The organism is Paenibacillus sp. FSL R5-0923 (genome assembly GCF_038009145.1).
GTDB lineage: Bacteria > Bacillota > Bacilli > Paenibacillales > Paenibacillaceae > Paenibacillus_AQ.
On the sequence record NZ_JBBPAT010000001.1, the window covers coordinates 1,960,834 to 2,191,519 of the forward strand.

188 protein-coding genes, 2 tRNA genes, 3 pseudogenes and 3 other annotated features (2 of these 196 running past the window's edge) are annotated in these 230,686 nt (G+C 44.4%); of the genes and pseudogenes, 157 read left to right on the plus strand and 36 right to left on the minus strand.

Going from position 1 to position 230,686, the window contains the following annotated elements:
• The 8 genes and pseudogenes from MKX35_RS08760 to MKX35_RS08795 all read left to right on the plus strand — a co-directional run.
• A protein-coding gene (locus MKX35_RS08760) for a helix-turn-helix transcriptional regulator (RefSeq protein ID WP_076300419.1) crosses the window boundary here: on the plus strand, positions 1 to 7 show its 3' portion. It extends 1,019 nt beyond the left edge of the window; 7 of the gene's 1,026 nt are visible here — the last part of the coding sequence; its start codon lies beyond the left edge, outside the window; it ends in the stop codon at positions 5 to 7.
• Positions 8 to 178: 171 nt separating this feature from the next.
• A complete protein-coding gene (locus MKX35_RS08765) occupies positions 179 to 1,960 on the plus strand; it encodes an ABC transporter ATP-binding protein (RefSeq protein ID WP_076300483.1) in 1,782 nt (593 codons plus the stop codon).
• Positions 1,957 to 3,696 (plus strand): ABC transporter ATP-binding protein, encoded by a 1,740-nt coding sequence (locus tag MKX35_RS08770; protein WP_076300420.1) that lies wholly within the window; start codon positions 1,957 to 1,959, stop codon positions 3,694 to 3,696. The genes MKX35_RS08765 and MKX35_RS08770 overlap by 4 nt, the downstream gene beginning before the upstream one ends.
• A 34-nt stretch (positions 3,697 to 3,730) precedes the next feature.
• Positions 3,731 to 4,147: a hypothetical protein gene (locus MKX35_RS08775; protein ID WP_076300421.1), complete on the plus strand. Its 417-nt coding sequence runs from the start codon at positions 3,731 to 3,733 to the stop codon at positions 4,145 to 4,147.
• A 322-nt stretch (positions 4,148 to 4,469) separates the two neighbouring features.
• Positions 4,470 to 4,943: a hypothetical protein gene (locus MKX35_RS08780; protein WP_076300422.1), complete on the plus strand. Its 474-nt coding sequence runs from the start codon at positions 4,470 to 4,472 to the stop codon at positions 4,941 to 4,943.
• 219 nt (positions 4,944 to 5,162) lie between these two features.
• Positions 5,163 to 6,062 (plus strand): hypothetical protein, encoded by a 900-nt coding sequence (locus MKX35_RS08785; protein ID WP_076300423.1) that lies wholly within the window; start codon positions 5,163 to 5,165, stop codon positions 6,060 to 6,062.
• Between the two features lie 73 nt (positions 6,063 to 6,135).
• Positions 6,136 to 6,551, plus strand: a pseudogene (locus MKX35_RS08790) (phage tail protein); the annotation flags it as partial.
• An 893-nt stretch (positions 6,552 to 7,444) separates the two neighbouring features.
• Positions 7,445 to 9,397 carry an AraC family transcriptional regulator gene (locus tag MKX35_RS08795; protein WP_076300424.1) on the plus strand — a complete coding sequence of 651 codons (1,953 nt, stop codon included), beginning with the start codon at positions 7,445 to 7,447 and terminating at the stop codon, positions 9,395 to 9,397.
• A 124-nt stretch (positions 9,398 to 9,521) separates the two neighbouring features.
• Here MKX35_RS08795 and MKX35_RS08800 read toward each other — a convergent pair whose 3' ends face one another.
• The 3 genes from MKX35_RS08800 to MKX35_RS08810 all read right to left on the minus strand — a co-directional run bounded on the left by MKX35_RS08800 (position 9,522) and on the right by MKX35_RS08810 (position 12,538).
• A complete protein-coding gene (locus MKX35_RS08800) occupies positions 9,522 to 10,691 on the minus strand; it encodes a DUF4179 domain-containing protein (RefSeq protein WP_076286000.1) in 1,170 nt (389 codons plus the stop codon).
• Positions 10,678 to 11,211: an RNA polymerase sigma factor gene (locus tag MKX35_RS08805; RefSeq protein ID WP_076286001.1), complete on the minus strand. Its 534-nt coding sequence runs from the start codon at positions 11,209 to 11,211 to the stop codon at positions 10,678 to 10,680. The genes MKX35_RS08800 and MKX35_RS08805 overlap by 14 nt, the downstream gene beginning before the upstream one ends.
• Positions 11,212 to 11,494: 283 nt before the next feature.
• Complete coding sequence (locus tag MKX35_RS08810; RefSeq protein ID WP_076300425.1) at positions 11,495 to 12,538, minus strand: helix-turn-helix domain-containing protein; 1,044 nt, start codon at positions 12,536 to 12,538, stop codon at positions 11,495 to 11,497.
• Positions 12,539 to 12,903: 365 nt separating this feature from the next.
• Between MKX35_RS08810 and MKX35_RS08815 the strand changes: the two genes are divergently transcribed.
• The 6 genes from MKX35_RS08815 (at position 12,904) to MKX35_RS08840 (ending at position 17,088) form a co-directional block, all read left to right on the plus strand.
• Positions 12,904 to 13,194, plus strand: a complete 291-nt coding sequence (locus MKX35_RS08815) for an ArsR/SmtB family transcription factor (protein WP_042194449.1) — start codon at positions 12,904 to 12,906, stop codon at positions 13,192 to 13,194.
• Between the two features lie 16 nt (positions 13,195 to 13,210).
• The gene (locus MKX35_RS08820; RefSeq protein WP_076300426.1) at positions 13,211 to 14,209 is read left to right on the plus strand and encodes an NADP-dependent oxidoreductase; all 999 of its coding nucleotides are present in this window, start codon (positions 13,211 to 13,213) and stop codon (positions 14,207 to 14,209) included.
• Between the two features lie 155 nt (positions 14,210 to 14,364).
• Complete coding sequence (locus MKX35_RS08825; RefSeq protein WP_076300427.1) at positions 14,365 to 15,009, plus strand: hypothetical protein; 645 nt, start codon at positions 14,365 to 14,367, stop codon at positions 15,007 to 15,009.
• Between the two features lie 150 nt (positions 15,010 to 15,159).
• Complete coding sequence (locus tag MKX35_RS08830; RefSeq protein ID WP_076300428.1) at positions 15,160 to 15,717, plus strand: RNA polymerase sigma factor; 558 nt, start codon at positions 15,160 to 15,162, stop codon at positions 15,715 to 15,717.
• Positions 15,714 to 16,661, plus strand: coding sequence for a hypothetical protein (locus MKX35_RS08835; protein ID WP_076300429.1), 948 nt, complete (start codon positions 15,714 to 15,716; stop codon positions 16,659 to 16,661). The genes MKX35_RS08830 and MKX35_RS08835 overlap by 4 nt, the downstream gene beginning before the upstream one ends.
• A gap of 103 nt (positions 16,662 to 16,764) precedes the next feature.
• Positions 16,765 to 17,088, plus strand: a complete 324-nt coding sequence (locus MKX35_RS08840) for a hypothetical protein (RefSeq protein WP_076300430.1) — start codon at positions 16,765 to 16,767, stop codon at positions 17,086 to 17,088.
• 89 nt (positions 17,089 to 17,177) lie between these two features.
• Here the strand turns inward: MKX35_RS08840 and MKX35_RS08845 are convergent, their stop codons facing one another.
• A complete protein-coding gene (locus MKX35_RS08845) occupies positions 17,178 to 17,900 on the minus strand; it encodes a YheC/YheD family protein (protein WP_076300431.1) in 723 nt (240 codons plus the stop codon).
• A 237-nt stretch (positions 17,901 to 18,137) separates the two neighbouring features.
• Here MKX35_RS08845 and MKX35_RS08850 point away from each other — a divergent pair, with 237 nt between their 5' ends.
• The gene (locus tag MKX35_RS08850) at positions 18,138 to 18,530 is read left to right on the plus strand and encodes a hypothetical protein (RefSeq protein WP_042130783.1); all 393 of its coding nucleotides are present in this window, start codon (positions 18,138 to 18,140) and stop codon (positions 18,528 to 18,530) included.
• A 50-nt stretch (positions 18,531 to 18,580) separates the two neighbouring features.
• Here the strand turns inward: MKX35_RS08850 and MKX35_RS08855 are convergent, their stop codons facing one another.
• Positions 18,581 to 19,273 (minus strand): YetF domain-containing protein, encoded by a 693-nt coding sequence (locus MKX35_RS08855; protein WP_076300432.1) that lies wholly within the window; start codon positions 19,271 to 19,273, stop codon positions 18,581 to 18,583.
• 217 nt (positions 19,274 to 19,490) lie between these two features.
• Between MKX35_RS08855 and MKX35_RS08860 the strand changes: the two genes are divergently transcribed.
• From MKX35_RS08860 to MKX35_RS08885, 6 genes are all read left to right on the plus strand, one after another.
• On the plus strand, positions 19,491 to 20,426 hold the full coding sequence (locus MKX35_RS08860) for a LytTR family transcriptional regulator DNA-binding domain-containing protein (protein WP_076300433.1): 936 nt from the start codon (positions 19,491 to 19,493) through the stop codon (positions 20,424 to 20,426).
• A 138-nt stretch (positions 20,427 to 20,564) separates the two neighbouring features.
• Complete coding sequence (locus MKX35_RS08865) at positions 20,565 to 21,410, plus strand: ABC transporter ATP-binding protein (RefSeq protein ID WP_076300434.1); 846 nt, start codon at positions 20,565 to 20,567, stop codon at positions 21,408 to 21,410.
• Positions 21,407 to 22,117, plus strand: a complete 711-nt coding sequence (locus MKX35_RS08870) for an ABC transporter permease (RefSeq protein WP_076300435.1) — start codon at positions 21,407 to 21,409, stop codon at positions 22,115 to 22,117. Before MKX35_RS08865 ends, MKX35_RS08870 begins: the two co-directional genes overlap by 4 nt.
• Before the next feature lie 203 nt (positions 22,118 to 22,320).
• A complete protein-coding gene (locus MKX35_RS08875) occupies positions 22,321 to 22,701 on the plus strand; it encodes a FlxA-like family protein (RefSeq protein WP_076286012.1) in 381 nt (126 codons plus the stop codon).
• A gap of 188 nt (positions 22,702 to 22,889) precedes the next feature.
• Complete coding sequence (locus MKX35_RS08880; RefSeq protein WP_076286013.1) at positions 22,890 to 23,762, plus strand: AraC family transcriptional regulator; 873 nt, start codon at positions 22,890 to 22,892, stop codon at positions 23,760 to 23,762.
• A 156-nt stretch (positions 23,763 to 23,918) separates the two neighbouring features.
• Positions 23,919 to 25,313: a hypothetical protein gene (locus MKX35_RS08885; protein WP_076300436.1), complete on the plus strand. Its 1,395-nt coding sequence runs from the start codon at positions 23,919 to 23,921 to the stop codon at positions 25,311 to 25,313.
• A 179-nt stretch (positions 25,314 to 25,492) separates the two neighbouring features.
• Here the strand turns inward: MKX35_RS08885 and MKX35_RS08890 are convergent, their stop codons facing one another.
• The 6 genes from MKX35_RS08890 to MKX35_RS08915 form a co-directional block, all read right to left on the minus strand.
• Complete coding sequence (locus MKX35_RS08890; RefSeq protein ID WP_076300437.1) at positions 25,493 to 28,111, minus strand: family 16 glycosylhydrolase; 2,619 nt, start codon at positions 28,109 to 28,111, stop codon at positions 25,493 to 25,495.
• 135 nt (positions 28,112 to 28,246) lie between these two features.
• Complete coding sequence (locus MKX35_RS08895) at positions 28,247 to 29,818, minus strand: response regulator (RefSeq protein ID WP_076300438.1); 1,572 nt, start codon at positions 29,816 to 29,818, stop codon at positions 28,247 to 28,249.
• Between the two features lie 3 nt (positions 29,819 to 29,821).
• Complete coding sequence (locus MKX35_RS08900) at positions 29,822 to 31,660, minus strand: sensor histidine kinase (protein WP_076300439.1); 1,839 nt, start codon at positions 31,658 to 31,660, stop codon at positions 29,822 to 29,824.
• A gap of 147 nt (positions 31,661 to 31,807) precedes the next feature.
• Entirely contained in the window at positions 31,808 to 33,445 is a 1,638-nt protein-coding gene (locus tag MKX35_RS08905) for an extracellular solute-binding protein (RefSeq protein ID WP_341044059.1), read from the minus strand.
• A 91-nt stretch (positions 33,446 to 33,536) separates the two neighbouring features.
• On the minus strand, positions 33,537 to 34,421 hold the full coding sequence (locus MKX35_RS08910) for a carbohydrate ABC transporter permease (RefSeq protein WP_076300441.1): 885 nt from the start codon (positions 34,419 to 34,421) through the stop codon (positions 33,537 to 33,539).
• 18 nt (positions 34,422 to 34,439) lie between these two features.
• Positions 34,440 to 35,360, minus strand: coding sequence for an ABC transporter permease (locus MKX35_RS08915; RefSeq protein WP_076300442.1), 921 nt, complete (start codon positions 35,358 to 35,360; stop codon positions 34,440 to 34,442).
• A gap of 148 nt (positions 35,361 to 35,508) precedes the next feature.
• On the opposite strand from MKX35_RS08915, the gene MKX35_RS08920 reads away from it, so the two are divergent.
• From MKX35_RS08920 to MKX35_RS08935, 4 genes and pseudogenes are all read left to right on the plus strand, one after another.
• On the plus strand, positions 35,509 to 36,252 hold the full coding sequence (locus MKX35_RS08920; protein WP_076300443.1) for a glycoside hydrolase family 16 protein: 744 nt from the start codon (positions 35,509 to 35,511) through the stop codon (positions 36,250 to 36,252).
• A 159-nt stretch (positions 36,253 to 36,411) separates the two neighbouring features.
• Positions 36,412 to 37,779, plus strand: a pseudogene (locus tag MKX35_RS08925) (SMI1/KNR4 family protein); the annotation flags it as partial.
• Between the two features lie 36 nt (positions 37,780 to 37,815).
• Positions 37,816 to 38,124, plus strand: a complete 309-nt coding sequence (locus tag MKX35_RS08930; RefSeq protein ID WP_256716379.1) for an immunity 51 family protein — start codon at positions 37,816 to 37,818, stop codon at positions 38,122 to 38,124.
• A gap of 305 nt (positions 38,125 to 38,429) precedes the next feature.
• Positions 38,430 to 38,894 carry a hypothetical protein gene (locus MKX35_RS08935; RefSeq protein WP_042191399.1) on the plus strand — a complete coding sequence of 155 codons (465 nt, stop codon included), beginning with the start codon at positions 38,430 to 38,432 and terminating at the stop codon, positions 38,892 to 38,894.
• Positions 38,895 to 39,082: 188 nt separating this feature from the next.
• Here the strand turns inward: MKX35_RS08935 and pdxR are convergent, their stop codons facing one another.
• Positions 39,083 to 40,513 carry a MocR-like pyridoxine biosynthesis transcription factor PdxR gene (pdxR, locus tag MKX35_RS08940; protein WP_076300445.1) on the minus strand — a complete coding sequence of 477 codons (1,431 nt, stop codon included), beginning with the start codon at positions 40,511 to 40,513 and terminating at the stop codon, positions 39,083 to 39,085.
• Between the two features lie 172 nt (positions 40,514 to 40,685).
• On the opposite strand from pdxR, the gene MKX35_RS08945 reads away from it, so the two are divergent.
• Together MKX35_RS08945 and MKX35_RS08950 are read left to right on the plus strand one after the other, a co-directional pair.
• Positions 40,686 to 41,234, plus strand: coding sequence for a pyridoxamine 5'-phosphate oxidase family protein (locus MKX35_RS08945; protein ID WP_076300446.1), 549 nt, complete (start codon positions 40,686 to 40,688; stop codon positions 41,232 to 41,234).
• Positions 41,235 to 41,428: 194 nt separating this feature from the next.
• Entirely contained in the window at positions 41,429 to 41,692 is a 264-nt protein-coding gene (locus MKX35_RS08950; protein ID WP_179086733.1) for a hypothetical protein, read from the plus strand.
• A 697-nt stretch (positions 41,693 to 42,389) separates the two neighbouring features.
• On the opposite strand, the gene MKX35_RS08955 is transcribed toward MKX35_RS08950, so the two are convergent.
• Complete coding sequence (locus MKX35_RS08955) at positions 42,390 to 44,318, minus strand: alpha/beta hydrolase family protein (protein ID WP_076300448.1); 1,929 nt, start codon at positions 44,316 to 44,318, stop codon at positions 42,390 to 42,392.
• 158 nt (positions 44,319 to 44,476) lie between these two features.
• Here MKX35_RS08955 and MKX35_RS08960 point away from each other — a divergent pair, with 158 nt between their 5' ends.
• The 8 genes from MKX35_RS08960 to MKX35_RS08995 all read left to right on the plus strand — a co-directional run bounded on the left by MKX35_RS08960 (position 44,477) and on the right by MKX35_RS08995 (position 54,968).
• Entirely contained in the window at positions 44,477 to 44,986 is a 510-nt protein-coding gene (locus MKX35_RS08960) for a MarR family winged helix-turn-helix transcriptional regulator (RefSeq protein ID WP_076300449.1), read from the plus strand.
• A gap of 337 nt (positions 44,987 to 45,323) precedes the next feature.
• Positions 45,324 to 46,253 (plus strand): phosphotransferase, encoded by a 930-nt coding sequence (locus tag MKX35_RS08965; RefSeq protein WP_076300484.1) that lies wholly within the window; start codon positions 45,324 to 45,326, stop codon positions 46,251 to 46,253.
• Between the two features lie 294 nt (positions 46,254 to 46,547).
• The gene (locus tag MKX35_RS08970) at positions 46,548 to 48,212 is read left to right on the plus strand and encodes an extracellular solute-binding protein (RefSeq protein WP_042191393.1); all 1,665 of its coding nucleotides are present in this window, start codon (positions 46,548 to 46,550) and stop codon (positions 48,210 to 48,212) included.
• Positions 48,213 to 48,301: 89 nt separating this feature from the next.
• Positions 48,302 to 49,207, plus strand: a complete 906-nt coding sequence (locus MKX35_RS08975; RefSeq protein ID WP_042191391.1) for an ABC transporter permease — start codon at positions 48,302 to 48,304, stop codon at positions 49,205 to 49,207.
• Between the two features lie 34 nt (positions 49,208 to 49,241).
• Entirely contained in the window at positions 49,242 to 50,126 is an 885-nt protein-coding gene (locus MKX35_RS08980) for a carbohydrate ABC transporter permease (RefSeq protein ID WP_042191389.1), read from the plus strand.
• Positions 50,127 to 50,171: 45 nt separating this feature from the next.
• Positions 50,172 to 51,905 carry a sensor histidine kinase gene (locus MKX35_RS08985; protein ID WP_076286024.1) on the plus strand — a complete coding sequence of 578 codons (1,734 nt, stop codon included), beginning with the start codon at positions 50,172 to 50,174 and terminating at the stop codon, positions 51,903 to 51,905.
• Between the two features lie 13 nt (positions 51,906 to 51,918).
• The gene (locus MKX35_RS08990) at positions 51,919 to 53,601 is read left to right on the plus strand and encodes a response regulator (RefSeq protein ID WP_076300450.1); all 1,683 of its coding nucleotides are present in this window, start codon (positions 51,919 to 51,921) and stop codon (positions 53,599 to 53,601) included.
• Between the two features lie 92 nt (positions 53,602 to 53,693).
• Positions 53,694 to 54,968, plus strand: coding sequence for a Gfo/Idh/MocA family protein (locus MKX35_RS08995; RefSeq protein ID WP_076286026.1), 1,275 nt, complete (start codon positions 53,694 to 53,696; stop codon positions 54,966 to 54,968).
• Between the two features lie 227 nt (positions 54,969 to 55,195).
• On the opposite strand, the gene MKX35_RS09000 is transcribed toward MKX35_RS08995, so the two are convergent.
• Positions 55,196 to 55,381, minus strand: a complete 186-nt coding sequence (locus MKX35_RS09000; RefSeq protein ID WP_042130754.1) for a hypothetical protein — start codon at positions 55,379 to 55,381, stop codon at positions 55,196 to 55,198.
• 523 nt (positions 55,382 to 55,904) lie between these two features.
• Here MKX35_RS09000 and MKX35_RS09005 point away from each other — a divergent pair.
• The 14 genes and pseudogenes from MKX35_RS09005 to MKX35_RS09070 all read left to right on the plus strand — a co-directional run.
• On the plus strand, positions 55,905 to 56,816 hold the full coding sequence (locus MKX35_RS09005) for a dihydrodipicolinate synthase family protein (protein ID WP_042191380.1): 912 nt from the start codon (positions 55,905 to 55,907) through the stop codon (positions 56,814 to 56,816).
• A gap of 4 nt (positions 56,817 to 56,820) precedes the next feature.
• A complete protein-coding gene (locus MKX35_RS09010; protein ID WP_076300451.1) occupies positions 56,821 to 57,225 on the plus strand; it encodes a GDSL-type esterase/lipase family protein in 405 nt (134 codons plus the stop codon).
• Positions 57,206 to 57,955 (plus strand): carbohydrate ABC transporter permease, encoded by a 750-nt coding sequence (locus MKX35_RS09015; protein ID WP_179086731.1) that lies wholly within the window; start codon positions 57,206 to 57,208, stop codon positions 57,953 to 57,955. Before MKX35_RS09010 ends, MKX35_RS09015 begins: the two co-directional genes overlap by 20 nt.
• Before the next feature lie 24 nt (positions 57,956 to 57,979).
• Positions 57,980 to 58,669 (plus strand): N-acetylmannosamine-6-phosphate 2-epimerase, encoded by a 690-nt coding sequence (locus MKX35_RS09020; protein WP_042191372.1) that lies wholly within the window; start codon positions 57,980 to 57,982, stop codon positions 58,667 to 58,669.
• 23 nt (positions 58,670 to 58,692) lie between these two features.
• Positions 58,693 to 59,565, plus strand: a complete 873-nt coding sequence (locus MKX35_RS09025) for an ROK family protein (protein ID WP_076286030.1) — start codon at positions 58,693 to 58,695, stop codon at positions 59,563 to 59,565.
• Between the two features lie 23 nt (positions 59,566 to 59,588).
• Positions 59,589 to 60,443: a MurR/RpiR family transcriptional regulator gene (locus tag MKX35_RS09030; protein WP_076300453.1), complete on the plus strand. Its 855-nt coding sequence runs from the start codon at positions 59,589 to 59,591 to the stop codon at positions 60,441 to 60,443.
• 215 nt (positions 60,444 to 60,658) lie between these two features.
• On the plus strand, positions 60,659 to 61,132 hold the full coding sequence (locus tag MKX35_RS09035) for a YhcH/YjgK/YiaL family protein (protein WP_076300454.1): 474 nt from the start codon (positions 60,659 to 60,661) through the stop codon (positions 61,130 to 61,132).
• 13 nt (positions 61,133 to 61,145) lie between these two features.
• Positions 61,146 to 61,322, plus strand: a complete 177-nt coding sequence (locus MKX35_RS09040; protein ID WP_179086734.1) for a hypothetical protein — start codon at positions 61,146 to 61,148, stop codon at positions 61,320 to 61,322.
• A 347-nt stretch (positions 61,323 to 61,669) separates the two neighbouring features.
• The gene (locus MKX35_RS09045; protein ID WP_076300455.1) at positions 61,670 to 62,782 is read left to right on the plus strand and encodes an amidohydrolase/deacetylase family metallohydrolase; all 1,113 of its coding nucleotides are present in this window, start codon (positions 61,670 to 61,672) and stop codon (positions 62,780 to 62,782) included.
• Positions 62,748 to 63,851, plus strand: a complete 1,104-nt coding sequence (locus tag MKX35_RS09050; protein ID WP_076286034.1) for a DgaE family pyridoxal phosphate-dependent ammonia lyase — start codon at positions 62,748 to 62,750, stop codon at positions 63,849 to 63,851. The genes MKX35_RS09045 and MKX35_RS09050 overlap by 35 nt, the downstream gene beginning before the upstream one ends.
• Position 63,852: 1 nt before the next feature.
• Positions 63,853 to 64,605 carry a 2-dehydro-3-deoxy-phosphogluconate aldolase gene (gene dagF / locus MKX35_RS09055; RefSeq protein ID WP_076286035.1) on the plus strand — a complete coding sequence of 251 codons (753 nt, stop codon included), beginning with the start codon at positions 63,853 to 63,855 and terminating at the stop codon, positions 64,603 to 64,605.
• Positions 64,598 to 65,614 carry a sugar kinase gene (locus MKX35_RS09060; RefSeq protein WP_042191359.1) on the plus strand — a complete coding sequence of 339 codons (1,017 nt, stop codon included), beginning with the start codon at positions 64,598 to 64,600 and terminating at the stop codon, positions 65,612 to 65,614. Before dagF ends, MKX35_RS09060 begins: the two co-directional genes overlap by 8 nt.
• An 8-nt stretch (positions 65,615 to 65,622) precedes the next feature.
• On the plus strand, positions 65,623 to 66,336 hold the full coding sequence (locus tag MKX35_RS09065) for a GntR family transcriptional regulator (protein ID WP_076286037.1): 714 nt from the start codon (positions 65,623 to 65,625) through the stop codon (positions 66,334 to 66,336).
• Between the two features lie 2 nt (positions 66,337 to 66,338).
• A pseudogene (locus tag MKX35_RS09070) lies at positions 66,339 to 66,483 on the plus strand (LuxR C-terminal-related transcriptional regulator); the annotation flags it as partial.
• Positions 66,484 to 66,589: 106 nt separating this feature from the next.
• Here MKX35_RS09070 and MKX35_RS09075 read toward each other — a convergent pair.
• From MKX35_RS09075 to MKX35_RS09085, 3 genes are all read right to left on the minus strand, one after another.
• A complete protein-coding gene (locus MKX35_RS09075) occupies positions 66,590 to 66,799 on the minus strand; it encodes a hypothetical protein (protein WP_081383030.1) in 210 nt (69 codons plus the stop codon).
• 293 nt (positions 66,800 to 67,092) lie between these two features.
• Complete coding sequence (locus MKX35_RS09080) at positions 67,093 to 67,419, minus strand: branched-chain amino acid transporter permease (protein WP_042191355.1); 327 nt, start codon at positions 67,417 to 67,419, stop codon at positions 67,093 to 67,095.
• On the minus strand, positions 67,416 to 68,126 hold the full coding sequence (locus tag MKX35_RS09085) for an AzlC family ABC transporter permease (RefSeq protein WP_076286038.1): 711 nt from the start codon (positions 68,124 to 68,126) through the stop codon (positions 67,416 to 67,418). Before MKX35_RS09085 ends, MKX35_RS09080 begins: the two co-directional genes overlap by 4 nt.
• A gap of 102 nt (positions 68,127 to 68,228) precedes the next feature.
• Between MKX35_RS09085 and MKX35_RS09090 the strand changes: the two genes are divergently transcribed.
• The 5 genes from MKX35_RS09090 (at position 68,229) to MKX35_RS09110 (ending at position 73,675) form a co-directional block, all read left to right on the plus strand.
• Positions 68,229 to 69,626, plus strand: a complete 1,398-nt coding sequence (locus MKX35_RS09090) for an aminotransferase-like domain-containing protein (RefSeq protein WP_076300456.1) — start codon at positions 68,229 to 68,231, stop codon at positions 69,624 to 69,626.
• 244 nt (positions 69,627 to 69,870) lie between these two features.
• On the plus strand, positions 69,871 to 70,863 hold the full coding sequence (locus MKX35_RS09095; protein ID WP_143759552.1) for an ABC transporter substrate-binding protein: 993 nt from the start codon (positions 69,871 to 69,873) through the stop codon (positions 70,861 to 70,863).
• Positions 70,844 to 71,620 (plus strand): ABC transporter ATP-binding protein, encoded by a 777-nt coding sequence (locus MKX35_RS09100; protein ID WP_076300457.1) that lies wholly within the window; start codon positions 70,844 to 70,846, stop codon positions 71,618 to 71,620. The genes MKX35_RS09095 and MKX35_RS09100 overlap by 20 nt, the downstream gene beginning before the upstream one ends.
• A 50-nt stretch (positions 71,621 to 71,670) precedes the next feature.
• On the plus strand, positions 71,671 to 72,366 hold the full coding sequence (locus tag MKX35_RS09105) for an ABC transporter permease (protein ID WP_231573342.1): 696 nt from the start codon (positions 71,671 to 71,673) through the stop codon (positions 72,364 to 72,366).
• A 178-nt stretch (positions 72,367 to 72,544) separates the two neighbouring features.
• The gene (locus tag MKX35_RS09110; RefSeq protein WP_076300458.1) at positions 72,545 to 73,675 is read left to right on the plus strand and encodes a low temperature requirement protein A; all 1,131 of its coding nucleotides are present in this window, start codon (positions 72,545 to 72,547) and stop codon (positions 73,673 to 73,675) included.
• Between the two features lie 100 nt (positions 73,676 to 73,775).
• On the opposite strand, the gene MKX35_RS09115 is transcribed toward MKX35_RS09110, so the two are convergent.
• Positions 73,776 to 74,729, minus strand: coding sequence for a serine hydrolase domain-containing protein (locus MKX35_RS09115; protein WP_341044456.1), 954 nt, complete (start codon positions 74,727 to 74,729; stop codon positions 73,776 to 73,778).
• A 165-nt stretch (positions 74,730 to 74,894) separates the two neighbouring features.
• Between MKX35_RS09115 and MKX35_RS09120 the strand changes: the two genes are divergently transcribed.
• The gene (locus tag MKX35_RS09120) at positions 74,895 to 77,264 is read left to right on the plus strand and encodes a YcdB/YcdC domain-containing protein (RefSeq protein ID WP_076300460.1); all 2,370 of its coding nucleotides are present in this window, start codon (positions 74,895 to 74,897) and stop codon (positions 77,262 to 77,264) included.
• A gap of 160 nt (positions 77,265 to 77,424) precedes the next feature.
• Here the strand turns inward: MKX35_RS09120 and MKX35_RS09125 are convergent, their stop codons facing one another.
• The gene (locus tag MKX35_RS09125) at positions 77,425 to 78,246 is read right to left on the minus strand and encodes a TerC family protein (protein ID WP_076286043.1); all 822 of its coding nucleotides are present in this window, start codon (positions 78,244 to 78,246) and stop codon (positions 77,425 to 77,427) included.
• 635 nt (positions 78,247 to 78,881) lie between these two features.
• On the opposite strand from MKX35_RS09125, the gene MKX35_RS09130 reads away from it, so the two are divergent.
• Positions 78,882 to 82,823, plus strand: coding sequence for a beta strand repeat-containing protein (locus tag MKX35_RS09130; protein WP_341044072.1), 3,942 nt, complete (start codon positions 78,882 to 78,884; stop codon positions 82,821 to 82,823).
• Between the two features lie 73 nt (positions 82,824 to 82,896).
• Here the strand turns inward: MKX35_RS09130 and MKX35_RS09135 are convergent, their stop codons facing one another.
• The 3 genes from MKX35_RS09135 to MKX35_RS09145 all read right to left on the minus strand — a co-directional run bounded on the left by MKX35_RS09135 (position 82,897) and on the right by MKX35_RS09145 (position 86,315).
• Entirely contained in the window at positions 82,897 to 83,787 is an 891-nt protein-coding gene (locus tag MKX35_RS09135; RefSeq protein WP_076300462.1) for a carbohydrate ABC transporter permease, read from the minus strand.
• Between the two features lie 25 nt (positions 83,788 to 83,812).
• Positions 83,813 to 84,697 (minus strand): carbohydrate ABC transporter permease, encoded by an 885-nt coding sequence (locus tag MKX35_RS09140; protein WP_042130723.1) that lies wholly within the window; start codon positions 84,695 to 84,697, stop codon positions 83,813 to 83,815.
• A gap of 253 nt (positions 84,698 to 84,950) precedes the next feature.
• On the minus strand, positions 84,951 to 86,315 hold the full coding sequence (locus tag MKX35_RS09145; RefSeq protein WP_042191338.1) for an ABC transporter substrate-binding protein: 1,365 nt from the start codon (positions 86,313 to 86,315) through the stop codon (positions 84,951 to 84,953).
• A 338-nt stretch (positions 86,316 to 86,653) separates the two neighbouring features.
• On the opposite strand from MKX35_RS09145, the gene MKX35_RS09150 reads away from it, so the two are divergent.
• From MKX35_RS09150 to MKX35_RS09170, 5 genes are all read left to right on the plus strand, one after another.
• A complete protein-coding gene (locus MKX35_RS09150) occupies positions 86,654 to 88,468 on the plus strand; it encodes a sensor histidine kinase (RefSeq protein ID WP_076300463.1) in 1,815 nt (604 codons plus the stop codon).
• The gene (locus MKX35_RS09155) at positions 88,469 to 90,118 is read left to right on the plus strand and encodes a response regulator (protein ID WP_076300464.1); all 1,650 of its coding nucleotides are present in this window, start codon (positions 88,469 to 88,471) and stop codon (positions 90,116 to 90,118) included. It begins immediately after the preceding gene.
• 71 nt (positions 90,119 to 90,189) lie between these two features.
• Positions 90,190 to 91,881 carry a glycoside hydrolase family 13 protein gene (locus tag MKX35_RS09160; protein WP_076300465.1) on the plus strand — a complete coding sequence of 564 codons (1,692 nt, stop codon included), beginning with the start codon at positions 90,190 to 90,192 and terminating at the stop codon, positions 91,879 to 91,881.
• A gap of 154 nt (positions 91,882 to 92,035) precedes the next feature.
• On the plus strand, positions 92,036 to 92,770 hold the full coding sequence (locus MKX35_RS09165; RefSeq protein ID WP_076300466.1) for a class I SAM-dependent methyltransferase: 735 nt from the start codon (positions 92,036 to 92,038) through the stop codon (positions 92,768 to 92,770).
• Between the two features lie 39 nt (positions 92,771 to 92,809).
• Positions 92,810 to 93,892 carry an MBL fold metallo-hydrolase gene (locus MKX35_RS09170; RefSeq protein ID WP_076300486.1) on the plus strand — a complete coding sequence of 361 codons (1,083 nt, stop codon included), beginning with the start codon at positions 92,810 to 92,812 and terminating at the stop codon, positions 93,890 to 93,892.
• Between the two features lie 773 nt (positions 93,893 to 94,665).
• On the opposite strand, the gene MKX35_RS09175 is transcribed toward MKX35_RS09170, so the two are convergent.
• Positions 94,666 to 95,274: a phosphatidylglycerophosphatase A family protein gene (locus MKX35_RS09175; RefSeq protein ID WP_076286050.1), complete on the minus strand. Its 609-nt coding sequence runs from the start codon at positions 95,272 to 95,274 to the stop codon at positions 94,666 to 94,668.
• 272 nt (positions 95,275 to 95,546) lie between these two features.
• Here MKX35_RS09175 and MKX35_RS09180 point away from each other — a divergent pair, with 272 nt between their 5' ends.
• From MKX35_RS09180 to MKX35_RS09190, 3 genes are all read left to right on the plus strand, one after another.
• Positions 95,547 to 96,668 carry a GerMN domain-containing protein gene (locus MKX35_RS09180; RefSeq protein WP_179086736.1) on the plus strand — a complete coding sequence of 374 codons (1,122 nt, stop codon included), beginning with the start codon at positions 95,547 to 95,549 and terminating at the stop codon, positions 96,666 to 96,668.
• Between the two features lie 164 nt (positions 96,669 to 96,832).
• Entirely contained in the window at positions 96,833 to 97,591 is a 759-nt protein-coding gene (gene rph, locus MKX35_RS09185; protein WP_076286052.1) for a ribonuclease PH, read from the plus strand.
• A gap of 1 nt (position 97,592) precedes the next feature.
• On the plus strand, positions 97,593 to 98,234 hold the full coding sequence (locus MKX35_RS09190; RefSeq protein WP_076300468.1) for an XTP/dITP diphosphatase: 642 nt from the start codon (positions 97,593 to 97,595) through the stop codon (positions 98,232 to 98,234).
• A 119-nt stretch (positions 98,235 to 98,353) separates the two neighbouring features.
• Here MKX35_RS09190 and MKX35_RS09195 read toward each other — a convergent pair whose 3' ends face one another.
• Both MKX35_RS09195 and MKX35_RS09200 read right to left on the minus strand, forming a co-directional pair.
• Entirely contained in the window at positions 98,354 to 100,576 is a 2,223-nt protein-coding gene (locus MKX35_RS09195; protein ID WP_081383033.1) for a glycosyl hydrolase family 18 protein, read from the minus strand.
• Positions 100,577 to 100,654: 78 nt separating this feature from the next.
• Positions 100,655 to 102,613 (minus strand): glycosyl hydrolase family 18 protein, encoded by a 1,959-nt coding sequence (locus MKX35_RS09200; protein WP_076300469.1) that lies wholly within the window; start codon positions 102,611 to 102,613, stop codon positions 100,655 to 100,657.
• A gap of 600 nt (positions 102,614 to 103,213) precedes the next feature.
• On the opposite strand from MKX35_RS09200, the gene MKX35_RS09205 reads away from it, so the two are divergent.
• The 4 genes from MKX35_RS09205 to MKX35_RS09220 all read left to right on the plus strand — a co-directional run bounded on the left by MKX35_RS09205 (position 103,214) and on the right by MKX35_RS09220 (position 106,129).
• Complete coding sequence (locus MKX35_RS09205; RefSeq protein WP_076300470.1) at positions 103,214 to 103,642, plus strand: NfeD family protein; 429 nt, start codon at positions 103,214 to 103,216, stop codon at positions 103,640 to 103,642.
• The gene (locus MKX35_RS09210; protein WP_042191323.1) at positions 103,642 to 104,577 is read left to right on the plus strand and encodes an SPFH domain-containing protein; all 936 of its coding nucleotides are present in this window, start codon (positions 103,642 to 103,644) and stop codon (positions 104,575 to 104,577) included. The genes MKX35_RS09205 and MKX35_RS09210 overlap by 1 nt, the downstream gene beginning before the upstream one ends.
• A gap of 102 nt (positions 104,578 to 104,679) precedes the next feature.
• Positions 104,680 to 105,135, plus strand: a complete 456-nt coding sequence (locus tag MKX35_RS09215; protein WP_076300471.1) for a cupin domain-containing protein — start codon at positions 104,680 to 104,682, stop codon at positions 105,133 to 105,135.
• 157 nt (positions 105,136 to 105,292) lie between these two features.
• On the plus strand, positions 105,293 to 106,129 hold the full coding sequence (locus MKX35_RS09220; protein WP_076286057.1) for an aldo/keto reductase: 837 nt from the start codon (positions 105,293 to 105,295) through the stop codon (positions 106,127 to 106,129).
• Between the two features lie 63 nt (positions 106,130 to 106,192).
• On the opposite strand, the gene asnB is transcribed toward MKX35_RS09220, so the two are convergent.
• A complete protein-coding gene (gene asnB / locus MKX35_RS09225) occupies positions 106,193 to 108,037 on the minus strand; it encodes an asparagine synthase (glutamine-hydrolyzing) (RefSeq protein WP_076300472.1) in 1,845 nt (614 codons plus the stop codon).
• A 145-nt stretch (positions 108,038 to 108,182) separates the two neighbouring features.
• On the opposite strand from asnB, the gene MKX35_RS09230 reads away from it, so the two are divergent.
• Complete coding sequence (locus MKX35_RS09230) at positions 108,183 to 108,539, plus strand: hypothetical protein (RefSeq protein WP_076300473.1); 357 nt, start codon at positions 108,183 to 108,185, stop codon at positions 108,537 to 108,539.
• A gap of 171 nt (positions 108,540 to 108,710) precedes the next feature.
• A tRNA-Arg gene (locus MKX35_RS09235) sits at positions 108,711 to 108,784 on the plus strand.
• 670 nt (positions 108,785 to 109,454) lie between these two features.
• On the opposite strand, the gene MKX35_RS09240 is transcribed toward MKX35_RS09235, so the two are convergent.
• A complete protein-coding gene (locus MKX35_RS09240; RefSeq protein WP_076300474.1) occupies positions 109,455 to 110,363 on the minus strand; it encodes a serine hydrolase domain-containing protein in 909 nt (302 codons plus the stop codon).
• Positions 110,364 to 110,766: 403 nt separating this feature from the next.
• On the opposite strand from MKX35_RS09240, the gene MKX35_RS09245 reads away from it, so the two are divergent.
• From MKX35_RS09245 to MKX35_RS09260, 4 genes are read left to right on the plus strand one after another with little or no spacing between them, the layout of a single operon-like run.
• Positions 110,767 to 111,786: a LacI family DNA-binding transcriptional regulator gene (locus MKX35_RS09245; protein WP_076300475.1), complete on the plus strand. Its 1,020-nt coding sequence runs from the start codon at positions 110,767 to 110,769 to the stop codon at positions 111,784 to 111,786.
• 55 nt (positions 111,787 to 111,841) lie between these two features.
• Entirely contained in the window at positions 111,842 to 112,591 is a 750-nt protein-coding gene (locus MKX35_RS09250; RefSeq protein ID WP_042191309.1) for an alpha/beta hydrolase, read from the plus strand.
• Between the two features lie 44 nt (positions 112,592 to 112,635).
• On the plus strand, positions 112,636 to 114,804 hold the full coding sequence (locus MKX35_RS09255) for a glycoside hydrolase family 3 N-terminal domain-containing protein (RefSeq protein ID WP_076286061.1): 2,169 nt from the start codon (positions 112,636 to 112,638) through the stop codon (positions 114,802 to 114,804).
• A 47-nt stretch (positions 114,805 to 114,851) separates the two neighbouring features.
• Positions 114,852 to 118,196: a GH36-type glycosyl hydrolase domain-containing protein gene (locus tag MKX35_RS09260; RefSeq protein ID WP_076300476.1), complete on the plus strand. Its 3,345-nt coding sequence runs from the start codon at positions 114,852 to 114,854 to the stop codon at positions 118,194 to 118,196.
• A 54-nt stretch (positions 118,197 to 118,250) separates the two neighbouring features.
• Here the strand turns inward: MKX35_RS09260 and MKX35_RS09265 are convergent, their stop codons facing one another.
• Positions 118,251 to 120,116 (minus strand): arginine--tRNA ligase, encoded by a 1,866-nt coding sequence (locus MKX35_RS09265; RefSeq protein ID WP_076300477.1) that lies wholly within the window; start codon positions 120,114 to 120,116, stop codon positions 118,251 to 118,253.
• 40 nt (positions 120,117 to 120,156) lie between these two features.
• Positions 120,157 to 120,373, minus strand: a binding site (T-box leader).
• A gap of 282 nt (positions 120,374 to 120,655) precedes the next feature.
• Between MKX35_RS09265 and MKX35_RS09270 the strand changes: the two genes are divergently transcribed.
• The 4 genes from MKX35_RS09270 (at position 120,656) to MKX35_RS09285 (ending at position 126,014) form a co-directional block, all read left to right on the plus strand.
• Positions 120,656 to 121,015, plus strand: coding sequence for a hypothetical protein (locus tag MKX35_RS09270; RefSeq protein WP_076300478.1), 360 nt, complete (start codon positions 120,656 to 120,658; stop codon positions 121,013 to 121,015).
• 14 nt (positions 121,016 to 121,029) lie between these two features.
• The gene (locus MKX35_RS31845; protein WP_445671583.1) at positions 121,030 to 122,952 is read left to right on the plus strand and encodes an autotransporter outer membrane beta-barrel domain-containing protein; all 1,923 of its coding nucleotides are present in this window, start codon (positions 121,030 to 121,032) and stop codon (positions 122,950 to 122,952) included.
• Complete coding sequence (locus MKX35_RS09280) at positions 122,949 to 124,130, plus strand: collagen-like protein (protein WP_341044080.1); 1,182 nt, start codon at positions 122,949 to 122,951, stop codon at positions 124,128 to 124,130. Before MKX35_RS31845 ends, MKX35_RS09280 begins: the two co-directional genes overlap by 4 nt.
• Positions 124,131 to 124,511: 381 nt before the next feature.
• Positions 124,512 to 126,014, plus strand: coding sequence for an exosporium glycoprotein BclB-related protein (locus tag MKX35_RS09285; protein ID WP_341044082.1), 1,503 nt, complete (start codon positions 124,512 to 124,514; stop codon positions 126,012 to 126,014).
• Positions 126,015 to 126,112: 98 nt separating this feature from the next.
• Here MKX35_RS09285 and MKX35_RS09290 read toward each other — a convergent pair whose 3' ends face one another.
• The 5 genes from MKX35_RS09290 to MKX35_RS09310 form a co-directional block, all read right to left on the minus strand.
• Positions 126,113 to 129,457, minus strand: a complete 3,345-nt coding sequence (locus tag MKX35_RS09290; protein WP_076300694.1) for a DEAD/DEAH box helicase — start codon at positions 129,455 to 129,457, stop codon at positions 126,113 to 126,115.
• Between the two features lie 82 nt (positions 129,458 to 129,539).
• Positions 129,540 to 130,229 (minus strand): TetR/AcrR family transcriptional regulator, encoded by a 690-nt coding sequence (locus tag MKX35_RS09295; RefSeq protein ID WP_081383057.1) that lies wholly within the window; start codon positions 130,227 to 130,229, stop codon positions 129,540 to 129,542.
• 58 nt (positions 130,230 to 130,287) lie between these two features.
• A complete protein-coding gene (locus tag MKX35_RS09300) occupies positions 130,288 to 131,343 on the minus strand; it encodes an ABC transporter permease (protein ID WP_076300695.1) in 1,056 nt (351 codons plus the stop codon).
• Complete coding sequence (locus tag MKX35_RS09305; protein WP_076300696.1) at positions 131,340 to 132,071, minus strand: ABC transporter ATP-binding protein; 732 nt, start codon at positions 132,069 to 132,071, stop codon at positions 131,340 to 131,342. Before MKX35_RS09305 ends, MKX35_RS09300 begins: the two co-directional genes overlap by 4 nt.
• Positions 132,072 to 132,333: 262 nt before the next feature.
• Complete coding sequence (locus MKX35_RS09310; protein ID WP_076300697.1) at positions 132,334 to 133,218, minus strand: helix-turn-helix domain-containing protein; 885 nt, start codon at positions 133,216 to 133,218, stop codon at positions 132,334 to 132,336.
• Between the two features lie 125 nt (positions 133,219 to 133,343).
• Here MKX35_RS09310 and MKX35_RS09315 point away from each other — a divergent pair, with 125 nt between their 5' ends.
• The 3 genes from MKX35_RS09315 to MKX35_RS09325 all read left to right on the plus strand — a co-directional run bounded on the left by MKX35_RS09315 (position 133,344) and on the right by MKX35_RS09325 (position 140,070).
• Complete coding sequence (locus tag MKX35_RS09315; RefSeq protein WP_076300698.1) at positions 133,344 to 135,434, plus strand: alpha-glucuronidase family glycosyl hydrolase; 2,091 nt, start codon at positions 133,344 to 133,346, stop codon at positions 135,432 to 135,434.
• A 96-nt stretch (positions 135,435 to 135,530) separates the two neighbouring features.
• Positions 135,531 to 138,971, plus strand: coding sequence for a glycoside hydrolase family 2 (locus MKX35_RS09320; protein WP_076300699.1), 3,441 nt, complete (start codon positions 135,531 to 135,533; stop codon positions 138,969 to 138,971).
• A 43-nt stretch (positions 138,972 to 139,014) separates the two neighbouring features.
• Positions 139,015 to 140,070: an NAD(P)-dependent alcohol dehydrogenase gene (locus MKX35_RS09325; RefSeq protein ID WP_076300700.1), complete on the plus strand. Its 1,056-nt coding sequence runs from the start codon at positions 139,015 to 139,017 to the stop codon at positions 140,068 to 140,070.
• 332 nt (positions 140,071 to 140,402) lie between these two features.
• Here MKX35_RS09325 and MKX35_RS09330 read toward each other — a convergent pair whose 3' ends face one another.
• Entirely contained in the window at positions 140,403 to 141,056 is a 654-nt protein-coding gene (locus MKX35_RS09330) for a GntR family transcriptional regulator (protein ID WP_076300701.1), read from the minus strand.
• A 222-nt stretch (positions 141,057 to 141,278) separates the two neighbouring features.
• Here MKX35_RS09330 and uxuA point away from each other — a divergent pair, with 222 nt between their 5' ends.
• The 6 genes from uxuA (at position 141,279) to pstA (ending at position 148,477) form a co-directional block, all read left to right on the plus strand.
• Positions 141,279 to 142,355, plus strand: a complete 1,077-nt coding sequence (gene uxuA / locus MKX35_RS09335; RefSeq protein WP_076300702.1) for a mannonate dehydratase — start codon at positions 141,279 to 141,281, stop codon at positions 142,353 to 142,355.
• Entirely contained in the window at positions 142,356 to 143,978 is a 1,623-nt protein-coding gene (locus tag MKX35_RS09340; protein WP_076300703.1) for a mannitol dehydrogenase family protein, read from the plus strand.
• A 244-nt stretch (positions 143,979 to 144,222) separates the two neighbouring features.
• Complete coding sequence (locus tag MKX35_RS09345) at positions 144,223 to 145,659, plus strand: stalk domain-containing protein (protein WP_076300704.1); 1,437 nt, start codon at positions 144,223 to 144,225, stop codon at positions 145,657 to 145,659.
• Between the two features lie 55 nt (positions 145,660 to 145,714).
• Positions 145,715 to 146,575, plus strand: a complete 861-nt coding sequence (locus tag MKX35_RS09350; protein WP_042191274.1) for a phosphate ABC transporter substrate-binding protein — start codon at positions 145,715 to 145,717, stop codon at positions 146,573 to 146,575.
• An 82-nt stretch (positions 146,576 to 146,657) separates the two neighbouring features.
• Positions 146,658 to 147,605 (plus strand): phosphate ABC transporter permease subunit PstC, encoded by a 948-nt coding sequence (gene pstC / locus MKX35_RS09355; protein WP_042191272.1) that lies wholly within the window; start codon positions 146,658 to 146,660, stop codon positions 147,603 to 147,605.
• Positions 147,602 to 148,477 carry a phosphate ABC transporter permease PstA gene (gene pstA, locus MKX35_RS09360; protein ID WP_076286458.1) on the plus strand — a complete coding sequence of 292 codons (876 nt, stop codon included), beginning with the start codon at positions 147,602 to 147,604 and terminating at the stop codon, positions 148,475 to 148,477. Before pstC ends, pstA begins: the two co-directional genes overlap by 4 nt.
• Before the next feature lie 714 nt (positions 148,478 to 149,191).
• Here the strand turns inward: pstA and MKX35_RS09365 are convergent.
• Positions 149,192 to 149,265: transfer RNA gene (locus MKX35_RS09365), tRNA-Arg, on the minus strand.
• A 280-nt stretch (positions 149,266 to 149,545) separates the two neighbouring features.
• Between MKX35_RS09365 and MKX35_RS09370 the strand changes: the two genes are divergently transcribed.
• The 43 genes from MKX35_RS09370 (at position 149,546) to MKX35_RS09580 (ending at position 205,220) form a co-directional block, all read left to right on the plus strand.
• Positions 149,546 to 150,391: a hypothetical protein gene (locus MKX35_RS09370; protein WP_256716400.1), complete on the plus strand. Its 846-nt coding sequence runs from the start codon at positions 149,546 to 149,548 to the stop codon at positions 150,389 to 150,391.
• A 98-nt stretch (positions 150,392 to 150,489) separates the two neighbouring features.
• A complete protein-coding gene (tig, locus tag MKX35_RS09375) occupies positions 150,490 to 151,824 on the plus strand; it encodes a trigger factor (RefSeq protein ID WP_076286460.1) in 1,335 nt (444 codons plus the stop codon).
• Positions 151,825 to 152,108: 284 nt separating this feature from the next.
• Positions 152,109 to 152,699, plus strand: coding sequence for an ATP-dependent Clp endopeptidase proteolytic subunit ClpP (gene clpP, locus MKX35_RS09380; RefSeq protein ID WP_036685049.1), 591 nt, complete (start codon positions 152,109 to 152,111; stop codon positions 152,697 to 152,699).
• Positions 152,700 to 152,711: 12 nt separating this feature from the next.
• A complete protein-coding gene (gene clpX, locus MKX35_RS09385) occupies positions 152,712 to 153,968 on the plus strand; it encodes an ATP-dependent protease ATP-binding subunit ClpX (protein WP_042130648.1) in 1,257 nt (418 codons plus the stop codon).
• Positions 153,969 to 154,077: 109 nt separating this feature from the next.
• Positions 154,078 to 155,205 (plus strand): flavodoxin-dependent (E)-4-hydroxy-3-methylbut-2-enyl-diphosphate synthase, encoded by a 1,128-nt coding sequence (gene ispG / locus MKX35_RS09390; protein ID WP_036685055.1) that lies wholly within the window; start codon positions 154,078 to 154,080, stop codon positions 155,203 to 155,205.
• Positions 155,206 to 155,336: 131 nt separating this feature from the next.
• Positions 155,337 to 156,008 (plus strand): type IV toxin-antitoxin system AbiEi family antitoxin domain-containing protein, encoded by a 672-nt coding sequence (locus MKX35_RS09395; RefSeq protein WP_076300706.1) that lies wholly within the window; start codon positions 155,337 to 155,339, stop codon positions 156,006 to 156,008.
• Between the two features lie 793 nt (positions 156,009 to 156,801).
• On the plus strand, positions 156,802 to 158,511 hold the full coding sequence (gene lonB, locus MKX35_RS09400) for an ATP-dependent protease LonB (protein ID WP_042191261.1): 1,710 nt from the start codon (positions 156,802 to 156,804) through the stop codon (positions 158,509 to 158,511).
• Between the two features lie 293 nt (positions 158,512 to 158,804).
• Positions 158,805 to 161,168: an endopeptidase La gene (gene lon, locus MKX35_RS09405; RefSeq protein WP_042191259.1), complete on the plus strand. Its 2,364-nt coding sequence runs from the start codon at positions 158,805 to 158,807 to the stop codon at positions 161,166 to 161,168.
• A gap of 12 nt (positions 161,169 to 161,180) precedes the next feature.
• Positions 161,181 to 161,837, plus strand: a complete 657-nt coding sequence (yihA, locus tag MKX35_RS09410; protein WP_042191256.1) for a ribosome biogenesis GTP-binding protein YihA/YsxC — start codon at positions 161,181 to 161,183, stop codon at positions 161,835 to 161,837.
• 104 nt (positions 161,838 to 161,941) lie between these two features.
• The gene (locus MKX35_RS09415) at positions 161,942 to 162,724 is read left to right on the plus strand and encodes a tyrosine-protein phosphatase (RefSeq protein ID WP_076300707.1); all 783 of its coding nucleotides are present in this window, start codon (positions 161,942 to 161,944) and stop codon (positions 162,722 to 162,724) included.
• 137 nt (positions 162,725 to 162,861) lie between these two features.
• Entirely contained in the window at positions 162,862 to 164,883 is a 2,022-nt protein-coding gene (locus MKX35_RS09420; protein WP_076300708.1) for an S-layer homology domain-containing protein, read from the plus strand.
• Positions 164,884 to 165,008: 125 nt separating this feature from the next.
• Positions 165,009 to 165,788: a YveK family protein gene (locus tag MKX35_RS09425; protein WP_076300709.1), complete on the plus strand. Its 780-nt coding sequence runs from the start codon at positions 165,009 to 165,011 to the stop codon at positions 165,786 to 165,788.
• On the plus strand, positions 165,769 to 166,455 hold the full coding sequence (locus MKX35_RS09430) for a CpsD/CapB family tyrosine-protein kinase (RefSeq protein ID WP_042191248.1): 687 nt from the start codon (positions 165,769 to 165,771) through the stop codon (positions 166,453 to 166,455). Before MKX35_RS09425 ends, MKX35_RS09430 begins: the two co-directional genes overlap by 20 nt.
• 41 nt (positions 166,456 to 166,496) lie before the next feature.
• Complete coding sequence (locus MKX35_RS09435) at positions 166,497 to 168,329, plus strand: polysaccharide biosynthesis protein (protein ID WP_076300710.1); 1,833 nt, start codon at positions 166,497 to 166,499, stop codon at positions 168,327 to 168,329.
• Between the two features lie 25 nt (positions 168,330 to 168,354).
• Positions 168,355 to 169,035 (plus strand): hypothetical protein, encoded by a 681-nt coding sequence (locus tag MKX35_RS09440; RefSeq protein WP_076300711.1) that lies wholly within the window; start codon positions 168,355 to 168,357, stop codon positions 169,033 to 169,035.
• A 2-nt stretch (positions 169,036 to 169,037) separates the two neighbouring features.
• The gene (locus tag MKX35_RS09445; protein WP_076300712.1) at positions 169,038 to 170,039 is read left to right on the plus strand and encodes a stalk domain-containing protein; all 1,002 of its coding nucleotides are present in this window, start codon (positions 169,038 to 169,040) and stop codon (positions 170,037 to 170,039) included.
• Positions 170,040 to 170,128: 89 nt separating this feature from the next.
• Positions 170,129 to 170,755, plus strand: a complete 627-nt coding sequence (locus MKX35_RS09450; RefSeq protein WP_076300713.1) for a sugar transferase — start codon at positions 170,129 to 170,131, stop codon at positions 170,753 to 170,755.
• A 1-nt stretch (position 170,756) separates the two neighbouring features.
• A complete protein-coding gene (locus MKX35_RS09455) occupies positions 170,757 to 171,644 on the plus strand; it encodes an NAD-dependent epimerase/dehydratase family protein (RefSeq protein ID WP_076300714.1) in 888 nt (295 codons plus the stop codon).
• 3 nt (positions 171,645 to 171,647) lie between these two features.
• Complete coding sequence (locus tag MKX35_RS09460) at positions 171,648 to 172,901, plus strand: glycosyltransferase family 4 protein (RefSeq protein WP_076300715.1); 1,254 nt, start codon at positions 171,648 to 171,650, stop codon at positions 172,899 to 172,901.
• Complete coding sequence (locus tag MKX35_RS09465; RefSeq protein WP_076300716.1) at positions 172,888 to 173,913, plus strand: nucleoside-diphosphate sugar epimerase/dehydratase; 1,026 nt, start codon at positions 172,888 to 172,890, stop codon at positions 173,911 to 173,913. Before MKX35_RS09460 ends, MKX35_RS09465 begins: the two co-directional genes overlap by 14 nt.
• Positions 173,914 to 174,768, plus strand: coding sequence for an SDR family oxidoreductase (locus MKX35_RS09470; RefSeq protein WP_076300717.1), 855 nt, complete (start codon positions 173,914 to 173,916; stop codon positions 174,766 to 174,768). It abuts the gene before it with no gap.
• Positions 174,769 to 174,783: 15 nt separating this feature from the next.
• The gene (wecB, locus tag MKX35_RS09475; protein ID WP_076300718.1) at positions 174,784 to 175,908 is read left to right on the plus strand and encodes a non-hydrolyzing UDP-N-acetylglucosamine 2-epimerase; all 1,125 of its coding nucleotides are present in this window, start codon (positions 174,784 to 174,786) and stop codon (positions 175,906 to 175,908) included.
• 10 nt (positions 175,909 to 175,918) lie between these two features.
• Positions 175,919 to 176,911 (plus strand): stealth family protein, encoded by a 993-nt coding sequence (locus MKX35_RS09480; RefSeq protein ID WP_076300719.1) that lies wholly within the window; start codon positions 175,919 to 175,921, stop codon positions 176,909 to 176,911.
• A 54-nt stretch (positions 176,912 to 176,965) separates the two neighbouring features.
• Positions 176,966 to 178,075 carry a glycosyltransferase family 1 protein gene (locus MKX35_RS09485; RefSeq protein ID WP_076300720.1) on the plus strand — a complete coding sequence of 370 codons (1,110 nt, stop codon included), beginning with the start codon at positions 176,966 to 176,968 and terminating at the stop codon, positions 178,073 to 178,075.
• 63 nt (positions 178,076 to 178,138) lie between these two features.
• The gene (locus tag MKX35_RS09490) at positions 178,139 to 179,611 is read left to right on the plus strand and encodes an O-antigen polysaccharide polymerase Wzy family protein (RefSeq protein ID WP_076300721.1); all 1,473 of its coding nucleotides are present in this window, start codon (positions 178,139 to 178,141) and stop codon (positions 179,609 to 179,611) included.
• A gap of 32 nt (positions 179,612 to 179,643) precedes the next feature.
• Positions 179,644 to 180,921 carry a hypothetical protein gene (locus tag MKX35_RS09495; RefSeq protein ID WP_076300722.1) on the plus strand — a complete coding sequence of 426 codons (1,278 nt, stop codon included), beginning with the start codon at positions 179,644 to 179,646 and terminating at the stop codon, positions 180,919 to 180,921.
• A 13-nt stretch (positions 180,922 to 180,934) separates the two neighbouring features.
• A complete protein-coding gene (locus MKX35_RS09500) occupies positions 180,935 to 182,470 on the plus strand; it encodes a hypothetical protein (protein WP_076300723.1) in 1,536 nt (511 codons plus the stop codon).
• 201 nt (positions 182,471 to 182,671) lie between these two features.
• Positions 182,672 to 183,316, plus strand: coding sequence for a YdcF family protein (locus tag MKX35_RS09505; protein ID WP_076300724.1), 645 nt, complete (start codon positions 182,672 to 182,674; stop codon positions 183,314 to 183,316).
• 548 nt (positions 183,317 to 183,864) lie between these two features.
• On the plus strand, positions 183,865 to 185,262 hold the full coding sequence (gene hemA / locus MKX35_RS09510) for a glutamyl-tRNA reductase (RefSeq protein ID WP_076300726.1): 1,398 nt from the start codon (positions 183,865 to 183,867) through the stop codon (positions 185,260 to 185,262).
• A gap of 5 nt (positions 185,263 to 185,267) precedes the next feature.
• Entirely contained in the window at positions 185,268 to 186,095 is an 828-nt protein-coding gene (gene ccsA / locus MKX35_RS09515; RefSeq protein WP_076300727.1) for a cytochrome c biogenesis protein CcsA, read from the plus strand.
• A 5-nt stretch (positions 186,096 to 186,100) separates the two neighbouring features.
• On the plus strand, positions 186,101 to 186,748 hold the full coding sequence (locus MKX35_RS09520; protein WP_076300728.1) for a precorrin-2 dehydrogenase/sirohydrochlorin ferrochelatase family protein: 648 nt from the start codon (positions 186,101 to 186,103) through the stop codon (positions 186,746 to 186,748).
• A gap of 389 nt (positions 186,749 to 187,137) precedes the next feature.
• Positions 187,138 to 188,091 (plus strand): hydroxymethylbilane synthase, encoded by a 954-nt coding sequence (gene hemC / locus MKX35_RS09525; protein ID WP_076300729.1) that lies wholly within the window; start codon positions 187,138 to 187,140, stop codon positions 188,089 to 188,091.
• Between the two features lie 5 nt (positions 188,092 to 188,096).
• A complete protein-coding gene (gene cobA, locus MKX35_RS09530) occupies positions 188,097 to 189,644 on the plus strand; it encodes a uroporphyrinogen-III C-methyltransferase (RefSeq protein WP_076300730.1) in 1,548 nt (515 codons plus the stop codon).
• 222 nt (positions 189,645 to 189,866) lie between these two features.
• Positions 189,867 to 190,865, plus strand: a complete 999-nt coding sequence (gene hemB, locus MKX35_RS09535; RefSeq protein WP_042191201.1) for a porphobilinogen synthase — start codon at positions 189,867 to 189,869, stop codon at positions 190,863 to 190,865.
• A 42-nt stretch (positions 190,866 to 190,907) separates the two neighbouring features.
• The gene (gene hemL, locus MKX35_RS09540) at positions 190,908 to 192,209 is read left to right on the plus strand and encodes a glutamate-1-semialdehyde 2,1-aminomutase (protein WP_076300731.1); all 1,302 of its coding nucleotides are present in this window, start codon (positions 190,908 to 190,910) and stop codon (positions 192,207 to 192,209) included.
• A complete protein-coding gene (locus MKX35_RS09545; RefSeq protein ID WP_256716401.1) occupies positions 192,206 to 193,141 on the plus strand; it encodes an RluA family pseudouridine synthase in 936 nt (311 codons plus the stop codon). Before hemL ends, MKX35_RS09545 begins: the two co-directional genes overlap by 4 nt.
• A gap of 362 nt (positions 193,142 to 193,503) precedes the next feature.
• The gene (locus MKX35_RS09550) at positions 193,504 to 194,874 is read left to right on the plus strand and encodes a LysM peptidoglycan-binding domain-containing protein (protein ID WP_076300732.1); all 1,371 of its coding nucleotides are present in this window, start codon (positions 193,504 to 193,506) and stop codon (positions 194,872 to 194,874) included.
• A 341-nt stretch (positions 194,875 to 195,215) separates the two neighbouring features.
• Positions 195,216 to 195,498, plus strand: a binding site (T-box leader).
• A 155-nt stretch (positions 195,499 to 195,653) separates the two neighbouring features.
• Positions 195,654 to 198,290 carry a valine--tRNA ligase gene (locus MKX35_RS09555; RefSeq protein WP_076286506.1) on the plus strand — a complete coding sequence of 879 codons (2,637 nt, stop codon included), beginning with the start codon at positions 195,654 to 195,656 and terminating at the stop codon, positions 198,288 to 198,290.
• 5 nt (positions 198,291 to 198,295) lie between these two features.
• Positions 198,296 to 199,672, plus strand: a complete 1,377-nt coding sequence (locus MKX35_RS09560; protein ID WP_076300733.1) for a bifunctional folylpolyglutamate synthase/dihydrofolate synthase — start codon at positions 198,296 to 198,298, stop codon at positions 199,670 to 199,672.
• Positions 199,673 to 199,678: 6 nt separating this feature from the next.
• Positions 199,679 to 201,058: a UDP-N-acetylmuramate--L-alanine ligase gene (murC, locus tag MKX35_RS09565; RefSeq protein WP_076300734.1), complete on the plus strand. Its 1,380-nt coding sequence runs from the start codon at positions 199,679 to 199,681 to the stop codon at positions 201,056 to 201,058.
• A gap of 281 nt (positions 201,059 to 201,339) precedes the next feature.
• On the plus strand, positions 201,340 to 202,506 hold the full coding sequence (locus tag MKX35_RS09570) for a GGDEF domain-containing protein (RefSeq protein ID WP_076300735.1): 1,167 nt from the start codon (positions 201,340 to 201,342) through the stop codon (positions 202,504 to 202,506).
• Between the two features lie 36 nt (positions 202,507 to 202,542).
• Positions 202,543 to 203,700 carry a GGDEF domain-containing protein gene (locus tag MKX35_RS09575; RefSeq protein WP_076300736.1) on the plus strand — a complete coding sequence of 386 codons (1,158 nt, stop codon included), beginning with the start codon at positions 202,543 to 202,545 and terminating at the stop codon, positions 203,698 to 203,700.
• 335 nt (positions 203,701 to 204,035) lie between these two features.
• A complete protein-coding gene (locus tag MKX35_RS09580; RefSeq protein ID WP_076300737.1) occupies positions 204,036 to 205,220 on the plus strand; it encodes a glycosyltransferase in 1,185 nt (394 codons plus the stop codon).
• Between the two features lie 94 nt (positions 205,221 to 205,314).
• Here the strand turns inward: MKX35_RS09580 and MKX35_RS09585 are convergent, their stop codons facing one another.
• Positions 205,315 to 206,301, minus strand: a complete 987-nt coding sequence (locus MKX35_RS09585; protein WP_076286493.1) for a diaminopimelate dehydrogenase — start codon at positions 206,299 to 206,301, stop codon at positions 205,315 to 205,317.
• 216 nt (positions 206,302 to 206,517) lie between these two features.
• On the opposite strand from MKX35_RS09585, the gene MKX35_RS09590 reads away from it, so the two are divergent.
• From MKX35_RS09590 to MKX35_RS09720, 27 genes are all read left to right on the plus strand, one after another.
• Positions 206,518 to 207,753: an SPOR domain-containing protein gene (locus tag MKX35_RS09590; protein ID WP_076300738.1), complete on the plus strand. Its 1,236-nt coding sequence runs from the start codon at positions 206,518 to 206,520 to the stop codon at positions 207,751 to 207,753.
• A 240-nt stretch (positions 207,754 to 207,993) separates the two neighbouring features.
• Positions 207,994 to 208,239: a DUF4321 domain-containing protein gene (locus MKX35_RS09595; protein WP_042191180.1), complete on the plus strand. Its 246-nt coding sequence runs from the start codon at positions 207,994 to 207,996 to the stop codon at positions 208,237 to 208,239.
• A gap of 34 nt (positions 208,240 to 208,273) precedes the next feature.
• Positions 208,274 to 208,870, plus strand: coding sequence for a Maf family protein (locus tag MKX35_RS09600; protein WP_042191178.1), 597 nt, complete (start codon positions 208,274 to 208,276; stop codon positions 208,868 to 208,870).
• Positions 208,871 to 208,894: 24 nt separating this feature from the next.
• Complete coding sequence (gene radC / locus MKX35_RS09605; protein ID WP_042191176.1) at positions 208,895 to 209,584, plus strand: RadC family protein; 690 nt, start codon at positions 208,895 to 208,897, stop codon at positions 209,582 to 209,584.
• Positions 209,585 to 209,623: 39 nt separating this feature from the next.
• On the plus strand, positions 209,624 to 210,658 hold the full coding sequence (locus MKX35_RS09610) for a rod shape-determining protein (RefSeq protein ID WP_042191174.1): 1,035 nt from the start codon (positions 209,624 to 209,626) through the stop codon (positions 210,656 to 210,658).
• A 62-nt stretch (positions 210,659 to 210,720) separates the two neighbouring features.
• A complete protein-coding gene (gene mreC, locus MKX35_RS09615; protein ID WP_042191173.1) occupies positions 210,721 to 211,599 on the plus strand; it encodes a rod shape-determining protein MreC in 879 nt (292 codons plus the stop codon).
• Positions 211,599 to 212,129, plus strand: coding sequence for a rod shape-determining protein MreD (gene mreD / locus MKX35_RS09620; RefSeq protein ID WP_081383060.1), 531 nt, complete (start codon positions 211,599 to 211,601; stop codon positions 212,127 to 212,129). The genes mreC and mreD overlap by 1 nt, the downstream gene beginning before the upstream one ends.
• Before the next feature lie 80 nt (positions 212,130 to 212,209).
• Complete coding sequence (minC, locus tag MKX35_RS09625; protein WP_042191171.1) at positions 212,210 to 212,869, plus strand: septum site-determining protein MinC; 660 nt, start codon at positions 212,210 to 212,212, stop codon at positions 212,867 to 212,869.
• A 5-nt stretch (positions 212,870 to 212,874) separates the two neighbouring features.
• A complete protein-coding gene (gene minD, locus MKX35_RS09630) occupies positions 212,875 to 213,669 on the plus strand; it encodes a septum site-determining protein MinD (protein WP_042130573.1) in 795 nt (264 codons plus the stop codon).
• Between the two features lie 177 nt (positions 213,670 to 213,846).
• Positions 213,847 to 214,710, plus strand: coding sequence for a M23 family metallopeptidase (locus tag MKX35_RS09635; RefSeq protein ID WP_042191169.1), 864 nt, complete (start codon positions 213,847 to 213,849; stop codon positions 214,708 to 214,710).
• The gene (locus MKX35_RS09640; protein ID WP_076300739.1) at positions 214,703 to 215,545 is read left to right on the plus strand and encodes a M50 family metallopeptidase; all 843 of its coding nucleotides are present in this window, start codon (positions 214,703 to 214,705) and stop codon (positions 215,543 to 215,545) included. The genes MKX35_RS09635 and MKX35_RS09640 overlap by 8 nt, the downstream gene beginning before the upstream one ends.
• Positions 215,546 to 215,603: 58 nt before the next feature.
• On the plus strand, positions 215,604 to 216,845 hold the full coding sequence (locus MKX35_RS09645; protein ID WP_042194404.1) for an Rne/Rng family ribonuclease: 1,242 nt from the start codon (positions 215,604 to 215,606) through the stop codon (positions 216,843 to 216,845).
• A gap of 62 nt (positions 216,846 to 216,907) precedes the next feature.
• Positions 216,908 to 216,993 (plus strand) — a sequence feature (ribosomal protein L21 leader region).
• Between the two features lie 14 nt (positions 216,994 to 217,007).
• Positions 217,008 to 217,319 carry a 50S ribosomal protein L21 gene (gene rplU, locus MKX35_RS09650; RefSeq protein ID WP_042130566.1) on the plus strand — a complete coding sequence of 104 codons (312 nt, stop codon included), beginning with the start codon at positions 217,008 to 217,010 and terminating at the stop codon, positions 217,317 to 217,319.
• Between the two features lie 12 nt (positions 217,320 to 217,331).
• Positions 217,332 to 217,667, plus strand: coding sequence for a ribosomal-processing cysteine protease Prp (locus MKX35_RS09655; protein ID WP_042191166.1), 336 nt, complete (start codon positions 217,332 to 217,334; stop codon positions 217,665 to 217,667).
• A gap of 17 nt (positions 217,668 to 217,684) precedes the next feature.
• Positions 217,685 to 217,996, plus strand: a complete 312-nt coding sequence (gene rpmA, locus MKX35_RS09660; protein ID WP_042130564.1) for a 50S ribosomal protein L27 — start codon at positions 217,685 to 217,687, stop codon at positions 217,994 to 217,996.
• Between the two features lie 280 nt (positions 217,997 to 218,276).
• Complete coding sequence (locus MKX35_RS09665; protein ID WP_076300740.1) at positions 218,277 to 219,017, plus strand: Spo0B domain-containing protein; 741 nt, start codon at positions 218,277 to 218,279, stop codon at positions 219,015 to 219,017.
• A gap of 15 nt (positions 219,018 to 219,032) precedes the next feature.
• Positions 219,033 to 220,343: a GTPase ObgE gene (gene obgE / locus MKX35_RS09670; RefSeq protein ID WP_076300741.1), complete on the plus strand. Its 1,311-nt coding sequence runs from the start codon at positions 219,033 to 219,035 to the stop codon at positions 220,341 to 220,343.
• 212 nt (positions 220,344 to 220,555) lie between these two features.
• The gene (locus tag MKX35_RS09675; protein WP_076300742.1) at positions 220,556 to 221,875 is read left to right on the plus strand and encodes an SPFH domain-containing protein; all 1,320 of its coding nucleotides are present in this window, start codon (positions 220,556 to 220,558) and stop codon (positions 221,873 to 221,875) included.
• Positions 221,876 to 221,886: 11 nt separating this feature from the next.
• Positions 221,887 to 222,633 carry a hypothetical protein gene (locus MKX35_RS09680; RefSeq protein WP_076300743.1) on the plus strand — a complete coding sequence of 249 codons (747 nt, stop codon included), beginning with the start codon at positions 221,887 to 221,889 and terminating at the stop codon, positions 222,631 to 222,633.
• Between the two features lie 14 nt (positions 222,634 to 222,647).
• Positions 222,648 to 223,418: a hypothetical protein gene (locus tag MKX35_RS09685; RefSeq protein ID WP_076300744.1), complete on the plus strand. Its 771-nt coding sequence runs from the start codon at positions 222,648 to 222,650 to the stop codon at positions 223,416 to 223,418.
• Between the two features lie 54 nt (positions 223,419 to 223,472).
• Positions 223,473 to 224,834 (plus strand): hypothetical protein, encoded by a 1,362-nt coding sequence (locus tag MKX35_RS09690; RefSeq protein ID WP_076300745.1) that lies wholly within the window; start codon positions 223,473 to 223,475, stop codon positions 224,832 to 224,834.
• Positions 224,835 to 224,992: 158 nt separating this feature from the next.
• Positions 224,993 to 225,430: an ACT domain-containing protein gene (locus MKX35_RS09695; RefSeq protein WP_042130552.1), complete on the plus strand. Its 438-nt coding sequence runs from the start codon at positions 224,993 to 224,995 to the stop codon at positions 225,428 to 225,430.
• A gap of 36 nt (positions 225,431 to 225,466) precedes the next feature.
• Positions 225,467 to 226,753 carry a homoserine dehydrogenase gene (locus MKX35_RS09700; protein ID WP_042191151.1) on the plus strand — a complete coding sequence of 429 codons (1,287 nt, stop codon included), beginning with the start codon at positions 225,467 to 225,469 and terminating at the stop codon, positions 226,751 to 226,753.
• A gap of 59 nt (positions 226,754 to 226,812) precedes the next feature.
• Entirely contained in the window at positions 226,813 to 227,793 is a 981-nt protein-coding gene (gene thrB / locus MKX35_RS09705) for a homoserine kinase (RefSeq protein WP_076300746.1), read from the plus strand.
• A complete protein-coding gene (gene pheA, locus MKX35_RS09710; RefSeq protein ID WP_076300747.1) occupies positions 227,790 to 228,677 on the plus strand; it encodes a prephenate dehydratase in 888 nt (295 codons plus the stop codon). The genes thrB and pheA overlap by 4 nt, the downstream gene beginning before the upstream one ends.
• A gap of 4 nt (positions 228,678 to 228,681) precedes the next feature.
• Positions 228,682 to 229,563 (plus strand): branched-chain-amino-acid transaminase, encoded by an 882-nt coding sequence (ilvE, locus tag MKX35_RS09715; protein ID WP_042191145.1) that lies wholly within the window; start codon positions 228,682 to 228,684, stop codon positions 229,561 to 229,563.
• Positions 229,564 to 229,887: 324 nt separating this feature from the next.
• Positions 229,888 to 230,686, plus strand: partial view of a LysM peptidoglycan-binding domain-containing protein gene (locus MKX35_RS09720; protein ID WP_076300748.1) — the 5' end (the start) only. Its footprint extends 1,010 nt past the window's final position; the window shows 799 of its 1,809 coding nt (coding positions 1–799); it begins with the start codon at positions 229,888 to 229,890; the stop codon falls past the right edge of the window.

Genomic DNA, 230,686 nt, shown 5'->3' on the forward strand with positions numbered 1-230,686 from the left:
GATGTAAGCTCGCATCGAAAACAGATGCTCCTGATTTGGTTGATTATAATCCCGGAAACGGTAGCAACCATGAAGAGCGTTCCTATACACTAGTGCACAGAGAATCATTCTCAGTGCACTTTTTTTGTGCGTAATTATAAAGAGTGGGGGAACAGCTGTGAGTAAAACCAAAACTGGCATGTCGAGACTGTTGGAGATTGCCGGAGAGAAGCGAGGCCTGCTGATCCTGTCTGGTGTATTGTCATCTGTCAGCGCCGTGCTAATGCTGGTACCATTTTTGTCTGTTTATTTCATCTTGGCCGAGCTACTGCGGCATGCAGCATCTCCTGGACAGGTCGATGGTGATGCTATGATTCGCTGGGGATGGATTGCGCTCGGCGGATTGATCGGAGGTCTGCTAACCTCGTATTGCGGTATTATGTGTTCGCATATTGCGGCTTTTCGTATTCAGTATAATCTGCGTGTGCGAATGACCGAGCATCTGGGCAGACTGCCGCTCGGCTTTCTGAATGGAACTTCGACCGGCGCAGTGAAGAAGACGCTGGAACAGAATGTCGACAAGGTGGAAAATTTCGTAGCACATCAGCTCCCAGATTTGGTAAGCGCGCTGGCGTCTACGGTGCTGATGATTGTGGCGATGTTCTGGCTGAGTCCGCCGTTAGCTGTTGCCTGTCTTCTGCCGATCCTCATAGGAATGGTTGTGCAGTCAGCACTTATGATGAGCGGTAAGGGAAAAACCAGTGTGAAGCAGTATCATGATTCTTTGGAGCAGATCAATGCTTCGGCGGTGCAGTATGTACGGGGGATGCCAGCGGTGAAGGTGTTCGGGCAGACGGTGCATTCCTTCCGAAAGTTCTACAGTGATATGACCAGATACCGTGATTATTGTCTGGAGTTTACGGACCGTTATCAGTCAGGTTATGTTCTATTCAAAACATTGCTGGCCTCCTCGTTTACCTTTATTTTACCGGTGGGTGTTTTTATGCTAAGCGGTCAGCCGGATTCCATGTCCTTTGCGCTTGTGTTGCTGTTCTTTCTAATTATGGCACCAGGCGTATCATCTCCGCTCTATAAGCTACTTATGCTGGCTTCGAGCACCCGGGATATCGGCGAAGGCGTAGAGCGGATGGATCGTCTTTTGGCACAGCAGCCTGTACCAGAAATAGCAAATCCGCTATCACCGCAAGTTTTCGACGTTGAATTTATGGACGTAACCTTCTCCTACAGTGAAGAAGAGGGGGCTGCGGCTGCGCTTAGCGAGGTCTCTTTCCGGGCAGTACAAGGGAAGGTTACAGCGCTGGTTGGACCGTCAGGATCAGGTAAATCGACGGTGGCCAGCTTGGTGCCGCGGTTCTGGGACCCGCAAGAGGGTGCGATCCGTATCGGTGGAGTGGATATCCGTCATATGGCGATTCATGAACTGATGAATACAGTTGCCTTTGTATTTCAGGAGACCTTCCTGTTCTATGACACTTTGTATGAGAATATTGCCGTCGGCAAACCGGGAGCCACGCTGGATGAAGTCCAGGCTGCAGCAAGAGCTGCGCAATGCGACGAGTTCATCTCTCGGCTTCCGCAGGGGTACGATACGTTAATCGGTGAAGGTGGTGTCTATCTCTCCGGCGGTGAAGAGCAGCGTATTGCGGTAGCCCGGGCCATCCTCAAAAATGCGCCGGTACTTGTCCTCGACGAAGCGACTGCTTTTGCCGACCCGGAAAATGAACATCACATGCAGCTGGCACTAACGGAGCTTATGCGCGGGAAGACGGTTATTGTCATTGCCCACCGTCTGTCTTCTATTCGTGAAGCTGCACAGATTTTGGTACTGCGAGATGGGCAAATCGTGGAGCGCGGAGATCACGATAGTTTGATTGATCTCAATGGACTTTACACTCAAATGTGGCATGCCTACAGTGACGCCGGAGATTGGCATTTGGAAAAAGGGGGGGAACAGCTATGAAGGTATTGCACAATATTACTGCTGGCAAACCACAGCAGCTGCTGAAGCCTGTGTTGTTTTCCTTACTGGCTAACATAGTCAGTGTGCTTCCGTTTGCGCTTGTGATTGAGGCGGTACGGTTGATTTTTGCTCCTTATATTACGGTGGGTGCAGAGCTTCAGATAGAACGGCTTTGGTGGATTTGCGCGGGACTAGCTGCTGTCATGGTACTGATGTTCCTGAGCGAGATCCCCGCATACCGCACTGCATACCGCGGGGCTTACAATGTTGCGGCACAGGGACGGGCGGAATTAGCAGAACATCTGCGTAAGCTTCCGCTAGGCTACCTGACGCGCCGGGATCCTGGTGATTTGGCCAATATGATGATGGGCGATTTCACGCTGGTTGAGACAGGAATTTCACATCTGTTGCCACAGCTTGCAGGGGCTTTTGTACTGCCGATATTCGCACTTGCGGGTTTACTATTCCTCGACTGGCGGATGGCGCTTTCCATGTTCGTGGCACTGCCGATTGCCCTCCTAATTATGTACCTGTCAGGCAGACTGCGGCGCAGATTAGGGACGAATCATATGAAAGCGAAACTGAACGCCGCGAATCGGCTACAGGAGTATTTGAATGGTATTCGGGTGATGAAAGCCTACAACCTGACGGGAGAACGCTTTGTCCGTCTGGATAGCTCTTTTCGAACTTTGATGAAGGAAAGTGTGAAGCTTGAAGGGATATTCGGACCGGTCATTCTAACGGCTATGGCTCTTCTTCGTGCGGGTCTGACCTTAATGGTATACGTAGGTGTACATCTATTGTTAGGCGGAGAGCTCGGTATTTTGCAGCTGGCGGTATTCCTTATTGTCGGCACACGCATCTATGATCCACTGACGACGGCGCTCGCCAACTATGCTGAATTCCGGTACAACGAACAAGCGGGTGAACGCATCGTAGACCTGCTTCGCCAGCCGGTAATGACAGGGACTACAGCTCCACTTCCCGATAGCAGTACCATTCGCTTTGACAATGTTACCTTCAGCTATGGAGGTGAGCCTGTTCTCAAACAATTAAGCATAGAAATGCCGCAAGGTTCATTGACTGCAATCGTGGGTCCCTCCGGCAGCGGAAAGAGTACAGTGCTGCGTTTGATCTCGCGTTTCTATGATCCTGACGAGGGAAGTGTTCTGCTAGGCGGACGCAATATTAAAGATATTGATCCAGAACATTTGCTAGGGTCTGTGTCGGTTGTGTTTCAGGATGTGTACCTGTTCCAAGATACCATTGGAAACAATATTGCCTTTGGGCGGCCGGGCGCGTCGCAGCAGGATATTCAACAAGCAGCAGAAATGGCCCGTTGCCATGATTTCATTATGAAATTACCGCTAGGTTATGACACGCCGGTAGGCGAGGGTGGCAGTACGCTTTCCGGAGGGGAGAAGCAGCGGATCTCCATTGCTCGTGCGATTCTTAAGAACACTCCGATTGTATTGCTGGATGAGGCTACTGCATCGCTTGACCCGCAGAATGAAGCCGAAATCCAGAAGGGAATTGATGCGCTGATTACGGGCAGAACCGTTATTGTTATCGCGCATCGGCTCAAAACCATACGAGGTGCAGACAACATTATTGTGCTGGAAGATGGCCGACTGGTGGAGCAGGGACGACATGAAGCTCTACTATTACGAGGCGGATTGTACGACCGTCTCTGGAAGCTGCAGCAGCAATCCGTCGGATTCCGCATCACGTCATAGGAAACGTCATTCACGCTTTTAGGAGGGCAAACGTATGGCTATCACAAAGGATGAATCTAACTGGCCGATTATAAGCCTAAGTCTGGGAGAAAATTTTGATCAGGAAACGGTAGAGGAATATATCGCTTATTGGGAAGAATTGCTCTACCGTCAATCCCCCTTTGGTCTGATCATGCTGCATTCTTCAGAGAAGAACGTACGTCCGGAGCGTGCAGTCACACAGCTGTATATGAACTGGTGCAAGAGGAACAAACATGAAATTGCTCAATATTGCTCAGGCATCGCGGTTGTAATGCAGAACGCCAAATTGCTCGCTCTTTACAAGCCGGTTACGGCAGTGTCTACTAAAAGAACCTACGGCTGTCCCGGAGGCGCCTTCGCGAAAGAGGTTGAGGCTGTAAAATGGCTGGAGGAGCAACTGGCTCAAGCATCATCTGTTGCGAAAATTTAATATAGTCGGCTATATCTTCGAAGCGGCAAGTTTAAGCCCTCTTCACCCTTTAGGGTGGAGAGGGCTTTTTATCTAGGGATCCGGTAGTTTTGCTACTTATGGACGTTCTACTCTTGGCATAGAGAAAATTAATCCAACTCGTTGAATATAACTATCTGTGCAAAGAATGGAGGCTTTTTATGTGCTTTCATTGTTATAGAAAGATAAGAATCCGCCAACCCCTCACAACCAACATGTCAGAGTAAGCTTTTTTAAATATAAATGGCGTGTGTTGAATGAAGATAAATAATAATTATTTGAAAGAACAATTAAAACATGTATATTGGCTAATGGTGGACCTTGTGCTGGAAAGACTATTATAACCAAGAAGTTTGTAGAGGAACATTGCCAATGGTTATTTCAAGTTGTCGAAGAGATGATGGATTTCTTTATTATTGACTTGCTGAAGTTACCTGATGACAAACCAATCATAATAATAGATTTAGGAATAATGCCTGAATTTATATTACTGTTTATCCCGGAAGAGAGAATGATATGTTTTTATACGTCCGATGCGGAGATAGAGAGATTATATTACTTTAGAGAAGACTATAAGATGATTCTGGACTGCATTAACGCTTATACGTTATATCCAGAAGAAACAATTAAACACAGTAATAAATCTATGATTAAGTTCTCCAATGAAATAAAGAATGTTTGCACTAAGCTGGGGATCAAAACCATAGAAAGAACACCAAACATGAGCGTAGAAGAACAATTTAGGTTAGTTCGTGAACATTTTAAAATGTTGGGATAACTGAAAGGTATACCTACTCAAAGAAACCATTCCTTTGTCAGGAATGGTTTTTTCATAATATTTTGCGATCATCTAGTTGACCTAATGTTTAACATGATATCTTCCTTTAGGTACTACCAAAGGGGAATTTATACATAACTAGAAAAGTACACAGGTGTGCCCGTATAATAAATAGGAGCAAGTAATTGGCAGTAGACTGATGATGAGGGGAGATAAGACATGTTTTTCTTTAAGAAAAATAAAGGCATCACAAAAGAGGAACTGCAGGCCTTGGTTGAAGGCTTGGAGCAGTCTTATATGGATAAGGATGAAGAAGGTTTGAGCAAAAAATTTCATCCAGATAAGAGGGGAATGTCCTTTTTAAATCACTTTCAATTAATGATGACATTTCAAATCTATAATATAAAATCTGAAATTCTCGAATTTGAATTGCTGTCAATGGATGCCACTAACGCAGTCTTTACATACACTCGGAAGCATATTCATACCTGTGTCAACCCCGCCGATGAACGTGAGGAAAAAAGAAATCAAATTATCAGTTATTACGTTGAGGCTGTGAAGGAGAATGGTTCGATTTGGATTACGAGGTACAGCCCTTATAGCACGATTTTTGTAGATAAGAAGGGTGATTTCCTTAGTGGTGTGGATGCGGTCATTCCTCCTGGAGAAGAGATCAATTCAGGTATTGCGCGATTCATCCCGTATTTTCAGCTTGACAGCTATGTACCTGCAACATTCCATGTCTACAGTAACAGTCAATTTATCGGATATTATCCGCTAGGAGAATACCATCGGTACGAACCTTCGCATACGTTCACGATTAATTATTTTGATAAGATAGAGGCATCTTCTGTAGAGAAGCATACAGCGGATTATATCTCCCAAGAGACCTTGTTGACCGCTCAAGTACTGCATCAGACTGATAATAGCTCTGTAGTTGAGACGCAGTTGATGAGCAATAATGTATTAGAGCATGAACTTGTTACTAGCCTGCTTACCAAGAATGGCTTCTACATGATTAGATTTCTGTATGGCAAAGGGGAGCCGATGCCGCCAGAAGAGCGAGAAAAGTGGGAGCGTGAGATGGTCACTTTAATAGAAAAAGAGCACAGTAGTTAACTCAGAAACTTGCCGTTACAGACAGCACGCGAACCGTATCATAAGTAACGATAAGTTTTTTTGGTAATGAGAGACACCTGTAGTAGATGCGCTTGCTGGTTTGCGAGCTAATGAAGCCCGTTACTTTATGAATAAATACAAGCATGAATTTGCGGTCGTACAAGCCAGCGAAAGTCAGGAGACCCTTGATTATGTGACCCGAATTTTAAAAGATGAACGTGATATTGAGTTTGCGGCCAAACCTTTAGAAACGTCGCGTTTTCAAGTGGAAAATATTAAATTTGCTTATGTCTTTTATGAGGACGATCTTGCGGTCAACGTTATGTATACGGTTGATGCCCCTAAGAAGCGGGCTGTTTTGGTTTTAAGCTTTCTGAGGGGATGGAGATACCAAAGGAGCTAGAAGAGAAGTTTAAGTTTGCTAGGCAGAAGTCCAAGCTAGCTGGAACATTTCGGGGTTCGTTTTTTGTAATTATAAAAGAATATTAAAGTAAGAAAAATTGCAACTTAGATGAATCATCAAAGAAAGGGCCATCCTGTAAAAGGATGGCCCTAAATCTTGCCAGTATAGATGATTTGCGTAGGTTATCTATGGGAAAGACCTCCCAGTCAAGAGGCCGAATTTATCATTTGAGCAACGAAAACTTGAGTAGCGTGCGTACTTCACAATTATTTTGCATGAGTAGCTAGTATGGTGGAATGTAAGGTATAAATACCGTAGAAATGAGCTGAGGTAGCTAGTATGGTGAAATGTACGGTATAAATACCGTAGAAATGAGCTGAAGTGGCTGGAACGGTGGAATGTACGGTATAAATACCGTAGAAATGAGCTGAGGTGGCTAAGATGGTGAAATGTACGGTATAAATACCGTAGAAATGAGCTGAAGTGGCTAGAACGGTGGAATGTACGGTATAAATACCGTAGAAATGAGCTGAGGTGGCTAAGATGGTGAAATGTGCGGTATAAATACCGTAGAAATGAGCTGAGGCAGCTAGGATGGTGAAATGTAAGGTATAAATACCGTAGTCGCTATTGGCATAAAATACAACAAACTTCAGGTTTTGTACATTAGCGGACTATTATAGTTCGGTGTTAACTTTCTAAAAAACACTTCTCCTTAACTGTAACTATTAATGTTAGTGATTTAGGTAATAAAAGAGTTAGTAATTTATTTCTTGGAGGATAGCTGTGGCATGCTTAGCAATGGCTATATCGACTTGATTGGAGGTTCTCTGGGAGCGTCAGATTTGATCTATTAAAATTGGTTTGAATAGTCACCTATCATTTGACAATGATAATGGTTATCGTTTACGATTTTGGCTTGTATAGGGATTTGCAGCTGCAAAGGATTAGCATGCTATTGGAATTGGGAGGATTAACAGTGAATTGGGAAGAATACATCCAGATATGGGACACTTCATGGATTCAACTGGTGGATATTCGCCAACATGTGATACGTAGACAGAGTAAGCAGCAACATATACTCCCAGCTAGTTGTTTTATATTTGTCGTGCGAGGGCAAGGTGTGATCTGGTTGGATGGTAATCGGCATCCATTAGAACGATTCTTTGTCTTACATGCGGGAAAAGGAAGTAGCATTAAGTTCGAGGTTGGACATGAGGATGTAACCTACTATTACATTTTATATAGAGGTACTATTTCTACTAAAGCTAGTAAAACAATATTGAAATCCTATCATATAAATAACCCTTTTCATTTGCAATACGCATGTAAACCTATTTCTCCGGTTGTTTTATATCGTCATGCGGAATCGATGTATGAGGAATGGAATCGCAGACCGGCTATGGAACGATTCCAAGCGAAAATCCACTTCTATCAGTTCGTACATACACTTGTACAGCAGTTACAGCTTCAGGTAGTTGCACCCAAAGACACAGATTTAGTGGAACAGATCATTCAATACATTCACAAACATTATTATGAACCTATCTCACTTGAATCTATGGCAGAAGTTTGGAATTATAGCATTCAATATTTATCGAGGCAGTTCAAACGCCGGACAGGGAGAAGTCCCATCGAATATGTAATTCAGACGAGGATGGCTAAAGCGAAGGAATTACTGATTCAAACTGATGCCACCGTACAGGAAATCGCTGTAAACGTAGGTTATAGTGATGTCTTTTATTTTACCCGTCTGTTTAAGAAGCAGGTTGGGACGACGCCAGTTCAATACAAAAATAAGGTGAAGACAGGTTTGATCGTTTCAGATAGTCCATGGCAAGAGTTCTTATCCTCCATGGGCAAATATTCTTCTGCTTGTTATATTGATGATGATAATCATTATCAATTAAAACTTGAAGGGGATAAACAGATGTTAAAGGGGATCGAAACGAAAAAAGGATTAATGTTAATGCTTGTGCTTACACTGTTACTTGCAGCTTGCGGAAATGGGAACACTAGCCGTAATAGCAATGCGGGAGCAGAACCAACACAAAGTAAACCTTCCAATCAGGCCATTGAAAAAACGGGTTTGCGGAAAATAGCAACGGTCATGGGGGATGTTAATGTTCCAGCCAATCCCCAACGTGTTGTAGTTGATTGGGATTTGGGGCCAGTCTTGGCCGTTGGGGTAACACCGGTTGGAGCATCAAATACCCAACTGGAGTATTCTCAGTTTCTCAAACCTTTCTTAGATGAGACGGTACAAGATATAGGGGCAGAAGGAAGTATTTCTTTTGAGAAAGTATTAGAGCTAGCGCCAGACGTCATCATAACGTGGAATAAAGATGCTTATAGTAACTATTCTAAGATCGCACCGACCGTATTATTTGATACAAGTAAATACGCAACGATTCAAGAAGAGATTACAGCTATGGGAGAAATCCTTGATCGAGAAGAAGAGGCTAAACAGTTTGTGGCAGATTTCGAAAAACGTAAAATAGCTGCCCGCGAAAAAATTAATAATGTAATTGCAAAAGATGCAACTATTTCTATCGTAGATTATATCACGGTAGAGAAATTTTTAATGGTCATTGGTAATCAGGGTGAGAGAGGCGGCAGAGCTACTTACGATATTTTAGGTCTGAATCCCGCTCCAAAAGTTCAAAGTGAAATCATTGATAAGGAAATGAGCCGTGTTGAAGTTTCTTGGGAAACGGTAAATGATTATGTAGGTGACTACGTTATTGTCCTTACCGTAAAGGACAAAGAACCGCCTAAGTTGCCAGCAACCTGGAAGATGTTGGATGCGGTCAAAAACAATCGAATTATTGAGATTGATATGGAAAAATATTTTGCTGCAGATTCATACTCCTCCTTGTTACAAGCTGAAGATATTGCCGACAAATTATCGAAGCTGGCTTCATCAAAATAACCTTATTGGATTGAACCTACCTGAAGTCATTTTAAATAAAAAGACGAAGCCATTTATGGCTTCGTCTTTTGTAGGTTTGCATACTTTTTTAATGCTAGAGAATATTGTCCTTTTTACAAATGAACTATTGCACCGAAAGTACAGTCTCCAGCTCAGGGATATATTCCTTGACCATATTGTTGTCTTCCCACAGTCCTGTAGTCCCAGCTGGGGCTTGACCTTCTGATACGACTAAGTATGGTTTGATGGTTACGGTACTCGGTACAGTCTTGAAGGGTTCAAAACGAATATTATAAGATTCGCTTAAGGGTTGAGCACCAACGGGCTTCAGTTGAACGCCACGTTCATCCACAATGTCAAACTGAAGAGCGATGACGCCCTCGTTAGCACCCTTATATTTCGAAGGGATAGAAGCGAGCATTTCTTCTACGCTCTGGCCAGGTTTGGTTTTGTACTCAACGGAGACCTGGGTTGTAATTGGGGTGATTTCCACCTTACTGATCTGCAAGTTAATGTTATCATGATGCTTGGTTTCCTCTGAAGTTAGAGTGGTAAAAGGCGTTGATTTTGTAACGGGCAGAACGAATTCGAACGGGACATCGTAACCCTTTAACGTTACATTTACAGTCAAGTCAAACTGATCAGGGAACTGGACCGTCTGTGTTGTTGTACTCGGCTCATAATAAGTGTTCAAAACCTGAACCATTATGCTGGAAGCAGCCTCACCATCCATGTGTTCGTAACTCCAGAGCAGAGGTTGGCCTTTATAGAGAACCTCAAACGTATCCACCGCCCCTTTATTGGCATCTGAAGGCGGCGAATTGGGCTCCGAAGCCAGACGGTTTCCAGGAGTGGTTATATTCATAAGAATTCGGGTTCCGTCAAATAACAACGTTGGAATATTCATAGTCACATCGCCATGGGTCACGCTTTGGTTTACGTTTGTGATGAAATCCTCGGCTTGTTGAACACCGGGATCTAAGTTCTTTTCACCCCATAATGAATAGATTTGTCCCAGAACCGGAATTTGCTTGAGTGCATCAGCCATTGCGGGCGATACAAAGCCGGAAGACAGGACTGTAACTCCAAGGATTGCAGCGGCTGCAGTGGAAACCCACCATTTATTAAAAGTTTTGGATACATCTATCTTTCTCTGAACGGGGGAAATGGAATTATCGGTTTCCCTGATGATTTGGTAAGTCTCATTCAGCTTGGAGCGGGCAATATCCGATAACTGATCGGGAAGTAGGCTTTGGCAGTTCTTTAATTGTTCTTCTAACTTAGTATTTACCATGTCGCAACTCCATTTCTTGATTGAATTGAGATGAATGCTTTAGCTTTTTGCGGGCGCGATGCAGCCGGGTCTTCACGGCTACCGTAGAAATTTCGAGAATTTCGGAAATTTGACGGATCGACATGTCCTGTAAGTAATGAAGGTGAATGACAATCCGTAGATTCTCCTCAAGATGTTGAACGGCGTCCCATAATTCGATTTTCTCATAATCCTTGGAAATGGAAGGGACTTCGGGAAGCTCTCCATAAGGGAGGGCTCTTGCGTTGTTTTTGATCATTTTGTTGCATTCATTAATCAGGATCCGGAAGATCCACGTTTTGAAAAAAGCGGGCTCTCTGAGTGTATGGATGGACTTAAAGGCTTTAAGCATCGTCTCTTGCAGGGCATCTGCACAATCTTCGTCTTTGTTGACGATGGACCTTGCAGTTCTATATAAAGGTAACTCTATCTCCTGCATCAACTGCACGAATGCTTCTGGGTCCCCAGCTTTGGCTTTGACGACAATAGGATTAATATGCAAAGATTTTTACCTGCTTTCTTGACTAAAGTCTTAGGATGTTCGTAACGTTACTTAAATATTAGATCGGATAGGTAGCTAGAAGGTTACAACGAAAGAAAACCTAAGATATCCGAAGACTGCACCGCTTGGGCAAAATCAGGACACACGGGATTCTCTAAGCATTCTGGGTTCACAAAATAATGTAGTATCTGGTGGGGCAGTTTTGCTACTGAAAGCAAAAGCCCCCTCCGCCGTTTTGGCGGAAAGGGCCAGTCGTCCATGTTATTTGGTATTTTTAATAATGTTAGGTTTGTTTATTCAACAGTATCTTTAAATTTTCTATTTCTCTCTTATGAAAATCAACGGTCTTACCCTCTGTGACTCTCCAGTCCCTTTCTAGCAGCTCAATTATTTCGTGATGCTTTTCAATAGACTTATCATATTCCCCTTTTATTATATATATATGAGAAATGGCTTCAAATGCATCTGTATACTTTGGACTTGGCTGTAGTTCGTAACCTTTGGAATAGTATTCTATGGCTTCGTCGTACCTGCAAAGTTTAGCCATACAGTCTCCTCTGGAGGACCATGCAAGCCAATCCTCAGGATACAAATCAGTCATTTGCTCCCAGAGAGCCAGCGCCTGAGAAAGGTCGCCCTCTTCCTTGCATATCAGCCCTCCATATTTTTGATATAAATGACCAGGATGGATTTGGTTCAATTGTTCCAGAATTTCTTTTGCTTCAATACATCTGCCGTCTGCGATTAAGTAGTTCATAAGCCAAACATAAGCCTGCCAGTAATTCGGGTGATTCGGCACGAAATTCTTATAATACGCAATGAGTTTATGGTGATTTGAAAAGTTCCAATCAAAAATGATTCCATTCTCCGCATCTCGCAAGGCATTATGATTACTTTTGCTGTCCGGAGCTAATAGCAGCGCATCCTTGGCATAATGGGAAGCCAATTCACGGTGCTCATCTGAACGATGAATGTGTAACTGAGCTAGCAAGGTGAGGGATGGGGATTTTTTTTGCGCATCATTTAGTTTTCCTTTTAAAAATTGTTCAGCATAGTTAAAATCGTCTTCGGATATAAAATGTTCAGTACTAATCATATTTCCAATTCGTTCTAAATGGGTATCATCGGTTAATGCAAATAATTCATCAATTGTAACACCAAAAATCACGGATAAATCAGGAAGAATCTGAATATCAGGCATGGTTACATTGTTTTCCCACTTAGATACTGCTTGGGATGACAGATTCAGTTTTGCTGCTAGTTCTTCCTGAGTTAGTCCTTTTTGTAATCGTAGTGTTTTGATTTTTTTTCCTATCTCAATATTCATTTGGATAACCTCCAATTCGTATCATTTCGACTAGTCAATTGAATTATAACTTTTAGTATAAAATATCCTCAATGACCGCTTGGTTAAGCGGATTAACCTATCAGGTTACCTTGGTAGGACGTTGGTTCAATTTATAAGAAGGGCGATTTGAGATTTATCGACAATTCTCCTCTGCGGGTTGGAGGTGAAGAAATGTAAAAAATTTACTTGTGATCTCGATTTTCTTTCTCAAGGTTGCGGAGCATATCTTGTTATGACATACTCGTCAGCAAATGGTTCACTAAGTTAAACGATTGAACGAAACGAAAGCGGTGAGAATCATTAATAAACAGCAACAAGTCGAAGTCATCAAAGACGATTTCAAGATGTGCCAGAAGGTCTTTTTAGCTATTGGTAATGAGACAAGACAATCTATTATTACTGTACTTATGGAGACTACCTGTACGAACGGGTTACGCGTAGGTGAGATTACTGAAAAAACGCATCTATCACGACCTGCTGTTTCCCATCATCTAAGAATCTTAAGAGAAGCCGGAATTATAATGGTGAGGGAAGAAGGCTCTAAAAATTATTATTTTATGGACGTTAGAACAAAATTAGGAGTGTTAAAAAATCTTATAAACCATCTCGATGAATTTATGGAACAATATTATTAGAATTGGAGGTTTCTTAATGAAAGCGATGATCATTGAAAAATACGGAAAAAGTCCTCTTCTAATGGCAGACATTCCAACACCTTCAGTAGGTGATTATGATGTGTTGGCAGAAATCCATGCGGCGAGTATTAATCCTATCGATTTCAAGGTGCGGGATGGCAAAACTCGTATGTTGTTGAAATACGATATGCCGCTTGTGTTAGGAAATGATTTTTCAGGTATAGTCACCAAAGTAGGAAACAAAGTAACTAAATTCAAAATAGGCGATGCAATATACGGACGGCCAAGAAAAAATAGAATTGGAACCTTCGCAGAATATATATCCATACATGAGGACGATATAGCCTTAAAGCCACAAAATCTTTCCTTTGAGGAAGCGGCGTCAATCCCATTAGTCGGGCTTACATCCTATCAAGCATTACATGATATATTAAAGCTATCGGCAGGGCAAAAGGTATTGATTCAAGCTGGTTCGGGCGGCGTTGGGACCTTTGCTATCCAGCTTGCTAAAGCGATGGGAGTTTATGTAGCTACAACTACTAGCGATGCTGGAGCTAATCTGGTCAAATCTCTTGGGGCCGATCAAATAATCAATTATAAAACAGAACAATTTGATAAGGTCTTACAAAATTATGATGGAGTATTCGATACGATTGGCGGAGAGACATTAGAAAAGGCTTTTAAAATAGTCAAACCAGGCGGACAAATTGTATCGGTTTCTGGGCTGCCCAATGCACGCTTCGGAGTTGAATATGGGTCTGGTTTTATAAAAACGAGTCTTTTTCGATTGGTTACTCGTAAGCTAACAAAATTAGAAAAGCAATATAATGTCAAATACAGCTTCTTGTTCATGAAACCTAGCGGCAGACAACTGGAGATCATTTCGCAGCTTATAGAAGCAGGGAAAATAAAGCCTGTAATTGATCAAATATTCTCTTTCGAAGAAGCTCAGAAGGCGATGGAGTATTCCGAATCGGGCAGGGCAAAGGGAAAGATCATATTAAAGATAAAGTGACAGGGAATTTAACCCAACTCATAGAATATAACTACTTGTGTCAAGAAAGGAGAATTCTATGTGTTTTCACTGTTATAGGAAGATAAGAATCCGCCACCTCTCCGAAACCAACGTGTTAAAGTAAGATACTACACAAATCATATGGGGTGTACCGGATGAAGATAAATAATAATTATTTGAAGGAACAATTAAAACATGTTTACTGGCTTAATGGGGGGCCTTGTGCTGGGAAGACTACCATGACCAAGAAATTTGTAGAGGAGCTAGGCTTTCAAACATTGGGGGATGATGTCTTAAAATACAGACCATTCACTAGTCCTGTTGAATACCCTGCCCTTCAATTTCCTAATCCTGATTTGGATTGGAATGAGTGGTTCAATAAACCCGTAGATGAGCACTGCGAGTGGCTATTTCATATCGTCGAAGAGATGATGGACTTCTTTATCATTGATTTGTTAACAATGCCTAATGATAAACCAATTATAATAGATTTAGGAATAATGCCTGAACGTATACTACCGTTTATTCCAGAAGAGAGAATGATTTGTTTTTATACGTCCGATGAAGAGATAAAGAGATTATATTACTTTAGAGAAGATCATAAGATGATTTTAGATTGTATTAACGCCTACACGATAAATCCAGAAGAAACGATTAAACACGGTAACAAATCTATGGTTAAGTTCTCCAATGAGATTAAGACTGCTTGTAATAAAATGGGGATCAAAACCGTTGAAAGAATACCAAGTATGAGCGTGGAAGAACAATTTAGGTTAGTTAGAGAACATTTTGGATTGTAGAGATGACGAAAAGGCAGATCTATTACAAAGACCCCTTCCTTGTTTAGGAGGGGGTTGTCTTTATATATTGGTATAAATTTTAATATAAGTGCAACCCATCCTAGGAATTCTCTACTATATAGATAAGAGTGTTTAAAAGGAGAAAAACGAATGGAAGACCAAGGAATAATCCACCTATACTTACAGCGTTCACAACAAGCTATTTTAGAGACTAAAAATAAATACGGGGCTTACTGCAGAGTCATTGCAAGAAACATTATTTCAAATTTCTCGGATGTTGAAGAATGTGAGAACGATACATACTTAGCGGCATGGAATGCGATACCGCCTAATCTGCCTAGGAATTTTTCGGTATTTTTAGGGAGGATCACCCGTAATATTGCGCTTGATAAGTATGGTTATAATACAGCGAAAAAGCGTAATCGTGAGTTTGAAGTCATTCTAACGGAACTAGAAGAATGTCTAGCTTCGCCTGATACTGTAGAAACAGAGTATGAAGAAGGTGAGATCGCAAACTTAATAAATCAATTTTTATATGGCATAGATGAGCAAGCGAGAAACATATTTATTGGAAGGTACTGGTATTCCTATTCAATAGATGAGCTTTCTATGAGATTTAATATGAGTAGTAGTAAAGTGAAATCTATATTATTTAGGACAAGAAATAAACTTCGAGTTCATCTAGACAAAGAGGGGGTTAACCTATGAAAAAAGAAGATTTATTTAAGGAGATCGGACTCATTGATGAAAACTTAATTGAAGCGGCTGGGCACAATGGAACAGAGAAAAAGAAAAAAGGAATTTCTAAAAAGTGGGTTATTTTGGTTGCCTGTCTTGTCCTATATAGTTCAACCGCTTCAGCTTTATTAGCAACAGAATATTATAAAAATCAAAATTCAGAACCTTACATACGTTATTTAAATGCTGAAGACATGGAGTTAGAGCCTGCTACTCAATATGATGCGGAAAAATTTCTACATGCTTTAAAAAGTGATAATAATGAATATGTATATATTGCTATTAATAGGCTGGTAGAAAGCTTTAATGATCCCACGTTGAGAGTAAAAGCGTTAAAACAACTTCAGCCATTTATAAAAAATGAGAATCAAAAAATCGCTGATGCGGCTGCTTTTGCCGTAGATATTTTGTCGAAAAGTTATCGGAGCCCTTATATTGTTAAGCTAGCAGACGGAAGTATGATATTTACGTTGTTTAATAATTATTCGGATTATGGAAGTCAAAATGTCATTTGGAGAATAAAAGACAATGTGCTTAAAGAATATTTAAGTTTTTCTGCACCATCTATGTATATTACAAAAATTATCCCTTCTCCAAATCATAAGTTAATTGCGATCGTAACATGCTCTAATAAAAGTAATTTCGTTCAAATTAGCAATATTGAAGAGGGAATGACAAGTCCAGAGTTAATAGAATCTGCAAGAGTCAAATATGGTGCACAAAAAGAACTAGATACATGGATTCGCAACGATCATGAGAATTATAGCTATGCTGATAACCTGGTGTGGAAAGACAATGATACATTAGTATTTGAAGGTTCTCTTGCCTACCAGAATACTGAGATTATTGAGAATGTTACTGTGAAATATCAGTTTAGTAAAAAGATAATAGAAGTAAAAGAGAAGGGGTTGTGACCATCGGATAAACGTACTTTTTTTTCTTGTCCACATTTATACCTTACCAAAACGATGGAATTGCATTTAATGAATAATATCGATAATAAGGGAGGTTTTGAGGATGGGAAATAGAAAAGCTGGCGGTTATGACCCCGTACAGATCTTTAACTCCACATCGTTTAATGCATTTGGAAAAGTTGAATATGCATCCATCTTATGTAGTGATGACAATTATAATGTTCAGCGTGACGAGACTTGGAAAGCTTCTAGCCGTGGAGTCTGTTTGGTGACTAGAATCACTGCAACGGTTAGAACACCGAGTGGAAATATTCAAGCGGAACCTTATACGTCTTCCGGCACTTCTTACAGCCAGTTTGCCATTATACAGGTAGGGGTAAATAAGTTCCAAGTGACGCGTGTTGTAAGTAACAAAAGACGCAAGTAAAATTGCAAGCGGGGGATTATCAAGGATAGGCACCAAACATGAAAAGACGACAGGCCAAAGATAAGAGGCTGGTCGTCTTTTTTTTCGTTCTAATGTTTCTTATACCATAATATTCTGCGATGCATTGAGGAATCTTTCAAGAGCCGGAATGGGCGTAAGTCCGGTTGATAATTGCCTTCAATGATCCAAATCCGGCAGTTCCTGTCGATGCCTATATCGAACCCGACTTGTCTAAGCTTTGGGTAACGCTCTCCCAGTCGTGTAGCTGCCAATAATGCGATCTGTTCCGCTTTGACAAGCAAGCTCCGATCTCCGATTCGGGCTAATTTGAGTGCCTCAAGGACTGGAATGGTGCGGCTAGCCACATTTGTGACTAGATATCCTTGCGCCGCAACTTTCGCGTATGAGCCTGTCACGATCCAAGTGGATGAAGAGCTCTTTTGTCGCTGAACCATTATCCGAATGTCGAATGGCTTGTGTTGAATTTGGGCAAGCTGCAGACGCCTTTGGACAATATATCCACGACCTCTGTCTTTTTTACGGAACAATTTAAGTAACTTATCGCTGTCTGTCATGGTGAAGACTTTCTTTTCGTTATGAATACGATAGGCGTTTGCACCGTTTCGTTTAATGAACAGGATATCCCTTCCGTAACTCCCGTTGCGGGGTTTCAATACGACGCTTTGATAGTGAAGCAGCATATTCGTTAATGCGTTCTTCTTAAGCAACTGTGTCTCTGGCAGCCGTCCGGCGAGAGAGGAACCTTTGCGAAGGATGCGATATTGCAACCATTTGTCTCTTTTGATTAACATTAGAATCACAGCCTTTTTCAATCTTCTACGGTAATTCTAAGTCAAATTAGGAATCAGTATAAGTGGATATTCGTCCATATTTATGAGCCGAAGCAGGTGAAAAAGGCTTTTAGGCGGCTAAATTTCATTACTGTTCAGCTTCGGCTGGGCGCGGATTATTTATTGGCATTCGCCCAAACACTCTTTCCGCGAATGCATATGATGATTGTGCCTACTCATTGAAAGGAGCGATCATATATGGGATTTTTTCCAACGCCGGGAAGCGGCCAATTCCCAGGGTTTCCGGGTGGACCAGGAGGACCAGGAGGACCAGGAGGACCGGGTGGACCAGGTGGATTTCCTGGGACTCCGGGACCTCCAGGAGCTGCACCGGGAGGCGTTCAAGCGCCGACGGCACCTCCACCGCAATTCGTACCGCAAATGTCGGCCACCGCATTTGCCATCGACCCCGGTGCGATCAGAGGCTGTCTGTTCCGCAACACATACATTTGGCTGAACAACGGCGAGCAATTCTGGTTCTTCCCGGTATTCGTCGGGCGTAATTCTGTTGCAGGGTTCAGATGGTTCGGTCTCTTCTGGGGGTACTTCGGTATTGATTTGAATCGGATTCGCTCGTTCACCTGCTTCTAAAGCAGACAGCGAAAGAGAACAGCCCGGGGGCTGTTCTCTTTGGGGGTCTTTTATGGATTTATATCCTGGTATTTGTCGATATACAGACTCCCGTCCAATTGGAGCTCTGCGTAAAATACTTGATCTAAAGAATGAATGTTGGCTTTCTTTAATTGTTGGTTGAGCCAGACAACGGAGACATCTATTTTATTAAGATTCTTTTCTACGATTTTACCATCGATGATAAGCTCAGTTGGGATATTGTGAATAGGTGCAACGTTTACTTTTATATCTTTTTTTGTTGCAGGCAGCAGTTCTTCTTTTATCAACACGCTAAGTTTACCGTCAGGTTCCAGAATTGCAAATTCGACTTCTTCGGGTGAGAAGACATCCTTATTCCGAAGTAACATGCTTAAATCGTCGATGTTGAGGTGCTGCTTAGCTAATGCCTCTTCCAGAATCTTGCCTTCTTTGACGAGAATCGTAGGTTGGCCGTCGAGAATCTCACGTGCTTTGACAGAGCGCAGTCCAATCAATGCAACGCTGAACGCCAAGAGCGACCATAAGACCAAGCTAGATATTCCTTGCAGCAGCGTGATTTGTCTGTTGACGATAATTTCCGCAGTGGTGGAGCCGAAGGTGATCCCTGTTACATAATTGAAAAACGTTAGATGTCCGACTTGTTTTTTACCGAGAAGACGTGTCAAAACGAGTAGAGCAACGAAAGACGTTGCCGTACGAAATAGAATTTCTCCATATGTCATATGCTGAGCCCCTTCTTGCATAACAGATAGTCTTAAAGTGACCCCCATTTTCCTCGCTTATACTTGTTAAGTGAAAGGAATCGAATGAACATGAACGGCTGGACGAACGTTTAGATAGGACATGCCGTTGTGTTTTTAGTTAGAAACTGACAAAAAAGTATCCTGACTTTATAATTGTTTTATATATCCAAGTAGTGTCGCTGATCAGGAGGACGGAATGCAATTTCAACCAATGTATTATGACGGGGAATTATTTCTACCGAAGATTGAATTAAATATGATATTGAACCAATCGGTTGCTATTATAACGGACTTGAAGCGAAAGCAGCTTTTAATGAATCAATTAGTGGACCATTCTCAATATTATTTATTTCGGGCTGGGCAAAGCGAGTATATGCGTTTAACGGTGGAAGAGCTAATTACTTTTCTTATCCAAGTAACGGAGAGGAATGAGCGTGCCGCTTTGTTAATGGATTATTTTGTTCTAAAAGAAGAACGGAAGGTGAGGATCAAGGATCTAAGCTCATCTAAAAGGATGTATGTGACCTTGCTACGTGTTTTTTTTGCGCATCAGCCTACGCTTGTACTGGAGGAACCTTATTTTTACTTGGAAGAGCAGGATCGTCGTCAATTCAAACGGATTCTGGATGATCTTTCGCAAGAAAAGCAGATATTAATTTTAACTTCGAATTTAGAGGATGCCCTTATTTCCTGTGATACCATTTATCGGTTGAACGAGTCCGGATTTCATCCATTGGATATTCGGGACTTCGAAGAGGATAAGCAGGAATTACAGAAACAAGACGAGACCAATATAACCTTGCAGAAGATCTCAACCAAAAGAAATGACAAAGTAATTTTATTTAATCCGCCTGAAATCGATTTTATAGAAAGTGTAGAGGGTTCGATCCTTGTTCATGTGGATGGGGAAAATTATGACTGTGCTTTGACGTTGACCGAACTCGAGCAAAGATTGTTAAATTTCGGTTTTTTTAGGTGTCATCGGTCCTACATCGTTAATCTGCAAAAAGTAAGAGAGATTATTACATGGACGAAGAATAGCTACAGCTTGCGGTTAAATACAGGTAAAGATGCTGTGGTTCCGTTATCCCGTTCAAAATTGTCTGAATTAAAAGCACTTCTGAACATTTAATTTCCTGGGTAATGTCGAACCAATCAAGCACTTTGTGGTACTATTCAGGCGATAATAGCTACATTTCGGCGGGTTTTGATGGCTGGAAGCATGCAATCTTTATATGCTTAAGGCATCAACGCTAAGGAAGTGGTGTTAATGGATGTTATCCAAGTAGAACGTGTCCGTAAGAGATTTGGAAATAAAGATGCGTTGGCAGATGTGTCTTTTTCAATTCCGAAAGGGGAAATTTTTGGCTTCCTCGGTCCGAGCGGTTCAGGAAAAACGACATTAATCAAGATTTTAACTGCGCAGTTAAATCCGACAAGTGGACAGGCAAGTGTATTTAACCAGCCAGCGGAGATGATGCAGCAGTCTGCACAGAAGATGCGCTTCGGCATTTTGACGGATAACAGTGGTCTATATGAAAGATTATCGATTGAGGAAAATTTGGAGCTGTATCGTAAGTTATATGATCTTCCCAGATCTGCGGTCGATAAGGTGCTGCAGTTTGTAAACTTAAGCGGAGAGCGCAAAAAGAAAGTCAATCTCTTATCGAAAGGGATGCGTCAGCGTGTCATGTTGGCCTGCGCGATTATCCATGAGCCCGAATTATTATTTCTAGATGAACCTACTTCGGCTTTAGATCCGGTAAACTCAGCACATATTTATAAAGGCTTACGCTACTTAAATGATAAAGGGACAACGATTTTTTTAACTACGCATGACATGGCTGAGGCAGAATTGATATGCAACCGCGTAGCGATTCTGTATCAGGGGCAAATCCAAACCATCGGTGCACCGAAGGATCTTAAACGACAGCACCGGGAGAACGTAGTTTGTGTTGAATTAATCAATGGGGAAGCTTACGAGCTCCCGATCGATGAGGGAACGGCTGATCAAATCGCGGATTGGATGAGACGAGGGTTAATTGACCGGTTAGAAACGAAAGAGCCAAGTCTAGGTGATATTTTTATTAAAATGACAGGAAGTGAGTTACTATGAGTATCTCATTAAAACGTGTCCAGGCGATATTTGTGAAGGATTACAAAGAGTTTTCTCGCAATTATGCGATCTCCATTATGTTGATTTTTCCAATTATCATTGCACTTCTTTTTCGACGTGTAGACCCGTCTGTGCCTGGAGTTTTCGCTATAGTTCTTAATCTTTCGTTTGTGTTAGTAGCCTGCTTTGCACAAGCATGCTTGATTGCGGAAGAAAAGGAGCATAACACTTTAAGATCATTAATGATGACTCCGGCCACGACCATGGATGTTTTAATCGGTAAAAGTACTTTAGTCTTTGTAATGTCTGCTGTTGTTCTGGCTATTGTTACGTACATAATTGGTTATGAGCCAGCTAGTATATGGGCGTTTGTGTCAGCATTGATTCTTTCGATTATTCTATACACAGCACTCGGAACGATATGTGGTTTATTCTCCAAGACGGTGCTTGAAGCATCCTTAGCTATACTTCCTGTGATGTTCGTATTCACTGGGGCACCATGGGGAACGTTACTAGTGGATGATTTTCCTATCTTCAAAGTGCTGGAGTACGTACCAAGCACTCAACTTGTGTATTTCTTAGAAATAAGCAATATAAGCTTTACGACGGGAGATTTATTAAAACCCCTCCTCATTACCTTGGCATGGACAGTTGTGCTAACAGTAGTGTCTGTCATTTTGTATCAGCGGCGGTTGAAGGACGAGTAAGGGTGCTCTGAAGGGACTTTAGCCAGCCTTCGATGGGTCTTTGGTAGGGTCGAAACAAGCGGCCGACTGAGACTATATGACGATTATTCTCTAATTGAGGCTGTGATGTTGTCATGACGGGGCCTGCTGGGTAATAAAGATGATTAGAACTTTCAAATTTGGCTGAATTTGGATTGGGAGCCGAGGAAAGGGAGGGAAAGATCATGGCGGCACAGACAGTATCAGGCATCAGCTCTGTACAGACCATTGCGGCCTACGGCGGTACACAGAGTGATGTCAGTTCCCTGGAGAAACAGCGGAACCGGCTGATGATGGAACTGGATAAAGTGAATGCGGCACAAGGAAGTGAGATGCAGACTCCTTATCGCCGGGAGCAGCTGCAGCGGCAAATCCGGCTGCTGGAGTCCCAACTCGTACAGAAAAGCGGGAGTAGCGCCCCCGTAAATTTTGTACCGGCTTCTCCGCTTCAAGATCACCTCCCCCTCTCGCGGATTGAGTGGAAGGGAGGCCTCAAGGGCATCGGTCTGACCGATCCCCGGACGGCGACGGTGAACTCGGAGGGCCATTTCGACGCGTTAATTTAGGCAAGAGAGAGAAGGTGCGAAAAGCGTCCGGTGATGAACCGGCTTTTCGCACCTCTTTTTTGAATGCGCGGTGAACCGTATCTTAAGTAGCGGCAAGTTTCTCCTAGGTACCCAGCAAAACTGTGCATGAGATGTCGGATGGATGCCGACGATACTTGCTATATTGTTAGTGAAGGGAGGTCATTCGAATGGATTTGCTTGCAAATCTGAACGGGGCTCTACAATACATTGAAGAGAATCTTGCTGATGATATAGACCTGAAGGAAGCGGCGAGGTTGGCTTGTTGTTCCGAATATCATTTTTCTAGAATGTTCTCATTTCTTGCAGGCATCACGCTATCAGAATACATCCGTCGGAGACGCCTGACATCTGCGGCATTTGAGCTTCAAGCTGGAGAATTAAGAGTTATGGATGTGGCGGTGAAATATGGATATAGCTCAGCAGACGCATTTTCTAGAGCTTTCCAAGGCTTGCACGGTATTCCGCCCTCTTCGGTAAAGTTGCATGGCCCTTCATTAAAAGCCTATCCGCGCTTGACCTTTCAATTAACGATTCAAGGGGGAAGTGCAATGAACTATCGTATCATTGAAAAAGAGTCATTCTGTATCGTAGGCATTACGAGAAGGGTACCTATCCAATTTAATGGCGTAAATCCGGAAATCGCATCTATGTGGAAAAGCTTAACTAGCGATGACATCGACCAGCTCAAAAAGCTCTCAAATGTCGAACCTCAGGGACTGATTCAAGCATCGATGAATTTTTCTGAAGAGAGAATGGAAGAAAAGGGAGAACTTGACCATTATGTTGGCGTTGCTACAACCAAGGAATGCCCCGAAAATTTAACGAAACTAGATGTTCCTGCAGCAACATGGGCTGTATTCGAAGCCGTTGGACCATTTCCCGATACATTGCAAAATGTTTGGGGACGCATCTATTCTGAATGGTTCCCTACCGCTAATTATGAGTTGGCAAGAGGCCCGGAGATTTTATGGAATGAGAGTAAGGATATATCTTCACCGACCTTCAGAAGTGAGATTTGGATACCGGTTTTGAAAAAATAATAAACGGTGATTACTATTGCACTTCTGATTTGTCAGGCCATCCCATAGAAGGATGGCCTTTTTTTGTTGTGGGGGATGATTTGTAAAGTTGAGATTGACCCTTATTTTTACATATGAGAGAATAATGGAAATTTAAAAATGAAAGGAAAATAATGTATGAGCAATCTTTTCCGATTCATTCCTATTAGTCAACTAGCAGATAAATTTCCGGAAGGATCTTGGTGGGCGAAGTTTTACCAGGATTTCAGTGACGAGCAGCTAGCCGCTTATTATGAAGGGGATTTGACGCTGCCTTCTCTTAATCTGGATTGGGAGCAGGCTTTCCCGCAACAAAAAGAGGTAATCATCATTTTTATCGATGGGAATTTTACTGTAGACAATCTCTATAATAAAGAAACAGATGGTGCCATAGGGCTTATGGTAACCGGTAATTTGAATGCGAAAAATATAGCTGTAGGCGGTCAGGAAATCTATGTTTCGGGCAATCTGATGGTTGAGGAAATATTGTGCGGCACCTACAATCATGGGGAAACAATTGTTATAGGTGATCTTAGCGCTGCTGTTTTAGTTCAGGATGACGAGTACAGCATCAAAGTAGACGGGCAGAAATCTATTGCATGCTTAGTAAATGTATGGGAGGGAGACGGCGTATTTCAGGAGCTTCCGGTGGACATTCATGAGGTGTTGATTGATGAAGTTTTTCTGGATATGGATGAGGAGGACATGGAATTTTCCTTTTGCACGCTGGTGAATGTTATTGTAGAAAGGCGTTCCGCATTGAAAAAAGTAAATGAAACCCTCACGAGAAAGAGACCTGTTCATTTATATTTTACCCATAACACGATCAATGAGGAAAATATATTGAAATTGACTCAGTGTATTTTAATGACGGATGACAAACCATCTTTTGATTTTCAGGAGCAAGGCGTATTTTTCAAAGTTCAACTGGAGCATATTGATGCAGACGGGGATGAGCGGGATCTCAGCGTTTATATGAAAGATCACCGGCATCACTATTATATTTGGCTGGAGCAAGATCATTCCATCGGTTTGTTGAGGAGAACCATAGATGAAGGGTCTGAGTGGGAGGATATTACAGAAGAGTCTCAGGAACAGCTAGCGGAGATTAGCGATTGCTGGACTATGTTGTTGACCTGTATTAATATGGCTGAGCTTTATTTACGAAACATTGAGGTCCAATATGTGCAAGACATTTTGCAACACGATGTGATTCAGGAATTATATTCGGAAGAAGAGGAGGATGACGGGTTCTGGGACGGCTCAAAATATTACAGCTTCCGTAATGCGCATACGGACGAGGACGGAGACTACCTGCATGCTCGGATTGAAATCAAGACTCCAGATGAAGCGTATTATTTTTATACAGTGGATCATGGAACTTATGTTTCCCGGCATTATCAGCCGCCCAATCAATATGGCAAGCAGGACATGTCTTTTTTGGACCTTAGGCGCTGGGAGGCATCAGAGCAGTATTTTACAAGATTCAAGCAATTTATTGATCAGAAGATAGAGGCTGGTGTAAATAGTTAGGCTTGATGACGTTCTAAGAGATGAGCTTTGTCGTCAAGGAGGTCACGCATCACGCATGGCAACTGATCTTCCACCGAGGAGACCAGCATGGCTGAAACAACAAAACAGGCGAGAGGGAAGCACCAATACTTCCTCCTCGCCTATTCGTGTTCATGCATTTTGTCTAGGGTTTATCCACTTTACTCCGGTGTTCCTTGGGTTAACCCATGGATATACGTGAGCGTCGGAGAATCGACGGCCCCTTGCCCCGGATTATAGGTGAAGGAGTACTCGATGGTATCGCCGTGTTGCAGGTTATTTACAGGGTAGGTATAGTTACCGTTCCCTGCTGGGGTCATGGCTACGTTTAGCTGCCCACCGTTATTTAGCTTATAGTGTAAGTCAGCAAAGGTTGCACCGTTCACATAGAACAGCAGATCGTCGCCTATTTTCTTCAGGCCCCGCACCTCATCGCCGATGATGATAACACTGGATGATGCCGGTACAACAGTGATGGTGGAGGTAGCAGTTTTATTGCCGTCGGCGGTTGTAGCTGTTACGGTTGTCGCGCCCGGTGCAAGTCCCGTTACAAGACCGTTCGGGTTCACGGAAGCGATGCTGGTACCTGATACGGTCCAAGTAACCTGCTTATTCGTTGCATTAGACGGGGCTACATTGGCGTTCAACTGTACACTCTGTCCGACTTCCACCTGTGCAGTGGTCTGATTCAGAGTTACACCGGTAACCGGCACGTTTACCGGATTCTCGCTGTTGCCTTCTTTATAGACACGAACATAATCGACTTGCATTGTAGCTGGAATATCCGACGGATCTGGGGTATGACCACTGTCGAAGTGTCCGCCGATCGCCAGATTCATAATAATGTAGAAGGGCTGATCGAATGGAGCGTTCGGATTGTTCGGTGCAGCAACGGAATACCATTGATCTCTGCTCACTTTAAAGAAGAATTTTCCGTCCACATACCATTTCATATTATCTTCTTCCCAGACCATGGAGTACACATGATAATCATTGGCGAAGGTCTGACCTTCAGGGAAGTGATATTCACCCGCAATATATCTGTTCACAGGCCATTGTCCGCCAAAGTGAATGGCGCCGCTGGTCGTGCCGGGCAAGCGTCCTTTGGCTTCCATAATATCAATTTCCCCGGATGCGGCCCATGCACCATAGGCTGAATCTTTCGGAAGCATCCAGAGTGCTGGCCAGACGCCATTACCTGTAGGCAGCTTAGCACGAATATCTACTCTGCCGTACTGAAAGGACAAATGATCTTTGGTGTTTATCTTGCCGGAGGAGTATTGGGCATACCGGCTTGGGTCCTGTGGGAAGGATTTTGAATCGTTCAAAGCTTTGATATTCAGCTTTCCGTCCTGTACAAATACATTTTGTGCACTGTCTGTATAGTGCTGCAGCTCCGCATTACCCCAGCCCCAGCTATTCGGATCGTCAGTAATATAATAGCCTTGTTCGTAGCTCCATTTGCTCGTATCAAGCGCTGTTCCGTTAAATTCATCCTGCCAAATGAGATTCATGCCTTCTATGACCGGGTCGTTTGGCGTTCCGATGGCAATGTCATCATGATCGGATACATCCGGACGTGGAGCATCTGGATTACCGATAAAGGTATAGTTGACGTAATTGTTGCCGACACTTCCGCCGGCCTGTCCATTTAATGGATAGCCGATACGGATCTGTACATCTTCTTGGACGGGCTGGAACCAAAGTCCATAGATATAGTCAGCCCAATATCCCCACTGGTTGGCATCGGACATGTTGTTGTAGCCATTGCCGGCGTATACAAATCCGCTCAGACTGGAATCACTCATAGCAACCCATTGTCCGTTGATGTTAATTTGGTACACGTAATTTCCGAGCTCAGTGCCTATTGGAGCGCCTCCATCAATTTTGGGCAGCGGTACACCTATGACGCCTTTTGCATCTGCGGTAAAGGTCGTTCCCTCATAGGGAGTAAGGACATATGAATTTCTTACAGGTTTATTAAAGGTGAGGGTATAGACGACGTTAGCTGAAGAGGTCTTCGATTCTAACTTGACGTTGATAGACTCCGTTACGGTAAACCAGTAGCCGCCACCTCCTTCGGTGAATTGCCCGAAGTTGTTATCATAGATCCAGCCGCTGGCTGCATTATTGTCAATATCAATCCATGTACTGCTGCTTACAGGTTTTACATATACCTTCAGATCTTCAGCAACGGCTTCATAGGTAACGGCCGGATCATTGTTGAAGGTAGGATAAGTAAAGCCTGCACTGCCTGTAAAACCTGCCGTAATCTGCGGACCCTGTGTAGGTGCCATAGCAGTGATGTTCGTTTTGTTAATGTTTTGAAATACCAGGGTGTAATTCAGTGTAACCCCATTAGCCTTGGAGAACAGTTGAATCTCCGTTGTTGCGGAGAGAGTAAACCAATAGCCATTCTTGCCGCTATCACTCCAGTGCCCCCAGTTTTGGTTATAGATATAGCCGCCTGCACTGTCAATATCCACCCAGTTGCCATCCACTTTCACATTTACACCTACGTCATCGGAAACATCATTCCAGGTGGCAGAGTCTCCATTGAATATAGGCATGACAAAACCGTAGCTAGCTTGTCCAACCCCTGATTTTGAGATGACAGGTCCGTCTTCCGCCGAAAAGTAAGCCATAGAGGTAACTGTGGTTCCTGCTGCCTGAACCTTCGATGTCGGCAATAGGCCTACACCAGCCAAGAGCACTACCGCTAAGAACAAACTAAATATCTTCCGCTTAAAACCACTCTCCGTATTGTGAAGTCGCTTCATATTTGCCCTCCTTTAATAAGATGGTATTGAACGAAACCGCTTTCATTTAGGGACATCTTTATTGTATCGAATATAATAATCAGCTAAAAGGTACAATTATTTTTGTTATAACCCAATTTTTTGGCTTTTGATTATTTATAGCGCTGTGTCATGGTACTTTTCCTCACTGTCATGCTTCCGCCGCATCATTTGCCGGTATTCAGTGGGTTGCATGTCCATGACATCCCGAAATGATCGTGTAAAACTTTTGTAGCTTTCATATCCTACCATGGTGGCTACCTCTACGATTTTATGATCGGTTTCAGCCAGCAGCCGCCGGGCTTTATCCAGGCGCACATCGCGCAAGTATTCTGCGAAGCCTTTGCCGATATTTTTTTTGAACAGGTTGGAAAAATAGGCATAATTAAGCGACACGTGGTTGGATACCATCGCGAGATCCAGGGGTTTATGATAGCTTTCGTGTATAAAGCGTATGGCTTCATTCAAATCTTGCGAGTTGCGATAGCTGCACTTATATTCATAATAAAATTGGTTCATCCGAAGCAGCTGTTGTTGCAGCGCCTGAATATAATCACGAATACCCGGATAATCGAATAGATTACGCAAACATTCGATGTCCAGCGCTTCTTCCCCCATGTACGGGCGGATCACACGCACAGATTCCTCCAGCATCTGCACAATGGCACGGCATAGCTGCTGTGTGTATTGGATGTGATAGCGTTGCAGTGTATCTTTGTGAAATATCATGGAAATGCCTTGGGTGATTGTACCGCTGTTTTTGGTGCCGATTAACTGGAACAGGGCATATAACTCCTCATAAGGAAGCTCCCACTGCAGCTCCAGTCGCTCAATATGTGTTGGCAGGATGCAGCTCTTCTCTGGAAACAGATAACTGTGGCGATATAGCTCTAGCGCTTGTGTATAGCTGCGGGGCAACTCCTTTAAGCCTTGCTGCGGACTGGTCATGGCAGTAATGGCATCTATCTGCCCTGCTTTGAGGGCGGCCGGGAAGGCTCCCGTATCTACGGTGGCATCAACCGCGAGGATCAGGTACGGGCGGTGTTGCAGGCATATACACCCTTGTCTACCATATACACGGTAGGCAAGGGATTCCATGCTGTGGCTACTATCGGCTCCCGGTTGGTTAATCCATAATTCTTCCCGCAGCAGGCACAGGCGGTAATTACTCCATAACTCTGGATTCTGCTGTTGGGTCTGGAGAACCCACGCCTCATCAATCATTGCACCCTGCATGAACATACTCATTTCTTTGCGGTCTGTTTCCCGGGCGCGGCGGGAAATATGCTCCATATTACGCGAGAGCGTCTGCCGTGTTTTTATCTCATTTGCTACATGTTCTACCGCGGTTTGCAGATCTTCACGTTTCACAGGTTTAAGCAGGTAGCCCTTTGCCCCAAGTTCGATGGCTTTTTGAGCATAGGCAAAATCGCTGTAGCCGCTAATAATCAGGTAATCCACCTCGATGTGCTCCTGTTTGCTCTGCGCCATCAGCGTCAATCCATCCATATCGGGCATTCGGATATCGGTAATCACCAGTTGGATGTTATTCTGACTCAATATATCCAAGGCCTCAATTCCGTTTACGGCACAGTAAATGTTGTCCAGCTGCAACGGGAATTGGCGCAGCATGGCCTGCAGCCCATCACGAATGTGCTTTTGGTCGTCCACAATTAGAATATTGATCATGCTCTACCATCCTCCAAGATTCACATTTTCCCAAGGCAAACGTATGGTTACACAGGTATAAGCGCCCTGTACACTGTCAATCCAAAGACCGCAGTCCTTGCCATAATGAAGCTGTATGCGCTTATGCACGTTCTCCAAGCCCAGTCCGTTTTTGCTGGTGACAATTGGTGAGTCCGAGTCACCCCGCAGCACAGCCTGCAAACTGGACAGCATTTCCGGGTCAACACCTGCACCATCATCTCTTATCTCAATTAGCAGGAGGCTGTCATTCTCTACGGATACGGTAATTTGGATGTGTACGCTGCCCTCCGAGGGCGCTGCGTGATGAACGGCATTTTCGACGATGGGCTGCATACACATTTTAGGAATTGTATAACGCAGCACCTCCTGCGGGAGATCCGCCGTCAATACAATGCTGCCTCCCTCCATAAAGTTTATGAATCGGACATAGCTGTGTATGTTGGCTAGTTCTTCGCTAAGGGCAACCGTATCGCTGCGCCACTGCATGCTGTAACGCAGTTGCGAGCCTAAAGACACCAACGCATCGGCGATAGCCGGCTGTTGCTGAACTTCCGCGAGCATACGGATGGATTCCAGCGCGTTATATAAAAAGTGTGAATTGATCTGCGAATGCAGCGAGTGCAGCTGTGCATTTTTGGCGATCAGCTGCTTATCTACCACTTGGGTCATCAGATGTTTGATTTCGTCTAACATATTATTGTAGCTGACGGCCACCTCGTCGATTTCGTCACCGGTTTCGTTTTTATCCAGGCCGGTGTCAATTTTCGCATCCAGTTGGCCTTGCCGCACCTTGCGCATAGAAGCAAGCACCCTGTCGAGCCGGCGGAAAATGCGCCGGGTGGTATGTGAAACGAGCAGTAACATCAGCAGCAATACACATAAGGTGATCGCTACTACGAGCAAATACCAGCTTCGTGGGCCTTTCATTAGCGCTTGATGAGAGGCAATATCCACTACATAGGCGTTCAGTGGGGCGATGTAGCGATACAACGCATAGTAAGTTTGGTCGCCTACCTTGACCTTAATGGGACTACTCTGCTGCAACATATCCAGCCGCTGATGAATGCTGCCCAGAATTTTATCCAACTCCTCACCGGCATTTTGAGCAAAGATATGCTCAGGATTGTATACAGATCGGGAAGGGGTGGTTCCGTCCATCACTACAGAAAAGAAATCTCCCCCGCTATCCGCAAGCAGGTCACTGAAAAAGACGCTATGCTGGGCGCGGATTTCCATAATGGTAGGGAGTTTCTGCTGCTGTCCCTGAAGGCGTACCAGCCGGTAATAGGATAACGTATGCTCTCCATCCTGAAAAGCAAATAGGCGGTATGCTGCACCGCCTTCCTCCCGAAGGGTCACCCAGTAGTCCTGCGGCTGAAACTTGTCATAATGGTAGATTTCAGGCCAAATCTCAAATAGGTTTGGATTATCGACATAGAAACTGAGCTCACTGATCATCTCGTGGCTTTGAATGATATTATGCATTTGCTCAAATTGATTTTGTCTAAATTTCACAAGACGCAGGCCATCCCCACGCATATTGGAGTGAATAAAATCTACAAATGCCTTTTGATTCAGCGCAGTAGAGGAAGCGTTCTCAATAATGCCCATTCTGCTGCGTAGCTGTTCATTAAGTCGTGAAACATGACTGCTGCCGGTGGCCATAGCGTCCTTGTATAGCTGGCTTTCCTGCGTGCGGATAAATAAAAAGGATACCACAATCGCAGGAATGGCAATCATCATGCTAAAGGCCAAAAACAATTTTTTGGATATGCGGGAATTGCGGTAAAGCCTCTTCAATTTAGTCAGCAGATACTTCATTTAAGTAGCCTCCTACCCTTGTAATATACCATATATTACAAACCGCCTGGTAGGTAACTAGGCTGTTTTGCCAAATGGTAGAACTAGCGAAAAAGGGAATACCGGCCACCATTTCGGTGACCGGCAGCAAGATTTATTCGGGCATTATTACTCGGCCATTTTGGATTTTCGCACATCCAGTTCAGCCTGACGGTATTCCATCACCTTACCAAAGCTGTAGTTTTCGCGGCGGTCAAGGAAATTCTCAAAGATTTTATCAAATTCAGCCTCATTCTTGGCTGTAATCAGCTCGGGGAGGACTTCCTCCCAATTTTGTGAAATACGAGACCAGGCTACCGATACATCAGAATCTCCCTGTGGATCTAATCCCTTATAGATACCGCTATCAATATCGGCCTGCTTATTGGCGAAGTCTTCCATTTGCTTAATGACAGGCGCTTTCTCCGGTCTCCACTGGTTGACGATTACAGGGTTTCGCATCATCCAATAGGTATCCATGATGCCATATTCTTTCTCCATCTTCTCAATATCAGTGTCGAGTAATTTTACCATTTCAGGCTTCAGCTGCGGCTTGCCATCCACCATCTCCCATGTTTCGCCTTCCTTGCCAAGGAATAAATCTCGTTGGCCTTCTTCGCTGGCCAGATAGGTCAAAAAGCGGATGGCTCGTTCAGGGTTTTCGGTGGATTTGCTAATCATCGTCACCATCCAGCCGTCCATGTTGCCGGGGAATAGCTTCGGATTATCACCCTTACTGTTCTTAGGCCCATCGACTGCGATGTAGTAAGAGTCCGGGTTACCGCTAGCAGCCAGCATAGGATTGACAGCCGACATGCCGGTCCACTCGCGGACCATCATGAAATAGCGGGCGTTGTTTGTTTTTTCCTCTACCTGAGTATCGGAATCAACCAGGAAATCTACATTAATCAGCCCGCGCTCGTAAGCCGTACGGAAGGTTTTTAGCCAGGCGATATAATCGGGATCGGTAATGCGGTCATATACTTTCCCGTCTTTCTCATGCGGAACGGCCAGGAGGTTCTGCAGATATTCGGTCATCCCGTAAGGGACGTTCCCTTGTGCAAAAAAGGGACTGATGGGCTGGCCTTTATATTGGGAGTACTTATCCTTTACCAGTTGCAGTGCGTTCAGAAAGCCCTCTGGGGTGCTAAGGTCCGGACTGCCCATCTCCTCATACAGATCCTTACGCACCAGGAAAGTCTGGTTGGCGGCCGTCATGCCAGTTTCATGCATCAGGTTGGGGCTATATGAATCATTCGGAACGCCATAGGTATTGCCATTTTCTTGACGGTACCATTTCAGTGTGCCGTCCCCGGCCACCTTGAAGAAGTATGGATCATACTTGTCAGCCAATTCATTTAAGGCGTAGACATGATCGCCTTCCCACAGCTTTTTGACAGCAGTTTCCCATGAACCCATCGATATCAAGTCTGGCAGCTTGCCGGAGGTCATCATCAGGGTAATATGCTCATTCGCTTCACCGGAAGGTACTTCAAGCTTGATGTTTACGCCTGTTTTTTCCGTTACGTACTTGGAGGTCAAGCTCTCCCCCCAATTGTGGGCATACCAGTTAGCACCTACGAACCAGATCAAATCCACAGGGCTGGTATCGAGCTTCCATGCCGGATCATCGGGATTAAGCTTTGCTTCACTCGGTGGAGGCTGTGTACTATCCGTAGGCTGTGGGGTCGGCTTATTTTCACTATTCGCTGAATTGGAACACGCGGCTATGCCTAGCATCAGGCTTGCGGCCAGAACGAGGGTCAACCCTGGCTTGATGAGATTGCGTTTCATGACATAATCATCCTTTCTTTGCTGCTTCTGAATTTTTGTATTCCAGTTTCTAGACGTATACCTCTTATCCTTTAATGGCGCCGATCATCACTCCTTTGACCAGATAGCGTTGAATGAAAGGATAGACTAAGAGAATAGGCAGTGTGGCCACCATCATGGATGCAAATTTGATAGAGTTGCCGGGAAGTCTTGCGCCGAATTGCGCCATCGCTTGCTGCTGCATGAAGGACATAGAGTTCTCCGCAATGATTTTGTACAGCATGGTCTGCAGCGGCAGTAATTCTTGCGAACGGATGTAAATGACCCCCTGGTAATAATCATTCCAATGATAGACGGCTGAAAAAAGTGATATGGTCGCTATGACAGCCATGCTATTGGGCAATACGATTCTGAACAGGACACCATAGTCTGAAGCACCGTCTACCTTCGCAGATTCCTCCAGGCTGTCGGGTATGGTGCGGAAGAAGCTCATGAATATGACCATATTAAAAAAAGTGTACATGGAGGGAATAATGAATATCCAGAAATTATCATATAAGCCCAGCTTCGTCATCAGAATAAATGTAGGGATCAGCCCGCCTGAGAACAGCATCGTAACCAACGCGATTTTAAGATACAGCTTGCGTCCGATCAGATTAGACTTGCTCATTCCGTAAGCTATAATGGCGGTAAATAACACATGCGTTGCTGTCCCGAGCACCGTGCGCAAAGTAGTGATATAAAAACCGTTCATCATAGTTTTATCATTGAACACAACGCTATAGCTGGCTAGCGATAATTCTTTGGGAAACCAGTTGACGGTGCCCAGCGATGCCTGCTGCGGCGCATTAAGCGAGTTAATGAATACAAACCACATCGGGTACAGCGTTAAAAAGCAAACCGCCAGCATCAGCAGGGTGTTGCAGACTTCAAATACTCCAATTTGCCGAAACCTTTTGCGTCTTTCCATCTTTCTGTCGTCCCCCTTTTAAAAAATGCTGTCGCCGGTTAGTTTTTTGGATGTGTGATTGGCCAAAAACAATAAACCTAGCGCGACAATAGAGCGGGCGAACAGGACGGCTGTTGAGAAGGAATGGCGCCCGGAGACCAACCCCATGTTGTAGATATACAAGTCTAGGCTTTCCGCCATCCTCATGTTCATGTTGTTCTTCAACATAAAGATCTGCTCAAAGTTACTGCCGAGTATCCCGCTGACAGCGAGGATGAACAAAATAGCGATGGTGGGGCGTATGCTCTGAATGGTGATATGCCACATACGCTGCCGCCGATTTGCGCCATCCAGCTCGGCCGCTTCGTACAGCCCCGGATCAATGCCGGATATTGCCGCTATGTAGATAATGGCGCTCCAGCCGGTTTCTTTGAGCGTATCGGTGAAGTAGGTAATCCACCAAAAGTACTTAGGGTCGCTGTTAAACAGGATTTCGCGTCCCTGGAGCCCGATCGCCATCATCAGCTGATTGATCACACCGCCCTCGCCCAGCCAATTGAGTGCAATGCCGCCAAAAATCGTCCAGGCAATAAAGTGCGGCAGGTACGAAATGGTTTGTACCGTTCGCTTAAATCGAAGACTCCGTATTTCATTCAGCATCAAGGCAAACAAGATAGGAATGGGAAAACCCAACACCAGCTTGATGCTGCTCATTCCCAGGGTATTGCGGATTGAACGCCAAAAACGCTCATCCGTCAAAAAATCCTGAAAATGCTTCAGCCCGACAAACGGTGATTCTAGTAAGGGTTTGGCGATGCTGTAGTCCATAAATGCAATAATGAGCCAAAACATGGGGATATAACAAAAGATAAACATCCAGAGGATTCCCGGGATAACCATGCTTTGCAATTGCCATTGTTTAAAAAGCGCTTTCATTTGTTCCGTTCTGTATTGGAACATGTTCCGTGCCCCCTTTCTATTTCATCGTATGAAAAAGCGCATAGGAAAAAAAGCCCATGATTATTGACCCTATCCCATTTTTTTAGATTTGTTTGACCAGCTGCAAAATTTAAGTATGCTGTGATTAAATGAAAGGAGTGTGCAAAGGATGAATAAACCTATATGGGAACAGAATTTCTTAGATAGAAATGCCGATTTAAAGCTATGGAATATCCGCCTTGGCAACGACTTGTTAGATAATGAGGGTAATCCCATAGACCCAGGTTGGGGCAACGGAGAGCAGCAGTATTACACGGATCATTCCAGCAATCTGTATATCGATGAATTTGGCTTAAACCTGTGTGCGCGCAGCGAATCCATTGAAAAGGATGGGCGCAATTTTGCATATACCTCGGCTCGTTTGGATACAAAGGACCATTTTTCCTTTTGCTATGGCAAGTTAGTTGTGCGTGCAAAGCTGCCGGTAGGGCAGGGGGTATGGCCTGCCATCTGGTTGCTTCCGCAGGAACAGGCTTACGGTCCTTGGCCAGCTTCCGGCGAGATTGATATCATGGAAGCGAAAGGCCGCTTGCCTCAGCAAATATCCGGAACACTGCACTACGGAAAGGATTGGGAACATCAAATCGTCGAGGAGTTCTCGCACCATTTTGAAAGCGGAACTATTAATGAATTCCATGATTATGCACTGGAATGGAATGCTGGTTCGATTCGATGGCTGGTAGACGGACATTGCTTTGCTGAGCGTCGCCAGGAGCCGGGTGTGATGCCCTTTGATGAACCCTTTTATCTAGTGCTTAACCTTGCGGTGGGCGGCTGGTATGACAATGTAGCGGTTGACGAGGCTGCACTGCCAGCGGTCATGACGGTTTCAAATATATGGCTGTTCCGATAATAAGAAAGTTGTTATTTATCAGATTAAAGCCTTTAGGGCACACCCATTTTGGGGATGCCCTATTTCGATTTTCAATACCTATATCCCATCTGGTAGAATAGGGAAAACCATATTTCTCTATATTCTAGTAATTTTATTATACGCTTGGGGAGGTAGACCATGGACAAAGAACTAACCGCACAGCTGACACAGTGGCATGAAGATGATGAACACCAGAAGATTGTAGACACCCTGATGGCGATTCCTCCAGAGGACAGAGATTACGAGGTAGTCAGCAGTCTGGCAAGAGCGTATAACAATTTGGGACGTTATGAAGAAGCGCTTGGACACTTCGCGATGATTGCGGAACAGGGGCAGAATGACCATCTGTGGCATTTTCGTGTGGGATATTCCTACTATTATTTGAATCAATATGAGGAAGCGGTGAGAGTGCTGGATATTGCCCATGACCTCGATCCGGATGATGAGAATACGGTCATGTTTCTGAAATTCAGCCAGCGCAAGCTACGCAAAGAACGGCACGCCGCAGCCAGACAGGCAATCAGAGAGCAACATAATGATTCGGGGACGACTGCAACTCCTTTTGAAGGGATGGACCTCTCCGAATTTTGGAAAGATAGCGATTATGCGCTAAAAGAATATGTTTCTGCCCCGCCTACGGATGAGCTGATTGCTTCTGTAGAAGAAGAACTGGGTTACAAGCTTCCTGCCTCTTATATCAGTCTGATGAAGCAGCACAATGGGGGAGTTCCTTATAATACTTGTTTTCCGACGGAGGACGCGACCTCATGGGCGGAGGATCATATTGCGATTACGGGCATTATGGGCATCGGACGCGAGAAAAGCTATTCACTCTGTGGCGATCTCGGCAGCCCGTTCATGATTGAGGAGTGGGGGTATCCTGACATCGGCGTAGTAATTTGTGACTGCCCTTCGGCAGGCCATGATGTCGTGATGCTGGATTACCGGAACTGTGGGAGGGACGGCGAACCTGAGGTAATTCATGTGGATCAGGAAGATAATTATGAGATTACGTTCCTGGCCCAAGACTTCGAGACGTTTATACGCGGTCTGGTGAGTGATGAGGACTACGACACCTCTGAAGAAGATAAAGAGGAGGATTTGCGCAAAGTAGCCGTAGGCCAATTCTCGCCTTTGCTTGCGAAGCTGTGCAGCCATGTGTCTGAGGTAGATCAGCTTGAGCAGAAGATCCGTAGAGTCTGTACCCGAATCGTAGAAGAGAAGGGACACTTTTCCTTTCATGCGGATGAGCTTTCTACTCTGATGTACGATGTGCAGTTCTGGCTGTACACAAGCTCTTATCCAAATACGAGCCGTCAACAATATCTGGATGTATATGAGGAAATGATCGCTTTTGGCGGCGAGTTCGGTCAAGGTGGGTATGCTCCGGGCTGGATCAGCGACTGGCTGGATGGGCGAATACGGGAAGGGCTGATTGTTCAGAAAAACGGGGTGCTTTGCTTCACGGATCAAGCCCGCTCTGAGGTCATTGCACGGCTGGAAGCAGAATCCGCAGAAGAGGACGTTGCCCCTTTTATACTCGTGGATCAGCAAGGTGGAGGCATGTCTGTCATTCTAAATGCGGGTAGCTACCGATCGGAAGTGTTCGAGGCCCGGGCAGACGAAGGATTTGAAGGTAACGGGTACGATTGGGCTTCTTTGGCGGCTGTGTTTGTGAACGAATATATGCCTGAATGGGTAGATACGATTCATTTTGACCCGGAAGCGGATATGTTCTGTGCTTATTCGGAGAATAGCGAAGCTATTAAGCAGTTCGCGGTGCGGTTGAAGCAGGCCTGTGAAAATGAGACGTTGATCCGGGATCTTTTTTCCCGCGCGGAGCTCGATTGATCACAACAGTATTCAGGGGCTCGGTCACACAGAAGGTTGAGAGAATGCGTCAGGTAGGAATCCGTTTCAAGATTTGTTTTCGATGGCACCAATATATGGATGATACGGTTTTTAGCTGACCGTCAGCATCTGCTGCAAGGATGAAGGCTATAAGTCTTGGCCGCCTTGCAGCAGATGCTCTTTTTTAGAAAGTTACGGGCATAGATTTGAACATGTGAAGTGGATTATTTTTGATATAATATAGTTAAAATTTTAGTTATTGTATTCTATTGATAGGGAATAATGAGAGAAAAGGAGAGATGGAAATGACGTATATCGTTGATTTTAAAAATGTGTCTACGGTCGGAGTAGAGTCTTCACCTGTAGCAGAGGCGCTTGCTGGTTTACGTGCGAATGAAGCTCGTTACTTTATGAACAAGTACAAGCATGAATTTACAGTTGTCCCAGCTAGCGAAAGCCAGGAAAACCTTGATTATGTGAGCCGAATTTTAAAAGAAGAACGTAATATTGAGTTTGCGGCAAAACCTTTAGAAACATCGCGTTTTCAAGTGGAAAATATTAAATTCACTTATGTCTTTTATGAAGATGGACTTGAGGTTAATGTCATGTATACGGTTGATGATCCTAAAAAGCGAGCCGTTGGTTTTAAGCTTTCTGAGGGGATGGAGATACCAAAGGAGTTAGAAGAGAAGTTTAAATTTGCTAGGCAGAAGTCTAAACTAGCCGGTACAATCCGTGGCTCGTATTTTGTAATCAAAGGAGAGTATTAAAGGAGTAAGAATAATACAAGCCTCTATTCCGAGTGGCGGGATAGAGGCTTGTATTATTTGCTATCTGCATAAGCCAAGTATCTTAAAATGAGGGCGTAACCAAGGGATTCACGGTAACAGTAACCATCGGACCAAGTAATTTAAAGTCCATACTTTCTTTTAATTTATCTAATCCTGCGGAAATGATTTTACAGAATTATCTCCGCAAGGCGATGTATCCCCTGCTCAATTGATGCTTCATCTACTTTTGCAAACCCCAATACCCATCCCTTTCTTTTGCTATCCAGACAATAGGGTCCAAGAGGGTAAACACGTATTCCATGTTGTAGGGCTAAATTTGTCACAGTTTCTTCGTCGTATGATTCCTCAGCCTCAAGTAACATATGCAATCCTGTTTCTACTCCACTGAGTGTAAAACGCTCCCCTAAACCACTAGCCATAATAGCTTTTGTCATGATTTCGTGTCTTCTTCGATATACATTTCTGACTCTTCTCATATGCCGCATAAAATGACCATTTTTAATGAAATGGGTTAGTGTTAGCTGATCCATAATCGGAAGATGACGGTAAGTCAGCTCCTGTACCTTCGCTAGTTGAGCAATTGCCTCGGATGGACCTATAATAGCCGAAATACGAATGCCAGGAGCAATCATTTTAGAAAAACTCATGAGATACAAAGTATTATTGGATGCCTGACTAAACAACGTTGGCAGCGGCTCCCCACGATACCGGAATTCACTATCATAATCGTCTTCAATGATCCAAAACCGTTCTTGAACCGCTTTATGTAGCAATTGTTGCCGACGGGTCTCCGACATAACGACCCCTACTGCGCACTGGTGAGAAGGGGTGGCAAAGATCAGTTTGGATTGAGGGTGAATATGCTCCACCACTAGACCATACTCATCAACGGGAATAGGTACCACATTCATTCGTCGATATTTCATCGCCATCCAAGCAGCTGGGAAACCTGGATCTTCTACTGAAACTGTGTCCCCATCAGCTAAAAGCGACTGTGCGATTAAATCGATACTATGCTGAGCTCCTGAGGTCAACAGAATCTGATTAGTTTGGATATGTATGCCCCGTTCAAGGGATAAATAACGCTGTATTTGCTCACGTAATGGTGTGTAACCGTAGCAATTACCGTAAGCCCAGCTTGATAAATCCATTTCAGCAGATGCGTGGAGCAGCGATTGCCGCCAGCTTTTTTGAAATTGTTCATCCAAATAGGGTTCATGAGGACTGAAATCAATATCCACTTCTAGCTGTTCTTTACCTCTGAACCAGTCATGTAAATGATCAACAGCTGAGTCTAACAAGGAGAGTGAAGGAGGTGTGGGACCCTCTGTTTCTATTTCCTTCGTTGACACATTGAATTGCTTCCATTTACTAACTCGCGTTCCTCCTCGGCGAGAGGTAACAGTATAACCTCGACTTAACAATTCCTCATAGACGATCTGTATAGTTGAACGTGAGACACCTACGATGTGAGCAAGTTCGCGGGTAGGTATTAGTAATTCTCCTGGCGCCCAAACTCCGCTAGTAATATTATGAATCGCTTGATCAAGCAATTGCTGCCAGATCGGTCTCTTATCATTACGAATTACTTTCATCATCGTACACACCTCCAAATAGACGTCCAATCATAATAATATTAATTATGGATTGCTCTAAATGGTGATTTTTGGATATTTTAATGCAATCCATTCATTGATATACTACCGTAACAACGCTGGTATTCGCAATTTGGTCGTTGCCGCACGCTAGAGTTAAAGGAGAGATATCGATATGAATTCGGTTCGTTACAAGAGCAGGGAATGCCTGGATCAAGAGAAGATTGAAGGGTTCCTTCAGCAAGCGAGATTGGGTTATCTTGGGTTGGCTGATGGCAATCGCCCCTATGTTGTGCCACTTAATTATGTATGGACAGAAGGGAAACTCTATTTTCACGGGGCTGGAGACGGAAGGCGTAATCAGGTGATGAGTGATAATTCAGAGGTGTGTTTTACGGTATGTGAGGAATACGGAACCATTACGGATCCGGTACCTGCGAAAACGGATACAGCTTATATGAGCGTAATGATATTCGGACAAGCAGAACCGATCACGGATTTGGATGAAGCCACTCATGTACTTCAGGAAATGATGAATAAGTATGTACCAGGTTACTATAATCGCCCCTTGTCCAAGCAGCATGTGGAGAAGTATAGGTCAGCTGTATTCGGCGGTCCGGTTCAAGTTTATCGGGTAATTCCAAGCCATATGACGGCAAAAGAGAGTCCTATTGAAGCGGAAAAAATGTATAAAAAGGACATGGATACTGAACGCCAAGTTTAACCACAAGATATTCCCATTAACATTATTCAATAATGAAATTAGAGATTAGTCCTTAAGCTAACGAGTATCGATAGCTCAATAAACACGATAAGGCAGCCGATCAGTCAACGTGATCGACTGCCTTTATTCAACTAACGGGCAGATTAGCTCGGTAAATGTTTTTTACTCTTATAGATAAAATTGAGTTACCAAGAATGGGAGCAGAAAATGAAAGAATAGTGATCGGGGATTTAATCTTACCTTCTCCCAGACTTCAATTTCTCAGACCAAGAGCATTCTACTTCGATCATAAAACTTCAAATTTATACGTCTATATAGATTATTTAGTTTACTACGGTGTTGATGGCGAAAAAATATTAAAGCCAAAAGAACTAAAAAGATATCTAAGCAAAATTACTGATTTAAATGATATAAATGATATCTATATTAATTGGGATATTAAATTTGTTGAAGCCTAATATGAATTCATGGGAAGAGCAATATTTATTTGATTACTAAAGTGTAAAAATAATGTATCGATTCTAGGAACACTAGACCGCGGACTTCCAGCAAGGGCGGCTTCATTCGACCAGCTGCAACCCACTGTGATCATAACAGTGTAACTGTGGGAGATATTGAGAAAATTGGCAGTCCTTACAGAGTCATGATGTTCTGTGACCCATATGGATCGTTTCAGGGCATGTCAGGAGAAATAATTAAATGTAGGTATAATCCCTATAATCATTGAAGTAACGGATAACGACAGTTCAATAAAAAAGCGGCCGTCTAGGACTATATTTTCTCTGAACAGTTATTGATAACTGAGGAAGAATACGACTCCTATATCACTATCATTTCATTGGGTGCTATTTATCACTCCTAGAAGAAAAGGAAAAAGTCCTAAACGTAGCGGTAAAATCATTGTCGCGAATAGAAATATTCAGTACGAGCGAGTGGGAATACACGTAAGAACCACAATGAAAAAGATGGAGATTCCATAGAGCCAGCAGTTGTTTGGTAATAAGTCAGTCTACTCACTTATGGTCAGCAAATTACAAATAGGCTGACGGCATTCGCGGCAGCCTATTAAAGTAACGGGGAATATAGTTGAAACAGGAACTTAAATCTGTGGCATATTTGCTGTTGTAAGAAACCCCTCTATGTTCAAAACTTTCTTTAAAGTGCTAATGTAGCAGTATTGGCAACTCCGATCATCGTGATGATCAAGGTATTCACCATAGCACCAAGCCACACGTTCCCTGTCAATTTGTATAGGCTGCGACTAATAATTGCAGCTGCAAATAGTAAGAAAATAAACGGAAGCAGTACCATTGGATAAAGTCTTGTTTCTTGCCAAAATGTATTACCTGTCGTAAATAATACAGCATACTGGATTCCGTTAATAAGCATAATACCTAGCACGTTTCCCAGTCCAGCGACAATCATATTTGCTTTTTCAGACTTTATATTACTAAAACTTAATATATTTATTAAGAGCGCATTTATTAGATAGAAAATAAAGAAGAACGGCAAATAGTTCATCCATACCAATAACTTATCTGAATTAAATGTAAATACTCCGAGTATCCAAAATTTAAAATCAGCGTTAAAAAGATATTCTGCCGCATATACGATACCGAAAAAAATTCCGTAGATGCATAAGGCAAGAATTAAAGTCTTTCCTGCTTTGCTCAAACCGATTTTTAATCCTAGTTGTTCCAAAGAAAGCTCAGCGTTATTTCTTTTCTCCAATTTGTACTTATATACAAATAGTGCCGCTCCAATAAGGCTGCTAAACATTGCCCATATCAAGATATAGTTTGTAATGGGCTGCGTAAACCATTTTACAGACATGAAATTGGACGTGCTTTTAAAAATCACTTTATCTAGATTTAAAGCTACGATTACGCCAATAGCAGAAAAAATCCAATTAAGCGACCAGCTGATCCAAAAAACTCTAGTTTTCTTTTTGCTTTTTTCCGTTTGCAATGCATTAGCTATAGAACTGCTTTGTTTTTTTGCTAATTTTAAGTGCTTAAAGAACGGAATTTCCAACAAGTAATAGGATGCTGGGAAAATCAATAGAAAAATACCTAATAATCCAATAAAGCTAACTAGCTCTTTCCAGATCCATATTTGATTAGTATTTTTTATTTGTGGTGAAATCTCAAAGGCCTGGCTGAAAAAGTCTACTGTGTATGCAACAGTTTTCTTTGAAAAATGTGCCCATTCATGCGTTTGCTTTGGATTATAAATTACTCTCAGTGTTTGATTTTCTGCATCTCCATAATATTTAGCTACATTAAAGCTCGAATGCTGCTCAGCTTTTGAAAAAATCGAGTTCACTGCGACTAAGGCCTCATCAGCATTATTGGAGAGATCGCCATTGCCTTGAGACAAATCATAATTCCCCTCATCATATTGACCATAAATAATTCCCATATTAGCGTGGATTTGACTAAATACCTTTTCACTAGATAAACGGATATTTCCCACCGGCAACCCTGCTGCGACCTTGTTTAAGGAATTAGCATATTCCTTTTCGCTGTCTGTTATTGTCTCGGCGCCTTCCGAATCGGGCTTCTTCGCTTCTTCAATTGCTGCATAATATTGTGAACCGTAGTGCATTAACGTCAACCATGTGGACATTCCACCCATAGAATGCCCCATAACACCGATCATGTCATTATCAATGTAATCGAGACTTTTATAGGCAAATTCCACTAGAGGTATCATTCCCTCACCATTTGCTGCTACTGCCTTCATGACTGGCTCGCTCGACGAGCTTGATTTTCCATGATAGTAGGCATCGAATGTCATTACTGCAATCCCTCTGCGTGATAATTCAATAGCGTTTAAATTTTGCATATGTTTATTGTTTAGATAACCATGCTCGGTAATAACTAAAGGAACCTTGTGCTCCTCATTTGATTGTTCAGGTTTAAAAATTTGTCCAGACAGCCACTGCCCATTTTCAGTTGGTAGCTTAAAATCAATAATTTCTACCTTTCCATAAGAAGTTTGTAAAAAACCTGATAAACAAGCGCTTACAAAAATCATCAACATAGAAACGACAAGCAATCTTCTTATTATCTTTTTCCCCATATAAATACTCCCCCTTAACTATATAGGTTCCATTGGAAACTATATAGTTTTTATACTATACTTTTTATTTGAAAGCAATAGCGCTTTTCTAGCTATGTTAAAATTACAATTTTTGATATAATTTTATGAGCTAAATTGACGGGAAAAGAGGGATTTCTTTGGCAGTTGAATGGATGGGGAAATATAGAACATTTGTAGAGAAGATTGTTAAATATGGAAATTCATACGCAGACTCCTATAAAAAAGAGTACAACTATAATACTGTTTTTTTATTTTCTGCTGCACAAATTCAAGTGCTGGAATATCTATTGGAGAATGAAGATAAAAATCAAAACATGCTGGAAATTGCAAAACGGCTGGGAATATCTAAGAGCGCATTTTCAAAACATGTAAAAAAAATGGTGGAAAAAGGGCTGCTCGAAAAGTACCATACATCAGATAATAAGAAAAACATTATCATTAAGGTTTCCACAATAGGCAAAGAAGTGTATAGCCAATATGTACAATACGCTTATGAAAAATGCTTCAAAAAAATATTTTCCCTGCTGGATGAAATCCCTATGCAATATATTGAGAAAATGGAAGCTATTTTAGATATCTCAGCTAGTGCTACAACTGAAAAAACAAAGCAAAAGAAAGAGGTTAATCTCATTCTTATCGAGGAATAAGAGATGTTATTATTAACATTTAATCAATTTCAATATAAAACGATGGTCTAATGCTGTTCGAAAAAAAGAAATTGATCAGTTGCGTATGGAATGATGAGATTGGTTATGAAGCTGCTAGAAATTTCATCAAAAAAAAGCCTTTTGGAATAAAATCCAAAGGCTTTTTGTATGCTTATTTTTTTCAAGACCTTATTCAACATCATAATTGATCAGAAAGAAAAAGTCTATACTTTGGGCTGGATTTTATTTACTATTGTGAAGCCGGCAAAACTTAATCAATGGAGTGTTGTTAATGGACGTTACCTATCATCTCGATCAGGCCGACTTACAGGATTATATTGGACGGATTTTTGGCACCAGTTATTTAGTTACTCGTGTTTCACGAATGCATGGTGGCGCACAAAAGGTGGTCTACAAGATTGAGTGCAGTAATGGATTTTCCTGCGTTTTGTATGTGTGGGATCTTTCCATGAATTATTTTGAAGAAGAAAAAGCGAATGAAGATATAAATGAACAGTCCTATGGAAGTGATTTGTTTGAATTAAACAATAAGTATTTAACACAACATGGAATTCAGACCCCAGCACTTTATGATCTGAACAAGGAAAGAGATCGTTACCCATTTGATTATGCGCTTGTTGAATATATAGATGGACGTAAGGCAGAAACCTTTTTCCAACTTTCCGAGTTAGCTGCTCAAGATAAAGTGTTTCAGCAGTTGGGGGATATGCTTACTACAATGCATACCACCGAAAGGCAGATTTTTGGGAAAGCCAATGCTAACGAGATCAGTACAGAACAATGTCATTCATTACAAATGAAAAATACGAAAGTACAGCTAGCTTACGCCTCTCAGCATATGGAGAAGATCGGGTCTAATCAAAGTAAATTGCTCGATAAGTTGTATGAGCTTGAATCAAGAATTAAGCCTAGAAAGCAGTATGGATTTATTCATGGGGAACTGGGTCCTGACCATGTATTGGTTAATGATAAGCTGGAGCCCTTTCTGATCGATATCGAAGGAGCAGCGTTCTTTGATATTGAGCATGAGCATAGTTTTTTGGAGATGCGTTTTGGAGATTTCTATCGGTATCTTAAGAACGATAAGCTTGATCCGGATAGGCTGTTATTTTATCAATTGCATCACCATATATCATTAACTTCAGCGGGTTTAAAGCTACAGCATAGAGGATTTCCCGATCAACAATTCGCAAAAGGTCTAGCTGAATATCAATCAGAACGTGCGCTTAGGTTTATCGAAAAATGAAGAAATGGAAATGAAGCAAGAAGCGGCGCGTCATCTCTTGTCAAATATCGTGGGGAGCTGAATATTCGAGTTAATACACGGTAACGTTTCAACGAAGGGGGAGTCAACCTAACCTAGGGAGACTCCCTCTCTCTTGTGCGTTCTAGGGACAAGCCTGACGGTAGTCAAGAGGTGTATACGAAAGTAAAGACTAGTATATAGATGGGGGTCCTTTCCTTTCCTATACTAGAACTAGGAAGAGAAGCAGCATGAAGTAGATGCACGACCTATTTTGAGACAATGTGGAGGGGTAATATGAAGAAAAAAAGTAGAATACTTCTGATCGTCGCATTGATCCTAAGTTTAACTATCACGGCATGCGGCAAAACCACAAATGAAGGGGAGAAGCAGCCTGAGAAGCAGCCTGAGACACCTGTGGAACAAAAAAATGAAGTGATTGAAGTTTCAACAGTTTCGGCAAGCGATCAGTATCTCAAATTCGATGAGGGCGAAAGCTTTGAGAAGAACTCGGTCTATGATGCGTATGAGAAAGATATCGGTGTGAAGCTCACGAATAAATGGGTGTCCGCCGATGACGTTCAATTCAAGGAAAAAGTGAAGATGTCCATCGCCTCCAATGATCTTCCGGACTTCATGAAGGTTAATGCTACACAGCTGAAAGAGCTGACCGAAGCGGATATGATTATGGATATCACGGACGTATATGACAAGAATGCGACGGATGAGACTAAGAAATTCTTGTCGATGGATGGCGGAATGCAACTGAAGACCGCCACTTTCGACGGTAAACTCATGGGGATTCCAAGTTCTTATAATCCGTACCAGTATCAGTTCCTCTATGTACGCACGGACTGGCTGAAGAAATTGAACCTGCCGGAACCAAAGACGATGGCGGATCTCTTGACGATCGCCGAAGCGTTCAAAACAAAAGATCCAGGCGGCACTGGGAAACCGTATGGAATTGTAATTAGCAAAGATCCATTTAACAACCAGTCCACAGCTGTTACAGGACTAATAGCATTCTTGAATAGTTACCATGCTTATGAAAATCTTTGGATGGAAGACGGAAATGGCAATTTGGTCAACAGTGACATTCAGCCTCAAGTGAAAGACGCACTTAAGGCGCTGCAGGAAATGTTCAAGAAAGGATTAATTGATCCTGAGTTCGTCGTTAAAGATGTGGAGAAAGCAGCAGAGCTCCTCTATAACAACAACGCAGGTATCGTATACGGCCAGTCTTGGGTACCGGCTCAGCTCGCTAAAGGCGCAGTAAAGGATGGTAAAGTCGTACAAGAGTGGGGCGTATTCCCGATTCCATCGGTGGATAGCGAACCTGCACTATCGCAGATAGGTTTGGGTGTTGACGAATATTATGTTATCTCCAAGCAAGCGAAGCATCCGGAAGGCGTTATTAAATTGCTGAACCATTGGATTGTCGTGGATAATCATCCGACGCCAGAACAGAAAGTATATGAGTATGGTAAAGACCTGAAGGAGAAAGGCAACAACTACTGGCTTCTAAGCCCGCTTCGTGTTGGTAAACAAAAGGATAATAACGGTGAAATATTGCCAAAAGCGATCGAGAACAAAGACGAGAGCATTTTGGAGACGAAAGATCAAAAAACTCGTTACGAGCGTGCCATGAAGTATGTTGACGGTACCGATATCAACATGTGGTGGGAATATCTGATCTCAGGTCCAAAAGGTGCATATTCACTTGTTCCTGAAATTCAGAACAATAAACAGTACCTACAAAACAAATTCTACGGCGCACCGACTCCAACCATGGCAGATCGACAAGAAATCCTGAAGAAGAAGCGGGATGAAGTATACTTCAAGATTATGATGAATCAAGTATCCGTGGATGAATTCGATAAATTCGTAGAAGAGTGGAAAAAGCTTGGCGGCGACGAAATGACCAAAGAAGTCAATGAATGGTACGCGACTCACAAACAATGATAGCAGGAGAATCGAGGGGTTGAACACAAACGACCTCTCTTTTCTTTAACCTAGTTCTTCATTTTTAGTCCTATAGCGAGGTGGATGGCATGAATGTATTAACGCGTATGTGGAAGAGGGAGTGGCCGCTTCACTTGATGTTGGTTCCTGGGATCGTATTGGTCCTCATCTTCAGTTATATCCCGATGGCCGGCATTATGATGGCCTTTCAAAAATACGTACCGAATAAAGGGTTGTTCGGCTCACCATTTATTGGTCTTAAAAACCTTCAGTTACTGATGGATTACCCCGATATCGGCCGGATATTCTTCAATACAGTATACATTGCGGTGATGAAAATTGTAGCAGGTATGATCGTTCCGGTCACCATAGCGATACTTCTGAATGAGCTGCGGAAAGAATGGGTCAAACGGACCTTCCAGACGCTCGTGTACTTGCCGCATTTTCTATCATGGGTCTTGTTAAGCGGTATTCTAATCGATGTATTGTCTCCATCTTCCGGTATTCTCAATCAAGTGCTTGGCTTGTTTGGTATAGACCCTGTTTTTTTCCTGGGAGACAACAAATGGTTCCCTTATGTGATGGTCATATCGGATGTATGGAAAGAGTTCGGATTTGGTACGATTGTCTATCTGGCTGCGCTTACCAGTATTAATCCGTCACTGTACGAGGCAGCGGAGATCGACGGCGCAGGACGCTTTAAGCAGACGTTGCATGTGACGCTGCCGGGGATGCTTCCTATTATCGTTCTCATGTTTACGCTTAGTATCGGGAATGTACTGAATGCGGGATTTGATCAAATCTTCAACCTATATAGTCCTCCGGTCTATGAAAGCGCGGATATTATCGATACCTTCGTATATCGTATGGGGATTGAGCAAGCACAGTTCGGTTTCGCTACGGCCGTAGGACTGCTGAAATCCGTCATCTCTTTCATATTCGTATCTATGTCCTATATCTTAGCCTATCGTGTAGCGAATTACCGCATTTTCTAATGCAATCGGCGGTAATTCAGAAGGGAGACACATCGTGCGTACTAACAGATCATTCGGAAGAAAATTGTTTTTGATATGTAATTTTATTTTTCTGGCATCCGTATCTTTGTTATGCCTCATGCCTATTATTCATATTTTGGCGCTCTCGTTCAGCTCCGGGCAGGCAGCATCCGCCGGAAAAGTCATCCTGTGGCCTGTTGAATTCACAACGGCTGCTTATGCTAACGTATTTGGAAAACCTGAATATTTACGCGCATTCTGGGTATCGATTCAGCGGGTCCTTATGGGAACGACAATCAGCATGTTCCTGACGATTATCACGGCCTATCCATTATCCAAAGATTCTCGCCAATTTCGGCTGCGGACCTTCTATTCATGGTTTTTCGTATTCACGATTTTATTCAGTGGCGGGCTTATTCCAAACTATTTAACCGTGAAGAACCTTGGGATGCTCGATACAATCTGGGCTTTGGTGCTGCCGGGAGCGGTCACGGTGTTCAACGTTATTCTGCTGCTGAATTTCTACCGCAGTCTGCCCAAAGAACTTGAGGAATCTTCGCTGCTCGATGGGGCGGGTCAATTTACTACCTTATGGAAAATATATGTGCCGCTATCGTTGCCGGCATTGGCAACGACAGGTCTTTTCACTATGGTGGGGCATTGGAATAGCTGGTTTGATGGTATGATTTACATGAATCATCCCGAGAATTATCCGCTGCAGACCTTCCTGCAGACGATCATTATCAAAATGGATTTCCGCTTTATTAAACCTGAGAGGGCAGAATTAATGATCAAATTGTCCGATCGTACGAGCAGGGCAGCTCAAATATTCGTAGCAGCATTTCCGATTCTTATCGTGTATCCGTTCTTGCAGCGGTTCTTCATTAAAGGAATTGTGATGGGGAGTGTCAAAGAATAAAATAGGGCACTCAAACTATGACATTGCATTGCAGGAGAACAAACGATGAAAATCCGATTCTTGATTAAAGATTCCTCTATATTCCAGAAAATAATGGCTGCCTTTCTGGCAGCCTTGTTTCCACTCATGGCGATTACCTGGTTGATTAATGAGAAGGGTTCGGACAATATTCGGAGTGAAATTTCCGAGTCTATTCTAAATACGACTCGCTTCTATCTGGATTCACTCGACAAGGAAGCAGACCGGATCAGCCGTTATTTGCCGAACTATGTGATGGACAAAGACTTGATGGAAATTGCAACTACAGGCAATTACATGAGTTATTACGATCGTGCGCAAAAAATATTAGATATCCAAAGACGGCTTGAATTGATGAAGAACTCAAGTCCATTTATTCAAGAAGCAAGGGCGTATATCCCTCTTATCGACCGAACGATTCTTAGCAATAAATTTGAAACTTCGATGAATAAGCAGGAATATGCTTCTATGCAGCAAAACAAGAGATTATACGAAGAACCTTTCATTTACTGGAACGATCGATTATTTATTTCCATGCAATACCCCATTAATACCGTTAAAAATCCGATTTATATCGTAGCGGTTGAATTATCGACTATCAAAATCAGAGAAACGTTATCTCAAATCGGCAGCTCGCGTGGTGGACAGAGCGTATTGCTCAATCTGGAACGTGGTTGGGAGATCGAGAGTGACATGGATCCGGAACTGCTGGAACAAATGAAATCCTTCGCTGCGGATAAGCGGGAATTGCAAAAAGACGAAGGATACGAAACGATTATGTATAATGGTAAGCGGTTTCTTACGGTATATAAATACTCCAGTCTCTGGAATTCCTATTCGATTATGTGCATTCCCGAAGAGACGATTTTGGGTTCTCTTGAGATCTATCGAACATTGTTCTGGTGGGCTTGCGCGCTAGCTGTGGGTATTGTCGTTTTCTTCTCCTACTTTCTATTACGATTTATCTATCGGCCATTAATGAAACTTGTACATTCCTTTCGGCGCGTTCAGCAGAATAGGCTGGAACCGATCGTGATCGATCGTGGAGCCGATGAGTTCGGGTATTTGTACCAAGCTTTTAATAATACGATCCGATCCTTGAAAACACTAATCGAGGAAAATTACGAGCAGCAAATCAGGAACCAGCGTTCCGAACTGAAACGATTGCAATCGCAAATTAATCCTCATTTTTTATATAATTGTTTTTTTGTATTGTGCCGGTTAATTAAATCCGAGAATCAGAAGGAAAAGGCTTATCAATTCTGCCTGTACATCGGACAATATTTTCAGTTCATTACTCGCGATGACGAGGATGATATTCCGCTGGGGCTGGAGGTCAATCATTCTCGCACGTATGTAGACATGCAAACCATATGTTACGGAGACCGTATTCAAGTCAAGTTCGAAGGTGATGTTCCTGATCTCTTCGTGCCGAGGCTGATTCTGCAGCCGATCATCGAAAATGCTTATAAGCATGCCTTGGGCAATATGATTCAGCAGGGTGAGCTATGGGTTCATTGTGAGCGGGTGGGCGATGTATTCTCCATCTATGTCGAAGATAATGGCCGAAGCATCTCCGATGCGGAGATCGAACAGCTTCAGAAGCGACTGCGTCAATCCACCACTAGGATGGAGGAAACAACCGGAATCATAAATGTGCATCGCAGAATACAGCTGCGGTACGGTGAGGAATATGGCATTACAGTGTCACGTTCTGCTCTTGGTGGACTTCAAGTAAGAATCAATCTGAGCGCGAACTAGAGGAGGAATCAGCATGTACCGACTGCTAATCGTCGATGACCTTCCCATTATTGTCGATGGTCTTCTGGAGCTATTCAATGAGACCGATCATTTACAACTCGAGGTTATGAAGGCATATTCAGGTGAAGAAGCACTGGAGGTACTGTCTCATCACCGTATTGATATCGTGATTTCCGACATTAAGATGCCTGGACTGGAAGGGATTGAGCTGCTTCGGGAAATCAAATCCCAGTGGCCGGCCTGCAAAGTTATTTTCTTAACAGGATACAATGATTTTCATTATGCAAGGAGCGCAATTACGTACGGTGGGTTCGATTATATTCTGAAGGTCGAAAGTGATGAGAAAATTATTCAGTCCGTAGAACGGGCGATTGAGAAAATTGAAGAAGAAAATAACCAAGAACAGATGATCGCTAGAGCGCAATCCAAAATGAGACTGGCATTGCCCTCCCTGCAAAAAGAGTATGTGTGGGAGCTCTTTCAAGGCAAGCATGTATCGGATAGCCAATTAAAGCAGGCGTTCAAAGAAATCGATATCCCGCTTGATGCGACATTGCCGGTTTACTTGCTCATAGGCAGGGTAGACGCATGGAAAGAAATGTTCACGACGCCGGATAAAGCGTTATTGACTTACGCCGTACAGAACATTTGCGATGAGTATTTGTCCACGCAGGTCAGATGCTATTCCGTTGTATTCGAGTTATCCAAAATCGTCTGGATGATTCAACCGAAAATCCCGGATGGATCGTCTATCGAATACGGGGATCAGGATTGGATCAGAGCTCATCGGTATACGAGCGGTATTCTGGAGACTGTGCAGGGAAATTGCAAGAGATTGCTGAGTTTATCGGTTTCTTTCCTTCTTGGAAGTGAAGCAACGACATGGGATAACATATCTGATCGGTTTCACTCGATCAAATACGGCCTGGTACAAGGACATGGATTATTTAATGAGGTCATATTGACCGATAAAGACATTCAAAGAGAAGTGAACGGTGATCTGAGTGGGAACTACCACGATGCCTTCTATCACGCCCGTGTTCAATTGCTGATGTCTTGTCTCGAGAATAATCATCGGGAGCAATTCAACAAGCTGTATGCCGAACTAACGTCCATTTGGAATGATGAGGAGTCGCCGAATGAGCGGAAGATCGAACTGTATCATTCGCTTTCAGCTGTTTTTCTGTTCTATATCCATAAGAATCGGGAAATTCGGGATTACATCAATACGCTGATGGATCTGGATAAGTTATATCGCTATGGAGATTCCGCATCATGGTCGGAGCTGATTCAATACTTCTCGCAAATGGCGGATTGCTTCTTCGAATGGAATGCGCTGCGGGGTACGCAATTGCCGACAGAGGTCGTGAATAAGGTACATCGATATATTGAAGAACATATTTCCACTGATATTTCCTTAAATGCGCTGGCCGATTACGTGAGCTTGAATCCATCGTATTTGTCCCGACTTTATAAGCAAATCACTGGAATGGGGTTATCTAAATATGTGAACGACTATCGTAACCTGATTGCCAAGGATATGCTGCTCAACACATCGATGAAAGTGAATGAAATTGCTGCTGCCCTGGGGTACAACTCAGCACTTGCGTTTATTCGCTTCTTCAAGAAGCAGAACGAAACGACGCCGCAAGATTTCCGTATGGCAAGGATCCATATACAGAATCAAGGTCAATAAATGTATATGAAATGTCAGTAACGATCTCTTTTGCCTACGTTCCTACCGCCTTACAATGGAAGTACACTAGGTGCGCAAGAGGAGGAGTAGTCTTGAGAACATTAACAGCTGTATTACTTGGCGCTGGCAGTCGAGGAAGATATATTTATGGGCCCTACGCGGAGAAGTTCCCGAATGAATTAAAGATTGTTGCCGTAGCTGAGCCGGATGATGAACGTAGAAATCGATTTGCAGAGATTCATAGAATTGCCCCAGAACATGTCTACGATTCTTGGGAGAAAGTATTCGATCAGGGTCAAATTGCGGACGTGATGATAATTGCTACGCTCGATCGGATGCATTATATACCAGCGATGAAAGCGATGGAGCTAGGCTATCATGTCATGCTAGAGAAGCCGATGTCTCCTTCCATGGAAGAATGCATCGAATTGGAGCAAGCTTCGCTTCGGTATAAGCGATTGCTCGTCGTAACCCATGTCCTGCGATATTCCCCGTTCTGGTCTGGGATCAAAAAATGCATCGAAGACGGTGAACTCGGAACGATAGGTACGATTCAATTAACCGAAAATGTGGGCTACATGCATATGACACACAGTTATGTCCGCGGGAATTGGCGCAATTCGGAGGAGACGAGTCCCATGATCCTGGCCAAATCATGCCATGATCTGGATCTCATCTCATGGCTTATGAATCAACCGTGTACAAGCGTGAGCTCGTACGGATCATTACTGCATTTCAGGGCGGAGAACGCTCCGGAAGGCTCCGCGGATCGCTGTATCAACGGCTGTGAGGTTGAGAAGGAATGCGCCTTCTCGGCGATGAAAATATATATTCAGCCCCCGGAACACCCTTGGGCACGCTATATGACGAATGATTTGTCGCAAGAGGGGATCTTGAAGGCGCTGAAGGAAGGACCGTGGGGTCGCTGCGTGTATCGCTGCGATAATAATGTCGTGGATCACCAGGTAGTCAACATGGAGTTCGAGAACGGAGCGAATGCATCGTTCATCATGTCAGGGCTGACACAGAGCGGCACGCGCCGGGTTCAAATTATGGGAACACAAGGCGAGATCATCGGGGATATGGACAAAGGATCTTTCACGCTGTACCGCTATGTATCGGGCGAGAAGGTTGAGATTGGCTGCAATGTGGAAGGCGATGGTCATGGAGGCGGCGATGACCGTATGGTAAGCTCATTCCTGCGGAATGTGCGTCAATTCGACAGCAATCCATCGCAAGGTTTGACCTCGGCGACGGCATCCCTGCAGAGTCATTTGATCGCATTCGCGTCGGAACATTCGAGATTGAACGCAGGTCAGGCGGTCAAGCTTTCGGACTTGCAGAAGAAAGGACAAATGTCTGTATAAGATCAAATGATACTAGGAAGCCTCTTTCGAAGTGATGGGATGCCGTCATGGAGAGGGAGGTTTTTTAGTATGTATTTGATTCAAGAAATCGAGTCAATATGGAAAAGGTTTTTCGTTACATAATCTCAAGGCATAATAAAAGACCGCTCTACTGGAATGACTTCCGGATCTGCGGCCTTAGGACAAGATTCTATTATAGGGTCAATCTGTATCTAAAGGTGGTGAAATTAATGGAATTTAACAGTCTTGATACGAGCTTCTTCTTCATAGGTGAGTGGTTTTGGGGATCTTGGAGTGTGCAAGTGGCGTTGCACAGAATATTCCATTTTTTGATAATCCTCATTACCTGAATTCATCGTTGGATTCCAATTTTCCGTTACCCAATTTTTAAGTTCTTTAAGACCTGCTAGCATTTCCTCCAGCCTCCTTTGGCGAAGAAACAATATATTTTGTATTGTTCTGGTTACGCTTTCATTATATCATAGAAATTAGTTTTTTAAAGCTGTGTCCACGTGAAAAACACAGTTTTTAAGTGAACATTGTGTGTTAATTAGGGTTTGTGCTTCCTATGGAGAAAAGTGTCTCCTTGTAGGAGACACTTATATTAGATTTAAAAGGATAATCTATTGCCCTTGAGAGCCGCAAAGGATTTCTAGTAATTACCAATACGGCAGATGACTTTAAGGTCGTAGATAGTGTTACTCTGATAATAACTAGAGCTGCATATATCGTCCGATATTCTATTTTTAATTGGAAAATAAGGTCTTATTTTATGGGCATTTACTTAAATGAAACTATTTTTCTAGTATGATCGTTCTTCCGGTGGAAATAAATTTTATTTTTAAAAAAATAGAGAAAATAATTTACAGAACTAAATTTAAGTGATATCTTGAATATGTAGAAAAGAAACCGTTCACATCTTAAGGGGGATTATCAATGACACTCAACAAGTTCCACGGAATTATACCTGCCTTCTATGCTTGCTATGACGATCAAGGAAATATTTCCGAATCCCGGACACATGCCTTATGTGATTACTTATTTGAAAAAGGAGTTCAAGGTGTTTATGTGGGAGGTAGTTCTGGAGAATGTATCTACCAGAGTCTGGACGAACGCAAAGCGGTACTTAGCTATGTAGCTAGTAACCTGAAAGGTAAAATGACACTGATTGCTCATGTAGGAGCCCCTTCTACTAGAGATAGTATCGAATTAGCAAAACATGCGGCGAGCTTAGGATATGATGCACTATCCGCAATCCCACCTATATATTTCAAATTACCTGATAGTGCAGTAACTAAATATTGGAGCGATATTATGGAGGCAACTCCTCTACCGTTCATTATCTACAACATTCCTCAGACTACGGGATATACACTAACTCCAGCTTTATTCGAGAAACTGCTTACTAATAAAAAAGTTATCGGTGTTAAGAATTCTTCTATGCCACCTATGGATATTGAACGCTTCAAAAGAGTGGGTGGAAAAGATGTAGTGGTCTTTAATGGACCGGATGAACAGTATGTTGCGGGAAGAATCATGGGAGCCGATGCTGGCATTGGTGGTACTTATGCAGTTATGCCGGAGCTGTTCTTGCAAGCTAATACATTTGTACTTGCCGGCAAGTTTGAGGAAGCAGGACAACTTCAAAGTGAGATCAACGATATCATCATCGCGCTTTGTTCCCTCAAGGGTTCTATGTATGCGGAAATTAAAGAGGTTCTGAGATTAAGAGGCGTAAACATTGGTAGTGTAAGAGCACCGCTTGAAGGGGTAGCCGCTGAAGATGCTGGTCCAATCGCAGATATTATGAAATTGATTGATCAAGCGATCGAAAAATATTGTGGTTAATGCAATGAAGAGAACCATCGTATGCTTTGGTGATTCCAATACTTGGGGCTACGACGCAGAGACAGATCAAAGGTTTAATGATGAAATACGTTGGACCGGGCTTCTGCATGCAGAACTGGGCGACGCTTATCGTGTCATAGAGGAAGGGCTTCCTGGTAGAACCAGTGTTAGTGACGATCCGCTATTTGAAGGGTTAGCCGGAATAGCTTATCTCTATCCATGCCTCATGTCACATGCACCACTTGATTTGGTAGTGATCATGCTTGGGACGAATGATACGAAAGAAAGATTTGAACAAACTTCTTATAACATCGCACAAGGTATTGTTAGACTCGCTCATAAAGCTAGAGGGAGCGGGGCAGGTCCAGCCGGAAAAGCTCCAGAAGTGCTTGTATTGGTTATTCACTAGTTCGCTTAAGAACAGTTCAGATGTTGTGAAGATGCCTCCAGACTGGTGGCCTAAATCGATTACATTCTCCAACTATGTGGATGTGTTTCAGAACCAACCGGCTTTGAGATGGACGTTTAATAGTATTTATGTCTCAGGCGTATCTACGATTATCGTTATTATTGTAGGCGCTATGGCTGCCTATGCATTCTCAAAGATCAATTTTAAAGGTAAAGATATCATCTTCATTATTTTCATATCGAGCTTGATGATTCCTAAGGAAATTATGATCGTGCCTTTATTCCGGATTACACAGCAATTTGGAATGGTGAATTCGTATAACGGTATGATTTGGCCGAACGTTGCGGGTGCATTTGGAGTCTTCCTATTAAAAGGATTCTTCGATTTAACCCCTAACGCTTTAAGAGAAGCCGGAAGAATAGATGGTGCAAATGAATGGAGAATCTTTACTCGCATCATGGTGCCTATTATTAAACCTGGTATTGGAGCCTTATTTATTCTAAATTTCGTGCAAGTCTGGAATGATTATTTGTGGCAGCTGGTTATAGGCCAAGAGAACAAAATGAAAACATTAATGGTTGGTACTGCAACCTTAATGCAGGATCTGAATCCTAATTTCGCATATAAAATGGCCGGAGCCACCATTGCTGCAATTCCGATGTTGCTAGTGTTCATGTTATTCCAACGTTTCTTCACCAATGGAATTACAGCAGGAGCAGTCAAAGAATAAATAAAAATGTGGAGTGGGTTACTGATGAATACTGAAAATAATGTACTTAAAAAGATAAAACATAAACTAGTCGTCTCCAGTCAAGCCTTACCCGAAGAACCGCTGCATAGTCCGTTTATAATGGGAAGAATGGCTTATGCAGCATACTTGGGCGGTGCTTCAGGTATTCGGGCAAATAGCGTAGCGGATATTCAAGAAATTAAGAAAACAGTGGATCTACCTATCATTGGGATCATCAAAAGGGTATACGAAGGTTCTGAAGTGTTTATTACACCAACCCTGAAGGAAGTAGATGAGCTTTACCGCGAAGGGGTAGATATCATTGCTATGGATGCGACAGACCGGACTCGTCCGGATGGATCAACCATCTCAGAACTATTTCCTCACATAAGAGAGACCTATAAAGATCAACTGTTTATGGCAGATTGCTCTACATTTGAAGAAGCTGCTAAAGCCGTTGAGCTGGGGTTTGATCTTGTGGGAACTACCTTAAGCGGATATACAGAATACACCAAAGAGCGGTCACTTCCAGATTTCGAGCTAGTCAAGCAAATCGTAAGCAACTTCTCTGTGCCTGTGATAGCTGAAGGCGGTGTTTCCACTCCTGAAGAACTGAAGAAAATGTTTGATCTAGGTGTTTTTTCAGCAGTAGTCGGCTCAGCGATTACAAGACCAATGGAGATTACCAAAAGGTTTGTAGACGCTATTCAGTAGATTGCCGGAGAGGGTAGATAAGGATGAGAATTCTCGCTGTAGATATTGGCGGTACCAATACCAAGATGTGTATATGCGATAAACTTGGGAATGTTCATAACTTTAAGGAGTATGCAACTGAGAGCCACTTGGGAGGGCCGCATGTAATCTCAAGATTGCTTGATAAGATTGCAGAAAATGATGATTTTGATGCCATTGCTATAAGTACAGCCGGTCAAGTCAATGCTGAAGAAGGAATTATAGTCTATGCTAACGAAAATATACCTAGCTATACAGGGATGAAGATTAAGGAAATTGTAACTAATCATTTTCATAAACCTGTTATGGTAGAGAACGATGTGAATTCAGCAGCATTAGGCGAGGCTTATTATGGTGCTGCCCAGAACTTTAACAATTTCTTATGCTTGACGTTTGGCACGGGCATTGGTGGTGCCATTGTATTGAACCGCCAAATCTATAAAGGAGCAGATGGGGTGGCGGCCGAATTTGGTCATATCCTGACACATCCATTGTCAGATGCGGTGGAGGGACTGCCTTTTTATGAGAAGTATGCTTCAACCACTGCTTTAGTCAAGATGGCTCAGCAAGCAGATCCCGAATGTACAGACGGAAAAGTCCTTTTTGATAAAATTCACAAAGGGGACGAAGCTCTGAAACAGATCTTGGATTCATGGGTAACTGAGGTGTCCGCGGGTTTAGCCTCAATTATTCATATTTTCAATCCATCCGCTATAATTATTGGGGGCGGTGTTATGGAACAAGAAGATTTAGTTCAAAGGGTAGAGGAACGGACGAAGTCTTTAATTATGGAGAGTTTTGCGGGTGTAAGAATTGTTAAGGCCTCACTTGGGAATAAGGCAGGCTTGCTTGGTGCTTCCTCTTTATTCGCACATTAAATCATTGTAAAGGAGGGGCTTATTTGCGAACAATCAGTATTTTTTCTTCTATTCATTCCAAGTACAATAATTTGACGAATACGGAGAAGAAGGTAGCGGACTACGTCCTGGAGAACACGAGAAGTGTTGTCTATATGTCGATTACTGATCTTGCAGATGCGTGCGATGTAGGTGAATCAAGTATTTTTCGATTTTGCAAATCTTTAAGTTATAAAGGGTATCAAGAGTTCAAGATTGCACTCGCTCATAGTATCACTGTAGAGAATGAGATCCCGCAGCTTACGGATCAAATTCTAATGGACGACACTACTGAAGCTGTGGCTTCCAAAGTGCTGACCACAAATGTAAGTGCACTGAACGAGACCTATAATTTAATTGATATACAGAAGATCAATGAAGCTATTGATTATATGATAAACGCGGAACGAGTATCATTTTTCGGCGTAGGCTCTTCATTAATCACGGCGATGGAAGCCAAAATTAAATTTATGCGCATTACTAACAAAACGGAGTGTTTGATGGATTCACATCTTCAGATGATGTCTGCGGCGCTAATGTCTAACCGAGATGTAGCTGTAATCATTTCTTACTCCGGTTCAACGAAAGATAGTATCGAGGTTGCTAGAAAGGCGAAGGAACGAGGCGCTAAGGTGGTGTCCATTACGAGATTTGAAAAGTCACCTTTAACGTCGTATTCGGATCTTACCTTACTTTGTGGTGCTAATGAGGGTCCTCTGCAGGGCGGTTCATTATCTGCTAAGATCTCACAACTCTATCTGCTGGATATTTTATATGTGGAATATTTCAAAAAGACTAGTGAGCAGTCCATTATCAATAAAGAAACAACAGCTGCAGCAGTTAGTGAGAAGCTCCTATAAGTGCGAGTTCAAAAAGTATGGTTTTTAACACCGAGAAGATTGGATGAAGGTAGAAACTGAGGAGCGGAGCGTAGTGGAAGCTACGTGAGCACCGGAAGTTTCGCCTGAATTCAATATTCGATGTCGAGTAAGCTTCTTGGGCTACTTCGTGATCAAAAGCGGACTTTTTGAACAACCTCTGTAAGATAATTGAGATGTGAGGAGAATGAGACAATATGATCTTAGGTTCATTGTCATCTTGGGAAGAGCATAGCAGATACGAGAATTCAGTCATTGTAGAGGCTATTGAGGAATTGAAAGTCATCTTACGACACGAACCTGATCTCGGGCGAATCGAGATGCGCGGTAACGAGATATACGTTTCGATTATGGCGCTTGAGGCGAAGTCGCTAGAGGAACAGGTTGCTGAAAAGCATGAGGCTTATATTGATGTGCATTATCTGATCGAAGGTGAAGAAACGATCGGTTGGTCCCCTTTGCAAGAAGGGATCGAGGCTACTAAGCCTTACGATGCCGAAGCAGATTATGCGCTTTATCCTCCGTCATCCGATGAAATTTTGTTAACTTTGAAGCCGGGGATGTTCGCAGTCTTTTTCCCGCATGATGTACACAGACCTGGTATGGGTCAACCGGGCATGAAGATTAAGAAGGCTGTTATTAAGATACATGTAGGGTTATTAAGTTCATAGATTTTGTACAAGAGTGACAGACACATTCGATATTCTGAACGGTAAAAGTCAAGAAAGCAGCGATTCTCCTTTTTATTGGAGGATCGCTGCTTTGCGTTTCGGTCATTTGCAGCTTGCTTCTGTAGATTATGGGCAGGTAAAAGCCAAATCGACTTCTAGCACTACTGAAGAAGTGAAACGGAAGCTCTGATAGATAATTAGGGGAAATCTCCGTAAAATTCTGCGATTTTTGCTTATTTGACTAATAATTAGGGAAAATCTCCCTCTAATTCAACTGATTCGTTGGTGAATATAGATATTACCACGATTTTTAGGGAGGAATTCCCTAATTCTATTCATTAAAAGCAATTATCGGCTATAATCAGGGAGATTTTCCCTAATTACTCTCTACAAAGAATCCGTCCGATAATCAGGTTTCTCTAATTTTGTGACAACCACGTCTAATTTTACATATAAACATTATAACGTTATATTTACTTAACGCGCTATTCGTGTTATTTTAAACATTATAATGTTATATGGAAAAAGGTGAGAACAATGGATGAAAGATACGTGCTCCGTCAGGTGAAACGGGTAAGCGGAGAAGAGATCGACATTGTAATCGAAAATGGCAAGATCGCTGAGATCACCCCGGCAGGTGAGGCGCATGGGGAGCAGGAGTGGGAAGGTTCAGGCGCGTACGTATCCAGTGGCTGGATCGATATGCATGTGCATGCCTTTCGCGAATTTGATCCGTATGGTGACGAGATCGATGAGATCGGTGTCCGGCAAGGGGTGACCACTCTAGTCGATGCCGGTAGCTGCGGGGCGGATCGGATAGGTGATCTGGCTCTGGACGCGTCTCAGGCTAAGACGAATGTGCTGGCTTTCTTAAATATCTCGCGGATCGGACTGCTAAGAATTGATGAATTGTCCAACTTGGAATGGATTGATAAGGAGAAGATCCTGCAATCCGTCCGAACCTACGGGGAGATAATCGTGGGATTAAAGGCTAGGATCAGCAAAAGCGTTGTGGGTGGCAGCGGGATTGAGCCGCTGCATATTGCACGAAGCCTTTCAATGGAGACGGGCCTGCCGTTAATGGTACATATCGGTTCAGCACCGCCAGATATCAGAGAGGTTATGCCCCTTTTGCAGCGTAAGGATATCGTGACCCATTATCTCAACGGAAAAGAGAATAATTTGTTTGCTGCGGATGGTCAGCCGCTTCAGGTACTGACTGAGGCCATTGAACGGGGAGTTCATCTCGATGTGGGACATGGAACAGCAAGCTTCTCTTTTAAGGTAGCTGAGGCTGCTAAACGTAATGGTATTGGACTGAATACGATTAGCACGGATATCTATCGAGTGAACCGAATGAAGGGACCAGTCTTTAGCATATCTAATGTACTTTCCAAGTTTCTATGTTTGGGCTATGCTCTGGATGAGATTGTGGCAGCGGTTACTTCCAATGCGGCGGAATGGCTGGGCAGGCCGGAGCTGGGCCGAATTCAGGTGGGAGATCCTGCAAACTTGACTCTCTTCACCCTGCAGCATAAGTCTGCAGTGCTTGTGGATTCTGAAGGAGAAGAAAGAATGACGGATAAAGTAATCCATGCAAAAGGAGTGGTTATAGGTGGGGAATTCATTAAATGCGAAATACGGGCTTAAACGCGTAATCAATGCAAGCGGCAGAATGAGTATCTTGGGTGTGTCGGCTCCGTCTGACACAGTGATGGAGGCTATGAAGCAAGGCGGACAGAGTTATGTGGAAATAGCGGATCTGGTGGATAAAGCCGGAGATTACACGGCACGAATTCTCGGCGCTGAAGCAGCGCTTATCGTTAACTCAGCCTCCAGCGGTATTGCATTGTCCGTTGCGGCGCTAGTGACCCAAGGCAATCGGCGCCGCAGTGAACGTTTGCACCAAGAAGCCATTCCACGCAATGAAATCATCATTCTGAAGGGGCATAATGTACAGTACGGAGCTCCTGTGGAAACGATGGTCTATCTAGGTGGTGGGAAACTAATTGAGGTCGGTTATGCGAATGAAGGCCGTGCCGAGCATATAGAGGATGCCATTTGTGAGCAGACGGCTGCCATTCTATACGTGAAGTCCCACCATGCGGTGCAGAAGAATATGTTATCCGTCGAAGAAGCATGGGAGATCGCAAAACGTAGGGGCATTCCACTAATCGTAGATGCCGCAGCGGAAGAAGACCTCTGTAAATATGTGAAATACTCTGACCTGGCAATTTATAGTGGTTCTAAAGCTATTGAAGGGCCTACATCCGGTATTATCGCCGGCAAACGTAATTATGTGGAATGGGTTAAGGTCCAATTGTATGGAATAGGACGCAGTATGAAGGTTGGTAAAGAAACTTCCTTTGGTCTGCTGCAAGCACTAGAGGAATACATGGTCAAGGAAGACAAGAGTGACACCGAGAAAGCGTCTTTGCAGGGATTGATGGTGTTGAATGAACTTCCGGGAATTCGTGTAACCATTGTGCAGGACGAGGCGGGCCGTGCCATCTATCGCGGCCGGGTTCAGGTTGATCCACAGCAGGCCGGAATTACGGCGAAAGAATTGGTGGAGGGGTTGCAGAAGGGCGAGATTGCGATCTACACCCGCGATTATGGAGTGAAGCAGGGATATTTCGATATTGATCCACGGCCGCTTCTGGGGGATGATCTGCACGTGATTGTAGACAGCATTCATAAATTAATAGGGGGACAATAAGATGACGATTTCACAACGTTTTTATAAGGGCCGCACCGCATTAAATGTACTCGCTAAAGATATCGCTAATGCTAAAGAAATTTATGAAGCGGCGGAAGGTTATGTACTGGTCGGTGTGCTCTCTAAGGATTATAAGACGGTAGAAGAAGCCGTAACCGCCATGAAGCAATATGGTCAAGAGATTGAAGATGCGGTATCCATTGGCTTAGGTGCAGGGGATAATCGCCAAGCGGCAATTGTGGCCGAGATTGCTAAGCATTATCCGGGTAGTCATATTAACCAGGCATTCCCGGTGGTTGGAGCTACACGCGCTAATCTTGGTGGGAAAGACAGTTGGATCAACAGCATGATCGCCCCTTCTGGTCACGCTGGTTATGTGAATATTTCTACAGGAGTCTTCAGCGCTGCGCAGAGTGAAGCGGCGATTGTACCTATAGCATCGGCAATTGCGCTTGTTCGGGATATGGGTGGTAATGCACTGAAGTATTTCCCGATGGAGGGATTAAGCCGTGAAGAGGAATACCGCTCTGTCGCTAAGGCCTGTGCTGAGGCAGGGTTCGCACTCGAACCAACCGGTGGAATTGATATGGACAATTTCGAGGAAATACTAGAGATTGCGCTTGAAGCAGGGGTGCCACAAGTGATTCCGCATGTCTACTCATCCATTATCGATAAAGAATCGGGCCAGACCCGGACCCAGGATGTGCGTGATTTGCTTGGAATTATGAAGAGGCTGACAGATAAATATGCCTAAACGAATCGGGGCATTCGGAGAAGTGATGATGCGTCTGCAGGTGCCGGGAGTTCAGCTGCTATCCCAGGGAAACAGCTTAAACTATTCATTCTCTGGTACCGGGGTTAATGTCAGCGCTGCACTGGCACGCTTCGGGCATGAAGGTTATTTGATTTCCCGTTTGCCGACTACTTCCTTGGGAGAGGCCGCCGCCGCGTATTTGCGGAAGCTGGGCATCTCTTCTAGCCTCGTTATACGAGGAGGAGAATATCTGGGCTTGTATTTCTTGGAGAACGGATTTGGTGCACGTCCAAGCAAGGTAACTTACAGCAATCGTCTGGAGAGTAGCTTCAATACGGCTCCTGAGGAAACTTATAATTATGAAGAGATTGCGCGAAGCCTGGATGTGATCCATTTCTGCGGCATTACGCTGGCTATGAACGATAGTGTACGTCATCATATGAAATCCTTGGCTAGAGCTGTCAAACAGCAGGGTGGGACTGTGATCTTTGATTGCAACTATCGTCCGTCCTTGTGGGGACCGGAAGGCTATTCACAAGCGAAGCCGCATTACGAGGAGATGCTGCAGCTGGCCGATATCGTAATGATGAATGAGAAGGACGCAATCTTTATCTTGGGGATCAGCACTGAACAAGCTGAACGTGAAGAGCAATTGATCGAACTGATTCCAGCAGTTGCGAAGCATTACGATATCTCGGTGATCGCAGGCACCCATCGCAGTATTCATGGCGACAACTCACATTCACTGCGTGGGTTTCTTTATAAGAATCAGAGCTTCTTCTTTTCGGATACGCTGAGATTTCTCGTCTATGATAGAATAGGGGCTGGAGATGCCTATACGAGCGGAATTGTGCATGGCGAGCTAACAGGATTTACACCTGAGCAGACAGTACGGTTTGCCGCTGCCGCTAGTATGTTAGCCCATACTGTCGAGGGCGACACTCCCATGGCTTCAGAAGCGGATATACTTCGAGCTATGACTCTATCCGTAGGCGATGTAGAAAGGTAGTGAACCTCTTGAGTTTGTCCCGAAAAGATAAGCCCTTATATATGCAAATTGCAAATATTATAAAGGATCGGATTCTACACGGAGTCTATCCTATTGGATTGAATATTCCTTCCGAGCCTCAGCTAGAGCAGGAATTCAATGTCAGCAAGATCACTGTACGCGGTGCCATTCAGGAGCTCGTCCAAGAAGGATTTCTGGAAAAGGGGAGCGGCAAGGGGACGAAGGTGATCCGTAATACCTCATCATCCAAGCTGTCCAAGTGGAAAAAATTCACGGAAATTCTAGTGGATGAAGGGCACCAAATTCGGAAGCAATGGCTGAAGGCGGAGCGAGTATATAATGAAGTCGAAAGCGAAGCCTTTCGTTTATTCGGCGAACGTTGTATACGCTTGGAACGCATATATAGTCTCAATGATATTCCATACGTTCATTACACGCATTATTTAGTAAATGGTATGGATGATTTGGATCTACTGGACTTAAATGCCCAGTCCTTGTATGAACTGCTTGAAGAGCGGAGCGTTTCCTTAGAGAAACTGCGTGATGAATTTTCCGTTGCCGTTCCTCCGCCTGATGTAGAGGAGATATTGCTCCTTGATAAGAAGTGTCCCTTGCTGAAGCGAACTCGTTATTCTTATGATGAGCTGGGCAAGGTAACTGAGTATAGTGTAGGCTTTTACAATACAGAGCTGCAGAATTATGTAGTGAACTATGAGGTGTAGTTAAAACGACTCGTGATATCGCTTGGTCAATGATTCATTAGCAAGAAAACCATACGCAATCACATCTCCAACATAATGCAGAAATTGAAAGTTAAAGGCCGTTCACAAGCGGTTGTCGAGCTGATTAGGCTTGGGGAGCTAAAAGTGACGCATTTATACCTTCTCCACCTTTACGGGTGTGGGGAGGTTTTTTGTTGTAGAGGAAAACTAAAACCAAGCGATTGCTGTCCACTGATGGATGTTATCGCTTGGTTTAGTGTTTAAGATCGATATTCATGGTGTCAAAATCAACCTTGCATTTAGCTCTTATCATAAAATCAATACCAACAATTCCATCAAAGCCATAAGGCTCTTGTATCGAACCAAGCTGAATTGGTAAATCAGTCAAAGTAATAAGTTCAATGAGTATGTCAGGAATCTGCTGCTCATAGCAAATTTCGCTAGTCCCCCCAACCCCATACATTCGTTTTGCTCGTCCATTAATAAAATCAATATGGATGCCTATTACAGCTAATGCATCGGTATCAAAGACGGTTGCCGCACTTCTAAAAAAAATTCTTCTATAACCTCAACGTCGTTTCTGCTCGTATGAAATACATACAACTCACGCGTCGGATGAAGCTTGTGTAGTTTTTTGTAGCCGCTACAAGCTTCTTGCGGATTATCGTAGTCTTGAATGATCGATAAATAATGGAGGTTAATGTTATAATTGTAGTTATATAGTACTGTACGGTTGATAAGACCTACATAAATTTCTTATATCTGAATCAATACCATATAAGCGATTGTACCGAATGCTATGGATAATAGCATATTTCTTCGCCAGAGATGAAGCAACGCGACGATTGCGACGGATATTAGCTCCGGTAATCCGTGATTACCGGACAATACGTTAGTGTTCTTTAGGCTATAAATAACAAGGAGTCCAATCGTTGCTGATGGAAGAACTCTACCTAGGTATTGAATGTACTTTGGGGTTGGACGTCCCGGTGGGAAAATAATGAACGGAATAAAACGTGTCATCATCGTGCCTAGCACAACCATGGCAATTGTAATGATCTGCTGAAAAGTAGACATCGTCATGCGGTTTCACCTACCGGTTCCTGTTGTTTACGAGTGATCGTAAGTGCTGCAATAATTAGGATCATTGCGGGGATCATGAAGCTGTCACGTCCAAATATGATAAGGCACAGTATGGAGATAACAACGCCTACTAGAGCACTTCTATGGGTCGATCCACTCTTCCATTGCTCAATAAAGATAACAACGAATAGTGCTGTCATCACAAATTCGAGACCTTCCATATTCATGTGAAAAATCGATCCGAATACTCCCCCGATACAAGCGCCTACGACCCAATAGCAATGATTTAGCAGCGTGACGAAGAACATATACCAACCGCGATCCACTCCTTCAGGGATCTTCGCGGAATAATTGATGGTGAATGATTCATCACAGAGACCAAAAATCAAATAAAGCTTCTTCAGCCCCGTACCTTTAAACTTCTCCAGCATAGATATGCCATAAAATAGATGTCGTGCATTAACCATTAAAGCAAACAATAATGCACTTAATGGATGATAAGCACCTAATAACAAGTGAACCGTTAGAAATTCCACCGATCCAGCATAAATAAGCGAGCTCATTAGAAAGGTATAGATCACATGAAACCCTGATACATTCATGTAAATTCCGTAGGCGATCCCCAAAAATAAAAAAGCGGCAAGAATGGGAAAGGTAGCAGGAGCCGCGGTGCGGAATGCTACATAAAGTTTGTTATTGTTACGCATGTTACTTACAACCCCTTAGCTTATGTCCATGTCATTGTAGCAGTGCGAATCCATACAATCAACGGTATAATTGTATGGATTACAATTTTGTGGGAGGACAATATGCCGATCAATTCTTTTGTTAATTACCCGATGTCGTGGCGACCTGACAGACATACGCTGAAGCGTCCGATCTATCATTCCATAGCCTCATTACTTGAACAAGATATAGCTAGCGGTCTTTTGGTACCCGGAACGAAGCTTCCCCCTCAACGTGAGCTAGCGGATTTTTTAGATGTTAATTTCACAACAATTACACGCGCTTATAAGCTATGCGAAGCTAAAGGACTCATCTATGCTATTACAGGAAGTGGTACCTTTGTGGCAACGAATGCAACGCGCTCGATAGCAATATCGAAGGACAAAATTTCTCATGACTGTATTGATCTGGGGCTTGTTGCTTCGTTTGAGCAGAGTAACTCGATCGTAGCTCAGGTCGCAAGAAGGGTTATGCATAGAGGCAATATAGAGGAACTATTAAATTACAATGATCCTACAGGAATGCCACATCATAAACTGGCAGGCCTATCATGGATGCAAGCATTTGGAATACAGGCAAATATCAATAACATCGCAATTGCATCCGGTGGCCTGAATGCGTTGGTCATTACGTTATTTGCTCTCTTCGAACCTGGACAACGGATTGCCGTTGATGTATTCACCTATTCTAATTTTATTGAGCTTGCCCGAATGTATCGTATTCAGCTTGTTCCGATTCCAGGCGATGCCTCTGGAATGCTACCACAAGTGCTGGATAACCAGTGCCAGCTGCTGGATATACGTGGTATATTCCTGATGCCTTCTTGTACAAATCCTACAACCGTTATGATGACTGATGGGCGGAAGCGTGAAATTGCTAACGTTATCCAGAAACATAACTTGCTGCTCATAGAAGATGATATTCATGCGTTCTTAACGGCAGGTCATTTAGAAGAATACAAACAACCGATGTACTCATTGCTTCCTGATCAGACCATCTATATTAGCAGTACGACAAAATCTATTTGCTCTGGACTTAGGATCGCTTATATCGTATTTGGAGAGAAATTCAAAGAGAGAATTGAGCGGGCTATTTTCAATATTAATGTGAAGACATCCTCCCTAGATGCCGAGATTATTTCTGAGCTTATTGTATCGGGTAGTGCTGCTGAGATTGTCGCATATAAAAAAGAACTGGTCCAAGCTGCGAACAAGCTATTTTCGACATATTTTCCACAAACAGCAGCCGAAGGGCACCCCTTAAGTTTTTTTAAATGGATTCCCTTATCAGGATACCGTACAGCCGCTGAACTGGAGTCAGAACTGTTACAACAAGGCGTTCGAATATTCCATTCCGATTGGTTTCTTAGTGGTGCCAGCACACCGGACAAGTATGTACGTGTAGCCTTATCGTCGTCATCCTCATTGGATGAGCTGGACACTGGACTGAAGATTCTGAAGCAACATATGTCCTTAGACTAGGATGTGTCTGAAAGCTCAGCTTACAGAGAGATTCTCTGTGGGCTGATTTGGATTTTTTGCATCTTAGTATGTGATAAATATAACTATTTAAATTTATGAATATACAAGCTGTGATGACTGATGTAAAATTACACTACCTGAAGCGTTCTGGAACAGCTTAAGGGCTTTTTGCATGCTCTTTTGCAGATTGCAAAGAATAGGGGCATGTCTACTATAGAAAGATTAATGGAGGTAGGAGAGTTTTATGAAGAAAAAAGCATTAAAAAGAATGTTGATGTTGTCGATGATGGTCGTTGTCGTCGCTGTACTTGCAGTAGGTTGTGGTTCAAAGAATAGCACGAATACAGCATCGACAGAGGGTAACGCAGCAGAGGCCTCAAATGAAGCTGTTACTTTGTCGCTTGGCTTACTGCCTTCGATTGATGCGATTCCTTTTGTAATTGCTCATGAGCAAGGTTTTGATAAGAAGCATGGAGTGAACCTAGATATCCAAACGTTCAAGAGTGCAAAAGACCGTGATGTCGCCTTTCAAGCAGGCAAGTTAGAGGGGATCAGTGCTGATTTGGTTGCAATTTCTATCTACAATGAAGCCGGGCTGGATGTGAAGATCACTAGCACAACTTTTGGTGAATTCGATTTATTGACTGGGAATGACGCCATCCAAGATGTGAAGGATCTGAAAGGAAAAACCGTGATTTTGTCCAAAAATACCTCCACACAATATACTGTGGCAATGATGCTGAAACAAGCGGGTTTAACGGAAGATGATATTACGGTAACTGAGGTTCCACAAATCCCTACCCGTTTAGAATTGCTTAAGAACAATAAGGCAGATGCAGCTATTTTACCTGAACCATTTGTAACTATGGGTAAAGCTTCAGGCTTGCGCGTGCTTAGCTCCACGCATACAGCGGGAGTGAATCCATTTGTACTGGCTTTCCCACAAACCGCTATTGATGCTAAGGCAGATGCGATTCGCAACATGTATGCTGCTTATGACGAGGCTGTAGCGTATATGAAATCTCATGATCAATCCGAATATATCGATCTTGTGATCAAAGAAGTTGGTTATCCAGAAACGTTGAAAGATGAGATCAAGGTACCTGATTATGTCCCTGCCAATCAAGTGGATGTGAAAGAAGTAGAAGCCGCATTTGCATGGGCACGGGAAAAAGGTTTGCTTAGCAAAAATATCTCGGCTGAAGATGTGATTTCTGATGTCCAATTCAAAAAATAAGGGACTCGTCATTAAGGGTCTTAAAGTAGAGTACAAGACAGGTCAACTGGCCTTAGGAAAGATGGATCTATCTTTACCGGAGCATGGGATTTACACGATCATCGGACCCTCTGGCAGCGGAAAATCAACTTTATTACGGGCGATTGCGGGCTTGCTGCCAAGCTATATGGGGCAAATTCTTTTTAATGAAAAATCCGTGCATGATAAAGAAACTCTGATCGGCCTGGTACCGCAAAACTACGGGCTTCTTCCATGGAAGACTGTACATGATAATATTCAAATCGCGATGAAAATCTCGCATACTGCGAGCACATCCAAGCAAGAACGGGAGAATCAGATTAATCAGTGGCTGTCATCGATGGGAATCTCTGATTTAGCTGATCGTTATCCTCTTTCTCTTAGTGGAGGACAGCAGCAAAGAGTGGCAATCGCCAGAGCGTTCGCCATTTTGCCCACTATTTTACTGCTGGACGAGCCTTTCTCCGCACTGGATGCGATTACGCGGGAAACGCTACAGATTCTGTTTTTGGATAACTGGTTAGCGCATCCGGCGACTACCTTATTTGTTACCCATGATGTGGAAGAAGCTATTCTGCTGGGGCAGAAAATTATTGTTATGCCATCTAATAAAGAAGAAGCTCCGGAAATGATCGATAATCAATTGGTATTTCAGATGAAGCATGAAGATAAGCGGGACAGTGTAGATTTCTTTGAGCAGACTAAGCGAATCAGAAAGGTAATGCAGGAGATATGGTGAGAAAAAATCGGATTCATCACATAATAAGACTGTTGTTTGTGTTCTTTTGTATGAATGTGGTTTGGTATATTGCCTATTTGCTTATGAATCATTCGATTTTGCCGAGTCCATTCGCGGTATATAACGCTATGTTTCACTTAGGTGGTCAGGAGATTGCTTTAAATGTAGGGTATAGCTTGTTCAGAATTTTTGCAGGTGTAGTGCTGGCATTAATCATTGGACTGCTCATTGGTCTTCTGATGGGACGTTCGCTGACTTGGAATAAGCTGCTGGACCCTGTGGTCTACTTGACCTATCCTGTTCCCAAAATTGCCCTGCTTCCCGTTGTGATGCTGTTCTTCGGGCTTGGTGAAACGTCTAAAATCTTAATGATCATGCTGATTCTCTTGTTCCAGATTATTATCTCCGTTAGGGATGGTGTGAAGGCTATTCCTGAGAATACCTATGATGTCTTAACGAGTATAGGGGCAAGTACAGTGCAGAAATTCTGGCATGTGACACTGCCAGGTGCACTGTCGGTCATTCTGAGTACGATTCGTATTTCACTGGGAACAGCGATATCTGTACTCTTTTTCACGGAGATTTATGGAACTGAGCATGGCATGGGCTTCTTCATTATGGATGCTTGGTTAAGACTGGATTATCCGGAGATGTATGCGGGAATTATGCTGTTCAGCTTGGTGGGATTTGTCCTCTTCTTACTTGTTGATTATCTTGATTACAAGTTTATGAAGTGGCGGAATTAAATATAGTTGAAGATATAACTATAGCTTTCCTTTGTCGAGTTTAGGCAAGGGGGGGCTTTTTTTGTGTGATTTTAGAGTGGCAACAAAGGGGCTTCAAATTAGTATATCAATTCGGTTAAGATGGATAAGTATTCGATAAACTGTATTGGATACACATCCAAACTAAGGGAGTAAAACGATGAATAAGCGCACATCGGGATTTGAGCACAGCACAGCATCCTTTGCTGAGAAGAAGGTTACCTGGCTGGAACTATTTTATGATCTGCTTTTTGTAGCTGCAGTTTCAAAAGCGAGTCATGTCTTGTTGCATGTAGAAGCGGGTACAATTCCACTTGAATATTTATCTAAATTTATCTTAATATTCATTCCGATCTGGTGGGCCTGGGTGGGACAATCGCTTTTTGTAAATCGGTTTGGACAGGACATCTTTTCACACCGAATATTTCTGATTCTACAATTATTTTTTGTATTAATAATGACGGCCAGCTTATCGGTTAACTTTGATCAATACTATATGCCATTTCTAATCGGTTATGTTGGCTTAAGAGCTATGACTGCCATTCAATATCTTACGGTAAATAAGAATGAAGCAGCTGATAGAAAGGACACTGCCCGTTATCTGGGAAGTCGTTTTTGGATTGGATTAGTGATCTCTGCTTTATCACTTTTCTTTGACTCTTGGATACGTTATGTAGTTTTGTATACAGGAATTACTATAGACATTTTGCTTCCATTAATCGGTCGGAGATACTTGGTGAAAAGCCCGATAAACACTCATCATTTATTAGAACGTTTCTCGTTGTTTACCCTTATTCTGCTTGGCGAATCTGTGGTCAGTATACTTGCAGTCTTACAGTCTAGCCACTGGACGTGGCAATCTATTTTATTTGCATTATTAACTTTTCTATTAATTATAGCTATGTGGTGGCAATACTTTGATAATGTTGAAAAGAAAGTGGACAAAACGATAGAGACTGCCGGGCAAACCATAATTTATGGGCATTTATTTATTTATGTATCCTTAAGCATGATTGCAGCTTCAATCCAACTGCTATTTTTAGAACAATTAGATTACACATTTATGGTATGTTTTATTTTTGGATCGGTCCTGCTCTACTTCTTCTCTACCTCACTGGTCTTCCATAAATATAGACGTATACAGCAACGGTTAGGGATATTTCATTTGGCGTTATTATTAGGTATACTTGGAGTTTTTTTCGCAGTAGATTTGTTGTTCCTTATACCCAATTACCTGATCATTGGAGAAATGGTGTTATTTTTTGCTGTGTATGCAAAATTAACGACTTGAGCTTCGTTGTATCGAAGCTGAATAAATTGAAGAAGGAAGCCGGGTCATTGCAACCCGGCTTCCTTCTTTCATAATGGGAGTGTGCGGTATCCCCCTGTCGTTATTGCCCAAGAAGCGCTGGCACGATAAATCGGCCGAACACATTAGCTGGTGAGCCTTTCTTGTATTTATCCGCAGTAATGACTGCAACCAGCTCATAGGATGGAACCACAATAATATGCTGGCCCATGAAGCCAAGCGCAAAATAATAAGGGATCTCCTTTGGCTGCTGCTCCGTACCTGCATTGAATGATGATACCCACCAGTGCCATCCGTAGAAGCCCTTCTGTGGTAGCGTGGCTGCGACATAGGGGCGAGTGGACTTCTGAACAGTACCCGAATGAATGAGCTGTTGATCCTTCCAGCGCCCTTCTTGCAAATAAAGGAGACCAAATTTCAGCATATCCTCAGGCATCATATAAAGGCCAAACCCACCAGTATGTATGCCTTGTGGATCACTGTCCCAGCGATAGCTTTCGATGCCAAGCGGCTGAAATAGCTGATCTTCAGCAAATGCTGCAACGTCTTGTCCAGAACATTCACGCAGGATAGCGGATAAAATCTGGGAGCAGCCGGAGTTATAGTTCATCTCAGTGCCTGGCTTATGAGATAGCGGCTGGGCGAGCACAAACTTTATCCAGTCTGCGGTTCTAGTCATAGTCGGAAAGGAATTTTGCCCCCCAAATTCTGTCCAGTTAAAGCCTGCTGTCATTGTTAATAAGTGACGGATAGTGATTTCTTTTTTTCGTTGATCTTGATCCTCTTTTAATAAAGGGAAAAATAGAGAAATAGGTGTATCAGGTGGCGGAACGATTTGTTTATCTATGGCTATGCTGACTAAGGCGGAGAGCACGCTTTTGGTGCATGAGTTAATTTTACCTAGCTCCTTAGCGATTTCTGGCTCGCGATAATGCTCCAGTATAGGTTTTCCATGTTGAATGATTAGACAACTGCGAATTTCTAGGCCAGTAATACCGTCTATAAGCGGCTGAAGGTTCCAATCAGTAATGTGAATGGCCCCCTTTCATAGATGAGTTGAAGCTGTAGCTGCCTACCATTATAGCTTATATAGGGTGCATTACATAAACCTTGTAATTTCCTGTCGTTAATTAAATATGGAAAATATAAGTAATTATCTGTATAATGTTATGAATCACGTGTTAGAGGAGGATGAATTCTTTTGAAAAGCAATAACACTCACTTTGTTCATCAGACAGCTAAAACGGTATTGATTACTTCAGTGGCGCTCGCGTTATTATTACCCCCTGGCTTGGCCGCAGCCGATTCTACATCTGTTAGTAGCAACACTACGGTAACACAGGTTAGCACACAAGCGCCGGTGACTACAACGAACTCTGAGGCAGATCTTACAAAAGTGAAATTCACGCAGGAGCAAGCGATTGCGAAGCTAAAAGAATTATTCCCATCCCTAAAAGATGCAACGGTAAACAATGTACAACTGGGATCTAATCAAAGCTACCCCCCTCCAGCAAATCAAATGATCTGGAATATTCAGTGGCAGATTCAAGAGGGGAATTCGGGATTTGGCTTTAGCAGTGAGGTAGATGCCATTAATGGAGATATCATCAGTACGTATATTTCATACCCTCGTGAGAATAACGAATCCTATTATCCACCGAAAGTATCGCAGACTCAGGCACTGGAGATCGCCAAGGCTTTTGTGACTAAGGCAGCCTCATCGGTTAAGAGCAGTGATCTGCAATTAAATGAGAATGCTGGTTATAATTATTTTTCGAACTCTTTATTCGGTCCTGTTCAATACAGCTATTACTTCAGTGTCATGAAGAATGGTCTTCCTTCTGGATCGGATAACATTAATATAGCCGTGGATGGCAACGGTAATGTAATTCAATTCTCTAAGTTTTCTCAAGGGCTTGAGTATCCATCTGCACAGCCGAAGATTACCTTGGAGCAAGCACAGAAGCAATTTGCGGAACAGTTTGATGTAGGCCTTTTTTACATTCCTACTTATAAGAACGGAAAACCTAACAACTGGATTCTAGGCTGGCGTCCAGTGGATCAGTCTCTATATCCTATCGATGCATTGACAGGCAAGAGAATAGATTATGAAGGAAAAGAATCCGTATCTACCGCAGTCGTGTATTCAGATGTAGCAAAGAGCAAGGATGTCTTTCAAGCAAGAACTTCAACTACAGAGCTTACTGCAAAAGAAGCGGAACAGCTTGTAAAGAAGGTTGCATATATTCCAGCAGATCGTAAATTGATCTCCCAAAGCTTGAGAAATGACTATCAGGATACAGATCGGAAGATCTGGCAGTTATACTGGGGTGGGGCTAGTGGAAATGAACGCTACATTGGGGCTGGATTTCCAGAACAATCCTCTGCCGAGATCGATGCAAAGACCGGTGAAATATTACAGTACCAGGTTCAAGCTTATGGTGCTACTCAGGATAAGAAGAAGGAAGAGGCGGCCCCTGCTGGAGGGAAGAAGCTTAGTGAGGCCGAAGCTAAGACTAAAGTACTTAGTATAATAAATAGCCTATATCCTCAGGCGAGTCAGAAGCTAAAGCTTGTAGAATATGGAGATAACTCAAACGTTACTTCAGACGGATCAGGATTTAGATATCAGTTTATTAGATATCATCAAGGCATTCCTGTGAGTGACAGTACCCTTACGGTTAGCTTGGATCTTTACGGCAGACTGATTTCTTACATGGGGAATCGGATAAACGGTATCGATGAAATCACATTATCTCCTGATGCAACAATTTCCAAGAAGGAAGCGCTCGAAAGTTATAAACCTAAATATCAGACTAAGCTGAAGTATACTCAGGTTGGTGGATACTATAGTTATAATAGCTATGCCGCGCCAAAGGTGAAGCTGGTATATGATACAACTTTTGATGAATCTAATGGATTATATCAGGTTTTAGATGCAGCCACTGGAAAATGGGTAGCGGTCTATGATTACCTCGGTCAGCAAGATGCTCAAATATCTGCAACGGATATCAAAGGTCATGCAGCAGAACAACCCTTATCAGAATTAGTAAAATATCATGTGATTACTCCGGATGCCGATGGTAAAGTAAACCCAGATCAAGAAATAACAGTTGGCGATTGGTTAACCTATCTTGCCAAGGCTTCTAATCCGAATTTCAGCAGTTATATTGCTAATAATGAACGGAAAACTGTGGCAGGTGTGAAGCCTGAGAATTCATATTATGATGTTGTTACTTATGCAGCAGATCGTAAGTGGATCAACAAGGATCAAAGCCTGCAAATTGATAGTAAGTTAACCCGGGAACAGCTTGCTGTTCAGCTGGCTAATTTTTTGAAATACAACAAACTCACAGCCTATCTTGATAAAGATGTAACGGTAAGTCAGTTCAGTGATAGTGCATCTATAAACAATAAGGGTGCAGTGGCTCTTGTAGTGAAATTGGGAATCCTAAAGGATGACAACGGCAAGTTTAATCCGCAGCAGACGGTAACGAAAGCACTGGCGGCTACGGTGATTATGAAGCTAGTGGAACTGCAAGGTAAGACTGATCAGATCATTGGTCAATAAGAATATATAATGCAGAGCCTGCTTCCCATTTGATGGTGGAAGCAGGCTTTTCTGTATGAGGAGCAAAATAGGGAGTAAAAGAAAACAACCCGAAAGACAAACACCTTTACGGAAGGGGTGTGTCTTTCGGGTTATATTTGTTTTTGCTATTCAAATACAATTAATGGAGCTGTTTATCTACTTCTTTAACTGGATTCTCGTTAGCATTCTCTTCTACCTTGCTGCTCATAAACCAACCGATTGCAGCGATGAGCACGAGTACAACATAGAAGGTAACCTTCCAAATGGTACTATGCGCGAAATCCTCGGAAAGAACACCAAGTGAAGGGTGTGCCAAGGTAATGACTGCGAGCTTAACGCCGACCCAGCCTACGATGAAGAAGGCTGCAATTTCAAGACCTGGACGGGTGTGAAGCAGCTTAACGAAGAAGGAAGCTGCAAAACGCATAATGACCAATCCGATAAATCCGCCGGCAAAGATGACGAGGAATTGTCCACCGTCAAGGCCTCCGATTTTTGGAAGACCACTTGCAGGTAGTGCAACCGCAAGTGCAACTGCGGCTAGGATGGAATCCACCGCGAAGGCGATGTCAGCAACTTCTACTTTAAAGACAGTAAACCAAAAGCTGGATTTCTTTTTGTTGACTGCACCGCCCGTACCGCTTTCAGCTGCTTCATCCGTAACGGGCTTCTTGATTAATAGTTTTCGGAAGATATGGTTCCCCGCGATAAACAGTAAATAAAGTGCGCCGATGGCTTGTACTTGCCAAATATCAACCAGGTAAGAGATGACAAATAGTGAACCGAAGCGGAACACGAAGGCTCCGGCTAATCCGTAGAATAGTGCTTTTTTTCTTTCCTCATCAGGAAGGTGTTTAACCATAATTGCCAATACCAGTGCGTTATCTGCGGCTAGTAGTCCTTCAAGTGCTACAAGAACTAGTAATACCCAGCCGTACTCTAATAATAATCCCCAATCCATTACTGTTGTCCTCCCTTTTCTTATGCAAATATCTACTAAAAGATACTTACCTTACCATTTTAACCAATTTTATATAAAAAAGACCTTTACCAAACAGATTAGCCTTTGGAATAAAGGTCTAACCTGATTGGTAAAGGTCTCGCTAACAATGTTGAATTGCCAATAAAGCCGGAGAATATCCTCATATTCTCGTATTGACGACTTTATTTAACAGCTACTCCCCTTTACGGGATATATTAAATTTTTGATTTAATTCGTTGTGATTTTGCCTAAGGAGATCATATACGAGTTGAAAGTTAATGTCAATAAAATGTTGGAGGAATAAGAGTTGATAGTAAGGGAATGTTGGAGGCTGTAAATCTGGATTGCATTGCTAGGAATAGGAGAGTTTAATTTTCCTGAGAGGGAGATTAAAAGTACATGTATGTCTTTTAATCTATGCTGATAATCAATGAAGAAGTTTATTTAAATAACAAATAAAAGGGCACTTACTAGACGAATATCTATGTTCTCCTATAGGTAATTGGAGTAGTATACATTAGGTTTTCGTGGAGGTGCTAAAAATGGGCCATTCCAATCACATATCTAAGAAAAGCTGCAAAAAAAATGATTCTCCGTCAAAAAGAAAATATCATTTGGTTAAAAAATGTTCTTCAAAGAACTATTGTTGTAAGCGAAAAATCATCAAAAAGAAATGTGCTAATAATCGCACCCGCGGCATCACTGGAGCAACGGGCCCTATCGGAGTCAGAGGTCCCGTTGGAGTAGCGGGAGTCACAGGAACGACGGGCTCCGCCGGAGCAGTGGGAGCCACGGGAACGACGGGGCCCGCCGGAGCAGCTGGAGTCACTGGAACGACGGGCCCTGCTGGAGCAACCGGAGCCACGGGAACGGCGGGCCCCGCGGGAGTAGCTGGAGTCACTGGAACGACGGGCCCAGCGGGAGTAGTGGGAGTCACTGGAACGACGGGCCCCGCTGGAGTAGCGGGAGACACGGGGACGACGGGTCCCGCCGGAGTAGCGGGAATCACGGGAACGACAGGCTCCACGGGAGCAGCTGGAGCCACGGGAACGACGGGCCCCGCGGGAGTAGCGGGAGCCATGGGAACGACGGGCCCCGCCGGAGTAGCGGGAATCACGGGAACGACGGGCCCGGCAGGAGTAGCTGGAGTCACAGGAAGGACGGGTCCGACCGGAGTAGCCGGAGTCACTGGAACGACGGGTTCCGCGGGAGCAACCGGAGCCACGGGAACGGCGGGCCCCGCGGGAGTAGCTGGAGTCACGGGAACGACAGGCCCCGCGGGAGTAGCTGGAGCCACGGGGACGACGGGTCCCGCGGGAGTAGCCGGAGTCACGGGAGCAACGGGTCCAGCTGGAGTAGCTGGAGTCACGGGAACGACAGGCTCCACGGGAGCAGCTGGAGTCACGGGAACGACAGGCTCCACGGGAGCAGCTGGAGTCACGGGAACGACGGGCCCCGCTGGAGCAGTGGGAGCCACGGGAACGACGGGCCCCGCGGGAGTAGCTGGAGTCACGGGAACGACAGGCTCCACGGGAGCAGCTGGAGTCACGGGAACGACGGGCCCCGCTGGAATAGCGGGAGCCACGGGGACGACGGGCCCTGCCGGAGCAGCTGGAGTCACGGGAACGACGGGCCAAGCGGGAGTAGTGGGAGCCACGGGAACGACAGGCCCAGCTGGAGCAGTGGGAGCCACTGGAACGACGGGGCCCGCGGGAGTAGCGGGAGCCACTGGAACGACGGGCCCTGCGGGAGTAGCTGGAGTCACGGGAACGACAGGCCCCGCCGGAGTAGCCGGAGCCACGGGAACGACGGGTCCCGCGGGAGTAGCGGGAATCACGGGAACGACAGGCCCCGCCGGAGCAGCCGGAGCCACGGGAACGACAGGCCCCGCCGGAGCAGCCGGAGCCACGGGAACGACGGGTCCAGCTGGAGTAGCTGGAGTCACGGGAGCGACGGGCCCCGCGGGAATAGCCGGAGCCACGGGTCCAGCTGGAGTAGCGGGAGCCACGGGAACGACGGGCTCCGCTGGAGTAGCCGGAGCCACGGGAGCGATGGGCCCCGCGGGAGTAGCTGGAGTCACGGGAACGACGGGCCCAGCTGGAGCAGTGGGAGCCACTGGAACGACGGGTCCGACCGGAGTAGCAGGAGTCACGGGAACGACGGGCCAAGCGGGAGTAGCGGGAGCCACGGGAACGACAGGCTCCACGGGAGCAGCTGGAGTCACTGGAACGACGGGCTCCGCGGGAGCAGCTGGAGTCACGGGGACGACGGGTGCGGCAGGAGCAGCCGGAATCACCGGAACGACAGGCCCCGCCGGAGTAGCCGGAATCACGGGAACGACGGGCCCTGCGGGAGTAGCTGGAGTCACGGGAACGACGGGTCCCGCTGGAGTAGCCGGAGCCACGGGAACGACGGGCCCCGCCGGAGTAGCCGGAATCACGGGAACGACGGGCCCTGCGGGAGTAGCCGGAATCACGGGAACGACGGGCCCTGCGGGAGTAGCTGGAGCCACGGGAACGACGGGTTCAGCTGGAGTAGCTGGAGTCACGGGAACGACGGGTCCAGCTGGAGCAGTGGGAGCCACGGGAACGGCGGGGCCCGCGGGAATAGCGGGAGCCACAGGAACGACAGGCTCCACGGGAGTAGCTGGAGCCACGGGAACGACGGGTCCCGCCGGAGTAGCCGGAGTCACAGGAACGACGGGTCCCGCCGGAGTAGCCGGAGTCACGGGAACGACGGGCTCCGCCGGAGTAGCGGGAGCCACGGGAGCGACGGGCCCCGCCGGAGCAGCGGGAGCCACGGGAACGACGGGTCCAGCTGGAGTAGCTGGAGTCACGGGAACGACGGGCTCCGCCGGAGTAGCGGGAGCCACGGGAGCGACGGGCCCCGCCGGAGCAGCGGGAGCCACGGGAACGACGGGGCCCGCGGGAATAGCGGGAGCCACAGGAACGACAGGCTCCACGGGAGTAGCCGGAGCCACGGGAACGACAGGCTCCACGGGAGTAGCCGGAGCCACGGGAACGACGGGTCCCGCCGGAGTAGCCGGAGTCACAGGAACGACGGGTGCGGCAGGAGTAGCTGGAGTCACGGGAGCAACGGGCCCCGTGGGAGATGTGGGTCCTGCCGGAGCCACGGGAACGACGGGTCCGGCAGGAGTAGCCGGAGTCACAGGAACGACAGGCCCCGCAGGAGTAGTCGGAGTCACAGGAGCGACAGGCCCCGCGGGAGTAGCTGGAGTCACGGGAGCAACGGGCCTCGTGGGAGATGTGGGTCCTGCCGGAGCCACAGGAACGACAGGCTCCGCGGGAGTAGCCGGAGTTACGGGAACGACGGGCCCCGCCGGAGTAGCGGGAGCCACGGGAACGACGGGAACTACGGGCTCTGCGGGAGCAGCTGGAGTCACGGGAACGACGGGCCCAGCGGGAGTAGCGGGAGCCACGGGAACGACGGGCTCCACCGGAATAGCTGGAGCCACGGGAACGACGGGCCCTGCCGGAGCAGCCGGAGCCACGGGGACGACGGGTCCCGCCGGAGCACCCGGAGCCACGGGAACGATGGGCCCCGCCGGAGCACCCGGAGCCACGGGAACGACGGGTCCGGCCGGAGTAGCAGGAGCCACGGGAACGACAGGTCCCGCCGGAGCACCCGGAGCCACGGGAACGACAGGTCCCGCCGGAGCAGCCGGAGCCACGGGAACGACGGGCCCCGCTGGAGCAGTGGGAGCCACGGGAACGACGGGTCCCGCCGGAGTAACCGGAGCCACGGGAACGACAGGCCAAGCGGGAGTAACGGGAGACACGGGAACGACAGGCTCCACGGGAGCAGCAGGAGTCACGGGAACGACGGGCCCCGCCGGAGCAGCCGGAGTCACGGGAGCAACGGGCCCCGCCGGAGCAGCCGGAGCCACGGGAACGACAGGTCCAGCTGGAGCAGTGGGAGCCACGGGAACGACGGGCCTCGCCGGAGTAACGGGAATCACGGGGACGACAGGCCCCGCTGGAGTAGCGGGAGCCACGGGAGCGACGGGTCCCGCGGGAGTAGCGGGAATCACGGGAACGACAGGCCCCGCCGGAGCAGCCGGAGCCACGGGAACGACGGGTCCGGCAGGAGTAGCCGGAGCCACTGGAGCTACAGGTGCCCCAGGCGGAATAGCTCAGTTCGGGTATGTTTATAATTTAGGGGCTCAGGTGGTTCCAATAGAGGCGGATGTCTCTTTTGATACAAATGGACTTCTAACACCTGGAATTACACATGCCCCTGGGACCACTACAATCTCGGTTACTAATACGGGTAATTATGAGGTTGATTTTTCAGTTTCAGGTGTGGAACCCAATCAATTCGCATTATTCTTAAATGGCGCCGAGGCTGCAGGTACGGTATATGGTTCAGGTGCTGGCACTCAGCAAACTAATGGGCAGGCGATACTCGCTCTCTCATCGGGCGATGTTCTTACGCTGAGAAATCATAGTTCAGCTGCTGCAGTTACTTTACAGACATTGGCGGGAGGCACTCAGGCAAACGTCAATGCTTCTATAGTTTTAAAGCAATTAAGCTAGGTAACAAAGAAATAGATTCTTCAGCATTAAAAAAGCGTGCAGGACTCTAATAGAGTTCTCCACGCTTTTTGTGTTAGCCCTTAACCGCTCCAGCGGTAATTCCTTTTGTCATCTGTTCTGTGAAGAGCAGATAGATCAGGATGGTTGGGATCGCAATGATCGTCATAACAGCAAACTGAGCACCGTAGTTGGACGAGTATTCTCCGGCGAATTTCATAATGGAGAACGGAATGGTTTTTAGATCCTCCGAGGTGAGGAAGGTGTTCGCCATAATAAATTCATTCCATGTGCTGATGAAATTGAGTACACAGATGGTAGCTAGTGCGGGTTTCGTAATAGGGAAGATGATGCGGAAGATCACACCGTAAATGCCGCAGCCATCGATAACCGCCGACTCTTCAATCGCACGAGGGATGGTCTCTAGAAAACCAGTCATGATGAGCACACTCATTGGGATGACAATAGCTGAATAAGGCAGAATCAGTGTGTACATATTGTTCAGCATTCCGAGCTTGTTAAACAGAATAAAGTTCGGCAGCAGTGTCGCGTGAATGGGAATGATCATGCCCATCATGATAAGTGACAACACGATACCACTTAGCTTCCATTTCATACGGGTGAACGCATACCCCATCATCAGTGACACTAGTGCGGACAGCGCAACGGTAATTACTGTAATGATAAGACTGTTGGCAAAATAGCGTGGTACACGCCCATAGGTAAAAGCGTTTCTATAATTCTCCCATTGCGGGGGGGATGGCCATTTCAGAAAAGAGCTTCCGAAAAAATCACCACTCTTTAGCAGGGAGTAATCGATCAGCCAGATGAGCGGAAATAACTGAATCAAAGCAATGAGACAAAGAAACACCATCATTAGGATTTTGCCAGTTCTAGGTTTACTGCGCTTCTGTTTATGAAGCTTCAGATTGAGGGGCGAAGCGGCAGGTGCTAATGAATTATTCATATGATTTCCTCCGGTTACAGGGATTCTAAAACTCTCCGATATCTTTCTTCAGAACCTTGTTGAGTATTACGGTCAGTACAAGGCAGAACACAATGAATAGGATGGATATGGCATTACCGTAGCCGTAAAGCGACGATGAGAAGGCTGTTTTGTAAAGGTAGTTCCCTAAGAATTGCGTGCTGTTCGCCGGGCCGCCGTTGGTCATTAAGAACACGGTTTCCATTTGCTTAAGACAGGTTGTAACCGCGATGATAATGGCAACTCGCATCATAGGCGAAAGAAGCGGTATGATGATGCGCGTGTAGAGGGTATAGTTGTTCGCGCCATCGATCTTTGCGGCTTCGCTTAGATCACTTGGAATGCCTTGCAGACCTGAATAATATAGCAGCAGTGCGTATCCAAAACCTTGCCACATTACAACAATGATGATGCACCAGATCGCTGTCTTCGGATCTCCAAGCCAATCATGTGTGAGTGAATCCAGCCCAACGCCGCTAAGCAACTTGTTAAGCAATCCGTAATTGGGATGAAAAATCCCGCTCCACAGCTTGGCTGTAACCACAACAGAAATTACTGCGGGGATGAAAAAGATCGTCCGGAATATTTTTTCGTATTTGCCGGAATTGGTCAGGAATATCCCTATGAGAATAGCAAAGGGATGCTGTAAGAATACAGTAGCGGCGGTTAGTAACAGGGCATTGCCCAGTGAAGTCCAGAATACTTTGTCATGAAATAGGATTTCGCGATAGTTATCAAAGCCGATAAAATTGTACTTGCCGATCCCGCCCCAGTCCGTTGAGCCGTAATAAGCGCTCATGAAGATAGGGATGCAAATCATAAAAGCAAACAGGAATAACCCGGGTGCGATGAGTAGAAATATCGCTTTTTTGTCGCTTAACACTCTGTGCATGGAAATCTCCGTCCTTTGAAAGAGTAATCTATCTACTACCATCGTAACGGGAAGCTAGACCGTGGAACATGCCGTATATTTCAGATGATTGTACACATTTTTTAAATTATGAAATGATAAATTCGTTGACGGCGAAGGCGTTTATGCTCGAACAACAAACCCCCGACCTCTGGGGGAAGTCGGGGGTTGTACGCCACTATTTATGATGTTAAATCAGAAGCGCCGCCATTCATGTACTTAGTAGAATTAGAGTTTATTTACCAGCCAATTTATCGGATGCAGCGTCAAGTGCTTTGGCGAATTCCGCTGTATTCATAGCGCCGGAGAGTAGACTTTGGTGAGCTTCCATTACCTTTTGCTTGAACTCGTCGTTACCAATATCCTGTAGCGGAGTTCCGCTAGAAGAGGTCATCGAGCTGAAGACATCGACTAGTTCTTTTTGGAGTTGAGTTTCATTACCAGTCAAGAATTCATCGAATTTTTGTGCAGGTGTACCCGCGCCAGCTTGCCATAACATCTTGGACCAGTTCTCAGGAGCGAAGAAATATTTCAAGAAATCAACAGCAGCTTCGGGATGCTTGGAGTTTTTACTTACTGCATATCCACCACCGTACCAAGCAGCATCATCCGTTGATTTACCTTTATCCGAACCAGGGAAAGCGAATGCGCCTACATTATTACGGAATTCTTCAGAGAAGTTCACATCTGTAGCTAGGCCAGACTCCCAAGCGCCCATAAAGAACATAGCGGCTTGTCCTTGTCCGAACAAGTTACGCGCTGCACCGTAATCGGCGGTCAGCCAGCCGTCGGCAAAACCTTTAGCATTTGCGAAATCTTGCATTTCAGTTGCAGCTGCAACAAGACTAGGATCATTAAAGGATATTTTACGAGCAACAGCTTCATCCATCTTATTAAAATCACCATTTTGACGTTGAGCAACAAACTCATACCAGATTGGCAGCGTCCATGCATCCATACCGTTCATAGCGATAGGGTTAATCTTGTTGGCACGCAATGTTTTGACAGCTGCGAGCAGGTCAGCGGTAGTCTTTGGAACCTCGATGCCGTTGTCAGCAAAGATTTTCTTGTTATAAAACATAACCATATAGTCTGCACTACGTGGCAATCCATACAGTTTGCCATCTTTGCTGAAGCCGTCCATGGAACCAGAAACAAACTGATCACCTTCGAAGTCAGCGCTGTTCAGTTCAAGCAGTAAGTCATTATCGAGCAGAGGACTCAGGAAAGAAGGCTGACCCCAAGCTTGAATGATATCAGGCATCTGATTACTGGAAGCATATACTTTGATTTTTGATTTATAAGGTTCATCTTGAAGCGCTTCCACTTCTATCTTGACGTTAGGGTGCTCTTTCATATAAGCGTCGATAATGTCTTGCTCCACCTTGCCTGAACCGTTTGCCCGATCCGCAAGTGCGGTGAAGAACTTCAGTGTAATTTTTTCGGCTGGTGCGTTCGCTGTGGCCTCGGCAGTAGCTTCGGCTTTGTCATTTGCAGGAGCGTTTGTAGCTTTCGCATTGTTATTTCCGCCACCACAGCCTGCAAGCAGAGCTGGAAGCATTAGACTCATAAGCATTAGCTTGATTCCTTTACTTTTCATCAAAAACCCACCTTTTTAGAATGATGTATTTTGAAGAAACGATTGTTATCCATCAAGGAAGACGACAACGTCGTTTCTTCTTGAAATATAAGAATGTATAAGTTTCACGCTATACATTATCCTTATATTTCTCGCATAAACGCTGACCGTCTATAAGAGACGTCGAAGGCGTTTTTGCTTGCATCCTCATCTTAAGAGTTTCTGGCTAATAGAAACATGGTTCATATTTAAGAATGATGTAGGCATTTTTTAGCGAATGTAAAAAGCCGGTTCAGGGTGTAATGATTTCAGTTATACTTGCTTTACACATCTTTCTATTATATAAGAAGGTGGTTCTCATGAATCGAAACTTTCGCTTAGTCAGCCGTTATCGCCATCTTCCGCTCCAATTTAAGCTGTTGTTATGGTTCGTCCCCCTGCTTCTGGTGACCATATTCGCTATGGGCTGGAACTCGTATCAGATCTCTTCACAGCAGGTGGTGGAGAAAATGAAACAGTCGCAGGATCATCTTACCAAAAAAACAGCAGAGCAGATCGATGAGATGGTGCGAGGCATGATTTCTTTTTCGAATACACTCTTTCTGGATGAAAGTGTGCAGCGGCTCTTAGCATCGTCTGAAGCACAAAAGGAACGTAATTCTGTATTTAAGACCGTTACCAATCTTATGGTTGCAGGCAATTCAATTCAATCGCTGATTCTGTATTCTTTAGACGATAACAATGGAGCAGAGCCTTTTGCTGCGAATCAGGCAGGATTGACGACAGGTATGAAGTACTCAGATTTTATCAAAACCTCGTATTATAAAGAAGCTATTAAAGCAGCAGGTAGCCCAACCTTTGGACTCTCCAGGCCGACTGACGGCATTTTTGTAGGCGATCATTATCATAAGATTGTGCTTTCCAGAATCATCATGAATATTTACACCTTAAAGCCGGCAGGACTCGCTGTGATCGGTGTGGATGCAGGGAAGATTGGGAGCCAATATCTCGACAATGCTGAAGATGATGTAGATATGTTCGTAATTGATCGGGATGGGCTGATTATTACGGCTTCGAATCCGAGCTGGATTGGCAAAAGAGATCTGGAACTTCCGTATTTTGCGGACAGCGACCCTAAGCTGACTGTGAAAAAAAGGCTGGAATTTACAGCGGATCATAAACAGTGGATTGTGTCGCATCTGCAGTCGGAGACGACAGGCTGGTATGTGGTGGTGGCTCATTCCAAGCGGCAGCTTGTTAAAGAGCTCGGTCAGATTTTACAGGTCACGATGACGATTGCTGTTCTGTGTTTAGTAGTTAGCCTAATGGTTACCTGGCTGGCAGCTGCCGCTATCACGAAACCACTGAAGAAGCTTTCCCGTTCGATGCGCAGACTGCAGACAGGTGATTTTACGCAGCGGGTATTTTTTGAAGGAAATGACGAGATCGGCTTACTCGGGCATGGTTATAATCTAATGGTGCAGCGGATTAAATCGCTCATCAATGATGTATACGCCTCAAGAATGAAGCAACAGGAGGCAGAGTTGAAAACGCTTCAAGCTCAAATCAGGCCTCACTTTTTATATAACACGTTAAATACAATCTGTTGGGAAGCTGAGAAGAAGGGAGATAAAGAAATTGCCGATATGGTGTATTCTCTCTCTCAAGTGTTCCGACTGAGCTTAAATGATGGACGGGATACGTTTACTTTGGAGCAGGAAGTAGAGCTGGTGACCAATTACTTGTTCCTGCAGAAAAATCGCTTTAAGGAGCGTTTTGAATTCGAAATTTCTCTGGATGAGAGTATCAAGGATTTCACAGTACCAAAGCTGCTGCTGCAGCCACTAGCCGAGAACGCAGTGATTCACGGGATTGAGCCGCTGTCTGGAAGCGGGCTGATATCCGTTCGAGCTTACCGTATAGAGAAGACTATTGTGCTTGAGGTACAGGATAATGGTGCAGGGATCACGGCAGATAGACTTCTAGAGCTTCATCAACGTTTAGCAAGGGGAAATTCTTTACCTGAGGAAGACAATGTTGGACGCACAGGATTTGCGCTCATGAATGTGCAGGAACGACTGGCCTTATTTTTTGCAGGAGCCTCTTTACAACTAGAGAGTGTGGAAGGGGCAGGCACACGTATTATTATTCATATCACTGTGGAGGGGCCATAAATGATGAAGCTGCTGATTGCTGAAGACGAAGATACGATCCGTGAGGGCATTGTGAATATGATTGATTGGAAGTCACATCAGATTGAGGTCATGGGTGAGGCGGGGAACGGAAGTGAAGCGCTGGCTTTGATGGAGAATGAACAGCCCGATCTTTTGTTAACGGATATTCGTATGCCACAAATGGGTGGTCTCGAGCTGATTGAAGTCGCACGGCGTAGAGGTTACGGCTTCCGGTCGATTATTTTATCCGGGTATAACGAGTTTTCTTATGCGAAGCAAGCGATTTCCCTGGGTGTTGTTGATTATGTGCTGAAGCCATGCCGACCTGAGGAAATTCTGAAGACGGTACTGAAGGCCAAGGAACTTATTGAAAGACAACGATATCAGGAGGATGAACAGCTTAAAAGAGATCGTTCTTGGCATAAAAATGCACCGCTTGTCAAAAGCCAGGTTCTGTCTCAATGGATTTATCATCCCCCGGTTCCGCTAGAACGGCGACAGGAGCTGATCGGAGAGTTATCTATGGCGATTGGCTTTGAAGGACCACAAATTGGTCTGGTCAGCTTTGATTTTGATCCACCCTCCGCTACAGGAACAGGACAGGATTTTGTACTTCTACGTTACGCAGCGTTAAATATTATCAGTGAGACCTTGTCGCCTATCTATAGAGGAAAAATAGAGACTTTTCATGATGGCAATAACTTGCTATGGATTGGCAGCGGATTAGCTGGAACCGATTCTCGCAAGCCTTACCGAGCACCCCTCCAATTGAAAGAGCAGATTGAGAAGCTGCAGAGTAATTTGGAGAAATATCTCAAACTGTCAATCAGTATTGCCGTTGGCTCCTGTCGTTCGGATATTTCTGAAGCGCATCTGTCGTATAAAGAAGCCCTTCAGGCGATGGAATCGCGATTTTTGAACGGAAAAGGCGGTGTCTATTACTATACAGAAGGAACGGGAGTTATAGGTGGCGCTCCACAGGAAATCGGGATCTTAGATGATTCTGAATTAAATGTGCTGGAGGATGAAATGCTTGTGGCGGTGGGGGCTGGGAGCAATGAGCTCGCACTCGATCTGCTGGAGAAATGGCTGGATCGTTTTCGTAGCAATCCGGGATGTCTTAAGCAAGAAGTGAATATTCGGGCAACTGCTTTTGTAGTTCGATTAAAGAGACTGGCGCAGGAAAAACAAGTCGCTGGCTTCGAATGGAAGCAGCATTTGGTCAATTGGATGGAGCAGGCTCCACAGATAGAGACGTTGGAAGAATTGTCTACGATTTTGAATAAGGTCATGCAGAATGTGGTGGAGGCTTTTTCTAAACATCGTCCACTACATCGCACAGTAGTCACTGCTATGGAGATCATCCGCAATAAATACAATACCAATCTGACACTAGAGTATGTCGCGAAAGAAGCCTATGTTTCTAATACTTATTTAAGCTCACTTTTCCGTCAGGAGCTTGGTGTGAATTTTCTCGATTACTTGCACCAATACCGGGTAGAAGAAGCGAAAAAGCTGCTCCGCCAAAATCTAAAGATGTACGCCGTTGCAAAATTGGTAGGGTACGGTGAAGAGCGTCACTTCAGTGCTACTTTTAAAAAATGGACTGGACTTACACCTTCACAATATCAAAAGGGATTAGGGAAGTAGGGGGGATTTGTTATCTACTAGGCTCTGTGTGGTTAAACTCTACATATAGCTAAATAGGAGGTAACCGAGTTATGAACCCCAAATGGTGGAAAGAAAGCGTCGTGTATCAGATTTATCCGATCAGCTTCATGGACAGTAACGGAGATGGAATTGGAGATTTGCAAGGTATTATATCAAGACTGGATTATTTACAGGACCTAGGTGTAGATGTGATCTGGGTCTGTCCTATTTATAAATCACCTAACCATGATAACGGGTATGATATCAGTGATTACTGTGACATTATGAAGGAATTCGGTACGATGGATGATTTTGAACGGTTGCTCAGGGAGTTGCACGCACGTGGAATGAAGCTGATGATGGATTTGGTTCTGAACCACACGTCACATGAGCATCCTTGGTTTGTAGAATCCAGGTCTTCGAAGGACAATCCTAAACGGGACTATTATATTTGGCGAAAAGGTAAAAATGGCGGCCCCCCGAACAACTGGGAGTCTTATTTCAGTGGCTCGGTATGGGAGCTTGATCCGCGGACGGATGAATATTATCTACATCTCTACTCCAAATACCAGCCCGATCTGAACTGGGAGAATCCTGTGGTCATTGATAAGCTGCATGAAATGGTGGAGTGGTGGCTGAAGAAGGGTGTGGATGGATTTCGTTTTGATGCGATTGCACATATCGTGAAGACGAAAGGGTATCCAGATGCAGACAACCCGAACGGAACACCTACGGTAAGGGCCTATGGTATGTTCTCCAATCTGGAGGATGTGCATACCTTGCTACAGAATCTATACGATAAGGTGTTATATTTCTACGATATTATGACGGTAGGAGAAACCTCGGGACTCGGACCAGAGCAGGCGCTGGATTATGTAGGTGACGGACGCCGGGAGCTGAATATGACTTTTCAGTTTGAACATATGTTTCTGGATGCCGCTTCGCCGGGTAGTGGGAAATGGGATGTGGTTCCCTGGAGTCTACTTGAACTGAAAAAGATCATGAGTAGCTGGCAGACAGTTTTACATGAGAGAGGCTGGAATGCGAACTATTTATGTAACCATGATCAGCCGCGTTCGGTGTCTCGTTTTGGGAACGATCTCTTTTACAGGATTCCTTCTGCAAAAATGCTAGCGACCTTCATTCATATGCTGGAAGGCACTCCTTACATTTATCAAGGAGAAGAAATCGGCATGACGAATGTCTGTTTCGATTCCATTGATGAATACCGGGATGTGGAGACACTTAATTATTATGAAGAAAAGCGAAAAAACGGTGTTCCAGAAGAGCAGATTATGTCTGCGATTCATCATAAAAGCCGGGACAATGCCCGTACCCCTATGCAATGGGACGATGGACATGCAGGCGGTTTTACAACAGGGACGCCCTGGATTGAAGTGAATTCCAACCATATGGAGATTAACGCTGGCAATGCGGTTAAAGATCCGGATTCTATCTACAACTACTATAAACAGCTGATAGCATTAAGAAAAAAATACAAGGTGATCGTGTACGGCTCATATGAGCTACTGCTTGCAGAGCATACTGAGATTTATGCGTATAGCCGAACTTTAGAGGATCAGCGATTGTTGGTTATTTTGAATTTTTTTGATAGAGAGCCTGAATTCGAATGGCCAGCGGGGTTCGATCCCGATCAGCTGGAGTTATTAATCAGTAATTACCCGGAGTCAAAAGATCAGGATATTCGTTCTTTCAAGCTTCGCCCTTATGAAGCAAGGGTCTATTTGCAGCAGCGTGTGTAAAGGAAGTTTCAATAAGAGTTGTCATTAAAGCCCAAGAGGTCAAGATGATGACTCTTCTTTGAGTTTGTCAGCAAAAGACTGTACAATGGCGATACATTAGCATACATAAAGTGGAGTTGCGGGATGACGCCTGTAGGAGGAGAGGAGAGACAACATGACTGAATGGTATGAAAAGAGCTTCGGAGAGGATTATCTGATCGTATATAAGCACCGGGATTTCGGTGGAGCACGTAAAGAAGTAGATCAGATGATCGCCTGGCTGAGACTGCCCACAGGTTCGAAAGTGCTGGATTTATGTTGTGGGATGGGACGTCATTCTCTGGCACTTGCGAAGGAAGGGTACGAGGTTACCGGAGTGGATTTGTCGGAGGTCTTGTTGCGTGAAGCTCGATCTCAAGTCGGGGCGGAGAAGGTAACCTGGATCCGTTCCGACATGCGTGATTTACCACTAGATGGAGGATTCGATGCCGTAGTTAATCTGTTCACTTCTTTTGGTTATTTTGAAAAAGATGAGGAGCAAGTAAAGGTTCTGCGTGAAATCTATCGTCTGCTGAAGCCAGGTGGCAAGTTCGTTATTGATTTTTTGAATCCTGCGCATGTGATTCGTCATCTGGTGCCGCATTCTACGCGTGAGGACGGAGAGAATTTGATAGATGAGTCACGCCGAATTGAGGATGGTTATGTGAAGAAGGACATCATTCTAACTACTAAGAATGACCCTACGCCTCGTCAATATCATGAGCGTGTGAAGCTTTATTCACTGGAGGAGTTCAAGGAAATGATTGAGAAAGCGGGCTTGCAGCTCGAAGCTGTACATGGCAGCTATGAAGATGAGGTTTATGATGCAGAAAGGTCCACGCGGATGATCTTTGGTGGAACACGTCCCTAAATGGTATCTGGAAAAAGATTCAAAGGTGGTGAACGCTCTATGTCTAAGGCAGAGATTACTTCATGGGACAAGAACATTCTCCAAGTCTCGGTACCCATGGACTCGCCTCTTCGTCAAGTGAACAGCTATATCCTCTCGGATGAAGATGGTAGAGTAACTATTATCGATCCGGGTCCGCGTAGCCCGGATACAGAGAATTGCTGGCTCGGGATTTTGCAGGAGCTGGACTTGTCGTGGATGGATATACGGGATATCGTCGTTACGCATCACCATCCCGATCATTATGGATTAGCCGGCTGGCTGCAGTCGCAGAGTGGTTGTAAGGTGTGGATGACGGAGCGCGCCCATGCGGAGGCAAGGTTGATGTGGGGCTTGGGCTCTGGTGAAGATCTGGGGAATGACATGGATGAAGATACAGGTGAAGATACGGGAAATGGCGTAGACAATGATGTAGGCATAAATGAGATCTTACCGGATTATTTCATCCGGCATGGGATGACGGAGCAGTGGTCGAACGGGATTAAAGCCCACTTGGAAAGCTTTAATTCCCAAGTGGAGCCGCAGCCTGTCGTGTCTTATTTCAATGTGGCGGAGCCCTTCAAGATGGGCGGCCGTGAATGGCAGCTCATAGTTACCGGCGGACATGCACCGGGGCATGTGAGCCTGTATCATGCTGACAGCGGGCTTATGATCTGTGGAGACGCTGTACTCCCGCAGATCTCGCCCAATGTCAGCCTGCTGCCAGGCAGCGATCCACAGCCGCTGCAGACGTTCATTCAGGGGCTGCGGGAACTGGGCAGCTACCCGGTCAGCATGGCGTTCCCGGGTCATCGCGAGCCCTTCGCTGGCTTCACGCACCGGGTAAACAGCCTGCTCGCTCATCATGAGGAACGGCTGGATACAGCGGCGGCCCTGCTCACTAGCGGTCCGCTCAGCGGATTCGCGGTGTGCGAATTCCTGTTTCGCAGCCGAGTAACGACTGTTCATCAGATGCGCTTTGCGATGAGTGAGACCCTGGCGCATTTGGCGGAATTAGTGCGCCGGGGACGGGCAGTCATGCTGGAGGCAGACGGCGGTTTCTTGTTCGCCGCAGCTGAAAGTGTTGGAGAACATATCAGCTAGAGAGTATCTTGCAAGATCGAAGTGAAGTAGATGAGTATAAAGTTTAAGAGCAGTCCTGCATTGTGGGGACTGCTCTTTTTGTATTTGAGTAACCTAGTCCCTGCTTCCCTCTTTTCATCCTTCGATCGCTTCCATATTCATGCGTTAGCGTATGTATTCGGACTCAGATGACGCTATTCGTTGATTTTGGAGCTTTTGAGGTTAGTATCGGACCGGAAAGGCGTTATTACTTGTGCAGAGTAGTGTTTTGGTCATTTTTGAGTGAGTAGAGTCTCTGGAGTCTGAAAGTGTTCAAATTAAGGGTGATTTGTGAGTATTGCGTCTCCTGAGTCCGACAACGTGGGCAAAACGCTTCTTATGTAGAGTAACTAACTGTTGGTAGCTATTAAAGGGAATTTTACCCTATAATTTTGGATTTAATGATTCTAAATCTGTTTATAGGGAATTTCTCCTTATAATTCTACTGATTTGGCTATAAATTGAGATTTTCATAGAGATTATAGGGAAGAATTCCGTATAATCTCTGGATTTGAGCCAAAATCGTTATTTTATAGGGAGGATTTCCCTATAGGCAACGAGCTCCTGTAGAACCCCCACCGTAGAACCCCCACCGTAGAACCCCCATAGCAGAAGCACCATCGTAGAACTCCTCGTCCGCTACCCACAAAAAAGCGATTGTCTCAACAGCCCGCAGGGCTGTGAAACAATCGCTTTTTCCTCAGAGTTTCATATAGTCGATCTGAAACTCATCATTCAGGTGTACCTAAAACTCCTCACTCCGGAGTTTCATCATATTCCGCAAGTTTCCTAGCGGCCTCTTCTCGATCCTCTGGTGTGTGAGGCAGATCCAGCTCAATTTCGCGCTCCGCTTGCTTGCGGTGTGCGATTCGGCTACTGGCTGCCGCCGCCACGGCTCCAACGATGTCGTCGAGATAGGTGTGGATTTGTCCGGTACTTTTGTCATTTAACCTTTGAAGAACGCCTGGCTTCAGCTTGTCCACATAGCCATAGTTGGTAAATCCGATACTGCCGTATACGTTCACGATAGAGAAGGCAAGAATCTCATCTACGCCGTACAATCCCTCATCATTTTCGATCATATCTTGAAGTGGGGAGAACAGCTTGCCCTCTTCTGCCATTACATCTAATTGAATGCCTGTTAGTACAGCATTTTGTACTTCTCGCTTGCTAAGCACCATCTCTACATTATGGATACATTCATCCATCGTTAAATTCGGATAGTATTTCTGTTGCAGGAACATAACGAGTTCCGCGATTTCTTCCAGGGTTACTCCACGCTTGTTCAGCCAGAATTTGGTCGCATCTGCGACGGCCTTGCTGTTCAGACTGTACGGAATTTTTTCGATTTTGTCATCAGCCATGTTCAGTCACCTCGTTGTTTAGTAAGTCATTTCATTACAGCAAACGTTAGTATGATGTTAAGGACTGTTGTTACCTCAGATTGTACGTTTACTGGAAGTATTTGTCCAGCGAGGGAAGTTTCAGCGAACTGAAATCCAGGCCCTACTTGAGATGAAGAAGTAGTTCACAGGCTTTTCCAACAATTTAGGATAAGCTGTTGTTATTTTTTGGACAAAGGTCTCGTATACATAGCAGTACAAATGATATCTAACCTTGAAAGGGGTAATAAATGATGAAACCTATGCAACAAATCCGCGGAATCTCCGCAGTATGCTTACTCGCAGTTCCACTGGCACTGTCCGGCTGTGGGCTGTTTGGTTCAGAATCGGCATCGATTGATGCTCCGCCACCAGAGGTTGAAGCACAAATGTTACAGACTAGTGGAAATACTACGTTGGATTCAGGTGTATTCGGTCCTGTGACACAGGATGATACACAGACAGCGGTTAAAGGCAGCACCAAAACTTCACAGGGCAATGCTTCCGGAGATCGCACAACTGTATTTTTGGAAGATGGTAATGGATTACTCACTCCTGTATCCCTAAGCTTGCCAAAGAGCAAAGATTCCAGCGCACTCAAAAACTCGTTAATGGCATTAGTGAGCAAGGGAGAATATGCCTCATCAGTGCCTGAAGGTTTCCAAGGCATTCTTCCAGCTGGAACGGAAGTCAAAAATATTACGATAGACAAGTCGAACTCAGCTGTTGTCGAATTTAATTCAGAATTCAATAACTATGATCCTTTAGAGGAACGTAAAATCCTCGAAGCTATCACTTGGACGCTGACCGGTCAAGATGACATTAAAAGCGTACAACTCTGGGTAGATGGTAAAAAGCTCACAGAGATGCCGCTTCAAGGAACTCCGCTGGATCGTCCATTATCCCGCACAATGGGCATAAACTTGCCGAAGCAAGGTCCACTTCTGATGAACTCCAGTGCGGTTACTGTTTATTTTTCCACAACATCTCCTGACGGTATCCAATATTATGTACCTGTAACCCGCTTTGTACCCGCCGGACAAGAACAGCTGACCGCTGCTTTGAACGAATTGATTGCGGGTCCTGAATCCGGAAATGGGCTGGAAATGGTCATGACACAGGGAACGATACTTGATTCCGTTGATGCTGGGCAGAACGGTGTAGTTACCGTGTCCTTGACGGATGATATGTTCACAGATGGTAAAGGTGTACCCGCTGAAATGCTGGAATCGGTCGTACTGACGGTTGCGCAAAATTCGGATGATTCTCTGGTACAAATTCGCTTAAACGGCAAGGAATCGATTACGGATACAGATAATGTGGACTACAGCAAACCTGTTTCCGCACCTGAATATTTGAATGAGATCCCGTTATAGAATGACCCTGTAAGGTTTAAAAGATGCTTTTGTGCCTCCTCTTTGGTAGAATAAAAGTTGCTCAAAAAGACGTTACGTCCCAAGCATTGTGCTACTCGGTATTTATGACGGGGAAATGGGACTCACGCTAAACTTTTAGCTATACGATGTAGGAGGCAGAAAAGATGAGATCAAACGGGCGAAACGACGACCAATTACGGCCGCTGACAATAACAACCCAAACGAATAAATATGCTGAGGGCTCCGTGATCATTGAAATGGGAGATACCAAAGTCATTTGTACGGCTACTGTGGAGGAAAAAGTGCCTCCGTTTCTTAAAGGGCAAGGAAAAGGCTGGGTAACCGCTGAATATTCGATGCTTCCTCGGGCAACTCAATCCCGTAATCAGCGTGAAGCTGCACGTGGTAAGCTTACCGGACGGACTATGGAGATCCAACGGCTGATCGGACGAGCGCTTCGTTCCGTAGTGAATTTACATGCGTTAGGCGAGCGTAGTATTACGCTGGACTGTGATGTGATTCAGGCGGATGGTGGTACGCGGACCGCTTCGATTACAGGTGCTTTTGTTGCTATGGCATTTGCTATTAACAAAATTGCACTTCAGCACAAGTTGCCTGTGTTTCCTATAACAGATTTCTTGGGGGCAATCAGTGTCGGTGTTGTAGGGGATAAAACGCTGCTCGATTTGAATTATGAAGAAGATTCCAAAGCAAAAGTAGATATGAATGTAGTTATGACTGGCGGCGGTGCCTTTGTTGAACTTCAGGGGACTGGCGAAGAAAGACCGTTCACACGTCAAGAGCTGGATCTTTTGCTAGGTCTAGGTGAGAAGGGAATCTATGAGCTGATTGCTGCGCAGAAAGAAGCGCTGGGAGCAATTGCTCTCAAAATCCCTTCCGGCCAGCCAGGCCAAGAGGTGTAGCATGAAGTCTGACGGCGGTATTCTTATTGTTGCGACGAAGAATAAGGGGAAAGTACGCGAATTCGAGCATGCTTTTGCCCCGCTAGGGCTGACAGTGAAAAGTATGTACGACTATCCGGATCTGCCCGATGTGGTGGAAGACGGAGCCACTTTTGCCGAGAACGCCTTTAAAAAATCCAAAGCCGTAGGTGACGCCCTTGGAATCCCGGTACTCGCCGATGATTCGGGTCTTTGCGTAGACGCTTTGGATGGCCAACCGGGTGTATACTCTGCACGTTACGCAGGGGGAAATGCAGGAGATGAAGAGAACAATCTGAAGCTGCTTAGCGAACTTGAGAAGCTAAAACAGGGCGAGGATACCGGACAGCCTTTGCTAAGTACAGCTCGGTTTGTCTGTACATTGTCCTTATACGATCCAAGCTCAGGACGGGAGTTAACCGCTGAAGGTGCAGTGGAGGGATGGATCACATCCGAACCTGCTGGTGGTGGAGGCTTCGGCTACGATCCGTTGTTTTACTTAGCGGAATATGAAAAGACAATGGCCGAGCTAACGCTCGAAGAGAAGCAGCGGATTAGCCACCGAGGCACTGCGCTAAGGTCGCTGACTGAGAAGCTAGCTGCTGCTAACGACTTGAATTCCTAATCTAAGCGCTCCATGCGGTCGCATGAGAGATAAAATAAAGAAGCTTGCAAATCCAAGATACATATCTTGGTTTGCAAGCTTCTTTTGGTTTATTAGGTGAAACTTATCATATTAATGGATTAGTTCAGCTTCCAGAGTGCAGGTGTTGCTGTCGGTTCCCAGCCCAGAAGTGAAGTGTGGGGCTGCAGACATGTATACGTTAACCCGTTGTAGCTAACCTTATCACCCGCTTTGTATGCTACTCCTGCTGCCCAGGCAGATATTCCCGGACTCGGTGTTGCAGTTGGCGTTGGTGTTACGGTTGGTGTTGAAGTAGGTACTGTAGTTGGTGTCGGCGTTGGTGCAACGGTTGGCGTTGGAGTAGGTGCTATAGTTGGTGTCGGTGTTGGTACAACGGTTGGTGTTGGAGTAGGTGCTATGGTTGCAGTCGGCGTCGGTGTTACGGTGGGCTTCGGTGTTGGCGTTGCGGTTGGCGTCGCCGTTGGTGTTGCTGTCGGTGTCGGTGTTGTCGTAGGTGTAGGTGTAGGCGTTGGAGTGATGCCTCCATACAGTTTGTCGTATTCCTGCTGGGACGAGCTTCCGTTCAGCGTAATTCGCTGCGGACCACCCGAGAAATTCAGCTTCATCATGCCTGGAACTTCCAGTGTGGCTCCGTTTGCAATCGTTTGAGATGCAGTCCCGGTAATACGATAGCGATTAAAGTCCCAATCCGTAGAGATTTGCTCTACAGTACCGGCTCCCCATGCAGAGGTCAAGGTTGTTGTTGTCGGTAGATCGAATTCCAGCTTCCAGCCACCGGAGATATCCGCGCCTGTGTTATTCGTTATTTTCAGGGAGTAGGTATAATTCGGATGATCGTAAGCGCCACTGAAGCTAAGACTGAAGTTCGTAGGAGCAGGTAGTTGTGGCTTCGGAGTTCCACCTGGCAGAGAGGCTGTCTTAAGCTGGTCATAGGCAAAATCGGTCAACGAGTTGCCATACGTGTAAGTGCCATCACTCTTTTCAGAGTAGTCGCCGGTCAGTTCCCAGAACATCATCCCTCCCAAGCCTTTTTGCTTGATATAATCCAGTTTATAGCCGAGTGACTCCTTATCTTCATACGTAAGAAAGACCTTCTTGTCTGCGTTGAACAAGTATGGAGTTTTGGTAACAGGATCGAAATAACGTTTGTTCGCTGGATCTTTGAGCAGATTCAGCACATGCCAGATTGGATTTGCGCCAGCCGGCTGCTCTGGTGCAGGATCATTCCAGATTCCGTATACGCCGTCGGCTCCACCTCCGGTTGTAGGAGCTGTACCATAAAGACCGGTGTTGTTGATGCCTCCATTTACATTCTTCCAGCCACGTGAGTAATAAGGAACTCCGATGACGATTTTTTCCGGAGGAAGCGTACCCAAATAGTATCGAACGGCCCAGTCGGTATTCAGAACCGGAGTACCCAGCGCAGCTGTTTCAGTATCACGAGAATCCGGGTACAGGGCGGAATGCGGCCCAACATATCCATTCCAAGCGCCGTGGAAATCATAGGTCATAAGGTTCGCCCAGTCCAAATACTGGTTAGCTTCCCCTAGCTTCATTCCGCCCAGAATCCAAGAGGAGGCGGTTGCGGCGATGGTTAGGTCATATTTCTGATTGTCCTGTGCGCCTGCCTGATCCAGCTTTTCACGAAGCTTTTTCATGAGGAGAACATAGTTGTTGTAATTCACTGTGCGCAGCGGCTCAGCCACACCGAAGTCATTCGGGTTACCTGATTGACCGGTACCGGATGGGTACTCCCAATCAATGTCCACACCGTTGAATTGGTAGGTACGTAGAAAATCCACGACACTGTTGGCAAAGGTCTCGCGGCCAGCTTCCGAATTGGCCATGTTATAAAAACCACCAGAACCCGACCAACCACCAACCGAAATCAGGGTGCGGACATCGGGGTATAACTGCTTATACTTTACGAGTTGATTAAAATGTCCTTTATACGGCAAATTAGTTAATTGGTCAGGGTAGTCTTTTTCGATAGCTGCTGTACGGTCCATCAGATCAATCTTGTTCGTTTGAGGGTTTACCTTGGCGAACGCATAGTTAATGTGAGTGATTTTGCCCCACGGTATTTTATCGACACTATAAAATCCTTTGTTCTCCTGATCTCCCCACTCCGGGAAGTAAGCTACAATTTTACGCGGATGATCTGCAGCCGGAGCTGGAGCAGTAGGCGTCGTCCCTGCTGCTAAGACTACTTGCGACGATCCACCTGCACTTGTGTAAAGCGGAAGCAGAATGATGGCGCTCATTAAGGCCGCAATGTAGCGTGCGGATTTACTTCGCCTATTACGTGTACTTATGTTCATTTAACATTCCTCCAAAAGGGATAATATAACTGCGGGAGTAGATTAGTAACGGTGATCCTTTCGCGTTAATAATGAGTCTTAATTCAGCTTCCAAAGTGCGGGTGTGGTCGCTGGTTCCCAGCCTTGAAGTGAAGTATGGGGCTGGAGGCAAGTATACGTTTTGGCGTTGTAGCTAACGATGTCACCCGTTTTGTAAGCGATTCCTACAATCCAGCTAGAACTCCCAGGGGTCGGTGCTACAGTTGCCGTCGGTGCTACTGTTGCAGTTGGCGCTGGAGTTGCCGTCGGTGCTACTGTTGCTGTCGGTGCTACTGTTGCTGTCGGTGTTACAGTGGCCGTTGGTGTTGGAGTTGCGGTTGGTGCCACTGTTGCCGTTGGAGTCGGAGTCGCTGTCCCGCATACGTTGATGAATTTCCAGACTCCAGCAGCACCGCTAAGGTCGGGACGATCGCCTTGAGTCCACCATTTAGCTTCATAGACTGAACCGTTGTATGAAACTTGCTGGCCGCCAGTATATACGGCAGTCTGGTTCCACGCCGCTGCGCATTGTCCCGGAGTAGCTGTCGGCGTTGGAGTTACCGTAGGAGTCGGAGTTGCGGTTGGAGTTACTGTTGCCGTCGGTGATGGTGTTGGTGTGGGAGTTGCTGTTGCGGTTGGTGTCGGAGTTGGTGTCGGCTGTACCACTCCTCCGCCAAGGTCGGCGTTCAACTTATTGGTCAGTGTTTTGTTCCGGTCACCACTTGTCTCCCAGAACATGGCACCCGCTAAGCCTTTTGATTTGAGATAACTGATCTTATGGCCAAAAGATTCTACGTCGTCATAGCTGATATAAGTTTGGTTCGTTGGATTATAGAGATAAGGCACTTTAGAAATGTCATTCCAATAGCGGGTATAGCCGTTTTTGTTAATGTAATTAGCTTCGAGGTCATAGAAGTCATAACTCCCCTTTTCCCATGTGCCCGTGGACGAAATACCAGCGGACAATTGATATTGGCCATTTCCTGCGGCAGGAGCACCTCCCCAACCACGGCCATAGAATCCCATACCAAGCACTAACTTGTTCGCGGGTACGCCATTGGCTAAATAGCTGGTTACCGCTTTATCGACGTTGAAATTTTGCGGTTCGGTCAAGCCTGATGCAGAAGCGGCTGGATCATAGTACAAAGGAGCATTGTGACCGGTGGTCTTATTCCAGCTCCCGTTGAAGTCATAGGTCATAATATTGATCCAGTCAACAATGGAAGCAATACCTGCAAGATTATTGTTATTGACGTAAGTCGGTCCTGCACCGGAAGCAATGGTCAGCAGGTAGGTTTTGCCATCGGTCTGACCGGCAGCATTTAGCTTCTCACGAATTTTTTGCAGTAGAAGTACATAGTTTTCCTTATCTTCGGGACGATAACTGTTGCCTGCGAGCCCACCGCTGACTGGGTACTCCCAGTCGAGATCGACCCCGTCCATTTTATATTTACGAATGAAGTCTACCGCTGAGTTGGCAAAAACCTCACGGGTTACGGCTGTAGCCGCCACATCCGAGAAACGGTTCGACCAGGTCCAGCCCCCAACGGAGATCAACGTTTTCAGGTTCGGGTTCTTTTCTTTCAGCTTCCATAGTTGCTTCAGATTACCTTTGATGGGGTCATCCCATTTGTCATCCCCGAAGCTCTTTCCGGTGTCAATCCACGGGTCACCCAGAACAATCGTGCCGTTCGGAACGTTAATGGTCTGTGCTTGCTCATTTTGACAGCTCCATGTTACCGGGTTAGGGCCGGTAGGGTCAGGGTTGCCGTGAATGCCATTCCAACAAATATCTGCGAAGGCGTAGTTAATGACATTCATTTTGGTAGGATCGATATCTGATACATTGTAAGCCCGCCCATAAGCGGCCCAAGAAGCGTAATAACCAACCAGTTTATAATCCTGTGCGGCGTTGGCCGTTTTGGCACTACTACCCAGGGCTGAAAAAAGTGTAAGAACAAGCGCGGCGATCATCGCGATCGCAAAGGTCTTACGTGAACTTTTTTTCGTGAATATCATTGATTTTATACCTCCAAGGTTCAATGTGTAGTTCGAAATTCTTTTCGGCAAGAAACCCTACCTTCACCTCCCATAATTTGAAATTCACCTGTACCTTCACCCTTGCATATCTCTCATTCTACTGACACCCATTTCATAGATTTAGCAGCAAAAAAATAGCGGTCCACATAAAGCTCGCACAATAAGTAAGCGCTTTCTAAACTGCTGTTTTAAGGATTACTTTTTGACAAACTTGTAGATGTAACATTGTTGAAGGGGTGTTGGGTGAGTAGAAGAGTGGGTTTGGAGTTCAATAATTAGGATTAATTTCTTATTTATGGGTGAAGGCATTTCTTATTTTCAAGCATAGAGAGCGATTATGCTAGGGATAAAATTCAGTAATATAGGGGGACATTTTTCTAATTCATGGATACTTGTTTAGGTGAACTTTGATAGAAAAGGTGTATGTCCTCTTTTTAAGGAAACTCATGCAGAACACATAACCTCCGATGTTATGAATATAAATTATATACATGCCTGCAATATTTTTACGGAATTACGCAACGCATCGCTGTTTCTTTTCGTTATAGTAGTATCATAAGGAAGGTGGTGGGTTCACCGATGGTTGTGTTTTGGTTGATCGCAGCCGGTGTCCTGTTTGTTGTAGAGATGATGACGCTTACTTTTTATCTGCTATGGCTTAGTATTGGTGCGTTGGCCGCAGGTTTGGTGTCGTTGATTGTTCCTGAAGCCATTTTGTTTCAGGTGATCCTCGGATCACTGGTCGCACTTGGTCTGACTATATTCTCGAAACCACTGGTTTCTAAATTTCGCAGTTCACGTGGGTTCAAGGATACAGGCACAGAAATCGTAGGCAGGCAAGGAGTCGTCATTGAGCCGATTGAGCAAGGGCGCTATGGGCAAGTGAAGGTAGGCGGAGATACGTGGAGCGCGAGCTCTGACCAGTCTTTGGGCAAGGACGAAGTAGTCAGAGTAGTGAAGAGAGGCACGACCATTATTGAAGTAGAACGATGGGGGGATATGAACTAATGGAATGGGCAATTATTTCAATTATTCTAGTGGTAGTCGTAGTATTTGTGGCATTAACGATCAAAATCGTACCGCAACAACGGGTAGGTGTAGTGGAACGTCTGGGTAAATTCAATCGTCTACTGACGCCGGGTCTGAACATTCTGATACCTGTGATTGATCAGGTGCGTACTTACCATGATCTAAGGATTCAACAAGCGAATGTGCCTCCGCAAACGGTGATCACGAAGGATAACGTGCAGGTGCAGATCGACACGATTATTTTCTATCAGGTAGTGGGACCAGAGGAAGCTACGTATGGCATTTCCGATTATGTATATGGGGTAAGAAACATTTCAACGGCAACTATGCGGCAAATTATTGGTAAGCTGGAATTGGATGAAACGCTGTCTGGGCGTGAAAAAATCTCAACTGATATTCGTCTGGCGCTTGATGAGGCTACAGAGAAGTGGGGCGTAAGAATCGAGCGTGTGGAAGTCATCGATATCAAGCCGCCGCTCGATATTCAAGAAGCAATGGATAAGCAGATGAAAGCGGAGCGGAGCAAACGGGCGATTGTTTTGGAAGCGGAAGCTGCCAAGCAAGATATGATCCTGCGTGCTGAAGGGGATAAGCAGAGCAAGATTCTGAAAGCGGAAGGCGACAAGGAAGCACGTATCCGCCAAGCAGAGGGTTCAAGACAAGCACAGGAGCTGGAAGCTCATGGTGAGGCGAAAGCAATTCAAGCCGTGGCTGAAGCAGAAAAATCACGCATTGAGCTGATTCGCTCAGCAGGTCTGGATGAGCATGTGCTCGCATATCGCTCCTTCGAGGCTCTGGCTGAAATCGCCAAAGGTCCTGCAAATAAAGTATTCTTGCCAACAAGCGCTGTTGAAACGCTGGGAAGTCTTGGGGCGATTGCTGAGGTATTCAAAGCGAGCAAGGATAGTAAATAGATTTTACAATTCGTGCTTCTTCCGTTAAAGTAAAAAGCAAAAACAACCCTATGCATACGAAGCTATTGTTGCTCATGCAAACTTTGAAGGAGAGAAGCTACCGTGACACAAAAAGAAATCTCACCGTTAGTTGAACTGCTCGGATTACAGCCCCATGTTGAGGGCGGTTGGTACAAAAGACTTTGGAACTCCGAATTTGAAATTCCGCAGGAAGTGCTTGGGGAAAGCTATTCCGGATCGCGCCATTCGGCATCTTCGATTTATTTTTTGCTACACGAGGGGGAACAATCTGATTGGCATACTGTTTTGTCCGATGAAGTTTGGTTCTGGCATTCCGGTAGTCCAATAGTGCTTAGTCTCGGAGGTAATGGAGATAAGCCTGAGAATGTGCAGGAAGTTATTCTGGGTCTCGATATTGCTGCAGGTCAACAGCCGCAGGTCGTAGTTCCAGCAGGGGTATGGCAGGCGGCTCGCCCGTTAGGATCAGAACCGGTCTTGGTATCCTGTATCGTTTCTCCAGAATTCCATTTTGATGATTTCAAACTGATTGAGAAATAAAGAAGAGCGGGGGCTTTATATATGCCTCCGTTTTTTTATGAGGATTTTGGGAATGATGAAGCAGTCTGCTATACTTTTGTGGTAGCGCTTGCTTCTGAAGCGTGAATTTAGGTTAAGTAAGATTAATGAAATAACAATAAGCTTGGAGGGTTAAGCGATGAGTGAATTGAATGCACCGTTCTCGGGAGGTCCGACTTTAAATGATGGAGTGACCATGCCGTGGCTAGGCCTTGGCGTGTATCAGACTAAAGATGGGGAAGAGGTTATTCACGCGGTCAAGACCGCAGTGGAGCTTGGATATCGCAGTATTGATACGGCTGCTGGTTACAATAACGAAGAAGGTGTAGGTCAGGCTATTCGTGAATGTGGAGTGGCCCGTGATGAACTGTTTATTACGACGAAAGTGCGCAACCCTGATCAAGGCTATGAATCAACGCTGAAAGCGTTCGAAGTTAGCCGGCGCAAGCTGGGGCTGGACTATATAGATTTGTATCTCATACATTGGCCGGTGGCAGGAAAGTATCGGGAGACATGGAAAGCTCTAATTCATCTGCAAAAAGAGGGTCTCATCAAATCTATCGGCGTGAGCAATTTTCAGATTCATCATCTGAAGGATATCATCGAGGACACTAGCGTGGTTCCAGTGGTGAACCAGGTGGAATTCCATCCGCTATTGACTCAGCGCGAGTTGCTGAAGTATGCCAATGAGCAAGGGATCCAGCTTGAAGCTTGGAGTCCACTAATGCAAGGAAACCTAGATCTCCCCCTTCTTAAAGAGCTGGCTGGAAAGTATGATAAGACCCCTGCTCAAATTGTACTTCGCTGGGATTTGCAGCAAGGCGTCATTACGATTCCGAAATCAGTACATGCGGATCGAATCAAGGAGAATGCAGGATTCTTTGACTTCACGTTAAGTGATGAGGATGTTAAAGCCATCGAAGATTTGAACAGAGACCATCGTTTCGGTCCGGATCCGGACAATTTTAATTTCTAAAAATTACGAATACAAGCCAAACAGCAAGCCACCGATACGGGGACTTGCTGTTTGGCTTGTCGCTTACTGGATGGAGACGTTATATTTACGCAGCCAGAGATCTACTTGAGCTAGGTAAGCAAACAGCTGAGGACCGGACATGAGCTGACCGAACCAAGGCAGATTGGTAGAGGATTCTGGGGAAGCGGCGATCTCACGGATTTTGGCGGCATCGATTAAAGGAAGTATTGGCGAAGTAGAGTCATCTAGAATGTTCAATACTTGTGTTCGTACTGCGTTTAAATAGGCTGGATTGTGGGTTTTCGGGTAAGGACTTTTTTTACGATATAGCACATCATCTGGAAGAATTCCCTCAAGCGATTTGCGCAAAATCCCTTTTTCACGACCGTTCAGGTTCTTGATTTCCCAAGGAATATTAAAGACATATTGAACGAGGCGATGATCACAATAAGGAACACGTACCTCTAGTCCGGCGCCCATACTCATTCGGTCCTTACGGTCGAGCAAAGTAGGCATGAAGCGGGTGATGTTTAAATAGGACATTACGCGCATTTGTGCTTGTTTACCTGTCTCCCCATCCAATGTTGGGACTTCGGCTACTGCATCACTGTATCTGTCACCCAAATATTCCAGCGGCCGAATCCATTCATTAACTTCAGGGGATAATAGACTTGCACGCATTTTAGGAGCAACTGACCAAGGAAAAGTGCCCGAGGAGAGCATCTCCTCCCGATGGAACCAAGGATATCCGCCAAAAATCTCATCGGCAGCTTCGCCGGAAATGGCTACAGTAGCATTCTTTTTGATCTCACGGCAAAATAAATACAAAGAAGAGTCCACATCGGTCATCCCAGGTAAATCGCGTGTGTACAGCGCATTATCAAGTGCTTCTACAAGCTCTGGCGTATCAAATGAGATATAGTGATGGTTCGTATTTAATTCATCGACCATTCGCTTAATCCATGGACCATCTGCTCCGGGCTGAAAAGTATGGCTCTTGAAGTGCTTGTCGTTGTCGACATAATCGACAGAATACGTATCCACTCGTCCCTGGCCGTTTCGGTTGTAGTAGTCCACTGCAAGTGCTGTCAGCGCACTGGAGTCCAGCCCTCCTGACAAGAGCGAGCAGACAGGAACATCTGAAACCAGTTGGCGTTCGAGCGTATCCTGCAGCAGTTCACGTACTTTAGCGGCTGTCTCTGCTTCATTGTCAGTATGTTTTGCACTTTCCAGCTTCCAATAAGCGTAACTACGCAGACCTTCGCGACTATAGATCATGGCATGCCCCGGACGAAGTTCCTGCATATCCTTATAAACACCGTGTCCTGGTGTACGGGCTGGACCGATAATAAAAATTTCCGCTAACCCTTCGGGTCCGACTATTGGCTGTACCTTGGGGTGCTGCAGCAGTGCCTTAGGCTCTGATCCGAAAACTAAGACGTCATCCACTTTACTATAGAACAGAGGCTTCACACCTAAGCGGTCACGTGCAAAAAAGACCTGATCCCGAAGTCCGTCCCACACTGCAAAGGCAAAGATCCCATTGAGCTTCTCTGCACAATCCGGTCCCCATTCGATATAGGCATGCAGCAGAACCTCGGTGTCACATTGGGTACGGAATTGATGACCCCGCTGCTTAAGTTCTTGTTTGAGCTCGGGTGCGTTATATAATTCGCCGTTGTACACAATCGCGTATACCTGTTCTTCATGGCGGGTGATCATAGGCTGCGCGCCGTTCTCTGGATCGATAACGCTAAGTCTGCGGTGACCGAATGCGCAAGGACCTGAAATCCAAGTTCCAGCTGCATCGGGTCCGCGGTTTGCTAAAGTTTCAGTCATTTTGACCAGCAACTGCGAGTGCTGCGTGAGATCTCCGCGCCACTGGATAAATCCGGTTATTCCGCACATGATGGTTCATCCTCTCTTTTTGTGCGATTGTTGTCCTTACTTTTTTGCCAAGTAATACAGATATATGCCGAAGGAAGGCATAAAATGTATGTCCTTATCCGAACACTAGGGGAGAGAGGAATTTGCCAGGAGGGAAGGATGACAGGTGTATTATATTAAAGATGCCAAAATTCGCAGAGTGATGGAGTATGACGGTGCGCCTTGTGCAGAAGTAGGTGTATTGCCAGGTGCTGTTAGTGATCCTGCGCTTTTGGTGTATATCGTAGAAGATCAGCGCGAAGAAGGCTATGAGATTGTCCGTATCCTCACTAACGACGCAGACACTTCTACCGATTGGTTTGATAACAATATGCATGATGCTTTTAAAGATGTGACTTCGAGCGCGTTTACAGGCAGTATGATTATGACGCCAGAAGATGAACGTTCCAAGTTTCAGAGAGAATTAATGACATACGGAGATTTAAAAAAACAGCTGGAGGAGCATTTTCGGAATCTGGAGTAATATGGAGTAGATACGAGGGTATCCGTAAGCTATGAAAATAGCTAGGATACCCTTGTTATTATTAAAATAGGATTAAGATTACTTATTTTCCAAAATGTTTGATCTTGAAAATTTTGCTGAATAAGGTATAATAAATATCGTTGCGTCAATACATATCATTAATTCTTATATGTCCCGGTAGCTCAGCTGGATAGAGCATGCGCCTTCTAAGCGCACGGTCAGGGGTTCGAATCCCTTCCGGGACGTCAAGTAACAGCCTTCCTTCGGGAGGGCTGTTTTTGCGTGCAGGGAAAGAGAAGCCCGGGTGGTTCGTCGGAGCATAAGCATCGATAGGATCAGCTTCGCAGTCAGCCCGAAAGGGCTGCATCCCGCTCGGGCCAAGTAACAGCCTTCCTTCGGGAGGGCTGTTTTTGCGTGCAGGGAAAGAGAAGCCCGGGTGGTTCGTCGGAGCATAAGCATCGATAGGATCAGCTTCGCAGGCAGCCCGAAAGGGCTGCATTCCGCTCGGGACAAGTAACAGCCTTCCTTCGGGAAGGCTGTTTTTGCATGCAGAGCATCCTCGCCAAAGTAAGTAAACTGAAGCTCTGACAGATAATTAGGGAAAATCTCCCTATAATTCAGAGCTTTCTACTCAATAGACTAATAATTAGGGAAATCCTCCCTGTAATTTAACTAATTCGTTGGTGAATATAGATATTCCACCGATTTTTAGGGAGGATTTCCCTCTTTTCATTCATTTCAAGCAATTATCGGCTAAATACAGGGAGCTTTTCCCTAATTACTCTCAAAAAAGGCCAACCCTATAATTTGGGTTGGCCTAATTATACGAAAAGAAGGTGCCGAGAAAGTAGCCTCCACTACTTTCTCGGCACCTTGAGCCTTCCCGTGAGAAGGCTGTCTTGCATATGCCCACCGCTAAAGAAGCGGCCAGATCTCCTCCCAGACAGTGTCTAGAATAGCCTGCATATTATCTTCCATACTGTTAATAGCGATTACCACTTGTGGATCCGGTGCAACAATGCAGAATTGACCATGAGCGCCATCGGCACGATAAGCATCGTGCGTACACAACCAGAATTGACAGCCGTACCCTTGGCCCCAATCACCAGCTCCGTTATTTTCGATCTGCTTTTGTGTAACAAAATCAACCCAAGCTGCGGGAATAAGCTGCTGTCCCTTCCACATTCCTTTTTGCAAAAGAAGCTGTCCAAATCGGCTTAGTTCTTCCGTATTGATCTGAAGTCCGGCACAACCGAGGGTGATCCCTTGAGGGGCCGTTTCCCAATCGACGTTTTCTATGCCTAGTGGGGCAAAGAGACGGGGAATGAGGTAATCCTTTACGGTTTGTCCGACACGGGCCTGAACCATTGCAGAGATCATAATGGTATCCCCGCTGCTGTAGGTAAACTGTTCCCCCGGGGGTCTGTCTAAAGGTAGCGATAGATAATGTTGTATCCAATTTACATCCTTCAAGGCTAATCTTTCTTCAATCCAAAACGGTGGGGAATCATGCCCTGTACTCATACGTAGTAAATCGAACAAGGTCAACTCCCCAGGTTGCATGGAAGGAAGGGCCTCTTTATGAGCAAATGCATAATCTGGAAACACATCCTTAAGTGTTGTATTTAGTGATAGTTTTCCTTCTTCGATGGCTAGACCCACCGCCATGCATGTAAAAGACTTGCTGACCGAATGCTGCAAGCGCCGAATATCCTCTGCGAGATCCACTTTCCCCACTAACGTTCCATTTTTAAGCACAAGAACATTGAACACATTCAATCCACGTTCGCGGATCTGGGCTTCGAAGCGAGTCATGTTTAACATAAAATGTAGCCCTCTCTTTCTTAGATTTCAAGCTGGGATTAGGAAGTTTGGTAGTCGAAATCATTGAAAATGATGTGGAAACGTTTCCTCTGACTAGATATTAAATAGCTAAATCGATGCTATTCTATTCTTATTTTAAAGTCAATGCAAGCAGAAAGACTACTATTTAACATCGAAACAATTAAAATTTAAAACGAATTTGAGATGCGAATCATTTTTAGTCAAAAATCATAGGTTGACTTCTAAAAAATATCTGTCCATAATGAACGTATTAAGCGATTTAGATCCGAAAACAGTCAAAATGATGTCATGGGAAACGTTTCCCATCATTTTATGCGTTTCCACTAAGCTGATTATATCAGGTGCAGGGGGAGCTCATTATAGGGGTGAAACAGGGGGAATTATGAATATCAAGGATATTGCAAGGCTATCAGGCGTTGGTATCGCCACGGTCTCCAGGGTAATTAATAACTCCGGTGTCGTAAGTGATGCAACCAGAGCTAAAGTAATGGCTGTTGTAAGAGAACATAATTACATTCCAAATGGAAATGCAAGCAATCTGAAAAAAACGCGTTCTAATACGATAGCGCTTATGGTTAAGGGGATTGCAAATCCGTTTTTTGCAGACATGATCAAAGAAGTAGAGCGTCAAGTGAATCTGCGCGGCTGCCCGCTTCTGATCCAGCATGTTGAAGATGGAGTGGATGAGATCAATGCTGCTCTTCAGCTTGTGAAGGAAAAGAATTTATACGGGGTAATCTTTATGGGTGGTACATATGACCATTCTGAAGAAAAATTCAAACAATTGCCGATCCCATTCGTTTTGACTACCATCACGACTACGAAGGATGTTGATCCTGCCGTATTCTCCAGTGTGATCATTGATGATATGCAAGAGTCTTATAAAGCTGTGAGCTATCTAATTTCACTCGGACACCGGAGCATTTGCTTTTTGGCCAGATTTCCTTTGGTTCAGCATACTACCGGAAACCGTCGTCTTATGGGTTATATTAAGGCGCTTGAGGATCATGGGATTGAGTATGATGCTTCCTTGGTAGAGGATTGTGAATACAGTCCAAGTTCTGGTTTCACGGCTACGAAAAGACTGCTTAATAAGAAAAAAGATATCACCGCTGTATTTGCCGCATCAGATACCATCGCTATCGGAGCTGCCAAGGCTTTATTGTCTTTGGGTCTATCGATTCCAAATGATATTTCGATCATCGGATTTGACGGTATAGAGATGGCAGAATACTATCACCCATCGCTGGATACGATTAGCCAACCTGGGGTGGATATGGCGAAAGCCAGTGTTGAAATTCTGTTTGACCTGATTTCGGGACAATCGGAGAACAAACATGTGGTATTCGAGTCTGTTTTGGTAAAGCGGGGATCTTGCAAGAAGATTAATAAACAAGCATAAACGCCTTCGGCATAATTTCTTATATTTTAAAAAAGGTTCCGTAAGGAGATGACATATGGCACTTCTAACCGTTGAGACTGGTTCTCCTACCTTAAGAATGACAACGTCCATCAGTATCATCTCCCCCGTTGATTCGGGCAATACCACCGGAGGAACGCTCTATCTGTTACATGGTGCTGGCGACAATGCTAGCACATGGTACAGGCTGACCACCATTGAGCAGTATGCTAACAAGTATGGCTGTACAGTCATAATGCCTCAGGTAGGAAGAAGCTATTATACAGATATGGAGTACGGACTGGATTACTTCCACTATGTTACGCAAGAGCTTCCTGAGCTTTGTGGCCGAATGATGAGGCTGGATGATGATCCGCAAAAGACGTATGTTGCCGGACTATCGATGGGCGGATATGGGGCACTAAAATGTGCACTTACCTATCCTGAGCGTTACAGCAAAGTAGTTTCCTTATCAGGCGTTACAGATATTCAGAAAAGATTGAAAGACCCGCAAATGTCTTCGGATATGGCGAGGGAGATGGCAGGCACTTTCGGAAAACGCTTACAAGTTAAGCCGGATCAAGATCTGTATGCTTTAGCGGCTAAATTGGTCGACGATAAACGTAAGCTGCCTTCAATTTTGACCTGCTGTGGCTCGGAAGATCCATTTGTGGAGATGAACCGGGAATTTGCTTCTCATATGCAAGCGAGTCCCTATACATTTCAATATGTTGAGACTCCGGGAACACATGAATGGAGATTCTGGGAGGAGCATCTGAAGACAACTTTTGATTTCTTGTACAACTAAGAGCAATGAGCAATTGCAGAAAGAGATATTATGGAGGATTTGAGATGAAAGACCAGCAACTGACGTCCCTGTTGAACCAGATGACGCTTGAAGAGAAAATAGCACAATTGCAGCAGCTAGCTGCTAATTTCTATGAAGGAGCGGAAGAAGGAGGGCAAATCACTGGCCCTATGGCATCCATGGGGATTACGGATCACATGATTGAGAACAGTGGTTCAGTACTTGGACTTTCGGGCGCAGAGCAAGTCATTGCCGTCCAAGAAGCTCATTTACGTAAAAATAGATTGGGTATTCCACTGCTGATGATGGCGGATATCGTGCATGGCTTTAAGACGATTTTTCCGGTGCCACTGGCGATTGGTTGCTCTTGGGATATGGAACGGGCGGAGCTAAGCGCTGAGATTGCTGCTAAAGAAGCGGCAGTATCTGGTGTACACGTTACTTTTGCACCTATGGCGGACCTTGTTCGGGACCCGCGTTGGGGAAGAGTGATGGAGTCTACCGGCGAAGATCCTTATTTGAATGGTAGGTTTGCCCGTGCATTTGTACGCGGGTTTCAGGGAAATGACTTGACGGGTGATGTAAGTCGTCTGGCGGCTTGCGTTAAGCACTTTGCAGCCTATGGTCTATCCGAAGGCGGACGGGATTATAATACGGTCGATTTATCAGAACGTCAGCTACGGGAATATTATCTGCCAGCCTATCGTGCAGCACTGGATGAGGGTGCAGAAATGGTTATGACTTCGTTCAACACGATTGATGGGATTCCAATAAGCGGAAACGTTAAGCTGCTTCGTCAGCTGCTGCGTGAGGAATGGGGCTTTGACGGCGTGTTGATCTCCGATTGGGGCGCGGTGAAGGAACTGATCCCGCATGGTGTCGCCGAGGATGAGGCTGAAGCAGCACTTAAAGCTATCAAAGCTAGCGTGGATATTGAGATGATGACAGAGTGTTATGTGCACCAATTGCCAGCTCTTGTAGCTGACGGGCAAGTGGATGAAAGTATCATTGATGAAGCCGTACTTCGTATTTTGAAATTGAAGCAAAGACTGGGCTTGTTTGAGAATCCGTTACGTGGGGCAGATATAGAGAAAGAGCGCGAGGTAATTTTCTGTGATGCTCACCGGACAGCAGCGAGAGAATTAGCGGTTAAATCCTGCGTTCTACTGAAGAATGATCAGGTTCTGCCGCTTGCGACAGAGCAGCGGATTGCGCTAATCGGACCGTTTGCTAATAACGGAGATATTCTTGGACCATGGTCCTGGTTGGGTTCAACAGAAGAAGCTAGCCTTCTTGCTCCAGCTTTTGAAGCTCGTGCAGCTGCTGGTAAGGTTACCGTTGCAGAAGGCTCCGGGATTGAGAGCTTTACAGAAGAGCAATGGCTGGAGGCGAAAGCGGCAGCGCTGGAAGCCGATGTGATTGTGCTGGCGCTTGGAGAACATTCGGATATGAGCGGAGAAGCTGGAAGTCGTTCAGATATCCGCTTGCCGGAAGCGCAGCGTGAGCTTTTGCAACGTATGAAGACGCTGGGTAAGCCTGTTGTTGTGGTGTTGTTTAACGGACGCCCACTGGATCTTAGTGGTGTGATCGAGAACGCGGATGCTATTCTGGAAGCCTGGTTCCCAGGAAGCGAGGGCGGTGCGGCGATTACCAGTCTACTGTATGGTGACGAGAATCCGTCAGGAAGATTAACGATGTCTTTCCCTGTATCTGTTGGGCAAATTCCGGTCTATTACAATCATTTCAACACTGGACGTCCTCTACATGCACCGGGTGCGGACAAGCGTTATGTCTCACAATATTTGGACATTCCTAATGAGCCGTTCCTACCATTTGGCTTTGGTCTTAGTTATACGACATTTAGCTACAGTGAACCGATCCTTTCCGGTGAAATAATGACGAAGGATCAGCCTATTAAAGTAACTGTTACGGTGACTAATACAGGCAATGTACAAGGTGAAGAGGTAGTGCAGCTCTATATCCGAGACATTTCAGGAGAAGTTGTTAGACCAATGAAGGAACTGAAAGATTTTGCTAAGATCAGCCTCTCCCCGGGAGAAAGCCAGGAAGTGAGCTTTACGCTTACAGAAGAACAGCTTCGTTACTATCATAGCGACTTAAGCTTTAGCAGTGATCCGGGACAATTCAAATTGTTTGTGGGTCCAAATAGCCAAGAGGTTAAAGAACGCGATTTTCGCTTAACATTAGCTTAAGTAGAATATATACGACACAGGCTGTCGTAATAGAGGAGTGCAAGAATATGACTACTAATATGAATTCTAACATCCATTTAAACGCTGGAGACTTATCATTCACTTTTACAAACAGTGGGGACTTGTTCCAAGTTCTCCATGAACGGACAATGATCAATCAATTGCTGCCTAATATCGTGGATGGCTCCTTATCCAACCTATATTTACGCATTCATAGTAATGGAAGCATTCAAGCTGTTCCTTTGCTGGGCATTCATTCCTCAAGCACTGTACGTAAGGCTGGGAACCACTTGGTTTGGGAAGGTACTGCGGAAAATATCGAGTATCAGGTTATTTTTACTCCGACGGCTCAAGGCGCTTGGTTCTGGGACGTGAAGCTTAAAGGGCAAGATGCAGATGTGGATATCGTGTACGGACAAGATGTGGGTATTGCCGATATCGGTGCTGTTCGCAGTAATGAAGCCTATCTGTCACAGTATATTGACCACGCCGTATTCGAGGATCAGTCAAAGGGATATGTAGTATGTTCCAGACAGAATCAACCGCAAGGTGGCAAATTTCCATATCTACAACAGGGTGCAATCACTAAGGCAGCAAGCTTCTCAACAGATGGTTTCCAATTCTTTGGATTGTCTTATAAAGAGACCAATCAACCAGAAAGCCTGAGCCGTGAGCAATTAAGTAATGAAATCTATCAATATGAATTCGCTTATACTGCGCTGCAATCGGAGCGGGTGAAGCTGAGTGGAGAAGCCCGGTTTGTATTTTATGGATTGTTCAAGCAAGATCATCCAGAAGCGATTACCTCGTTAGAATTCACGAAGGATGTTGCTGCGGCTTGGGAAACGGTAAAAGATTTGCCTTTAGAAGCTGAAGCACCGCTCGAGCGTTCTTTCTTGACAAAAGAGCTGGGAGCACCACTAGCTGCAAATTCTCTGACGAGCGAAGAGATCGAAGCCTTGTTCCCGGTTCGCTATCAAGAGGAAAAAGAGGGAGACCAGCTTCTGTCTTTCTTCACGGAAAATTATGAGCATGTTGTATTAAAAGAGAAGGAACTTAAGGTAGAGCGTCCTCATGGTCATATTCTAATGAGTGGGGATAATGCCCGACTTAACGATAAGGTAATCACTACGACTTCCTATATGTACGGAATATTTAACTCTCAAATCGTTATTGGCAATACCAATTTCAACAAGCTCATGACCAATGCCAGAAATGCACTTAACATTCCAAAGGCTTCGGGACAAAGAATCTATGTACAGTGGAATGGCGAATATCGCCTCTTGACCATGCCTTCATTGTTCGAGGTTGGTTTCAACTATGCCCGTTGGTATTACAGAACAGATGGCGAATGCTTTATTATTACGAACTACACTACTGCAGATTCTCCGGAGATATTCCTGAATGTGCGTACGGAAAGTGGAAAAGCTTATCGCTATCTAGTCACTAATCAAATCACTATGAACGTTAACGAATACGAGCTTCCATATCAATTCAAACAAGAAGAGGGAACCGTAACCTTCTCGGCTGATAGAAGTGCACTAAGTGCAGGAGAATATCCTGATCTGCAATATAAATTCCAGGTACAGGGAGCGGATTTCACTCTTCAAAATGAAGGTAGACTTGTCTCTCATGCTGACCAGTCAGATGCGCCGCTAGCTATTCTGGAACTGTCGGAGAGCAGTGAATGGACAATGAACATTCAAGGTCTTCTGGATGGTAAGGAGATTCAATCGAGCAGCCGTACAGCTGAAGAGGAGATTTCCGCATACCGCGAGTTCTACAGCGGGGTTATGAATGGCTTCCGCTTGACGTTAGGTGATGGGTCCGAAGGTGAATTGTTTAAGGTAAATGCTCTAGCTTGGTGGTATACACATAATATGCTCGTCCATTATTCAGTCCCTCACGGATTGGAACAATACGGCGGCGCTGCTTGGGGAACCCGTGACGTGTGTCAGGGACCAGTGGAATACTTCATGGCTACGCAAAAATACGATCAGGTTCGTGAAATATTGCTGACCCTGTATGCTCATCAATATGAAGATGATGGTAACTGGCCACAGTGGTTCATGTTTGATAAATATACGAAGATTCAGCAAGAGGAGAGCCATGGAGATATTATTGTATGGCCACTCAAAGTGCTTGGAGACTATTTGGCGGTAACGCAAGACTACAGTATTTTGCAAGCGACTGTGCCTTATACTCGTAAGCATAGCTTTGATTTTACAGAGGAAAAAGCGACGCTGCTGGATCATGCACGGAAGGAAGTTGCTTATATTAAGAATCACTTCCTGCATGACACGCATTTGTCTTCTTACGGTGATGGAGACTGGGATGATACACTCCAACCGGCTAATCCACAGCTGAAGCAGTACATGGTTAGCAGCTGGACAGTGGCGCTTACCTATCAGACATTGAATCAGTTCTCAGAAGTGCTTCATAAAGTTGATCCAGCAGGTTCGGAAGAGCTGAAAGCGATGGTGGAGGGAATCCGTGAGGATTTCAACACACATATGCTTCAATCTGAGGTAATTCCAGGCTTCTTGTATATGGAGGACCCAGAGCAAGTGAAGCTTATGGTACATCCAAGTGATACGGAAACAGGGATCCAATACCGTCTGCTGCCAATGACGCGCAGTATGATCAGTGAGCTGCTTACACCAGAACAAGCCGAAGCCCACTATGAAGTAATCCAAGATAAACTGTTCTGTCCAGATGGCGTTCGTTTGATGAACCGTCCAGCTCAATATGTTGGCGGCGTAAGCACCCATTTCAAACGTGCGGAGCAAGCTTCTAACTTTGGTCGGGAAATTGGACTTCAATATGTACATGCACACATCCGTTATGTAGAAGCTATGGCTAAGCTAGGGAAAACCGATCAGGTCTGGAATGGCCTAGCGGCGATCAATCCGATCGGAATCCGCGACGTGGTGCCAAACGCTGAACTACGTCAGGCTAACTCTTATTTCAGTAGCTCGGATGGTAAATTTAACACCCGTTACGAGGCACAGGAGAATTTCGATAAACTGCGTAATGGTGACGTAGCGGTTAAAGGTGGCTGGAGAATCTATTCAAGCGGTCCTGGGATCTACATGAACCAGTTGATCTCGAATGCACTGGGGATCCGTACGGAAGGTGGAGATTTAATCGTCGATCCAATTCTGCCGGAGTCGCTGGACGGAATGCGCTTTAGCTTTGAATATGCAGGCACTAAGGTAGACTTTATTTATCACCTTACGGGCTCTGATAACAGTCGGATTACTGTTAACGGTACAGAAGTGCAAGCCGAAGGTACGCTTAATCGCTACCGTAGTGGTGGTATCCGTATCAAACGTGAGGACTTTGATCGTCTCTGCGTAGAAGCTGGAAATGTGATAGACATCTATAAGTAAGATAATAAAAGAAGGGCAATCTCCGCGATAAGCGTGGAGATTGCCCTTTTTGTACTACATACGGCTCGGTGTCGGTAACCCAAGCACTTCAAGTACATCCCCTAAAGTATCCTTAAATCTCGAAGTGAGCCAGAGGCGGAACGCGATGGTAGCCTCCTCACCTTTTAAAATCGGACATATAGAATAGAAGTTATTGAAAAGTGTGGCTAAGGTATGCGCGTACGTGCAGAGTATATTCGGTGTTAACTCTATGCTGGCAGCATACAATGTCTCTTGCCAGACGCTAAGCTGTCTCAGCAAAGCGAGCTCTGCCTTTTCCATTTCGATGGGGCATTGAAATTCTGAGCCATCTGTGCTGAATGGGATTGTAGATTTGCTCAAAACACTGCTAGCACGGGCATAGGTGTACATCAGATAAACCCCGGTATTACCGGATATTTCGGTAGCCTGTTTGAAATCAAACACGATTTCCGTTCCCAGGTTAAACCGCAGCAGATAATAACGAATAGCAGCAGCTGCAATAATATGGCTGGAAAGACCCTCTTTGTCGGAGCGCGAATGTTCTATATTCTGTTCCATAAGCTTTACTAAATCGCTCACCTTAACGCCGATTCCTTGGCGCCCGGACATGGCATAAGAAGATTTTCCTTCTGAAATATCTATCCCCAGCTCAGCAGCAGAGGCCGGACTAAGAGAAACAACGCCATAACTTACATGATGGAGCTTCTCAGCCTGCTCGTTATATCCTAGTGCTCCTAAAGCCTGCTTAACCATTTGTTGCGGATATTCCTGTCTATAATCGATCACGTTAATAACACGGTCGGCATGTCCATAAGGCTCATGGGTTCCAGTTAATCCTGTGGTCCATAAACCAGACGAGAATTCACTGTAGGTGAAATCTTTGGATAGTAGACCGAATTTCCAGAGATGATAAGCAATGTCTTTGGCTGTGTACGTCAAAATCCCATTCGAACGCACAAGCACCTTATCCATCTGATGATCCTCTGAATCCGCTCCACTGCTAACCTCTGTCCCTTGCTTTAGCACCCAGCAGCCCGCAAGTTTGCCTTCAGTCTCCTGTACAAAAACTGCCGTTTGCTTCAATAGCTCAGATGCGGCTGTCCAGAATCCCTCTTTTAAAATATTGCTCTCCCACACCAGCAGGTCATAGTGAATACCAAAACGCTTCATTTCCGCTACATGTTCTCTCACAATACGTTCAGCGACTAAGTTGCCCAGCCACGCCTCATTACCATCACCCTGTTCAAGGGCATGCAGCATATCCGTGCGCTTGTGAGTGATCTCTGGATTCCGTGCATATTCTTTGTTCACTTTGGCATATAGATCCCAGCAATAATCACCGAAACGTTGATGTTCCCCTTCTAAAGGTACATTTAATAAACCAACGACTGTATCTGCCAGCTGGTTGCCCAGATCATCCACATAGTTATGGACCTCTACGTTATGTCCGGTTCTTTTCATTATTCTGACCAGCGCATCGCCGATGCAAGCATTTCTCAGATGACCTACATGAGCAGCTTTATTTGGATTGATTGAAGTGTGCTCTATGATGACCTTTTCCCTTGTGTTGTCAGGCAGATTAAAGGAATGTTTAGCCCACACCTGCCAATTCATATACAAATTAATAAATCCAGGAGCAGCTACTTCGACTTTTTGTAAAAGACCCGTGTATCTCTCTTGTAATTTAATTTCTGCTTTTACTAACTCTGCTATGACGAGAGGGGATTTACGCAGGAGTTTGGCTAGCTGCATAGCAATATTGCAGGAATAATCACCATGCTCTAGATTAGCTGGCTGTTCGATCAGAATTGCAACATCGTTTGGGTAGGCAACTTCTAAGGTGTGGAATACTTTTTTTACACTTTGTTCAATGCTGTGTTTGATGATTTGACTTAACATTTTATACCCTCCTTTGAAAATACAAAAAAGCCATCGTCTCAAAAGAGACGAGGGCTTTAGCGCTCGCGGTACCACTCTCGTTGCTAAACAGATGTTTAGCCACCTTACAGGATAACGGTCTTCAGCCGGGACTTCCTACTTAGGTTCAGAAGTCCATCTCACGGGTGCGCTTCATTAGGTGATCTGTACCGGCTTGCACTTACCCGGCTCGCTGTGGACTAGAACACGTTAACTACTCTCCCGTTCATCGATGCTTGAATAATTTTTATCAGTATAACGAATATTTCGAAAAAAGCAATAGGGTGTTACTCAGTAAAGTCTAGAAGATGCTTGAGTTTTAGATTGTCCGATTAGTAGATTACAAATTCAAAGAATAGAAGGTTGTCTTTTTCTCGAGTGGCAATTCCTTTGCTTAAATGTCCACACATTAACTTTAAATACAGAATATTACTATATAGAGCTATTAATTATGAACCATGTTACTAGTGTTGTAGTTTTTAATCTTTCAAACTGCTGGTGGAAGGGAGGAGTGAATAAAGATGGCTTTATTTTCTACTGGACCTATAGATAATAGTCCAATTCTGGGGATCAGACAGACGCAAATGGTAACGGTAAAAGTAGTTAATCGTGATTCTCTTAATTCTTATAATCTCGTCATTCAAGGCTTCTTACTAAATGGATCAAGAACAATGTATGTGAATGAAATGGTAAGTCTCGCACCTAACCAAGTTCTAACTAGGAACTATTTTGCTGATTTAGACGCATTTGAATTTGAGTTTGTAACATTAGAAGAAGTTGAAGCAGAGATAGGGATCTCAGTCTGGGGAAAACAGGCTTCGGGAGAATTGGTAGATTCTCATCGTATAGTAGCGTGGGAAAAACATACAGCAATAATTTAAAGGAGTGTTGAAAATTGAGTTATTTATCTACCGGGCCGATAGATAATACCATGGTGGGAGGTATACGACCTACTCAACATGTTACGATCAAAATCGATAACCGAAGCGACGTTATTTCTTCTACGGTTCTCGTCCAAGGATATTATATGGATGGGACAAGAACTTTATATGTTAGTGAGCTTGTTAACGTTATGCCTGATCAATTTATAACAAAGGACTATTATGCGGATTTTGATGCGTTTGAATTTGTTTTTACGACTCTAAGCCTGGTAGATGATCCTATTCAAATTTCAGTCTGGGGAAAAAATAGTGTAGGTCAAATTGTGACTGCTCACCGACTTGTCCATGCTGAATTACTTGGAGCAACGGTAGGGGCAACTGGTGCTACAGGGGCAGATGGAGCGACAGGGGCAACGGGTGCGGATGGAGCCGACGGAGCGACTGGAGCAACAGGGGCAGACGGAGCGACTGGAGCAACAGGGGCAGACGGAGTGACTGGCGCAACAGGGGCAGCCGGAGGAGCGACAGGAGCAACGGGAGCAGATGGAGCGACAGGAGCAACTGGAGCCGATGGAGCGACAGGAGCAACAGGGGCAGACGGAGCGACAGGAGCAACGGGAGCGGACGGAGTGACAGGAGCAACAGGAGCCGACGGAGTGACAGGTGCAACAGGAGCCGACGGAGTGACAGGAGCAACGGGAGCAGATGGAGTGACAGGAGCAACGGGAGCCGATGGAGCCACTGGGGCAACGGGAGCCGATGGAGTGACCGGAGCAACGGGAGCGGCTGGTGTAACTGGAGCAACAGGAGCCGACGGAGTGACCGGAGCAACGGGAGCCGACGGAGTGACAGGGGCAACGGGAGCAGTTGGAGCGACTGGAGCAACAGGAGCCGACGGAGTGACCGGAGCAACGGGAGCCGACGGAGTGACAGGGGCAACGGGAGCCGATGGAGCGACAGGAGCAACGGGAGCCGATGGAGCGACTGGAGCAACAGGGGCAGACGGAGCGACTGGAGCAACGGGAGCCGATGGGGTGACTGGAGCAACAGGAGCCGACGGAGTGACAGGTGCAACGGGAGCCGATGGAGTGACTGGAGCAACTGGAGCGACTGGAGCGACTGGAGCAACAGGAGCAACAGGAGTGACCGGAGCAACGGGAGCCGATGGAGTGACAGGAGCAACGGGAGCCGATGGAGTGACAGGAGCAACGGGAGCCGATGGAGTGACTGGAGCAACTGGAGCGACTGGAGCGACTGGAGCGACTGGAGCAACAGGAGCAGATGGAGCGACTGGAGCAACGGGAGCCGACGGAGTGACTGGAGCAACAGGGGCAACGGGAGCCGATGGAGTGACTGGAGCAACAGGGGCAGCTGGAGTGACTGGGGCAACCGGAGCAGTTGGAGCGACTGGTGCAACAGGAGCCGACGGGGTGACTGGAGCGACGGGAGCGGCAGGTGTAACTGGTACAACAGGAGCCGACGGGGTGACTGGAGCGACGGGAGCGGCAGGTGTAACTGGAGCAACAGGAGCGGCAGGTGTGACTGGAGCAACGGGAGCGGCTGGAGTGACCGGAGCAGTTGGAGCGACTGGTGCAACAGGAGCCGACGGGGTGACTGGAGCGACGGGAGCGGCAGGTGTAACTGGTACAACAGGAGCCGACGGGGTGACTGGAGCGACGGGAGCGGCAGGTGACTGGAGCAACAGGAGCAGGTGTGACTGGAGCAACAGCGGCTGGAGCAGACCGGAGCAACAGCGATGGATTGACTGGAGCAACGGGAGCCGACGGGGTGACTGGAGCAACAGGAGCGGATGGTGTGACTGGAGCAACAGGGGGCTGGAGCGACTGGTGCAACAGGAGCCGATGGGTGACTGGAGCAACAGGGGCAGCTGGAGTGACTGGAGGACTGGAGGACTGCAACAGGAGCCGACGGGGTGACTGGAGCAACTGGAGCAGCTGGAGTGACTGGAGCAGGGGGAGCTGGAGTGACTGGAGCAACAGGAGCGGCAGGTGTGACTGGAGCAACGGGAGCGGCTGGAGTGACCGGAGCAACAGGAGCCGATGGATTGACCGGAGCAACGGGAGCAGTTGGAGCGACTGGATCAACGGGAGCCGACGGGGTGACTGGAGCAACAGGAGCGGCAGGTGTGACTGGAGCAACAGGGGTAGCTGGAGTGACTGGTGCAACAGGAGCCGACGGGGTGACTGGAGCAACTGGAGCAGCTGGAGTGACTGGAGCAACAGGGGCAGCTGGAGCGACTGGAGCAACAGGAGCGGCAGGTGTGACTGGAGCAACGGGAGCCGACGGAGTGACCGGAGCAACTGGAGCAGCTGGAGTGACTGGAGCAACAGGGGCAGCTGGAGCGACTGGAGCAACGGGAGCGGACGGAGTGACTGGAGCGACGGGAGCGGCAGGTGTAACTGGAGCAACAGGAGCGGCAGGTGTGACTGGAGCAACGGGAGCGGACGGAGTGACTGGAGCAACGGGGGCAGCTGGAGTGACTGGAGCAACCGGAGCAGCTGGAGTAACTGGAGCAACGGGGGCAACTGGAGTAACTGGAGCAACGGGAGCGACTGGTGTAACGGGAGTAACAGGAATAACTGGTGTGACTGGAGCAACAGGGCCGAATATTCAAGCTGAGGGATTCTCAGCGTTCCTATCAGCTTTGTCAGTTTCTACTTCTTCCCAACTGACTGGATGGTCTGTGGCTTCTCCTTTCTATTCTGATCCTTCCTTTAACCCCGTTTCGGGAAATTACACAGTTCCGACAACGGGTAGATATTCTATTGAAGCGACCATTAACTATTCCACAACTGCCTCAATCTCAATTAGTCTTGGTAGTGGGGTTAATCCAGCTTTCGTAGTTCAGAGAACTTCTCCTACTTCAACAAATCTGGTAAGTGGATTATTCCCTGTGTTGGATGTGAATGTTGCGCTTATTCTAGATTTGAGAGCTATTTTGGGAAGTGGGACTGTAACGCTGGTTGGAGAATTTGCACTAACAGCAGGTGATGTTATTGGTTTGTTCTATGTTTCTAATGGCTTGACGGTTCCTTTGAATCTGGGCGGTGCCAATACTTCGGGTATAGTTTGGTCTGTTCATGAATTGACGTAAATTTATCTCTGAGTTTGATTGTAAAAATAGAGGATGCTCAGTAGCCGTTAGGATGGCTTCCTGAGCTATCCTCTATTTTGTTAACGGGACAAGTTTTGGGCAGAACGGAATAATGCTCCTAAGAGTTACAATCTATTGAATATTGATAGATTTATAGATTTTTCCAATAGCACTCAATATGTATAGTAGTAGCTTTTGATAGATGTCCACACATTAAAAAGAGAAAAGAATATTACTATTAAGAGCTGAAAATTTCCAACTGAAAAATATAATAGGCTCATTGTTAGCGAATTTAGAGTAGATCGGAGGAATGATTATAGTAACGCTACTATTTAGAATTTTTTGCAGGCAATCTATTTAAAAATAAAAGGAGTTGATAACTTGAGTTATTTATCTACTGGACCTATAGAAAACAATCTGGTAAGCGGTGAAAGACCCACTCAGCTTGTTACTATTAAACTTGTTAATCAGAGTGATGTCACTGCGTCGTTGATTCAAGTCGAAGGATATTATATGAACGGTACAAGAACACTATATGTTAGTGAACTTCATACTGTGGGACCTAATGAAGTACTAACAAATGATTATTATGCAAATTTTGATTCATTCGAATTTTCATTTACAACACCAACTTTGATAGACGATCCAATTCAAGTCTCAGTTTGGGGAAAAAGCAGCACAGGTCAATTAGTGACTGCTCATCGGCTTGTCTACTCTGAATTGTATGGTGAAAATATAGGTTATTCAGGAGCCACTGGAGCCACCGGAGATACCGGAGCGACAGGAAGTACAGGTGCGACCGGAGCAGCAGGAAGCGCTGGAGTTACCGGAGCAACGGGAAGCGCAGGTGCAACAGGAGCAACGGGAAGTGCAGGTGCAACAGGAGCAACAGGAAGCGCAGGTGTAACAGGAGCGACAGGAAGCGCAGGTGTAACTGGAGCAACAGGAAGCGCAGGTGTAACAGGAGCGACAGGAAGCGCAGGTGTAACTGGAGCAACAGGAAGTGCAGGCGTGACTGGAGTAACAGGAAGTGCAGGTGCAACAGGAGCGACAGGAAGCGCAGGTGCAACAGGAGCAACGGGAAGCGCAGGTGCAACAGGAGCAACGGGAAGTGCAGGTGCAACAGGAGCAACGGGAAGTGCAGGTGCAACAGGAGCGACAGGAAGCGCAGGAGTTACCGGAGCAGCGGGAAGCGCAGGTGTAACAGGAGCGACAGGAAGCGCAGGTGTAACTGGAGCAACAGGAAGCGCAGGTGTAACAGGAGCAACAGGAAGCGCAGGTGTAACTGGAGCAACGGGAAGTGGAGGCGCAACTGGAGCGACTGGAGTGACAGGAACAACCGGAGCAACGGGACCTGCTGGTTCAGGTGCAATCATTCCTTATGCTTCTGGTCTTCCTGTAGCTATGACAACTGTATTAGGAGGCTTGCTTAATACTTCAAGTATCGTAGGATTCGGAAGTAGTGCGACGAATATTAGTGCTGCTGGCGGTACGATAGATCTCACCGGAGCGGCTGGAACCTTGCTGAACTTTGCATTCTCAGTTCCACGCACCGGAACGATTACCTCTTTGGCGGCCTATTTCAGCACAACAGCAGCGCTTAGTTTATTAGGTTCTACAGTAACAATCATTGCTCAATTATACAGTTCTTCTACCCCTAACAATACCTTTACTGCAGTCCCTGGTGCTGTAGTCACATTAAGTCCTCCATTTACAGGTGTCCTTTCACTTGGCACAATTAGCAGTGGTATTACTACAGGCTTGAGCATTCCTGTAACCACTGGAGAGCGGTTGCTGTTGGTCTTCACTTCAACAGTATCGGCCGGAGTCGACGTTGCTACAACCATTGCAGGCTACGCTAGTGCAGGAGTTACAATCGCATAATCTGATGATGATTATGACGTATTTACTACAGAAAAAGGGATATCCCAAAAGCCATTTGGCTGAAGGATATCCCTATTTTTCTCCAAACATCATTACACTTAGATCATCAGAATCTCTCGGATATCTTGTTCTGTAAGGGTAGATAACCCTTCCTGACCTGGCTGGATCACTTCATCGATTAAGTTCCTTTTCTTCTGTTGTAGCTCATACATCTTGTCCTCCACAGTGCCTTGGGTTACGAGTCTGATCACTTGAACTACTTTTTTCTGTCCGATCCGGTGAGCCCGATCTGCAGCTTGCTGTTCGACGGCAGGGTTCCACCATAGATCGTATAGAATGACAGTGTCTGCCCCTGTTAAGTTGAGTCCGGTTCCACCAGCTTTTAAGGAGATCAGGAAAATATCACGCTCTCCTTCATTAAATTGATTACATAAATTTACCCGTTGAGACACAGGCGTTTGACCGTCTAGGTAAAAATATGGAATACCTTGATATCCGAGTTCTCGTCCAATCAAACCGAGCATTTCTGTGAACTGGGAGAATATTAGCATTCGTTTACCTGAGCTGCGGCATTCCTCAATGATTTCAAACAGCTGCTCGAACTTGGCGGAGCTTCCTTCATACCCATCCACAAATAGAGCCGGGTGACAGCATAGCTGGCGCAGACGGGTGAGACCAGCAAGGATTTTAATCCGATTATTATTACCGAAGCTATCCTGGGTCAGATGCTTAAGCGCCTCTTTTTTCAAACGGGCGAGATAAGCGACATATAACTTCTTCTGCTCAGGGAACAGCTCACAGGCTTGGAGTGATTCGATTTTCTCAGGCAATTCTTTTAACACATCACTCTTTAAGCGCCGCAGCAAAAAGGGACGTGCCCGTTTAGCGATAGTTTCCCTCGGCAAATCGTGAAAAGCCTTCTTACCTGGAAACAACCCGGGAAACACAGTGCCGAAGATGGACCATAGATCTTCTAGCGCATTCTCAACAGGAGTCCCAGTAAGTGCAAAACGATGCCGGGCTTGAAGAGCCATAACTGCTTGAGCGGTCTGCGTAGTATGGTTCTTTATGGTTTGCGCTTCATCGAGAATCAGGGTATGAAAAGATTTCTTAGCATACAACTGAACATCTCTGCGAAGCAGTGGGTAAGAGGTGATGATTACATCCGCCTTCGCTGCATTTTTTAAAATCCGACCGCGTTCCGTTAAGCTTCCATCTGCAATAACAGCCTTAATCTCAGGCGTGAACTTTTTAAGCTCATTATGCCAGTTGTAGGTCAGAGAGGCAGGAGCGACAATAAGAGCGGGCAGACCACTCTGACGAATATCCGGAAGCTCAGAGAGCAGAAAAGCGATACTCTGCAGCGTTTTGCCAAGACCCATATCATCCGCTAAAATTCCCCCGAAACGATAATGGGCCAGCGTCTTCAGCCACTGAAATCCATACTGCTGATAATCCCGGAGCACAGGGGCCAGACTCTCTGGTATAGGGAAGTCAAGGTTCTCAGGATTGTGCATATTCGCAAGTAACCTTTTAAAGGATCTGCTCAGTTTGACTGAGTCACTTTGAGAATCGGAAGAGGTTAAGTGTAACCCACGAACGACTGGTAAAGAAAATTGCGCACCTTTAATCTCACCTTCTCGAATGCCCATCTCGTTCATAAAGGTGATGATTTCTTGGAGCTCCTCGCTCTCCAGCGGTAGCAGTGCCCCTTCGGGCAAGCGGTAGTATTTACGTTTATCCTGAAGTGATTTTAAGACCATCACAATCTCAGATTCGGGAATACCACCCATGTCGAATTTAAAATCAAGCCAGTCGGTTTTCTCATTCCAACTAATACTCACTTTTGGTGGCGTGGTTCCCGTGAATAGTCTTTCTTTGACAGCGGTGGTCGCATAGACCGTTAATAGTGGTTCAAGCAACGGAATCGTGTGGTATAAAAAATCGTACTCACCGTCCTCATCCGTCATAATATACCCGCCTTCGGTTTTGGCGAAGGATTCATGCTCCATCAGCTCCAGAATTCGGGCCTCTCCTTCACCGTCGCGTATAAGAATCAAGTCCGTACCGCGAACATGGGCTTTTTCATCCAAAGGATTGATGATAATGTCACCATACTGAAACTCTAGCCCGGCGAGCAGTCGATCTCTCACGCGGTCCAGATAGAGCCTGGCTATAAGCTTATGTTGCACAATTCGATCAGCAATAGATTCGGCAATATGCACGTTTCCCAGTTTTTTCAGACCAGGAATAACCTTGTCCATAAAAGGCTCCATTTGTTCGGGGGCAATATCGATGCCATCTCGACGAGAGGATTCCAGCATTTTCTTCATCTCAGATAGACGCATGCATTCCTGAGCAGTTAGCTTCAACAGCTTACCTTCAGACAGCACGAGTCCGTAATCTTCCAGAACTGAGATCTGCTCCAGTCCTTGAATATCCAGATGGTAGCCTTCGCCTTCGGCTTGTTCGAACGCAAAGCTAAGGGGCGGTGCTTCATTAGACATATGAATGCCTTCGTACAACACCTCTTCTTGTTGCAGATATACCGACGGAACCTCTGAAAGTGCGTGCTGAAGCTTCTCCCAGAAAAAAGGAGGGATAGCCAGCTGGCGATCTCCCCCCAGGTTGCCACCATATGGAGAATGGTTAGTGACGTTATCGCGATACATTTTTTCATTTAAGACAATTTCAATTAGCTTCTGAAGAACGATGTTATCTTCCTTCCGAAAGCTGTGAATGGCAGGGTCATAGACGAAATGCTTCGAGAATTCGAAGGTTTCTCCAAGATGTACACGTTCCAGAAAACCTCTTATTTTATGAACGACATATAGTCGTTTCGAGCCGATTTTCATTTCTATTCCCAGCATGGTAGTGCTATAGCTGTAAGTGAATGGCTTGCAGATGAACTCGACATTTAAAGGGATCCTATTATCTACAAAAGCCCCAGTACCGCTCGGACGCGGCTTATGGTTACTGAACATGCCTAGCAGGCTGCTCACAAGATGCTGGTCTCTGGACCTTCCTCCCATGTCTCGCGTAGAATCCGTAACATTACGTGGTGTTAAGACTCCAGTATCTTCAATAGTAGAAAGGCTAGAAGTTCCAGTATGAGCTGGCCGTTCTCCAGCAGTTTCAAGGGCATCAATGCTGATCAGTACGGCTGCGATATGTTTGCAGAAAGGCCCTCCATGCGTGTAAGCAGGACAAGTACATTCTGCCGTGACATCACCGTCGATATCGATGACAACCATGACTTCGTAGCCAATGCCCCCTTGAACGAGCGCTTCATAACGAGAGCGGGGAAGATCTGGGATGGATTCATTACGTTCTTCAACATCTATTATATCGACGCTTCCTGACTGGTAATAAGCCAATCCTTTTTCAAAAATAGACTTGCCGCACAGCAGCTTAATTACCCGTTCTGTCACACTAAAGCCCATAACATAATTCCTTCCTCGTAACTTGTTCTTCGAAAAGTCCGATTATTATATAGTCCTTATGATAACAGAACGGGCGTGCGCATCAAATAGGGGCTGCTACTCCACTAATCCCGTGCATAATAAAACGGATCGTCAGGTCAATCTCTTCCTCATCGTTCCAGTCCTTCTCCGGTTGTAGCAGCAGGCGATTAAGCAGATACCCACCAATGGATGAAATAGTGAAACGTAGAATAGCGGGTGTGGGTAATTCAATGACTTCACCTTTTGCCTTGAAGTGTTCAACAATTTCGATGACGCGCTCCAGCACCTTGCTTAGAATATTTTCTGCGAACTGTTCTCTGAGCAACGGTTGGAAAGGAATCTCCTGTATCAGAATCTTTAGCATTTTAAAATTTCTACGGGCGAACTCCAGACGATTGACGATAAATGACCGTAGGAATTCTTCGAAACTGTCATAGGGAACATCGAGTACCCCGTTGAAATTCCGCAGTACAAAAGGAGCGAGCATACGACTCATGGTGGGGCCAATGATGGAGAGCAGTAAATCTTTTTTGGTTTTGTAATATCGGAAAATCGTTCCCTCTGCTACGCCTGCTTTTTGAGCAATTTCACTGGTCGCAGCAGCAGCGTAACCTTTTTCGGAGAACACCTCAATCGCCGCATGCAAAATGGAAATCTGCTTCGGTGTCAGCTTATCCTCTTCACTTATGGCCAGCAGCTCTTCAATCCACTGCTCTTCTATATTTTGTTCCGTAGAATCATATTCTTTCATTACAATTATCCTCCAAACTTGGTACATTCCGTTCAACCGATGAAAGTTCTTAGTGAGGCTACATTTTCCGGTGTTTGCGCAGTGCCAATACATTCAGCACCATGAATAATAGTGAAAACCCGATCAGCACATAGACATCCAGAGCGATGGAATTCCATCCTTTGCCACGGATCATGATGTTCATAAGCGCTTCTGATCCATAATAAATTGGGGTTGCGTAACCGATGCGCTGTAGCCATAGCGGTAGGGTGTCGAGTGGGAACAGTCCGCTGAGGAAAACTTGTGGCACGATAATAAGCGGGATGAACTGAATCATCTGTAGCTCGTTGGCTGCAAAAGCAGATAGTAGCGTGCCCAGCGTCAAAGCTGCCATCGACAGGAGTAAGGTGATCAGCATTACGTAACCAAAGCTTCCCGTCATCATAATGCCAAGAATCTGAATGGAAAACCACGAGATCAATAGCGCTTGGAATACGGTAAAAATGCCGAAACCACATACATACCCGAGTACAATCTCCCATCTTTTTAAAGGAGTGGAAAGTAAACGTTCAAGGGTGCCTGTAGTCCGCTCTCGCAGGAAAGAAACACCGGCAATCAGGAATACGAAAAAGAAAACAAATACACCAATCATAATCGGACCGAAGCGGTCAATCGTCTTCATATTCTCAGAACCGTATAAGTAGCTGATCTGGGGCTGTAATTGCAGCTGTTTCTCTGTACTTGGAAGGAGCTTCTGAGAAAGCTTTTGAAGCGTCATAATTACCGCCTTGTTGGCTGTAGGGTTGCTACCCTCTAACAACACTTGAGGGATGACTCCTGAATTCCCAACGTTTCCGTCCAAAGTGATCAAAGCGTCAATCTTTCCTTCTACTAGAGCACTTTTCCCTAGCTCTTCGCTGGGATACTCTTTAATTGTGGTATTTTCTTCTTTTAACGCAGCTGAGATATTTAGTGGCACACCGGATACTCCAATTTTTGGCTCATAGGCGTCCCCGTTGAATACCAAGCTCATTAAACTTAGAACGACGAGCGGTGCAATGAACATTAAGGCCATCGTTCTTTTATCATGAATAAATTGTCGCAAAATCCGTAAGGTGATCGCTCGAATTCTCATGAACGGACACCTCCATAATATAGAAAGGCTTCTTCAATAGAAGCTGAGCCAGTGGCTTCAAGCAGTCCGGCAGGTGTGTCGGCGGCAAGCAGTTTGCCATCACGGATCATTCCAAGGCGATCACATTTCTCAGCTTCATCCATGACATGCGTAGTGAGTACAATCGTGGTACCTTTCTTGTTCAGAGCTTTTAGTTCTTTCCAGATGGATAGTCGGAGTACAGGATCGATACCTACTGTTGGTTCATCAAGAAGAAGTAGCGGAGGCTCATGGAGCAGCGCAATCGCCAGGGATAGGCGGCGTTTCATTCCGCCAGAGTATTGATCTACTCTTTTGCGCAGATGCTCCTGAAGATCTACTAGTTCCATAACAGCTTTGATACGTTTGCCGCGCTCCGCACCTTTTAGTCCATATAGCGCAGCGAAGAACTCCAGATTTTCTTTTGCGCTGAGTTCCGTATATAGGGCATCAGATTGAGCCATGTATCCAATTTGCTGCAGCATGGATAACTTAGGCATAGTGACACCAAGCACCTTTACCTCTCCTGAGGTCACCTCATCGATACCTGTAAGCAGCTTTACTAGCGTTGTTTTTCCGGAGCCAGAGGGTCCTAATATGCCGAAGGTTTCCGCACGCTCCACTTGAAGTGAAATATCTTCAAGCACCTGTTTGTCTCCAAAGGCTTTACTAACATGGCTCACTGAAATGACTGGAACTTTCGAACCCATATTCATCTCCTCGATTCTGAATAGTCTGGGATACAAAGTGGTGTTACTGAATGCTCTGCACAACAATAATGAGTGAGCGCTCACTCATTATTGTGCTCCGGAATCCAGTAAATGTAAAGTGCTAGATTTCCGCTACTTGAAACTAACTTACAATTAGGTGTAAATAGCAAAGTAGCGGCATTTTTGCACAAGATGCGAATACCTGCTCACGAACCAACTTGATATGATGTTAATAAGGAATACAGCTGGGATGTTCGACAACTCAATGATGCAAATGCCATTGCTTCCGAAATTGATTAGGCGTTGTGCCGAAATGGGTTTTGAACAATTTGCAAAAATGAGAGCAATTTGTAATCCCCACTTCCTCGGCGATGTGTGCAACTGTGTATTTGCTTGAAGTCAGAAGATGAACGGCTTCCTGCATTCTTTTGACCGTTAAATAATCGGAAATACTGCTGCCTGTACATTCCTTGAACAAGTGGGATAAATGATGGGGTGAAAGATGTAGATCCTTGCTCATTTGATCGAGCCGCAAAGGTTCCTTGTAATGCAACTGCAGCCATTCCATAATACGTTCTGCCTGATGTGGTTTACGAAGCAATTGTTCCATGGAGGTCGGCTTCTGCTGTGTATCCCAAAGCGGCTTTAAAGTACGTAGGAACGTGATGAGAAACAATGAGACCTCTTCCATGAAATCATTTTTGTGCAAAGTTGGAAGCGCTTTATCCAGATCCTTCAGAAGAGCTATCAGGGATTGCAGGTCCTGCTGTTCATACCATCGAGGTGAGGCAGAATTGCCGCTGTGAATATGATTGAAAAAGCTTTGTAGGATGGGCCACTTTTCAAAATAAGCTTTAAATATGCTGGGCTCGTAATGCACGATTGAACGCACGAACGGAACCGCCTCATTAATTTCAATTTGAATATGATGCAGTTGATACGGCTGGAAAATACAAATCATCCCTGGCTTTATTTCATAGCTATTTTGATCAATAATCAGCGTCCCTTTACCTTCATGAACAATAAGAATTTCAACACCCTGATGAGCATGGAATGTACCTTGATAGTCGTCTGTATTTGTACTTGTTCTTTTATATACAAAATAGAGATGGAACGGTTGTAAGTCCTGCTGCTCATGGTACGTCACATTCGTGTTCCTCCTATTAGTAGGGATGTGGATAACCTATCGTTTACAAAAGTATAAGAGAACCATTGCACAGCTAGCAACATCTAGATTAAAAAGTCTTACTCACTAATGGAGGACACCGAATTATGGCAGAACAAAAGACAGAATTACATAACGCAGGGTATAAAGCTTGGCTCGAATATCCATATATTCAATCGAGTGCAGTAAGAGAGTGCTATTCTCCTTGGTGCTATAACATCTGGACAGTCAAACAAGATCATCCAGTGATCATAAGTGCTGTGCAAGAACTAACACGTGGCATACAAGGAATGCTCGATATAGAAGCTACCATTGCTGAATCTCAGGATAAAGATAAACAAGCTTGTATTGCAATCGGTACGTTTGATAGTAATCATCCGTTGATTACGCATACCTTTAGCGAGGCTACAAGGACAGCAATTGGATCAGAAGGATATGCCATTCGAACAAACACGGAGAAGGACTGTATTGCAATTGGTGCTTCCACACCCGTGGGTTTACTGTACGGTGTATTTGCATTCCTACGCTTGCTTGGAACGGGTCAATCGATTAAGGCGTTGGATATGTTGGATCAGCCGGTAAATACGCTCCGCATGATGAATCAATGGGATAACGTCGATGGAAGCATCGAACGTGGTTACGCAGGGAAGTCCATATTTTACTCAGACAACGAAATCACTAAGGACTTTGCTCGATTGCAAGATTATGCGAGAATGCTCGCTTCGATAGGAATCAATGCGATTGCTATAAACAATGTCAATGTACATCGGTTTGAAACGATGTTTATTACGGAGCGCTATCTTCCTGACATCACGAGGATTGCCGATATCTTCCGTACCTACGGGGTGAAGCTGTTCCTAAGTATTAACTATGCTAGCCCGATCGAAATCGGTGGATTGAATACAGCTGATCCGTTAGATTCTGATGTACGCCAATGGTGGAAGGCAAAGGCGGTAGAAATTTATAAATTGATTCCAGATTTCGGCGGTTTCCTCGTAAAAGCTGATTCAGAGAATCGTCCAGGTCCATTCACTTATGATCGTGATCATGCAGAAGGTTCGAACATGCTGGCTGAAGCTTTATTGCCTTTCGGGGGAATCGTCATCTGGCGCTGCTTCGTTTACAATTGCAAACAGGATTGGCGGGATCGCTCCACCGATCGTGCACGAGCGGCATATGATCACTTTAAAGCGCTGGATGGCCAGTTCATGGAGAATGTTATTTTACAGGTGAAGAATGGTCCTATGGATTTCCAAGTACGGGAAGGCGTATCTCCGCTGTTCGGTGCCATGAAGCATACGAATATGATGATTGAATTTCAGGTTACACAGGAATACACAGGCCAACAGCGCCATGTCTGCTACCTCATTCCTCAATGGAAGGAAGTTCTTGATTTTAATACTTACGCAACGAATTCGGAGTCATCGGTGAAACGGGTCGTCGATGGATCCATGTATGGTTATAAATATAGCGGCTTCGCTGCTGTTTCAAATATTGGTAATGATCATAACTGGACGGGGCATTTATTAGCGCAGGCCAATCTATATGGTTACGGTCGTCTCGCTTGGAATCCGGAATTAAGTGCAGAGCAAATCGCGAAGGAATGGACAATGCTCACGTTCAGTGCAGAGGATGAGCAGTTAATAGATACGATTCGTGAGATCTTGTTAACCTCATGGCATATCTATGAATCTTATACTTCGCCACTTGGGGTAGGCTGGATGGTCAATCCTGATCATCATTACGGTCCAAATGTGGATGGATATGAATATTCGAAATGGGGAACGTATCATTTTGCAGACTTACAAGGGATTGGCGTAGACCGAACAATAAAGACGGGTACGGGATATGTTGCTCAGTATCAAGGAGCGAATGTAGATTTGTATGAATCGGTAGCTACTTGTCCAGATGAGCTATTACTGTTCTTTCATCATGTACCGTATACGCATACTCTTAAATCTGGTAAAACGGTCATCCAGCATATTTATGATACGCATTTTGATGGCGTGGATCGCGCAGCAGGGCTGAAAGAGAAGTGGCAATCCCTTGGGGGGAAAATGGATGGCAGCAGGTTTGGACAGGTGGCAGACCGTCTGCACGAACAGGTACTACATGCCCGCGAGTGGAGAGATATCATCAATACGTATTTCTTTCGAAAAAGCGGTATCCCAGACCAGCATCAACGTACAATATACTAAATATTAGCAGTAGGAGGAGTGTGTCCAGCAGGGCCACTCCTTCTATTGCTCCATCCCTTTGTTTCATAATCCTATGAGAAGAAAGGAAGATACACCTTGAATCAGAAAAGATTATTTAATGAGGACTGGGAATTCGCCAAGAGTACTTTAGAAGTGACGAATGCTGAGTCCTTGGATTTCCATCCCATCGATCTCCCACATGATTGGTTGATTTATAACACGTTAGACTTATATGAGAATAGTATTGGCTGGTATCGAAAGTGTTTTATAAATACAAAGAACGATGAGCAGCTATTGCTGTGTTTTGATGGTATTTATATGGACTCCACGATTTATGTGAATCATCAATGGGTTGGGGAATGGAAATACGGTTATTCTTCCTTTGAATACGAAATTACAGATATGCTCATAGACGGGGAAAATGAAATTCTAGTGAAGGTCGTGCATCAGAGTCCGAATAGTAGATGGTATTCAGGAGCGGGTATCTATCGGAATGTATGGCTCAAGACAAGAGATTGCAATCACATCGTGACAGATGGAATTTACATTCATACAGTACAAAAAAATGACGTTTGGCGAGTGGAGATCGACACCGATGTGAGCATTACAGGAGATATGCGGCTTTCCCAAACCATTCTGTACAAGGATCGAGAGATAAAAACCTGTGTTGAGAAAATCTCGGCTGGAGATCAAACACAAGCCACCTCACGTGTAAGTCAGGTGCTGACTGTAGAGAATGCTTTATTATGGAGCCCCGGTGAGCCGCATTTATATCAGCTAAAAACGGAATTGCAGCATAAGGCACCTGATCAGGGTTCTGATGAAGTGTGGACAACAATAGAAGAAGTAACACAGTTTATAGGCTTTCGATCGATTGTACTGGATCCGCAAGAGGGAATGCTTCTGAATGGGGTAAAGACTAAGCTTAACGGAGTTTGTGAGCATCATGATCTTGGAGCATTGGGTTCGGCGTTTCATACAGCAGCATTGCGAAGAAGACTTGAGATCTTAAAGGACATGGGCGTAAATGCAATACGCACCGCTCATAATATGCCTGCTGCAGAGCTTATGGATCTGGCGGACGAAATGGGGCTGCTTGTGGTTTCAGAAGCCTTTGATATGTGGGAGCGATCGAAGACCACATATGATTACGCAAGATTTTTCAAGGACTGGGCGTTAAAAGATGTGAGAAGCTGGGTCATGCGAGATCGTAATCATCCAAGCTTGTTCATGTGGAGTATTGGCAATGAAATTTATGATACGCATGCTGACAAGAAAGGGCAAGAATTGACGAGCATGTTGATGGAAGCCGTGCTTCAATATGATCCGAAAGGCAACGGGAAAGTGACCATTGGATCGAACTATATGCCATGGGAGAATGCTCAGAAATGTGCGGACATCGTAAAGGTGGCAGGCTACAATTATGCGGAAAAATATTACCATCAGCATCACGCGGAACATCCTGACTGGATTATCTATGGTAGTGAAACCGCCTCTATTGTGCAGAGCAGGGGAATATATCATTTCCCATTCGAGCAATCCATCCTGGCTGATGACGATGAGCAGTGCTCTGCACTAGGTAATAGCTCTACAAGCTGGGGAGCGAAGTCAGCAGAAGCGTGTATTATCGCGGAGCGAGATGCAGCGTTCTCATTAGGGCAATTTATATGGACGGGTTTTGATTATATTGGTGAACCTACACCGTATCATACGAAGAATTCGTATTTTGGACAGATTGATACAGCGACCTTTAAAAAGGATTCATATTACATCTATCAAGCGGCTTGGACAAATTACAAGGAGCATCCGATGGTGCATATTTTTCCCTATTGGGATTTCAATCCCGGTCAAATGATCGATGTTCGAGTCTGCTCGAATGCTCCCAAGATAGAATTGCAGTTCAATGGTGAGACTGTTGGGACCTATGAAATCGATCATGTACATGGAACGCAGCTAGCGGGCTGGTGGAAGCTTCCTTATGAACCAGGCGAGCTCAAGGCAATCGCTTATGATGAGGCTGGCCAAATCATTGCAGTAGACATCAGGAAATCGTTCGGGGATGCGAGTCGAATCTGCTTAAAAGCTGATAAGGGTACACTCCTTGCGAACGGCACAGATTTAATCTTCATCGAAATTACGATGGAGGATGAGCGCGGGAATGCCGTTGAGAATGCAAACAATCGCGTTCAGGTTCAGGTGGGCGGAGCAGGCCGTTTGATCGGTTTAGATAATGGAGACAGCACGGACTATGATCCATACAAAGGAACGAGTAGACGCTTGTTCAGCGGTAAGCTTATGGCGATTGTTGCTGCGAGTTTAGAAGCGGGTACGATAACAGTTGAGGTTACATCGAAAGGTGTAGTAGGTAGTAAGCTACAGCTTCAATCGCTCCCTGTGGCAGATCGTGGAATAGGCATTTCAGCTAACACTAGAAATCTAGCATTGCCCTGTGTGATGGGAAATGTAGAAGAAATTCCTTTACGAAAGATAGAAATTATAAGTCATTCTGGACAACAGTTTAATGAAAATAGAAGAGAAATGAATGTACACGCCATCCTTTACCCTAAAGACACTTCCTATACTGAAGTGGAGTGGAGTATTGTAAATGATGCAGGGATTGAGTCCAATCTAGCGCGGCTCGAACAACTGGGACAAGAAGCCAAGATCACGGCGTTAGGAGATGGGAGTTTCCGCATTCGCTGTATGAGTAAGAACGGTACGGAAAAGACAAAGCTGATTTCACAGTTGGAATTTACAGCGTGCGGTCTGGGGACGGCTTACAAGGATCCGTATGGATTTATATCTGGCGGTCTATATGACGAGGTTAAAGGCGAAGTCGGAAACGGAAATGAACGAGGCGTAGCAACGAGTCGAGATGGTGAGACGCAGGTTGCTTATCGCGAGATTGACTTTGGAACTTACGGCTCGGATTTGATAACGATTCCCCTATTCGCATTGTCTAGCGAAGCCTACGAGCTCCAGATTTGGGAAGGCATGCCGGACGAAGAGAACAGTGAGCTTTTGGCAGACGTCATTTATCAGAAGGAATCGCAATGGAATGTTTATCAGGAGGCAACCTATCTATTATCCAAGAGACTCACGGGTATCAGCTCTATTTGTTTCGTATTACAGAAGAAGGTGCACATTAAAGGCTTCTCATTTGTGAAAAAGAACCGAGCGTTCGAGCAGAATAGGGCTGTGGATTGTGATCGCATTTATGGTGATACGTTCACCATCGCGGAACAGGGTGTTGAAGGAATCGGGAATAACGTATCTCTCGTGTTCGAGCAGATGGATTTTACGACGGAAGGTACTTCAAAGCTTATCATTTGTGGGAGATCTCCGATCGATAAGAATACCATTCATCTTCGCTTCGAAGAGGGTGAAGCATCTAACAATCAACTGATCGAATTTACACAGTCAGATGGATATGTAGAGCGAGTATTTGAGTTGGAGAAAGTGACAGGGGAGCAGAAGGTAACGTTTATCTTCTTGCCTGGAAGTCAGTTCGATTTCGGTTGGTTTCGGTTTGAATGATCGATTGTCCTTTCAACTACTACGATAAATGAGGTGCGTGTACATGTTAACAGGCAAGATGAATGCTGCAATAATGGATGAGCAATTATCGATTTCTGTGAAGCAAATAGATATTCCTGTTCCTAAGGATAATGAAGCGCTAATTAAGGTGTATTGTATCGGAATTTGCGGGTCAGATGTTCATTACTATGAGCATGGAAGAATCGGTCGTTATGTAGTAAAGGAACCGATCATATTAGGCCATGAGCTGGCTGGTGAAGTCGTTGAGGTTGGTAAGCAGGTATCAAATATAGCTGTAGGTGACCGAGTAGCGGTTGAGCCAGGAGTGACCTGTGGACAATGCGACTATTGTAAATCAGGACGTTATAATTTGTGTCCAGATGTGGTCTTTCTTGCAACACCCCCAGTAAATGGGGCTTGGGCAGAATACATTGTCATGCCAAGCGATTATCTATTTAAACTTCCGGATTCTATGAGTTATGAGGAAGGCGCAATGCTGGAGCCATTGTCGGTTGGTTTTCATGCGATGATGCGTGGTAAGGTTCAACCGTTTGATCGAGTGCTAATAACGGGTCTTGGTCCGATCGGACTGCTTGCAGGACAAGCAGCAAAGCTATTTGGCGTTTCTGAAATTTATGGTACGGATGTCGTACCTTTTCGGCGTCAACTTGCAATGGAGATGGGCTTCACTGCAGCATTAGATCCAGTAAAAGAGAATGTTGGACAGCGACTCAACGAGTTAACGAACGGATTTGGAGTTACACTCGTCGTAGAATCATCGGGTAACGCAAGGGCGATGGCGGATACAATTAAGTGGGTTCGCCGTGGCGGGAGAATTGTATTTGTCGGTTTACCAGCCGATAGTGCTATTCCGATGGACATGGGACAATTTATCGATGGTGAGATCGATGCTTATGGTGTTTTTCGTTACGCGAATACCTATCCGGCTGCGATCCAAGCGTTGCAGCATTCTTCATTAGATATTGAGAAAATAGTTACGCATCGCTTTGCGCTTACAGATACTCAAGAAGCTCTTGAAGTAGCACGTAAAGAGAAGGATACAAGTATTAAGGTAATGATTTATCCGAATATGCCTTAATGCGTGTTATATAAAAAGAGACCGTCCCAAAAACCATGAAAATGGCTGCTTGAGGCGGTCTTTTTGTGTTTACGTAGGAGCAACTATTGCTTTTTATATGGACGCTCCGCGAACGGACCGTTGTTCCAATCGCTGTGGTCTCCAGATTTAATTTATTTTCCCTACGCGGTAAAAATCCGGAGACCAAGGCGAACGCTATCGCTTTTCCACAATCAGTCCGTCCTCTCCGCTGTTTTAGAGGGGGAAGTTTTAACAAAAAAAACGAGACCGAAGACACATAGATATGCCAAGTTGGACAAATCTTTCTACTGTAGGACAGCCTCTTCGCGCTATTACGCTTTAATATAATCTGCAAAATTCTCCAGTAAGTATAAGGAGTTCATATCTTCACGCAAATGATGCTGGACTAGCTCATCCACTTTGTCTGGTTCATGATTTGTCATACAATCCAGGATCATGTGATGCTCGCTCAAAATTTTCTCCAGCTTTTCTTGCTTTAGCGTATGCAAGCGTCGATATCTTTCATAATGCACATGGGAAAACTTAATTTGCTCCCACAAAAATTCATGTCCTGCTAATGTGAATAACGTCTTATGATAGGCGTCATCCAATGCAAAAAAGTGCTCAATGGAATGTTCTTGATGTATGGCATTTTTTTGTTCTTCTAGGTTCTTCTTAAGTTCTATAATTCCTTTAAGAGTAAGGCTATCGCATAGACCTTTGATAATATCCTTTTCTAAAACGCTTCTTAAATAGATCATTTGCTCGACAGATTCCAAATCAATGTATGAAACCAGATTCCCTTTCTTCGGATACACATCAATATAGGACTCGAGGGATAGCTGCTTTAGTACATCGCGCAAAGGTGTTCTGGATATCTGAAACCGTTCGGATAACACGGTCTCACTTAGAATGGTTCCAGGTTTTAGCGTTAAATTAAGAATTTCGTGCTTTAATAGGTTCAAAATATCATTTTTGGTGGACATGAGGTTGCGTCTCCATTGCCGTTGAATTTGTAATGCTGATATCTGAAACGGGATTCTGAAATAAGATATTGATTTCATTATATAATTTTTTAATCTTGTATACAAGATTGGGAATTATTGATTTTATGTCATTGACAAAAGGTATTATTTAAATCTAATATTTGAGTATATTATCTTGTATACAAGATCTCGACATATGAAATTATAGGAGGTTTTATCTAGATGAACATGACATGGAGATGGTATGGAGAAGGCAATGACAACATTACGCTTGATCATATCCGGCAAATTCCGGGGGTAATGGGTATTGTCTGGTCACTACATCATAAGGTAGCGGGCGAAGTGTGGGAAATGGATGACATTCAAAAGGTTGCGGATCAAATTACGAGCAAAGGGTTTAGCACTGCCGTAGTAGAGAGTGTGAACGTCCATGATGATATCAAGATTGGACTCCCGACGCGTGATAAATATATCGATATTTACATAGACACCATACGGAAGCTTGCCAAGGTCGGTACTAAAGTGATCTGTTACAATTTCATGCCTATCTTTGACTGGACTCGGACGGAGCTGTACAAGGAATTGCCAGATGGCTCGAATGCTCTTTTTTATGAAAATGCGGCCATTAATGAGAACCCGCGCGACATGGTAAATCGTATTCTCGAGGGGGCAGGCGAATTTACGATGCCTGGCTGGGAGCCAGAGCGTCTTGCGAAGCTCGATGAGCTATTCGCCGCTTATGCAGATGTAACGGAAGAGAAGCTGTTCGAGAACTTGGTCTATTTTCTGAAGCGCATTATTCCTGTCTGTGAAGAAGTCGATATCAAAATGGCTATTCATCCCGATGATCCTGCTTGGCCGATCTTTGGCTTGCCCCGCATTGTCCGCAGCCGTGATACGATCCGTCGTTTACTTGACGCAGTAGATAGTCCGTATAATGGATTAACCTTCTGCACTGGGTCGCTCGGTACGAATCCGAAGAACGATCTGCCGGCTATGATTCGGGAATTCTGTAATCGCATTCATTTTGCTCATATTCGAAATGTTAAGGTTTTTGAGAACGGAGATTTTATTGAGGTCTCTCATCGTGGACGGGATGGCAGTGTGGATGTGGCAGAGGTTGTTAAAGCGTATCATGAGAATGGATATACGGGGTATGTGCGTCCAGATCATGGTCGTCATTTGTGGGGGGAAGAGAAGACTTGCCGCCCGGGGTACGGGCTGTACGATAGAGCAATGGGGATCATGTATTTACTTGGTGTGTGGGATAGTCTCGACAATACGATGGGGGTGAAGTGAATGCTGTTTCTGACAAGAGAGAGTATTCAATCATGTGCAGAGGTGTGGAAGGACGCTGACGTGGAGCTTCCTCAGTTTGATTATGAGCAGGTGGCAGAGAATACGCGCGTTAGGCCGGAATGGGTCCATTTTGGAGCGGGAAATATTTTTCGGGGATTTGTTGCGAATGCTCACCAGAAGCTGTTGGAGCTTGGAAAAGCAGATACAGGTATTATTGCCGCTACCTCCTCTGACTACGAGCTGATTGACAAAATTTATAAACCGCATGATCATTTAACACTTCTCGTACTAATGAATGCGAGTGGCGAGTTTACAAAAAAGGTCATTAGCAGCATTACCGAAGCTATTATGGCAAACAAGAATCGAGCGGAGGATTACTGCCGTTTGGTTGAAATTTTTGAAAACCCGAGCCTGCAGATGGCCAGCTTCACCATCACAGAGAAAGGTTATACCTTGACCGGTCCTGATGGAATGTATCTTGATATCGTGAAGAAGGATATGGAACAAGGCCCAGAGCAGCCATCCCACAGCATGAGTGTTATCGCTTCTCTAGCGTACCGTCGATATCTTAAGGGGCAGTATCCGATGACTTTTGTCAGTATGGATAACTGTTCGCACAATGGGGATATGTTGAAAAATAGCGTGATTACAATCGCCAAGGCATGGGCTGCGAAAGGGGTTGTGGAGCAAGGTTTTGTTGCGTACCTCGAAGACGAGAGTCGCATAACATTCCCCTTATCGATGATCGATAAAATCACACCACGTCCATCCGAGGTAGTACGTAATGCTTTACAGGAGCAAGGGATTGGCGGCATGGATATACTTATTACCTCGAGGAACGCTCATACCGCGCCTTTTGTTAACGCAGAAGTTAGTGAATATCTGGTCATTGAGGATAAGTTTACGAATGGGCGACCTTTATTAGAAGAAGCCGGCATTATATTCACAGATCGTGAGACCGTGAACAGGGTAGAAACGATGAAAGTTACCACCTGTCTAAACCCCTTGCATACTGCATTAGCGGTCACTGGCTGTCTACTAGGCTACACACAGATTTCGGATGAGATGCAGGATCAGACCCTACGTACATTAGTCGAGCGGATTGGGTATAAGGAAGGATTGCCTGTAGTTGTAGATCCTATCATTCTACGTCCACAGCAGTTCTTGGATGAAGTACTGCAAGAGCGCTTGGCGAATCCATTTATTCCGGACACCCCGCAGCGAATTGCGACAGATACGTCGCAGAAGGTAGGCATTCGTTATGGGGAAACAATCAAATCCTATGTACAACGCGAAAATCTTCATCCAGCTGAATTGACGGCGATTCCACTAGCAATTGCTGCTTGGTGCCGCTATTTGATCGGAGTGGATGATGAAGGAAATTCATTTGAGCTAAGTCCCGATCCGTTAATGGAGTCGCTTCAAGCGCATCTGCAGGGAGTGACTTTGGGAGATTCGACCTCTAATGTGCATAGAATTCTAGATAATGAGAAGATCTTTGGTGTACCGTTATATGAAATCGGTCTGGGTAGCAAGATTGAAAGTTACTTCTATGAGATGCTGAAAGGCCCAGGAGCTGTACGGAGAACGTTGGAAAAGCATTTAAATGAAGTGTTAGGGTAGATCACATTTACAAAAAGCCTCATGGAGTAAAAGCTACTGCACCCCGCAGAGCTATCCCCCATGAGGCTTTTTCGTGTCTAGTCCATTTGGTTTATCTGAATTTAGCAGTCTAGTACGCTAATATACCTACTTTTTCAAAAAAATAATTATAGTTAATATTTCCATAACATTCCTCTGCAACAGAGTTGACAATTGTAGACGAAAATGACATTAGCAGTTACCTATACGAAAAGGGTGAATCTAATTGAAAAACAGTAAATGGATTAGCGCAACGTTGGCTTCAGCACTTCTTGCAACTGTAGGCGTTGGGAGTGTATCTGCAGCTAGCATCGGCAGTAATGTAAAATCTGTGGCTACCAATCAAACCGCTGCAAAAACAGCAGTTAAAGAAGGTACAGCCACTTGGAATGTAAATGGTACGCCGATTGTGTTTAACACCATTAATAGCAGTGGTTACAAGTTGTACTCGCTGAATCAGGTAGCTGGTGAAATTGGAGCTAAGTTAGTACTTGGAGCTGGCGGGTTTGAACTTAATGACAGCAAAGGATTACATAATGTGAAACTCAAAACAGGCTCAAAGAGCTATCAAGTAGATGGTAATTCCGAGACATTCACAGTTGCTCCAGTATTTTATAACGGTAAAACCTATGTAGAGCTTTCTAAGTTAGTTTATGCATTAGGTGGAGAACTGGATGCTGATGCTAGCACGATTCTAAGCTTTGCTCGTCCTGAAGGATTGTTTGATACTTTGCACTGGACAGCAGCTGGAAGTCTGATTGCGAACAAAAGTGATGCTGAATCTGCTCAACTTATCAAGTTCAGCACAGAGCCAGGTAACTACGAAGTATTTTCATCAAATGACAGTGCAGTGGATTTTGCAGTATCGCCGGATGGGCAGTGGGGAGCTTTCAATGATGAGACTGGTTTGTTGAATCTGATTAACCTGTCTAGCGGAGCTACTAAGACACTTGGTACTGACAATAGTGTAAAAACGGATCTGGTGTGGTCGAACGATGGTAAAAGTATTTACTTCGTCCAAGGTGACAAGCAAGAGAAAATCGCAAAAATCGCTGTTGACACTGGTGAAGTTAAATCCGTATTGGCAGACAAAGTAGAAAACAAATCCGAACTGCGCATTTCCGCTGATGAAAAGAGCGCCGTTTATATCGTTAACTTGACGGGTGTTGCTAAAAACGATGCGGACAGTACAGAAGATTCTCTTACTGTAGACTTCAGCTCTGCTGGAGAGCAGCTTTACAAGCTTGACCTGGCTACGAAAGATGCTAAACCAGCTGCACTGACAACTACACCGGATAACAAACTATACCCTGAAATTTCTGCTGATGGTAGCGTCGTTTACCTGAGTGCAGATGCTGAGGGTAACGCAGCTAACACATTGAAGGTTGTAAAAGCAGACGGAAAAAGCAGCAACATTGCACTTGATGTTGAAGTAACTTGGTCTACTGGCGTTAAGAACGGCTTGGTTGTAGCAGGTTCAGCGGCAGATGGAAGCACAGTAGTCTATTCCATTGATAACAATGGAGCTAAGACTGAGCTGTTCCGCTCCACTGAAGATGTATCTGAAGTAGCTGTTTCGAATGATGGAAGCAAGCTTGCTATCGTAAGTGATGGCGGTGTATGGGTGGTTCAAGGCGGTAAAGCATTGCAACTGTCGAAATAATAAATATCCCTAATCATATTTTAACGGCGTAGAGCCGAGAGGAGAAATAATACAAATGAAGATTTTCAAAAAGCTAACAGTAACGGCTCTAACGGCTGTAATTGCGGTAACCGCATCTTTCGCAGGGGTTGCAGCAGCAGCCGATTCACTTAAAGGTAAAATCACAGTTAACGGTTCAACCGCACTTCTTCCATTGACGCTTCAAGCGGCAAAAGAATTCCAAAAGCTGCACCCTAAAGTGAAAATCGCAGCCTCAGGTAAAGGTTCAGTAACTGGACCTCAAGCTGTTAAAAAAGGCATCGCCGATATCGGCGCTTGCGACTGGGATGCTAGCATCGACGTACCAGGCTTCAAAGCTTTTGACGGTCAAGTAGCAAACAAAGTAGCAGTTATTCCTTTTGCTACAATCGTAAACAAAAATGTTGGTGTAGATAACCTTACAACTGAACAGCTTAAAGGTATTTTCGCAGGTAAAATCACGAACTGGAAAGAAGTAGGAGGTGCAGATGCTGACATCGTGGTTATCACTCGCTCTTTCGGTTCCGGTACACGCGTTAACTATCAAGCTAAAGCTTTGGATGGCGGAGATATCGTTAAAAAAGCTAAGAACTACAAAGAAACAGGTTCATCCGGTGACATGAAGACTGCCGTAGGAACAACTCCTAACTCTATCGGTTATATCGACCTTGTATATGTAAGTGGTGACGTAAAAGCTGTTAAACACAACGGTATAGCTGCTACTACAGATAACGTAATCAATGGATCTTATAAGATCTGGGCTTATGGTTACTACATGACTAAAGGCCAACCTACTGGCGCTACAAAAGAATTCATCGAATACGTACAAAGCAAGAAGTTCCAACAAGGTTCCCTGAAAAAGCTTAAATTTATTCCGATCGCAGCAATGAAGGGCTAATAACATCTAAAGATCATATTGAACGGTAACAGCGGCCAGCTCCGATCTTGATACGGGGGTGGCCGCTTACAGGAGGGAAAGTATGGGGGCACCAGTCCAAGGCTTGGCAACTAGGGGAAAAGAGAGCGTAACGCAGGTTAGCGCTAATCCTAAACGTCATGGTAGACATTTGTTTAGCAACAAATTGTTTAAGTTTTATTTTTTATTCAGCATTCTTGCGCTTTGCTTCGTGCTTGGACTTGTAATTCTATTTATCGGCAAAACGGCTATGCTTCTGTTCGGCCATCTCTCGCCTGCGGACTTTTTCTTTTCCTTTAACTGGACGCCGGAAGAGGATTCTTTTGGAGCGGCTGCCTTCATTGTAAATACACTTTCACTAACTGCATTAACGCTGCTGATCGCAGTTCCTATTTCGGTAGGGATGGCAGTACTTTGTGCAGAGATTGCTCCAAAATGGATGAAGACTTTTATCCGTCCAGTGCTAGATTTATTGGTAGGTATTCCTTCAATTGTTTACGGATATATAGGCTTAACGGTATTACTTCCTTTCTTGCGCAGAATTAGTGGGGAGAGCTTAGGCGATGGCTTGTTAGCTGCTGCGCTGGTGCTCGCATTAATGGTGCTGCCAACGATTTGCCGAATCAGTGATGATGCCATTGTCTCTGTGCCGCGCAAATATCGTGATGCTGCATATGCTCTTGGATCTACCCGTTTACAGGTCATCATGCGTGTAGTACTGCCTGCGGCTAGCCGGGGAATTATCTCTGCGGTTATTCTAGGTATGACTCGTGCTGTGGGTGAGACGATGGCTGTAGTTATGGTTATCGGGAATACACCGCAATTGGCGAAGACGTTATTCACGCCAGCATCGGTGCTAACTAGTAACATCGTTATGCAAATCTCCAATGTAGAGTTTGACTCTACATGGAACTATGCGCTACATATGATGGCATTTCTCCTGCTAGTAATATCATTTGTATTAATTCTGATCATCCGCGTGCTGGGTAGAAAAAGGAGGGATGCAGCGTGAACGGATTCGCAAGTACAAAGCATACAGCGCGGGCTCAAAGAAACAATAAAATTGCAACCATAGGGTTTTATACGCTTGGGGCTTTAGTCATGCTGCTGATCTTCTGGCTGCTCTTCACGATTCTTAGTAAAGGTTTACCGGCACTTCGGCCCGATTTCTTGATTAAACAGCCTGAAGAGATTGACGCAGGTGGTGGGATTGGCCCGGTGCTGTTTAACTCCTTTTACATTTTGTTCATCTCGCTGTTTATTTCCGTTCCAATTGGTTTGGGTGCGGGAATCTATATGGCTGAATATGCACCAGACAATAAATTTACAGGCGCACTACGTATTTGCGTAGAATCTCTGTCATCGGTACCATCGATTGTGTTCGGTATGCTCGGACTCGCGATTTTTGCGGAATATTTCGATATCGGTCTGACGATTCTTGGCGGAGGCGTCAGCTTGGCACTGCTGAATCTACCTATGCTTGCGCGAGTGACAGAGGAAGCGGTACGTGCTGTCCCCGGGGAGATCCGCGAGGCTGGTTATGCGCTTGGGATGACTAAATTCCACGTGATCCGCACGGTAGTCCTGCCTGTTGCAATGTCTGCCATTGTTACTGGGATTTGTCTCGTTGCTGGACGCGCCTTCGGGGAGTCTGCGGTTATTATCCTTACCGCTGGTCTCAGTACCTCGGGAGAAATGTGGGATTTCAATCTGTTCTCGCCGGGTGAAACACTGGCCGTACATCTTTGGTATGTACAATCCGAGGCGATTGTAGAAGATGCGCGTCAAATTGCTGATAAGTCGGCAGCCGTACTTGTATTTGTAGTTTTGTTTATCAATTTTGTATTTCGATTTCCGTTGTGGCTTAGCAATCGCCGGAAGTAATGAGTTGGGTCTACGGGGGAAGCCTGTAGGCCTTTATTTGTTTATAGGGTTATTGATGGGGTGTCGATGGATTAGTATTGGATTGAAGTTGTTTATTCGTAATTAGGGAATATCTCCCAAAATTTCAGCGTTTTATGCTCTTTAGAAGCATAATTAGGGAAAACCTCCCTGAAATATCCTTGATTACTCATGATTAGCGGTTTTCAGGAAATATTTAGGGAGGAATTCCCTAAAAAGTTTGTTTTTTAGAGATTATAGGTAAATATCAGGGAGGATTTCCCTAAAACTATAGTCTCGGCAGGAAATAACCATTCGATCTGTTCACCCTATGTAGCTCCAAAAACTGAAAGGTCCTCGTCCTAATGTAAGCTGCCACGAATCCGATACCCAGTTGCTCATAATACGCCACCGTCGAGCTCCTAGTTCCCTCAACCAATCTAGTGTATCGAGCGTACCGCAGTTGATACAGCGCCCAATGATGGTCTGAGGAACGCCAACTGTACTCGGCCGAGACTTAGTTACTCAACAAGCCTAGTGCACTGATCATAGACCAGCCGACACACCACCTTAAGATGCCCCGAGAAGCATCACCAGCTGTCGGGTCAGGGCTTACTGCGAAGCGTATGCTTTCGATGCCTATACTCCGACGAACCTCTGTGCTTCGCATCCCCTGAACGCAAAAACAGCCTCCCCGAAGGAAGGCTGTTACTCTGACGTCCCGGAAGGGATTCGAACCCCTGACCGTGCGCTTAGAAGGCGCATGCTCTATCCAGCTGAGCTACCGGGACATGATTGCTGGCTGAAAAGCAAGCAGGAGTTATCATATCATGTACGTCGATATTTTTCAAGCTGTTTTTTAAAAAGAGTACGGGGTATGCTATAATCTACAATTATTAAGTTTCGGATGAAGCTTAAGGTCTTAATAACATTTATGACGTTTTAGAATTCAATTCACATAATTAGCTATAAGGAGGTGCCCTCATTAAAGATTCAGATTCCCCCGCCACAAAAGAGAATATCGTCCTGTTTCCCAAGACACTGGACTATTATCAAATCCAGCTTACGGTGATGCTGGAGAGTGAACGATACGGGGAAGCGATGGAGCTGCTGCGTTTTTTGTTGCAGTGTCAAGGACAGGAAGAACGAAATTACGAGGAATGGCGGTCTCTGCTGGAATGGCTCGAAACAGCTTTCCCCTACGCCTCTCAGAATGGAGATGCGGAAGGAGCCGTTCACCCCGAAGACGAAGATTTAAGGGAAGAAGATATGGCCCGTCTCTTGGCCAAATCAAAAATGACTGAGGATGCGGGGTATCCTCAAAAGCTGCTGCAGCGGATAATGAATGAGCCGTTGTCAGAGGCGACAATCCTAGCACTAGAGCAGCTTTCATATCTGGAAGGCGGCGGAGTCGATGAGGCGCTGACGGCATGGCTGCAGGGGGATAATGTTCACCCACTGCTGCAATTTCGGACCCTGCAGACCCTTCGGCGGCGTGGGATACAGGGAACAGTGAATCTGATTCGTGGTCACGAAACAGCAATTGTAGAGATTGAAAGTGTACCGCTGCAGACAGAGGATTTTCCACCACAGGTGAGTCAGGTGCTCGAGCGGGTAGCCGAGCAGGCGGAGGTACATGAGCCTACGCTGTATTATTTTGCACAGGAGCTCTGGGGCCAGTTCGTCATGTCGATTTATGGATCGGAAGAGTATCGGAAAATACTGGATGGGGAAGACGCGCTACTAGATATTTGGGCGGGGGCGTTACACCAGTTTGTATCTGAGAGCTTAAACGGTACACGGCAAGAGGAGGAGACTCGTGGAATGTACGGCATTACAGACGGCATGCGCTTTCAATTTGAGGGGGCATATCGTGCGCTCAAGGGTTTTGTAAAGACTTCTCTACTTGATAAATAAAGTAATGTTGTATATAATATAATGGTTATTCTGTGCGTGGATTGTATCATTTTTTGAAGTAAACTTGTGAACCTATATTTTGGAGGGAAAAGTATAATATGAAAGCAACATGGGAAAAAATAGAGAAGAACCTTGGAGTTCTTGAAGTAGAAGTTGACGCAGAACGCGTTGCAGCAGCACTTGATAAAGCTTTTAACAAAGTCGTTAAGAAAGCTAACGTACCAGGCTTCCGTAAAGGTAAAGTGCCACGCCCGATCTTTGAATCCCGTTTTGGTGTAGAAAGCTTGTACCAAGATGCAATCGACATTCTTCTTCCTGAAGCTTACGGTGAAGCAGTTGAACAAACTGACATCTTCCCTGTAGACCGTCCTGAAGTTGATATTGAGCAATTTGCTAAAGGTCAATCCTTTATCTTCAAAGCGAAGATCACGGTTAAACCTGAAGTGAAGCTCGGCGATTACAAAGGTCTGGAAGTTCCAGTACAAAAAGCTGAAGTGACTGAAGAAGAGCTGAGCGCTGAGCTTGCTCGTCTGCAAGAGCGTCATGCTGAACTCGTAGTAGTTGAAGAAGAAGCAGCAGCTAACGGCGACATCGCTGTGATCGATTTTGACGGATATGTTGATGACGTACCGTTCGAAGGCGGAAAAGCTGAGCGTCATTCTCTTGAACTTGGTAGCAACTCCTTCATTCCTGGATTTGAAGAGCAAGTAGTGGGAATGTCCACTGGAGATTTCAAAGATGTTGAAGTTACTTTCCCTGACGAATACCATGCAGAGAACCTTGCGGGTAAGAAAGCAGTATTCAAAGTGAAGCTGCACGAAATCAAACGCAAACAACTTCCTGCACTCGATGATGAGTTCGCTAAAGATGTAAGTGAATTCGAAACTTTGGAAGAGTACAAAGCAGATCTGAAAGCTCAGCTCGAATCCCGTAAACAGGATGAACTGAAAGGCCTTCGCGAGAACGCAGTTGTTGATAAAGCAGCAGCAAACGCTGAAGTTGAGATCCCAGAAGCAATGATCAACAGCGAAGTTGAGAACATGGTTCGTGACTTCGACACTCGTCTTCGTCAACAAGGTATGAACATGGATATGTTCCTTAGCTTCTCGGGTCAAACTCGTGAAGACTTGCAGAACCAAATGAAAGGCGATGCTGAAAAACGCGTTCGCAACAACCTGGTACTGGAAGTTATCGCTAAACAAGAGAACATTGAAGTTTCCGAAGAAGAAGTTAACGAAGAGTTGGCTACTATGGCTGAAGCTTACAAACGTACTCCAGAAGAAATTCGCAGCATCTTGGCAGCTAACGGTTCACTGGGCAGCTTGAGCGAAGAACTTTCTTTGCGCAAAACCATTGATTTCCTTGTTAGCAATAGTGTAGAAGTTGAAGCAGTAGAAGAAGCACCAGCTGCTGAAGACGCTAAAGCTGAGTAAGATTTTTCAAACTACCTAGAACGGCCGAGCAATCGGCCTCCATACAGATATGATAAGGCACGTAAGTTTCGTTACGTGCCTTATTTTTATCCTCGGGCACAGATATATGTGATTACATAGGTATCCGTATGAGCGTATGGTATTAAGGAAATTGGCGTGATGACGTCACTATCACAAGCGGTGGACAGGTCTGCTGTAGTGAAAAAATGACATCGGGCCGTGAACGTGTTAAAATATTTTTGAAACGATAAGACTAATCTGTATAGAGAAAAGAGGTTGGTGGCATGAGTCTGGTACCAATGGTTGTGGAATCAACAAGTCGTGGGGAACGTTCATACGATATCTATTCCAGATTGCTCAAGGATCGCATTATTTTCTTAAGCAGTGCGATTGACGATGATGTCGCCAATCTGGTTATTGCTCAATTGCTGTTCCTTGCAGCAGATGATCCCGAGAAGGACATTCACTTGTACCTCAACTCACCCGGTGGTTCAGTAACAGCCGGCATGGGTATATACGATACGATGCAATATATCAAACCGGATGTTTCAACCATTTGTGTAGGGATGGCGGCAAGCATGGGATCGCTCCTTTTAACAGCTGGGGCTCCGGGCAAAAGATACGCGCTGACTAACAGCGAAGTTATGATTCATCAACCGCTCGGTGGTGTTCAAGGTCAAGCGTCCGACATTTGGATTCATACCGATTGGATCCTCAAGACGAAACAGAAGTTGAATCAAATTTATGTAGATCGCACAGGTCAGCCCCTTGAAAAAATCGAACGGGACACAGACCGCGATAACTTCATGAGCGCGGAAGAAGCCAAGGAATATGGGCTTATTGACCAGGTTCTTTCTTCACCGATGAAATCTTAAAGGGGTGGTTAGATGTTTAAATTTAATGATGAAAAAGGGCAATTGAAATGTTCTTTTTGCGGCAAATCACAAGAGCAGGTTCGTAAGCTTGTAGCAGGACCGGGCGTTTATATATGTGACGAATGTATCGAGCTTTGCACGGAAATCGTGGAAGAAGAGCTCGGTCATGAGGAAGAGCTTGATCTGAAGGATATTCCGAAACCAAAGGAAATCCGCGATATTTTGGATCAATATGTAATCGGTCAAGAGCAAGCGAAGAAATCGCTGTCTGTTGCAGTTTACAATCACTATAAGCGTGTGAACAGCCAAAGCAAAATCGAAGATGTTGAACTGACGAAGAGTAATATTCTTTTGCTCGGTCCAACAGGTTCGGGTAAAACTTTGCTCGCACAGACGATGGCGAAGATTATCAACGTTCCGTTTGCGATTGCAGATGCTACTTCCCTAACGGAAGCTGGTTATGTCGGTGAGGATGTTGAGAACATTCTGCTTAAGCTGATTCAAGCGGCAGATTATGATGTGGAGAAAGCCGAACGCGGCATTATCTATATTGATGAGATTGATAAAGTGGCACGTAAATCCGAGAACCCGTCCATTACTCGTGACGTATCCGGTGAAGGTGTACAGCAGGCACTTCTGAAGATTCTCGAAGGAACGGTTGCTTCCGTACCTCCACAAGGTGGTCGTAAGCATCCTCATCAAGAGTTTATTCAAATTGATACGACGAACATCTTGTTCATCGTGGGCGGTGCCTTTGACGGTCTGGAGCAAATGATTAAACGCCGTATCGGTAAAAAAGTCATTGGCTTCAACGCAGCAGTTGAAGGACAAAAGGATCTCAAGCCTGGCGAATATTTGTCGATGGTATTGCCTGAAGACTTGCTCAAATTCGGATTAATCCCTGAATTTGTAGGCCGTCTACCGGTCATCTCGACTTTGGAGCCGCTTGATGAGAATACGCTGGTGCGTATCCTTTCCGAGCCTAAGAATGCACTCACGAAACAATACATCAAGCTGCTGGAAATGGATAACGTAGCGCTGAAGTTCGAACCGTTGGCACTCGAAGCGATTGCCAAGGAAGCGATCAAACGCAATACGGGAGCCCGTGGACTGCGCGCGATTATTGAGAGTATCATGCTTGATGTGATGTATGAAGTTCCTTCACGCGATGATATTAAGGATTGTGTGATCACGGAGCAGGTCGTTCAAGAGAAGGCTTTGCCTGAATTGAACCTTAAGAAAGACAAAAAGAAAGAGGAAAGCGCGTAAGCTGCTTACCTTAACAATACATGTCACTGTCTCCACCTTTCTTCCGCTTATCCCGCTTCACTAGCGGTTGCGAAGGGGTGGAGCTTTGGCGTTATGGGGGAGAAAAATCATGTTCTTGAGACACCAAACCCGTCCTGTCAATGTTGGCGGGCTCATTATTGGGGGAAACAACGAGGTTGCGATTCAAAGCATGTGTACAACCAAAACAGCTGATGTGGAGGCTACTGTAGCCGAAATTTTACGGCTTGAGGAAGCAGGCTGCCAACTGGTACGCGTTACTGTCAACAATGAAGAGGCAGCCGCCGCGATTAAGGAGATCAAGAAGCAGATTCATATCCCACTCGTAGCGGATATTCATTTTAACTATAAGCTCGCGCTGATGGCTATTGAGAACGGCATCGATAAAGTACGGATTAATCCGGGCAATATCGGTCGTCGGGAGAAGGTAGAAGCAGTAGTTAAAGCGTGTAAAGAAAAAGGAATTCCGATTCGGATTGGTGTAAATGCCGGTTCTTTGGAGAATCATCTCTTGGAGAAATACGGATATCCGACTCCAGAAGCTATGGTAGAAAGTGCACTGTACCATATTGGGATTCTGGAAGAGCTGGATTTCCACGACATTATCGTATCTTTAAAAGCATCCGATGTGCCAATGGCCATCGAAGCTTACCGTCAGGCTGCGGAAGTTATTCCTTATCCGCTGCACCTCGGGATCACAGAATCCGGCACCTTGTTTGCCGGTACAGTAAAAAGCTCCGCGGGTATCGGTGCACTGCTCTCTATGGGCATCGGCAGCACCCTGCGTATCTCGCTTAGCGCTGATCCAGTGGAAGAAGTTAAGGTGGCACGCGAGCTGTTGAAGACCTTCGGTCTGATCTCTAACGCGGCAACACTCATTTCTTGTCCGACTTGCGGACGACTTGATATAGATCTCTTCTCCATCGCTAATGAGGTGGAAGAATACATTTCGAAGCTTAAGGTGCCTATTAAAGTATCCGTGCTCGGCTGCGCCGTTAATGGTCCTGGTGAGGCGCGTGAAGCGGATATTGGTATTGCTGGTGCCCGTGGGGAAGGTTTGTTGTTCCGTTACGGTCAGATGATTCGTAAGGTGCCTGAAGCGGAACTCGTGAACGAGCTGAAGAAGGAAATCGATGCGATTGTTGTAGCGTATGAGGCAACAGGAGAAATCCCAGGCCGCGCTCACGCTAACCTTGCACCTCCGGTGCAATCAAAGTAATTTGGTCTTTTACGAATTAATGATTCAATTCATAATAAGTGGCGAAGAACGCCCTGTTACACCCCGGTATAACCGGTGGTGGGAACGGGGCGTTTTTTTTGCGTGGAATTAATGATTAAGGGGGACATTGAATGCATTATGAACAAGCCCATGAAGCATTTATTGAGAAACATCTAGCAAGCAGGAATGGGGAACGACGAGGAAGGCTAGAGAGAGGGCATCGTCATGCCGAAGAAATGTTTTTACAGAATGTATGGTGGCCGCTTCGTGGAGATTTCAATGATCTACATCCGGAGTATGAAGTGCTGGATTGGCGCGGACGATCTTATTTCGCGGATTATGCTTTTTTGCCGGGGCCTATCAAGCTCTTGTTCGAGATCAAAGGGTATGCAGCGCATGTGAGGGACATGGACAGGCTGAAGTATTGTAATGAGCTAAATCGTGAGACGTTTCTGTACGGAATGGGTTACCAAGTAATTTCATTTGCCTATGACGATGTGGAACAGCGCCCAGAGCTATGCATTACACTGCTGCGTGTGGTGCTAAGCCGTTACTTAATTGTAGATGCACCGCATGGAAAATTACTATTTGCTGAGAAGGAAATCATGCGATTAGTGGTTCGCCGAGCAGGGACAGTTCGTCCCAAAGATGTAGCAGAGTATTTTGCTATAGACCCCAAAACGGTACGTTTGATGTTGATGAAGTTGTGTGAAAAGGGCTGGCTAACCCCTGTGACAAGGGGGATCGGTGTCAAAAATGTTGAGTATAGGCTGGCTCGTGATGTCCTTTATTACTGGGATTAACATAGTAAGTTTAATGGTTGATGGGCTAATGTTTAAGGAATTACCTGCAGATGGGATGCTGGAAGTGCGAATGACTTGATTAGAAGGAGTGGGGTATGGAGTATGGAGTATGGTAAGGAAGTTGGTATGTTATATGTAGTTAGTATGGAATGTGATAAGGAATGTGGTGAGGAGTGCCGTAAGATGTGTACTATGGAGCGAAATTTGAAGCATTAATAAATAATTAGGGAAAACCTCCCTGAAAAAAGCCTAATATCGTTCCAAATCGATCTTTTTAGGGAAAATCTCCCTAATAAATGAGCGATTCACCTTATTTATAACCATTTTGGCTGATAATCAGGGAGGAATTCCCTAATTATCAGCCTAGAGTCCATAAACAACATATAATCAGGGAGGAAATCCCTAATTATCCGCTTAGAGATCATAAACAACGAATAATCAAGTGGATTTTCCCGGATTATCGCTTGAAGACCATCTTAAGCTTCTTCCATAGATGACTTAACGCCATTGAGCACACAGTCGACAGAAATAGGGGCCTTCCGAACGTGAACGTAGCTCCAAGGTCTATGACTGTTCATACTCATCTTCCAGCTAGAGGGGGTGGTGAAGAATCTGAGGTGCATCTAGCACTCCTTAGAACTTTCAACCCCCCAATTATAAATTCCTGCTACTTGTCCTACACCAACAATTCAACAAATCCTCAATTGTGCGTTTACTAATTACCGAAACGGCTATACTACCTAATAGTAGCCAAAGGTGGAAAGGTAGACTGAACGAAACAGGAGGATGACCTATGGAATTAAGTATAGTTGTGATGATCGTGCAGCTCTTTTTCGCGCTGGTTATCGGCGTATACTTTTGGAATCTGCTGCGGGGTCAGAAGACAAACAAGACGGCGGTAGACCGAGAGTCGCGTAAGGAACTGGATAAACTACGGAAGATGCGTATGATTTCACTAACCAAACCATTGTCGGAGAAAACTAGGCCGGCTTCTATTGGAGATATTGTTGGGCAAAAAGATGGGCTCCGCGCCCTGAAGGCCGCACTATGTAGTGCTAATCCGCAGCATGTGATTATTTATGGTCCGCCAGGAGTCGGCAAGACTGCAGCGGCGCGCGTGGTCATGGAAGAGGCGAAAAAAAATGTCCTTTCCCCTTTTAAAAGTGACGCCAAATTCACTGAAATTGATGCGACGACCGCTCGTTTTGATGAGCGTGGTATTGCCGACCCGTTAATCGGATCGGTGCATGATCCAATTTATCAAGGTGCTGGAGCCATGGGCGTAGCAGGTGTGCCGCAGCCAAAGCCAGGAGCGGTGACGAAGGCGCATGGCGGGATTCTTTTTTTGGATGAGATCGGTGAGCTTCACCCCATTCAGATGAACAAGCTGCTAAAGGTGCTGGAGGACCGGAAGGTTCTGCTAGAGAGCGCGTATTATAATTCGGAGGATAATAATACTCCGGCTTATATTCATGATATTTTTCAAAATGGCTTACCCGCTGATTTCCGGTTAGTAGGTGCGACTACGCGTTCCCCGGATGAGATTTCTCCCGCGCTGCGTTCACGCTGCATGGAGATTTATTTCCGTCCGCTATTGCCGGATGAGATTGCAGTCATCGCGCGTGACGCGATACAGAAGATCGGACTGAAGCCAAGCCCTGAAGCAGTCACTGTTGTGCAGCAATATGCGACAAATGGCCGGGAGGCAGTCAATATGATTCAGCTCGCAGCTGGATTAGCGCTAACGGAGCAGAGAGATACGCTAAGTGCTGCTGATGTAGAATGGGTAGCAGGCAGTAGCCAGCTGCCACTTCGAACAGAGCGCAAGATTCCTTCCGCGCCGCAGATTGGATTGGTTAACGGACTTGCAGTGTATGGACCGGGAATGGGCACCTTGCTCGAGATCGAAGTATCCGCAGCACCTGCGCAGAACGGTCAAGGTAGATTGAACGTAACCGGAGTAGTAGATGAGGAAGAGATTGGTGGAGGTTCTCGCACGATTCGGAGAAAGAGCATGGCTAAAGGCTCCGTTGAGAACGTATTGACCGTACTGCGTACCATGAATCTGGAACCAGACCGTTATGATCTGCATGTGAACTTTCCAGGTGGAACACCCATTGACGGACCCTCAGCAGGGGTTGCGATGGCAGTTGCTATCGTCTCCGCCATTCGTGGTCTTCCCGTGGATAATACCGTAGCGATCACTGGTGAGATAGGCATACATGGGCGTGTGAAGCCTGTTGGTGGTGTGATTGCGAAGGTGGAGGCTGCTTTTCAGGCAGGAGCTACTACGGTGCTTATTCCAAAAGAAAACTGGCAGTCCCTATTCGCTGACCTCGCCCCACTACGCGTCATTCCAATGGAAACGGTGGAAGAAGTATTCCGTCATCTGTTTGGCGCCGATACAGCAGATGTAAGGCTTCCAGCAGTAGCTGGAGAGCTATTCTCAGCAGCACCTTCACTTCTGAAGGCCGATGCCGCTGGCGAGTCTGCAAAGGGCTGAGCTTAAATTATTACCTAAAATGTAAGCTAGGGTGTGTTATGGTTTCGATAAGTAAATCGTGACTTGCCACTGTGAAATAAAGGGAGCCGCAGGCGTGTCTGCTGCTTCCTTTTTTAAAGTATAGATTCACACTTTCCATAATCCTTACATTTCTTTGAGAAACGTTGCCGTTTTTTAAGGATAATAAGGTTGTTTATTCTTAAATTGCAAGTACTTTGTTGGTGTTTTGGGGCTGCTTTTGTTAGAATGAATTCATATGAGATTAATTGAGAGCCATGGGAGGTGCGAAAGCGATGATGACAAATAAAACAAAAGGTCGTCGTTTTCCTTTATTACCGCTAAGAGGTCTTCTTGTGTACCCAAGCATGGTTCTTCACTTGGATGTGGGCCGTGAGAAGTCAGTTCGGGCACTAGAAAAAGCTATGGTTGAAGATAATTTAATTCTTCTGTGTTCACAGTCGGAAGTGAATATTGAAGAGCCTGGTCAGGACGATATTTTTCGGGTCGGTACTGTCGCGAATGTGCGGCAAATGCTGAAGCTGCCAAACGGTACGATTCGTGTACTGGTTGAGGGTGTAGAACGAGCCGAAATTATTAATTATATCGATAATGATGAGTATTATGAGGTTATGGCGCGCGAGCTACCAGAAGAGGAAGATGGCGATCAAGAGTGTGACGCGCTGATGCGTACAGTACTTAATCAGTTCGAACACTATATAACGTTATCCAAAAAAGTGACACCAGAGACACTGGCTGCTGTATCCGATATTGAGGAGCCTGGTCGTCTTGCGGATGTCATTACGAGCCATTTATCGCTGAAGATTAAAGATAAGCAAGAAATTCTTGAGACGATTGATGTCAGTAAACGGCTAGAGAAGCTTCTTGATATTCTTAATAATGAGCGTGAAGTGCTGGAGCTTGAACGCAAGATCAATCAACGTGTGAAGAAGCAGATGGAGAAGACGCAGAAGGAATATTATTTGCGCGAGCAAATGAAAGCGATCCAGAAAGAACTCGGCGAGAAGGAAGGTCGGGTGGGAGAAGCGGAAGAGCTGCGGAATCTCATGGAAGAGAAGAATTTGCCGGAACGCGTGAAAGAGAAGATGGAGAAGGAAATCGATCGTCTGGAAAAAATGCCAGTGAGCTCAGCGGAAGGTGGCGTAATTCGCAATTATGTGGATTGGCTGCTGGGTCTTCCTTGGAATGAACAGACAGAAGATGACCTTGACATCAAGAAGGCAGAACAGGTACTTGATGAGGACCACTACGGTTTGGAAAAACCAAAGGAACGGGTATTGGAATATTTAGCTGTTCAGCAGTTGGTGAAGAAACTAAAAGGTCCGATCCTATGTCTTGTAGGGCCTCCAGGTGTGGGCAAAACCTCACTGGCTCGTTCCATCGCACGTTCACTTAATCGTAAGTTCGTTCGCATTTCGCTTGGCGGTGTGCGTGATGAAGCGGAGATCCGTGGTCATCGCCGGACTTATGTGGGTGCGATGCCAGGCCGAATCATTCAAGGTATGAAGACGGCGGGAACGATTAATCCGGTTATCCTGCTAGATGAGATTGATAAAATGGCTGCAGATTTCCGTGGCGACCCATCCTCAGCATTGCTTGAGGTATTGGACCCAGAACAGAATAATACGTTCAGTGACCATTTTGTCGAGTTGCCGTTTGATTTATCGAACGTTATGTTTGTTACAACAGCGAATGTAGTGCATAACATTCCGCGTCCGCTACTCGATCGGATGGAAATGCTGTTCATTCCGGGTTATACGGAACTGGAGAAATTGCAGATCGGTAGCCGTTATCTTTTGCCGAAGCAGAAGAAGAATCATGGTCTTGCAGAAGACCAGCTGATCATCGAAGACGACAGTTTATTGCGTATCGTGCGTGAATATACTCGTGAATCCGGTGTGCGTAATTTGGAGCAGCAGATTGCAGCGTTATGCCGCAAAGCCGCGAAACAGATTGTGTCCAAGGAAAAAGAAAGTGTAGTCATTCTGCCGGATGACATCAAGGATTACTTAGGTGCATCGAAATACCGTTACGGTATGGCGGAGCTTGAAGATCAGATTGGCACAGTAACTGGACTGGCCTGGACTGAGGTTGGTGGCGATACGCTGTTGATCGAAGTGACTGTCGTGCAAGGAACGGGTAAGCTGACACTTACTGGACAACTGGGCGATGTAATGAAGGAGTCGGCGCAGGCCGCTTTCAGTTATACACGTTCGAAGGCGGAGGAGCTGGGACTCCAGCCCGATTTTTATGAGAAGATCGATATTCATATCCACATTCCTGAAGGTGCGATTCCGAAGGATGGCCCGTCTGCAGGGATTACGATTGCTACCGCATTGATCTCCGCACTTACGAAGCGTTATGTTTCGAAAGATGTGGCCATGACCGGTGAGATCACCCTGCGTGGACGTGTATTGCCGATCGGTGGACTGAAAGAGAAGTCTTTAGCTGCACACCGTGCTGGATATAAAAAGATCCTTCTTCCTAAAGACAATGAACGTGATCTGAAAGAAATTCCAGAGAGCGTACGTAATGATGTGGAGTTCATACCAGTATCTAACATGGATCAGGTCTTGCATCATGCGTTAGTTGAGCATCATAATGAAATTAGCAGTGAGCCACCGAGTAGTGTGCATTAGAAAGGAAGTCCTATGAAAGTTAATATTGCCGAATTTATAATCAGTGCCGTTGGCCCTGATCAATACCCTGATGATGCTTTGCCAGAGGTTGCTCTGGCAGGGCGCTCCAATGTAGGGAAGTCATCCCTCATTAACCGAATGATTAACCGCAAGAATCTGGCTCGGACAAGCTCCACTCCAGGTAAGACCCAGCATATGAACTATTACCGTATCAATGAAGACAGCATGTATTTTGTTGACTTTCCAGGTTACGGATATGCTAAAGTGTCGAAGACGCAACGTGCAACATGGGGCAAGATGGTAGAAAAATATCTATCTGAGCGCGATACGTTGAAGCTTGTTCTGCTCATCGTGGATCTGCGTCATCCGCCGACCAGCAATGATAAGATGATGTTCGACTGGTTGAAGCATTATGATCTTCCTATGTGTGTAGTAGCGACTAAGGCGGATAAGATTCCGAAGACTCGCTGGCAAAAGCATATCAAGATCATGAAGCAGGAGCTTGGCGTGCTGCCAGGGGATAATTTCATTCCATTCTCTTCAGAGATTGGCCTTGGTAAAGAAGAACTTTGGGGATTGATTGATGGGTATGTTCTCTCCTCTCCAGATTCTGAAGATGCTGAAATAGATGGAAATGAACCTCAGCAAGAGGAACCTACTGAAGCATAAGACAAGAACTCATTTACAATCAAGCAACCATTCCATTTGGGAATGGTTGTATTTTTTTATGGGTAAAACTAAATTTTCTATGTGAAGGGACCGATAGATAACATATGAAAGATATCCATTGCCACATCTTACCCTTTATGGATGACGGAGCTACTGATTGGGAATCCGCTCTCGCCATGGCGCAAGACGCCTATAGGGACGGGATTACATCCGTCATTGCCACACCACATCACGCCAACGGTCAATATATGAATAACTCCGCTAGTATAAGAGAAGCAGTGGATCTGATGAATGAGAAACTTCGTCAGCATGGCAATCCACTGCTTGTTCTTCCAGGTCAGGAAATCAGAGTGTACGGAGATTTACTGGATGATCTGGAGCGGGGGCAACTGCTAAGTCTTGCAGACTCGCGGTATATTTTGCTAGAAATGCCTTCTTCACGAGTCCCACGCAACATGGAAGAAATCTGTCACGAGTTGATCATTCAAGGGTTCGTTCCGGTCATCGCCCATCCGGAGCGTAATGCTGAAGTAGCTGCCGATCCTTCTAAGTTAGAAAGATTGATAGAGCTGGGATCACTCGGTCAGGTAACCGCACAAAGTCTTGCAGGCGTCTTCGGGAATAAACTTCAGAAGCTATCTCTGGAGTTATGTCGTAGAAATGCAGTACATGTGTTGGCCTCTGATGCACATGACAGTGTTCATCGTCCTTTTGGATTAAATGCTGCTTATGTGGTTTTAGAGAAACAATTAGGTCCTGAGATGCGCGACTATATGCGCGAGAACTCTCAGCAAATTGTGGCAAATGGAGAGGTTATTCGTGGTAATCACGTACAAAAAAGGGGGAATCGACACAAATTGTTTGGGATTTTTTCCCGAAAGGGCTGACTAATCTACCTAATAGTGGTAGAATGGGTTTTATTGGGTGAATCGTTGATATACGTAATAGTGTAGACATAAGGTGAAATAGTCTAGGACTATAGTAACAAAAGGGATTTAAATACATATAAAGAGGTGGATATTTAGTGACTTTGAAAAAGAAACTAGTAGTATCAACATTGGCAGTTAGCATGGCAGCGGTTGCAGTAGCAGGACTTCCGCTTAGCAGCAAAGGATTGGCAGCGCAGTTTGGAATCGTTGGAACAGCATCCGCTGCGACTAGCGTGGATTTTGCAAGCTTGAAGGAGCGTGCAACGAAGCTTTATAGCACGCTTACTGATGCAGATAAGCAGACGCTTCGTGATTTCCGTACTGAGCTTCAAGGTCTTTCACGTGAGCAACTGGAAAAAGATTTCGCGCCTGTTTTGGCTCAACTTGAGCTTAGCGATGCAGAAAAAACTACATTGTTTGATCTCTATTTAGAAGTAGTATCATCTATCTATACTCCGGATTTATCCGCAGTGACAGATATTCTGAAGTCCCCAAATTATGAGGCTTATCAAGCACTACTTAAGGAGATCGGTAAACAAGCTGGTATAACTGATCTTTCCGTTGAAGAAGTTTACAGCTTCATCTTTGGTTCAAACGGTGTTGAACAGAAACTAATCAACCTGCTAAAAGGAAAATCAGAAACGGATCTGGCTGACCTTATTATTCATCCGAACAGTGAATTGGCGAATCAAGTGAAGACTATTGTTCTCGACAGCACCATTGGTACTGCCAACTATTCCTTGAGAGCGTCTCTTGCAAATCTTAAGATTACTAAAAATATGATTGCAGCAACCAAGAATAACGTTGAATCTAGACTTACTAATGAAAAAGCAGCCGCGCTAGTTCTGGCGAAAGCTTACTATAATGCCTATCTTAAATCATCTACAACTACACCGACTAATCCTAGCACTCCAGGTTCCGGTTCCATAACGACTCCACCTGTACTAACTGTGGATCAGAAATTGGCAGCTGCAGCTACTTATGATGTATCTAAACTGGTACAAGTAGTAGATGGTAAAGCAACTGTGAAATTGGTAGATACCGATACAATCAATGCATTGGCTAATCTTGCTGCTGCAGCTAAAGCTGCCGGTAAAGAAGGTACTGCCCTTACGCTGACATTGAATCTTGGCACGATCACTGCGCCTACTGTTGAAGTTCCGTTGTCCAAAGCTATTGTTGAAGCAGCTAAGACTAATGGCATTGCGAATATCGCAGTAACCTTTAATGGCGTAACCGTAACAATTCCAGTAAGTCAGTTCAGCACAGCTATTGCATTGACAGTAACTACCGCAAAACCAGAAGTTGTAACTTCTGTTACCAAACTGAAATTGGCTTCGGATGTATACGAGTTCGGACTCAGTGTGGATGGTGTAGCGACTAGCACATTCAAACAACCAATCACCATTAAACTTCCGCTTAAGAATACTGATGGTCTTGATAAAGAATTGCTGTCCGTAGCGAAGCTTGTATACGGTAGCCTGCAATTCCAAGGTGGTGTTCTTGACGGAGAGTTCATCGTAGAACCACGTGATACTTTCTCATCCTATGCAGTGCTTGAGAATAAAGTAAACTTTACGGATATTGCTAGTGTACAAGCATGGGCTGGCAAACAAATTCAAGTCGTAGCTGCAAAAGGCGCGATTGAAGGCGTAGGCGAAGGTAAATTCGCACCGAAGAGCAATGTAACTCGTGCAGAGTTCGCTAAAATGCTGATTCGTGCGCTTAACCTGGAGAATAATTCAGCTGTACAAAGCTTTAGCGATGTAAGTTCAACTGCTTGGTATGCACCATATGTAGCAGTTGCAGCAGAAAAAGGAATCATTACTGGACGCAGTGCGGCTAAGTTCGATCCTAATGCAACTATCACACGTGCAGAGATGGCAACTATGATCTCCCGCGCAGTGAAATCTATCAATCCAGCTGCAACAACGAATGTAACGGCAATCAGCCAATTCTCCGATGCTGCTAAGATCAGCGCATCTTTGAGAGATGGCGTAGCATTCGCAGCAGATCATAACTTGGTTATCGGAAATGCTGGTAAGTTCAACCCGAACGATACAGCAACTCGTGCTGAAGCAGCAGTAATTATCTACCGTACCATTAACTTCAAGTAAGTAAATAAAAAAGTATAGTATACAGCCTCCTCTCATGTAGGTGAGAGGAGGCAATTTTTTGCCAATAGGGAAGTGCTGTAATATAGTAACGAAATATTTCAGAAATAGCTTGGAGGTAATTACACTTGTCATCACAAGAATTGGATCTTCGCGATTATTTTCAGATCGTCAGGAAGAGACTATGGCTGATTGTTAGCATAGTTGTTTTGGTGTGCGGTGTTGCTGGTGTGTACAGTCTGTATATTAAGAATCCGGTGTATGAAGCATCCACTAAGATTATTGTTAACCAGACTCCGACTCAATCGGCAGCAGCGCAGCTTGATTTGAACCAGATTAATACTAATATTCAATTGATTAATACGTATAAGGAAATTATTAAGACTCCGGCCATCCTTGATATTGTTACGAGAGATTATCCGCAGTTCAATATTACTGCAGAAGAACTGTTGAAGAAGGTTAATGTGAGCTCCGTCAATAATACGCAGGTGATGACACTTGTCGTTCGAGATAATTCATATCAGCGAGCTGCTGAAATCGTGAATGCTATTTCACTTGTATTCAAGGATGAGATTCCTAACCTATTTAACGTGGAGAACGTATCGATTCTGAATGAGGCCAAAGTGAATCCACTTATCGAGCCAGGACCTGTAGAACCGAATGTCTTAATGAATATGGCTATAGCTTTCATCGTTTCCCTGATGATTGGTTTAGGGATTGCTTTCTTGCTGGAATACATGGATGATACGCTGAAGACTGAGGCCGATATTGAGAAATATCTTGGTTTACCAACGATAGCTATGATTACAAGATTGGGTTCAGAAGAGAGCAAACAAGGCGCAACACAGGCACAGCCGCAAACATCCAGAAAGGCGGGCGAACTTGAACATGTCACAGCTGCCAAATAAACAACGTCATCTGATTACCGTTACGAACCCTCGCTCCCCTGTATCTGAAGCGTTTCGCGCGCTACGCACGAATATTGATTTTTCCTCTGTGGATGAGACTATTCAAGTAATCATGGTAACTTCGTCCGGACCGGAGGAAGGTAAATCAACAGTTTCTGCTAATTTAGCTGCGGCTTACGCACAGGCAGATAAGAAGGTATTGTTGATTGACGGTGATTTGCGAAAACCGACAGCACATAAGACTTTTTCGCTTAGTAACCGATTTGGGCTATCTTCACTACTGTCGCAGCAGGCGGTTCTTGAGGATACTGTCCAAGATTCTGGTGTTTCCAATCTTTCCATTATGACCTCAGGACCGATTCCTCCGAACCCAGCAGAAATGATGGCTTCTAATCGGATGAGTACTCTTTTGCAGGACTTGCGCCAGCGTTATGATGTCATTCTTATTGATACTCCACCGTTATTGGCAGTTACAGATGCGCAGATCATGGCTTCCAAGAGTGATGGTGTCATTATGGTTGTCAGCTATGGCAAGGTGAAACGCGATATTGCTGTAAAAGCTAAAGCTAACCTTGATCGTGTAGGTGCGAAAATGCTTGGCGTGGTTCTCAATAATGTAAAACGTAAAGCCAGCGAAGGTTACTATTACTACTACTATGGAAATTGATTTGTTCTTTAACAATAATGTTGTTTTTGGAGGCACTGAAAATGACAGCGAAATCTAGAGTGATTCTTTTATTCTTCATTGATCTTGCGATCATTTGGTTCAGTATTGTGACATCTTATTTGTTTCGGTACCCTAACCATGCTCTTCAGGAATACGTTGTACAGATGCTGCAATTTGGTTTGATTGCAACATTTGCATTCGGTGGAAGCCTGATATACTTCGGTCTTTACCGAAGAATGTGGCAATATGCCAGTATCGGTGAGATTATATCGGTTTCTAAAGCTATTGTAGTAGGATCTTTATTTTCATTTGCACTGGCGTATCTAATTTTGCCGGATAGAGTACCTCTTGCCATAGAAGTTCGGTCGATGGAGACTATTCTTTTATTAGTAGGTGGAGTTCGATTTTTGTGGAGAGTACTTCATAATGATCGAATCAATTACAAAGACACTCAGACCCATACACTTATTGTAGGTGCAGGCGATTGTGGAATATTAATTGCCAGGGAAATGATGGGACCTTCTTTTGCTCATACGAAGCTAGTAGGTTTCATTGATGATAGTATCAATAAATATCATTTGTCTATATTGGGTGTGCCAGTGTTGGGCAATCGTTACGCGATTCCCGCTATTGTGAAAGAACGGGAAATTCATGAGATTATTATCGCCATGCCTTCCGTTTCACGTACTGAAATCTCTGAAATTATTAATCTGGCGAAGAAGACAGGGGCTAAACTTAAGATTATACCGGCGCTTAACGATCTGATCGCGGGAAAAATATCAGTGAAGAAATTGCGAGATGTTAGCGTTGAAGATTTACTAGGTCGTGAGCCGATTATAGCAGATTTGAACAGTATTCTAGGTTATGTACACCACAAGACTGTGTTAGTTACGGGGGCTGGTGGATCTATTGGTTCAGAGCTATGTCGGCAGATTGCCCCATTTGGTCCCGACAAGCTAATGCTGCTTGGACATGGAGAGAACAGCATTTATATGATTGAAATGGAGCTTCGTAAGAAGTTTCCGGATCTGAATATTGTTACGGTAATCGCGGATGTACAGGACCGCAGTCGGATGATGGACATATTCAGCAGCCATAAGCCACATGTTGTCTTTCATGCGGCAGCACATAAACACGTCCCATTGATGGAGCGGAACCCTTCAGAAGCCATTAAGAATAATGTCTTCGGAACAAGGAATGTTGCGGATTGTGCAGATAAATATGGTGCGGAGAGATTTGTAATGATCTCCTCGGATAAAGCGGTTAACCCAACGAGTGTGATGGGTGCAACTAAGCGTATTGCTGAAATGTATGTGCAAAGTCTGCATACCACAAGTAGCACGAAGTTCTCAGCCGTGCGTTTTGGGAACGTGCTTGGTAGTCGTGGAAGTGTAATTCCGGCCTTTAAAGAGCAGATTGCTGCTGGTGGACCAGTCACTGTTACTCATCCGGAAATGGTCCGATATTTTATGACGATTCCAGAAGCTGTTCAGCTTGTAATCCAGTCGGGTTCTTTTGCCAAAGGTGGCGAAGTGTTCATTCTGGATATGGGAGAACCCGTAAAGATTCTAACGTTAGCAGAAGATTTGATTACACTTTCTGGTTATGAACCTTATAGAGATATTGATATTCAGTTCTCCGGTATTCGTGAGGGCGAGAAGTTATATGAAGAACTGTTAACAGATGAAGAGAATTTAGGCTCTACAGATCACGGAAGAATCTTTATCGGTAGACCTAATGTGATAAGTCTGAATCAGCTAGAACTGGAATTCAAACGATTGGATCGTGTGCTTGCTGAAGAACCAGAAGTTATTCGTGAAGTGATCAATCAGATTGTACCGATGCAGCCCGTTGCCCAAGTTGCTATCAGCTAATTTATTCATAAAGGGGGATACATAAGTGTTCAACAAACGATGGAAAAAGATCCTTTTATGGACGCTGTCAATCATTGTAGTTCTGGGTGTTGGTGGTTTGTTCGCAGCGAATTATGCGGTTGATAAGCTGATGAATTCAATGGTAGATGGTTTTGATCTGGAGTCTGAGGATCAAGTTAGTGGTGGTCAAGATCAAGGAACTGCACCCGAAGATACAGTAGTAGATGGTAAAGTTGATCCTGTAGCGTCTGCAACACCTGCTCTATCAACAGATGATGATGGAAGCAAAGATACTGAGGAAACTGGAAAAGATACAACAGCTTCTACTACTAGTGAACCTACGAAAGCCCCATCAACAGATTCGAAAGATAGTTCTTCAGATGGCTATACGGCACAGGTCTCAACAGATAAAGCAAAAGAAATTCAAGAGAATGTAACGATGAAGGATAAGGCAGATGTTGCTGCTATTGTGCTCGGTCAACTAAGTGTATCTGATATTAATCGGCTAAAGGATTTGGCCAAGGGTGGCCTAACGCTTGATGAGAAGCGGGAAGCACGTAGTATCATCCTCGGTAAGGTTTCCGAAGAACAATATAATGAGCTTTCACAGGTTGCTAAGAAATATGGCGTGAGTCAAGGGAAGACACGTGATCAAATCCTTAAAGAAGAAGAGCAATTAAAAGCGAAAGAAAAGGGAAGTGAATAAGTATGTCTAAAGCAACGCTACCAGTCATAGCTCTATCGTTAATAGCTTCAATAGGGTTAGCACCCTTAACGGCATCCGCTCCTATTTCCGTATCAGCAGCAGCGGTACCAAATGCAACAACTAAGGTGGCAACAGCTACGGTCAAAGTACAAAGTATGAACGTAAAGATGATTTTTGACGGTGTTAGCATTCAACCACCAGTAGGGCAGTACGTGTTTATGTATAACAATACAACCTATGTTCCATTACGGTTTATGTCGTATGCCTTGCAGAAGAGTGTAAGCTGGGATGCTAAGAACGTTAAGGTTACTGTAGCAGAGCCTAACAGCTCAGAACTAGTAGTGATTAAAGAGTATCTAATGAATGCAACAAACGGGAATAGTGCTTCGGCAGTATCTAAGAATCTTGTACTCAATCAAGTTAAGGCAAGTTATGTATTTAACGGTGCTACCAAGGCATTACCTACTGGACAATCCAGCTTTATCTTGAATGGCTCCTTATATGTACCCCTACGTTTTTTATCGGAATCTGTAGGTCATAACATTAGCTGGGATCAGAAGACGAAGACCATTACTGCTGCTTCTAAGGCGTATCAAGAGCAAGTTGGCACTAAGGATCCATCTCCAGTAGCGACACCAGTACCAACCGATTCAACAGGTGGTGCAGCAGGAGGTGCTGCCGGAACTGGAAAGGTATCGTATGAGACCATTACTAGTGAAGCGGAAGCCAAACTTACTGCGCTTAAAGATCAAAGCCAATCAACATTAATGAGCATTGCATTAGAGTATCTCGGAGCAAAAGATGAAGCGAGTAAAAAGAGCATTAAGGCTAAAGGTGTACAACAACTATCCTCGTTTAGTGCTAGCTTCAATAGTATAGTTGCCGACACTGAACAAAAACTGAACAGCAATGGTTATAGTACGGCAATCATAAGTCAGTATAAAAGTGAATTTGAATCACAGCTTCAGTTGGGTAAGGAAATTGCTGAGGGAATGGCTAACTAAACAAGATAAGACGATCATCTCTATGCCTCTTGGACATAGAGATGATGTACATAGATAGAAAATAGTAACTTAAAGGATCAGGTGAATTTATGAGACCTTATGTTTACGTGAAACAAACCATTGATTTTCTGCTGGCTTTAATCGGAATGTTAGTGTTATGGCCGGTTTTCTTGATTATCGCGATTGCGATTAAGACAAGCTCAAAAGGCCCTATCTTATTTAAACAAAAGCGATTAGGTAAAAATAAATCGGAATTCTACATTCTCAAATTTAGAACGATGCGAACGGACACTCCTAATGATATGCCAACTCATCTATTGAAGGATCCGGATTTCTTTATTACTAAAGTAGGTAAGTTCCTAAGAAAAACAAGCTTGGACGAACTACCTCAGATTATTAATATCCTCAAAGGTGAAATGAGTATCGTTGGACCTCGCCCTGCGTTGTGGAATCAGTATGATTTGATAGCTGAAAGAGATAAATACGGAGCTAATGATATTAAGCCAGGGTTGACTGGGTGGGCTCAGATTAATGGTCGGGATGAGCTAGAGATTGATATTAAGGCTAGGCTTGATGGGGAGTATGTTGCAGGTCTTTCTTTTATGTTTGATATAAAAGTGTTTTTTATGACGATCCTAAGTGTTCTGAAATCGGATGGTGTAAAAGAAGGAACAACAAAACAGGAAGTGTCTTCTACTAAAGGGGTAACCTTATAAAATGAGCAAACGAAAGATATTAATTACTGGTAAAGGGAGTTACGTTGGTACCAATTTTATTAAGTGGCTGGAACAATGGCCAGATCAATACGTAGTTGTGGAACTATCGGTAAGAGGTACGGAATGGAAGGAACATGATTTTTCAAATTATGATGTGGTGCTCCATGTGGCTGGAATTGCTCATGTATCTACGGACCCAAGCATGGAGCAGCAATATTATGAAATTAATCGCGATCTGGCGATTGAAGTTGCTGAGAAGGCAAAGGAAGAACGCGTTAAGCAGTTTATTTTTACTAGCAGTATTATTGTCTATGGCGATAGTAGCCATATTAACAAGAAGCGTATTATAGATAGAAGCACTATACCTCAACCATCTAATTTTTATGGGAATAGTAAGCTCCAAGCGGAGGAAGGCATCTCTCTTTTAGAGAGTGATGATTTCAAAGTAGTTATAATTAGACCACCTATGATTTATGGTAAGGGTTCTAAAGGAAATTATCCGAAATTGGCAAGCTATGCTCGTAAATTACCACTATTTCCTGACATCGACAATGAAAGAAGTATGCTTCATATAGATAATCTTTGTGAATTTATTAGGTTGATGATTGAAAATAATGAACAAGGATTGTATTTTCCACAGAATAGCGAATATGTAAGTACTAGTAAATTGGTGTTATTAATAGCCCAAGCGCATAGTAAAAGTATCAAGTTAACGAAGGTTTTTAACTTTATTCTTAATAATGGTTTAGCTATCAAAATAAATCTGATAAACAAAGTGTTTGGGAACTTAGCTTATGACTCAAGGATGAGTATTTATAAAACGAATTATCAAATTAGAAATTTAAGAGAATCAATTCTCTTAACTGAAACTATAGACAAAGAAGGGTAGAGAGTGAACAAACATATCTTAGTTATAGCTCAATATTTTTACCCTGAGCAATTTCGTATTAATGATATTTGTACGGAATGGGTGAAGAAGGGATATAAAGTAACGGTCGTTACCGGTATTCCAAATTATCCTCAAGGAAAGTATTACCCTGGGTACGGATTATTTAAAAAACGTAAAGAAATCTATAATGGCGTTGAAATAATAAGAATTCCATTAATACCAAGAGGGAAAAATTCAATAATGCTCGCATTGAATTATTTATCTTTTGTGGTATCAGGATTCTTCTGGAACTTATTTACTAGGCTTAAAGCGGATTATGTATTTATATTTGAAGTTTCTCCAATGACACAAGCATTACCAGGTGTATGGTATGCCAAAAAAAGAAAGGTACCTTGTTATTTGTATGTTACTGATTTATGGCCGGACAACGTAGAAATAGTAGCAGGTATTAAAAATAAACATATTTTAAACATAATTGGGACGATGGTTGATTATATTTACAGGCATTGTGATAGAATATTCACTTCATCTGAGAGCTTTATTGAAGCAATTAATCAGCGTGGTGTAATGTATGGAAAATTAGAATTCTGGCCTCAATACGCGGAAGACTATTACGCTCCAGTTGATAGAAATTTAGCTATTGTATCGGAAATCCCACAAGATGAACATTTTAATATTATCTTTGCTGGTAATATTGGAGTTGCACAGGGCTTGGATATATTACCTGTAGCAGCCAGATTATTAAAACAACAGAAAATAAAAGTTCGATTTAATATAGTAGGCGATGGCCGGTATAAAGACACTCTGATAAACAAGGTAAACGAATGTGATGTATCTGAAATGTTTAATTTTGTTGCTAAACAGCCACCTACTAGAATTCCTGATTTTATGGCAGTCTGTGATGCGACATTAATAAGCCTTTCAAAAAGTAAAGTGTTTTCAATAACTCTACCAGCAAAGACGCAGTCATGTCTGGCTTGTGGAATTCCTATTATTGTATCTGCTGATGGAGAGATACAAAATGTGATAGTTAAAGCTGGTGCTGGTGTCTGTGGCGATGCTGGTAATGCAGAACAATTGGCTAACAATATACAAAAATTAGCTTTGAGTTCCTCTGGTGAATTGCAGCAGATGTCTCAAAATGCACTCGACTACTATAATAATACTTTTGATAAAAATATGCTTTTGAATAAGCTAGACCCTTGGTTTAACCTAAGTAACTTAAAGAATGGAGATAGTAAGTATGTTCAAAGATAAAACGTTATTAATCACAGGTGGGACAGGATCTTTTGGGAATGCTGTAATGAAAAGATTTCTTGGTACAGATGTTAAAGAAATTAGAATTTTTTCTAGAGATGAAAAAAAACAAGATGATATGCGAAAACTATATAAAAACGATAAGCTTAAGTTCTATATTGGTGATGTGCGTGATTTAGCTAGTGTTAAAAACGCTATGTATGGTGTGGATTATGTTTTTCATGCAGCAGCACTTAAGCAAGTACCTTCATGTGAGTTTTTTCCTCTTGAGGCTGTTAAAACCAATATAATAGGTACAGATAATGTTGTTACTGGGGCTATAGAGATGGGTATTAAAAAGGTTATTTGTCTTTCCACTGACAAAGCTGCATACCCCATAAATGCAATGGGGATTTCCAAAGCAATGATGGAGAAGGTATTCGTAGCTAAATCTAATACAGTAAACCCAGAAAAGACACTTATTTGTGGGACAAGATATGGTAATGTAATGGCTTCGAGAGGTTCTGTAATTCCACTATTTATAGAGCAAATTAAAAACGGAGGTCCTTTGACTGTAACTGACCCTAACATGACAAGATTCTTAATGAGTCTTGAGGAGGCTGTAGAACTTGTTGTATTTGCTTTCCAGAATGCCGAAGCTGGCGATATTATGGTTCAAAAAGCTCCTGCGTCGACTATTTGGGATTTAGCTCAAGCGGTTAGAGAAATATTCAGCGTAAAGAATGAAATTAAAATCATTGGGACTCGTCATGGAGAAAAATTGTATGAAACTCTACTTACAAGAGAAGAGCATGTAGTTGCTGAAGACTTAGGAGGATTTTATAGGGTTCCAGCGGATAAAAGAGACCTTAACTATGATAAATACTTCGTAGAAGGAAACAAAAAAATCCAACAAGTTGAAGATTATAACTCCCATAATACTGAGAGGTTAGGAGTTGAAGCAATAAAAGATAAATTACTTAAACTAGATTATATTCAAGAGGAATTAAAGAATTGGGAGGGGAAGAGATAAGTGAAAATCCTTGTCCTTGGAGCAACAGGAATGGCAGGTCATACAATTTCTATTTATTTTAAAGAAAATGGCCATGATGTTACAGCTTTTAGCAGGCGCAATTTTGAATATTGTACTAATATTGTTGGTGATATTACAGACTTTAATCATTTAAATGATGTAATTAAGATTGGAAACTATGATGCAATCATTAATGCGATTGGCATCTTGAATAGAGATGCAGAAGAAAATAAATCAAATGCAGTATTAATAAACAGTTACTTACCACATTATCTCAGTGAAGTTACTAAGAATATGGAAACGAAAATTGTTCATATGAGCACTGATTGTGTCTTTTCCGGAAAGTCTGGAAGCTATAATGAAAAATCTTTTAAAGATGGTGAAACTTTTTATGATAGAACAAAGGCTTTAGGGGAACTTGAAAATTATAAAGATTTGACTTTTAGAAATTCAATTATCGGTCCGGATTTAAATGAAAAAGGGATAGGTCTTTTTAACTGGTTTATGAAACAAAACGGGCATATTAATGGATTCACATCGGCTATTTGGTCAGGTGTAACGACAATAACACTTGCTAAAGCAATGGAAAAGGCTTTAGAAGAAAACTTAACAGGTCTATACAATTTGGTCAATAATGAAAGCATAAGTAAATTTGATTTGCTTAAATTGTGTAATGAAATTTTCAATAATAGAACTGTAATATCACCAAGTAACGAAATGAAAGTTGATAAGTCACTTGTTAACAATAGGGGAGAAGATTTTTCTTTTGTAGTCCCGAATTATGAGCAGATGATCTTAGAAATGAAAAAATGGATTGAACAACATAAAGAGATGTACCCGCATTATTCAATATAGAGGAGAGAGACATAAGTGCGAAAATTAAAATTAATGACAATAGTGGGAACACGACCAGAGATTATTAAATTATCAGAGATTATAAAAAAGTGTGACAAATACTTTGAACATATATTAGTACATACGGGACAAAATTATGATTATGCATTAAATGAAGTGTTTTTTAAAGAATTAGGTTTAAAAGCACCTGACTTTTATTTAAATGTTGTAGGTGATCACTTAGGTGAAACAATGGGAAATGTAATAGAGAAGTCGTATAGAATTATGACTGATCAAAATCCAGATGCTATTTTAGTTCTTGGTGATACTAACTCTTGTCTTAGTGTTATATCTGCCAAAAGATTAAAAATACCAATTTTTCACATGGAAGCTGGGAATCGTTGCTTTGATGAGAATCTGCCAGAAGAAATTAATCGTAGAATCGTTGATGTTACTAGTGATGTAAACCTTTGCTATACTGAGCATGCAAGAAGATATCTGAATGCTTCTGGTGTTCCAAAAGAGCGAACTTACGTAGTCGGCTCACCAATGGCAGAAGTATTATCTGCTAATAAAGAAGGCATTAATAATAGCAATGTACTAAAGACCTTAGGATTAGAGAAAGGAAAGTATATACTACTTTCAGCACACAGAGAAGAGAATATTGATAATGAACAGAATTTCTTTGCATTAATGAGTGCCGTAAATGCTATGGCTGAAACATATAACATACCTGTTATTTACAGTACACATCCAAGAAGTAAAAAATTTATTATTCAAAGAGAATTTAAGTTTCATCCATTAGTTAAGAGTTTAGATCCATTTGGTTTTTATGATTATAATAACCTTCAAAAACATGCGTTCTGTGTAGTCTCTGATAGTGGAACGATTCCTGAAGAAGCTTCTTATTTTAAATTTCCTGCTGTATCAGTAAGAACAAGTACTGAAAGACCTGAGGCTCTTGATAAAGGTGGTTTTGTAATCGGAAGCATTACCACAGAACAGGTTCTGCAAGCTGTTAATATGGCAGTAAATATGAATGCTAATGACGATTTGGGTATAACAGTTCCTGATTATGCAGATGAAAATGTTAGTACAAAGGTTGTAAAGTTAATTCAGAGTTATACCGGTATAATAAATAAGTTTGTGTGGAGAAAGTGAGGGGGTTGATATGAATGATAAAATAGATTTTGTGATAATTTGGGTTGATGGAAATGATACTGATTGGCAAAAAGAAAGAGCAAAATACAAATCTAATTTCGCAAATGATAATAATATTCATAGATTTAGGGATTGGGATAATTTACAATATTGGTTTAGAGGAGTAGAAAAATTTTCCCCTTGGGTCAATAATATTTATTTTGTTACATGGGGTCATATTCCATCTTGGTTAAATCAAGACCATCCAAAGTTGAAAATTGTTAAGCATGAAGAATTCATACCAAAGGAATATCTACCAACTTTTAGTGCCCATCCTATAGAACTTAATCTTCATCGAATAGAAGGTTTGTCGAATAACTTTGTTTATTTTAATGACGATATGTTCTTAGTTGATTATGTAAAAGAAGAAATGTTCTTCAACGAAAATCTGCCTTGTGATTCAGCAATAATGAATGTGCATTGCTATAATATGGACGAAATGTTTATATTAGCTCCATTTAGAAATATAGGTGTAATAAATAAGCATTTTAGGATGAAAGAAGTATTAAAGAAACATCGTACTAAATGGTTTAATGTTAAATACGGAATCAATGTGTTAAGAAATATATATTTATTGCCATGCCCTAGATTTCCGGGATTGTTACAACAACATTTGCCAACATCATTTACCAAAGAAGTATTTAATATTTTATGGAGAGAAGAGTATGAAATACTTCATGAAACATGCAAAAACAAATTTAGACATATGCTAGATGTAAATCAATGGTTAATGAAAGCATGGCAAAATATGAGTGGTCAGTTTTATCCCAGAAAATATAATGTTGGAAAGTCAATAGCTGCCCATAATATCGAGATAGCTTGTAATTATATTTCTAAACAAAAAGGGAAAATGCTTTGCCTTAATGATGTTGATATGTCCGAGGAAAAATTCGTAATGTCTAGAGATTTGATAAAGAAAAGTTTTGATACGATACTTCCTGAAAAATCTCAATTTGAGAATTAAGAGAATATTTTAATGAATATTTATTGTAGCATCTTAGAATTGTAGGGAGGAATTATGGTTAAGATAGTATACTTTATGACTCCACTTAGTAATGGTGGAATAGAAAAGATGGTAATTTCTTGGATAGAACATATGAATGCAAATGAAGTTCATATTGATATTGTTCCACAAGGGATTAAAAATGAGGAAGCGAAGAGACATTTAGAATCTCTTGGCTGTAACATATACAATATGCCCCTCAGGCAAAGAAATATTATCCAAAAAATATCCTTTATCCGAAAATTATTTAAGTCGAATCATTATGATATTGTACATGTACATACAAGTGTTGCATTTGATTTTCTGCCATTAGTAATAGCGAAATACTTTTCTATAAAACATAGAATAATGCATAGCCATAATACGAATACATTTAATAATTCATATATAAAAAAATGGACGCAGAATATTTCGAAATTTTTCTCAAGATATTATGCAACACATTTCTTTGCTTGTTCAAAAGATGCAGGTTATAACATGTTTGGTGAAAAAAAGATAAAAGATAAATTAATAGTTGTTAAAAATGGAATAGAAGTTGAAAAATTTAAATTTAATGCATATAAGAGAAAGCAGATAAGAGATGAATATGGATTATCTGAGAAAATAGTATTTGGACATATTGGAAGATTTAATAAACAGAAAAATCATAATTTCCTTATAGAGACATTTTATCAAATAACAAAACTAAGAGAAAATGTGATATTACTATTGATTGGCGAAGGCGAGTTAGTGGGAAATTGTAAGAGACAGGTAGAAGAATTAGGTATATCAGATAAAGTTTTTTTTCTTGGTGTTAGGAAGAATGTTAATGATTATTTACAAGCTATGGATATATTTATGTTTCCATCACTTTATGAAGGTTTGGGTGTTGTTTTGATTGAGGCACAATGTAGCGGTCTCCCATGTATTGTTTCTAAAGAGATAGTAGATGAGGCGATACTAACAGATAAAATTGAAAAAATTGATTTAAAATTGACAGCACTTGATTGGGCCAACATAGCTGTCGATAGAATTAATAGTGAGGAAATGCGAAATAATGCTTGGATTGATGTTATGAAAAATGATTATAGTATTAAATCAAGTTCTGAATGGTTAGAGCATTTTTATCTGAACTTAGTTAAATAACTTTTATGTTTAGAATGAAAAAGTATGTTAATGAAGAAACAATAAATTGATTTAGGTGGAAATATGAAAAAAACAGTATATATTATTCTTACCATTTTATCATTGATAATATTTCCGTTTGGAATATTACTTTTAGACTATAATTTAATACTATTAGGTATATTGTTATTGTTGAGTGGTAATCTGCTCTTTGCTTTAACAAATCGGCGTTATATTATATTTTCCCTTTTTAATATATGTATGTTTATCTTTTTGATCAGTAGACCTTTTGTCTCAATGATAAGAGGAGATGAGTGGTGGATTTTAGGAAGTGAGAGTTCTGTTTTTAGAACTTTAGTTAGTTTATATATTTCGTTATTATTTATGTTCATAGGAGCGAGTTTTTTTGATAAGATATCACTCAAAAAATCTAGAAGTGTAGATGTGCATATACGAACAGAAAAAGTGGATAGGATATTTATAAACAAGCTCCAGCAAATATCAATGATAATCTTCTATATTTCCATAGTGGCTTCTTTTATGGAAGGATTAGAAAAGATTATTTTTATGCAGACTCATACGTATACTCAATATTATACTAGCTATCAAACTTCTCAGAATACTCTAGTCAAAGGCTTTATTCAATTAATGAAACCCTCACTATGTATTTTCTTAGCGACAATGCCAGTGAAGAAAAAAGCTATAATTCCGCTTCTTTTATTTGCTATTTCTACATTGCCTCAATTATTTGTAGGAATGAGATCTCCCTCAATGTTAGCATTTATGTTTATCTTTTCATATTTTTGTTTGCGTGACTTCCACCGATCTGAAGAAAATGAAAAATGGATAGGAAAAATTGAAAAAACAGTTATTATTGCGATGATACCAATTTTGATAGGTTTTTCATATGGATACAATTATTGGAGAACTGGACGAGCGGTAGATCTATTCGAAGGTAATTTGGTTACTAACTTTTTATACCAACAAGGGAATTCATTCGATGTATTAGTTAAAGGCTTTGATGTTTTAGATTTATTACCTATAAAATCATTACCTGGTTATATGCTTGGTCCAATATATGACAATATTGTGCATAATACCTTGATTGGAAGGGTTTTATTTGGAACTGTTTCAATAAATAATCAATCTTTAGAAGCTTTAGCGCTGGGTCATGATATGAAGGCACACCTGTCTTATATGCTAATGGGGAATAATTATTTACAAGGTGCAGGTGTTGGTGTAGTTCATATTTTAGAAGTTGTTCATGATATCGGATGGATTGGGTTAATCATTTATAATATATTACTAGGCTTGGGTATGGTTAAAATGGTAGATTGGTTTGGAAAATATGCAAAAAATAATAGTTGGATCATTTCTACATTGGTTATTTATGCATTATTACAATTATTTTACACTCCTAGATCAGATGCAATATATATGATTGCTCCAGTTTTTAGTCCTTATTTTTGGATATGTGTAATAATATGTTTTTTATTCGGGAAGATAAATGTGGGTAAAGAGAAGGGGAATTTAATCGATTCTAAAAAGTATAATTAGAGATATTTTTTAGAATTGTGTAGGGGGTAGCCATGAAACGTATTCTAGTAATCTTAGCTGAGTTTTATCCTTATCCTTCTTCAAATACAAATTGTATCGAACCTTTTTTATATGGTTTGTTGAATGAGGGTTATGAAGTTGATGTAGTCACAAGAAGACATGCTATTGATTTGCCACCATACGAAAACTACAAAGGACTTAATATTATAAGAATCGATGATTACAAGACAATGAATACTATTGCGTACAATTCATTGATAAAGAATAATTCTAGTCGAGTGTTGAAACAATTAAATAAATGGCTATCGATAATATCTAAAACTCTTTTTTATATGTATTACAGGGATGTGCGTGGTGAGGAAAGGTATGGGGGTTGGGATACAAAGGAAGTTCTAAGAAAGTGTAATGAATTAAATGAGATGAAACAATATGATTATATTCTTTCCATTTCTCATCCGGCAGTAACTCACAAAATAGCAAACATCTTAAAAGATCAATTTACCAACAAGGTTCAGTGGGCTATATTCGAATTTGATCCATTTGCTTATAATGAAGATACTTATGGGAAATATAATAAGAAAAAAAGGATCTTACAAGAGTGCGGATTTTTTGAAAAATGTGATAAGGTTTTTTTAACTCCTGAGTTATTTGAGTTTTATAAAGAAACTCCACTGAATGAATATAGTAATAAATTTTGCAAGGTTAACTTTCCAAATATGAGCGAAATTTCTGCTGACATAGGAAAATCTATTTTAATGAAAAGCGGAAAGATCAGTGACTGTGTATATGGTGGAGCTTTAATGAAATCAATCAGGAATCCAGTATTTATGATTAGATTCTTTCATGAATTAAAAGGTACTGTTTCAATTACTATGATGTCTAGTTCTAAAGTGAAGTTTTTGAAAAATGAATTTAATGGAATGAAAGATACATTAAAGTTTTATTCTGGTCAACCTAAGGAAATTGCCCATGCAACAATGATTGATGCAGATATATTAATTAATATTGGTAACACAGTTGTTTTTCAGACACCGGGTAAAATATTTGAATATATGGCAATGGGGAAGCCGATTATACATTTTAGTAAAATTGAGAATGATCCTTCACTAAAGTATCTGGAAAAATATCCAATGCTATTAGTTATTAAAGAATATGAATACGATAAGGAGAGAGAAATTGAAGCATGTAAAAAGTTTATTGCTAAATATTCAGGTAAAACCTTAACTTTTGATAAGGTTTTAAAATATATGCCGGAATTAAATAGTGCTTTTATTGTAGAAAAATTTGTTGAAGAGATGAACTCTTTATAGTTAGGATGAAGTCATGCAGAAAAGTAAAACTACTATGTTAAATGCAATAAGTGCACTGATGTTGACTATGATTAATGGAGTTCTTGGTTTAGTGGTGACAAGACTCGTGTTATCCACTTTTGGATCAGAATTTAATGGCTTAAATTCTGTCGCAACACAATTAATTAATATGATGCTTATAGTAGAAGGTGGTTTCACAATTGCAACAAACGTTGCATTATTGAAGCCCTATGTTAACCGAGACTTTGAAGAAATTAACAGAATAATCGTTGCTACAAGTAATATCTTTAAAAAGATTGGTTTAGTATTTTTTTGTGTGGGTATTATTGTTACCATTTTTTATGGATTTTTGGTAAAGACAACATTAAATGATACAATAATTTTTTTAGTCCTGATTATGACCTTTTTACCAGCAGCAATTAATTTGTACTATACGATGAAATATCGCATCCTTATACAGGCTGAGCAAAAAGAATATATTATATCTTTAATAACTGTGCTTACAATCACAGCGGGACATATAATAAATATTTCTTTAATTTATGGGAACTTTAGTGCTATGTGGGGTGTACGACTTGTTGTAATGATTTGTTCATTGGTTAATAGTACTTTGATAGTCATCTACTGTAAAAAGAAGTATAAATTTCTTGATTTTAGTGCTAAGCCTAATTATTCATCAATTAAAGGAACAAAAGATGTATTTATTCAAAAAATCACTGGGGCTATATATAGTACGCTACCTATAATATTTATCTCTCTAGCATCTGCTGGTGGAACAGCTCTTGCAAGTGTGTATGCAGTTTATAATAGCGTCTTTCTTTTAGTTAAAAGTATGTTGTATGCGATAACTAATGCTCCACGTTTAGGAATGGGACAGACAATAGTTGAGAATGATGATGAAAAGACATATAAGATTTTTATCCAATATGAATTAGTATCTATTATTATTTTGTTTCTTTTTATGATCTCAGCATCAACTCTAATTATGCCTTTCATAAGTATATATACTAAAAATATCTATGATGTAAACTATGTTGATTATAATATAGCAGCATTTTTAATTGCAATTACGTTATTAGAGATATTACATATCCCCAGCGGGCATATAATTAATATGTCTGGAAATTTCAAAATTAGTAAGAAGTTTCAAATTATTGCATGTATTCTATTAATTGTTAGTATAGTGTTTGGCTCAATTATGAAAGGAATATATGGCATTTTGTTTGGTGTGTTTTTAACAGCTCTATTCTTAGCAATTATAGAGATATATTATACGCATTGTGTGTATTTTAAAAAGGGGATTATGAATTACTGGAAGTTATTATGGCCGAATTTATTTATTGGGATATGTTTGAGTATTCTTGAGCTCAAGTTCACGAAAGGTATTAATAATTATATTCAATTTTTGGTTAATGGCACATTATTAACTTCAATTAATTTTCTTTTAATTATAATTACCAATTTTATATTCAATAGGAGTATTATTAACCCTATTATTTTAAGAATTATTAGTTTTTTTGGTAATTTTCCTAAAAAAATACGAACATAATATAACCTATGGCAGAATAAATTTTTTGAAGCTTAATGCAAAGATCTTTTTACTATTAATATTATAAATTAATTTAAGGGGACTTATTAGGCAATATAATTCTTATATATCAGAAGGGAGCATATGCAAATCGGTACTATGGTATATCGACAATGATAAATGTAGAGACAAATCCTTAGTAACGAATCACATAAGGGATCTATGAACGACTTATCTGTTAAGAAAAGAAAAAGCAATCTAATTAATAGAAGATTTATCCTTTCCATATTCTTACTATTGTTGATTACTGGTTTCTTCAGTGCAGGCCGCTTTCTCGCATTAACTGAACCTCCCAACCAAGCAGACGTCATCATCGTACTTAGCGGAGGTCAAGACCGGGTAGAAAAAGCAGCTGAGTTATATAAATCTGGCTACGCTCCGTATATAATTCTTTCTAACGCCAAAGAGTCAACGAGTTCATCAGGTGACATGCTCCAAACCGCCCTTAATCTCGGTATACCGCAGGAGGCCATCTATACTGAGAACGCAGCGTCGAGTACCTATCAGAACGCAGAGTTTACTCTTCCTATAATGAAGGAACACGATTTTAAATCTACGATTGTCGTTTCCTCGGATTTTCACATGCGAAGGGTGAAGCTTCTTTTTGATCGTGTGTACAAAAAATCAGATATTGAGCTTACGTATGTAGGATCTGTCTCAGGATATAACGCTAAGCGCTGGTGGAGTGACCGAAAGAGCACAGAAACAACGTTCAACGAGTATGTAAAAATGATCGGCAACACCTTTGGTTACAATGGGCCAGAGGCGAAAAGTATTCTTGATCAGATAAAGAACTGGTTTCGCTAGTTTGAAGTATCATATACTTTATCCGAGGTGATCCTTATGAACGAAGCAAACTTAGTCTGTAAATCATGTGGTAGCACTACATTCACCAAAGGTGAAATGAGCAGAGGGGATTCCAACCTTCTGCCCATTGGTAAAACCTTTTCTTTTGGCTCACCACTTATCTTCACATTTTGTAAAAAATGTGGAGAAGTAGCTTCAATAAAAGTTACCAAACCCGAGAAATTTTGAATCATTGATCCAGCGCTCTATTATTGAAGAATTTATGATGATATTTAGAATTATTAGCTAATCAATTCCCTCCTTGCCCCACCAACTAATAATTAATCACAAAATAACCCATCCTAACCGTAGCGAACCTGCGGTTTTTTATTTATAATAATTATTATCTGGATTTCATAAAGCGTTCAAAAAATCTGTAAAAAGTCGTATTTTCGTGTGATATACTTAACACAGTGTTTTGAGATGTTGTGAAAGTGAATATTATGTAAAAATATTCTTTAATATAACTGTACACAGTAATGAATAGAGACTAGGATGGTGAACTATCGATGCACATCGTCGTCGTTGGCCTGAATTATCGTACGGCTCCCGTGGAGGTTAGGGAACAGTTTGCTTTTGCGGAGAGTGATCTTCCGGCAGCGCTTCATCAATTGATGAAGACGAAGGGTGTGCTGGAAGGGGTCGTAGTAGCCACCTGCAACCGTACGGAAATTTATGTGGTCATGGACCGTCTCCATATGGGGGGATATTTCCTCCGCGGCTTTATGGAGCAGTGGTTTGGAGTGAAAAACGAGCAATTTGCACAGCATATGTATATATATGAAGACGAGCAGGCGATTGCGCATTTGTTCCGCGTGACCTGCGGCCTGGATTCCATGGTGATTGGCGAGACGCAGATCCTGGGACAGGTGCGAAGTTCTTTTCTCACGGCTCAGGCTGAGGGTGTAACTGGAACTTGGTTCAATCGGTTATTTAAACAAGCGGTGACACTCGGCAAAAGAGCACATAGTGAAACGTCAATCGGCGAAAGCGCAGTATCTGTCAGTTATGCGGCAGTGGAGCTGGGCAAGCGGATTTTTGGCATGTTCACTGGTAAAAGAGTTCTGATTCTCGGCGCCGGCAAAATGAGTGAGCTCACTGTAAAGCATCTATATAGTAGTGGTGCGGCTGAAGTGATTGTCGCTAACCGTACGCTGTCGCGTGCGATTGAACTGGCAGAGAAGTTCTCGGGTAAGCCAAGCACGATTGAAGATGCGCTAAAAACTCTTAATGAGGTAGATATCGTGATCAGCTCAACGGGAGCTGACGGCTATGTACTTTCGGCAGATCAGGTAGCGAATGCTATGAAGCGTCGCCCTTCGCGGCCGCTTTTTATGATTGATATAGCTGTACCCCGTGATATTGATCCTGCAGCGGCTAATGTGCCAGATGTTTTTTTGTATGATATTGACGATCTGGAGGGCATTGTGGAGAGTAACCTGGAAATGCGTCGGAGTGAAGCTGCGAAGATTGAAGTGATGATCGGTGAGGAAATGGATGAGTTCCAGCTGTGGCTTAAGACGCTTGGCGTGAGACCGGTAATCCGGGCGCTTCAGGATAAGTCGAATGCGATTCATGAGGAAACGATGGAGAGTCTGTTCAATAAGCTGCCTGAGCTGGACGAGCATCAGCGCAAGGTGATCCGTCGCTTGACCAAAAGCATTGTGAACCAAATGATGCATGATCCAATCAATGTAATTAAAGAGATGTCCGGTGGCAAGCAGGGGAATGAAGCTCTTGATTATTTCTCCAAAATCTTTGCGCTACAGGAACAGCTCGAATCTAATTCAGATGGCGGAGATTCCGCCCCGGCTAAGCAGTCTAGTTCCACAGAACGTACTGCCGGTAGCGGCGATTTTTCTGTGCCTAAGACGGTGCTTGCTCCGGCAGGCCTGTTGGGTAGGTGAGTGATATGCAACTGCTGAACGGAATATATGATGCCGCTCTGCTGCTATATGCCCTGAGCCTGCTGTTTGTTTTCTCGGATTGCCTTTATCGCAACCCGAGTGGGAAGCGGTTAGGCACGGGGCTTCTTGTTGTTGTGGGTCTTTTGCAAGCTGCAGGACTGGGAATTCGTTTCTCTCAGGAGAAGGGACTGCCCATTTTCACACCTTATGATTTCTTGTTCTGGTTTGCATTTAGTATTGTGCTGACTTCGCTTGCGGTGGCTTTCACACGTGGAGGGGAGTTTACGATTCTGCTGCTTAGTGTGGCAGGATTCTGTGTTTTTCTCCTAAATCGGGTGTGGCTGACGGCGGGGGGACATACGCTTGAGACTTGGAGCTCGGTGTATGGCTGGTTGACAATGCATGTGATTTTGGCCAATTTGAGTTTTGCTGCACTGACACTTGGGACGGTATTTGCAATATTGTACTTATTCCTGCACACCAGACTCAAAAGCAAGCAATGGAGTGACCGAATTCGTCGTTTACCAAACTTAGAGACTACAGATAAATATTCTTACACCGCTATTCTGGTGGGGACTCCTTTGCTGGCAATCTCTCTGGTGGTGGCTAGCTTATCTATTGTTTCTGAGGGACGGACACTATTATTGAAGGATTTAAAAGTACTAACGACACTTATTGGCCTTGGAATTTACATATTTTATATTATCTTTAAGAAATCCGGGCGGAAAAGTGGAGTAAGTATGGCTCGCTGGGCGATTTTAGGATATGCTTTTATTATCTTGAATTTTTTGTTGAATTCTTTATCTGGTTTTCACGGTTGGAGCGGGGAGTGAAGAGCATGACTCGGTATTTGCCCATAATGCTGGATTGTGAAAAGCAACAGGTTGTGGTTATTGGCGGTGGTGCCGTGGCTGAACGGAAGGTGAGTGGGCTGCTGGAAGCTGGAGCGGTGGTTAAGATGATTAGTCCCTCTTTGACAGATACGCTTGCCTCTCTAGTGAAAAAGGGTCTCATGACCTGGCATGACCGCCCTTATGCTCCCGGAGATCTCCGTGGGGCCTTTCTCGTATATGCAGCCACTAACGATAGAACGGTTAATGAAGAGGTTGCGCAGGAGTCTAGGCGACTTGGCATTCATGTGAATGTGGCTAGCCATGCGGAAGCGGGGGATTTTATTACGCCCGGAGTTGTACGAAGGGGTCGTTTAACGGTAGCTGTATCTACTTCGGGTGCTGGTCCGCTTGCGGCTGCGAAGATTAAAAATGTGCTTGAAGAGGCGCTGGATGCGGCGTATGAGCCATATTTGGATTTTGTACATAGCATGCGAATCCGGATTAAGGAAAAAGAATCTTCTGCTGAAGTTCGTGGAAGGCTTTTGCGGAAGCTTGGGGCGCTCGATGTGTTAAATGAGATGAAGAACGGTAGCTTTATTGCGTGGAGCCCAGAGGATATGGATGTTTGGATTGCTGATCATCGGGCGGAGTAAAAGTGCGCGTGGACACTGTGAAGATTACAAAATTAGGTTAGATTAATGATATGAGTACGGTTGATGTGGCTGAAATGGTCGAAAGAGCGGTATAAGTACCGCTGAAGTGGCTGAAATGGTCGAAAGAGCGGCAAAAATACCCCTTAATTGAGTAATAGTCGCCGATAGAGATAAATGAAGGGTATAAATACCCTTGAATTGCTCTAAAACGCTCATATTAGTTAAAAGAGGGGTAAAAATACCCCTGAATTGAGCTATAACCGACGAAGGAGCTAAATAAAGGGTATAACTGCCCTTTAATAGTGCGGAGTAGCTTTTGGTTAGTTTGGATTACTATATACGGTCTAAGGTGAAGAGTAAGAGGCAGACGTAATCAGGAGGAATGGACAATGCGTAAGATTATTGTGGGGAGTAGACAGAGCGCGCTTGCGTTGACGCAAACGGGGCATGTGATTGCCGATCTGGAGCGACTGAGCGAGGAGCATGGTTTTGGATTCACTTTTGAAGTGAAAAAGATTGTTACCAAAGGGGACCGCATCCTTGATGTCACCTTGTCCAAGGTAGGCGGCAAAGGTTTGTTCGTGAAGGAAATCGAGCAGGCCATGCTGGAAAAGGAAATCGACATGGCGGTGCACAGCATGAAGGACATGCCCTCCGAGCTGCCGGAGGGGCTGATCAACGGTGCTGTGCCGAAGCGCGTCGATCCACGTGACGCGCTGATCTCTAACGGAGGCGTCTCGCTGGACGAGCTGCCTCAGGGCGCACGCGTAGGCACAAGCAGCCTACGCCGCTCCAGCCAGCTAGCTGCGCTGCGGCCTGATCTGGTCATTGAGCCCGTGCGCGGCAACATTGACTCGCGGCTGGGCAAGCTGGAGAGCGGCGAATACGACGCTATTTTGCTTGCAGCAGCGGGGCTGTCGCGCATGGGCTGGCAGGATCGCGTGAGCGCCTACCTGCCGCTGGAAGTTTGCCTGCCCGCTGTAGGGCAGGGCGCACTCGGCATCGAGTGCCGCGCAGATGACGCCGACCTGCGGAAGCTGCTGGCGTTATACAACGACGCCGATACAGCGTTGACGGTGGCGGCTGAGCGCACGTTCCTTGGCGTGCTGAACGGCGGCTGCCAAGTGCCAATTGGCGCTTATGCTGTGCTTGACGCAGCCGCGGAAGCCACTACTGCGGAGCACAAAATAATCTCCTTAACCGGGATGGTGGGAACACCTGACGGTTCAACGATTTTGAAAGAAACTTGCACTGGAGTGGATCCGGTACAGCTCGGCGAAGAAGTCGCTAAGAAGCTGATCGCAAGAGGAGCGGAGAAGATACTGTCAGACGTTAGGGGATGAGGGGATTGACGGGGAAGGTTTATTTGGTAGGTGCAGGTCCCGGGGACGCAAAGCTGATTACTGTAAAAGGCCTCGAGTGTATTCGAAAAAGCGACGTGCTGGTGTACGATCGGCTGGCAAGTCCTAGATTGCTGAAATGCATGAAGCCCGGCGGCGAGAAGATTTATGTTGGCAAGCTGCCGGATCGCCACACGATGAAGCAGGAAGAGATTAATCAATTGTTAGTTGATCTGGCTTTACAGGGGAAAACAGTGGTGCGGCTGAAGGGTGGGGACCCTACGATTTTTGGCCGCGTAGGTGAAGAAGCGGAGCTGCTGCGCAAAAATGGGATCTATTACGAAATCGTACCGGGTATCACGTCGGCGATCAGCGTACCTGCTTATGCGGGTATACCTGTCACGCACCGCGATCATGCTTCTTCCCTGTCGATTATCACCGGACATGAGAGTCCAGATAAACTGGATCATTCCATTCATTGGGATAAAGTAACGAATGCCACGGGGACGTTAGTGTTCCTGATGGGCGTAGCTAAAATAGGTTATATCAGCGCCCAGCTGATCAAGCATGGGCGTCCGCCAGAAACACCAGTGGCGCTGGTGCGTTGGGGTACCCGCGCAGATCAGGAGACTCTGACGGGAACCCTCGCCGATATTGAGGCGAAGGTGAAGGCGGCGGATTTTCAGCCGCCGGCCGTCATCGTCGTTGGCGACGTGGTGCTGCAGCGTGAGCAGCTCAAGTGGGCTGAGGCGATGCCATTATTCGGCAAACGCATCGTGGTGACACGGGCTCGGAGCCAAGCGAGCGAGTTGGTGGATATGATTGAGGAACTCGGCGGGGAACCCTACGAGTTCCCGGTGATCGAGACGATCATGCCGGAAGGCGCAGAGAAGAAGGAGAAGATTGCAGCGGCGTTTGGCGCGCTGGAATCGTACGACTGGGTATTCTTCACTAGCCCGAACGGCGTGGAGTTTTTTTGGCGCCACTTGGCGGAGCAGGGGGCGGACATTCGGGGGCTTCACCGCGCAAGGATTGCAGCGGTGGGGCCGGGTACAGCAGCCGCGCTGGCGCAGCGCGGGGTGATCGCTGAGGAACTTCCGGCGAAGTTTCAGGCGGAAGGTCTGATTGAGAAGTTCGGTCCCCAGCTGCTGCCGGGGCAGAACGTGCTGTTGCCGCGCGGCGATCTGGGGCGCGACTGGCTGCCGGACAAGCTGAGAGAGCTTGGCCTTCAAGTCACAGACGTCGATACCTATGAGACGGTTGTGACGGGTGAGGATGACGACGAGCTGCTGAAGCTGCTGGAGGAGGGGCGCGTTCACGCGGTGACTTTTACTAGTTCTTCAACGGTGCGCAATTTCATCCACATTCTTAAACGAATGGGGCTCGAAGATCCACTCCCATTGCTAGCTAACGTGAAAATAGCCTGCATCGGGCCATTAACTGAGCAGACTGCCGTGGAAGCGGGGCTTACCCCGGGACTGCTACCTGAAGAAGCAACTATTAATAGTCTGGTGCAGGAACTCTGTCGATGGAATGCGGAGACTAGAATCAATTAGTTTCATAGAAATAGATGAGCTATAGCCCTATTAATATAAGTAATCTTAGACTGGTTTTAGTTTGTACAATAGAGTCTCTTAAATTTAGAATCAATTTCAATTCTAAGTCTTTTCTATTGCACATTCTGCAATGAAATCAGATTGTTAACTAACTGGCAGTTAGACGGGCAAACTATAAATGTCCGTTGTGTCTATATATTTTATTTTCAGGAGGATGAACAAATGAGCTTTCCAATTACACGTCACCGTCGTCTACGCGGTTCTGCTGGAATTCGCGGTATGGTGCGGGAGACCGTACTGAATGTGCTGGATTTTGTACAGCCTATATTTGTGACTTATGGAACAGGTGTGAAGAATGAGATTAGCTCGATGCCGGGCGTGTACCATTTTTCGCTGGATACTTTAAAAGCAGAAGTGGACGAGATTGCCGCACTAGGCATTCCGGCTGTACTGTTATTCGGGATTCCTGAAACGAAGGATGCTATCGGTTCTTCCGGTTTCGCAGAGGATGGAATTGTGCAAGAGGCTACTCGCTTGATCAAGCAGTGGTACCCTGAGCTGTTGGTCGTTGCAGATACCTGCCTTTGTGAATTTACGGATCACGGACATTGCGGGATGGTGCATACGCATACGGTAAATGGTGTGGTACACGGTGATGTCATCAACGATGCTTCGCTAGAGCTGTTGACCCGTACGGCGGTATCCCAAGCTAAAGCTGGAGCAGATATAATTGCCCCTTCGAATATGATGGATGGATTCGTACATGCGATTCGTGCGGGACTAGATGAGAATGGCTTTGAACATGTGCCGATTATGTCGTATTCGGTCAAATATGCTTCGGCATTTTATGGCCCTTTCCGCGAAGCTGCGGATTCAGCGCCACAGTTCGGAAATCGCAAAACCTATCAAATGGACCCTGCCAATCTGCGCGAAGCGCTCCGTGAAGCAGAATCCGATGTGCTGGAAGGTGCAGATATGTTAATGGTGAAGCCGGCTCTGGCTTACTTGGACGTGATTCGTACGATCCGCGACCAGTTTGATTTGCCTCTTGTGGCTTACAATGTGAGTGGCGAATATTCCATGGTAAAAGCAGCAGCGCTGCAAGGCTGGATTGACGAGCAAGCCGTTGTGCTGGAAATGCTGACTGGCATGAAACGGGCCGGAGCGGATATTATTATTACTTATTTCGCAAAAGATGCTGCGCGCTGGCTGCGTGGTTAATCTATACCTGTGTGACCAAGAACAGAATAGGAGTGAAGATAGATGAGTAATGAGCCAATGGCGCGTAAAGAGGAAGCGTCCCGCAAGGCTTTTGATGAAGCAAAACAATATATTCCCGGTGGGGTGAACAGCCCTGTACGGGCGTTCAAATCCGTAGGATTGACTCCGATTTATGTGGATCATGGGATCGGATCGCGTATTTATGATATCGACGGCAACAGCTTTATCGACTATGTATGCTCATGGGGACCGCTGATTATGGGTCATGCGCATCCTGAGGTTGTAAAGGCATTGCAGGAGACGGCGGTAAAAGGGACAAGCTTTGGCGCACCAACTTTACTTGAAACTGAAATGGCAAAAATGGTTGTCGAACGTGTAGCCTCTGTAGATATCGTACGTATGGTTAACTCCGGAACGGAAGCTACGATGAGTGCGATTCGTTTGGCACGTGGTTATACAGGACGCAGTAAAATTTTGAAATTCGAAGGATCCTACCATGGTCACGCGGATAGTCTGCTTATTAAAGCGGGTTCCGGTGTAGCCACATTAGGTCTGCCGGACAGCCCAGGTGTTCCCGAAGGTGTGGCAGTAAATACAATTACAGTTCCATACAATGATTTGGAGTCCACTCAGATTGCTTTCGAACGTTTTGGCAGTGAGATTGCCGCAGTGATCGTAGAGCCGATTGCCGGCAACATGGGTGTTGTACCACCACTTCCGGGATTTCTGGAAGGACTTCGCAAGTTAACTTCAGACAATGGATCTTTGCTTATTTTTGATGAGGTAATGACAGGCTTCCGTGTCAATCGTGGTTGTGCTCAAGGCTTGTTCAACATTACTCCGGATATTACCTGCTTCGGCAAAGTCATCGGTGGAGGACTTCCAGTAGGCGCTTATGGCGGCAAAAGAGAGATCATGGAGCAAATCGCTCCTACGGGACCGATCTATCAGGCTGGCACACTTAGTGGTAATCCATTAGCGATGGCGGCAGGACTCACTACGTTGAAGCTACTGACACCGGAAGTTTATGATCGACTTGAGCAATTAGGGGCGCGTCTAGAGGCAGGCTTGAAAAAGAATGCAATCGAGACCGGTGTTCCACTGACAATTAACCGTGTGGGCTCTATGGTCTGCCCGTTCTTCACAGAAGGACCTGTAACGAATTTTGAGACAGCCAAGACTAGCAACACGGACCTATTCCGTCGTTATTTTGGTCATATGCTGAGCCAAGGGATTAGCGTACCACCTTCACAGTTTGAAGGCATGTTCGTGTCGGCTGCGCATAGTGAGCAGGATATTGATGATACCATTGAGGGCCACTATAATGCCCTGAAGGCCCTTTGAGTATTGGAGCCGGAGAACGAACCGGTGGTGGAGCTTGGACTAGACGTGGGGAGTGGCTGGAAGTAACACCTGGCAAAATCATTACAGGAGCCGAGGATTCTGAAGCTGCAATTGATAAGTGGCTGCTGGAAACTGTAGGTATGCCTGAGAAGCTTCGTCTGCGTCTGCGCCGCGAGGGGGGCATTCAGTGGAAGGGAGATCGACTGCGACTGGCACTTTTTCCAGATCGTGAAGCCGGCATTGAACCGGTATGGGAAGAGCTTGAAGTGTTGTATGAGGATGATTTTTGCTTGGTTGCCCACAAGCCGGCAGGCATGGCGGTTCATCCGGATGGCAGTGGCTTAGGTGTAACGCTGGATCACCTTGTAGCTGCGCATTATGTCGCTACCGGTGTTAGTGCAGCTGTAAGGCATATTCACCGACTGGACAAGGATACAACAGGTCCGGTGATGTACGCGAAGAATGAGTTCGCACAGCTTGTCCTAGACGAGAATATGCGTGAAAAAAGCATCTCGCGGCTCTACGCCGCGATCGTCGAAGGCACAGTGCCGCCTACGCTTAAAGTGATCGACGCGCCGATAGGGCGCGATCGTCATCATGCGGCGCGGAGAAGAGTCTCACCCGGCGGACAGTCCGCCGTGACTCGAATCCTCGGACGCGAAGCACTGCATGGCGGGAGCCTGGTGCATGTGCAGCTGGAGACCGGACGGACGCATCAGATTCGCGTCCATCTCAGCCATATGGGTCATCCCTTGTATGGGGATGCGCTATATGGCGGGCCGGTCTGGGCTCCCAGCGCTAGTGGCAGACATGCGCTCCATGGCGAGCTGCTGTCTTTCCGCCACCCTTGGAGCGGTGAACAACTGGAAGTAAGCGATCCGTGGCCGGAGGATATGCTTCAGCTGCGGGAGCTGCTGTCTGAAGCGCCTTGACGGCTACGTTATAAACCTGAGAATCGTGGTATCAGCAAATGCTGGTATTACGGTTCTTTTTTTATCTATTTTTTCGTGGGAGTAAATAATTTTCTGTTTTTTCAGAAAGAAGCATCTATCTATGTCCTAATAGCAAAAGCAGCATATAATACTTTGTTCATGCGGAGTAGTTCATCTATTGGCCGGCAGATAGGTTCGAATAGTCCCTGAATTTATGAAATTAATAGCATCCTGTCCGGTTAGTGCCACCAAAGTTGTCATGCCTTTCTGTTTGAAGCATATACATGTGGGGAGTAACATTTTGGGCTTATGCTCTGGGCCTGTCTCAGGGTTAGATTATGCCAAGAAGGAGGACATATCCCGTGTTTGATCAGTCCCACGGCTTGCGGTTTGATATTTATGAACGCATTCACCTATCGGAAGAGCTTCCGGGAATAGCTGAGCTGGAGGAGGTTGAACTACTTCCGGAAATCCAGGTGATTCAGCGGGAGGATCGTGCCGAGTTATATGGTCAGCTGTTGCTTACCGGACTCTACCGGAGTGAAGATGACCGAACACAACGTCTGGAGCATGCCATTCCCGTTGAAATCACAGTTCCGCTTACACGCGTCAGCTCGATTGAAGATATCGGGGTGGAGATCGAGAATTTTGATATTGATCTGCTCACGATGCGCACAGTGAATATAACAGGCGTATTATCACTGCGGGGAATCGGTGGTGCGGAGCCTCAACCACAACCGGCCTGGCAGCAGGAAGAGTACACAGTTGCCTATTCCCCTCTCAGTGATGACAGGGTAATCGAAGCATCTGCAGAGAACCAAGAGCACGAAACTGATGCACTTTATGAAAATTCTCAGTGGACCTTTGGCGAGGATGCATCGGAGGTTGCCGTAGAAGAACATGAGCATGCTGAAGCTAATGCAGACGCATCAGAGGCTCCACTGGTCTCAAGTGGAGCTGGTCATTCGTCCCCTATAGTGAATTTCTCATCCGCTCATGAGAAGGACAAGGGCGCGAAAGCTCGGACGCATAGTCTGGATTCGCAAACAGAGGATTCCAAAGCAGGAATAGCGGATTACTGGTTTAAAGCTGAGTCACAGAATGAAGCTGAGGCCACTCAGCTGAATCAAGTTAGCCAGGCGAGTCAAGCGGATCAGGAGCAAGAAGCTGAATATACTTTTGCTTCAAGAGAAACCGCTGTTCCAGCAGCTAATGCTGATGTGGATCAAGATATTGCCGTATTCGCTTCGGAAAACGAGGCCAATAATGAGCTTCATGCACAAGAAGAGAATGCTCAGCCGATCCACGAGAATACGAATGAAGTTTTTGTTTCTCAAGAGACTGTGCCACAGTCAGAGGAGAAGCAAGATCTTAAGATTGCGCTAGGAAGCAAGAAAGATGCTGAGGCTCCAGTCAAAGAACATCTCACCTTCTCTTCATTACTCAGCTCTAGTCGTTCTCGTAAAGAACAAGAGGCTCTCCTATCTGAAGGAAATGCATCGGCTGCAGCGATCATTCCAGAGGCCGGAAATAATACGGAGTGGAAGAGCAGATTCATTGCTGGAGCAGATGGCGCTAACCTATTCCGTAAGGTTCGCCTTTGCATCGTGCAGCGTGAAGAAACGCTGGATACAATCGCAGAGAAATATCAGCTAAGTGCGCGGGAGCTGGGAATGTATAATCGATTGTCTGGGCAGAGTGTAGAAGAAGGGCAAGTGTTGTACATTCCGTAATTGAATTACAATGCGTACTCATATGAATAGGTGAATCCCGATCTGATAGTAGATCGGGATTTTTGTCAAATATAAGAATATATAAGTTTCACGTTATACATTATCCTTATATTTCTCGAATAAACGCTTACCCTCCGTAAAAGGATGTCGAAGGCGTTTATTCTTGTGTGACCGGAGAACGTTAGAATGTGGGGTATCTAACCAACGCAGAGTGATGAATCGAATGAAAATTCGACATATGCACGCTATAAGTCGAAATTCCGCTTAAAGTCCCGCTGTAGAAGCCTATTCAGGTTGACTAGGGATGACTCAAAATGTATTATGGAGTAAGCAATATCTAAGTAAAGACTGGGAACGGGAAGAGTAGGCGGTCAGCCCTTCAGAGAGCGGAATGCAAGTGCTGTGACATTCCGTAGGATACAGCCACCGAAGTCGCCCCGGAGTCGCCCTTCTGAGCTTGTCTTCATGGATATGAAAGATAAGTTAGGATGTGGCCGGTAGCAGCCGTTATCTGTACGAGTGTCGCGCTAAGCTTCTGAACCGCAAGGTAGAGAAGTGCAGGTTTATTTTTCATTGGCGCGAAACAAAGGTGGTACCGCGAAAGAATGGCCTTTCGTCCTTTGAGACGAGGGGTCTTTTTGTTTTTTAGAAACCAACTACAAGTAACCAAGTGGAGGTATCAGAGAATGGCTGACCAAAACCATCTAACAGCGGCAGAGTTGCCGAACTTGCAAGATACAGCGGCAGATGCTGCCGCTGCAAATGATTCTAAGAATGAAATGCCAACCACGTATGATCCGAAATCGGCAGAAACCAAGTGGTATTCCTATTGGACAGAGGGTGGATATTTCCGTGCAGGCGGGCGTCCAGATGCAAAAGCATACAGCATTGTAATCCCGCCGCCAAACGTAACGGGAATGCTGCACATTGGTCATGCGCTTGATTTTACGCTTCAGGATATCCTGATTCGTACAAAACGGATGCAAGGCTTCGACACATTGTGGCTACCAGGTACGGACCATGCCGGTATCGCAACGCAGACAAAGGTAGAGCAAAAGCTGCGTGAGCAGGGAATTTCTAGACATGATCTCGGCCGTGAGAAGTTCCTGGAGCAGGTGTGGGAGTGGAAAGATAAATATGCGAACACCATTCATGAGCAGTGGGCTAAGATGGGGCTTTCCCTTGACTATTCCCGCGAACGGTTTACCCTGGATGAAGGGTTGTCGAAAGCTGTACGCGAAGTATTCGTTAAGCTCTATAATAAAGGCTTGATCTACCGCGGCAAACGCATTATCAACTGGGACCCGGCGGCTCGTACAGCATTGTCGGATATCGAGGTTGAATATAAAGAAGTTAATGGTCACTTGTATCATTTGCGTTACCCACTCAAAGACGGTAGCGGATTTATTACAGTAGCGACCACGCGTCCGGAGACCATGCTGGGTGATACAGCGGTTGCTGTTCATCCGGAAGACGATCGTTATAAAGATCTGATCGGCAAAACATTGATCCTGCCGATTATCGGTCGTGAGATTCCGATTATCGCTGATGATTATGTAGACAAAGAGTTTGGTAGTGGTGCGGTTAAAATTACACCAGCTCATGACCCGAATGACTTCGAGATGGGTCAACGTCACAACTTACCGCAGATTAACGTAATGGATGAGAGCGGTACGATGAATGAAGAAGCAGGACCTTACCAAGGTCAAGACCGGAGTGTATGTCGTAAGGCTATCACTGCTGACCTGAAGGAGCAAGGTGTGCTGATCAATATCGAAGATCATGTGCATCAAGTAGGACACAGTGAACGCTCTGGAGCGGTTGTTGAGCCGTACTTGTCCACACAATGGTTTGTAAAGATGCAGCCACTGGCTGAAGCTGCCATCAATGCACAGAAGGATGGGAACGGGGTTAACTTTGTACCGGACCGTTTCGAGAGAACTTACCTGAACTGGATCGAGAACGTACGTGATTGGTGTATTTCCCGTCAGCTGTGGTGGGGACATCGTATTCCAGCATGGTATTCCGAGTCTACTGGTGAATTGGTTGTGGCAAATGACGAGGAAGAAGCGCGCCGGATCAGTGGTCTAACCGACTTGAAACAGGACGAAGATGTACTGGATACCTGGTTTAGCTCTAATCTGTGGCCTTTTGCCACACTAGGATGGCCAGATGAGAACAGTGCAGATTTCAAACGCTATTATCCGAACGATGTGCTCGTAACAGGCTACGATATTATTTATTTCTGGGTAGCGCGGATGATCTTCTCAGCTCTTGAATTTACCGGAGAAAAACCTTTCTCAGATGTATTGATGCATGGTTTGGTACGGGATTCCGAAGGTCAAAAAATGTCCAAATCACTCGGGAATGGCGTAGACCCCCTTGAAGTAATCGAGAAGTATGGCGCAGATGCAATGCGTTACATGATTTCTACCGGAAGTACAGCTGGACAGGATCTACGCTTCCGTTGGGAAAAGGTTGAGCAGGCGCGTAATTTCGCCAATAAGATCTGGAATGCATCACGCTTCGCGTTGATGAATTTGGAAGGCGTAAGCTTTGAAAATATTGACATTTCGGGTGAGCTAAGTACTGCTGATCGCTGGATTTTGCACCGTCTGAACGAAACTTCTCGTGAGATTACGCGTCTAATTGACTCGTACGAGTTCGGTGAGACCGGTCGCCAGCTGTACAACTTCATTTGGGACGATCTATGTGACTGGTATATTGAGTTCGCGAAGCTGTCACTTTACGGATCAGACGCCGCGGCCAAAGCGAAGACACAGTCTGTACTTGCCTATGTACTAGACCGCACAATGCGCTTGATTCATCCGTTTATGCCGTTTATTTCGGAAGAAATTTGGCAGCACCTTCCGCATGAAGGGGAGACGATTACGCTGGCTGCATGGCCGGAGTATGATGCTGCTCTGGAGAATCCGCAAGCCGTAGCGGAAATGAACCTGCTGATGGATGTAATCCGGGCCGTTCGTAATATCCGGGCTGAAGTGAATGTACCGATGAGCAAAAAGGTTGAATTGATCATCAAAGCGGGTAATGAAGAGACGCTGAGTATTATCACCCGTAACGACAACTACATTGGACGCTTCTGTAATACATCTTCCTTCGAAGCTGGACTGAATCCAGAAACGCCGGATAAGGTAATGTCCGCTGTAGTAACAGGAGCAGAACTGCTTCTGCCATTGTCGGGACTCATTGATATTGAACAAGAAATCGCTCGTCTGGAAAAAGAAGTACAGACGCTGAACAGCGAAGTAGAACGCGTAGAGAAAAAGCTGAGCAATCAAGGCTTCGTGGCCAAAGCTCCTGCTAAAGTTATCGAAGAGGAACGGGCGAAGCAGGCAGATTATTCTGCTAAACGTGAGAAAGTACTTGCCCGCATCGCAGAGCTGAGAGGATAAGAGACATGGATGACCTAAATCGGGGTGGAAGTACCGCCCCTCTTGCGACATACACCGAAGCGGTTGATTGGATCAAGAGCCTAATCCCTTTTGGGATACGGCCAGGTTTAGATAGAATCGAGATGTTGATGGACAAGCTGGGAAATCCGCACCGTCGGCTGAAGTTTATTCATGTGGCGGGTACGAACGGCAAAGGTTCAACTTGTGCTTTTTTGACTAGTGCACTTATACAAAGCGGCTATTCAGTAGGCACCTTTACATCTCCGTATATTACAAAGTTCACGAACAGGTTCCAATATAATAATACGGACATCTCTGAAGAAACGCTTGTCGAGCTGGTTAACCAATTACGTCCACTAGTCCAAGAAATTTCGGAAACGGAGTTTGGCTCACCTACGATGTTCGAGGTAACTACAGCTGTGGCCATTCTATTTTTTGCGGGCGTCTCTTGTCCTGATGTTGTCGTATGGGAGACCGGGCTTGGGGGAAGGCTGGATGTAACGAACATCGTGACTCCGATTGTTTCTGTGATTACTAATGTTGGTCATGATCACATGGATATTTTGGGAGATACGCTAGAGAAGATTGCAATGGAGAAAGCCGGAATTATTAAGACGGGCGTACCTGTTGTTAGCTGCGTAACTCAGCCGGAAGTCGTAGCGGTTCTGAAAGAGAAAGCAGCGGCTTGCCGCTCTACTCTTTATCTTGCCGGGGAAGATTTTAGCTATGAGGCTAATGAAATCCGTGAGGATGTGCAGACTTTTCATTTTAAGGGTCCCTTTCGTTCGCTTGAACTTGGGATCGTAATGAAAGGCGAGCACCAGATTAGCAATGCGGCAGCTGCCATGATGGTACTTGAGGTTCTGCGTCAGTATATGGCCTTTATGCTTGAGGATGAAGATGTGTTTGAAGGTTTGCGCCACGCATTCTGGGCTGGAAGGCTGGAAGAGGTAAGCAAGTCTCCAAGGATTGTACTGGACGGAGCACATAATCCGGAAGGTGCGGAGAGTCTTGCAAAAAGTCTGCCTCAGCTCTATCAATACGGTAAATTAAATTTACTTATGGGAATGCTGTCAAATAAGCATCATGAATCCTACTTTAAGCATATACTGCCTATAGTGGATACGCTCATCCTGACCGAACCGGATTTCCAGAACAAAATGGACGCGGAGAATCTGCAAGTTATCGCAGAAAGTCTGCGGGAGAAATATGCCAAGGAAAACTTGGCAATCATAGTAGAACATAATTGGGGAAAAGCGCTGCAGCTACTGAAGTCGATTACAGCGGAGGATGACCTTGCCGTCGTATCTGGTACGCTGTATTTAATCTCTGACGTACGCGGTACACTTTTGCAGCAACCCGATACTGAAAAAGGCTGGTGACGACTGTTGGATACTACTGAACGTGTGCATTTTATAGGGATCGGCGGCTACGGAATGAGCGCGATTGCCCGGGTAATGCTAGAAATGGGATATACAGTTACGGGCTCCGATGTGGCTGCCCAAGAATTAACGGATAAATTGATTGCTAAAGGTGCCAAGATTTATATCGGGCATACAGCAGAACAAGTAAAAGGTGCGGATCTAGTCGTATACTCTACGGCTTTGTCTAGTGATAATGTGGAATGGGTGGAAGCTGAGCGTCTTAAGATTCCAATTCTGCATCGTTCGCAAATGTTAGCCCGTTTATTGAATGAACGTAAAGGGGTAGCCGTTGCTGGAGCACACGGGAAAACTACCACCTCCTCCATGATTGCACTTGTGATGGAAGAGTGCGACGTTGATCCAACGTATATTATCGGTGGAGAGATTATGAATGTAGGTACGAATGCAAAGGCGGGACAAGGTGAGTTTGTAGTAGCGGAAGCGGATGAGAGTGATGGCTCTTTCCTGCACTATCACCCTTGGCTTGGGATCGTTACGAATGTTGAAGCGGATCACTTAGAAAATTACGACGGAGACTTTAACCGTCTTAAGGCTGCATACGTGCAGTTCATGAACCAAACGCGCGAAGATGGAACTGCTATAGTATGCGCTGACGACGAGAATGTGATTTCTCTTTTACCTGAAGTAACAGGTAAGGTGATTACTTATGGCATCAAGTCGAACACTGCGGATTATATTGCCACTGATATCGTTCTAGGCGATCGTCAAGTATCGTACACGATGAATCATAATGGAGAAGTGCTTGGACGGATTGAACTCTCAGTTCCCGGACAGTACAATCTTTATAATTCAATGGCAGCGGTAATCGCTTGTTTGAAATCAGGGATTTCTTTCGAGAAAATCGCTGAAGCGATTGTGAAATTCCATGGTGCGAAGCGCCGTTTTCAAGTGCTCGGAGAAGTCAATGACATTCTGGTCATTGATGATTATGCGCATCACCCTACAGAGATTCAGGCAACGATCAGTGCTGCCAAGGCGACAGGAAAACGGATTATTGCGGTATTCCAACCTCAGCGCTATACACGTACTTTCTTCCTGTTAGATGCTTTCAGCCGTGCCTTTAGCGAAGCTGACGAAGTCATCATCACTGATATTTACTCTCCGGCTGGAGAGAAACAGATCGAAGGTGTTACTTCTGCGAAGCTGGTTGAGCTAATCGTTAAGAACAGTAATGCGGGCGCGAGACATCTGCCAACCAAAGAAGATGTTCTAGCTGATCTGACACCTCGTATTGCTCCAGGTGATCTGGTGATTACGATGGGCGCAGGCGATATCTGGAAGGTCGGATACACACTGGCAGACGGGTTGAAGAAGAAGCATTAAGTTTACAAATTGAGGCTAATTCGAGGATATTTATATTCTCTATTCAATAGCACTTCCCAAAAATTTCGTTCAGATAATCCTTGTGTTTATCTGAAGGGAGTTTAGAGGGAAGTGTTTTTTGGTATTGTTAACGTATTTACTGATATAGTTATAAAGTGCTATAGTGCTGTCAGAAGAGGATCGATTTTTCAACGTATATTTGGGGTCCCCACAAAGTACCTGAATACGTTATCGAAGCAAAGCCGCACTTGGTGGGGATATTTTCGCATAGGTGGTGACGTATGAGCTCCCTGCTTGAAATTAGAACACTGATTTATTTGTTTATTTTCGGAAATTTATTTATATTGCTGCTTATAACCAATTATCGAAGTACCGCTGTTAAAGATACAGCCTCCACCTTGTTCATCCGATCAAAGGAAGTGCAGCTACTCTTTTGGTGTTCGATTTTATTATGGGATTATCTCCCTCATGCGTTGTCCATTCCGCTTAGCAATGCTCTGATGCTTGGAGGGTGCTGTCTCGAAATTACAGCGTTACTGCTGATGATGGGAGTACTGGGGCCAAGAATAAAGCGATATTACATCATTCTTTCGATATTGAGTGCAATCAGTTTTAGTATTATCGCATTATTTTTTAATCAAACCAACTTGCGTATCGCCTGTACTTCACTTTGGTCTATACTGTTTGTAGTTTATCCGGCTTATCATCTAACTGTGAATAAAAAGGCTACACCTCTTCAAAAAATATTAGGTGTATTATTTTATGTATTTGCAGCGATTATGCTGATGCGGGCACTTGTTGCACTGATTTGGGAGCCCGAGATGAATGTGTTCTCCACCAATCTTACGCAGTATTTGTATTATCTGGGGATGTATTTATTATTTATTGTGGGGGCTGCCGGTTTTATTCTACTCTCAAATGAGCATTCCTTCGTCAAACTAAAAAGAATAGCTAGTTATGATGATTTGACTGGGATTCTAAACCGTGGGGCATTTCTTCAGGAAGCGGAGATAAAGCTTGAAAAGGCAGTTCGAGTGCAGGAGTACTTCTCATTTTTGCTATTGGATTTGGATTATTTTAAACAGGTCAACGATACTTATGGTCATGATACCGGTGACATTGTACTGGAAGAGTTCGCATCGACGATTAAAGATAATCTCGGAAATGGCGATTTGTTTGGCAGACTGGGGGGCGAGGAATTCGCAGTCATACTCTGTGGGGTAGATGAGCAGAGCTGCGACCAGAAAGCTGAAGCGCTTCGTGAGACGATAATGAATACTTCCACTAATAAGGTTCAACAGGGGTACACAGTTAGTATAGGTGTAATTACGATCATGCCAGATCAGGAGATCTCGATAAATAAGTTGTACAAGCTAAGCGACAAAGCGTTATATAAGGCCAAACAAGAGGGAAGAAATAGAGTCATCAGATACCGATATGTATACTGAGAGTCAGGAATACTAGGGGAGGTGAACTTCACTTATATGCATCTGGATCTCCAGACACTGCTGGTGTGTCTCTTTTTGTGGCAATCGTTCACGGTGCTGCTTATCGTGGTGTATCGTTTGCGTTATGCGCAGGAACAGACTTCTTCATTGTTTATCACAGCAAAATATTTGCAACTAGCAGCCTTGATCCTCTTATTACTGAAGGATTTTATAGATACACCGCTTAGTCTACCGATCATAGCACTTCTTGCTCTGGCTGGAGGCACGCTCGAAAGCTTGGCGCTTCTAATGCTTCTCAGAGTATTCGGGAGCAAGGTGGAGAGATATTATTCTATATTATTCGGAGTATCCATTCTCGTTGTGGTGCTTATGTATTTGTTGATGCCAAAGGATCCTCTCGTTATTCCAGTCGCTTGTCTGGGTGGAGTTCTGATTATAGCCTATCCTGCTTATATACTATGTCTGAAGGTCATGGAGACTTCGCTACAAATAATAATGGGACTGCTATATTGTCTTGTCATCTTGTCGTTGGCGGGTAGAGCCTTGGAACCGCTGTATTCCGTATTAGGAATCAATACACAAGTTGCACAATTTCTTTATTTGTTTTTTTATCTCGGGATTTATTTGTATATGTTTCTAGGAACCGCGGGAATTATGCTGCTTTATAGAGAGGATTCCTTTGCAGAAATGGAGCGGGTAGCAACTTATGATGAGTTGACCGGTATTTTGAATCGCAGGTCGTTCGTTCTGCGTGCTCGGCCTTTAATAGCTGCTTCAGCGATGAAGAAACTGCCCTATTCTTTTTTACTGCTGGATGTCGATCACTTTAAGAGCATAAATGATAATTACGGCCATAATACAGGTGACCAAGTACTAACTGATTTGGCGTCTAAAATAGAGCAACAGCTTGGCCATGGTGATCTGATCGGAAGATTTGGGGGAGAAGAGTTCGCAGTGCTCCTGCACAGAGCCGATGAGAAGAGTAGTGATGTTATTGCTGAAGGAATGCGCACAGCTGTTATAGGTTCTATGATTCATGGCGTACCGCTGCACTACACGATAAGTATTGGAGTCATCACGATAGAATCGGGCGAACGTTTTTCACTAAATAATCTCTACAAACTTTGTGATAATGCATTGTATCAAGCTAAGAAAAAGGGTCGGAACTGCGTTGTTAGAAGCTACGAAATATAAAAGTGTCTTCCTTTCGTTATTAGATGAGGAAGACACTTTTTTGTTTGCATAGGGAATAGTTCAGAATACCTAACGAGTATAAAATTTTGGAATAGAAAATTCATGTTCGTGTATTACTGGAAAAGTAGTTTTTTTGCTTGAATCTTCAAAAAAATAGCGATATATATAGGTTTATCGCAATGATTTTCGAATAAAGCATGAAAATATATAAAAATTTTAAAGGTTTCCCTATAAATCGACAAAAATTTTATGTGAAATGAGTTACTATTGAACTGCATCTAAAGTTGCAGTGATAAGTAGAGAGAATTTATATAAAAATTCAAGGAGCCAGAGTCATGCGAGAAAGAATGCTGTTCCTTTCAGCACAGAATCAAAGCGCAGAGGATCTAGAAGGAGAAATGAGAACAGGGAGTATTCTCGAGATTTTGCTAGGGAAATTTGATATTGATTTGCTGACGTATGCCAGTACGCACAAGGATATGTCTACAAATGATGGAACTGCACTAACGGTTCATTACATTAACGGGTGCATTACCTCGTGGAGATCTATGCTGCGTCCCTTACATATATTACGGAATTTCACTAATCGGAGTCATGCGGAGAAAGACATGAAGAGTACCATCATGGAGCTTTGTAGATCGAATAATTACAGACATGTATTTATATCGCATAGCTTGCTGGGAAATTGCATTGATATGGTTCGTAATCTGCTTCCTGAGGCCAGTGTTATTACAGATACGTATCGTTTTGAGAGCGGGCTTGCCGTTGGAAAAGAAATTGGGAAGCCGAGCAGCAGTAATCCTTATTATAAACTAAATGAGGCTTTGGTTCGGCGGAATAAGCGGAGACTAATGAATAAAACGGGTGTACTCTTGGCAACCTCGGAATGGGATGCCCTTTCATTCAAATCTCTATCCTTTGCGGATGCCCGTAAAGTTCATGTTGTTCCTCATTTCATAAAAATGAATGAATACGACGCTTTTACTGAGCCTGTTGCAAAAGAAAATTCAATGGTTCTGCACTGGAATATGAACACCAGACAGGGGATTAAGGCTGCCCAAAACTTCTTTAAGAAAAGCTACCCTTTGATTAAAGAGCAAGTGCCTGATATCAAGTGTTACATCACCAGTCATGAGGTTCATACGGATGTATTGTCGCTTGTAAAGGATGATGTATCAGTTATTATCACTGGACCTTTGAAACCGTCTGCTGATTATATACGTCGTGCTAAAGCGGTTCTTGTGCCTATTCTTGAAGGTTGTGAAGTCTCCAGAAACATTCTGGAATCATGGGCACTCAAAACGCCGGTGGTTACAAGTTCTATAGTATGCGAGCGATTGAACTGTGAGCATAACCGTAATATTTTGCTTGCTAATACCTCAGTTGATGTTGTTGCTAGTGTAATAACGTTGTTAAAGAATCCTGAGATGGCAACGATTATTGCTGATCGGGCGCATCGCACATTGTTGAAGGATTACGAAGTGAATTATGTGAAGAATAAGATTCTTAGTCTTGTGTAAAAGGTACACCGGAGAAGGCACTGCCTGCAGTATATGAAAAAAACCGTGAGGACGTTTTAAGGTCCTACGCGGTTTTTTTCATTTTTGTATGATTTTACAGCAGGTTACGGCGCAATTCTTCTGGAGATTTCGGAGACAACATTCCAAGTGGAATATCGAATACTGTACGCGCTCCGCTCTGTCCTTCTTGACTCATACGCTGAGCGGCTCTGGCATAGGCCACGAGAACACTAGCTGTAAATTCTGGATTGCTCTCCAGCTTCAGGCCGAATTCAACAATCTGCTTCGTACCTTCCCCTGTTACACCACTGCGAATAACAAACCCGCCGTGCGGAATTCCGCTATGCTGAGCTGCCAATTCTTCTTCAGTGATGAAAGTAACCGTAGTATCATAATCTGCAAAATAGTTCGGCATGTTCACGATTTCTGCACGAATGCGTTCTTGATCTGCTCCTGCCTCAGCCACTACAAAACACTCTCTAAGGTGTTTTTGGCGAGTGGTAAGCTCTGGTGTTTCACCAGCGCGAATGGCCTCAATAACCTCTTGTACTGGAACGGTATATTGTACACCAGCTTTAACTCCATCTACTCTGCGGATCGCATCGGAGTGGCCTTGGCTAACGCCTTTGCCCCAGAAGGTATATTCTTTACCTTGTGGAAGAATAGCTTCAGCGAGCAGACGATTCATTGAGAATAAGCCTGGATCCCAACCAGTAGAAATTACGCTGAGTGTTCCACCTTGTTTAGCTGCGGCGTCAACGGTCTCGTAGAACTCGGGGATTTTGGCATGAGTATCAAAGCTGTCCACGGTATTAAACATCCGGGCAATGGCTGGTGTTTGTTCAGGCAGATCGGTAGCCGATCCTCCGCATAGAATCATAACATCCACTTTACCCTTATATTGTTCGACGGCAGAGATGTGTTCGAACTTCACACCGGCTTCTCCGGCTTCCAGTTGTCCAGGTTCTCTGCGCGTAAAGATCGCAACTAGCTCGATATCTTCACTTTGGTTGATAGCCTTACGTACACCTTTTCCTAAATTTCCGTAGCCTACAATAGCTGCTTGAATTTTTTGTTTCAGAAGAAGCCCTCCTAATCAGTAGTGAACTAAAGCATCATTTCTAGCTTACCTAGTATAGTGTACACTTTTAGCTCTTTTTATATAGTATATAAAAGGTACATGTAATGTAAACTGAATCTGCATAATCTTTCATAATTCCTATGGCTTAAAAATAGCATATCTCTCTATTGTCTATCATATATTTACTTATAGATTAGATGAGGTGAGGTGTAACTGTTGAATAACGGAAGAATGACATTCCGATTTGACGTGAACAAGGACGAGCCTAAACCAAAGCCTAAAGTGGTGGAGCGCTGGTCAAATGGCGGATTGGGTACAGCTGAAGAGTACGCTGAGGGACTGCGTCAAGAGGTAGGTCCAGCACAGCAAACATGGCTTTATGAGCCTGATTTTCGTTCCACGCATGAGGCACCACCGGAAGATTCCTATGACTATTACTCGGGTACTGTAGATCCACGCCAGGAAGAATGGGACGAACAGGATAAGGATTTTAGATATACACAGCAATCGTATCTTCTGTCAGATATGGTTTCGGATAGCAGGGATAAATTAGAGAATGTATCCTCTGGCAGTTACGGAGGCTCTTATCATACTCGACGTCCTTCGTATTGGTGGAAATTAGCTCTTTCTGTTACGGGAGCCATCGGCACAGGGGTACTGCTTGGTTATGCTGCACTTTCTTTCTTTTACGGAGGGAATATGGACAGTAGCTCTGGAAATGGGACAGCAGACATTGCGGCTACTTCAGTGCAGTCCAGTGGAGCTAAAGATCCGGCAGGTGTAGGTACATCAGGATTACCAGTGACGGGTACTGAAAATGCAGGGAAGAACACCATCCCAGTTCAAGTAGCTGCGCAAAGCTATTATCTGCTGCAGTACGGAGTATTCAGTACACCTGCAGGCGCTGAAGAGGCTCGTCAGGAGCTGTTAACTGCAGGTTTGGCCGCGGGTATGGATCCTGCCGACGGCAATCGTGTGTATGCTGGAATGTCATCCGACCGTGAACAGGCCAAGCTACTTAGCAGCGGACTAAAGAATCAGGGTATTGAGCTGTATGTGAGAGAGGTGGCACTTCCCGGGGCTGAACAGCTTGTCTATACCGGTAATGCAGAGGAAGTGAAGAACTATTTCTCCGTGAGTGGGAAACTGCTCAGTGAACTAAGCAGTCAATCTGCTTCTTTACTTAGCGCTGGCCAAACTAGTACGACAGCAAATACCCCCGCTATGAGTGATCTCCATCTGCAATGGAGTGAAGCTGTAAAAGTGCTGGAACAAGGCGTATCTCCTGAAGCCAAAAGCATTTGCGCAGCGTTAGAGAAATCAATGAGCCAAGGGATATCAGCCTGGAGTGAATATAACAAGAACAAGGCTCAGGGCCTACTTTGGGAAGTGCAAGAATCGATGCTGAGCTTTTTGACTAGCCAGAAACAGCTGCTAACTGCAATGAATTAACTGATAGATTGTTGACATTAAAGACAGCAAGCCTCCAGATGTGGGGGCTTGCTGTTTTGGCGCGAAAGAGGAAATTATCCCTATATAACTTAAACTATAATTGATACGGAGGATGGTATCGCTCCGCAACTTTTAGTGCAAATGGTGGTAAACATTACCGTAAGGGATTTTACGTTTGTATTGATCACAATTTCACCGTATAATAATTAGGGTGTCAAAAAATGGCGAGGGAAGACTGAGATGAAGAAGAAAAATGTAGGAACACTGCTGTTATTTCTAATTCTAGGCTGGCTGGCTGGAGCCTGGATCGCCAAGCTACTGCAGCCGGTAAAGGCTCTTTCTTTTCTAACAACATCGACTGTGCTTAAGTGGTCTCCGCGAGCCGATTTGGACATCATAACCTATGACATCACTATTCATTTGAAATTGTGCATGCTAAGTCTCGTCGGTATTATTACAGCTGTATGGCTGTACCGAAGACTGTAACTCTCGTTACTGATCAAGAAGGGACGTTTACAACGTGGACAACTCACAACACATTATTTTAGCCTCAGGTTCACCGCGTCGACGAGAGCTTTTGTCTTTACTGGGCTTGCCTTTTGAGGTCATTACCAGCGAAGCTGATGAAAGCACACCACCGGACTTTACGCCGGAGCAAATCGTGCGCAGTTTGGCTCTGCGAAAAGCAGAGGCTGTAGTGGCTGCAGCAGGAGAGCGTAACGCAGTAATTATTGGTAGTGATACGATTGTTGTACTAGATAACACTGTGCTAGGCAAACCGGTGGACGAGCTGGACAGTAAATCGATGCTTACCAGACTTCAGGGCCGGAATCATAAGGTATACACGGGTGTAGCCTGTATTGGACTTCCGCATGGAAAGACTATAGTGGAGCACCGTGTTACTTCCGTAACGATGAGAGCAATGACGGAGAATGAAATTATTGCTTATATAGCTACGGGAGAGCCCGCTGATAAGGCTGGCTCTTATGCGATACAAGGGCTTGGCTCCACCTTGGTGGAACGAATTGAAGGCTGTTATTTCAATGTTGTCGGATTGCCGCTGTCGCTTCTTGGCGAAATGCTGTCCGAGTTCGGTATAACTGTATTGAACCGGTAGGAAGCTTGGGAAAGAGGGATAGGGATGGAGTCGCAATCAGTAATGCTGCGGGACCTCCCCCATGAAGAACGACCAAGAGAGCGCATGATGCATTATGGGGCGGAATCATTAAGTCAAGCGGAGTTGTTAGCCATTCTGCTGCGTACGGGAACACGCCGTGAATCGGCTATTCATATTGCACAGCAGATGCTGGGGAAAATCGGTGGCCTGCGTGGGCTAGTTGACCTTAGCATCGAAGAACTGACCGAAATCAAAGGTATCGGCCCTGCCAAGGCCGTGCAACTAAAAGCAGGCATCGAACTTGGAAGGCGCCTTGCGAACTCCAGGTTTAACATGCCGGTCATTATCCGTTGTCCTGAGGACGCTGCGGAGATACTGACTGAGCAATTGCGTTATCTGCAGAAGGAGCATTTTGTCTGCTTGTTTCTGAATACGAAGAATCATGTGATAGGACAAGAAACGTTGTCTATGGGCAGTCTTAATGCTTCGATTGTTCATCCTCGTGAGGTATTCCGAGCAGCTATAAAATGTAGTAGTGCCTCTATCATATGCGCACATAATCATCCTAGTGGTGATCCAACGCCTAGTCCGGAGGATATCTCCTTGACCTCAAGACTGCTTCAGGCAGGCGAGATTGTCGGGATTGACGTGTTAGATCATCTAATTATCGGTGATAGCAGCTTTGTAAGCTTGAAAGAAAAAGGACACATGTAATATAAATGTGAAGATTTACTTAGGAAAAGGAGAATTAGCATGTTGGGTAGTTTTACGAAAGATTTAGGAATTGACTTGGGGACAGCGAATACGCTTGTCTATGTACGCGGTAAGGGGATCGTTGTAAGAGAGCCTTCCGTTGTAGCCATTAACACTGACACTAAGACGATTGAAGCCGTGGGTGAATCCGCTAAAAAGATGATCGGTCGTACACCGGGAAACATTCGTGCGATCCGTCCGATGAAGGATGGCGTTATCGCTGATTTTGACACAACGGCTACGATGATAAAATATTTTATTCGTCAAGCACAGAAACAACGTTCTATGTTCCAACGTCACCCTAATGTAATGGTCTGCGTACCATCCGGCATTACTGCTGTAGAGCAACGTGCCGTAGAAGATGCTACTAGACAAGCTGGTGCTCGCGAAGCTTACATTATCGAGGAACCTTTTGCTGCAGCGATTGGTGCAGATCTACCGGTATGGGAGCCAACAGGAAGTATGGTTGTTGATATCGGCGGAGGTACTACTGAAGTTGCTGTAATTTCACTCGGCGGTATTGTTACTAGTCGTTCCGTACGTGTTGCGGGTGATGAAGCGGATGAGTCCATCATTCAGTACATCAAACGTCAGTACAATCTGATGATTGGTGAACGTACTTCGGAACAGCTTAAAATGGACGTAGGTTCTGCCTTGCCACTTGAGAAAGCTGAGACTATGGAAATTCGCGGACGCGATCTCGTTACAGGCCTGCCAAAGACGCTTACAATTACTTCTGATGAGATCTGTGAAGCATTGTCCGATACAGTGAGTTCTATTATTGAAGCTGTTAAAGTAACTTTGGAAAAATGTCCACCGGAGCTCGCAGCAGATATTATGGATCGCGGGATTGTCTTGACAGGTGGAGGCGCCTTGCTTCGTAACTTGGATAAACTGCTTGCGCGTGAAACCGGAATGCCAGTTATTGTCGCTGAGAACCCTCTGGATTGTGTAGCGATTGGAACAGGAAAGGCGCTTGATAATATCCATTTGTTCAAGAGTCGCAGCAGTTCCAGTCTTCGCTCTAAGAGATAAGCCTATGTATTGCCACTTGTGTACGTCAACCCCTGTTATGGGAGAAATACTGTTGTTAGAGGGTGTTGAAACTGTTTAAACTCTTAAGCAATAAACGTCTGTTTATTCTGTTGATTACACTGGTGCTGTTCATTGTGGTGATGGGCTTCAGCTTGGCATCAAGGAGTTCCTTGTCCTGGCCGGAGAACTTTCTTAGAGACACTACTGGTTTCGTGCAAAAAATGTTCTACAAGCCCGCTGGATATGTAGCGGGCTTGTTTGAAGATATCGGAAATCTGAAAGATCTTTCTAAGGAAAATGAGCAGCTGAAGATTCTAGCCGCCCAATATGCACGTGATAAAGCGCAATACAATTTCATTCAGGTAGAAAATGAGCAGTTAAAGGAACAGTTGAAGTTCACGAAAGCTCAGGAGGAATTGTATAAATATCAATACCATATTGCGCAGGTGGTTAGTCAGACAACAGAACCAAGCAATAGTACGATTGTAATCGATTTAGGTGCTAAAGATGGCGTTCGACCAAATATGTCTGTGATTTCGGTGGATGGTTTGGTGGGTGTTATTAGTCAAGTCAGCAATTTCACCTCTACGGTAAAGCTGATGACCATGATGGATACGAATGACCCTAATTCTCAGCCGCCAATTGCGGCAACCGCTATTAACAAAGAGGGCAAAACCTTTGGTATGATTGAAAGCTATGATCCGAAGACAAACAAGTTATTGATGAACAAGATCCCGCCAGGTGATCCTATTGCGCCGAAGGATGTTATCGTTTCTTCTGGTATTGGGGGATTGTATCCGCGAGGATTGACCATCGGTACAGTTGAAAGCGTTGAGGTTGGTGAATTTGGATTAACCTCCACAGCAGTGATTAAGCCTTCAGCAGAATTTCAAGACTGGAAGCAGCTGATTGTTGTTTTTACGGAGGAGCGTGCTGAATAGTGAATATGCGCAGATCTGTTCTTGTTCTGTTACTGTTCCTCTTGTTCATTCTGGAGGGAACCATTCTGCCTTGGCTGATTCCAGATGTATGGCAGATGCGAATTATTCCGAATCTAGTGTTCGTTGTGCTATTGTTCGTGGCTGTATATCATCATCGTCATACAGCGCTTATACTGGGCCTAACTTTCGGACTATTACATGATGTCGTTTTTTATGGCAGAATTCTAGGAGCACATTCTTTTGCGATGGGTCTGTCGGCTTATTTAATCGGCCTTCTGTTTCAGATTCCGCGTGCGCCACTGCCTCTTATGATGACTGTGATTCTGCTCGGAAGCTTGCTAGAGGATAGTGTGTTATTTGGTATTTATAGTGTATTCAATCTCAATCAGGAGCCTTATAGCTGGGCTATTTTGAATCATATGCTACCAACGATGCTCTTTCATTTTGCTATTGCTCTGATCCTCTACATACCGTTACGACGCCAGCTTGAGCTGATCAAGAAAGAGAAGAGTACGGAAGAAGCGGCATAAAGAAGCTTCTATTTTCTTTCTTAATAAAGCAGGAATTTAAGGGGCCCGGCACGAATGAATGAGGATAGGGGGCCAGGCATATGACAGTAAAATCCAAGCATGTAAGGATTAAGGGCATCAAGGATGGCCTGATATTCCTGCTAGACGACAAGTGTCCCTTCGAAGATCTTCTGAGCGAGCTTCGCTATAAGCTGGAGCACAGCCATCAAAATATTTTGACTGGACCGATTGTCCATGTAGATATTAAGCTGGGCAATCGTCCCGTAACTGAGGAAGATAAGGAAGCTGTGCTGGAGATTCTGAAGGGACAGGGAAATCTACTGATTCGTTCCATAGAGGCGCTTCCAGTGCCCGGCAGTGAGGATAATGACGCGTTGTTTCTTATGAGCGGGATTCTTCGTTCCGGTCAGGTGCTGCACCATGATGGAAATCTTTTATATCTGGGGGATGTGAACCCAGGAGGAACTATTACCTGTTCAGGCGATATCTATATTCTAGGATCACTTAGAGGTATGGCGCATGCTGGAGTAGATGGAAATGAAGAGGCGATTATCGCTGCTTCATTAATGTCTCCGACACAACTGCGAATTGCTGATATTATCAGTCGTCCTCCCGATGAGTGGGAAACCCGAGAAAGCAGTATGGAGTTTGCATATTTAACGAACGGAGCTATGCAAATCGATAAAATTCATAATTTAGTCAAAGTACGTCAGGATTTAAATGTGTTTAAAGGGGTGTAGCCTCCATGGGAGAAGCGATAGTCGTAACCTCGGGCAAAGGCGGAGTTGGCAAAACAACCACAACAGCCAATATTGGAACCGCACTTGCACTGCAGGGTAAAAAAGTATGTCTCGTCGATACCGACATTGGACTGCGTAATCTGGATGTAGTAATGGGGCTTGAGAATCGTATTATTTATGATCTTGTGGATGTAGCGGAGGGTCGTTGTCGCCTAAATCAAGCACTCGTTAAAGACAAACGCTTTGATGAGTTGTATATGTTGCCCGCAGCTCAAACGAAGGATAAAACGTCCGTCACTCCTGAACAAGTAAAAGATATTATTCTCGAACTGAAGAAGGAATATGAATATATTTTGATTGATTGTCCAGCAGGGATTGAACATGGCTTCCGCAATGCGATTGCCGGTGCGGATAAAGCGATCGTGGTTACCACACCAGAGCATGCTGCTGTGCGGGATGCGGATCGTATTATCGGACTGCTTGAGCAGTCACATGTGGAATCGCCAAAGCTGGTGGTAAATCGTATTCGCCCAGGTCTTGTGAAGTCTGGGGATATGCTTGATATTGAGGATATTTTACAGGTGTTGAATATTGATCTTATCGGAATTGTTCCGGATGATGAACTGGTCATTAAGGCCGCAAATAGTGGAGAGCCTACAGTTATGAATCCCGATTCGTCAGCAGCTATTGCCTACCGCAATATTGCTCGTAGAATTTTAGGTGATGCTGTGCCGCTAATGCAACTTGATCGGAAACCGGGAGCATTTAAGAAGTTCAAGAAATTTTTCGGTATGGCTTAATTCTGCACCAAGCAATCTTACTATAGAAGCATTAACGGTCCCACCACTAGAGAAATCTATGGGTGGGATTTATTTATTTAGTGGTATTTAAGTGCTCCACCTTGGGTGGGCTTGTTCTAAAGAGACTTCCGTGCTTCATAAAATGGAAGTAAAACAAGCCCGTCCGGAGGGATAAACATGGATCTCAAATCAGATATCAAGAATCGCCGTAAGGAGCGTATCCGTAGTTTGCTGGAGGAAATCCCGAATATAGAAACAGCAGAGGTGCCTCCGTTATTCGTTATGCCCGAAAAGAGTACGAGCTTCAAGGAGTGGGGTACGGGGTTTAAGAAAAATGAGGAGCAATCATCTATAGAGCCTGATCCGGAAGTGATGTGGAAAGAGAGACGGGGTGGCTGGGAGGAACCAGGAGGAGGAGGTTCTAAATTTTCTTCCGGTTTTATTCGACGGGTTATAGCCAGTGTGCTTGTGTTTGGAGCGGTGTGGGGAGTTTTTACAGTTCACCAGCCATGGTCCTATAAAGTCCAAGCCTTTATTAGTGATGCCTTGAGTAATGACATGGATTTCACAGCAGTGCGGGTCTGGTATGAGGAGAATTTTAATGGTGCACCGGCGTTCATACCGATATTTGGTGACAAAGACGAACCTGCTCAAAAGGCAGCAGCTCAACATGAGCTTAGTGCTCCGGTAGCTGGAAGCATTGTGGAGCCCTTTGCCTCCACGCTAAAAGGTGTAGAAATTATGCCTCAAATCGATTCAACCTCAAATGTGACGGTGAAGAGTATAGACATGGGACGTGTTCTTTCCATTTCCAAAGAATTGGACGGTGGCATTCGAATTGCAGTTCAACATTCTGGAGGAATCACAGCAGAATACGGACATTTAAATGGCACTAAGCTGGAGATTGATGACTGGATTCAGAGTGGAGATGAACTCGGGTGGATGCTGGAGAAAGAGGGCTCCTCAGCTCCAACGCTATTCTTTGCAGTGATGAAAGACAAGACTTATATTGATCCTACAGAAGTGGTATCGTTTGATTAGGATCTTAGGGATCGATCTGTCACTACATCCATTGTTCGTAATCATTATGTTGTTCTCTGTACTCACAGGACAATTTCTGGAGTTGCTAACTTTATTTACGATCGTCCTCATTCATGAAATAGGACATGTGGTGGCTGCCCTTTTAGTTGGTGTTACAGTCAAATCGGTTCAGCTTCTTCCGTTTGGCGGAGTTGCGGTTATTGAGGATCATGGGCGGCTCACCGCTAGTCGTGAGATTGGTATTGCACTTGCCGGTCCGCTGCAAAATGGAATCATGATTGTTATGGCTCTTGGGCTTCAGCAAGCAGGTTATGGTAATCAGGAATTTTTAGTCTATTTTATAAATGCTAATGCCATTATTGCGCTCTTTAATCTTTTGCCTGTTCTGCCACTTGACGGAGGCAAAGTACTTCAGGCTACAGTTAGTTTATTTCTTCCTTATTACTATACTTTGCTATGGAGCGGACGAGTGAGTGTTGCTGCAAGCATTTTTGTGATTGTTTATGCGCTATTGCCTCTTGGAGCGGGCGGAGGCTTGAGGCTGAATATGGTTATGATCGGTGCTTTTTTATTGTATTCAAATCTCACGGATCATCGGAATTTACCGTACCGATTTGTTGCATTTTTGATGAATAGGGAGGCGGTTTATGAGTATCATTTGCGGACAGGAAGTGTGGCTCGTCCAATTGTTGCCTTATCTGCGAAACCTTTAGATGCTATATTGCGTCTATTTAAACGTAATCAATATCATTTTATCTATGTATTAAACGGCGAAGGAAATGTTGTTGCTGTTGTGCCGGAACAGCGCTTAATATCTACCTACTTCGGAATGTAGTGTATTTATGCAGAGCGTGAGAAGGGATGAATGAATGAACGAAACCAGAGGTGAAGCCATGAAACAGATGATCGTTCACTGCACGCAGCACATTACCCGAATGGCTCTTCTGGAGAACGGAAGGCTTGTGGAGTACGCGGCTGAACGCGATCAGCAGCAAGGGCTGGTCGGAAGTTATTATAAAGGCCGTGTGATTAACGTACTTCCAGGTATGCAGGCTGCTTTTGTTGACATTGGACAGAAGAAGAATGCTTTTTTATATGTTGATGATGTATTGCACCCTCATTTGGATAGACAGCCGGATGTGAAGCCTTCTATCGAGACGCTTTTGCAGCCGGGTCAGGATATTGTTGTACAAGTAAGAAAAGAGCCTAGTGGCGGCAAAGGTGCGCGTGTAACGACCCATTATACATTGCCCGGTCGCTGGATGGTGTACATGCCTTTTGCCGATTATGTTGGGGTATCCAAAAAAATAAGTCGCGATGCAGAACGTAGCCGGCTCAAAGGAATTGGTGAACGTCTGCGAATGAAAGAAGAGGGGGTTATTATGCGGACTGTCTCTCAGGATGAGCCGCATGAAGCAGTGGAGGGTGATCTTTCATTTTTACGTGCGCAATGGGATAACATTACACGTCGGGCACAAACTGCAGAAGCCCCAGCTCTACTTCATCGTGATCTTAGTATTGTTCAGCGTTTTATAAGAGATGCTTTTAATCCACAGCGTGATCAGTTGATTATAGATTCTCCAGTTGCAGTTAAAGAAGCCAAGGCATTTCTGGATGACATGGCACCTGATGGGTACAAGCCTGTGAGTTTATATAATGGACCGGAGTCCATTTTTACAGCTTATGGGGTACAGGAACAGTTGCACAAGAGCTTCAGTCGCAAGATCACGCTGGAGGGCGGAGCGACAATGATCTGGGATGAGACGGAGGCGCTCACCGTTATTGACGTGAACACTGCGCAATACATTGGAGGAGCATCCCTTGAAGAGACGGTGACGAATACTAATTTGCTTGCAGCAGAGGAGATTGGTCGTCTGATCCGTTTGCGAGATACGGGCGGAATTATTATTGTTGATTTTATTGATATGGAAGAAGAAATACACCGTAAAATGGTTACCGAGCGGCTGGAGAAAGTGATCTGCAAGGATCGAACCAAAACCCATATTCTCGGTTGGACAAGACTTGGACTCCTCGAGATGACCCGGAAGAAGGCAAGACATGATTCAGCCAGCTTCGCACCTATCCTTTGTCAGTGCTGCGGAGGGACTGGGAAAGTTGGAGAATGGATGGAATGAGTTGACGATGGGCGATAAGTATGATAATATCTTCAAGTATGTGTTTGATTGATTCGGTCCTGCACATGCTGTAACCGCTCCGATCGGGTACATAAGCGCAGTTCCCACGGGAATCTGCCACCTAGACTAGGCGAGTCTGAGACATGAGGAGGTGCAAGTAAAATGTATGCAATTATCGAAACTGGCGGTAAACAATACAAAGTCCAAGAGGGCGATGTTTTGTTCATTGAGAAGTTGGAAGCTGAAGACGGCGCAAGTGTAACTTTTGACCGTGTATTGGCTGTTTCTAACGAAGGTGGTCTGACTGCAGGAACTCCGCTCGTAAGCGGCGCGTCTGTAACAGCTAAAGTCGAGAAACATGGTAAAGGCGCTAAGGTTGTAGTTTACAAATACAAACCTAAGAAGAACTACCACAAGAAACAAGGCCATCGTCAACCGTACACGAAAGTAACTATCGAGAAGATTCAAGCGTAAGAAGGTGCGTGAATGATTAACGTACGGATTACACGATCTTCGGATCTAGGAACTATCGTTGGCTTTGAGGTAAAAGGGCACGCGGGTTATGCAAAGCGTGGCGAAGATATCGTATGTGCCGGTGTTTCGGCCGTAACGGTTGGAACCGTCAATTCGATTGAGACTTTGACCGGAATCTCCATGGATACATCCATGAAGAACGGATTCCTAAGTGGAACATTAGGTTCCATTGATGATTTCGATACTTCCGCGAAGGTGCAATTGCTGCTTGAATCCATGGTCGTGATGCTAAATGATATCGCAGAATCATACGGAAAGTATCTTCAAATAGAGCAAGTAAATATTTAAAGAAGGAGGTTGACAACATGTTGAAATTGAATCTTCAATTGTTCGCATCGAAAAAAGGTGTAGGTTCCACAAAAAACGGACGGGATTCCCATTCCAAACGTCTTGGCGTGAAACGTGCTGACGGTCAAGCAGTAACCGGCGGTAACATCTTGGTTCGTCAACGCGGAACAAAAATTCACCCAGGCACTAACGTAGGCATCGGTAAAGATGATACGTTGTTCGCATTGGTGGATGGCGTAGTGAAGTTCGAACGTTGGGGCCGCGATCGCAAAAAAGTGAGCGTATACCCAGTTGATGTCGCTCCGGTAGCAGCGGCACTGGAAGCGTAAGCTTACGGAACCATATTTGCATGTAGAAGCCTCCGGCATGAGTGCCGGAGGCTTTTTTGTAGAATATTCAGAAGCGTATGTGGATACCTTTGAGCACTTTAGAAATGTAGACCTTCAGAGTTTTAAGAAAACATAAACATCCTTAGACATATGTGAAATCTCACGGTTATCTCTGGTGAACTACAGGGAACTGCTGTGTTATACTAGGAAATGGTAATTGATGAGGGTAATAATCTAAACGAAGTCATGAATTTTGCGAACTGAGGGACGGGGAGAAAGAATGAAATCCTGGAAAAGTGCAATCTGGGCAGTCATGTTATCCGTAATGCTTCCTTTAGGACTCGTGTATTGGCATACCTCCCTTTTGACGTGTCTGTTGCTTGGAATTTGGGTAGCAGCAACGGTTGCTTTCAGTTTGATTTGGAATCAGCGTCATTGGGAACGGGAACTGCGTATACAAGAGAACACTCTGCAACAGGCGGCGATTCGGACACTGAATCATCATCGTCATGATTGGATGAATGATTTGCAGATTCTTTACGGATATATTCAGCTTGGAAAGCCTGATAAATCCGTGGAGTGTGTGGAAAGAATAAAGGAACGCATAGCGCTTGATAGTCGTATCGCTAAGCTGGGCATTCCTTCATTGGTCTTCTATATCCAATCTTTCCGAACTTACCGGACTAGTCTGGAACTGGAAGTTCAAGTGGAGGAAGGATTGCAACTGGAGGAGAAGCTAAACCGGGAAGCAGGAGATGAGCTGACTTCAGTGATCATGCAGACCGTACGAGCTTATCAATATAACGGACTGGCTCCTCAGGGTGAAACGCGCAAGCTGCGTCTTGGCTTTATTCAGGATGGAGGAGACATTCTTATCTCCTTCGAAGGTGAGGGAGAGCATGGCAATCCCGAGCAGCTCAAAGGGCAAATTTATAATATAGTACAAGGGAAAATCATGAAAGCGGAGCAGTTTAAGCCCAGCAAGGCTTATGTAGAGCTGCGTTTGCCGCTTGAAATGTGAGGAAGGTGAACATTAATGTTCGTAGATAAAGCTAAGATTTATGTTAAGGGCGGAGACGGCGGGGATGGTATCGTTGCGTTTCGCCGGGAAAAGTATGTACCGGATGGTGGTCCAGCAGGTGGTGACGGTGGCCGTGGTGGCGACGTTATCTTCCGCGTAGATGAGGGCTTGCGTACGCTGATGGATTTCCGTTATCAACGCCATTTTAAAGCGGACAAAGGGATTAAAGGACGTAACAGAAGTCAGCATGGGGCGAACGCTGATCATATGATCGTGCGGATTCCACCTGGAACCATATTAATTGACGATGATACTCAAGAGATCATCGCCGATTTGACTCGTCATGGTCAGCAAGTTGTTGTTGCCCGTGGGGGTCGTGGGGGTCGTGGGAATGCTCGTTTTGCAACAGCAGCTAATAAGGCTCCAGAGCTAGCAGAGAACGGCGAAGAAGGTCAAGAGCGGTATATTGTTATGGAACTTAAGGTTATGGCTGATGTGGGACTTGTAGGCTTCCCGAGTGTGGGCAAATCTACGCTACTGTCGGTCGTATCCGCAGCTCAACCAAAGATTGGTGCATACCATTTCACTACGATTACACCGAACTTAGGTGTAGTAGATGTTGGGGATGGACGAAGCTTTGTAATGGCGGATCTGCCAGGATTAATTGAGGGAGCTAGTGAAGGCATAGGGCTTGGTCATGAATTCCTGCGTCACGTTGAACGTACACGGATCATTATTCACGTAGTGGACATGTCTGGTTCAGAGGGGCGTGATCCCTTCGAGGATTGGGTTCTCATTAATGACGAGCTGAAGCAATTCAATGCGACTCTAATTGATCGTCCTCAGATCGTGGCCGCGAATAAAATGGATATGCCAGAGTCAGAGGAGAATCTCATCGCTTTCCGAGAACGCGTAGCTGAGCTGCGTCCGGATCTTGAGGTTATGCCAATCTCCTCGCTTACCCGTCAGGGTGTTCAGGAACTGTTATATCGTGCAACGGATATTCTTGATAGTATTCCGGTGGCACCGGTAGTTGAAGAAGTATCAGGAACAACTGAACGTAAGGTTTATAAGCTAGAAGCGGAAGATAATAACTCGTTCACCATTACACGTGATAATGAAACATATGTGGTCAACAGCCCTCGTATCGAGAAAATGTTGAAACGTATGCAGCTTAGTACACATGATGCGATTCTAAAGCTCGCCCGTACATTGCGACATATGGGTGTAGATGCAGAGCTTCGTAAACGTGGAGCTGTAGAGGGGACTATTGTCCGTATTGGTGAGTTCGAATTCGAGTTCGTAGAGAATAGCAGTTACTATTAATATTTAGCTGATTACAAAGCGCGACTTGTGTTCTCCTGTAAAGGAAGACACAAGCCGCGCTTTTTTTATTTCCATATCGAGTATATTTTTTTCGTGAAAAGAACCCAAATCACGATATATATCGTATACAATTAATATCGAAATACACAATTTCCCATCCGGGAACGCATACGTTATTCATATATCATAGATGATGAAAGAGGGAATAGCAGATGGCAATTATAGAAGTGGTGAAGTACGACGGTCCTCCGGGGATTTTCGCATGGAAATATCCTAACCAAGAGCTAGGGACATGGACTCAGCTAATCGTTAATGAATCTCAGGAAGTGATCCTATTCAAGGGCGGACAAGCGCTTGATTCCTTTACAGCAGGGCGGCACACCCTGAGCACCGCCAATATTCCTATTTTATCTAATATCGTCAATCTTCCTTTCGGTGGGAAGTCGCCGTTCACAGCAGAAGTATGGTATGTGAACAAGACCAATTCGATGAATGTTAAATGGGGAACCAGCGCACCTTTACAACTCCAGGATCCTAAATACAAAATTATGATTTCTGTTCGTTCCTTTGGACAGTTTGGTGTAAAGGTTGATAATCCGCGCAAATTTTTGTTGCAGCTTGTTGGAACGCTTCCTCAGTTTGATCACGATACGCTCGTGAATTATTTCCGCGGCTTGCTTATGTCGAATATAAATGAACTGATTTCATCCTACCTTGTACATAAGCAAATCAGTATACTGGAGATTAATGCCTATGTTGCAGAGATCTCAAAGCATATCCAGGGGCGGCTAGCATCAACTTTTCTGGATAATGGACTTGAGCTGAATAATTTCTATATTGATTCCATTAATATTCCTGATGATGATCCGGCAACGATTCGATTAAAGGAAGCTTTAGCTAAAAAAGCAGAAATGGATATTATCGGCTTCAACTATCAACAGGAGCGTGGCTTTAACACGATGGAAAAAGCAGCAGGTAATCCTGGCAATCTTGGAGTAGGCATGATGAACACCGGGATGGGGCTTGGACTTGGTATGGGATTCGCTGGACCGGCTATGGATATGGTGAATCGTATGACCCGAGGGATGAGTTTTGATTCAGGGACTACAGTTGTGCGCCAAGAGCGCTCCTGTTCGAAGTGTGGGGTTATGAATTCTGTTGAGGGAAGGTTCTGTAGTGGCTGTGGGCATGCTCTGGAGAGCATTCAGCAAAGCGCATCGTCCGGAAACAAGATCAATTGTTTGGAATGTGGTCATGAATTGAAAGCAGGAGCCAAGTTCTGTCCTGGTTGTGGCAATCCTTATCGTGCTTGTCCAACCTGTGGAGCAGATAATCCTGAGGGTGCATCTTCCTGTGTCTCTTGTGGAAAAGAAATGCCTAAAGCCTGTGGTAAATGTGGAGAAATGGTATCACCAGGGGTGAAATTCTGTCCTCACTGTGGAGATAGTTTGGTTATTAAATGCGGAGGTTGTGGGCATGAGCTGAAGCCTGGACAGAAATTTTGTGCAGAGTGTGGAACAAGAGCAGGCTGAAGGAGGACGTTATGAACAAGGGCAAAAGTTATATTCGTATCATCACCATTATTTATGTGGCTGCTATAATACTAACGGTGTTCTCCTTTATAGGGTTAGGCTTCTCTGAATCACTGTTTCGATTCGTGATTTCGCTAGTTGCTGTTCTGCTGGCGGAGAGTGTGGTGTATGGCTATTGTATTTTTTGGCTCCGTACTGCAGGTAGTGTGCAGCGGACCTCACCCGTTCTTCTCAGCGGTGCAATCATCACGGGGATTTATGCGGTTGGAGTATTCGCATCGGCTATTGTCTTCGATTGGCTACTGGAGTTGTCCCCTCTGTGGTATGCTGCGGTTCAACTGCTGATTCTTTTGATTGGTGGAATCACACTGGCTGTGATCGGGATTTATGGATGGAATGCCGGAACAGAAGAACAGCAAATACAGAGGTCCTTGCAAGCTTTTCGGCAGCATCAGAGTGAAATAAACGAGATCAGTGCGCTGGCAAGCAGCTGGAAGAATCCCGAAACTGAACAGCTTGTACAAGTGCTCAATAAGTTACGAGATCAATTCAAGTTCAGTGATCCTGTATCAGATCCATCTTTATATGCTACTGAGGATATCATGCATCAGCAGATCTCCCTGTTGCATGATCATGTGAAGCTTCTGCTCATGACAAATGAGCCACATGAGAACTGGCAAGCTGAAATCAACGAAATGGCCGACAGTATTAAAGCTACACTAGAGCGGCGAAATCGGGAATTAGCGGCACTTAAATAGGAGGAAATAACTACATGAACAGATTGAACATACAAGAGCCGTCACCGACCCCAGCGGGGAGTGCAGCGGTTCCTCTGATTAAATTAGACCGGACTGGGTTTGATTATGTCATTCTTGCAGCAGCTTATCTATTCACACCCATTGGACTCGTTCTTGCATTGTTACGTTTGATGCTAACTCATTATAAAAATCATCGGAGACCCACCAATCTAAATCTGATCATGCATGTATTTATCGGAGGATTTGTTGAACTCTCTGTTGCAATGTTTGTGGATACCATGAGTGGAAACACTGGAACTTCCGAATTATTAACGATCCAGATTTTCCTTGCAGTTATATTTTTGATTCCGGCACTTATTCTTGCGAGTGTGACAGCAAAAGCTAAATATACACTTTCTAAGCTTAACACTTCTTATATAGAACTGATTCAAAATAAAAATATCCGATATGTCGGCAGTATATCTGAACGGATAGGTCAAAGCGAAAGCGATGTACGGAGAGATGTCCAGTATCTAAAGAATAAAGGATTACTGGATATTGATATTGTACTTTCCGAGGGGCGTCAGACGCCAGATCCATCCATGGCAGCACCTAATCTTGTACATCCTGAAAGGACTTCAGGCTTCGGAGCCCAAGCTTCGGGACAACAGATTCATTCTCAACCGCAGTCCTCACCGCTGCTGCCTAAGTCCATCCGTTGTCCGGGCTGCGGAGCACAGAACACGGTTCAGCCTAGTCAGTCTAAGAGCTGTGAATACTGTGGCACGATGATATCGTACAGTTAATGCCAAGGTTCTCCCTGAGCATTGTAGATATAACTTAACTAGGGGAGATAAAAGATGAGTAAATTGGATATACGAAGGCAGCCACCAACAACAGGCAAACCGATATATAAGCACGAATATGAGCGGACGGCGTTTGATTATACGACTATTGTGTTTGCGTATGTATTTGCTCCGGTTGGCTTTATATTGGCTGCCATTCGGTTATTATCTACACATTCCAAGAGACAGCGCAAAGCAAGCAATATTAACCTGTTTTATCATGCGTGTATGGGTGCCTTTGTAGAATTGGCGATCTATTTCATTATTAGCAAGCTACTCGGTCAAATCGATTATGTCGCACTCTTGATCAGGCTGGTGATTATCTACGCATTGTTTAGGATTCCCGCCATCAAATTGTCGGTTAGGGCCGTAGGATGGAGAGAGGGATTCACCTATCTTTGCAATGACTATATCGCTTTGGTTCTTGTGGACGGCATAAGGCATATCGGCAGCCTATCCGATATTCGCGGATTCAGTGAAGAGAACGTCCGCGAGGTTTTGGAATATTTAAAAGATCAGGGAGTACTTTCTCCAGATATTGTTTATTATGAAGGACGTGTAGACAATCCATTTGTAAAATTGCCGCCGAAGCTTATTTATTCCAAACGGGCACAAGCACTGGTGCGTGCGCCTGAGAATAACCTTCGCTACCGTAACAAGCGAGACCGGACAGTGTTTGATCGAATCATCATGGCGATTGCCTATTTGTTTGCTCCGCTTGGGTTTGTACTTGCGATGCTTCGTTTTGTAAGCACTCATTATAAGAATGAGCGGAAATCATTTAACTACAAATTGCTCTATCATGTATGTATGGGAGCTTTTATGGAACTTGCCGTCCTCTTCGCCGTGGGGACCTACAAAGGGGATTTTAAGTGGTTCACTTTATTGATCATTCTGGTGGTCCTCTACTTGATCTTTATAATTCCGGCGGACAGCTTTGCAGGGAGGGCTACCTTCGCAACAGAAAACTTTGATTTTCTGTGCAAGAAGTATCTCATGCTGATCATAGTGGATGATGTTAGACATATTGGTAATTTAGCTGATATCACGAAACAAAGTGAAGATGATGTACGTAGAGACCTACGGTATTTGGTGAGATGGGGGTTACTTGCTTCTGATCTTGTCTATTATGAAGGACGTGTTAAGCTCTTAGATAAACAAGCGCCCAATCTTGTGCATCCTGACCGGGCACAGCCCTCCGCGGCATCAGAGAACCAGCCATCATCTGGGCGGCAGTCATTACCGGAGAATAGGCCTAAGCCACCTGTCCAACTGCCGAAATCCATCGTTTGTTCGAGTTGCGGTGCTAAGAGTAGAGTACTTCCTGGGCAGGATAAAATCTGTGACTATTGCGGGACGACGATTCCATACAGTTAGTGTACATACGATTGCCTGCTGCCCCCGGGAATCCGGGGGTTTTGCTGCACCGTACTCCCTGGCCTCAGAGTATACATATAAAGTTATTGCATTTTATAAGTCTTTTCCGATATAATGTCCACTAAGAAAACACAAAAGTCTTTGAGGTGAGGACGTTCGTGAAAGAACGCTATTATTTGGTCCGTGAGGACATATTACCTGATGCCGTACTTAAGACTATGCAGGTCAAACAATTGCTTGAGGCCGGGGATGCGAAGACCGTACATGAGGGTGTAGAACAGGTAGGATTAAGCCGGAGCGCTTTTTATAAATACAAGGATGGCATTCACCTGATCCATCAGCTCGAACGTGAGCGAATTGTTACGATCTCCATGGATTTGGAACATGAATCGGGGATGCTCTCCAAGGTTCTAGGATCTGTGGCGGGGCATGGGGCTAACGTGCTGACGATTCACCAGAGTATTCCCCTACAAGGACGAGCGAATGTGGTGATTTCCGTGGAAATCTCACATTTGAATGAGGAGCTCGGAGAGATGCTTGATAGTCTGAAGAATATTCCGGGAGTGAAGCGCGCCCTAATCGTTGGACAGGGATAGAGAAATTATATACGTAAAACTTTTAGGAGGATACTGATGAAGCCGGTTAAAGTAGGATTGCTGGGTCTGGGAACAGTTGGTACAGGTGTAGTTCGTATCGTGGAAGGAAATCAGGAGGATTTGAGCAGTCAAGTAGGCTCTCCAATACTCATTGAGCGCATAGCGGTGAATAATTCCAATAAGCTCCGTGATATTGAGGTCGACCCTGCCAAAATAACAACAGATCCATGGGATGTTATTCGTGACCCTGAGATCGATGTAATCGTTGAAGTGATGGGTGGTATCGATGGAACAAAGGAATATATTCTTGAAGCTTTGGACCGCGGTAAACATGTCGTAACTGCGAATAAGGACTTGATGGCGCTGCACGGTTCGGAGATTCTGGCTAAGGCGCAAGAGAAGCAATGTGATGTCTTTTATGAGGCTAGCGTTGCAGGTGGTATTCCGATTATTCGGACGCTTATCGAAGGCTTTTCTTCAGATAAGATCATGAAGATTATAGGTATTGTGAATGGAACAACTAATTACATACTAACCAAAATGAGCCAAGAAGGCGCATCCTATAATGATGTGTTAAAAGAAGCGCAGGATTTAGGATATGCAGAGGCTGATCCAACTTCCGATGTTGAAGGTCTGGATGCTGCCCGCAAAATGGCGATTCTCGGGACCCTAGGCTTCCGTACTAACGTGGAGCTACATGACGTCAGTGTGAGCGGGATTTCAGAAGTGAGTAAAGCCGATATTGCCTTTGCAAAGCGTCTCGGATACGAAATTAAGCTGCTAGGCATTGCTGAACGTCAGGATGAGGAATTCAGTATCAGTGTTCAACCGACCTTGATTCGAGCAAGTCACCCACTTGCATCTGTAAATGGTGTCTTCAATGCAGTTTATGTGTATGGTGAGGCAGTAGGAGAGACAATGTTCTATGGTGCGGGCGCGGGTGCAATGCCAACGGCAACTTCGGTAGTAGCTGACTTGGTAGCCATTATTAAGAACCTCAAGCTGGGTGTTAATGGATTGAAGCAAAAAGTACCTTATAAGCAGAAGAAGCTTAAGAGTGATGAGGATATCTTTTATAAAAACTTCCTACTTTTACACGTTGATGATAAAGCAGGCGTATTGGCCAAGATTACTCAGGTGTTTGCCGAGTATGACGTGAGTCTTGATTCGGTAGTTCAGCAAGCCAATCCAAATAATCCTGATGCGGAGATTATTATTGTTACCCATAACGCCAGCAAAGCAAGTATGAATAAAGTGCTGCGTCACTTTAATGAACTGAAAGTCATCCACCGGATCAAGAGTCACTACCGTGTGGAAGGTTAGCACTTTAGATGGACTATACTTTCTATATTTAAACAATGAGTAAGGAGATTGCACCTGTTATGAGTACTTATGGAGTAGCAAGGGTTAAAGTACCTGCTAGTACTGCCAATCTTGGTCCGGGCTTCGATACTCTTGGCATGGCATTGCCGCTGTATGCCTGGATTGAGATGGAGGAAGCAGAGGAGACTGTTTTTCATCTATATGGTGACGAGATGAAGGGAGTGGCTCAGGATAAGAGTAATTTACTCTATAAGGTCGCTCAAATGGTATTTGCAGAAGCTGGCGTTACGGTGCCTGAAATATCTATTTCGATGTACTCTGAGATTCCGCTTACGCGTGGACTCGGCAGCAGTGCCTCGGCCATCATTGGGGGCATGGTCGCAGCTAATACGATGATCGGCTCTCCGCTCGATGATGCGAAGCTGTTTGATATGGCTACCCAGCTTGAGAAGCATCCTGACAATGTAGGAGCTTCCTTATTTGGTGGCATCATTACCGCAGTGTGGGACGGTGATCATGCGGATTACGTTCGCCTTGATCCACCTCAAGACCTTGAGGTTCTCGTGGTTATTCCTGAATTCGAGCTGGAAACCACAAAAGCACGGGGAGTGCTTCCAACAGAAATCTCAGTTAGTGATGCTGTGTACAACATCAGCAGAACCTCTTTAATGACAGCCTCGTTTGCATCAGGTCGGCTTGACCTGATCAGTAGAGCGATGCAGGATCGTCTGCATCAGCCCTATCGTGCAGCACTTATTCCAGGCATGGAGAAGCTGCTCGCGGAAGCACCTAACCATGGTGCTTTAGGAATCGCACTTAGCGGTGCCGGTCCTACCCTACTGTGTTTAGTTGATCGCCATGAGACTCGTAAGCGAGAGCTTGAGGCTTTCCTGATGAATACGATGCAAGAACACGGCATCTCTGCTCAGACTTGCTGGCTGATGCCTTGTACTTCAGGTGTTACATCAGAGCTTCTTGAAAGAAACGAGATGCAAAACGTATCATTTTTGGATATGATAAAAGGAGAAGTACGGTTATGAAATCAATAGCGGTATTGCCGCAGGGCTCGGTATCTCACGAAGCGCTGCTGCATTTGTTTAACGGCGAGCCTGTGAAAATTGTGCATCACAAGCTAATTTCCGATGTCTTTCTCTCTACGGCTGGTGGCACCACTGATTACAGCGTTATCCCGATTGAGAATACTATTGAAGGCTCAGTTAGTCTACATATTGATTGGCTCATTAATGAGGTCGATCTACCTATGCAGGCTGAATGGATCTTTCCATCGATACAGAATCTCATCGGCCACCCGCTGGAATTCAGAGATACGAACGGCAATAAGGATTTCACTAAAATTAAAAAAATCCTTTCGCATCCTGTTGCAATGGCACAATGCATGCAATTTGTTCGGAAGCATGCACCTTGGGCTGAACTGGAGTCGGTCGGAAGCACCTCTGAAGCTGTTGAAATCGTTAAGAACAATCCTGACAAGAGCTGGGCTGCGATTGGTACTGCTCTTGGCGCAGCAACTCATGGGCTGGAGATTGTTGATCGGAAAGTTACAGATCACAACAACAACTACACGCGATTTGTCCTTGTCGGTCCGCAGAAGATTGATCTTCCACGGAGCAGCAATGGTGTAAAGACGAGTGTCCTAGTTACGCTGCCGGAGGATTTTCCCGGTGCTTTGCATCAGGTCCTCGCTGCCTTTTCTTGGCGGAAGCTGAATTTATCGCGTATTGAATCACGACCAACGAAAAAGAAGTTGGGTACTTATTATTTTTATATTGATGTGCTGGAACCGATAGAATCAGTCCTGCTACCAGGAGCGATTGAAGAGATTAGCGCTTTAGGCTGTCAGGTTCGGATTCTGGGCTCGTATCCCACATACACCTATGAGGAAGAGAAAGCGGAGGTGCAGTAAATTCATGGCTGAACAATGGATCTATCTGGATGGACAACACGTAACTAAGGAAAATGCAAAGGTATCCGTTTTTGATCACGGTTTTTTGTATGGAGACGGCATATTTGAAGGTATTCGTATCTACAATGGTAATATTTTTAAATGTAAAGAGCATTTGGACAGACTATATGATTCGGCGAAGTCGATCATGTTGGATATTCCGCTCACTTATGACGAGATGCTGGAAGCTATGGCTGAAACGATTCGCCTTAACGACATGCGTAACGGTTATATTCGACTGATCGTATCCCGTGGTCCTGGTAACTTGGGTCTTGATCCACGCCGTTGCCCTAAAGCCAGCGTAATCATTATCGTTGAACAATTAGCTATTTACCCAGAGCAAGCGTACATTAATGGGCTTCGTGCTGTTTCTGTATCCCAACGTCGTAATATTCCGGATGCACTGAATCCGAAGATTAAATCGCTTAACTATCTCAACAATATCCTAGTGAAAATCCAGTCCAATCTGGCAGAAGCCGATGAAGCAATCATGATGAATGCTCAAGGATATGTTACTGAAGGATCTGGAGATAATATTTTCATCATCAAAAATGGTGTGGTCTTTACTCCTCCGTGCTATTTGGGAGCGCTTGAAGGAATCACACGTCTGGCGATCATCGAGTTATGTGAGAAATTGGGTATTAAGCTAAAAGAAGAACCATTCACTATGCATGATGTTTACATAGCGGACGAGGTATTCTTCACAGGTACTGCTGCTGAAGTTATTGCTGCGCGTGAAATTGACGGCCGAATCATTGGTGAAGGACAAGCGGGTCCAATCACTTTGAAATTGCTTGAAGAGTTCCGCAATGTTGTTGACAAAGATGGTTACAAGGTTTGGGAATAACATTTAATCGTACAATTTGCTCTTTACATGCTAGTCGAGTAATGAGTATTGAATAGGCATTAGATATCCTTTCATGCATATGAAGAAGATGGCCGGAGGTCTCTGGTACATCTTTTCATGTCTCATGAAAGGATTTTTTTTATTTCAGGGATGTCATTCGCCCATGGGCTGCATAAGATGTAGTAACGAAGGAGGCGGCTGTACCGCATATAACTCTGTAAGAGAGCAATGTTCCATCCAAAGGGGGTTTGCTTTCAAAGCCAGTTTTGCTGTGTAGCTGTAAGAAAGCAATACTCCACAAAACTTTTAGGAGGTTAATGCTACGTGAAAATACACATTGTCAAACAAGGCGATAGTCTGTATGCATTATCGCAAAAGTACGGAGTGCCGTTACAAAAAATTATTGAAGCTAATCCACAGATCAGTAATCCGAATGTGCTGGCACTTGGTGAAAAAGTAAAAATACCTACGGCTCCTGTATCCGTACCGGATAACAGTGAAGTTTACTACAAGCATACAGTCAAACAAGGTGATACCTTATGGAAATTATCTAAGGCGTGGGGAATCCCTTTAAAAGATATGGTTGAAGCAAACCCCCAGCTAAAGAATCCGAATGTATTGATGTTAGGGGAAGTAGTCAACATTCCTAAAAAGACATCAAACGCTTCACCCGTACAGCCAGGCTACATGCCTTCTAATGCTTCTGAGAAAACACAAGTTGGCGGGAAGGAATATACGGGTCCAAAAGAACAGCCAGTAGCTGAGGTAGTTCCTGCACCAAAACCGGAAACTAAACCAGAGGTCAAACCAGAAACTAAACCGGAAGCAAAAGCAGCAGAAAATAAACCAGAAGCTAAAGCGGAAACTAAACCTGCACCTAAATCATCGCCAAATATCTCGCCTTTGTACAATTCTGCACCACACCCATCGATGAACATTGCCCCTATTAATACTCAAAATGCTGCACCTAATCCTGCGCCGAATATGCAGATGGAAGTTGCTCCTGTGCAAGAAATTGAAATGCAGAGCCTATTTGTTCAGATTACAGTTCCAAATCAAGAGCCTGTAGCTCATCATGAGGCAGCAAAAGCTGAGATGAAGCCAGTGGCTTGCAAAGAGGAAA

What these genes read in the sequence shown, in the direction of transcription:
- MKX35_RS08765 (WP_076300483.1), top strand. Translation starts at nt 179, where the DNA reads ATGTCGAGACTGTTGGAGATTGCCGGAGAGAAGCGAGGCCTGCTGATC.
- MKX35_RS08770 (WP_076300420.1), top strand. Translation starts at nt 1,957, where the DNA reads ATGAAGGTATTGCACAATATTACTGCTGGCAAACCACAGCAGCTGCTG.
- MKX35_RS08775 (WP_076300421.1), top strand. Translation starts at nt 3,731, where the DNA reads ATGGCTATCACAAAGGATGAATCTAACTGGCCGATTATAAGCCTAAGT.
- MKX35_RS08785 (WP_076300423.1), top strand. Translation starts at nt 5,163, where the DNA reads ATGTTTTTCTTTAAGAAAAATAAAGGCATCACAAAAGAGGAACTGCAG.
- MKX35_RS08800 (WP_076286000.1), bottom strand. Translation starts at nt 10,691, where the DNA reads ATGGTAAATACTAAGTTAGAAGAACAATTAAAGAACTGCCAAAGCCTA.
- MKX35_RS08810 (WP_076300425.1), bottom strand. Translation starts at nt 12,538, where the DNA reads ATGAATATTGAGATAGGAAAAAAAATCAAAACACTACGATTACAAAAA.
- MKX35_RS08815 (WP_042194449.1), top strand. Translation starts at nt 12,904, where the DNA reads ATGTGCCAGAAGGTCTTTTTAGCTATTGGTAATGAGACAAGACAATCT.
- MKX35_RS08820 (WP_076300426.1), top strand. Translation starts at nt 13,211, where the DNA reads ATGAAAGCGATGATCATTGAAAAATACGGAAAAAGTCCTCTTCTAATG.
- MKX35_RS08825 (WP_076300427.1), top strand. Translation starts at nt 14,365, where the DNA reads ATGAAGATAAATAATAATTATTTGAAGGAACAATTAAAACATGTTTAC.
- MKX35_RS08830 (WP_076300428.1), top strand. Translation starts at nt 15,160, where the DNA reads ATGGAAGACCAAGGAATAATCCACCTATACTTACAGCGTTCACAACAA.
- MKX35_RS08835 (WP_076300429.1), top strand. Translation starts at nt 15,714, where the DNA reads ATGAAAAAAGAAGATTTATTTAAGGAGATCGGACTCATTGATGAAAAC.
- MKX35_RS08840 (WP_076300430.1), top strand. Translation starts at nt 16,765, where the DNA reads ATGGGAAATAGAAAAGCTGGCGGTTATGACCCCGTACAGATCTTTAAC.
- MKX35_RS08845 (WP_076300431.1), bottom strand. Translation starts at nt 17,900, where the DNA reads ATGTTAATCAAAAGAGACAAATGGTTGCAATATCGCATCCTTCGCAAA.
- MKX35_RS08850 (WP_042130783.1), top strand. Translation starts at nt 18,138, where the DNA reads ATGGGATTTTTTCCAACGCCGGGAAGCGGCCAATTCCCAGGGTTTCCG.
- MKX35_RS08855 (WP_076300432.1), bottom strand. Translation starts at nt 19,273, where the DNA reads ATGACATATGGAGAAATTCTATTTCGTACGGCAACGTCTTTCGTTGCT.
- MKX35_RS08860 (WP_076300433.1), top strand. Translation starts at nt 19,491, where the DNA reads ATGCAATTTCAACCAATGTATTATGACGGGGAATTATTTCTACCGAAG.
- MKX35_RS08865 (WP_076300434.1), top strand. Translation starts at nt 20,565, where the DNA reads ATGGATGTTATCCAAGTAGAACGTGTCCGTAAGAGATTTGGAAATAAA.
- MKX35_RS08870 (WP_076300435.1), top strand. Translation starts at nt 21,407, where the DNA reads ATGAGTATCTCATTAAAACGTGTCCAGGCGATATTTGTGAAGGATTAC.
- MKX35_RS08875 (WP_076286012.1), top strand. Translation starts at nt 22,321, where the DNA reads ATGGCGGCACAGACAGTATCAGGCATCAGCTCTGTACAGACCATTGCG.
- MKX35_RS08880 (WP_076286013.1), top strand. Translation starts at nt 22,890, where the DNA reads ATGGATTTGCTTGCAAATCTGAACGGGGCTCTACAATACATTGAAGAG.
- MKX35_RS08885 (WP_076300436.1), top strand. Translation starts at nt 23,919, where the DNA reads ATGAGCAATCTTTTCCGATTCATTCCTATTAGTCAACTAGCAGATAAA.
- MKX35_RS08890 (WP_076300437.1), bottom strand. Translation starts at nt 28,111, where the DNA reads ATGAAGCGACTTCACAATACGGAGAGTGGTTTTAAGCGGAAGATATTT.
- MKX35_RS08895 (WP_076300438.1), bottom strand. Translation starts at nt 29,818, where the DNA reads ATGATCAATATTCTAATTGTGGACGACCAAAAGCACATTCGTGATGGG.
- MKX35_RS08900 (WP_076300439.1), bottom strand. Translation starts at nt 31,660, where the DNA reads ATGAAGTATCTGCTGACTAAATTGAAGAGGCTTTACCGCAATTCCCGC.
- MKX35_RS08910 (WP_076300441.1), bottom strand. Translation starts at nt 34,421, where the DNA reads ATGGAAAGACGCAAAAGGTTTCGGCAAATTGGAGTATTTGAAGTCTGC.
- MKX35_RS08915 (WP_076300442.1), bottom strand. Translation starts at nt 35,360, where the DNA reads ATGTTCCAATACAGAACGGAACAAATGAAAGCGCTTTTTAAACAATGG.
- MKX35_RS08920 (WP_076300443.1), top strand. Translation starts at nt 35,509, where the DNA reads ATGAATAAACCTATATGGGAACAGAATTTCTTAGATAGAAATGCCGAT.
- MKX35_RS08935 (WP_042191399.1), top strand. Translation starts at nt 38,430, where the DNA reads ATGACGTATATCGTTGATTTTAAAAATGTGTCTACGGTCGGAGTAGAG.
- pdxR (WP_076300445.1), bottom strand. Translation starts at nt 40,513, where the DNA reads ATGATGAAAGTAATTCGTAATGATAAGAGACCGATCTGGCAGCAATTG.
- MKX35_RS08945 (WP_076300446.1), top strand. Translation starts at nt 40,686, where the DNA reads ATGAATTCGGTTCGTTACAAGAGCAGGGAATGCCTGGATCAAGAGAAG.
- MKX35_RS08950 (WP_179086733.1), top strand. Translation starts at nt 41,429, where the DNA reads ATGGGAGCAGAAAATGAAAGAATAGTGATCGGGGATTTAATCTTACCT.
- MKX35_RS08955 (WP_076300448.1), bottom strand. Translation starts at nt 44,318, where the DNA reads ATGGGGAAAAAGATAATAAGAAGATTGCTTGTCGTTTCTATGTTGATG.
- MKX35_RS08970 (WP_042191393.1), top strand. Translation starts at nt 46,548, where the DNA reads ATGAAGAAAAAAAGTAGAATACTTCTGATCGTCGCATTGATCCTAAGT.
- MKX35_RS08975 (WP_042191391.1), top strand. Translation starts at nt 48,302, where the DNA reads ATGAATGTATTAACGCGTATGTGGAAGAGGGAGTGGCCGCTTCACTTG.
- MKX35_RS08985 (WP_076286024.1), top strand. Translation starts at nt 50,172, where the DNA reads ATGAAAATCCGATTCTTGATTAAAGATTCCTCTATATTCCAGAAAATA.
- MKX35_RS08990 (WP_076300450.1), top strand. Translation starts at nt 51,919, where the DNA reads ATGTACCGACTGCTAATCGTCGATGACCTTCCCATTATTGTCGATGGT.
- MKX35_RS09000 (WP_042130754.1), bottom strand. Translation starts at nt 55,381, where the DNA reads ATGCTAGCAGGTCTTAAAGAACTTAAAAATTGGGTAACGGAAAATTGG.
- MKX35_RS09005 (WP_042191380.1), top strand. Translation starts at nt 55,905, where the DNA reads ATGACACTCAACAAGTTCCACGGAATTATACCTGCCTTCTATGCTTGC.
- MKX35_RS09010 (WP_076300451.1), top strand. Translation starts at nt 56,821, where the DNA reads ATGAAGAGAACCATCGTATGCTTTGGTGATTCCAATACTTGGGGCTAC.
- MKX35_RS09020 (WP_042191372.1), top strand. Translation starts at nt 57,980, where the DNA reads ATGAATACTGAAAATAATGTACTTAAAAAGATAAAACATAAACTAGTC.
- MKX35_RS09025 (WP_076286030.1), top strand. Translation starts at nt 58,693, where the DNA reads ATGAGAATTCTCGCTGTAGATATTGGCGGTACCAATACCAAGATGTGT.
- MKX35_RS09035 (WP_076300454.1), top strand. Translation starts at nt 60,659, where the DNA reads ATGATCTTAGGTTCATTGTCATCTTGGGAAGAGCATAGCAGATACGAG.
- MKX35_RS09045 (WP_076300455.1), top strand. Translation starts at nt 61,670, where the DNA reads ATGGATGAAAGATACGTGCTCCGTCAGGTGAAACGGGTAAGCGGAGAA.
- dagF (WP_076286035.1), top strand. Translation starts at nt 63,853, where the DNA reads ATGACGATTTCACAACGTTTTTATAAGGGCCGCACCGCATTAAATGTA.
- MKX35_RS09060 (WP_042191359.1), top strand. Translation starts at nt 64,598, where the DNA reads ATGCCTAAACGAATCGGGGCATTCGGAGAAGTGATGATGCGTCTGCAG.
- MKX35_RS09075 (WP_081383030.1), bottom strand. Translation starts at nt 66,799, where the DNA reads ATGTATGGGGTTGGGGGGACTAGCGAAATTTGCTATGAGCAGCAGATT.
- MKX35_RS09080 (WP_042191355.1), bottom strand. Translation starts at nt 67,419, where the DNA reads ATGACGATGTCTACTTTTCAGCAGATCATTACAATTGCCATGGTTGTG.
- MKX35_RS09085 (WP_076286038.1), bottom strand. Translation starts at nt 68,126, where the DNA reads ATGCGTAACAATAACAAACTTTATGTAGCATTCCGCACCGCGGCTCCT.
- MKX35_RS09090 (WP_076300456.1), top strand. Translation starts at nt 68,229, where the DNA reads ATGCCGATCAATTCTTTTGTTAATTACCCGATGTCGTGGCGACCTGAC.
- MKX35_RS09095 (WP_143759552.1), top strand. Translation starts at nt 69,871, where the DNA reads ATGAAGAAAAAAGCATTAAAAAGAATGTTGATGTTGTCGATGATGGTC.
- MKX35_RS09100 (WP_076300457.1), top strand. Translation starts at nt 70,844, where the DNA reads ATGTCCAATTCAAAAAATAAGGGACTCGTCATTAAGGGTCTTAAAGTA.
- MKX35_RS09105 (WP_231573342.1), top strand. Translation starts at nt 71,671, where the DNA reads ATGAATGTGGTTTGGTATATTGCCTATTTGCTTATGAATCATTCGATT.
- MKX35_RS09110 (WP_076300458.1), top strand. Translation starts at nt 72,545, where the DNA reads ATGAATAAGCGCACATCGGGATTTGAGCACAGCACAGCATCCTTTGCT.
- MKX35_RS09125 (WP_076286043.1), bottom strand. Translation starts at nt 78,246, where the DNA reads ATGGATTGGGGATTATTATTAGAGTACGGCTGGGTATTACTAGTTCTT.
- MKX35_RS09135 (WP_076300462.1), bottom strand. Translation starts at nt 83,787, where the DNA reads ATGAATAATTCATTAGCACCTGCCGCTTCGCCCCTCAATCTGAAGCTT.
- MKX35_RS09140 (WP_042130723.1), bottom strand. Translation starts at nt 84,697, where the DNA reads ATGCACAGAGTGTTAAGCGACAAAAAAGCGATATTTCTACTCATCGCA.
- MKX35_RS09145 (WP_042191338.1), bottom strand. Translation starts at nt 86,315, where the DNA reads ATGAAAAGTAAAGGAATCAAGCTAATGCTTATGAGTCTAATGCTTCCA.
- MKX35_RS09150 (WP_076300463.1), top strand. Translation starts at nt 86,654, where the DNA reads ATGAATCGAAACTTTCGCTTAGTCAGCCGTTATCGCCATCTTCCGCTC.
- MKX35_RS09155 (WP_076300464.1), top strand. Translation starts at nt 88,469, where the DNA reads ATGATGAAGCTGCTGATTGCTGAAGACGAAGATACGATCCGTGAGGGC.
- MKX35_RS09160 (WP_076300465.1), top strand. Translation starts at nt 90,190, where the DNA reads ATGAACCCCAAATGGTGGAAAGAAAGCGTCGTGTATCAGATTTATCCG.
- MKX35_RS09165 (WP_076300466.1), top strand. Translation starts at nt 92,036, where the DNA reads ATGACTGAATGGTATGAAAAGAGCTTCGGAGAGGATTATCTGATCGTA.
- MKX35_RS09170 (WP_076300486.1), top strand. Translation starts at nt 92,810, where the DNA reads ATGTCTAAGGCAGAGATTACTTCATGGGACAAGAACATTCTCCAAGTC.
- MKX35_RS09175 (WP_076286050.1), bottom strand. Translation starts at nt 95,274, where the DNA reads ATGGCTGATGACAAAATCGAAAAAATTCCGTACAGTCTGAACAGCAAG.
- MKX35_RS09180 (WP_179086736.1), top strand. Translation starts at nt 95,547, where the DNA reads ATGAAACCTATGCAACAAATCCGCGGAATCTCCGCAGTATGCTTACTC.
- rph (WP_076286052.1), top strand. Translation starts at nt 96,833, where the DNA reads ATGAGATCAAACGGGCGAAACGACGACCAATTACGGCCGCTGACAATA.
- MKX35_RS09190 (WP_076300468.1), top strand. Translation starts at nt 97,593, where the DNA reads ATGAAGTCTGACGGCGGTATTCTTATTGTTGCGACGAAGAATAAGGGG.
- MKX35_RS09195 (WP_081383033.1), bottom strand. Translation starts at nt 100,576, where the DNA reads ATGAACATAAGTACACGTAATAGGCGAAGTAAATCCGCACGCTACATT.
- MKX35_RS09200 (WP_076300469.1), bottom strand. Translation starts at nt 102,613, where the DNA reads ATGATATTCACGAAAAAAAGTTCACGTAAGACCTTTGCGATCGCGATG.
- MKX35_RS09205 (WP_076300470.1), top strand. Translation starts at nt 103,214, where the DNA reads ATGGTTGTGTTTTGGTTGATCGCAGCCGGTGTCCTGTTTGTTGTAGAG.
- MKX35_RS09210 (WP_042191323.1), top strand. Translation starts at nt 103,642, where the DNA reads ATGGAATGGGCAATTATTTCAATTATTCTAGTGGTAGTCGTAGTATTT.
- MKX35_RS09220 (WP_076286057.1), top strand. Translation starts at nt 105,293, where the DNA reads ATGAGTGAATTGAATGCACCGTTCTCGGGAGGTCCGACTTTAAATGAT.
- asnB (WP_076300472.1), bottom strand. Translation starts at nt 108,037, where the DNA reads ATGTGCGGAATAACCGGATTTATCCAGTGGCGCGGAGATCTCACGCAG.
- MKX35_RS09240 (WP_076300474.1), bottom strand. Translation starts at nt 110,363, where the DNA reads ATGTTAAACATGACTCGCTTCGAAGCCCAGATCCGCGAACGTGGATTG.
- MKX35_RS09245 (WP_076300475.1), top strand. Translation starts at nt 110,767, where the DNA reads ATGAATATCAAGGATATTGCAAGGCTATCAGGCGTTGGTATCGCCACG.
- MKX35_RS09250 (WP_042191309.1), top strand. Translation starts at nt 111,842, where the DNA reads ATGGCACTTCTAACCGTTGAGACTGGTTCTCCTACCTTAAGAATGACA.
- MKX35_RS09255 (WP_076286061.1), top strand. Translation starts at nt 112,636, where the DNA reads ATGAAAGACCAGCAACTGACGTCCCTGTTGAACCAGATGACGCTTGAA.
- MKX35_RS09260 (WP_076300476.1), top strand. Translation starts at nt 114,852, where the DNA reads ATGACTACTAATATGAATTCTAACATCCATTTAAACGCTGGAGACTTA.
- MKX35_RS09265 (WP_076300477.1), bottom strand. Translation starts at nt 120,116, where the DNA reads ATGTTAAGTCAAATCATCAAACACAGCATTGAACAAAGTGTAAAAAAA.
- MKX35_RS09270 (WP_076300478.1), top strand. Translation starts at nt 120,656, where the DNA reads ATGGCTTTATTTTCTACTGGACCTATAGATAATAGTCCAATTCTGGGG.
- MKX35_RS09290 (WP_076300694.1), bottom strand. Translation starts at nt 129,457, where the DNA reads ATGGGCTTTAGTGTGACAGAACGGGTAATTAAGCTGCTGTGCGGCAAG.
- MKX35_RS09295 (WP_081383057.1), bottom strand. Translation starts at nt 130,229, where the DNA reads ATGAAAGAATATGATTCTACGGAACAAAATATAGAAGAGCAGTGGATT.
- MKX35_RS09300 (WP_076300695.1), bottom strand. Translation starts at nt 131,343, where the DNA reads ATGAGAATTCGAGCGATCACCTTACGGATTTTGCGACAATTTATTCAT.
- MKX35_RS09305 (WP_076300696.1), bottom strand. Translation starts at nt 132,071, where the DNA reads ATGGGTTCGAAAGTTCCAGTCATTTCAGTGAGCCATGTTAGTAAAGCC.
- MKX35_RS09315 (WP_076300698.1), top strand. Translation starts at nt 133,344, where the DNA reads ATGGCAGAACAAAAGACAGAATTACATAACGCAGGGTATAAAGCTTGG.
- MKX35_RS09325 (WP_076300700.1), top strand. Translation starts at nt 139,015, where the DNA reads ATGTTAACAGGCAAGATGAATGCTGCAATAATGGATGAGCAATTATCG.
- MKX35_RS09330 (WP_076300701.1), bottom strand. Translation starts at nt 141,056, where the DNA reads ATGTCCACCAAAAATGATATTTTGAACCTATTAAAGCACGAAATTCTT.
- uxuA (WP_076300702.1), top strand. Translation starts at nt 141,279, where the DNA reads ATGAACATGACATGGAGATGGTATGGAGAAGGCAATGACAACATTACG.
- MKX35_RS09340 (WP_076300703.1), top strand. Translation starts at nt 142,356, where the DNA reads ATGCTGTTTCTGACAAGAGAGAGTATTCAATCATGTGCAGAGGTGTGG.
- MKX35_RS09350 (WP_042191274.1), top strand. Translation starts at nt 145,715, where the DNA reads ATGAAGATTTTCAAAAAGCTAACAGTAACGGCTCTAACGGCTGTAATT.
- pstC (WP_042191272.1), top strand. Translation starts at nt 146,658, where the DNA reads ATGGGGGCACCAGTCCAAGGCTTGGCAACTAGGGGAAAAGAGAGCGTA.
- MKX35_RS09370 (WP_256716400.1), top strand. Translation starts at nt 149,546, where the DNA reads ATGCTGGAGAGTGAACGATACGGGGAAGCGATGGAGCTGCTGCGTTTT.
- tig (WP_076286460.1), top strand. Translation starts at nt 150,490, where the DNA reads ATGAAAGCAACATGGGAAAAAATAGAGAAGAACCTTGGAGTTCTTGAA.
- clpP (WP_036685049.1), top strand. Translation starts at nt 152,109, where the DNA reads ATGAGTCTGGTACCAATGGTTGTGGAATCAACAAGTCGTGGGGAACGT.
- clpX (WP_042130648.1), top strand. Translation starts at nt 152,712, where the DNA reads ATGTTTAAATTTAATGATGAAAAAGGGCAATTGAAATGTTCTTTTTGC.
- ispG (WP_036685055.1), top strand. Translation starts at nt 154,078, where the DNA reads ATGTTCTTGAGACACCAAACCCGTCCTGTCAATGTTGGCGGGCTCATT.
- MKX35_RS09395 (WP_076300706.1), top strand. Translation starts at nt 155,337, where the DNA reads ATGCATTATGAACAAGCCCATGAAGCATTTATTGAGAAACATCTAGCA.
- lonB (WP_042191261.1), top strand. Translation starts at nt 156,802, where the DNA reads ATGGAATTAAGTATAGTTGTGATGATCGTGCAGCTCTTTTTCGCGCTG.
- lon (WP_042191259.1), top strand. Translation starts at nt 158,805, where the DNA reads ATGATGACAAATAAAACAAAAGGTCGTCGTTTTCCTTTATTACCGCTA.
- yihA (WP_042191256.1), top strand. Translation starts at nt 161,181, where the DNA reads ATGAAAGTTAATATTGCCGAATTTATAATCAGTGCCGTTGGCCCTGAT.
- MKX35_RS09415 (WP_076300707.1), top strand. Translation starts at nt 161,942, where the DNA reads ATGAAAGATATCCATTGCCACATCTTACCCTTTATGGATGACGGAGCT.
- MKX35_RS09430 (WP_042191248.1), top strand. Translation starts at nt 165,769, where the DNA reads ATGTCACAGCTGCCAAATAAACAACGTCATCTGATTACCGTTACGAAC.
- MKX35_RS09435 (WP_076300710.1), top strand. Translation starts at nt 166,497, where the DNA reads ATGACAGCGAAATCTAGAGTGATTCTTTTATTCTTCATTGATCTTGCG.
- MKX35_RS09445 (WP_076300712.1), top strand. Translation starts at nt 169,038, where the DNA reads ATGTCTAAAGCAACGCTACCAGTCATAGCTCTATCGTTAATAGCTTCA.
- MKX35_RS09450 (WP_076300713.1), top strand. Translation starts at nt 170,129, where the DNA reads ATGAGACCTTATGTTTACGTGAAACAAACCATTGATTTTCTGCTGGCT.
- MKX35_RS09455 (WP_076300714.1), top strand. Translation starts at nt 170,757, where the DNA reads ATGAGCAAACGAAAGATATTAATTACTGGTAAAGGGAGTTACGTTGGT.
- MKX35_RS09465 (WP_076300716.1), top strand. Translation starts at nt 172,888, where the DNA reads ATGTTCAAAGATAAAACGTTATTAATCACAGGTGGGACAGGATCTTTT.
- MKX35_RS09480 (WP_076300719.1), top strand. Translation starts at nt 175,919, where the DNA reads ATGAATGATAAAATAGATTTTGTGATAATTTGGGTTGATGGAAATGAT.
- MKX35_RS09485 (WP_076300720.1), top strand. Translation starts at nt 176,966, where the DNA reads ATGGTTAAGATAGTATACTTTATGACTCCACTTAGTAATGGTGGAATA.
- MKX35_RS09490 (WP_076300721.1), top strand. Translation starts at nt 178,139, where the DNA reads ATGAAAAAAACAGTATATATTATTCTTACCATTTTATCATTGATAATA.
- MKX35_RS09495 (WP_076300722.1), top strand. Translation starts at nt 179,644, where the DNA reads ATGAAACGTATTCTAGTAATCTTAGCTGAGTTTTATCCTTATCCTTCT.
- MKX35_RS09500 (WP_076300723.1), top strand. Translation starts at nt 180,935, where the DNA reads ATGCAGAAAAGTAAAACTACTATGTTAAATGCAATAAGTGCACTGATG.
- MKX35_RS09505 (WP_076300724.1), top strand. Translation starts at nt 182,672, where the DNA reads ATGAACGACTTATCTGTTAAGAAAAGAAAAAGCAATCTAATTAATAGA.
- hemA (WP_076300726.1), top strand. Translation starts at nt 183,865, where the DNA reads ATGCACATCGTCGTCGTTGGCCTGAATTATCGTACGGCTCCCGTGGAG.
- ccsA (WP_076300727.1), top strand. Translation starts at nt 185,268, where the DNA reads ATGCAACTGCTGAACGGAATATATGATGCCGCTCTGCTGCTATATGCC.
- MKX35_RS09520 (WP_076300728.1), top strand. Translation starts at nt 186,101, where the DNA reads ATGACTCGGTATTTGCCCATAATGCTGGATTGTGAAAAGCAACAGGTT.
- hemC (WP_076300729.1), top strand. Translation starts at nt 187,138, where the DNA reads ATGCGTAAGATTATTGTGGGGAGTAGACAGAGCGCGCTTGCGTTGACG.
- hemB (WP_042191201.1), top strand. Translation starts at nt 189,867, where the DNA reads ATGAGCTTTCCAATTACACGTCACCGTCGTCTACGCGGTTCTGCTGGA.
- hemL (WP_076300731.1), top strand. Translation starts at nt 190,908, where the DNA reads ATGAGTAATGAGCCAATGGCGCGTAAAGAGGAAGCGTCCCGCAAGGCT.
- MKX35_RS09555 (WP_076286506.1), top strand. Translation starts at nt 195,654, where the DNA reads ATGCCAACCACGTATGATCCGAAATCGGCAGAAACCAAGTGGTATTCC.
- MKX35_RS09560 (WP_076300733.1), top strand. Translation starts at nt 198,296, where the DNA reads ATGGATGACCTAAATCGGGGTGGAAGTACCGCCCCTCTTGCGACATAC.
- MKX35_RS09570 (WP_076300735.1), top strand. Translation starts at nt 201,340, where the DNA reads ATGAGCTCCCTGCTTGAAATTAGAACACTGATTTATTTGTTTATTTTC.
- MKX35_RS09575 (WP_076300736.1), top strand. Translation starts at nt 202,543, where the DNA reads ATGCATCTGGATCTCCAGACACTGCTGGTGTGTCTCTTTTTGTGGCAA.
- MKX35_RS09580 (WP_076300737.1), top strand. Translation starts at nt 204,036, where the DNA reads ATGCGAGAAAGAATGCTGTTCCTTTCAGCACAGAATCAAAGCGCAGAG.
- MKX35_RS09595 (WP_042191180.1), top strand. Translation starts at nt 207,994, where the DNA reads ATGAAGAAGAAAAATGTAGGAACACTGCTGTTATTTCTAATTCTAGGC.
- radC (WP_042191176.1), top strand. Translation starts at nt 208,895, where the DNA reads ATGGAGTCGCAATCAGTAATGCTGCGGGACCTCCCCCATGAAGAACGA.
- MKX35_RS09610 (WP_042191174.1), top strand. Translation starts at nt 209,624, where the DNA reads ATGTTGGGTAGTTTTACGAAAGATTTAGGAATTGACTTGGGGACAGCG.
- minC (WP_042191171.1), top strand. Translation starts at nt 212,210, where the DNA reads ATGACAGTAAAATCCAAGCATGTAAGGATTAAGGGCATCAAGGATGGC.
- minD (WP_042130573.1), top strand. Translation starts at nt 212,875, where the DNA reads ATGGGAGAAGCGATAGTCGTAACCTCGGGCAAAGGCGGAGTTGGCAAA.
- MKX35_RS09635 (WP_042191169.1), top strand. Translation starts at nt 213,847, where the DNA reads ATGGATCTCAAATCAGATATCAAGAATCGCCGTAAGGAGCGTATCCGT.
- MKX35_RS09645 (WP_042194404.1), top strand. Translation starts at nt 215,604, where the DNA reads ATGAAACAGATGATCGTTCACTGCACGCAGCACATTACCCGAATGGCT.
- rplU (WP_042130566.1), top strand. Translation starts at nt 217,008, where the DNA reads ATGTATGCAATTATCGAAACTGGCGGTAAACAATACAAAGTCCAAGAG.
- MKX35_RS09655 (WP_042191166.1), top strand. Translation starts at nt 217,332, where the DNA reads ATGATTAACGTACGGATTACACGATCTTCGGATCTAGGAACTATCGTT.
- rpmA (WP_042130564.1), top strand. Translation starts at nt 217,685, where the DNA reads ATGTTGAAATTGAATCTTCAATTGTTCGCATCGAAAAAAGGTGTAGGT.
- MKX35_RS09665 (WP_076300740.1), top strand. Translation starts at nt 218,277, where the DNA reads ATGAAATCCTGGAAAAGTGCAATCTGGGCAGTCATGTTATCCGTAATG.
- obgE (WP_076300741.1), top strand. Translation starts at nt 219,033, where the DNA reads ATGTTCGTAGATAAAGCTAAGATTTATGTTAAGGGCGGAGACGGCGGG.
- MKX35_RS09675 (WP_076300742.1), top strand. Translation starts at nt 220,556, where the DNA reads ATGGCAATTATAGAAGTGGTGAAGTACGACGGTCCTCCGGGGATTTTC.
- MKX35_RS09680 (WP_076300743.1), top strand. Translation starts at nt 221,887, where the DNA reads ATGAACAAGGGCAAAAGTTATATTCGTATCATCACCATTATTTATGTG.
- MKX35_RS09685 (WP_076300744.1), top strand. Translation starts at nt 222,648, where the DNA reads ATGAACAGATTGAACATACAAGAGCCGTCACCGACCCCAGCGGGGAGT.
- MKX35_RS09690 (WP_076300745.1), top strand. Translation starts at nt 223,473, where the DNA reads ATGAGTAAATTGGATATACGAAGGCAGCCACCAACAACAGGCAAACCG.
- MKX35_RS09700 (WP_042191151.1), top strand. Translation starts at nt 225,467, where the DNA reads ATGAAGCCGGTTAAAGTAGGATTGCTGGGTCTGGGAACAGTTGGTACA.
- thrB (WP_076300746.1), top strand. Translation starts at nt 226,813, where the DNA reads ATGAGTACTTATGGAGTAGCAAGGGTTAAAGTACCTGCTAGTACTGCC.
- pheA (WP_076300747.1), top strand. Translation starts at nt 227,790, where the DNA reads ATGAAATCAATAGCGGTATTGCCGCAGGGCTCGGTATCTCACGAAGCG.
- ilvE (WP_042191145.1), top strand. Translation starts at nt 228,682, where the DNA reads ATGGCTGAACAATGGATCTATCTGGATGGACAACACGTAACTAAGGAA.